We start from the raw sequence: 225,994 nt of genomic DNA on the forward strand, positions 1-225,994 counted from the left end.
GACCCGCTGACGACCGTTGACCTCACTGCACGCTATGCCTTCCCGAACGAAGGCGGGATCTTGGGCGGACTCGAACTCGCGGTGTCGGCGCTCAATGTGTTCAACACGCGCCCGCGCGTAATGCGCACAACGAGCGCTACTGCCGTTCCATACGACTTGGCCAACCATTCCGCGCTAGGTCGCGTCGTAAACTTCACGTTAGGGAAGTCGTGGTGATCCGCGGCCGGATGCGCGTCGCGCCGGTGTTCGCGGCTCTAGTCGGCATTGCGCCTAGCGTGGCGCACGCAGAAGTCTGTGATTGGCTCGCCCCGCCCGAAATCGTTCAGGGTGAACGGCGGCCGGTCACTGCCGATGACCTGATCCGCATAAGGGACATTGGACCACCGACCGTTTCCCCTGACGGGAAGCGTGCCGCCTTTGAATTGCGGACGGCCGATGCGCAAACCAACACCTACTGCATTGGCCTATACGTTCTCGACCTAGCCGATGGCGGACGTGCGATCCAGTTAGACGTCGGGGGTGACGTCCGGATATCGGGCTACGCCGACTTCGGCCTTTCCGCCTATCCTGACGGTGGCCTACAGCCGAGCATTCCCCGGTGGTCGCCCGATGGAACATCGCTCGCATTTCACAAGCGTAGCCACGGCGTCGATCAACTTTGGATCGTACAAGCCACCGGCGCCGCGCCGGCACGACAAATGACGATGTCAGAAACTGACATCGAGAGGTTCTCCTGGTCCGATGACGGAAAGACAATCGTCTATTCCACTCGGCCCGAGATTCTACGGGAGCGCGAGAGAATAGGCGCGGAGGCACGAACTGGATTCCTCTACGATGAGCGGTTCGTGAAGGCCATAACACCGCCTTGGCCGCTCCAGGCGCCTGCCGAGGTATTCGCGCTAGATCTCGCTGAGCCAATCATTCGGGAAGCGCTCCCCGACGAAGCCGCGTTGCTCACCCGCGCGGTTAGCGGGGTTGACGGCAACGTCGCCTCGGGCGGAAGGCGCGCCTGGCTTGAGCCGACGATGTTCATGCGGGATGGCGCTTTGTGGGCGATCGACGCCAACGACCGTGAGACGCGCTGTCTGGCCGACGAATGCAGGACTGGCGTCCAGGCGGTGTGGCCAAGTCTGGACGGCCGCGAAGTTCGCTTTCTGCGAAACGAGGGCTGGGCAGGGGGAGGGAAGGCGCTTTACCGCTGGCGTCCCGGGTCCGCCGAGGTCTCAAAGGTCTTTGAGACCTCCGATCGGATTTCTCACTGCCAACCGGCGGGAGACGAACTACTGTGCCTTCGCGAAGCTTCCACAATCCCGTCTCACATCGTCCGGATTGATCCTGCGACTGGCACAATCTCGACGCTGTTCGACGCCAATCCGGAATTCGCCGCTTTAACCTTGCAACCCGCGCGACGCCTGGAGTGGACCAATGATCTCGGCCTTGAAGCATTCGGGGACCTGGTGTTGCCGCCGGGGCATCGATCCGGACAGAGGCACCCCCTTATCGTCACGACTTATCGCACCCGCGGTTTTTTAAGGGGCGGAACCGGTGATGAGTATCCAATCCAGCTCTTCGCTCAGGCTGGCTTCGCCGTACTCAGCTTCGACCGTCCTGCTGAACCCAACGGATTTGATTTCGAGACCTTGGACGCCTGGTTTCACGCGAACAATGTAGATTGGAGCGATCGCCGTAGCGTCAATTCCGCTTTGGAAGCCGGCATTGCGAAGGTGGTCGCATTGGGCGTCGCAGATCCAGATCGGGTCGCGGTAACGGGACTTTCTAATGGAGCTTCAACGGTGGAATGGGCGCTGTCGAATAGCGACAAGTACGCCGCCGCCAGCATCAGTTCCTTCAATAGCCCGGTTTGCTACATGGCGCTGGGCGGCCCCGCACGCGCCGACGTGTTTCGGGAGAAATGGGGGCTGAAAGGCTTGACTGACGCCGACGCGCACGCCTATTGGAAACCTGCAGCGATCGCCCTCAACGCCGATCGCGTTCGAACACCGATTCTCGTGCAAGTGTCCGAATATGATCTTCCTTGCGGAATCGACACGTTCGCCGCGCTGCGGGAGCAAAGGAGGCCGGTCGAGATGCACGTCTTCCCCGGAGAGTTCCATTTGAAGTGGCAACCGGCGCATAGGCTTGCTCTGTATCAACGCAATGTGCAGTGGTTCAAATACTGGCTGCTCGATGCGCGCTACGAAGACCCGATTGACCCCGAACAGTATGAGCGATGGTCGAAGCTGAAGGAGGAGGCCGGCTTGTAGAGTTCAAGTGGCCTAGATATCTGCAGCCGCTGTTCCATTTCTGCCTCTTTCATCAACGAGGAGGTTGCTCACGAGCGGAGCTCAAGATCGTGGTAGGCCGGCTTCGGCATGCTGGGAATCGTGACTGCTGCGAGTTTTCACTCTTTGAACTTAAGTAGCGGTGGATGTCTTACCAGAAAGCGGGGTACAGGGCGCCACGCAATAGAAAGCTATTATGGATCTGCGTCATCTCCGGTACTTTGTAGCAGTTGCTGAGGAACTGCATTACGCCCGTGCTGCCGAGCGGTTACACATCGATCAGTCGCCGCTCTCGCGGGCGATCAAGGACTTGGAGTACGACCTCGGTACGCAACTGCTGGCGCGTACTACGCGCAACACCCGCCTGACTTGGGCGGGCGAGGTTTTCCTGGCCGAGGCCAAGCGTGTGCTGACTGCCTTCGAGCAGGCGAAGCGTAGCGGCAAGGCAGCCGGCTCCGGTTTCCGCGGATTGCTACGGGTGGCGGTGTCCGACGGCACGGCCACACCGCAGTTTGCAACCCTGCTCAGGCGTTGCCGTGAAGAGGAGCCGGACGTACGCATCCAGTTGTTTGATGTGCCGCTGGCGCAGCAAGTCTTGGGCTTGCGCACCGACCTGTACGACGTGGGTTTCGCCCATGCCTCAACCGAAGCCGCGGGGCTGGCGGCGGTGCCAGCGTGGACAGATCCAATGGTGCTGGCGATCCCGGCTCGGCATCCGCTGTTGGCGCACAAGCGTGTGCCGTTGGCCGAATTGTTGCGCTATCCGCTGGTGCTGTTCCATCCCGAACAGGCCGAGGGTGCGTACCGCCAGGTGGAACCACTGCTACGTACGGTCGAGGTTGAGCCCGAAGTGGTCGAGCAGGTGGCGAACTTCGACATGATGTTGGCGCTGGTAGTGGCCGGCTACGGCGTCGGCGTCGCCAATGCGTCCCAACTGAGCCAGTACCGGCACCCGGAGGTAGTCGCCCGTTCACTGGCGGGCATCTCTGCAGTGTTGACCACGTACCTGCTGCGGCCCGATGCGCCGCCGTCCGAGCAGTTGGGCCGCTTCATTGACCGTGCGGTGATTGCGGATGGTGACGAGACAGAGAAGGGTGTTCTCGTCGATGACAAGCGATAAGACTCACCGTAAGAAAAAAGCCGCCCAGCGGTTGGCTGGACGGCTTCCGGATTGGTGCCCGAGGTCGGACTCGAACCGACACGCTTTTAAGGGCGGTGGATTTTCATCCCACTTCGGCTTTCGCCGCCGACGTTCCGTTGGAACGTCGTTCGTGGTCTGGAGCACGCCTTCACCATAGTCTTGCGACCGTAGGTGCCCGCCGTCTGCTCTCTACACCTTCCCGGCTCTTTCGATCCGGGCTTGGCTCGGCACTAGCTCGGACTCGCGTCCAGGGCCTCCGCCGAGTTTGACGGGCTTCACCTCTGGGGTTTCCCCCGGAGGGCTCAAATTGTCTGAGTCCACTGCGTCTACCAATTCCGCCACTCGGGCGTAACGCGATGTTACTTCAGTACCCCGGACTACGACCGGATAGGCCCAGATTCGCTGCAATCTGGTTCCTATTTGGCTCCTAGCGCGGAGTTTTGATCGTTTGCTGCTGACTGTCCCCTGCAAAAACTCTTTATGTGACGCGAACTTAGCGCATGAACGGCGATTGAACGTGGTAAGGAGCGGGGGTTTTTGAGTCCGCTGCGTCTACCATTCCGCCACTTCGGCAGCGGGCGGGCAGTATAACGGGCGAGGGCGAGGGCGAGGGGCCGCTATCGGGGGTCCGGTTCCGTGAGCAGCGGGTGTTCCCGGCGGATCAGCCAGCCTTCGCCCTCGACGACGTGCGGATTCTCGGGCAGGTAGACGTGGCAGTGCCGCAGGCGGCGCTGGTAGACGTGCACGGAGACGGCCACCTCGGCACCGGGGTTGTGCACGGCGTGGTACTCCTGCGGCGACAACAGGCGGCTGGCGCGTCCGGTGTCGAGCACGGCGGTGGCGTGCCGGGCGAAGCGCCAGCGGCGGCCATCGCGGGCCACCGGCGCGTAGTCGTCGATCCGCAGCCGTCCCTGCCAGACGCATTCCACGCACCAGGCGCCGTCGTGGTCGTGGATCGGCGTGCCCTGGCCCGGCGCCCAGGCCATGGCCACCACGCTGTATCCATGGCTCGGGCTGGCGTGGAGTTCGCGCCGGGCGTAGCGGTCGCCGAGCGGCCTGGCGACCGCGGGCGGCAGCCTGAAGCCTGGATCGGCCGCCAGCGCGGCCAGGGCCGCGGCCACCGCGCCGGTGACCGCGCCGAGGCCGTCGTCGCGGTGGACCGCCGCGTCCAGTGCCGCTATCAGTTTCGGTTTGCCGAGGAAATCCAAGGGGGCGCCGCCTTTCCTGAATAGGCGAAGCGTACCTCTGGGTATGTTACGCGGATGTTCCGGGGAGGCCGGCTTGGCGGGCTCAGAGGCGGCCGAGGAAATTGCGCACGGCCGGGCCGAAGCGGGCGATGTCCACCAGGAAGGCGTCGTGGCCCTGCGGCGATTCCATGCCGATGAATTCGGCCTGGGCGCCGCCCTCGGCCAGGCCTTCGGCGATCTCCTGCTGCTGCTGCACCGGGAACAGGATGTCGGTGCGGGCACCGATGGCCAGGGCGCGTTCCACGCGGATCTTCGCCAGCCCGGCATGGACGTCGCCGCCGCCGTGCTCGGCCACGTCGAACCAGTCCATCGAGCGGCTCATGTACAGGTAGCAGTTGGGGTCGTAGCGGCGCACGAAGCGGCGGGCGTGGCCTTCCAGGTAGCTCTCGACCTGGAACTCCAGGCCGAAGGGGTCTTCCTCGCCGCCGTTGAAGGGGCTGGATTCGTCCAGGCGCACGCGGCCGAAGCGGCCGTCCCATTCCAGCGCCGAGCGATAGGTGATCACGCCCAGCTTGCGCGCGATGCGCATGCCCGACTCGGGCCAGGTGGCGTCGTCGTACTCGCCGTTGTTCCAGTTCGGGTCCAGGCGGATGGCCTCGCGCTGCAGCGAGCGCACCGCGATGGAGAAGGGCAGGGCGCGGGCGCTGCCGGAGATGTTGATGTGGGTGCGGGCCAGGCCGGGGTGGCGCAGCAGCAGGGCCAGGGCGGTCATGCCGCCCATCGAGTTGCCGATGACGCAGGCCAGCCGCTCGATGCCCAGGCCGTGGACCACCTCGGCCGCGGCGTCGGCCACGTCCTCGATGGACAGTTCCGGGAAGTCCAGGCGGTAGACGCGGCCGCTGGCCGGGTCGATCGAGGCCGGGCCGGTGGAGCCCTTGCAACTGCCCAGCGAGTTGACGCAGACCACGAACCAGCGGTCGCTGTCGACCGGCTTGCCGGGGCCGAGCATGGCTTCCCACCAGCCGGGCGCGGGATCGTCCGTGCTGGAGGCGGCGTGGGCGTCCGGCGACAGGCCGGTGACGATGAGCACCGCATTGTCGCGCCGCGGATTGAGCGTGCCCCAGGTCTCGTAGGCGATGCGCGCGCCGCGCAGCGCGCCGCCGCGCTTCATCGGGAACGGCGAGGCCAGCGTGTGGAAGCGGCTGCCGGGCGGGATGAACTCGCTGGGGGCGACGGGAAAGGGGGCGGCCGGGGACATAGGGGCCGAAGTTTAACGGCATAGGCCCCGCTGTTCGCAGGGGTATCGCGGGAAACTGATTCCCGCGGCGGACGATTATCGCGTCTGGCCGCCGATGACCAGTTCGACCGGTCGCGCCGCGGGCAGGGACACGCGCACCGCGGGCGACTCCAGGTCGTCCTCGCCGCGGTCGGCGCTGCCGCCCGCCGAGATGCGTGCGAACACTTCCACTTCCTGCAGCATCGACAGGGTCTGGGTCGGCATCGGGCTGTCGCCGTCGTCCAGCACCAGTTCCAGCGGCAGCGATGCCAGGGCGTGGCGTTCCACCGCCACCGGCATCGGCGGGCCGCCGGGCACGCGCGCGATGACGAACACGACGGCATCGCCGCGCAGGCGCGCGCGCGCGGCGAACTCGGGGTCCAGCGCGACCTTCACCGTCAGCGCATGCGCCGATGCGGCCGTGCCGGCGGCGCCCGGCGCCTGGCCGGCCGGCAGCGGCGGCAGCCCAGCCTCGGCGCGTGCCTCGTCGATCTGGGTGCGCAGGCTGCGCGCGGTGGCCTCGTCCACCGAGCCGAGCAGCGCGGCCCAGGTGGCCGCGGCTTCGGCGGGCAGGCGTGATTGCCGCTGCCACACGCCCAGGAACCAGGTCGCGCGCGGATGGCCCGGGTGCAATTCCAGTGCGTGGCGCAGCCATGCCACGGATTGTTCGTCGAAGCGGCGCTGCGGGTCGGCCAGGGCGCGCGCCTCGGCCGCATCCACCAGCAGGGAGGGTTCGTCGGGCGCAAGCTGCGCCGCGCGCGCGTACGCGTCGCGCGCGGCGGCATGGTCGCCGCGCGCGGACTGCGAGCGGGCGAGCAAGGCCCAGCCCTCGGGCTGGTTGGGGTTGCGCTGCAGTTCCTCGGCCAGCCGGGCGATGGCCTGCTCCAGGCTCTGCGGCGCCTCCAGCGCGGTTTCCTGCAATGCGGCCGGCGTCCCGGCCAGCCGGTACAGCGCCAGCACCGCCAGTCCCAGGGCCAGGGTGCTGGCCAGCAGCGGCCAGCGCGGGCGCCGCCACAGCGGCCACAGCACCCAGGCCAGCACGCCCAGGGTGAGCAGGGTGGCGATGGCGGCGAACAGGGCGGTGGCGGCGTTCACCATTCCTGCTCCTCGTCGCCGTTCGCGCCGGGGCCGGCATCATCGCGCGCCTGCCCGGCCGCGCGGCGGCGGACGATGCGCCATACCACCGCGGCGCCGGCCAGCAGCACCCCGGCCGGGCCGAACCACAGCAGCCAGGTGTGCCGCTCCAGCGCGGGGCGGTACAGCACGAACTCGCCGTAGCGTTCGACCAGGAACTGCTTGACCTGGGCGTCGCTGCGGCCCTGGCGCATCAGCTCCAGTACCTCGCGGCGCATGTCCTGGGCGATCTGCGCGTGGGAGTCGGCCAGCGACTGGTTCTGGCACATCACGCAGCGCAGCTCGGCGGTCAGCGCATGGAAGCGCGTTTCCTCGGCGGTGTCGTGGAACTGCAGCGGCGACGGGTCGCCCGCCGGCTGCGCCGCGGCGAAGGGGAGAGCGAGCAGCAGGGCCAGCCCCAGCCACGCCCAGGCCCGTGCCTTTGCGGGCGCAGGCAGGCCGGCGCCTGCAGAGGGACGTCGATACGGCAGAATCACCGCGCCCGCTCCGCCTGTTCCAGCGCCGGCAGCAGGCGCTCGCGCACCACGGCCCGGGTCAGCGGGCCGGTGTGCTTCCAGCGCACGATGCCGCTGCCGTCGACCAGGAAGGTCTCCGGGGCGCCGGCCACGCCCCAGTCCAGGGCGTAGCGGCCTTCCTTGTCGGCCAGCACCACGAAGAACGGGTTGCCGTAGCGCTCCAGCCAGCGCAGCGCGTCCTCCGGCTCGTCCTTCCAGTTGTAGCCGACCACGCGCACGCGCTTGGTCTGGGCGAATTCGGTCAGTACCGGATGTTCTTCGCGGCACTCCACGCACCAGCTTCCCCACACGTTGAGCACGTAGGGCGCGCCGCGCAACTGCGCCGCACTCACCGCGACCGAGGGGTCGTGCAGCAGCGGCAGCACGAAATCCGGGGCGGGCTTGCCGATCAGCACCGAGGGCAGCACGTCGCGGTCCGAATCGCCCGAGCGCAGCACGCCATGCAGCATCAGCGCCAGCAGGCCGACGAAGAAGAGCGCGCCCATCGCCACGGCGATCGCGGGCAGGCCCTGCGGCTTGCGGGGGGCGTCGTTGCGCGTGTCGTTCATGCGGGTCTCTCCGGGGGCAGGCGGCGGAAGCGGCGGTCGGCGGCGGCGACCAGCCCGCCCAGCGCCATCAGCAGCGCGCCGGCCCAGATCCAGCGCACGAACGGCTTGATGTGCACGCGCACCGCCCAGGCGCCGTCGCCCAGCGATTCGCCCAGCGCCACGTAGACGTCGCCGGCCGGGCCCGCCCGGATGCCGGCCTCGGTCATCACCTGGCCGCCGCTGGCGTAGGCGCGCTTCTCCGGGTGCAGCAGGACCAGCTCGCGGCCGCCGCGCAGCACCTGCACGTGGCCGCGGTCGGACAGGTAGTTCGGCCCGGGGCGTTCGTCCACGCCCTGGAACAGGAACTCGTACCGGCCCACCTGCAGCGACTGGCCCGGCTTGAGCGCGACCTCGCGCTGCACGTTCTGCGCCTCCACCAGCAGCGCGCCGACCAGGAACACGGCGATGCCCAGGTGGGCCAGGGCCATGCCCCACATCTCCGCGGTCAGGCGGCCGCTGCTGCGCAGCCGGCCCCAGACGAAGCGCAGCGTGCCCAGGCCCACCCATGCCGCGCCAGCCACGCCCAGCGCGGTCTTCCATGCGCCCTGTGGGGCCAGGAACCACGCCAGCACGCCCAGCGCCAGGGCCACGCCCAGCCACGGCAGCAGCACCGCCATCGCCTTGGAGGCTTGGTCGCGCTGCCAGCGCACCAGCGGGCCGAACGGCACCAGCGCCACCAGCGGCACCATCAGTACGAAGAACAACAGGCCGAAGTAGGGCGGGCCGACCGAGATCTTGCCCATGTCCAGCGCATCGGCCAGCAGCGGGTACAGGGTGCCCAGCAGGACCATCGCGCAGGCGCTGGCCAGCAGCAGGTTGTTGAGCAGCAGCAAGGTCTCGCGCGAGGCCGGCTGGAAGCCCGCGCCGGCCTGCAGGCGGCCGGCGCGCAGCGCGTACAGCAGCAGCGATGCGCCCACCACCACGCCCAGGAACACCAGGATGAACAGCCCGCGCGAGGGGTCGGCGGCGAAGGCGTGCACGCTGGTGAGCACGCCGGAGCGGACCAGGAAGGTACCCAGCAGCGACAGCGAGAACGCGGCGATGGCCAGCAGCAGGGTCCAGCCGGCGAAGCTGCCGCGCTTCTCGGTCACCGCCTGGGAGTGGATCAGCGCCGCGCCGGCCAGCCAGGGCATGAAGCTGGCGTTCTCCACCGGGTCCCAGAACCACCAGCCGCCCCAGCCCAGCTCGTAGTAGGCCCACCAGCTTCCCAGGGCGATGCCCAGGGTGAGGAAGGCCCAGGCCACGTTGGTCCACGGCCGGGTCCAGCGCAGCCAGCGCGCGTCCACGTGCCCGTCCAGCAGCGCGGCGATGGCGAAGGCGAACGGCACCGCGAAGCCGACGTAGCCGAAGTACAGCATCGGCGGGTGGAAGATCAGGCCCGGGTCCTGCAGCAGCGGGTTGAGGTCGCGGCCTTCGAGCGGCGCCGGCAACAGCCGCGCGAACGGGTTGGAGGTGAAGATCAGGAACGCGATGAAGCCCGCCGCGACCACGCCCATCACCCCCAGCACGCGCGCGACCACCGGCGCCGGCAGCGCCCGGGACAGGCCGGCCACCGCCGCGGTCCACAGCGCCAGCACCAGCGCCCACAGCAGCAGCGAACCCTCGTGCGCGCCCCACACCGCCGAATAGCGGTACATCGCCGGCAGCAGGGTGTTGGAGTTCTCGGCCACGTACTTGACCGAGAAGTCCTGGACCACGAAGGCCCAGGTCAGGATCGCGAAGGCGCCGGCCAGCAGCAGCAGTTGCGCGTACGCGGCCGGCCGCGCCACCGCCATCCACGCGGCATTGCCGCGCTGCGCCCCGGCCAGCGGCAGCACGCTCTGCAGCAGCGATACCAGCAGCGCCAGGGCCAGCAGGACCTGGCCGAGTTCAGGCAGCACGGGCGCCTCCGGGGCGGCCGCGGTCGGGCGTTGCCATCAGGGTTGCGCCTCCGGGGCCGGCACCCGCACGTCGTGCTTCTGGTGCGCGATGCCCATCTTGTCGGCCACTTCCTTGGGCATGTAGGTCTCGTCGTGCTTGGCCAGCACGTTCTCGGCCACGAAGGTGCCGCCTTGCATGCGCCCGGTGGCGACCACCGCCTGGCCCTCGCGGAACAGGTCCGGGAGGATGCCGGTGTAGACCACCGGCAACTGCGCATCGCCGTCGGTGACCTGGAAGTGCGCGTCCAGCGAGCCGCTGGCGCGCTGGAACGAACCCTTCTCGACCATGCCGCCGAGGCGGAAGCGGGCCTGCCCCGAAGCGACCTCGGCCCCCGCGTCTCCGCGCAGCACCTCGGCCGGGGTGTAGAGGTAGGCCACGTTGTGCTGCAGGGCCATGGCCACCAGCGCGGTGGCCGCGCCGGAGGCCAGCACCAGCAGGGCGACGAACAGCAGGCGGCGGCGGCGCACCGGGTTCATCGGCTCAGCTCCGCCGCCCGGCCCGCATCGCCGGCCGGCTTGCGTTCGCGGCTGGCGCGCAGGCGCACCGCGCGCAGCTCGCGCCGCACCTGCAGGCGCGGCGCCAGGAAATCCCACAGGAAGACCAGGACGAACACCGCGTAGGCGCCGATCACGTAGGGCAGGTAGCTCACGCGCCGTCCTCCGCCAGCCGGCGCACCCAGTCCTTGCCGGACTCGCGGGCCAGGTTGTCGGCGCGCGCGCGCGCCAGCAGCGAGCCGGCGAACCAGAGCTTGGTGCCGACCACCATCCACCACAGCGGCGCCATCATGCTCGGGTCCAGGCTGGACTGGCCGAACACGCGGATGGTCTGGCCCTGGTGCAGCGAATCCCACCACTCCACCGAGTAGCGGATGATCGGCAGCAGGGCCACGCCCACGATGGCCAGCAGGCCGGCGGCGCGGGCCGAGGCGCGGCGGTCGTCGCCGGCGTGGTACAGGCCGATCACGCCCAGGTACAGGAACAGCAGGATCAGCTCGGTGGTCAGGCGCGGGTCCCAGTCCCACCAGGTGCCCCACATCGGCTTGCCCCAGATCGAGCCGGTGGCCAGGGTGATCGCGGTGAAGGCCGCGCCGACGGGCGCGCAGGCCATGGCCAGGATCTCGCACAGCTTGATCCGCCAGACCAGGGCGATGGCCGCGTACAGCGCCATCAGCGCGTAGACGAACATGCTCATCCACGCCGCCGGCACGTGCAGGTAGAGGATGCGGGCGCTGTCGCCCTGCTGGTAGTCGGCCGGCACCACGAACAGCGCCTGCCACAGGCCGACGCCCATCACCGCCACGGCGGCCAGCCAGCACCAGGGCGCCCAGCGGGCGGCGAAGCGGTCGAAGTACGGCGGCGAGCCGAGCAGATGGAACCAGCGGATCACCGGGTGCATGGGGGAGGTCACATTGCTCACTGGGTGGCGCCGGCGGTGGCGGACCGGCGCCGGACAGGCTCGACAGGCCATTTTTTCAGACTCCGCCCCCTGCGCCAAGCGCGGACCGGAGCGGACCGTTCAGCAGCGCGCGGTTGCGACGTGCCGGTTTCCGGCGCAGCGGCCAGGCCGGGTACGCGGGAACCGGGTGCATTCTCCCCTATTCGCGGCACGTGCGCCTTGATCGGGCGCAATCGCCCCCTGCGTTGCCGCAAGGGCGCTCTCGGGCGCGATAGGGCCTGCCACCCTGCGAGTGCGTTCACAGGGCGAAGCGGGGCGCTCCTACGACTGGGCGATGCGGATCGCGGCGGCGGCGGCCAGCGGCGCCAGCACCGCCGAGGCCACCAGCATGGCGGCCATCAGCAGCAGCGCGCCGGCCGGGTCCAGCCCCTGCGCGCTGGCGGCCACGCTGCCGGCGCCGAACACCAGCACCGGCACGTACAGCGGCAGGGCCAGCAGGGCCACGAGGATGCCGGAGCGCTTCAGCCCCACCGTGAGCGCGGCGATCACCGCGCCCAGCAGGTTCAGCACAGGCGTGCCCAGCAGCAGGGTCAGCATCAGCATCGGCAACTGCGCATGCGGCAGGTACAGGAATTCGCCCAGCAGCGGCACCGCGGCCAGCAGCGGCACCGTGGTGGTCAGCCAGTGGGCGAGGGTGCGCACCGCCACCAGCCAGGCCAGCGGCACCGGCGCCAGCAGCCACTGCTCCAGCGAGCCGTCCTCGGCGTCGCCGCGGAACAGGCTGTCTAGCGACAGCAGGCCGGCCAGCAGCACCGCCACCCAGATCGCGTAGGGCGCCACGAAATCGCCCAGCACCTGCCGGCCGCCGCCCAGGGCCAGGGCGAACATCACCACCACCAGCAAGGCGAACAGTGCCGGCTGCAGCGCATCGCCGCGGCGGTGCCAGACCAGGCGCAGGTCGCGCGCGAGCAGGGCGCGGGCGGCCTGGAACAGGGAGGGCGTGGCGCTCACCGTGCGCCCTCCATGCCGCGGATGGCGTGCGGCCGCGCCCGGCACGGACGTGCGCGTCCGTGCCGACGGGTGGCCACGGCGCCTCCCGGCGCCGATGGGCGATGGGCGAAGTGCGTGGTCCGCACGCTTCGGCAATCCATGGCATTCATGCGGCCGCGGTGCCCAGTTCCAGCATCCGCGTGCGCACCGGCGGCGCGGCATAGGCGCCATGGGTGGTGACCAGCGCCGCGCCGCCATCGCGCAATTGCGCGGAGATCATCCGGTTGACCAGGTTGATGCCTTCCAGGTCGAGGTTGGCGTAGGGTTCGTCCAGCAGCCAGAGCGGCGCGGGGGAAAGCCACATCCGGGCCAGGGCGACCCGCTTCCTCTGCCCGGCCGAAAGTTGCCGCGCCGCCGCGTCCTCGTAGCCGGCCATGCCGACGACGGCCAGCGCCTCGCCCGGTTGCTGGCGCGGGCGGCGACCGTGCAGGCCGCAGAGGAATTCCAGGTTCTCCAGCACCGTCAGTTCGCCCTTCAGCGCCGGCAGGTGGCCCAGGTAGGCGATGGCGTGGGCGCGCAGGGATGGGGCCGCCACCCGTCCCCGTATCTCGACATGCCCGGCATCGGCGCGCAGCAGCCCGGCCAGCACCCGCAGCAGGGTGGTCTTGCCGGAACCGTTTCCGCCTTGCACCAGCAGCGCCTCGCCCGCGTCCACGGCGAACGCCAGCGGGCCGAACACCGGCGCTTCGTTGCGGGCGAACGCCAGGCCACGGGCGGCCAGCAGCGGCGGGCGGGCGGTGTGGGTCATCGGCGCGCATTGTAGCCGGCGGCTGCCTTTCGCCAGGTCGCCCCTGGAGCCGGCTCCTACGGCCAGTCCACGTGGGGCGTGCGGTCGCCGGGCGGGCGCGGGCGGTACATGCGCAGCCGCACCGGTTGGCCCATGCGCCAGTGCAGGAGCCCGGCCTGGCCGTAGCGCCGGGCGATGGCGTCCGCCTCGCGTGCCGGCACATCCGCCACCAGCAGCCCGGGCTCGTGCCACCCGTCGTCGGCATCCCCCGCCTCGGCGGGAAGAACGGCCAGGCCGCGCGCATGGAGTTCGGCTTCCAGCGCGGCGCCCGCGGCGTGGTTGGAGGCCTCGTCCCGCGGTACCGATTGCGGGTTCCACGCGGTCACCAGGGTCCACGATGCGGCCGGCAATGCATGCGCCAGCACCGGCGGCGCGGGCTGGCCGATGCGCAGCGCCATTTCGCCCCCGTCCAGGCGCACGCGGTAGAGCGCCGCCAGGTACGCACCCAGCAGTTCCGGGGTTGCCGTCACCATGGCGGGAATGCGGTGTTGCGCCATGGCCCATCATCGCCGGCCATCGTCTTTGCGTACACTCCGCGGTTCCGTACACCCATGCCGGAACCGCGATGCCGCCGCAGATCCCGCCGACCAAGCTGCCCCGGGTGGGCACCACCATCTTCACCGTGATGTCGCAACTGGCCGCCGAGCACGGCGCGGTGAACCTGGGCCAGGGCTTTCCCGATTTTCCGGTGCCGCAGCGGCTGGTGGACGAACTGGACAAGGCCATGCGCGCCGGCCACAACCAGTACGCGGCGATGACCGGGGTGCCGGCGCTGCGCCGGGCCATCGCCGGCAAGGCGCTGCGCTGCTACGGCGCGCGGGTCGACGCCGACGCCGAGGTCACCGTGACCAGCGGCGCCACCGAGGCGATCTTCAACGCCATCCATGCGGTGGTGCGCCCGGGCGAGGAGGTGATCGTGCTCGACCCGGCCTACGACTGCTACGAGCCGGCCATCGACCTGGCCGGCGCGCGCGCGGTGCACGTGCCGCTGGACCCGGCCACCTTCGCGGTGGACTGGGAGCGGGTACGCGCGGCCATCACCCCGAGGACCCGGATGCTGATGGTCAACAGCCCGCACAACCCGTCCGGGGCGATGTTCTCGGCCGACGACATGCGCGCGCTGGCCGACCTGCTGCGCGGCACGCAGATCCTGCTGCTCTCCGACGAGGTGTACGAGCACATCGTGTTCGACGGCCGCCGCCACGAGTCGGCGCTGCGCTGGCCGGAACTGCGCGAGCGCGCCTTCGTGGTCTCCAGCTTCGGCAAGACCTACCACTGCACCGGCTGGAAGATCGGCTACGCGATCGCCCCGCCGGCGCTGAGCGCGGAATTCCGCAAGGTCCACCAGTACAACGTGTTCTGCAGCTTCGCCCCGGCCCAGCATGCGTTCGCGGCGATGATCGAGGACGAACCGGAGCACGACGAGCGGCTCGGCGCCTTCTACCAGGCCAAGCGCGACCGCTTCGGCGAGCGGTTGCGGGGTACCCGGCTGCGGCCGTTGCCGGTGCCGGGCGGCTATTTCCAGTTGGTGGACTATTCGGCGGTCAGCGACCTGCCGGACCACGAATTCGCCAAGTGGCTGACGGTCGAGAAGGGCGTGGCGGCGATCCCGCTGTCGCCCTTCTACGAGAACCCGCCGCCGGGACAGCGCCTGGCGCGGCTGTGCTTCGCCAAGAACGAGGCCACCCTGGACGCGGCGATCGAGCGGCTGCGGCGGCTGTGACGGAGACGACCATGCAGGACCTGCGCATCTCACTCGTCCAGGGCGACACCCGCTGGCACGACCCTGCCGCCAACCGCGAGCACTACGGCGCGCTGCTCGCGCCGCTGGCGGGGAGCACCGACCTGGTGGTGCTGCCGGAGACCTTCACCAGCGGCTTCTCCAACGATGCCATCGACAAGGCCGAGGGCATGGACGGGCCGACGGTGGAATGGGTCCGCGCGCAGGCCCGTGCGCTGGGCGCGGCGGTCGCAGGCAGCGTCCAGTTGCGCGTGCCCGACGACACGGGTGCCGCCAGGGTGTTCAACCGCCTGCTGTGGGCCACGCCCGAGGGCGGGCTGCAGTGGTACGACAAGCGCCACCTGTTCCGCTATGCCGGCGAGCACAAGCGCTACGCCGCCGGCCGCGAGCGGTTGACCGTGGAGTGGAAGGGCTGGCGGATCAATCCGCAGGTCTGCTACGACCTGCGCTTCCCGGTGTTCTGCCGCAACCGCCATGGCGTGGAGCGCCCCGGGCGGCCGGACTTCGACCTGCAGCTCTTCGTCGCCAACTGGCCGGCGGCGCGCGCCCATGCCTGGAGGACGCTGCTGCGCGCCCGCGCCATCGAGAACCTGTGCTACGTGGCCGCGGTCAACCGCGTCGGCGTGGACGGCAACGACCTGGCCTACGACGGCGACAGCGCGGTGATCGATTTCCTCGGGCAGGCGCAGGTGGAAGCGCACGGCAGCGAGCAGGTGGTGACCACCGCCATATCCGCCGCGGCGCTGGCCGCGCACCGCGAGCGCTTCCCGGCGATGCTGGACGCCGACGCCTTCGAATTGCGCTGACGCGGCCGGGCGAATGCCGGCCGGCAGGCTGCGACCAGCCAGTCGCCGGGGCGGGCTCCCACCGGCATGCTCCACCGGCGCGCTGCCGTCCGCGATCCCGCATCGGCGGCTGCGTCCATGCACGCCGGCAAGCCGCGGAGGGGATCGCGGTTCGACCGGGGCCGATGCCCGCCACGGATCCCAGCGCGGGGATCTCGCCGGCATGCCCCCGCTTGCGCGATGCTTGGACACCGCGTCCGCAGAGCCCCCGCCATGGCCCACGATCCGCTCCAGCTCGCCTGCCCGCAGTGCCACGCGCTCAACCGCGTGCCGGCCGCGCGGCGGGGCGATGCCCCGGTCTGTGGCCGCTGCCGCGCGCGCCTGTTTCCCGGCGAACCCTTCGCGCTGGGCACCGCCGGCTTCGATGCCCATGCGCAACGCACCGATCTGCCGCTGCTGGTGGATTTCTGGGCGCCCTGGTGCGGGCCGTGCCGGGCGATGGCGCCGGCCTACGCGCAGGCGGCCGCGCTGCTGGAGCCGCGCCTGCGCCTGGCCAAGGTGGATACCGAGGCCGAGCCGGCGCTGGGCGCGCGCTTCGGTATCCGCAGCATTCCCACCCTGGCGCTGTTCCTGCACGGCCGCGAGCTGGCGCGCCAGCCCGGAGCGATGCCGCTGCAGGGGATCGTGCAGTGGGTGGGACGCCACCTGCCGCCGGCTGGCTGAACCGCAGGATGCGGCCGCCGGCCGGGCGGGCGGCCGACGACGGGGCGACGACACGGGGCTGCTATATGCTCGGCGCCGTCACAGCATCGCCACGGAGGTTGCCATGTCCATGCTTTCCCGCCTGCTGCCCAGCGCCGCGCTGTGCGGCCTGCTCGCCCTGGCGCCGGTACCCGATGCGCAAGCGGCCGGCGACGTCGACTGCAAGCTGCATTTCAACCTGTCCGGCTGGTCGGCCTTCTACAAGACCGCCAAGGGCACCGGCACCATCCGTTGCGACAACGGCGCCAGCCTGCCGGTGCGCATCAGCGCCAAGGGCGGCGGCGTCACCTTCGGCAAGTCGAAGATCGAGGACGGCGTGGGCGAGTTCTCCGGCGTGGCCAACATCCGCGAGACGCTGGGCACCTATGCCGCGGCCGAGGCGCATGCCGGCGCGGTCAAGTCCAGCAAGGCGCAGGTGATGACCAAGGGCGAGGTCTCGCTGGCCCTGGCCGGCACCGGCAAGGGCTGGGACCTGGGCGTGGCCTTCGGCAACTTCGTGATCGAGGCGCGCTGAGCGGGTGCATGCCTGCGCCCGGGTGAGGGGATGCGGAAGTCCCGGCTTCAGGCCGGGCCCAGGACCGGCGGAAGGTCCACGTCCGCATCGACCAGGTGCAGCGTGGCGGGCCGGTCCAGCAGCCATTCGGTGAAGGCCACCGAGCAGCGGATGTCCTCGTCCAGCGGCAGGTCGCGGCCCAGGTCCAGGCGCAGCATGACGAACCCGTAGGCCGGCCCGCGCCGGACCCGGACGAAGTCGATGCCGTCGACCCGCGCCCGGTAGGAGAAGCGGCCGGCGTAGCCTTCGCGCTTGTGCGGATCGGTGCAGTACAGCACCACCTGCGGCCCGGAATCGCCCCAGGCCAGGTGGTCGGCCGGGTCCACGTGCAGTTCCAGTTGCAGCGAGCGCGGGGCGCCGCCGCGGAACCACAGGCCGCGCTCGACATGGGTGTCGTCGATCGAACCGATCCGGCGCACGATCAGCGGTGGCCGGGTCCACGCGGGGCGGTCGACCGGCGCCTCGTTGCGCCGGCGCAGGTCGGCGGTGCGGGCCGCGTAGGCCTCGGCCATGCAGGCCGGATCGCCGCAGCGGTCGAGCACCTCGTGCCGCCACTGCCGTTGCTGCGCGTCCAGGTCGCGCGCGCCGGCCTGTTTCCTCCTCAGCGCCGCATACATCATCGCCATCCGGGCGTCGGCCTCGGTACAGGTCTCGCGCTCCAGCGCCATCCCGGCCTGCGCGCAAGCGTGCGGGGGCAGGGCATCGGGCGCGGGCTGGGCGAGGGTGCGCAGCGGCAGCAGGACGAGGGCGAGCAGGACGAGCGAGCGAGGTCTCATGGGCCGCAATCCGTGGGGCAGGTGAGTCTGGCCGGTGGCGATGCCGGTTGCCAAGGGGGCATGCGCGGAGGCGGCGGTTCGCGCGTCCGGGTCAGCGCACGCCGCGGCGATGGAAGTAGACCTGCTCGGCGGCCCAGCGCAGCGGCGCCGAATGCAGCAAGAGGTCGAACGGCCAGTCCATCTGCAGGCGGTCGAAGGCCCAGCGCAGCATCCGCTTGCTGCGGAAGCGCGGCGCCGCGTCGCGGGCCACGTCCTCCGGCGAAGGCCCCGTGCCGCGCGAGTGCGCCGCGGCGGCCGCGCCGATGGCCCAGCCATGGGCCCAGGCCGAATGGATGCCGCCGGCGGTGACCGGGGAGACGATGCCGGCGGCGTCGCCGGTCAGCATGGCTCCGGGCCGCGACAGCGGCCGCACCGGGCCGCCGCAGGGGATCAGCCCGGCGCGGACGGCGTCCGGGCGCCGGTCGTGCGGCAGGCCGACGCGCACGCCGATGCGCTCCAGGAATCCCCCGATGTCCGGCAGGCGCGAACGCGCCGGATCGTGGCGCAGCGCCAGCCCGGCCTGCACGCCGGTGGGATTCTGCGCCACCCAGCCGATGTAGCCGGGCGCATAGCGGCGGCTGAGGAAGCAGTGCAGGGCGTCGGACTCGGGCAGTCGCAGTCCGGCGTACTCGTGTTCGACGCCGTAGAGGAAATCGCCCACCCGGCCCAGGTCGGCGCGCTCGGCCACGCGCGAGCGCGCGCCGTCGGCGCCCACCAGCCAGCGTACACGGCCCACGCCCGGCACCTGCCAGCCCTCGCCGTCGCGCTGCGCCGTGGTGAAGGAGGCTCCGAGCCGCAGTTCGGCGCCATGCCGCGGCACCTGCGTGGCCAGCCAGCGCATCAGCGCGGGGGTGTCGGTGGTCAGGAAGTAGTAGCCGGGCGCGGACAGCGCGATGTCGCGCAGCGAGGGCGAGTAGAGGCGGACGCGCTCGACCCTGCGCATGCACTCGGCGGGCGCCTGGCCGAGCAGGGTCTGCTCGGCCGCCTCGCGGACCACGATGCCGGTGGTGTGCAGGCGCTCGCCCGGGTCGCGCTTGCGTTCCAGCACGCATACGCGCAGCCCGGCCGAGGCCGCGGCGATCGCGCAGGCGGCGCCGCCGAAGCTGGCGCCGACCACCAGCAGGTCGAAGTCGTGGTCCGGCACGTGCGTTGCGACGGGTCTTGCCGGGCGGCGTCAGCCCTGGCCGCGCGGGCCGCGGTTGCCGCCGCGCGGCGCGCCGCCGGGACGCCCGCCCGGCGTGCCGGGGCGGGGGTTGCCCGCGGGGCGGGCGCCGCCGCCGGGACGGGGATTCCCGCCGGGGCGGGAGTTTCCACCCGCCCGGGCGCCGCCGCCGGGATTGGCGTTGCCGCGCGGTCCGCGGTTGCGGTCCGCCGCGCCGTACGCGGACGGCGTGGCATGGTCGGACGGGAAGTGCGGGGCGGCGCCCGGGTGGCCGTAGGGACGCGCCGGCTTGCGGGCGCCCTGGCCTTGGCCCTGCCCCCCTCCCGCGCCGCCGCCGCCCGCCGCCTTGCCGTAGCGCGGCTTGCCGCCGGGACCGGCGTTGCGGTGGCCGCTGGGGCCGGTGCTCACGCCCTCGGGCACGTACCAGCTACGGAACGCGGCGGGGTTGCCGTCGGGCAGCGGCTTGGGGCCTTTCTGCTTGCGCTGCTTGAATGGCTTCTGCGACTGCTTGGCCGCGGCCTCGCCGGTCACGGTCAGACCGCCGGGCTTCTTGCCGCCGCGGCCGCGGCGATCCTCGCGCACGTGGTCGAAGCGGCGCAGCTCGCGGCCCTCGTCGGCGGTGTTGTGGCCATTGACGTAGGCCTGGCTGCGGCCGCCGCCGTCGCCGTCGCGGGCGACCTGCACGGTGGCCTTGGCGGCGCGGCGCTGGCCGATCACCGGCTGCAGGGTCAGGGTGGCGTCGGCGCCGTCCTCCAGCGCCAGCTCCTTGCGCAGGGCGTCCACCTGCGTGGCGGGCAGTTCCTGCGACTGGCCGCGCAGCAGCTCGCGCGGCAGCGCCACGCTGCCGTAGCGCACGCGCTTGAGCCGGCTGACCTGGCAGCCCTGCGATTCCCACAGGCGGCGCACTTCGCGGTTGCGGCCTTCCTTGACCACGACCTTGAACCAGTCGTGCGAGTCGGTGCCGCCGATGCGTTCGACCTGGTCGAACTTCGCCGGCCCGTCCTCCAGGGCCACGCCGCGGGCGAGGCGGTCGACGAGGTTGTCCGGCACCTTGTCCTGGCCTTCAGGGGCGCGCACGCGCACCACGTACTCGCGCTCGACCTCGAAGGAGGGATGCATCATCGCGTTGGCGATCTCGCCGTCGGTGGTCAGCAGCAGCAGGCCGGTGGTGTTGATGTCCAGGCGGCCGATGGCGATCCAGCGCGCGCCCTTCAGCCGCGGCAGCGCCTCGAAGATCGTCGGGCGGCCTTCGGGGTCCTCGCGCGTGGTCACCTCGCCCTCGGGCTTGTTGTAGACCAGCACGCGCGGCGGCTCGGTCAGGGCGGAGGCGACGAAGGCCTTGCCGTCCAGCTCGACGCGGTCGCCGCTGCGGATGCTCTGGCCGACCTGGGCGACCTCGCCGTTGACCTTGACCAGGCCGTCGGCGATGCGCTGCTCCAGCGCGCGGCGTGAGCCGAGCCCGGCCTGGGCCAGCACCTTGTGCAGCCGTTCTTCCGGCTTGGCGGGGCCGGCGGCGGCGTCCGCGCGCTTGAGCGAGAGCTTGCCGAGGGATTTGCGGGGGGAATCAGTCATGGGTCCTGCTCCGGCCGCCGGTGTCGTTCGCGGCCTGGGGGGTGTGGGTGCCGGAGGCGTCGTCGGCCTCGGGCGGGAGGGGTGTGGCGGCCTGGTCGCTGCCGCTGGAGGCTTGGTCGTCGCTGTCGCTGTCGGCGCGCAGTGCGTCGGCGGGTTCGGCTGCGGCGGCCGTTGCGGGCGTGCCGTCGCCTCCGTCGGCTCCGCCCTCGGGTTGGGCGTGGCCCACGTCGTCGCCGGCGGCATCGCCGGCTTCCGGTGCGTCCGTGGCCGTGGCGTCCTGCGTGGCCCCGTCGACGGGGCCGTGGCCGGAGTCGTCGGGGGCCGCGCCGTCATCGCCGGCCGGCGTGCTGTCCTGCGCCGCGACTCCGGCCTGCATCGGTGCGGTGTCCGGGTCCAGCGGCAACTGCGGGTCCAACTCGCCGAAATCCTTCAGTTCGGACAATGGCGGCAGTTCGTCCAGCCGCTTGAGGCCGAAGTAGTCCAGGAAGACCTTGGTGGTGCCGTACAGCGCCGGCTTGCCGGGCACGTCGCGGTGGCCGACCACGCGGATCCACTCGCGCTCCTCCAGCGCCTGGACGATGTTGCTGCTCACCGCCACGCCGCGCACCTGCTCGATCTCGCCGCGGGTGATGGGCTGGCGGTAGGCGATCAGCGCCAGGGTCTCCAGGGTGGCGCGGGTGTACTTGGTCCTGCGCTCGGTCCACAGCCGCGCCACCCAGGAGTGGACGTCGGCCTTGACCTGGTAGCGGAAGCCGGAGGCGACCTCGACCAGTTCCACGCCGCGCTCGGCGCAGTCCTGGCCCAGCCGTTCCAGCGCCGTCTCGACGCCGCCCGGCGGGGCGGGCTGCTCCTCGGAGAACAATGCGTGCAGTTGCGCCAGGGTCAGCGGTTGGTTGGCCGCCAGCAGGGCGGCTTCGACGATGCGGTTGATCAGCGCCTGGTCCATGGATCTCGCAGGGTCAGGTGGGTGGGGCGGCGGCGGGGCGTCAGCCCGCGACCGGTTCGTTGGCGGCGTCGCCGTCGTCGAACTCGCTGTGGAAGCTCAGCGGTTCGTTGGTGTTGCCGACGGCCAGCGACTTGACGTAGATCGGTGCCAGCGGCGCGTCCTGGACGATGTCCAGCAACTGCTCCTTGGCCAGCTCCAGCAGCGACAGGAAGGTCACCAGCACGCCCATCCGGCCTTCCTCGGGCGCGAACAGCGACTCGAAGCGGTGGAAGCGGCCGTCGTCCAGCCGCTGCAGCACCTCGCCCATGCGCTGGCGCACGCTCAGCGCCTCGCGCTTGATCGCATGCCCGCTGAACAGCTCGGCGCGCTTGAGCACGTCGCGCAGGGCCAGCAGCATCTCGCGCAGGTCCACCGGCGGCGGCAGGCGCACCGCCTGGCGGTCCGGCACGTGGGCCTGCACCGGGGCGGTGTCGCGATCCTGGCGCGGCAGGGCGTCGATGTCCTCGGCGGCCTGCTTGAAGCGTTCGTATTCCTGCAGGCGGCGAACCAGCTCGGCGCGCGGGTCGGCCTCCTCGCCCTCTTCGCTGGGCGGGCGCGGCAGCAGCATCCGCGACTTGATCTCGGCCAGGATCGCGGCCATCACCAGGTACTCGGCCGCCAGCTCGAAGCGCAGGTCCTGCATCACGTTGATGTAGTCGACGTACTGGCGGGTGATCTCGGCCACCGGGATGTCGAGGATGTCCAGGTTCTGGCGACGGATCAGGTACAGCAGCAGGTCCAGCGGGCCCTCGAACGCGTCGAGGATCACCTCCAGCGCGTCCGGCGGGATGTACAGGTCCTGCGGGATCTGCAGCAACGGCTGCCCGTGCACCACCGCCAGCGGCATTTCCTGCTGCTGCGGGGGCGGAGGCGGTTGCGTTTGCGGGGTCGCGTCTTGCGCGGGTTCGGAACTCATCTGCTCGAAAGCCATGCCCGGAACGGGGGCGCACCCGGAACGCGCCTGCGAGGACGCGGGTGCCGCCTGCGGTGGCGGACGTCGCCGGAAGACCGGGACGGGCGCCGCTTACATGCATATCAATACAAGCCCGGCGCCGCGAGGGGGAGGCGGCGGCCGACAGCCGGGAGGTCGTCTGCGTGCGGCCGCTCGCGGGTCAGCGGGTCGGTCGTCGGGTGGCCGGAGCCTCGCGCCGCGGGCGGCGTCCGGATTCCGTCGGGGCTTGGGAGGCGCCTTCTGGCCGGTACCGACGGGCCGCTGTTTCACGGCCGCATGGTTCGCAAAGAGTAAGCGCTGGCTGGCGGGCTGTCCAGCAGGCGTGCAGCGCGGCCCGGCTGGCGGGGCCGGTCTGCCCGGGCCGTCCGCGCCGGCGGTCCCTGCGCGCGGGCCTGCAAAGCGCGGGTCTACAATCGAACGCTCGCCCGCGGGGGCGGATCGCAGATGGAAGGAGCGCGCGACGGCATGTGGTACGTGATCGAGGGGTACGACGGGCAGGACGGATTGGCCGGGCGCGGACAGGCGCGGTCGGCGCACCTGGAGCGGCTGGTGGCGCTGCGCGACGCGGGGCGGCTGCTGGTGGCCGGTCCCTGTCCGGCGATCGATGCGGAGGACCCGGGCCCGGCCGGTTTCAGCGGCAGCGTGGTGATCGCGCGCTTCGATTCGCTCGAACAGGCGCGCGCCTGGGCCGACGCCGATCCCTACGTGGCCGCGGGCGTCTACGAGCGGGTCCAGGTGCGGCCGTTCCGCCACGTGCTGCCCTGAGCCGGCGCGGCCGGCCCGCACCGGCCTGAATCCGTGCCGGCCGGCGATGTCCGGATCGTCGAGGGTCGTCGGGTGATTCGCGTGGATGCCGCCGGGGGTGCGAGGCCGCCACAGGGGTGAACCCGCGCGGCCATCCACGGCCCTGGATCGCGAGGCCGAGCCGCGACGAAATGCACGGCTCCGACGAGAGGTTCGCGCCGCCGGCATGAACGGCCGCGCCGTCGTGCGCCGCCGGCGTGCCGGTGCGCGGCGGCATCGCCCGGCCGGCCTCGGCCGCCTTCGCTTCGTTCACCCCTCCTTGACGACGATGCGGGCGAGTATCGCTGCACTCGGCGGACGCGTGCGCAAGCGCCTGCCGCCGCCGTCCCGCCGCGGAGGGGCAAGTCATCGATCGGCGGGTGCCGCTGCCCGAACCGGCGGTGCGCGCCGCCATCGCCGGCCATGACCGGCCGCCATGCCCTGCGCCTGCCGCCGGTGCCGGAAAACGAGAAGGTCGACGCGGGACAGGGGGCCGCCGTCGACCATCGCAACCACTCCAGGGAGAAACAGCGATGAACCCCCAACGCCGCCGCAACCCGGTCCGGACACTGCTCAACACGGCACTGGCCGGCTGCCTGCTGCTGGGCGCGGCCCCGGCCATCGCCCAGAGCACCGGCGCCACCATCCGCGGTCAGGTGCTGGCCGACTCCGCGCCCGCCGGCGATGCCACCGTCACCGTCACCAACACCGCCACCGGCCTGAGCCGGACGGTGCGTTCCTCCGCCAATGGCGGCTACTCGGTGGCGGGCCTGCCCCCGGGCACCTACCGGATCCAGGTCCAGGCCAACGGCCGCGGCGGCAGCCGGGAACTGACCGTGCAGGTCGGCCAGACCGCGACGGTCGACCTGGGCGTGGGCGGCGTGGCCGAAACCGCCACGGCGGGAGCGGCGACCACCCTGGACACGGTGCAGGTGGTCGGCACCGCGGTGGAGACGCGCACCTCGGAGATCGCCACCTACATCAGCAACAAGCAGATCGAGGCGCTGCCGCAGGGCACGCGCAACTTCCTGGCCTTCGCCGACACGGTGCCCGGCATGCAGTTCCAGCAGGACGCGGCCGGCAACACGCGCCTGCGCTCCGGCGGGCAGTCTTCCAGCGGGATCAACGTCTACATCGACGGCGTCGGCCAGAAGGGCTACACGCTTCCGGGCGGCGTCGGCGGCCAGGACTCCACCCGCGGCAATCCGTTCCCGCAGTCGGCCATCGGCGAGTACAAGGTCATCACCTCCAACTACAAGGCCGAGTTCGACCAGATCAGCAGCGCCGCCGTGGTCGCCGCCACGCGCTCGGGCGGCAACGAGTTCGGCGGCAGCTTCTTCTGGGACCGCACCTCCACCGATTGGCGCACCGCCACGCCCGCCGAGAAGAAGGCCGGCGGGGAGAAGGTGCCCTCCAAGGAGGAGCAGTACGGCGTCGCGTTCGGCGGGCCGATCGTGCGCGACCGGCTCAATTTCTTCGTCGCCTACGAGGCCAAGGAATACAGCACGCCCAAGACGGTCTGGCTCGGTGCGCAGGGGCGCTACGACGAGGCCGACGTCCCCCGGGACCTGCGCGACCAGACAGGTCCGGCCGCATCGCCGTTCAAGCAGGACATGTACTTCGGCAAGCTGACCTGGACCCCGGACGACCGCAACCTGGTGGAGCTTTCGGCCCAGGTGCGCGAGGAGGACGAGCGCATCGGCGTCGGCGACCAGAACACCGCGCAGCGGGCGACGGTCAACCGCAACGAGGTCGCCCGCTACGACCTGCGCTGGCAGTACAGCGGGGACCGCTGGCTCAACGACGTCCACCTGACCTTCGAGGACCTGTCGTGGGCGCCGCAGCCGACCGTCGACGGCAACGGCTACATCCTCAACATCTCCCAGCCGACCGCCGACGACCGCCTCAACATCGGCACCATCCTCAATTCCGGCGCCAGCCCCAACAACCAGGACAAGGGCCAGGAGGGCTGGTCGCTCCAGAACGACCTGACCTTCAGCGGCTGGGAGGGCCACACGGTGAAGATGGGCGTCAAGTTCAAGGACGTCGAGGTCCGGGCGGTGGAACGCAACTATTCCAATCCGCAGTTCTACTACGACCTGGCGGTGAGCACGGCCCAGCCGTACCAGGTCGAGTTCGCCACCGGCGACGCCGGGACGCCGGGCGGCTTCACCACCTCGGCCAACAAGCAGTTTGGCATCTACCTCCAGGACGACTGGGAGGTGAACGAGCGGCTGACCCTGAACTACGGCGTGCGCTGGGACTATGAGACCACGCCCAACTACGAGGATTTCGTCACCCCCGCCGCACTGGCCGAGGACATCCGCGGCTACCCGAACTTCCAGAACGCCGACTGGAACCCGGAGGACTACATCGCCAACGGCCGCAACCGCGACGCCTTCAAGGGCGCCTGGCAGCCGCGCCTGGGCTTCTCCTACGACCTGGGCGCCGATCAGCGGCACGTGATCTTCGGCGGCGCGGGCCGGGCCTACGACCGCAACCTGTTCGACTACCTGCAACTGGAGACCAACCGCACCTCCTTCGGCCGCTACAACTTCTACTTCACCGATGCCGACGGCGTGTGCCGGCGGCCGGGCGGCGACTGCGTGGCCTGGGATCCGGCCTACCTGCAGCCGGGCGCCCTGGACCGGTTGGCCGCCGCGGTGGACCTGCCGCGCGAGTGGTGGCTGAACAGCAACGACCTGAAGGTGCCGTACTCGGACCAGTACAGCCTGGGCATGCGCAACGCCTTCGGCCTGGGCGGGCAGACCTGGTACAGCGAGGTGACCCTGTCCTACATCCGCAGCCGCGACGGCATCACCGCGCGGGTGGGCAACCGCCGGCCGGACGGCAGCTTCCTGCCGCCGGGACATACCTGGGGCACGCCATGGGGCTTCGACCCGCCCTTCGGCCGCGTCGTCCTGCTCGACAACCTCTACGAGACCAAGACCCGGTCGGTGCTGGTCAAGCTCGACAAGCCCTACACCTCGGCATCGAGGTGGGGCGCGACGGTCGCCTACACCTACACCCGCGGCCGCCAGAACACCAACGCCGACGGCTGGATCGACATGTTCGAGTACCCCGACCCGAGCCACTACGGCTGGCTGCCGTCGCGCGGGGTGCCCGAGCACCGCCTGGTCACCACCGGCATCTGGGACGCGGGCTGGGGCATCACCCTGTCGGGCAAGCTGACCCTGGAATCGACCGAGTACCGCAACGCCACCAACTGCCTGCCTGGATGGGACGACTGCCTGATCGACCCGTACAAGCCCGACGGCAGCATCGGCTACAAGCGCCTGGACCTGGCCGCGAGCAAGGAGTGGGACACCGGGTCCAGGTTCAAGCTGCGGGTCCGCGCCGACCTGCTCAACGCGTTCGACTGGACCAACTGGGATGGCTACGACGACTGGTACGGCGGACCGGGCGAGCCGAACGCCGGCTTCGGCCGCCACCAGGACTCGATCGTGGGCGGGACCCGGACCTTCAAGCTTTCCTTCGGCATCGACTGGTGACCGGCCGCCCCGTGCGGCCGGGGACCGCCCCGGATGCCCCGGGCACGCACTCACGGGTATGCTCCCGCACATGCGATCCGCTTTGCTGCGCAACCTGCAGAGATTCATGGCCGTGCTGGCGGCGCTCCTCGTCGCCGGCTGCGGGCGCGAGCCGCCGCCGGCCCCGGCCGCACCGCCGCCGCCGCGGCCCGACGTGATCCTGATCGAGCCGGTGCTGCCCGAGCGCCCGCCGCGTCCCGAACTGCCGCCGCTGTTCCGCGACATCGAGAAGCGCACCTTCCAGTTCTTCTGGGACACCACCAACGAGCAGAACGGGCTGACCCCCGACCGCTACCCGTCGCGGCCGTTCGCCTCCATCGCCTCCATCGGCTACGCGCTGACCGCCTATCCAATCGGGATCGAGAACGGCTGGGTCAGCCGCACCCAGGCGGTGGACCGCACCCTGACCACGCTGCGCTTCCTGCGCGACATCCCGCAGGGGCCGCAGCGTACCGGCAAGGGCGCCTACAAGGGTTTCTACTACCACTTCCTGGACATGCAGAACGGCCACCGCTACGACAGTTGGGTGGAGCTGTCCAGCGTGGATACCGCGCTGCTGCTGATGGGCGTGCTGTTCGCCCAGGCCTATTACGACGGCGAGGACGCCCGCGAGGCGGAGATCCGCCGTCTGGCCGACCAGATCTACCGCAGGGTCGACTGGACCTGGCTGCAGGTGCGCGAGCCGCTGGTATCGATGGGCTGGTTCCCCGAGAGCGGCTTCATCGTCCACGACTGGATGGGCTACAACGAGGCCATGCTGCTGTACGTGCTGGCGCTGGGTTCGCCGACCCATCCGGTGGGCCCGGACGCATGGACGGTGTGGGCGCGCACCTACAACAACGACTGGGGCGTGTACTACGGCCAGGAGTACCTGAGCTTCGGCCCGATGTTCGGACACCAGTACAGCCACGTCTGGATCGACTTCCGCGACATCCAGGACCAGTACATGCGCGAGCGCGGGATCGACTACTTCCTCAACAGCCGGCGCGCCGCGCTGGCCCAGCGCGAATACGCCATCGCCAACCCGATGAAGTGGAAGGACTACGGCGAGAACGTGTGGGGCCTGACCGCCGGCGACGGCCCGCAGAACACCCGCCAGATCTACCGTGGCGAGGAGCGCGAGTTCCGCCACTATTCCTCGCGCGGCGCGGGCCTGCGCGAGAACTTCGACGACGGCACGGTGGTGCCGACCGCGGCCATCGCCTCGATCGTGTTCGCCCCGGAGGTGGTGATCCCGGCCACCGAGGAGATGCACCGCCGCTACGGCGACTACCTGTATTCCAGCTACGGCTTCCTGGACTCGTTCAACCCCAGCTTCGACTACGACATCCCGCTCAAGACCGGGCGCCTGGTGCCGGGCCGGGGCTGGGTGGCCAGCGACTACATCGGCATCGACCAGGGGCCGATCCTGGCGATGATCGCCAACTATCGCAACGAGTTCGTGTGGACGGTGATGAAGAACAGCCCGTACATCCGCACGGGGCTGGAGCGCGCCGGCTTCCGGGGCGGCTGGCTCACGCCCGAGGACGAGCAGGCCGAGCCGATGCAGGTGGACGCCAACGCCGCGGCCGCCCGCGCGCTGGGCATGGCCGAGTCGCGCGCGGCGGCGGCCGAGGCGCAGCGGCAGGCGGCGCAGCGGCAGGACGGCGCTCCGGCCGCCAATCGCGCACAGCCGCCGCAGTGAGCGGGGCCGCCGCCCTCCGGCGCACGGCGGCGGCCGCCATCGCGCTGTGCGGCGCGGTGCTGGCCGGCGGCTGCGCGGGCGATGCGGAGGCGCCGCTGCGCTTCTGGGCGATGGGCCGCGAGGCCGAGGTGGTGGCCGAGCTGATCCCCCAGTTCGAGCGCGAGACCGGCATCGCCGTGGAGATCCAGCAGATCCCCTGGACGGCCGCGCACGAGAAGCTGCTGACGGCCTTCGCCGCCGAAGCGCTGCCGGACGTGTGCCAGCTCGGCAACACCTGGATCCCCGAGTTCGCGGCGCTGGGCACGCTGGAACCGCTGCAGCCCTATGTCGATGCCTCGGCCGTGGTCGACGAGGACGACTATTTCCCGGGCATCTGGGACACCAGCGTGGTCGACGGCCACCTGGTCGGCGTGCCCTGGTACGTGGACACCCGCCTGCTGTTCTACCGCAAGGACCTGCTGCGCCAGGCCGGCGTCGAGCGGCCGCCGGCCACCTGGGCCGAATGGGAGCGGGCCATGGCCGCGATCAAGCGCCAGGCCGGCCCGGGCCGCTACGCCATCCTGATGCCGCTCAACGAGTTCGAGCAGCAACTGTCGTTCGCCCTGCAGCAGGACGACCCGCTGTTGCGCGAGCACGACAACCGCGGCAACTTCCAGAGTCCCGGCTTCCGCCGCGCGCTGGCGTTCTACGCCAACATGTTCGAGCAGGGCTGGGCGCCGAAGATGTCCGAGACCCAGATCTCCAACGTGTGGGACGAGTTCTTCAATGGCCTCTACGTCTTCTACCTGTCCGGGCCGTGGAACATCCGCGAGTTCCGCAAGCGCCAGCCGGCGGCGCTGGAAGGGCAGTGGGGCACGATGCCGCTGCCGGGGCCGGACGGGCCGGGGGCGGGCATCGCCGGCGGCACCAGCCTAGTGCTGTTCCGCGATTCCCGGCGCAAGGAGCGGGCCTGGAAGCTGGTCGAATTCCTCTCGCGGCCCGACATCCAGCAGCGCTTCCACGCCATGATTGGCGACCTGCCGCCACGCCGCAGCGCCTGGGAACACCCGTCGCTGGCCGACGACGAACTGTCGCGCGCGTTCCGCGACCAGCTCGAGCGGGTCCGACCCACGCCCAAGGTGCTGGAATGGGAGCGGATCGTGCAGGAGATGCGCATCGCCACCGAGCGCGTGGTCCGCGGCGGCCAGCCGCAGGACCGGGCGCTGCGCGAGCTCGACGCGCGGGTGGACGCCATCCTGGAGAAGCGGCGCTGGATGTACGAGCGCGACCGGGCCGCGCAGGCCGACGCGGCGGGGGCACGGCCATGAAGCGCTCGCTCGCCGGATGGATGTTCGCCGGGCCGGCGCTGCTGGTGATCGGCGTGTTCTTCGGCCTGCCGGTGCTGTCGGCGCTGGCGCTGAGCCTGACCGACTTCGACCTGTACGCGCTGGCCGACAGCGGCAACCTGCGCTTCGTCGCCCTGGACAACTACGCCGAGCTGCTGCGCACGCCGATGTTCTGGAAGTCGCTGTGGAACACCGGCTACTTCGTCGTCGTCGGGGTGCCGGTGTCGATCGCCGTCTCGCTGGGCGCGGCGCTGCTGCTGCACGCCCCGGCGGCGCGGCTCAAGGCGCTGTTCCGCACCGCATTGTTCGCCCCGGTGGTGACCACGCTGGTGGCGGTGGCGGTGATCTGGCGCTACCTGTTCCATACCGGCTACGGCCTGGTCAACTGGGCGCTGGGGCACGTGGGCGTCGCGCCGGTGGACTGGCTGGGCGACCCGCGCTGGGCGATGCCGACGATCATGCTGTTCGCGGTGTGGAAGAACTTCGGCTACAACATGGTGATCTTCCTGGCCGGCCTGCAGGCCATCCCGCAGGACCTGTACGAGGCCGCGCGCATCGACGGTGCCTCGCGCTGGCAGCAGTTGCTGCACATCACCCTGCCGCAGCTCGGGCCGGTGCTGCTGGTGGTCGGGGTGATCACCGTCTCCGGCTATTTCCAACTGTTCGCCGAGCCCTACGTGATGACCCGCGGCGATCCGCTGCAGAGCACGGTCAGCGTGCTCTATTTCATGTTCGAGGAAGGCTTCAAGTGGTGGAACCTGGGCCGGGCCTCGGCGGTGGCGTTCCTGCTGTTCCTGATCATCCTGGCGGTGACCGCGGCGATGCTGCGCGCCGGGCGCAGGAAGGGGCTGGTATGAGCCGGCCGCGCACGCAGGCACGGCCATGAGCCGCGAGGTCGGCCAGTCGCGCTGGCATGCGCTGCTGGTCAACGGCGCGCTGCTGGCGCTGGCGGCGGCCAGCCTGGCGCCGCTGCTGTGGATGCTGTCGGTCTCGTTCATGCCGGCCGGGCAGGCCAGCCGCTTCCCGCCGCCGCTGCTGCCCACCGGCGCGACCCTGGACAACTACCACGCCCTGTTCGGCCGCACCGGCATGGGCCGCAACTTCGCCAACAGCCTGCTGGTCTCCGGGACGATCACCCTGGGTTCGCTGCTGGTCAACACCCTGGCCGGATACGCCTTCGCCAAGCTGCGCTTTTACGGGCGCGAGCGCCTCTTCCAGTGGCTGCTGGCGGCGCTGGTGGTGCCGGCCCAGGTGGCGATGCTGCCGCTGTTCCTGATGATGAAGTACCTGGGCCTGGTCAACAGCTACGGCGGGGTGATCGTGCCGGCGCTGGCGAGCGTGTTCGGCATCTTCCTGGTGCGCCAGTACGCGCGCTCGATCCCGGACGAACTGCTGGAGGCGGCGCGCATCGACGGGGCGGGGGAGTGGCGGATCTTCTTCTCCATCGTCCTGCCGATGCTCAAGCCGGTGCTGGTGACCCTGGCGATCTTCACCTTCATGGCCGCGTGGAACGATTTCATGTGGCCGCTGATCGTGCTGACCGACCAGGAGCACTACACCCTGCCGGTGGCGTTGGCGACGCTTTCGCGCGAGCACATCATGGACGTGGAGATGATGATGGCCGGGGCGGTGGTCACGGTGGTGCCGGTGCTGGCGCTGTTCCTGCTGCTGCAGCGGTACTACATCCAGGGGCTGCTGCTGGGCAGCGTGAAGGGCTGAGGCGGGGCGTGATGGCGATTTTTTTCTCGTGGCTGGGGTGTGAGGTGCAAGCAGAAGCGCTGGCTTGCGCGCCTGGCCGCGGGGTCGCCGCGATGCCCCGGGCCGGGACACGCCGTGAATCCGTCCATGGAGGCTCGGGCGCGCCATCCATGGCGCGCACGGTCCCGGCCCGGGGCATCGCGACGACCTTCCGGGCGCCATCGCGATCGGGAGGGAAGGGCAACAGCAACGGCGCTGGGTGCTCCGTGTCTGCCGTCGCCGTGCATGCATCACATACGGGAAACAGCGATCCCGTTTCCGGCGCCGATGCGTTTCCCCTCGGATCGCGGCATCCGCATGCAGGCGAGGGTGGCCGGCCTGGGGCGAAACCGTACGCGCCATGGATGGCGCGTCCGAGCCTCCATGGACGGATTCACGGCATGTTTCGCCCCAGGCCGGCCACCCTCGCCCTCCGCCACGCCAGGGCCTTCGCCGTTGTCGTTGCTTTCACCTTCGCACCGATACTCGCATCGGCCTTCCCGGTGGAGGCCGCTCCCCAGGTACTGGACGACTTTCAGGACCCGTCTCCCTGGCGCGTAGTCGTCTCCGACCAGGTTGACGGCACGATCCGCCGGGTCGAAGGCGCGCAGGGCGGGGCGCTGTGCCTGGACTACGACTTCAACGGCGTGTCCGGCTACGCCGGCATCCAGCGCGAGCTGCCGCTGGACTACCCGGAGAACTACCGCTTCGCCTTCCGCCTGCGCGGCGACTCGCCGGCCAACGACCTGCAGTTCAAGCTGGTGGATGCCAGCGGCGACAACGTGTGGTGGGTCAACCGGCCGCGCTACGACTTCCCGCGCCAGTGGCGCGAGGTGCGCTACCGCAGGCGCCACATCGACAAGGCCTGGGGGCCCGACCCGGACCGGACCCTGCGCCATAGCGCCAGGGTCGAGTTCACCGTCTACAACAACGCCGGCGGCCGCGGCAGCGTCTGCTTCGACGAACTGACCTTCGAGCCGCTGCCGCCGGAGCCGGCCGCGCCGCCGGCGGTGGCGTCGGCGCTGGTGGAGGGGCGTGCGGCGACGGCCGCGCGCGCGATCGACGGCGACCGCGCCACCGCCTGGGAAGGGAAGGGCGTGCAGCGGCTGGTGCTGGACCTGGGCCAGGTGCGCGAGTTCGGCGGACTGGTCCTGCACTGGGCCGACGCGCGGCGGCGTCCGGCGCGCTACGCGGTGGAACTGGAGGACGCCGACGGCGCCTGGCACCCGGTGCGCCGCGTGGACCGCGGCGGCGGCGACACCGACTGGATCGCCCTGCCCGAGGCCGAGTCGCGCCGCATCGCGCTGGTGCTGGAGGGCGGGCGCTACGCGCTGGCCGAGGCGCAGGTGCAGCCGCTGGCGTTCTCCGCGCATCCGAACGATTTCATGGAAGCCGTGGCCGCCGACCTGCCACATGGCTGGCTGCCGCGCGGCTTCAGCGGCGAGCAGCCCTACTGGACCATCGTCGGCATCGATGGCGGCCCGGAGCAGGGCTTGATCGGCGAGGACGGCGCGGTGGAAGTGTCGCGCGGCGGCTTCAGCATCGAGCCGTTCGTGCTCCGGCAGGGCAGGGTCCATGGCTGGGCGGACGTCCGTGCGGAGCAGGGACTGCGCACGCACGGGCTGCCGATGCCGCACGTCGCCTGGCAGCCGCGCGCCGGTACGGATGGAGCGTGCCTGTCGCTGGATGTCCTCGCCTTCGCCCAGGGTTCGCCGGAAGCCTCGCAACTGGTGGTGCGCTACCGGCTGTCCAACCCGGGCGATGAGCCGCGCGACTGCACCCTGGCGCTGGCGGTCCGGCCGCTGCAGGTCAATCCGCCCAGCCAGTTCCTCAACACCGTCGGCGGCGTCAGCCGGATCGAGAGGCTCGCGTTCGAGGGGGGCGTCGTGAGCGTGAACGGTACGCCGCGGGCGTTCGCCACGCAGGCGCCGGACGTGGCCTTCGCCACCCCGTTCGATGCGGGCCTGGAGGTGATGCGCCTGGCCTCCGGCGACATCCCGGCGGCCACGGCGGTGGACGACCCGAGCGGGCTGGCCTCGGGCATGCTGTTGTACCGCTGGAAGTTGGCGCCGGGCGAAACGCGCGAGGTGGCCCTGGTCGCGCCGCTGAGCGGACCGGCGCGGATGCCGGAAGGTCTCGACGCCACGCGGGCGACCGCCGGCGCCGAGGCGATGTGGCGCCAGCGGCTGGGCCAGGTGCGACTGCGCCTGCCGCCGCAGGCGCGCGAGTTTTCCGACACGGTGCGCACCGCGCTGGGCCACGTGCTGGTCTCGCGCGTGGGGCCGCGGCTGCAGCCGGGCACGCGCTCGTATTCGCGCAGTTGGATCCGCGACGGGGCCATGATCTCCGAGGCCCTGCTACGCCTGGGCCGGCCCGAGGTGGTGCGCGAATACCTGGAGTGGTACGCGCCCTACCAGTTCGAGGACGGCAAGGTCCCCTGCTGCGTGGATGCGCGCGGCAGCGACCCGGTGCCGGAAAACGACAGCCATGGCGAGCTGATCTTCGCCATCGCCGAATACTGGCGCTACACCGGCGACCGCGCCTTCCTGGAGGGGATGTGGCCGCACGTGCGCGGCGCGTTCGAGTACATGGAGCGGCTGCGCGCCAGCGAGCGCACGCCGACGAACCGCCGGCTCGACCCGGCCTTCTACGGAATGATGCCGGCCTCGATCAGCCACGAGGGCTATTCGGCCAAGCCCATGCATTCGTACTGGGACAACTTCTGGGCGCTACGCGGCTACAAGGACGCGGTGGAGGTGGCTCGGGCCCTGGGCAAGGACGCGGATGCCAAGCGGATGGCGGCCGCGCACGACCAGTTCCGCCGCGACCTGGCCGGTTCGCTGCGCGCGGCCGCGCGGCGCCACGGCATCGACTACCTGCCCGGCGCGGCCGAACTGGGCGACTTCGACCCGACCTCGACCACCATCGCCCTGGCGCCGGGCGGCGAGCGGGACTGGCTGCCGCGCGACCTGCTGGAGAACACCTTCGAGCGCTACTGGCGCGGGTTCGTACAGCGCCGCGACGGTCGGCGCGAGTGGAAGGACTACACGCCCTACGAATGGCGCAACGTCGCCGCGTTCGTACGCCTGGGGTGGCGCGAGCGCGCCTGGGAGGCCGCGGAATACTTCTTCAAGGATCGCGCGCCGGCGGGCTGGAACCAGTGGGCCGAGGTGGTCTCGCGCACGCCGCGCACGCCCTTCTTCGTCGGTGACCTGCCGCATGCCTGGGTGGCCTCGGATTTCCTGCGCTCGGCGCTGGACATGTTCGCCTACACCCGCGAGCGCGACGACAGCCAGGTGCTGGCCGCGGGCGTGCCGCTGGACTGGCTGGAAGGCGAGGGCATCGCGGTCGACGGCCTGCACACCCCGCACGGGCGGCTCGGGTACGCGTTGCGCCTTGCCGATGGCGAACTGCGCCTGGACGTGGCCGACGGCGCCGGCCTGCCACCGGGTGGCCTGGTCCTGCCTTGGCCGTACCCGGGAAGCCCTGGCGCGACCACCATCGATGGCCGGCTGGCGCAATGGAGCAATGGCGAGTTGCGCATCGCACGCCCGGGCGCCCGGGTCCGCATCGCGGTGCGCTGAGGCGCCGGTCCTCCCGCCCCGCTGTTGCAGGAGCCAGGCATGGCCGGTGACCGCCGGCACGCCGTACGGCCCATTCCCGGACCGCCCCCGGTCGCCGGCTGAAGCCGATTCCCAGGCAGCGACACGCACTCCGAGCGTAGAGAGCCGGTTCCAGCCGGCGCTCCGGATCGCGAGAGGAACGATGTGCCGGCATGGCGCGGCGCCGGCCATGCCCGGCCCCTACACGTGCGGCGAGGCCGGGAGGCGAGCCAAACGAGGACGTCGGGATGAGCCGAGTGGACGGGGCTGCGCGGCGGGCGCAGAGGCCCTGTCCGGCGAAGACCCGCCCGCACCGGCGGCCCTTGCGGCGATGCCCGCCTGCGCGCGGTTCTCGGTACGCCGGAATCGCGGCAGGAAAGCGTGCGGAAGATCGCCGCTCAGCGCGCCCGCACGCCGGCGACGATCGCCGCGGCCTTGGCCGCGCTGGCCTCGACCTTGTCCCACTCCCCGGCCTTGAGCCAGGTCTTCGGCACCATCCACGAGCCGCCGATGCAGACCACGTTCGGCTGCGAGAGGAACTCGGCGGCGGTGTCCTCGGTGATGCCGCCGGTGGGGCAGATCTTCAGGTCGGGCATCGGGCCCGCCAGCCCCTTGAGCATGGTCAGCCCGCCCACGGCGGACGCCGGGAACAGCTTGCACACGCGGAAGCCGCGCGCCATCAGCGACAGGAACTCGGTCGGGGTGGCGCCGCCGGGCACCACGGGAATCGGCGCCTGCGCCAGTGCGTCGGCCAGTTCCGGAGGGGTGCCGGGCGTGACCAGAAAATCGGCGCCCAACTCGATGCACCTGCGCATCTGCTCGACGGTGGTCACCGTGCCCATGCCCACCGCGATGTCGGGCAGCTCCTGCTTCAGCGCCACCAGGGCATCCAGCGCGGCCGGCGTGCGCAGGGTCAGCTCGATCGCGGTCAGCCCGCCCTTGAGCAGCGCGGCGGACAGCTTGCGCGCCTCGTCCACGCTGTCGGCGGTGACCACCGGCAGGATGCCGGAGGTGCGCAGCAACTGTTCGGCCTGGGCCTGGGTGTCGGCGATGCTCATGGGGTACGGCGGCTCCGGAAGACGGGATACGCGGCAATTCTAACGCCTGCGCCTGCCGGCGAACGCTTCGGTTGTCGCTGTGGCCGGATCGCCTGCTGTCCGGCCAGAGAAACCACTCGGCTCATCCCCACGGGCGGGAGGCGAAAGTAGGCCGTGGCCGATCTGGGAGATGCTGGAGCCCGCATCCGCCTTCCCTGGATCGTCAGCCATCTCCGGCCCCTGGAAGCACCGCCCCCATGCCGCCGCGCCCTCGGCGCGGCGACGACCGCAGAGGGTCAGGCGTCCTTGGCCTCGTGCGGGGCCAGCGCCGCCTCGGCTTCGCCGCCCAGCTCGTACTCGGCGTCGTAGTCCCAGTTGCCGCCATCGTGCGCCGGCGGGCCGCAGGAGATCGACAGCGCGCCCTGGTCGGCCGGGCCGACCAGCGCCCGGCTGTGCGCGAACAGGTTGCGGCCCATGTCGTGCGCGTTCGGCGCGGTGCTGGCCGCGCATTCGCGGGCGTTCCACTCGGCCGCGTCGACCAGCACCTCCAGGGTGCCGGCCTCGGCGTCCACGCGCACCAGGTCGCCGTCGCGGACGCGGCCGATGGCACCGCCGCGCGCGGCTTCCGGGGTGACGTGGATCGCCGCGGGGATCTTGCCCGAGGCGCCGGACAGGCGCCCATCGGTGACCAGCGCCACGTGGCGGCCCTGGTTCTGCAGCATGCCCAGCAGCGGCGCCAGCGAGTGCAGCTCGGGCATGCCGTTGGCGCGCGGGCCCTGGTAGGTCACTATCGCCACGAAATCCCGGGGCAGCACGCCCGCGGCATGCAGCTTGTTGAGCTTTTGCGGGGCATCCACCACCACCGCCTGGGCCTCGACGAAACGATGTTCCGGCTTGACCGCCGACAGCTTGATCAGGCCGCGGCCGATGTTCCCGCGCAGCAGGCGCAGGCCGCCCTGGGCCTCGAACGGCGCGGCCACCGTGCGCACCACCGACTCGTCCGCCGAGGACGCGGCCGCCGGCACCGAGGACAGCGCGCCGTCGACCAGGCGCGGTTCGCGGGCGTACTCGCGCATGCCGCCGGCGACCACGGTGGGAAGGTCGTGCATCAGCCCGGCGTCGAGCAGCTCGCGGAACACGAACGGCACGCCGCCCGCGGCCTGGAACCGGTTCACGTCGGCCTCGCCGTTGGGGTATACGCGCGCCAGCAGCGGCACCACCTGCGAGATCTGGTCCATATCGTCCCAGGTCAGCGCGATGCCGGCCGCGCGCGCGACCGCGATCCAGTGGATGGTGTGGTTGGTCGAGCCGCCGGTGGCCATCAGCGCGACCACCGCATTGACGATGGCGCGTTCGTCGATCAGCTTGCCGAGCGGGCGGTAGTCCTCGCCCAGCGCGGTCATCTCCAGCACCCGGCGCACCGCCGCCTCGTCCAGCGCGGTGCGCAGCGGCGTGCCCGGGTTGATGAACGAGCTGCCCGGCAACTGCACGCCCATCGCCTCCAGCAGCACCTGGTTGGAGTTGGCGGTACCGTAGAAGGTGCAGGTGCCCGGGGAATGGTAGGACTGCGCCTCCACCTCCAGCAGCTCCTCGCGGGTGGCCTCGCCGGCGGCGTAGCGCTCGCGCACCTCGGCCTTCTTCTTGTTGGGGATGCCGGCGGGCATCGGCCCGGCCGGGACGAACAGCGCCGGCAGGTGGCCGAAGGCCAGGCCGCCAATCAGCAGGCCCGGCACGATCTTGTCGCAGATGCCCAGGTACAGCGCCGCGTCGAAGGCGTCGTGGCTCAGGCCCACGGCCGATGCCTGGGCGATCACGTCGCGCGAGAACATCGACAGTTCCATGCCGCCACGGCCCTGGGTGACGCCGTCGCACATCGCCGGCACGCCGCCGGCGACCTGCGCGGTGGCGCCGAGCTGGCGGGCCAGCGCGCGGATGCGCTCGGGATAGTGCTCGTACGGCTGGTGCGCCGAGAGCATGTCGTTGTAGGCGGTGATGACGCCCAGGTTGGGCGTGGCCGCACCGCGCAGGCGCGTCTTGTCGGTATCACCGCAGGCGGCGAACACGTGGGCCAGGTTGGCGCAGCTCATCGGCGTGCGGTTGGGCCCACTGCGCACGGACGCCTCGATCCCGGCCAGATAGGCGGCACGGGAGGCGGCGCTGCGCTTGCGGATGCGCTCGGTGACGGATTCGATCTTCGGATGCAGGCTCATTGGCGTGGGGCTATGAGAATGGGAAGGAGTGGCCTGCCGTCCGCGAGGCGAGGGCAGGGACCGGGCCTCCGCGCACGGGCGCGCGAAAGCGCCCGTGTCGGCCGTGGCGGGCATGGGATGCCGCGCTTGGCCGGCGTTGCCGGAGGGTTGCGCGACGGCGGCGCGTGGATTCGGCCGGAAGGCGCAACGCCCATTGGGCGCCCGTACGCGCCTGGCGTCAAATCAAGCACACCAATGCACGCGCATCGGTTCGCCGCCAAGCCCGAACATCACGCGGATGGGAAGCTCGCGCACGTCGTCGCCGGCCAGGGCGCGCTGCAGCACTTCGCGCTTGGCCTGGCCGCGCAACAGCAGCAGGCGGCGGCGGGTGCGGGCCAGGCCGGCCGGGGTGAGGGTGATGCGGCGCGTCCAGTCGCCGGCGACCGGGCAGCCGGTGGCGTCCATGGCCGCGTAGGGCTGCTCGCTATCCAGCGCGCGGTCCAGGTCGACCGAGCCGGGGAACAGCGAGGCGGTGTGCCCGTCGTTGCCCATGCCCAGCACCACCAGGCAGGCATCCTGGGCGTGCTCGGCCTCCAGGTTGGCGGCATGCACCGACTCGGCCATGGCCAGCCCCTCGCGCACCAGCGGCTCGAAACGGCCCACCTCGGCGCGGTCGAGCAGGTTCTCCCGCACCAGGTATGCGTTGCTGGCGCTGTCCTGCGGCGAGAGCCAGCGCTCGTCGGCCAGGCCCACGGTGATCTTCGGCCAGTCCAGCGGTGCGACCGCCAGTTGCGCGTAGATCGGCGCCGGGGTGGTGCCGCCGGACAGCAGCATGCGTGCGCTGCCGCGGGCGGCCAGTTCCTCGGCCAGGACCGCTTCCATCTCCGTGGCGACGGCGTGCACCCAGGATTCCGGATCGGGGTGCTCGATCCATTCGATGCGTGGATCGGTGATCATGCGGCGTTCTCCCTTCGCATCAGATCGACGGCATAGGCGGCCGCGCCGAGAAGGCCGGCCTGGGGGTGCATGACCGCCAGCGAGGGCACGCGGGCCATCGTCGGCGAGAAGCGGCCCTTGTACTCGAAGCGCTGGCGGAAGCCGGAATGGCGCAGCGAGTCCAGCATCTTCGGCACCAGGCCGCCGGTGAGGAACACGCCGTCCCAGGCGCCCACGGTCAGCACCAGGTCGCCGGCGATGGCGCCGAACACGGCGCAGAAGACGTCCACCGCGCGCATGCACAGGACATCGCCCTGGGCGGCGCGCGCGGTGACTTCCTTGGGTTCGAGGGCGCCCGGATCGGTGCCGGCGATCACGCACAGCGCGCGATGGATGTTGACCAGGCCCGGGCCGCAGATCAGGCGCTCGTTGGAGACGCGGCCGTACTGCGCCGAGAGGATCTCCAGGATCCGGATCTCCTCGGGCGTGCCGGGCGGGAAGCTGACGTGGCCGCCCTCGGTCTCCAGCGGATAGCAGCGGCCGTCGCGTACCACCAGGCCGCCCACGCCCAGGCCGGTGCCGGGGCCGAGCACGGCGTAGGTGCGCGACTCGTGCGGCGCGGCCGGCGCCCACGACACGCCGCCGATGGCGACCACGTCGTCGGTGCGGTACAGGCCGATGGCCATCGCCTGCGCGGCGAAATCGTTGATCAGGTGGACCTGGTCGAAGCCGAGCATGTCGCGGGTACGCGAGCGCGAGATCACCCAGGGATGGTTGGTGATCCGCGCCTCGTCGCCGTCCACGCGGCCGGCCACGGCGAACACGCCGCGCTGGGCCTGGGTGTCGGCCTGTTCCAGGTAGTGCCGCGCGGCCTCGGCCAGGGAGGGGAACTCGGCCACCGCGAACTCGCGCACGCTCTCACCGATCAGCGGCTCCGGCGCCGCGGCGTCGGCCAGGGCGAAGCGCGCGTTGGTGCCGCCGATGTCGGCGATGAGGAAGGGGGCGGCCATGCTCATTCGCCGTTACGCGACGGCCGGGCCACCGCATCGAACTGTTCCGGCAGGAACACCGCCGCGTTGTCGGGCCCCCAACTGCCGGCCGGATAGGGCTGCAGCGGCGCGTTGCCGTCGCGCCAGGCGTCGGCAACGCTGTCGATCCAGGCCCAGGCGGCCTCGACCTCGTCGTTGCGCACGAACAGCGCGTGGTTGCCGTGCATCGCGTCCAGGAACAGGCGCTCGTAGGCGATGCGGCGGTTCTGGCCGGTCTGCGAGGACAGTTCCAGGGCCAGCGGGTGCAGTTCCAGGGTGCCCCATTCCGGGCCGGCCAGGCTGCTCATCAGGCCCAGCTCGATGTCCTCCTGCGGCTGCAGGCGGAAGGTCAGGCGGTTGGGCGCGGCGTGGGCGCCGTCCGGGCGCTCGAACAGCCAGTGGGTGACCGGCTTGAGGGTGACCGTCACCACGGTCGAGCGCTCGGCCATGCGCTTGCCGGTGCACAGGTGGAAGGGCACGTCGGCCCAGCGCCAGTTGTCGATGTGCGCGGTGACGCCCACGTAGGTTTCGACATCGCTGTCATCCGGCGGCGCGTAGGCCTGCACCGGCTCGCCGTCGATGGTGCCGGCGGCGTAGCGGCCGCGCACGCTGTGGCGCTGCGCCTCGGCGGCGCTGAACGGCCGCAGTGCGCGCAGCACCTTGACCTTCTCGTCGCGGATGCGGTCGGCGGCCAGCGAGGCCGGCGGCTCCATCGCCACCAGGCACAGCAACTGCAGGATGTGGCTCTGGACCATGTCGCGCAGCGCGCCGGAGCGGGCGTAGTAGGAATTGCGCCCGTCCACGCCTTCGCTCTCGGACACCAGGATGTGCACCGAGTCGATGAAGTTGCGGTTCCACACCGCCTCCAGCAAGGTGTTGCCGAAGCGCAGGGCCAGCAGGTTCTGCACCGCGGCCTTGCCCAGGTAGTGGTCGATGCGGAAGATCCGGTCCTCGTCGATCAGGCGGCCGATGGTCTGGTTGATCTCGCGCGCCGATTCCAGGTCGTGGCCGATCGGCTTCTCCAGCATCAGCCGGTTGGGCGCCTCGAACGCGCCGCCCAGGGCCAGGCCCTCGCAGGTGCTGATGTACAGGCCCGGCGGGATCGACAGGTAGCTCACGCAGCGGCGGTCGACCAGGTCGCGCACGGCGTCGGCCACCGAGGCCGGGGTGCGCATGTCGACGGAACGGTAGTCCACCCGGGCCAGGAACGACTCCACCTGCTCGGGCGTGGGCGTGTAGTGGGACAGCTTGGCGAAGCGCTCGCGCAGGATGCCGCGGAATTTCTCGGTATCGTGCGGCGAAAGCGCCATGGCGCGGACGCGGAAGTTCTCCGGCAGCAGGCCGTCGCCCTGCAGGCGCAGCAGCGAGGGGAACAGGTAGCGCTGCGCGAGGTCGCCGGTGGCGCCGAACAGCAGCAGGGTGTCATGCATCCGGGGGGCTTCCGTAGGGTGTGACATCGGGTTTCCGCTTGGGGTCTCGTGGACGCCGGCCAGGCACGCGCAGGGCACGGCCGGCAGGTCGGTTGGTGGGTGATGGGCATTCCGGCGCGGGTGCGCAGAAACTACCGAATATGGCCGTCCGGCGCGGTCCTTGTCCAGTGGTCAGGTCTTGTCCTGGCGTTGTCCGGCGTGGTCCCGCGGCGGAAACGACGGCATCGGGCGGGTTTGCGGCCATGGCTGCGTCGATGCGGACGGGCGTGGTTGCGCGTGGAACCATGCCCGCGGCCGGATTCCGCGCCGCCGCCGCCACGGCGCTTCGCCCGGCGACCGGTTGCGTGACATCATTCCGGCGCCGCCGGAAGCGCCGGCCGCACGGGAGGACGCATGGCGGGCCTGCAGTTGGAGGAAGTGCGCAAGGTCTACGGCAATGGCCAGGTCGCCGTGCACGACGCCAGCTTCCGGATCGAGGACGGGGAACTGATGGTGCTGGTCGGCCCGTCCGGCTGCGGCAAGTCCACGCTGCTGCGGATGATCGCCGGGCTGGAGGAGATCACCTCCGGCACGCTGCGCATCGGCGGGCGGGTGGTGAACGACGTCGCGCCCAAGGACCGCGACATCGCCATGGTGTTCCAGAGCTACGCCCTGTACCCGCACATGACCGTGGCCGAGAACCTGGGCTTCGGCCTCAAGCTGCGCGGCCAGCCGCGGGCCGAGGTGGAGCGCAGGGTGGCGGCGGCGGCGGCGATGCTGGGCCTGGAGGGCATGCTCGGCAAGCGCCCGCGCGAGATGTCCGGCGGCCAGCGCCAGCGCGTGGCCCTGGGCCGTGCGCTGGTGCGCGAGCCGGAGGTGTTCCTGCTGGACGAGCCGCTGTCCAACCTGGACGCCAAGCTGCGCCACTCCACCCGCACCGAGATCGCGCGCCTGCACCGGCGGCTGGGCACGACGATGGTCTACGTCACCCACGACCAGGTCGAGGCGATGACCCTGGGCCAGCGGATCGTGGTGCTGGATGCCGGCCGCATCCAGCAGATCGATACGCCGATGGTGCTGTACGAGCGCCCGGCCAACCTGTTCGTGGCCGGCTTCCTCGGCAGCCCGGCGATGAACCTGCTCGAAGGCGAACTGCAGGCCGCCGATGGCCTGCGCCTGGCGGTGGACGGCGCCCCGGCCGCCGGCGTGCCGCTGCCCGGCGCCACCGTGCCGGACGCCTGGCTGGGCCGGCGGGTGGTGCTGGGCGTGCGCCCGGAACACCTGTCGCCCGCCCCGGGCGATGGCCTGCCCGCGCGGGTGGAGGTGGTCGAGGCGGTCGGCAGCGAGGCCTACCTGCACCTGGATTTCGCCGGCCGGCCGCTGGTATCGCGGCTGCCGCCGCAATCGCTGCCGGTGCCCGGCGCCGAGCTGCGCATGCGTGCCGACCCGGCGCACCTGCATTTCTTCGATCCGCAAAGCGGGGCACGGCTGGCCATCTGACTCGCGCGACCGATTCGCCGGCCTCGCCGTTGACCGCGCACCCTGCCCGATAGGAGCCGGCTTCAGCCGGGGACAGGCGCCGCAAGCCGGCAACGATCGGCGGCCCGCCTCCCGGTCGCCGGCCGTACCCGGCTCCCGCGCGAGCGCCCGCCGCATCGCCCCATCGCGAAAAGCCGGCCCGGCCGGGCGCCTCAGCGGGCCAGGCCGTCGACGAAGGGCTGCACCACGGCGTTGCCGCCGGCCACCGTCAACGGCGCCTCATCGCGCTCCAGCGGCAGCACCGCCAGCGCCAGCCGCGGCGCATGGCCGGCCGCGCCGACCACGCTGCCGATGGCGCGCTGCGACTGGTTCACCTCGGCGCCGGGCTCGGTGGCGTCGGGGACCTGCAGCAGCAGCAGTTCGCGCTTGGCCTTGCCCAGGAAGTGGGTGCGGGCCACGATCTCCTGCCCCGGATAGCAGCCCTTCTTGACGCTGTAGGCGGACAGCCGATCCAGGGCGAGCTGTTGCGGTGTCCATTGCTCGCGCTGGGAGGCGGGCAGGCGCGGCAGGCCCAGGCGCAGGTCGGACGCCCGCCAGGCTTCGTGCGCCTGCGCATCGGCCGGCGCGGACGCGCGGGACAGGCGCAGCGTGCGCGGCAGCCCCGGCGCGCCGTAGTCCAGTTCCAGCGAGGTTTGTTCGTCGCCCGCCACGGTCGCGCCGCGTGCCTGCGCCGGCGCGGCGAACGCGCCGCCGGCCCGCAGCTCCGGCCGCGCGGCGATGGCGACCTTGCGCCGGAACACGAAACGGCGCAGTGCATCGCCCAGTTCCCCGGCATCGGCATCGGGCAGCAGCAGGCGCAGCGCCTGGTCGGCGGTGCGCAGCAGGGCGAACACGGCGATCACGCGGCCCTTCGCGGTCAGCCATGCGTTCCATTGCCATTGCCCGATGGCCAGCGCTGTCACGTCGTTGGCGAACTGCGCCTGGGCGAAGGCGATGGCGTCCGGGCCGTCCAGCGCGAGCACGGCATGGCCCTCCAGCGCGAAGAAATCCGCTGTATTTCCGCTAGATACGAATGGCTGGTTGTCAGGCACGTTGACCGCGGCTTAAAATTTTGTGCGTTGCAAGGAGTTCCCAATGATAGGTCAAAGCCCTGTGGTTCCCGAATCCGCCGAAAGGCCGGAGGATGGAACGCAGCCGTCCACGGATGCCGCCGCACGGGCGACGCCGCGTGAGATCGGGGGCCGCGAGGGCCCGGAGCCGACCCGCTACGGAGACTGGGAAAAGAACGGCCGCTGCGTCGATTTCTGACGCCGCGCCCATAAGCCACGCGCGCCCTCCGGGCCGCACAGCCGAGACAACGAGCCAGCCGATGAGCACTCGCGAACGTCCCCTGTCACCGCATCTGCAGGTGTACCGCTGGCAAATCCAGATGGTGACCTCGATCCTGCACCGCGCCACCGGCATCGTCCTGGCGGCCGGCGCGCTGGCCATCGCCGCCGGGCTGCTGTGCCTGATGCTGGGCCCGGAGCACTGGGCCTGCTTCACCGCCGCGGCCGGCGCCTGGTACGGCAAGGCGTTCCTATTCGGCTGGACCTGGGCGTTCGCCTTCCACCTGTGCAATGGCATCCGCCACGTCGTCCAGGACTTCGGCCATGGTTTCAGCATCCCGGCCTTCATCCGCAGCAGTTGGCTGTCGGTGGCCGGCAGCCTGGCCATCACCGCGCTGATCTGGGCCTGCGCATTCAACGGAGGTGCCGCATGAGCCGTTTCCGCACGCCCCTGAAGAACGCGCGCGGCCTGGGCACGGCCAAGACCGGCACCGAGCACTTCGTCCACCAGCGGCTGACCGCCACCGCCCTGGTCTTCCTCGGCATCTGGTTCGTGTGGTTCGTGCTGAGCCTGGTCGGCAGCGACTACCTGACCGCCGCCGATGCGGTGTCCAGGCCGTGGAACGCGATCCTGCTGGTGGGTTTCCTGGCGGCCTCGTTCTGGCACGCCCAGCTCGGCCTGCAGGTCGTGCTGGAGGACTACATCCACAACTCGCTGGCGGCCCTGGCGCTGCAGGTCAGCGTGAAGTTCATCGCGGTGCTGGGCGCCATCGTCAGCATCTTCGCCGTGGCCCGCATCGCGCTGGCCGGCTGAGCGCGCCCCGCAGAAGGATTCCAGACCGAATGTCCGCCTACAAGATCACCGAACACAAGTACGACATGGTCGTCGTCGGCGCCGGCGGCGCCGGCCTGCGCGCCACCTTCGGCCTGGCCCAGAAGGGCCTGCAGACGGTGTGCCTGACCAAGGTCTTCCCGACCCGCTCGCACACCGTGGCCGCCCAGGGCGGCATCGCCGCCGCGCTGGCCAACATGGGCGAGGACGACTGGCGCTACCACTTCTACGACACCGTCAAGGGCGGCGACTGGCTGGGCGACCAGGACGCCATCGAGTACATGTGCCGCGAGGCCATCCCCTCGGTCATCGAGCTGGAGCACTACGGCGTGCCGTTCTCGCGTACCGAGGACGGCAAGATCTACCAGCGCCCGTTCGGCGGCATGACCACCCGCTACGGCGAGGGCCCCTCGGCGCAGCGCACCTGCGCGGCGGCCGACCGCACCGGCCACGCGATGCTGCACACCCTGTACCAGCAGTCGCTGGCGCACGACGCGCGCTTCATGATCGAGTACTTCGCCCTGGACCTGGTGTTCGACGAGGAGGGCGTGTGCCGCGGCGTGCTGGCGCTGGACATGGCCGAGGGCTCGCTGCACCTGTTCCGCGCTCACGGCGTGGTCCTGGCGACCGGCGGCTACGGGCGCGCCTATTTCAGCGCGACGTCGGCCCATACCTGCACCGGCGACGGCGGCGGCCTGGTGGCCCGCGCCGGCCTGCCGCTGCAGGACATGGAGTTCGTCCAGTTCCACCCCACCGGCATCTACGGCGCCGGCTGCCTGATCACCGAGGGCGTGCGCGGCGAAGGCGGCATCCTGCGCAATTCCAGCGGCGAGCGCTTCATGGAGCGCTATGCCCCGCACTACAAGGACCTGGCCTCGCGCGACGTGGTGTCGCGCTCGATGACCATCGAGATCCGCGAGGGCCGCGGCGTGGGCGAGCACAAGGACCACATCCTGCTCGACCTGACCCACCTGGGTCCGGAGGTGATCCACGAGAAGCTGCCCGGCATCGCCGAGAGCGCGCACATCTTCGCCGGCGTGGACGTGACCAAGCAGCCGATTCCGGTGATCCCGACCGTGCACTACAACATGGGCGGCGTCCCCACCAACTACCACGGCGAGGTGGTGCGCAAGGTCGGCGGCGATCCCGACGCGGTGGTGCCGGGCCTGTACGCCATCGGTGAGGCGGCCTGCGTATCGGTGCACGGCGGCAACCGCCTGGGCTCCAACTCGCTGCTGGACCTGGTGGTGTTCGGGCGCGCGGTGGCCAACCGCTGCGCCGAGACGATCCAGAGGAACGCCCCGCACAAGCCGCTGGCGTCCGATGCCTGCGACAAGGCGCTGTCGCTGCTGGACAGGCTGCGCCATGCCGACGGAGACACCCCGACGGCGGTGATCCGCGACCGCATGCAGCGCACCATGCAGGCCGACGCGGCGGTGTTCCGCACCAGCCAGACGCTGAAGGAAGGCTGCGAGAAGATGGCCGAGATCTTCGCCAGCTTCGAGGACGTCAAGGTCGCCGACCGCTCGCTGGTGTGGAACTCCGACCTCATCGAGACCTACGAGCTGAACAACCTGCTGATCAACGCCGTGGCCACCATCAACTCGGCCGAGCAGCGCCACGAGAGCCGCGGCGCCCACGCGCACGAGGACTACCCCGAGCGCGACGACGTCAACTGGCAGAAGCACACGCTGGTGACGGTGGACGGGAAGGGCAACTGCAGCTTCGACTACCGCCCGGTGCACATGTACACGCTCACCGACGACGTGGCCGTGGTGCCGCCCAAGCCGCGCGTGTACTGAGCGGGCCGGCCAGCATGCAGCACCCGAACCTCCTCCCCCGCGACGCGCGCCCGGCGCTCGCCCCGCTCGCCCAGCGGGCCGCCTGAGCCAACGAGAACAGCCATGGCAGAGTTCAGTCTCCCGAAGAATTCCCGGATCACCCAGGGCAAGCACTTTCCCGCCAAGGGCGCGAAGAACCCGCGCACGTTCAAGGTGTACCGCTGGAACCCGGAGGACGGCGCCAACCCGCGCACCGATACCTACGAGGTGGACCTGGCCGCGTGCGGGCCGATGGTCCTGGACGCGCTGATCAAGATCAAGAACGAGATCGACCCGACCCTGACCTTCCGCCGCTCCTGCCGCGAGGGCATCTGCGGCTCGTGCGCGATGAACATCGACGGCACCAACACCCTGGCCTGCACCCGCGCCATCGCCGACTGCAGGAAGAGCGAGGTGCCGATCTACCCGCTGCCGCACATGGAGGTGGTCAAGGACCTGGTGCCGGACCTGACCCATTTCTACGCGCAGTACGCCTCGATCAAGCCGTGGATCCGCACCCAGACCCCGGCGCCGCCCGACCGCGAGCGCCTGCAGTCGCCGGAGGACCGCAAGAAGCTCGACGGCCTGTACGAGTGCATCCTGTGCGCCTGCTGCTCGACCTCGTGCCCGAGCTACTGGTGGAACGGCGAGCGCTATCTGGGCCCGGCGGTCCTGCTGCAGGCCTACCGCTGGATCGTCGATTCGCGCGACGAGGACACCGGCGCGCGCCTGGACGACCTGGAGGATCCGTTCAAGCTGTATCGCTGCCACACCATCATGAATTGCGCCCGGACCTGCCCGAAGGGCCTGAACCCGGCACTGGCCATCGCCGAGATCAAGAAGCTGATGATGGCGCGGCGCGCCTGACCGGCAACGGCAAGCGCGATGCGGCAGTGCGAAGGCCCGGGCGACCGGGCCTTCGCTTTTGCGGGGCGGCCGGCCCCGCGTGCCCGGCGGAGGCGGCCGCCTACAATGGCGGGCAACTTCGTCCCGCCGCATCCGGATTGGCCGACACCGTCGACACGGAACTCCCCATCGCCCCCGTGCAGGACCATGGACTGCGCCGCCAGCGCCAGCGCTGGCTGCTTTCGCTGGCGGCGTCGGCGAGCGGCCGCCGGCGGCTGGCGTCGGCGTGCGTGGTCGCGGCCGGCTGGCTGCTGCTGCCGCAGGCCTGGGCCATGGCCTCGCTGCTGCAGGGCGTGCTGGTCGACGGCCATTCCCCCGCGCGCTGGAGCGCCTGCTTCGCCGTGCTGGCGGCGACGCTGCTGCTGCGTGCACTGCTGGGCCGGCTTGCGCAGGACGCCGCCGGCGACGTGGCCGAGGCGGCGAAGCGGGAGCTGCGCGCACGCCTGTACGCCATCCTGCAGGCGCACGGCCCGCGCTGGCTGCGCACGCGCCGCAGCGGCGCGCTGGGCGAACTGCCGCTGGCGCACGTCGAAGCGCTGGAGGGCTACTGCGCCGGTTACCTGCCCGCGCGCACCGAGGTGGCCTGGGTGCCGCCGGCCCTCCTGCTGGCGATCTTCGCCGTGGACTGGCTGCCGGCGCTGGTGCTGTTGCTGGCCGCGCCGCTGGTGCCGCTGTTCATGATGCTGGTCGGCCTGGGCGCGGAGGCGGCCAGCCGTGGGCAACTGGCGGAACTGGCGCGGATGGGCGGGCACTTCGCCGACCGGCTCAAGGGCCTGGGCCTGATCCGCCTGTACGGGCGCGGCGAGGCGGAGCTGGCGGGGATCGTGGAAGCCGCCGAAGGCGTGCGCGAGCGGACCCTGCGGGTGCTGCGCATCGCCTTCCTGTCGTCGACCGTGCTGGAATTCTTCGCTTCGCTCAGCGTGGCCGCGGTGGCGCTGTACTTTGGCCTGGGCTACCTGGGCCTGCTCGGCGACGGCCCCCGGCCGGACCTGCGCACCGGTCTGTTCTGCCTGTTGCTGGCGCCGGAATTCTTCGCACCGATGCGGCGCCTGGCCACGCACTACCACGACCGTGCCGGCGCGTTGGCCGCGGCCGCGGAGATCGAGGCAATGCTGGGGGCCTTGCCCGATGCCACCGGCGCGGGCGTTCTGCCGGCGGCCGGGCCGGGCGGATCGATGGAGCCGGAGGCCGCGGACGGCGGCGTGGCTGACCATGCCCGGGCAGGAGACGGCCGCGGCGGCATGCACGACGATGGCGAAGCGACGGGCGCTTCGGGCACCGGCGCGCCCGGAGCGCACAGCGCTTTGCCGGCATCGGCGGCCGGGCCTGGCCGGATGACGGCCGCCGCGCCGCTCCTGCGCGTCGAGCGGCTGGCGCTGCGCGCGGCCACGGATGCGCCGTTGCTGTTCGCCGACCTTTCGTTCGCCCTGGGCACGGGCGAACGCCTGGCCGTCACCGGTCCCAGCGGCTGCGGCAAGAGTACGTTGCTGGAGGCCATCGCCGGCTGGCTGCCGCCGGCGCAGGGACGCATCGCGATGGCGCCCGGCCTCGAACCGGCCCATGCCGGGCAGCGTCCGTACCTGTTCCAAGGCAGCCTGGCCGACAACCTGCGCCTGGCCTGGCCGCAGGCCGATGCGGCGGCGCTGCAGGCGGCGGCCCGCACGGCGCAGGTCATGCGCTTCGCCGCCGGCCTGCCGCAGGGCCTGGATACGGTGGTCGGCGAGCGCGGCTTCGGCCTGTCGGGCGGCGAGGCCCGGCGCGTGGGCCTTGCGCGCGCGCTGCTGCGCGACCCGCGCTTGCTGCTGCTCGACGAGCCCACCGCCTTCCTCGACCCCGGGACCGAGGCCGCGTTGCTGGAGGCCCTGTCCGCCTACGCGGCCGGTCGCGCGGTGCTGGTCGCCACCCACAGCCCGGTGGTGATGCGCTGGGCCGGCCGGGTGCTGGAACTGCCCGGCGGCGTGCTGCGCGACGCGGAGGGAATGCCGCCATGAAACCTGTACGCAGCGAAGGGCTGGCTGCGGTGTTCGCCGTCCATCGCGGGCGCATGCTCGCCGCCGCGGCGGCGCTGCTGGCCACGATGCTGGCCGGCACCGCGCTGCTCGGCCTGGCCGGCGGCTTCATCACCGCCGCCGCGCTGGCCGCGGGCACGGCGGCCGGCTTCAATTTCTTCTCGCCCTCGGCCGGCGTCCGTGCGCTGGCACTGGCGCGCATCCTGTCGCGTTATGCCGAGAAGCTGGCCGGCCACGACGCCACCTTGCGCATCGCCCGTGACCTTCGCGCCTGGTTCTTCCGCCGCGCGTTGCCGCTGGCGCCGGCACGGCTGGGCGCATTGCGCACCGGCGAGCTGATGGGGCGGCTGATGGACGACATCGGCCAGGTCGACGGCCTGTTCGTGCGCGCACTGGGGCCGCTGGCGGCCATGCTCGGCATCGGCCTGCTGGGGATCGCGTGGGCGGCCTGGGTCGACCCGTGGGCCGCGCCGATCCTCGCCGTTGCCGCGCTGGCGATGGGCGCCGGGGTGCCGGCCCTGGTCGCGCGCCGGGGGCAGGTGCTGGAACACCGGCATGCGGCGCTGCAGGCCGCGCTGCGCACGTGCGTGCACGAAGGCATCGAGGGCGCGGCCGACCTGGCGGCGATGGGGGCGACCCGCCGCTGGGCCGGCCGGGTGGACGATGCGGCCGGGGCGCTGGCCGACAGCGGATGCCGCCGCCGTCGCAGGCTGTCCGCCGGTGACCTGCTGCATGCGCTGTGCGGCATGTCCGCGCTGCTGGCGATGACCGTGCTGGCTACCTCCGCCGCGCACGCGGGACGGATTGCGCCGGCGCACGCCGCCGCCCTGGTCTTCGTCACCCTGGCGCTGCTGGACGTGTGGGCCGGCGCGGGCCTGGCGTGGCAGGCGCTGCAGGGCGGGCGGGCCTCGGCGCGACGCCTGCGCGCGGTGGTGGACGCCGCGGCCACGGTGGTCGACCCGCCGCTGCCGCAGGCGGTGCCGGCCACCGGCGCGCTATGCCTGCAAGGCGTCGTCTTCGCCCATCCCGGCGGGCGCCGGGTACTGGACGGCATCGACCTGCGGATCGAGCCGGGACAGCGGGTGGCGATCGGCGGCGACAGCGGCGGCGGCAAGAGCACCCTGACCGCGCTGGCCCTGCGCGTGCACGATCCCGCGGCCGGCGCGGTGCGCTGGGACGGCGTCGACCTGCGCCGCTTCGCCCAGGCCGAGTGGCATGCGCGGGTGGCCTGGTTGCCGCAGGAGGCCACGGTGTTCGCCGGCAGCGTGCGCCAGAACCTGCGCATGGGCGATCCGGAAGCCGGCGAGGCGGCGATGTGGCGAGTGCTGGCCGCGCTGGACCTGGAGGCGCGGGTGCGCGCCTCCGGCGGGCTGGACAGCGAGGTGGGCGAGGGCGGCGCCCTGCTTTCCGCCGGCCAGGCGCGCCGGCTGGCGCTGGCCCGCGCGCTGCTGCGCCCGGCGCCGCTGCTGGTGCTGGACGAACCCACCGAGGGCCTGGACGAGGACGCGGCCGCCGCGCTGCTGCTGGACCTGGAGCGGGCGCTGGGCGGGCGCAGCCTGCTGCTGGTCAGCCACGGCGCATTGCCCGCGTCGCTGCCCTGGCGCCGGCTGCGGTTGCAGGACGGGCGGCTCCATCCCGTCACGGCGCCCGGCATGCGGCCGCCGGGATAACCGGCGTTTCGGCAGCCGGCCACAGACCGGCACCGGCAGCGGCAAGATCGGTGCGCCGCCGCCGCCGCCGGTTGCGACTTCCATGCAGGGGCCGACTTCAGCCGGCGACATCGCCCGGGCGCCAGCCATGGGCGGCACCACTTCAAGCCGCCGATTGGACTTGGCTCCCGCGCATCGGCAAAACGCCCCGGCCGGCCCGCTGCGCCGGTGGCCACCCGGCGCCGCCGTCAGGCCGCGTTGAGCGCTTCCAGCCCGGCGAAGTCGAGGATGTCCACCCGGTAGGTTTCCGGCAGCGCGATCAGCCCGCGCGTGCGCAGCGCGGTCAGGCAGCGGCTGACCGTCTCCACGGTCAGGCCGAGGTGGTCGGCGATGTCGCCGCGCGGCATCGGCAGCGCAACCGAGGCCGCCGGATCGCCGCCGCGCGCCTGCTGCGCGGCCAGCTTCAGCAGGAAGTCGGCGATGCGCTCGGTCGGGTTCATCCGCGCCAGCGCCATCATCTGGTCGCGCGCCGAGTCCAGCTCGGTGCAGGCCCGCTCCAGCAACTTGCCCTGCAGGTGCGGGAACTGCGTGCCCAGGTGGCGCATGGCCTCCATGCTGAAGCGGCACAGCTCGGTCTCGCCCAATGCCTCGATGTCGTGCTGGTGCACGGCCGCGCCGCTGAGGCCCACGAAATCGCCGGGCAGGGCGAACCCGGCCACCTGGCGCCGGCCGTCGGCCGACAGCCGCACCAGCCGCAGCGCGCCGCGGGTGACGGTGTATACGTACCGGCGCGGCTCGCCCTGGTGGGCCAGCACCGCGCCCGGCGTCAGCACCTGCGCGCCGGCCACCGCGTCCAGCGCATGCACTTCCGCGGGCGAGAGCACCGAGCAGATTGCCAGATGGCGCACCTGGCAATGCATGCATGGCCCCAGCGGGCCGGCTTCGGCCGGCGCGGGAACCAGGCAGGGGCTGTCGAACGGGGGCCAGGGCATGCGTGGGGGCAGGGGCGGCGAGAGGGCCATGATACCGGCAAGCGCCCCGCCCACGCCGCCGCCCGGGTGCATCGGCGAGCGCGCCGGGCACGGTAGAATCGGCGCTCCAGATCGCGTGTCGTCCAGGAGTTTTCCGCTTGATCAAGCCCCGCACCCCGCCCGGCATCATGGAGCTGCTGCCGCGCGAGCAGATCGCCTTCCAGCGCATGCTCGACGTCATCCGCCGCAACTACGAGCGCTTCGGCTTCCTGCCGGTGGAAACACCGGTATTCGAGCTGTCGGAAGTGCTGCTGACCAAGTCCGGCGGCGAGACCGAGCGGCAGGTGTACTTCGTCCAGTCCACCGGCGCGCTGGCCAACGCCGCGGCGGATGCCGAGGCCGGCAAGGGCGACGGCGGGCCGCCCGAGCTGGCCCTGCGCTTCGACCTGACCGTGCCGCTGGCGCGCTACGTGGCCGAGCACGAGCACGAGCTGAGCTTCCCGTTCCGCCGCTACCAGATGCAGCGCGTGTACCGCGGCGAGCGCGCCCAGCGCGGCCGCTTCCGCGAGTTCTACCAGTGCGACATCGACGTGATCGGCAAGGACACGCTGAACATCCGCTACGACGCCGAGGTGCTGGCGGTGATCCACGCGGTGTTCTCCGAGTTGGGCATCGGCGCCTTCCGGGTGCACCTGAACAACCGCAAGCTGATGCGCGGCTTCTTCCAGGCCCAGGGCGTGACCGACCCGCAGCAGCAGGCGCTGGTCCTGCGCGAGGTGGACAAGCTCGACAAGCGCGGCGCCGACTACGTGCGCGACACGCTCGCCGGCCCGGATTTCGGCCTGCCGGCGGCGGCGGTGGAACGCATCCTGGCCTTCGTCGCGGTGCGCTCGCAGTCGCACGACGATGCGCTGGCGAGGATCGACGCCGCGCTCGCCCAGGCGGGGGCGGACGCGGGCGAGGCGCTGCGCGCGGGTGCGGCCGAACTGCGCGAGGTGCTGGGCCTGGTCAAGGCGCTGGGCGTGCCCGAGTCGGCCTACTGCCTGAACTTCTCCATCGCCCGCGGCCTGGACTACTACACCGGCACGGTCTACGAGACCCAGTTGGTCGAGCACCCGGAGATCGGCTCGATCTGCTCCGGTGGCCGCTACGAGGACCTGGCCAGCCACTACACCAAGTCCAGGCTGCCGGGCGTGGGCATCTCCATCGGCCTGACCCGGCTGTTCTGGCAGTTGCGCGAGGCGGGCCTGATCGCCGGCATCGCCGAGAGCAGCGTGCAGGCGATGGTGGCGCTGATGGACGAGGCGCGGCTGGACCAGGCGCTGGACATCGCCCGCCACCTGCGCGCCGGCGGCATCAACACCGAGGTGCAGATGGAGGCGCGCAAGGTCGGCAAGCAGTTCCAGTACGCCGCGCGCGCCGGCATCCGCTTCGTGGTGCTGGCCGGCGAGGACGAACTGGCGCGCGGCGTGGTCGCGGTCAAGGACCTGGCGCGGGAGCAGCAGTTCGAGGTCTCGCGCGAGGAACTGGCCGGCACCCTGCGGGTCGAGCTGGAGCAGGCGCGGGCGTTGGCCGGCCGCTGAGCGGGCGGGCCCGGGCGATGGCCATTTCCCCGTGCGGTATCCAGGTGCCGGCCGTCCGGTGCCAGGGCCGCTGCCGCATGCGTTCCGGCCGCGCCACCGCTTGACCGGAGCGCCCCGGCTCTGTTCCAATGTGATAGCACGTTATTACATTGGATGGGCGCGGGACCGGAATGAAGCGGCGCGGGGACGACAACGAGGACGAGGAACAGAAGCTGGACGTCCTCGCCCAGGCGCTGGCCTCGTTGCGCGAGGCCGGCGACGTGCGCGCGTTCCTGGAAGACCTGTGCACCCCCGCCGAGCTGGAAGCGATGAGCGACCGCTGGCGGGTGGTGCCGCTGCTGCGGCAGGGCGTGCCCTACCGCGAGATCCACGAGCTGACCCAGGTCAGCGTCACCACCATCGGCCGGGTCGCGCGCACGCTGGAGCGCGGCACCGGCGGTTACGCGCTGGCCCTGCGCCGCCGTTGCCGTTCCACCAGCGCGAGAAACGCATGATGAACCCCACCCTGGGCACCGCCACCCGCGACCGCCTGCGCATCGCCATCCAGAAGAGCGGCCGCCTGGCCGAGCCGGCACGCAAGCTGCTGGCGGCCTGCGGCCTGAGCTGGCGCGAGAGCCGCGACAAGCTGTTCTGCTACGGCGAAACGCTGCCGGTGGACCTGCTGCTGGTCCGCGACGACGACATCCCCGGGTTGATCGCCGATGGCGTCTGCGACCTGGGCGTGGTCGGCCGCAACGAGCTCGACGAGCAGGCCGGCGCGCGTGCCCGCAACGGCCTGCCGCAGGCCTACCGCGAGCTGCGTGGCCTGGGCTTCGGCCAGTGCCGGCTGATGCTGGCGGTGCCGGAGGACTGGGAGTGGAGCGGGCCGGAGCAGTTGAAGGGCAGGGGCCTGCGCATCGCCACCAGCTATCCGGCCATCCTCGCCCAGTGGCTGCAGCGCCAGGGCATCGACGCGCAGGTGGTGGAACTGTCCGGTTCGGTGGAGATCGCCCCGCGCCTGGGCACGGCCGAACTGATCTGCGACCTGGTTTCCAGCGGCGCCACGCTGCTGGCCAACCAGCTCAAGCCGGTGGAGAACCTGCTCGACAGCGAGGCGGTGCTGGCCGGTCCGGCGCACGGCTTCGACGACGCCCGCGCCGGCCTGGCGCAGATGCTGCTGCGCCGGGTGGACGGCGTGCTCCAGCTCAAGGACCGCAAGCTCCTGATGTTCAGCGCCCGGCGCGAGTCGCTGCCGGAACTGGAGCGCCTCCTGCAGGATGCCGGGCCGCTGGTGCAGTTGCCTGGCGCCAACGGCAGCCTGTCGCTGCAGACGATGTGCGAGGGCGCGGTGAGCTGGCAGCAGTTGGAGGACCTGGAGCGCGCCGGCGCGCGCGAGTTGATGGTGCTGACGGTGGAGAGGTCGCTGGCATGAACACCACTTCCATCGATGCCGCCACGGGTGCGCGCGCCTGGAACCGCCTGGAGTGGACGGGGCTGGACGCCGCCGCGCGCGACCGCGCGCTGGCGCGGCCGGTGCAGGCCGTGGCCCAGGCCACGCGCGAATCGGTGGCGGCCGTGATCGAGGCGGTACGCGCGCGCGGCGATGCGGCGCTGCGCGAACTGACCGCGCGCTTCGACCGCGTGGAACTGGAGCGCTTCGAGGTCGACGCGGCCGAGTTCGCCGCCGCCGAGGCCGCCGTGGCGCCCGACCTGCGCCAGGCCATGACGCAGGCCCTGCAGCGCATCGAGGCGTTCCACCGTGCGGGCATGAGCCAGGGCTACGTGGTCCAGACCGCGCCGGGCGTGCAGTGCGAGCGCATGATCCGGCCGGTGCCGCGGGTGGGCCTGTACGTGCCCGCCGGCAGTGCGCCGCTGCCGTCCACCGCGCTGATGCTGTGCGTGCCCGCGCGCCTGGCCGGCTGCCGCGAGGTGGTGGTGTGCACGCCGCCGCGCGCCGACGGGACGGCCGACCCGGCGGTGCTGGTCGCCGCCCGGCTGGCCGGCGTGGACCGGGTGTTCAAGCTGGGGGGCGCCCAGGCCGTGGCGGCCCTGGCCTTCGGCACCGCGAGCGTACCCAAGGTCGACAAGATCTTCGGGCCCGGCAACGGCTACGTGGACGAGGCCAAGCGCCAGGTCGTGCAGAGCGGGGCGGCGGCCATCGACATGCCGGCCGGCCCGTCGGAGGTGCTGGTGATCGCCGACGAGGGCGCCAACGCCGCCTTCGTCGCCGCCGACTTGCTCTCGCAGGCCGAGCACGGTCCCGATTCTCAGGTGCTGCTGCTGACTGACAGCGCGGCGCTGATCGACCGGGTGGAGGCCGAACTGGCGGTGCAACTGGAGGCGCTGCCGCGCGCGGCGATCGCGCGCAAGGCGCTGTCGGCATCGCGCCTGATCCGGGTGGACACGCTGGAGCAGGCGTTCGCCATCAGCAACACCTATGCGCCCGAGCACCTGATCCTGGCCCTGCGCCAGCCGCGCGACTGGCTGCGGCAGGTGGAGGTGGCCGGCTCGGTGTTCCTCGGCGACTGGACCCCGGAGGCGCTGGGCGACTACTGCAGCGGCACCAACCACGTGCTGCCGACCAACGGCGCGGCCCGCGCGTGGAGCGGGGTCAGCGTGGCCAGCTTCCAGAACTTCGTGAGCGTGCAGGCGGCAAGCCGCGAAGGCATCCTCGCCATCGGCGCCTGCGCGGTGACGATGGCGCGGGCCGAGCGGCTGGACGCCCACGCCCACGCGGTGGTCCTGCGCATGCAGGAGGCATCGGCATGAATGCCGCGGACACACGCCAGGCCGACGACCTGCTGCGACTGGTGCGCGAGGACCTGCGCGGTTTCGGCGGCTACGCCTCGGCGCGCACCTGCGACCTGCGCGGCGAGGTCTGGCTCAACGCCAACGAAAGCCCATGGGCGAACCCGGCCGACGCCGCCGGTGGCAGCCGGCGCTATCCCGAGCCGCAGCCGCCGGCGCTGCGCCAGGCACTGGCCCGGCTCTACGGCTGCGCGCCGGAACAGGTGCTGGTGGGCCGTGGCAGCGACGAGGCCATCGACCTGCTGGTGCGTGCGCTGTGCGTGCCCGCCCGCGACGCCATCGTCACCACGCCGCCGGTGTTCGGCATGTACGCGGTCAGCGCGCGTCTGCAGGATGCGCGCCTGATCGAGGTGCCGCTGGTCGACGGTCAGGCCGGTTTCGGCGTGGATCTGGAGGCGGTGGCCGTGGCGGCCGAGCGGGGCGGGGCGAAGCTGGTGTTCCTGTGCTCGCCTTCCAACCCCACCGGCGGCAGCGTGCCGCTGGAAGGCATCGCCGCCCTGGCCGCGCGCCTGGCCGGGCGCGCACTGGTGGTGGTGGACGAGGCCTACGGCGAATTTTCCGAATCGCCATCGGCCATCGCGCTGATGCCGGCGCACCGCAACGTGGCGGTGCTGCGCACGCTGTCCAAGGCGCACGCGCTGGCGGCGGCCCGGATCGGGACGCTGCTCGCCGACCCGGCGCTGGTGCGCGTGCTGCGCGCCTGCCAGGCGCCGTATCCCATCCCCACGCCCTGCGCCGACCTGGCCGTGGCCGGGCTGTCGCAGGAGGCGCTGGCGCGCACCGCCGCGCGGGTGGAGCAGATACGCGGCGAGCGCGAGCGCCTGGCCCGGGCGCTGGCCGCGCTGCGCGGCGTGGTCCGCGTGTACCCCTCCGACGGCAATTACCTGCTGGTCCGCTTCGCCGACGCCGGTGGCGCCTTCGCCCGGCTGCTGGCCGCCGGCGTGGTGGTCCGCGACCAGCGCGCCGCGCCGCAACTGGGCGATGCGCTGCGCATCAGCCTGGGCACCCCCGAAGAGAACGACCGCGTCCTGGACGCGCTGGACGCGAAGGAAACCGCCGCATGAGCACCCCCATCCTGTTCGTCGACCGCGACGGCACCCTGATCGAGGAACCGGAAGGCTTCCAGATCGACGCCTACGAGAAGCTGCGCTTCGTGCGGGGCGTGATTCCGGCGCTGCTGAAGCTGCGCGATGCCGGCTGGCAGTTCGTGATGGTCTCCAACCAGGACGGCCTGGGCAGCGAGGGCTATCCCCAGGCCAGCTTCGATGGCCCGCACAACCTGATGATGCAGGTGTTCCAGAGCCAAGGCATCGCCTTCCGCGACGTGCTGATCGACCCGAGCTGGCCGCACGAGAACAAGCCCACGCGCAAGCCGGGTATCGGCCTGGTGCTGCCCTACATCCAGGACCGCGGCATCGACTGGAAGCGCTCGGCCATGGTCGGCGACCGCCCCACCGACAACGAGTTCGCCGCCAACCTGGGCATCCGCGCATTCCAGTTGAAGACCGAACAGTTCGGCGGCGACTGGGACTGGGCCGGCATCGCCCACGAGCTGGCCGACGCGCCGCGCCGGGCGGTGGTCGAGCGCGATACCAAGGAAACCAGGATCCGGGTGGAGGTGGACCTGGACCGCGTGGCCGAGCCGCAGGTCCACACCGGCCTGCCGTTCTACGACCACATGCTCGAGCAGATTGGCAAGCACGGCGGCTTCGCGCTGAACATCCGCACCGACGGCGACCTGCACATCGACGAGCACCACACCATCGAGGACACCGCCCTGGCCCTGGGCCAGGCGTTGCGCCAGGCGCTGGGCGACAAGCGCGGCATCGGCCGCTACGGCTTCACCCTGCCCATGGACGAGACCTGCGCCAGCGCGGCGCTGGACTTCAGCGGCCGGCCGTACCTGGTGTTCGAGGGGAAGTTCAGCCGCGAGCGGGTGGGGGACATGCCCACCGAGCTGGTCGAGCACTTCTACCGCTCGCTGTGCGACGCCGCGGGGCTCAACCTGCACATGACCGTCACCGGCGACAACGACCACCACAAGATCGAGGCCAGCTTCAAGGCGCTGGCGCGGGTGCTGCGCCAGGCGATCCGCCGCGAGGGCGATGCGCTGCCTTCGACCAAGGGCGTGCTGTGAGCGATGTCGCCGTCGTCGACGCCGGCGGGTCCAATCTCGGCTCGGTCTGCTACGCGCTGGAGCGCCTGGGCGTGCGGCCGCGCGTGGTCGCCGACGCGGCCGGGCTGCGCGGCGCGCGGCGGGTGATCCTGCCGGGCGTGGGCGCCGCGCCGGAAGCGATGCGCCGCCTGCACGAACAGGACCTGGTGGCGCCCTTGCGCGCGCTGCAGGTGCCGCTGCTGGGCATCTGCCTGGGCATGCAGTTGCTGTACGAGCGCTCGCAGGAGGGCGAGGTCGAATGCCTGGGCCTGGTGCCCGGCGTGGTCCGCAAGCTGCCGCAGGCGCCGGGCATCCGGGTGCCGCACATGGGCTGGAACGCGCTGCGTGCGATGCGTCCCTCGCCGCTGCTGGATGGCGTGGCCGATGGCGACAGCGCCTACTTCGTGCACAGCTACGCCGCGCCGGTGACCGCCGATACCGTGGCCGCCAGCGACCACGGCGGCCTGTTCACCGCCGTGGTCCGGCATGGCCGCTGGTGCGGCGCCCAGTTCCACCCCGAGCGCTCGGCCGCCACCGGCGCGCGCATCCTCCGCAACTTCCTGGAGATGGACCACTGATGGGCTTCATCGTTTACCCCGCGCTGGACATCCGCGGCGGCCGCGTCGTGCGCCTGGCGCAGGGCGATTACGCGCGCGAGACGCAATACGGCGACGATCCGCTGCCGCGCGCCTCGGCCTTCGCCGCCACCGGCGCGCACTGGATGCACCTGGTCGACCTGGACGCGGCCAAGGCCGGCGGCTACACCCTGCTCTCCTTGCTGGGCGACATCGCCCGGACCACCGGCCTGCAGGTGCAGACCGGCGGCGGCGTGCGCTCTCGCGAGGACGTGGCGCGGATGCTCGATGCCGGGGCCGCGCGCGTGGTGGTCGGTTCGCTGGCGGTGCGCGAGCCGGAAACCGTGATCGAGTGGCTGTCCGAGTTCGGCGGCGGGCGCATCACCGTGGCCCTGGACACGCGCCAGGACGCCGAAGGGGCATGGCAGTTGCCGGTCCACGGCTGGACCGAGGACGCGGGCGTCACTCTGGACGCGCTGCTGCCGCGCTACGTGGCCGCCGGGCTGCGCCACCTGCTGTGCACCGACATCGCCCGCGACGGCATGCTGTCCGGGCCGAATTTGGAGCTGTACGCGCACCTGCGCGCGCTGGCGCCGGCCGTGGACGTGCAGGCGTCCGGCGGCGTGCGCGACGCGGCCGACGTGCGCGCCGCCCGCCAGGCCGGTTGCGCCGGTGCGGTGCTCGGCCGCGCCCTGCTGGAAGGCCGGCTCAGCCTGCACGACGCGCTGGCCGAGGCGCAGCCGTGCTGAGCCGCCGCCTCATTCCCTGCCTGGACGTGCGCGGCGGCCGCGTGGTCAAGGGCGTGCGCTTCCGCGACCACGTCGACATGGGCGACATCGTCGAGCTGGCGCTGCGCTATCGCGACCAGGGCGCCGACGAGCTGGTGTTCTACGACATCGGCGCCAGCCCCGAAGGGCGCTCGGTGGACTACGCCTGGGTCGAGCGGGTGGCGCGGCTGATCGACATCCCGTTCTGCGTGGCCGGCGGCATCCGCGACGTGGAGACCGCGCGCCGGATGCTGCACGCCGGCGCCGACAAGATCTCGGTCAACTCGCCGGCGCTGGAGCGCCCGGCGCTGGTGTCCGAGCTGGCCGACGCCTTCGGCGTGCAATGCGTGGTGGTGGGCATCGATTCGATCCGCGAGGCCGACGGCCAGTGGCGGGTGCGCACCAACACCGGCGACCCGGACAAGACCCGCGCGCTGGCGGTGCGCACCCTGGACTGGATCGCCGAGGCGCAACGCCTGGGCGCCGGCGAGATCGTGCTCAACTGCATGGACAGCGACGGCGTGCGCCGCGGCTACGACATCGCCCAACTGCGCCAGGCGCGGGCGCTGTGCAAGGTGCCGCTGGTGGCTTCCGGCGGCGCCGGCGAGATGCAGCACTTCGCCGCGGTGTTCGAGCAGGCCGACGTGGACGGGGCGCTGGCCGCCAGCGTGTTCCACAGCGGCACCATTCCCATTCCGGAACTCAAGCGCTTCCTGCGGGAGCGCCAGATCGAGGTGCGCGATGTCTAGCCCTTCCCCCATCGCAGGCCCCCTGTCCACCGAGTCTCTGGATTGGGACAAGGGCGAGGGCCTGCTGCCGGCCATCGTCCAGGACGCCGACAGCCTGCGCGTGCTGATGGTCGGCTACATGGACCGCGATGCGTTGCGCGCGACCCAGAACACCGGGCTGGTCACCTTCTACAGCCGCAGCAAGCAGCGGCTCTGGACCAAGGGCGAGACCTCCGGGCACGTGCTGGAACTGGCCGGCGTGCAGGCCGACTGCGATTCGGACGCGCTGCTGGTGCTGGCGCGGCCGCGCGGCCCCACCTGCCACCTGCAGCGCGCCAGTTGCTTCCCCGCCGCGCCGGCGATCGCGGGCGAAGCCGCACCGCCCGCGGGCGACATCGGTTTCCTGAGCGAACTGGACGCGTTGATCGCCCGGCGCGCCCGCGAGCGCCCGGAAGGCAGCTACACCACCGGCCTGTTCGAGGCCGGCGTGCGCCGCATCGCGCAGAAGGTGGGCGAGGAGGGCGTGGAGACCGCACTGGCCGGCGTGGCCCAGAACGACGCCCAGTTGCTGGGGGAATCGGCCGACCTGATCTACCACCTGGTCGTGCTGCTGCATTCGCGCGGCCTGTCGCTGGCCGACGCGGTGCAGGTGCTGGCCCAGCGCCACCGGCGCTGAACGCCGGGCCATGCCGGCCCCGGCCGGCATGGCCGAAGCCGCCGCGCGCGGCGGGCGCGTATCAGGCGTTCTTGTTGTGCCGGCGCATGACGCGCTGCTTCTCGCGCTGCCAGTCGCGTTCCTTCTCGGTGTCGCGCTTGTCGTGTTCCTTCTTGCCCTTGGCCAGGGCGATCTCCAGCTTGACCTTGTTCCCGCTCCAGTACATCGCGGTCGGCACCAGGGTGTGGCCTTCGCGCTCGACCTTGCCGATCAGCTTGTCGATCTCGTGCCGGTGCAGCAGCAGCTTGCGGGTGCGGCGGTCGTTGGCGACCACGTGGGTGGAGGCCTGGATCAGCGGGGTGATCTGCGCGCCGATGAGGTAGATCTCCCCGTCCTGGACGTAGGCGTAGCCGTCGGTCAGGTTGGCGCGGCCGGCGCGGATGGCCTTGACCTCCCAGCCCTGCAGCGCGATCCCGGCCTCGACGCGCTCGATGAGGTGGTACTCGTAGCGCGCGCGCTTGTTCAGGGCGATGGTGCGGTTGGCCGGCTCGGCCTTCGATTTCGCCTTTGCCTTATCATGGGCCGGTTTCTTGCTCATCCGGCCATTGTCGCCCAATTCGGGCGCCCGCAGACGTCCAACGCATGCCCAGCATTCAGCGCAGCGCCCTGGTCGCGCACCCGGCCTCCCGCATGTTCGACCTGGTCAACGACGTGGCCGCCTATCCGCGCCGCTTCGCCTGGTGCGAGCAGGCCCAGGTGCTGGAGCAGGACGAAGGCCGGATGCTGGCCCGGCTGGACCTGGGGCTGGGCTCGCTGAGCACCTGGTTCACTACCGAGAACCGACTGGAGCGGCCCTGGCGGATCGACATGCGGCTGCGCGACGGCCCGTTCAAGAAGCTGCACGGCCTCTGGAACTTCCAGTCGCTGGACGAGACCGCATGCAAGGTGACGCTGACGCTTGATTTCGAGCCAGCCTCGCGGCTGCTGGCCCCGGTCCTCGCGCTGGGTTTCCAGGGGCTGGCCGATCGCATGGTCGACGATTTCGTGCGCGTGGCCGACCGGGGCGGATGAGCATGCTGCGGGTGCAGGTGGTGCTCGCCTGGCCGCACCGCCAGCAGGTGCGGGAGCTGTCGCTGGAGGACGGGGCCACGGTGGGCGACGCGGTGCGCCTGGCCGGGCTGCCGGCGCGGGACGTCGCGGGCTATGCCGTGTACGGCGTGGCCGCGCAAGCCGGACAACGGCTGCGGGATGGCGACCGGGTGGAACTGCTCAGGCCGCTGCAGGCCGACCCGAAAGAGGCGCGGCGCCGGCGCGCCGCCGGCGGTGCGGGAGCGCGCGGGCGCTGAGGATCAGCGGCGGCGCTTGTCCTTTTCCTTGGCCAGGTTGGGGCCGAACTGGCGCAGCGAGTTGCGGGCCAGGTCCGCGTCCTGCTCGGGGAAGTAGTCGCCTTCCCAGCGCGCCAGCGCGTCGTTCTCGAAATGCAGGGTGAGGGTCTTGATCTCGACGGTGCCGCGGCGGTTGGTGCGCTGGCTGGAGGCGTAGTCCCAGCGCTGGGCGTGGAACGGGTCGGCCAGCGAGGGCGTGCCGAGCAGGCTGACGACCTGCTGCTTGCTCAGGCCCGGGCGCAACTGGTCCACGGCTTCCTTTTCCATCAGGTTGCCCTGGTAGATCGGCTGCTTGTAGAGGATGCCGCAGCCGGCGACGGCGAGCGAGAGAGGGGCGATCAGCAGCAGGCGGCGGAAACGGAGCATGCGGGCACACGGGGCGGGAAGTGGCCCGATGATACACTCCCGGCGCATCGCACGGCCGCCTCCCGCGCGCCCGGCGGTAAACCGGCAGTGAATGGAGGAGTGTCCATGGAATCGAACGAGCTGCGCCGCGTCGGCCTGAAGGTTACGCACCCACGAATGCGCATCCTCCAGTTGCTCGAGCAGAAGCAGCCCGAGCACCACCTCACCGCCGAGGACATCTACCGCCAGTTGCTGGACCGCGGCGACGAGATCGGCCTGGCCACGGTCTACCGGGTGCTGACCCAGTTCGAGGCGGCGGGCCTGGTGCTCAAGCACAACTTCGAGGGCGGCCAGGCGATGTACGAACTGGACCGCGGCGGCCACCACGACCACATGGTCGACGTGGATACAGGCCAGATCATCGAGTTCGAGAGCAGCGAGATCGAGGAACTGCAGCGCGAGATCGCCGCCAAGCACGGCTACGAGCTGGAGGAGCATTCGCTGGTGCTGTACGTGCGCAAGAAGCGCCGCTAGAAGCCGCTTCCGGGACATCCTTCGCGGGGCGCTCGCGCCCACCGGCCGCCGCCCCGCAACCGGGCCTCTACTCAGCGCGCAGCGCCGCCCGCGCGCCGCCGCGGCGGGCGCTGCGCCGGCTTGGCCTGCGCATCGGCCGCCACCGCCCCGTCGAGCAGGCGCCGGGCCGCGGCGTGGGCCTCCGGGCCGATTGCCACGCCGCCGAGCATGCGTGCCAGCTCCGCCTCGCGCCCGGCCGCGTCCAGCCGCTCGACCGCGCTGCGGGTGATGCCCTCGACCGGCGCCTTGCTGACCCGGTAATGGACGTGGCCCTGCGCGGCGACTTGCGGCAGATGGGTCACGCACAGCACCTGGCGGGCGCGGCCCAGCTCGCGCAGCTTGCGCCCGACGATCTCGGCCACCGCGCCGCCGATGCCCGAGTCGACCTCGTCGAAGACCATCGTTGGCACCGCGTCCGACCCCAGCGCGGCGACCTCGATGGCCAGCGAGATGCGCGACAGCTCGCCGCCGGAGGCCACCTTGCGCAGCGGTCTCGGCGGCTGGCCGGCGTTGGCCGCGACCAGGAATTCGACCCGTTCGGCGCCGTTCGGGTCGGGGCGGCCGTTGCCGGGCATCGGCTCCAATTCGACCTGGAAGCGGCCGCCGCCCATGCCCAGCTCGTCGATCAGCAAGGTGGTGGCCTGAGCCAGCTCCCGGGCGGTCGCCGTGCGGGTGGCGGTCAGCGCGGCGGCGGCCTGCCGCCAGGCGCCGGCGGCGGCGTCGATCTCGGCGTCCAGCCCGTCCAGGCGCTGGCCGGCGTCGTGCAGTGCAGTCAGCTCGGCGGCGATGCTGTCGCGGTGCGCGGCCAGTTCGGCCGGGGCCAGGCGATGCTTGCGGGCCAGGTCGTGGAGCCGGCCCAGGCGCCGCTCCAGTTCCTCGAAGCGGGCCGGGTCCAGTTCGAGGTCGTCGCGGATGCGGCCGACCAGGGCCAGCGCCTCCTCCATCTGCACGCCGGCGCCTTCCAGCAGCACGTCCGCCTCGGCCAGCCGCGGCTCGTGTTCGGCGGCGCGCGCCAGGTGGCCGCGGACCTGCTGCAACTGCCGGGTCAGCGAGGGCGAATCGTCGCCGCCCAGGCGGACCAGGGCATCGTCGCAGGCGGCGATCAGGCCGGCGGCGTTGGCGTGGCGGCGGTGGGCGGCATCCAGGGCGGCCAATGCCGCCGGGTCCAGGTCCTCGCGCTCCAGCTCGGCCAGTTGATGCTCCAGCCAGCCGATGCGGTCGCCGACGTCGCCCTGGGCCAGCAGGCGCTCGCGTTCGGCCAGGAGCGCCTGCCAGGCGGCGGCGGCGCTGCGCACGGCACTGCGCTCGGCATCGTTGCCGGCATGGGCGTCGAGCAGGGCCAACTGGCTGGCGCGGGAAAGCAGGGACTGGTGCTGGTGCTGGCCGTGGATCTCCACCAGCAGGCCGGCCAGCTCGGTCAACTGGGCCAGGGTGGCCGGGCGGCCGTTGATCCATGCGCGCGAGCCGCCGTCGGCACGGATCACCCGCCGCAACTGGCACTGGCCGTCCTCGTCCAGCTCGTTCTCGCCCAGCCAGTGGCGGGCGGCGGCGTTGCCGGCGAGGTCGAAGTCGGCCGACAGCTCGGCGCGCTCGCTGCCGTGCCGGACCACGCCGCTGTCGGCGCGCAGGCCGGACAGGAAGCCCAGCGCATCGACCAGCAGCGACTTGCCCGCGCCGGTCTCGCCGGAGATCACGGTCATGCCCGGGCCGAACTCCAGTTCGGTGGCGCGGACGACGGCGAAGTCCTTGAGGGCGAGGTGGGTGAGCATGGGGCGTATTGTAGGGGCGGCGCGTGGCGTCCGATGCTGGTGCCGCATCGTCGCAGGCCGCGCGACCGGCCGCTGCAGGGGCGGGCGATACCGTGCCGGCGTTCCTCCGGCCGGGGCGATGCCGGACGGCGCGGCGGGCCGCCCTCCCAGGCACGCGGCCGGCGTACCGGCCCGGGCCCCCGGCTTGCGGCCATCGCCGCATGCGGCTATCTATACTCCGGCATGAACGCCGCCTCGCCGCCCCTGGACCCTCGTGCGCGGCAATTGCTGCGCACCCTGATCGGGCGCTACATCCGCGACGGCGAGCCGGTCGGGTCGCAGACCCTGGCCCGGCATGCGGGGCTGGACGTCAGCCCGGCCACCATCCGCAACATCCTGGCCGACCTGGAGGACAGCGGGCTGCTGAGTTCGCCGCACGCCTCGGCAGGCCGGGTGCCGACGGTGCAGGGCTACCGGATGTTCGTCGACAGCCTGTTGCAGGTGCGTTCGCTGGGCGAGCGCGAGGTCGCGCGCCTGCGCGCCGAGCTGACCGCCGGCGCCGGCACCCAGGCGCTGCTGGGCAACGCCTCCGAGTTGCTGTCGGCGATGACCCGCTTCGTCGGCGTGGTCAGCGCCCCGCGGCGCGGGCAGTTCGCGTTCCGCCAGATCGACTTCGTGCCCCTGGACGGGCGCCGGGTGCTGGCGATCGTGGTGTTCGCCGACGGCGAGGTGCAGAACCGGGTGGTCGAGCCGCAGCGGGCGTTCGAGCCGGCCGAGCTGGAGCGGGTGGCCAACTACCTCAACGCCCATTGCGCCGGCCGGCCGCTGGCGCAGATCCGCGCGACCCTGCTGCACGAGCTGCGCCAGGCCCGCGACGAGATGGAGCAGTTGCTGGCGCAATCGGTGGAGCTGGCCGAGCAGGCACTGGAGCCGCCGGGCGACGACATGGTCCTGGCCGGGCAGACCCGGCTGATGGGCCTGCAGGACCTGTCGGACGTGGACCGGCTGCGCGAGCTGTTCGAGGCCTTCGCCCGCAAGCGCGAGATCCTGCAACTGCTCGAGCGCACCCAGCGCGCGCCGGGCGTGCGCATCTTCATCGGCGAGGAGACCGGGCTGGCGCCGCTGGACGGGGTCTCGCTGGTCACCGCGCCCTACGGCGCCGGCGGCCAGGTGCTGGGCGTGCTGGGCGTGATCGGCCCCACCCGAATGGCCTACGACCGGGTGATCCCGGTGGTCCAGGCGGCCGCCGACGTCCTCGGCGCGGTGCTGCAGCCGCCGGGCGGCGACCGGCCGGCGACTTGAATCGCCCCGCCCCGGTCCCCATAGCGGGCGGGATGGGCGGCCGGGAGCGCCGCCACGGAGCCGATTCGCAATGACCCAGAACGAAACCCCCTCACCCGGCCACGAAGGTGAGGCCACGCTCGAGTCCCAGCTTCGCGACGAGATCGAGGCCCTGCGCGCGGAAATCGAGCAGTTGCGCATGGACTCCCTGCGCGAGCGCGCCGACCTGGAGAACCAGCGCAAGCGCGTGGCCCGCGACATCGACATCGCCCGCAAGTTCGCCAACGAGCGCCTGCTGGGCGAGCTGCTGCCGGTGTTCGACAGCCTGGACGCCGGCCTGGTCGCCGCCGACGGGCACGAAGGGCCGCTTCGGGACGGGCTGGAACTGACCTATCGCCAGTTGCTGAAGGTGGCCGGCGAGCATGGCCTGGCCATCGTCGATCCGGTGGGCGAGCCGTTCGATCCCGAGCACCACCAGGCCATCAGCCAGGCCGACCCCGGCCAGGCCGAGCCGGGCAGCGTGCTGCAGGTGTTCCAGAAGGGCTACCGCCTCAACGAGCGCCTGCTGCGGCCGGCGCTGGTGGTGGTGGCCCGCCACGACTGAACCGGCCCGCCGCCGCGCCACTTGAACGGCGCCGGCGCGGCCTCCATCTAGCGCTCAAGGCCGGTGCGTGAAGCGGCCAATCCATTCCCGAGGGAGCATCCACACATGAGCAAGATCATCGGCATCGACCTGGGCACGACCAACTCGTGCGTCGCGATCATGGACGGCGGCAAGGCCCGCGTGATCGAGAACGCCGAAGGCGACCGCACCACGCCCTCGATCGTGGCCTACACCAAGGACGGCGAGGTCCTGGTCGGCGCGCCGGCCAAGCGCCAGGCGGTCACCAACCCCAAGAACACCTTCTATGCGGTCAAGCGCCTGATCGGCCGCAAGTTCACCGACGCCGAGGTCCAGAAGGACCTGGACCTGGTGCCGTACGCGATCCTCCAGCACGACAACGGCGACGCCTGGGTGGCCGCCGCCGACGGCCGCAAGATGGCCCCGCAGGAGATCTCGGCCAAGACCCTGGAGAAGATGAAGAAGACCGCCGAGGCCTACCTGGGCGAGACCGTCACCGAGGCGGTCATCACCGTGCCGGCGTACTTCAACGACAGCCAGCGCCAGGCGACCAAGGACGCCGGCCGCATCGCCGGCCTGGACGTCAAGCGCATCATCAACGAGCCCACCGCCGCGGCCCTGGCCTACGGCCTGGACAAGAACGGCGGCGACCGCAAGATCGTGGTCTACGACCTGGGCGGCGGCACCTTCGACGTGTCGATCATCGAGATCGCCGAGGTCGACGGCGAGAAGCAGTTCGAGGTGCTGGCCACCAACGGCGACACCTTCCTGGGCGGCGAGGACTTCGACGCGCGCGTGATCGACTACCTGGTCGAGGAGTTCCAGAAGGATCAGGGCATCGACCTGCGCAAGGACCCGCTGGCCCTGCAGCGCCTGAAGGACGCGGCCGAGCGCGCCAAGATCGAGCTGTCGTCCGCGCAGCAGACCGAGGTCAACCTGCCGTACGTCACCGCCGACGCGTCCGGTCCCAAGCACCTGACCATCAAGCTGACCCGGGCCAAGCTGGAGGCGCTGGTCGAGGACCTGGTGAAGAAGTCGATCGAGCCGTGCCGCACCGCGCTGAAGGACGCCGGCCTGCGCGCCTCCGACATCGGCGAGGTGATCCTGGTCGGCGGCCAGACCCGCATGCCCAAGGTGCAGGCGGCGGTGGCCGAGTTCTTCGGCAAGGAGCCGCGCAAGGACGTCAACCCGGACGAGGCCGTGGCCGTGGGCGCGGCGATCCAGGGCGGCGTGCTGGCCGGCGACGTCAAGGACGTGCTGCTGCTGGACGTGACCCCGCTGAGCCTGGGCATCGAGACCCTGGGCGGCGTCATGACCAAGATCATCGAGAAGAACACCACCATCCCGACCAAGGCCTCGCAGGTGTTCTCCACCGCTGAGGACAACCAGTCGGCGGTGACCGTGCACGTGCTGCAGGGCGAGCGCGAGCAGGCCCGCTTCAACAAGTCGCTGGCCAAGTTCGACCTCACCGGCATCGATTCCGCGCCGCGCGGCATGCCGCAGGTGGAGGTGTCCTTCGACATCGACGCCAACGGCATCCTGCACGTGTCGGCCAAGGACAAGAAGACCGGCAAGGAGCAGAAGGTCGAGATCAAGGCCGGCTCGGGCCTGTCCGAGGACGAGATCGCGCGGATGGTGGCCGACGCCGAGGCCAACCGCGAGGAAGACAAGAAGTTCCACGAACTGGTGCAGGCGCGCAACCAGGCCGACGGCCTGGTCCACGCCACCCGCAGCGCCATCGCCGAGCACGGCGAGAAGGTGCCGGGCGACGTCATCGGCCGGGTCGAGTCGGCCGTCGCCGACCTGGAGACCGCGCTCAAGGGCGACGACAAGGCGCAGATCGAGGCCCGGGCCAAGGCGCTGGAGGAGGCCGGGCAGTCGCTGTACGCGGCCGCCGCCGCCGCCCAGCAGCCCGGCGGCGCCGAGGCCGACGCGTCCGGCGGCGGTGCCGCCGGTGCGCAGGACGACGTGGTCGATGCCGAGTTCACCGAGGTCAAGGACGACAAGAAGTAAGCCGCTATCCCGTACGGGCGTCGGTGGGCGCCCGCGGCCGGCCAGCCTGCGTCGTCGATCCGGCCGCGCGGGCTGTTCCATGACACGGCCCAAGCGGGACGGCCCAGGGGGTGGTCCATGAAGCGGTCAAGGCAAGAAGCCCGGAATTACCGATGAGCAAACGCGATTACTACGAGGTGCTGGGCGTTGCCCGCGGCGCCAGCGACGAAGAGCTGAAGAAGGCCTACCGCCGCTGCGCGATGAAGCACCACCCCGACCGCAATCCGGGCGACGCGGCGGCCGAGGCGTCCTTCAAGGAGTGCAAGGAAGCCTACGAGGTGCTGACGGACGCGGCCAAGCGCCGCGCCTACGACACCCACGGCCATGCCGCCTTCGAGCAGGGCATGGGCGGCGGCGGCCCCGGGCCGGACATGAACGACATCTTCGGCGACATCTTCGGCACCATCTTCGGCGGCGCCGGCGGCGGGCGCGCCGCGCGCCGCGGCGCCGACATCGGCTACGTGATGGAGCTGGACCTGGAAGAGGCCGTCGCCGGCGTCGAGAAGCGCATCGAGATTCCCACCCTGGCCGAGTGCCGGGGCTGCAACGGCAGCGGCTCGGAGGACGGCAAGGTCGAGACCTGCGGTACCTGCCACGGCCGCGGCCAGGTGCGCTTCCAGCGCGGTATCTTCACCATGCAGCAAGCCTGCCCGGAGTGCGGCGGCCGCGGCCAGGCGATCCGAAACCCATGCAAGGCCTGCCACGGCGCCGGCCGGATCGAGGACGAGAAGACCCTGTCGGTGAAGATCCCGGCCGGCGTGGACAGCGGCGACCGCATCCGCCTGGGCGGCGAGGGCGAGGCCGGCCCCCCGGGCACGCCGCCGGGCGACCTGTACGTGGAGGTGCGCGTGCGCGAGCACGCGATCTTCCGCCGCGACGGCGACGACCTGCACTGCGACGTGCCGATCCGCATCTCGCAGGCGGCGCTGGGCGATGCGGTGAACGTGCCCACCCTGGACGGCGAGGCGGAGATCCGCGTGCCCGCCGAGACCCAGGGCGGCAAGGTGTTCCGCCTGCGCGGCAAGGGCGTGCGCTCGGTGCGCAGCCGCAACCCCGGCGACCTGTATTGCCGCGTGGTGGTCGAGACCCCGGTCAACCTCACCGCCGAGCAGCGCGAGTTGCTGGAGAAGTTCGAGGCCACCTTCATCGGCGAGGAGGGCCGCCGGCATTCGCCGCGCTCGGCCACGTTCCTGGATGGGGTGAAGTCGTTCTGGGACCGCATGACCTCGTCCTGATCGCGCGGATGCCGGCTCCGGTCTCGCGGGCATGGCGGCTTTCGCGGGCGGCGCGCCTGCGCACGAGGCGGCTGCTGCGCCGCAGCACCCCTGTACGCGCGCGTCTGCCTAGAATCGGACTACCGCGCATGGGCGGTATCCGTGGAGCAGGGGATGGATCGGTGCGGCAGGCGTGGTCCCGCGTGGGCGGGGAGGATGCTGTGGGTGCTGGCCGCCGTCGTGGCGGCGAACGTCGGCGCCGATCCAGGCGCGGCCGGGGTGGAGTGGAACTTCGGGCCCACCCCAGTGTGGCAGGACGAGTTCGACTATGACGGCGCGCCCGATCCGGCCAGGTGGGGCTACGACACCGGCGGCAGCGGCTGGGGCAACGACGAGCTGCAGCACTACACCGACCAACTGGCCAATGCCTTCGTCGGCGACGGCCTGCTGACCATCGTCGCGCGCAAGCAGAGGGCGGGGAAGAACCGCTTCACCTCGGCGCGGCTGGTCTCGCGCGGCAAGGGCGATTTCCTCTATGGCCGCGTCGAGATACGCGCGCGCCTGCCGGTCGGCCGTGGCGCCTGGGCGGCGCTGTGGATGCTGCCCACGGACAACCGCTACGGCCACTGGCCGCGCTCGGGCGAGATCGACATCATGGAACACGTCGGCCACGAACCCGGACAGGTCCACGTCACCGTCCATACCCAGGCCTACAACCACAAGATCGGCACCCAGCGCGGCCAGGCGACGACGGTGGCCGACGCCAGCGGCGCCTTCCACCGCTACCGCGTGGACTGGACGCCCGATGCGATCCGCGGCTACATCGACGATGCGCCCGCCTTCGAGTTCGCCAACGAGGGCACCGGTGCGGACGCATGGCCGTTCGACCAGCGCTTCCATCTGCTGATGAACCTGGCCGTGGGCGGTAGCTGGGGTGGCGCCCAGGGCGTGGACGAGGCCGCCTTCCCGGCGTGGATGGAGGTGGACTACGTGCGCGTGTACCCGCTGCTCGAACCGTAGCCGCGCATCCTCGCGGATGGCGCGGGCAGCGGCCGCTATGCCCTCAGCGCAGGCGGACCACGGTGCGGCCCAGCGAGCCGCCGGCGAGCATCGTGTCGAACACGCCCGGCAGTTCCTCCAGGGTCGCCTCGCGGGTGCAGATCGCTTCCAGTTGCGCCGGCTTCCAGTCGTCGGCCAGCAGCGCCCAGATGTCGTCGCGGATGTCGCGCGCGGTGCCGGCCGAGCCGATGCCCAGCAGCGATACCCCGCGCAGGATGAACGGCATCACCGTCAGCGCATCCAGCGACGCGGTGGCGGCCAGGCCGGCCGAGGCGACGTTGCCGTAGGGGGCGGTCCGGGCCAGCAGGCCGACCAGCATCGGCCCGCCGACGTTGTCCAGGCCGCCGCCGAAGCGCACCGATTCCAGCGGTCGGCGGGCGTCCAGCGCGTCGCGGCCGAGTACCTCGGCCGCGCCCAGCGACCTCAGGTAGCCTGCCTGGTCGGCCTTGCCGCTGATCGCATGCACTTCGTAGCCGGCCCGGCTGAAGATCGCCACCGCCAGCGAGCCCACGCCGCCGGTGGCGCCGGTGACCGCCAGCGGCCCCATCGCCGGCGCCTGCCGGTTCTCGCGCATCCGGTACAGGGCCAGCGCGGCGGTGAAGCCGGCGGTGCCCAGGACCATGGCCTGGCGCAGGTTCAGGCCCCGGGGCAGGGTCACCACCCATTCGGCGGGCAGGCGTGCGTACGCCGCGTAGCCGCCGTCGCGGGTCTCGCTCAGGCCGCACCCGGTGACCAGCACCGCATCGCCTTCGCGGAACCGGGGAGCGCTGGAGGCGACCACGTGGCCGGCGACGTCGATGCCACCGACCAGCGGGAAGCGGCGCAGGATCTTGCCCCTGCCGGTACCGGCCAGCGCATCCTTGTAGTTGACCGACGACCATGCGGCCTCGACCACCACCTCGCCCGGCGAGAGGTCGTCCAGCGACAGCGGCTCGATGCCGCTGCGGTAGCCGGCGTCGTCGTTGCGGATGCGGAAGGCGGGGAAGGCGGCGGGGATGTTCATGCGGCGTCCTCGGACTCGGGAAGCCGGATTCTGGCACGCGCCGCGGCAACGGTTGCGGAAGCCCGATCCCGCAGGAGCCGGCCTTAGCCGGCGACAGGGCTTCCGGAGCCGGCGGGGCGCCCGAGGGGCTGCCGGGGCGGTGCGTCGCCGTCCGAAGCCGGCTCCTGCGTCCGGGCGGTGAACCCTGCAGGCCATCGACCTGCCGCGCCGCCGCCGCGCGGTGGCCTCAGCGCATGACGTCGCGTCGTTTCTCGTCGATCCACTTTGAGGCCTGCGCCGGCTCGTACGCGCGCATCCATTCCAGCATCCGCTCCATGTCGCTGCCGTGCCACAGGTCCGTGCGCTGGTCCGGGTGCAGGAAGCGCTCGGCGACCATGCGGTCGATCATGCCGATCAGCGGCGCGTAGAAGCCTTCGACGTCGAGGAAGGCGCAGGGCTTGTTGCCGATGCCGAGCTGGCGCCAGGTCAGCATCTCGAAGATCTCCTCCATCGTACCGAAGCCGCCGGGCAGGGCGACGAAGGCGTCGGACCGTTCGAACATGCGCATCTTGCGCTCGTGCATCGAGCCGACGATCTCCAGTTCGGTCAGGCCGCGGTGGGCCACCTCCCAGTCGGCCAGTTGCTTGGGGATCACCCCCGTGACCTGGCCGCCGGCGGCCAGCACCGCGTTGGCCACCGTGCCCATCAGGCCGACGTTGCCGCCCCCGTAGACCAGGCGCAGGCCTTCCTTGGCGATGCGGTCGCCCAGGGCGATCGCGCGTTCCGTATAGGCCGGCTTGCTGCCGGCATTGGAGCCGCAATAGACGCAGATGGATTTCATCGCCCGGTTCCGGAAAAGGGTCGGTCCTTGGGTTTGCGTTGTCGCACCAGCATGGCCGCGCCCAGCGCGATGAAGGCCACGCCGACGCCGCTGAAGGCGATCTGCCGGCTGGCTAGCGCCCCGAGCAAGAAGAACACGCCGGCGGCGATGTAGAGCCCAGCAGTGACACGAGGCGGGAGTCCCTTGGAAGACATGGCGGGTTCCTGTCGGAGTAACGGCAGCACGGTATCCGAAGAAGGCGAAGCCGGGCATTGCCCGGCTTCGCGTGCCGTAGCCCCCCAAGTTGGGGGCAGTCCGCGCCGGAGGCGCGGAACGGCGGGGATGGCAGCACTCATGCAAGAGTCCGCTTTGCGGACTCTTGCATCCATAAAGCCCACTTTCAGTTGGCTTTATGGATGGCGCGCTTGTCCACCGCCATGGCGGCGTCGTGGATCGCTTCGGACAGGGTCGGGTGGGCGTGGCAGATGCGTGCCAGGTCGTCGGCCGAGCCGCTGAATTCCATGGTCAGCACGCCCTCGTGGACCAGTTCGGAAACGCCCACGCCGACCAGGTGCATGCCCAGCACGCGGTCGGTCTCGGCATGCGCGATCACCTTGACGAAGCCGGCCGGCTCGCCCATGGCCACGGCGCGGCCGACGGCGGCGAACGGGAAGCTGCCGGCCTTGTACGGCACGCCGTCGGCCTTGAGCTGCTGCTCGGTCTTGCCGACCCAGGCGATCTCCGGCTCGGTGTAGATGACCCACGGGATGGTGTCGAAGTTGACGTGGCCCGGCAGGCCGGCGATCAGCTCGGCCACGGCGATGCCTTCCTCGAAGCCCTTGTGCGCCAGCATCGGCCCGCGCACGCAATCGCCCACCGCCCACACGCCGTCCACGCCGGTGTGGCAGTGCTCGTCCACCATCACCCGGCCCCGGTCGTCGAGCCGGACGCCGGTGCCCTCGGCCAGCAGGCCCTGGGTCGCGGCACGGCGGCCGACGGCCACCAGCAGCTTGTCCACCGTCAGGGTCTTCTCGCCTTCGGCATCGGTGTAGGTGACGACCACTTCCTTCTTCTTGCCCTTGGCCTTGACCTCGGTGGCCGAAACCTTGGCGCCGAGCTTGATGTCCAGGCCCTGCTTCTTGAATTCCTTCAGCGCGGTCTTCGCCACTTCGGCGTCGGCCACGGCCAGGAAGTCCGGCAGCGCCTCGAGGATGGTGACCTCCGCGCCCAGGCGCTTCCACACGCTGCCCAGCTCCAGGCCGATCACGCCGGCGCCGATCACCGCCAGGCGCTGCGGCACCTCGGCGAAGTCCAGCGCGCCGACGTTGTCGACGATGGCCTGGCCGTCGTACTTGGCGAACGGCAGCTCGATCGAGTCCGAGCCGGCGGCGATGACGACGTTGGTGCCCTTGAGTTCGACCTCGGAACCGTCGTGCTGCCTGACCTTGACCACGTTGCCCGGTTGCAGCTCGCCGAAGCCGTAGTACGGGGCGATCTTGTTGGCCTTGAACAGGCTCGCGATGCCGCCGGTGAACTGCTTGACGATCTTGTCCTTGCGGCCGACCATCGCCGCCGCGTCGATCTTCGCGTCCTTGAAGCTGATGCCGTGATCGCCGAACAGGTGGCCCATGTTCCAGAACTGGCGCGAGGAATCCAGCAGCGCCTTGGACGGGATGCAGCCCACCCGCAGGCAGGTGCCGCCCAGGGCCGGCTTGCCGTCCTTGCCCAGTCCCGCGTCGATGCACGCGGTCTTCAGGCCCAGTTGCGCGGCGCGGATCGCGGCGTGGTAGCCGGCGGGGCCGGCACCGATGACGACGACGTCGAATTGTTCAGCCATTTCCAGTTCCTTTGCCTTGCGCCTCCCGGCGCGTGCGCGTCCGGCGAAGCGGCCCCGGAGGGCGGAAGAAGTGCGCAGGGCGGGCTGGAGTGAAGCGTGTGTTCCGCGGGCCCCGCGAAAGACGCCGCCCCCGTGGGAGGGCGGCGCGGGAGCGCTTACAGCCCGAACAGGATCCGGTTCGGGTTCTCGAGCTGGTTCTTGATGTCCACCAGGAACTGCACCGCGTCCTTGCCGTCGATGATGCGGTGGTCGTAGGACAGGGCGATGTACATCATCGGCGCGATCGCGACCTGGCCGTTCTCGGCGATCGGGCGCTCCTTGATGGTGTGCATGCCCAGGATCGCGCTCTGCGGCGGGTTCACGATCGGCGTGGACATCAGCGAGCCGAACGTGCCGCCGTTGGTGATGGTGAAGGTGCCGCCCTGCAGGTCTTCCAGCGCGAGCTTGCCGTCGCGCGCCTTCTTGGCGTATTCGGCGATGCCCTTCTCGATGTCGGCGAAGCCCATCCGCTCGACGTTGCGCAGCACCGGCGTCACCAGGCCCTTGTCGGTGGACACGGCGATGGAGATGTCGGCATAGCCGTGGTAGATGATGTCGTTGCCGTCGACCGAGGCGTTGACCGCCGGGAAGCGCTGCAGCGCGTTGGCCGCGGCCTTCACGAAGAAGCTCATGAAGCCCAGCTTGATGCCGTGGGTCTTCTGGAAGTCCTCGCCCAGCTCCTTGCGCGCGGCCGCCACCTTGGCCAGGTTGACCTCGTTGAACGAGGTCAGCATGGCGATGGAGTTCTTCGACTCCATCAGGCGCTCGGCGATGCGCTTGCGGATGCGGGTCATCGGCACGCGCTCTTCCGGGCGCGCGCCGCCGGCCTTGCCGGCGCCGCCGCTGCGGGCGTAGTTGAGGATGTCCTCCTTGGTCACCGCGCCGCGGCGGCCGGTGCCTTCCACCTGCGACGGGTCGACGCCTTCCTTGGCCGCGGCGAAGCGGGCGCCCGGCGGCAGCCCGGCGTCCGAAGGGCCGGACGAGGTGGCCGGCGCGGGCTTGGTCGAGGACGGCGCGGCGGCCTGGGCCTTGGCGGCGCCGGCCTTGGCCTGCACTTCCTCGGCACCGGCGGCGGGCTGGTCGTCCTTGGCGGGCGCGGCCTGGGCCGCGTCGCCGGCAACCGATGCGCCTTCCTCGATGATCGCCAGCACCTGCTGGCTGGTCACCGTGTCGCCTTCCTGGAACTTGATTTCCTTGAGCACGCCGTCGACCGGCGAGGGGACCTCGAGCACGACCTTGTCGGTCTCCAGGTCCACAAGGTTCTCGTCGCGCTTGACCGCCTCGCCGGCCTTCTTGTGCCAGCCGGCGATGGTGGCGTCGGAGACGGATTCGGGAAGGACCGGGACTTTGACTTCGGTGGCCATGGGATGGGGCGTCCTTGGTACGTATGTTGTAAGGGCGGTGGGGCGAGTCTTACTCGGCGACGATCTGGTTGCCGGGCGGGTTGACCAGCGCGTCGGCGACCAGTTGCAACTGCTCCTCGACGTGGTCGGCGAAATGGCCGACGGCCGGGGAGGGCGAGCGGCTGCGGCCGGCGTAGCTCAGGGCCTGGCCCTTGGCCAGGCAGGCCTGCAGGTGGTGCTTGATCTGGTACCACGCGCCCTGGTTCTGCGGCTCTTCCTGGCACCAGACCACCTCGGCGGCCTTGGCGTAGGTCTGCAGCACGGTGGCCAGCGCCTCGCGCGGGAACGGATAGAGCTGCTCGATGCGGACGAGGGCCACGTTGTCCTGGCCGCGCTTGCGCGCGTCCTCCAGCAGGTCGTAGTAGACCTTGCCCGAGCACAGCACCACGCGCTCGACCTTCTTCGGGTCGGCGGCGGTGTCCGGGATCAGGTGCTGGAACTCGCCGTCGGCCAGCTCGTCCAGAGTCGACACGGCCAGCTTGTGGCGCAGCAGCGACTTCGGGCTCATCACCACCAGCGGCTTGCGGGTGCCCATCTTCATCTGCCGGCGCAGCATGTGGAAGCACTGCGCCGGGGTGGTGGGCACGCAGACCAGCATGTTCTCCAGCGCGCACAACTGCAGGAAGCGCTCCAGGCGCGCGGAGCTGTGCTCGGGCCCCTGGCCCTCGTAGCCGTGCGGCAGCAGCAGGGTCAGCCCGGAGATGCGGCCCCACTTGGCCTCGCCGGAGGCGATGAACTGGTCGATCACCACCTGGGCGCCGTTGGCGAAGTCGCCGAACTGGCCTTCCCAGATGTCCAGGGTGTTGGGGTCGGTGGTGGAGAAGCCGTACTCGAACGCCATCACCGCCTCCTCGCTGAGCAGCGAGTCGATCACGGTGGCCTGCTCGGGGCTTTCGACCAGTTGGCGCAGCGGCAGGTAGTAGCTGTCGGTCTTCTGGTCGTGGAGGATGGCGTGGCGATGGAAGAAGGTGCCGCGGCCGGCGTCCTGGCCCACCAGGCGCAGGCCGTGGCCCTCGGACAGCAGGGTGGCGTACGCCAGGTTCTCGGCGAAGCCCCAGTCGCCGGGGATGTCGCCGGCGGTCATCTTCATCCGGTCTTCGTAGATCTTGGCCACGCGCGGATGCAGCGTCACGCCCTGCGGGACGGTGTTGATGATCTTGGCCAACTGGGCGAGCGTGGCCTTCTTGACCCGGGTGTCGACCGCGTCCGAAAGCGTGCCCGACAGGTACCTGGACCAGTCGATCGACAGCTCGTAGTCCTCCGGCTTGGAGCCGGCCAGCTCGGTGGTGACCTCGCCGGCGTCGAGCTTGTCGCGATAGGCGTCGACCAGGGCCTTGCCCTCGTCGGCGGCGATCACGCCGGCCTTTTCCAGGCGCGCGGCGTACATCTCGCGCGTGGTCGGATGCTTGCGGATGGTCTGGTACATGATCGGCTGGGTCGCCGCCGGCTCGTCGGCCTCGTTGTGGCCGTGGCGGCGGTAGCAGACCAGGTCGATGACCACGTCCTTCTTGAATTCCTGGCGGAACTCGTAGGCCAGCCTGGCCACGAACGCGACCGCTTCCGGGTCGTCGCCGTTCACGTGGAACACCGGTGCGCCGACCATCTTGGCCACGTCGGTGCAGTACAGGGTGGAGCGGGCGTCGTCGCGGGCGCTGATGGTGAAGCCGATCTGGTTGTTGACCACCACGTGCACGGTGCCGCCGACGGCGAAGCCGCGCGCCTGCGACATCTGGAACAGCTCCATCACCACGCCCTGGCCGGCGAAGGCGGCGTCGCCGTGGATCAGGATCGGCAGGACCTGCTTGCGCTCGACGTCGCCGCGGCGCTCCTGGCGCGAACGCACCGAGCCGGCGACCACCGGGTCGACGATCTCCAGGTGCGAGGGGTTGAAGGCCAGGGCCAGGTGCACCGGCGCGCCGGGGGTGGCGATGTCGGCGGAGAAGCCCATGTGGTACTTCACGTCGCCGGCATGGGCCAGGGCGTCGTGCTCGAACTTGCCCTCGAACTCGTCGAACAGCTTGCGCGGGTTCTTGCCCAGGGTGTTGACCAGCACGTTGAGGCGGCCGCGATGGGCCATGCCGATCACGATGTCCTTGACCCGGTCCATGCCGGACTGGCGGATCACCGTGTCCAGCAGCGGGATCAGCGAGTCGCCGCCTTCCAGCGAGAAGCGCTTCTGGCCGACGTACTTGGTGTGCAGGTAGCGCTCCAGGCCCTCGGCGGCGGTCAGCCGCTCGAGCACGCGCTTGCGGGTCTCGGCGCTCAGGCCGTAGTCGCCGCCGGCCGCTTCCAGGCGCTGGTACAGCCATTGGCGCTGCTCGACCTCGGAGATGTGCATGAACTCGGCGCCGATGGGGCCGGTGTAGGTCGCCTTGAGCCGGGCGAGCAGGTCGCGCAGCTTCATCCGCGGCTGGCCGGCCAGGCCGCCGGTGCTGAACTCGCTGTCCAGGTCGCGCTCGGACAGGTCGTGATAGGACAGGCCCAGGTCCGGCGGGTTCATCGGCGGGGTCAGGGCGAGCGGGTCGACCTGGGCGCCGAGGTGGCCGCGGGAGCGGTAGGCGGTGATCAGGCGGCCGACGTTGCGTTCGCGCTCGTCGCCGGCGCCGGTAGCGACGGCATGGCCGTTGTTGGCGGCTTCCCGCGCGGCCTGGGCCACGTGGGCGATGACCGCCGAATGCGGGACATCGCCCGCTTCGCGGCCCTGGAACCCGTCGAAGTAGGACTTCCACTTCGGATCGACGCTGTCGGGGGAGACCAGGTACTGCTCGTACAGGTCCTCGATGTAGGCGGCATTGCTGCCGAGTTGCGAAGACTGCGCAAACTGCTTGATTGAGTTGTCCACAATGAGGTCGGGTCTGGGTGGAGGGTGGGCCTGCATGGCCCGGCCCCGCGGAGCGGGCTCGACAGCTCCAAAAAGTATAACCCTCAATACCGGGTGGAAGGGCTTGGCCGAAGGGTGAAAAAGCCCAAACCGGGCCCTGCGTCATGGCTTGGTTCACACTCGCGCGCAGAAGCCTCCGGGCGCGCAAGCATTCGTCGAGGATTCGTCGGGAAAAGGTCGGCGATGACAGCTCCATGACATGTACGGCGTGTATGCGCATCCGCCATCGGCGCGGTCCACGCGATCGGCCTTGCATGCTGCGCCACAGGAGGCGTCGGTCCATGCGCGGCCCGGAAAGCATCCCGGCTCCTGCGCGCGCAGGTTCGTGCGAGGAGCGGGCGGCGGCGCTGCGCACGGAACGCCGCGGGCGGCTTCGCGCGGGCATGGCGAGGCCGGAAATGGGACGGACCGTGCCGCCTGCCGCATCGGCTTCGCTCAGGTGAGGGCGCGGTATTCGATGCAGGGGCGCGAGCGTTCCCAGGCGCGGCCGAATTCCCGCTGCAAGCGCCGCGCCTGCACCGGAACCCGGAGGCCGCCCTCGCCGCCGAAGCGGTCGCCCAGCGGGCGGAAGCACATGCCGCCGGTATCGTTGAAGGCATGTGCGGACGGATAGCCGGCATCGACCGGGTCCTGGACCTGGCGGAAGGCGAACACGCTGGGCAGGCGCTGGGCCAGGGCCAGCAGCGGCGCGTCGTCGCGCTGGGGCGTGGCGGCGTCCTGCAGCAGGAGGCGCACGCGCCGCTCGCCGGAGCGGATGGCGAAGCGGCGCAGCGCGTCGATCACGTCCGTGCGGTCGAGCAGGCCCGGGTCCAGGCGCCGGCTGTAGATCCCCAGTTCGCGCCGGGCGCTGGCGGCCAGCGCCAGCAGCAGCGCGGCCGCGCCGTCGGCATCGGCGAAGGGAGTGGGGCCGTCCAGGCGGCAGCGCATCTGGCGATGGCCGATGCCGGCCTCCTCGAAGCCCGGGCCGAAGGGCACGAATCCCGCACGGGCATAGAAGGGCAATGCATGGCACTGCGCGTGCAGCGACACCTCCGGCCAGCCGCGGCGGCGGGCCTCTTCCACCAATGCATCCAGCAGCGCGCGGCCGATGCCGCGGCCACGGGCGGAGGCGAGCACGGCCATGCGCCCGATCCGGCGCTCGGGCGTCAGCCGGGCGGTTCCCAGCACCCGGCCGTCCGGGGCCAGGGCGAGCACGTGGTGGCTCGACGGGTCCAGCGCATCGCGTTCCAGCTCCGGCGGGACCCGTTGCTCGCGCACGAAGACGTCCTCGCGCAGCGCGTGCAGCCGCGCATGGTCTCGGGCGTAGTCGGCCGCCGCGACGGCGATGCCGGTCACACCGGTGCGTCCGCGTCCGGGTCGTGGCCCTGCAGGGCGTAGTGCCCGGACTGGTGCAGGGCGAGCACGGCGTCGCGTCCCTTCGGCGACAGGGCCGACCAGGCCGCCGCATCAATGCGCGATGCGGCGGCGATGCGGCGCGCATCGGCCACCGCCAGGCCCAGCGTGCGGCCGCTGCAGAACAGGCTGGCGCCGCGGCGATTGCGCCGCCAGGCCATCCGCGACCACGGATGGCGCTGCAGCGCCGCGCCATGGGCCAGCAGTTCCTCCACGCCCTCGCGTGGCAGCTCCGCGCCGGAAGGCATGACCTCGCCGGCGGCGCGGTAGGTGGTGATGAAGCGGCCGAACCAGTCGCCCAGGCGGTCCGGGTCGTCCATGCGGATCGCGTTGAGCGCCTCGACCACGCGGCCCATGGCCGCCGCGTCGATTTCCCCCGGGTCGGCCGGCAGGGCCAGGTCCTCGTCGTGGTAGCGGACGGACTCGTCGGCGTCGATCAACACCTCGTCCAGCCAGTCGCCGATGAGTTCGGCCGAGGACGGCGCGCGCGTGCCCACCGAGAAGGTCAGGCACGGTTCCTCGGCCACGCCGTGGTGCGGGACCAGCGGCGGCAGGTAGAGCATGTCGCCCGGGCCCAGCACCCAGTCGTGGGTGGGCCGGAAGCGGCGCAGCAGCTTGATCGCCACGTCCTCGCGGAAGGACAGGTCCGGCGCCTTGCGGCCCATCGCCGCGCTGGCGTCGATCTGCCAGCGGCGGTGGCCCAGGGCCTGCAGCAGGAACACGTCGTAGTGGTCCACGTGCGCGCCGACCGAGCCGCCGGTGGCGGCGAAGCTGACCATCACGTCGTCGATGCGCCAGCGCGGAAGGAAGCGGAAGTGATCCAGCACCGCGGCCACGTCCGGGTCCCACTTGTCCACGTCCTGCACCAGCAGGGTCCAGTCGCGGTCGGGCAGGCCGGGGAAATCCTCTTCCTGGAAGGGGCCGGTGCGCACGTCCCAGCTTCCTTCGGCGCGATCGTGGGCGACCAGCCGCGCCAGGGCGCCTTCCTCGCAGGCCAGGCCGGCCAGGTCTTCGGGCATGACCGGGGTCTGGAAGCCGGGGAAGGCGTTGCGGATCAGCAACGGCCGTTTGTGCCAGTAGTGGCGCAGGAACCGCTGCGGCGGCATGCCCAGCGGCTGCCCGCCGGTGGCCTGGATCTCGAATGGCAGGGCAGCGGCTCTCGGCGTCTTCTTCATCGATGCGGGGGCGGGGCGGCAAGGCGGCCATTGTCGCGCATGCACGGGTCCCCGGTTGATCGGCAGAACGCCCGCCGGTGCCATCGGTCGCGGAGCGGGCACGGCGGCCGGGCGGGCGGCCCTCGGCCCGGCCCGCCGCGCTAGCGCGGCGGCGCGGCGGCTTCTTCCTCGGCCAAGCGCCGGTCCAGGCGGGCGCGGGCCTTGTCCGCGTACGCCCGGCAGGCGCCCGGTGCGGCCAGCGGCTGGTCCGCGTCCGTGCCGATACGCGACAGCAGGCCGCTGGCGGACGGGTGCGGGGTGATCAGGATGTCGCAAGGCAGGGCGGCGACCGTGTCCAGGCTGCGGCGAAACGCGGCCAGGTAGCCCGGGTGCGCTTCTTCGTCGCCGAAGCGCCAGTCGTCGTCGGAGATCGCGGTCAGGCTGTCGGCGTAGGCGATGTCCAGGCATTCCCGCCCCTCGCAGGAGCGCCAGGTCCAACTGGTGCTGCCGAGGGTATGCCCGGGCGTGGCGTGGGCGGTCAGGCGCAGCGGTCCCAGTTCCAGCACCTGGCCGTCGGCGATCGGACGGACCTCGCCGGGCAGCGGCGCGAACGCCTCCAGCACGCCGTACTGTGGATCGTCGCGGCCGCTGCGGCCGCGGCGCAGCACCTCGGCCGCCGGGGCGCGGGCCACCACGGTGGCGCCGCTGGCCTGCTGCAGCGCGGCGATGCCGCCGGCGTGGTCGAAATGCTCGTGGGAGCCGGCGATGTAGCGCACGTCGCGCAGGTCGAAGCCCAGGGCGCGGATGTTGGCCTCGATCAGCGCCGCGCCCTGGGCGGTGCCGCCGTCGAGCAGGACGTGGCCTTCGGGCGAGGCCAGCAGCAGCGCGGTGATGCCGCAGGTGCCCACGTACCAGGTGTCGCCGTGGATGTGGTGCGGAGCCGAGGGCGTGTCCCAGCCGGCGTCGGCCGGGCAGCGCGCCGGCAGCGGCGCGGCGGGGGCCGCATGCGCGCCGCCGGCCGTGGCGGCCAGGAGCAGCAGGCCGAGGGGCGGGGCACGGAAGGCGGGCATGCGGGAATCCTGGAAAGCGGGCGTGGGCCGGAACTCTAGCAGGCGCCCGTGGCGGCGTGCCTGCCATCGCGGTGCGCCGGAGAGGCACGGCTGGGGGGCGTCCCGGCACGATGCCTGCCGCCACTCATGTCCCCGGCCACGGCCGGCGGCCGGAGCCTCCTCCTTCTGCTTTCCGTCGGCAGGCATCCGGGACGCTTCGGGTGGGCCGGCCCGCAAAGAGCTGGGTCCCCGCGAGATCGGCCATCCGGCTGCGAGGCGTTTCGCAGGGACGACGGCCGAGGCGCCTCAGCGCCTCAGATGCCGCGGGCCAGCTTCTCGGCCAGGCCGGTGTAGCCGGCGGGGGTAAGCGCGGCCAGGCGCTCGCGCACGTCCGCCGGCAGGTCCAGCGAAGCGACGAAGCCGCGCATGGCCTGCGCGTCGATGCCCTGGCCGCGGGTCAGCGCCTTGAGCTGCTCATACGGGTTGGGCAGGCCGTGGCGGCGCATCACCGTCTGCACGGCCTCGGCCAGCACCTCCCAGGCCGCGTCCAGGTCGGCGTCCAGGCGCTCGGGGTTCACGGTCAGCTTGCCCAGGCCCTTGGCCAGCGAGTCCAGCGCCACCTGGGTGTGGCCGAAGGCCGTGCCCAGCGCGCGCAGCACCGTGGAGTCGGTGAGGTCGCGCTGCCAGCGGCTGATCGGCAGCTTGGCGGAGAAGTGCTCGAACAGGGCATTGGCGACGCCGAAGTTGCCTTCGGCGTTCTCGAAGTCGATCGGGTTGACCTTGTGCGGCATGGTCGAGGAACCGATCTCGCCTTCCTTGAGCTTCTGCTTGAAGTAGCCCAGCGAGATGTAGCCCCACACGTCCCGGGCCAGGTCGACCAGCACGGTGTTGGCGCGGCGCACCGCGTCGCCCAGCTCGGCGATGCTGTCGTGCGGCTCGATCTGGGTGGTGTAGGGGTTGAACGGCAGACCCAGCGATTCGACGAAGCGCTGCGCGAACGCCGGCCAGTCCACGTCCGGGTAGCTCACGGCGTGGGCGTTGTAGTTGCCCACCGCGCCGTTGATCTTGCCGGTCAGTTCGACCGCGGCGATCTGTCGGCGCTGGCGCTCCAGGCGGGCCACCACGTTGGCCACTTCCTTGCCCAGGGTGGTGGGCGAGGCGGTCTGGCCGTGGGTGCGCGAGAGCATCGGCTGGGCGGCCTGGTCGTGGGCCAGCCGGCGCAGGACGGAGGCGACGCCGTCGATCGCCGGCAGCAGCACGGTGTCGCGCGCCTGGCGCAGCATCAGCGCGTAGGACAGGTTGTTGATGTCCTCGCTGGTGCAGGCGAAGTGGACGAACTCCAGGGCGGGGCCGAGTTCTCCGGCATCGTCCTGCAGCCGCTCCTTGATGAAGTATTCCACCGCCTTGACGTCGTGGTTGGTGGTGCGCTCGATTTCCTTGACCCGGGCCGCGTCGGCGACCGAGAAGCCTTCGGCCAGCGCGCGCAGGCGCGCCTGGGCCTGGGCGGAGAAGGCTGGAAGCTCGGCGATGCCCGGTTCGGCCGCCAACGCCAGCAGCCATTCCACCTCTACCTTCGCCCGGGCGCGGATCAGGCCGTACTCGGAGAAGATCGGGCGCAGCGCATCGACCTTGGCGGCGTAGCGGCCGTCGAGCGGGGACAGGGCGAGCAGGGCGGAATCCGGCATGGGAAGGCTTGGCTGGTGGACGGAGCCGCCTAGTTTAGGACGTGTAGTCCCGCGTGTGGCTGGCAGGGGCCAACGCCGCGGTCCGGCGGATGGGTCCGTGCCATGCGTGGGGCGGCCGCGCAAGGGAGGCGTCGCCCGGCAATAAACCGCGAGGCGGGCTGCGTTCCGTGGAGGAGGGGCGAAGAATCGCGACAAGGCCCGGCCGGTGGGACGAAAGCCCGGGGCAGACGGCCTGGCGTATGCTGCCCAGCCTCAGCCAGCCGCCGGTTCCGCCGGCCGCCCGCCGTAGTCCATCCTCACTGGAGACGGTCAATGAGCAAGACCCCCCCCCGTTCCCGCGCCCAGGCGCCGGCGGCCCGCAGGCCCCGCAATCCCCGCGCGACCGCCGCGGCCGCCGCGGCCGACGCCTCCACCGTGCGCACCCGTACCGAACGCGACAGCATGGGCGAGCTGCAGGTCCCGGCCGATGCCCTGTGGGGCGCGCAGACCCAGCGCGCGGTGCAGAACTTCCCCGTCTCGGGGCGGCCGATGCCGCGCGGCTTCATCCGTGCGCTGGGCCTGGTCAAGGCCGCCGCGGCCGAGGTCAACGCCGGCCTGGGCCTGCTGCCCAAGGGCGTGGCCGCCGCGGTGCGCGCCGCGGCGCTGGACGTGGCCGCGGGCCGGTACGACGCCCACTTCCCGGTCGACATCTACCAGACCGGCTCGGGCACTTCGTCGAACATGAACGCCAACGAGGTGATCGCCGCGCTGGCGACGCGCCGGCGGGAGGGGGCCTCCGGCAGGGCGGACAAGGGCAAGGTGCACCCGAACGACCACGTCAACCTGGGCCAGAGTTCCAACGACGTGGTGCCCACCGCGATCCGGGTCTCGGCGCAACTGGCGGTGGTCGAGGACCTGCTGCCGGCGCTCAAGCACCTGCGCCGTACCATCCGCCGCCGCGGCCGCGAGCTGCGCCGGGTGGTCAAGACCGGCCGTACCCACCTGATGGACGCGATGCCGCTGACCTTCGAGCAGGAGTTCGGTGCCTGGGCCTCGCAGTTGGAATCGGCCGAGGCGCGCATCGAGGATGCGCTCAAGCGCCTGCGCCGCCTGCCACTGGGCGGTACGGCCATCGGCAGCGGGATCAATGCCGACCCACGCTTCGGCCCGAAGGCGGCCAAGGCGATCTCGGCGCTGGCCGGCACCCGGTTCGAGAGCGCCGACGACAAGTTCGAGGGCCTGGCCGCGCAGGACGACGCGGTCGAATTGTCCGGCCAGCTCAACGCGCTGGCGGTGGCCCTGATCAAGATCGCCAATGACCTGCGCTGGATGAACGCCGGGCCGTTGGCCGGGCTGGGCGAGATCGAGCTGCCGGCATTGCAGCCGGGCAGTTCGATCATGCCCGGCAAGGTCAACCCGGTGATCCCGGAGGCGACGGTCATGGCCGCCGCGCAGGTGATCGGCCATCACACCGCCATTACCGTGGCCGGGCAGACCGGCAACTTCCAGCTCAACGTGACCCTGCCGCTGATCGCGGCCAACCTGCTGGAGTCGATCCAACTGCTGTCGAACGTCTCGCGGCTGCTGGCCGATTCGAGCATCGCCGGGCTGAAGGTGCGCGGCGAGCGGGTGAAGGAGGCGCTGGAACGCAACCCGATCCTGGTCACCGCGCTGAACCCGGTGATCGGCTACGAGAAGGGCGCGGCCATCGCCAAGCGCGCCTACAAGGAAGGGCGGCCGGTGCTGGAGGTGGCGATGGAAGTCACCGGCCTGCCGGAGAAGACGCTCGGGCCGCTGCTGGACCCGGCGCTGCTGGCGCGGGGCGGCATCCACGGCAAGCCCGGCGGCGGAGGCGGCTGAGCGCCGTCGCCGCCGGCCCGGCCGCGGTCCCGCGCCTGCTTCAGGATGCCGCGGCCTCGGCGGCCTCGGCGGCCTCGCGGTCTTCGCGGCAGTCCTCGATGTCCGATGCGTCCATCGTCGCGTAGGGGACGAAGGCGGGCAGCACGGCGGCCAGGGCCTGTTGCGACTGCAGCAGGGCGGGCATGCGGTCGCAGATCTTCAGCGCTTCGGCCTCGATCCGCCTGCCCTCGGCCTCCATCTGCTTTTCGAACGCGTCCGAGTCGCCGCTGAGCACGCTCTTCAGCGCGCCCACCGCCGCCTTGGCGCCGAGGTCCGCGCCCTGCGCGCCCACCTCGATGCCGGCTTCGGCGATGGCGACGATGCGTGCGCGGTGGACCAGCAGCAGCCGGCGCTGCTCCTCGTTCACCGGTACCGCCTTGCCGTCGATCAGCAGGTCGCCCTGCGGGCTGATCTCGGCCCGCGGCAGGTCGCCGGCATCGCGGTTGCGGCCGCCGAGGTTGATGCCCTTGCCGGCGTCGCCGCCGATGGGGATGTTCTTCGTGGCCAGCTCCTGGCGGGCCTTTTCCAGCCCCTGGCGAACGGCCTGGCCGAGCAGGGTGTCGCTCTTGCCGGCGGTGGCCGGGTCGGCGGGAGCCGGTTCACGGCTGCAGGCGGCCAGCGGCAGCAGGCACGCCAACAGTACGGGCAGGACATGTGGGCGCGGGCGGAAAGCGTTCATGGGTAAGTCTCCGTTGGAGAGGAAGGCGCGCCGATTCGCGCTCTGGTCGGGCACGTGCATCCCGGTGGTCGGGTGGCGCGGCGGCATGCCGGCGGTGGTCGCCCGGCCGGCCGCCGCGGCCGGTCAGGCTTCGTCGCGCCAGCGGCGCAGGTACACCGCCATCGCGATGAAGGCCACACCCACCGCCGCGCCGATCCAGATGTCGGCGGCGGCGAAGGCGTGCCAGCTACGGGTCAGGTCGATCGCATTGGCCAGGTCGTCGGGCGTCGCGGCCCGGACCGCGGGGTCAGCGATGCCGCCGCTGATGGTCGGGTACCAGGTGCCGGGCAGCACGCTCAGCAGCATGCGGTAGAAGCCGGCGTACCAGACCGTGCCGTGCGCGATCTGCACGCCGGGCAGGATCGAGACCATGCTGATGACCACGCAGGCCAGCACCGGCACCAGTACCGCCCACAGGAACGGCTTGGAACGGGCGGCGGCCGAGCAGAACATCAGCCAGCCCACCGTCGGCAGGGCCCAGACCATGTACACCGGCAGCGAGGCCAGCACGCCGCCGATGATCCGCAGCGGATGGGACTGGGTGAACACCGCCGTGGCCGCGGGCAGGCCGTTGATGGTGATGGTGAGGGCGCAGGCCACCCACAGCGCCACGCCGATCAGCAGGCCCACCCCGATCGCGTACAGCGGCGCCAGCACCAGGGCCCAGGTCGCCTTGGACAGCACCATCTGCAGGTCCGACACCGGCAGCGACTTCCAGAACAGCACGCTGCGGTCGCGGCGGTCGTCGTACAGCGAGCCCAGCGCGTAGAAGAACACCACGAACGCCAGCACCACGCAGGCCAGCATCACGCCGGACAGCAGCATGCCGTCGCCCATCGCGCCCAGCGCCTGGTGCATCTGGCCGGCCTCGCCGCCGAACACGAAGCCGCTGTCGCCCATGCTGCGGCGGGCGGCGATGCTGCCGATGACCGCCAGGATCAGGTTCAGCACTACGATAATGGCGCCGGCGATGGCCGGGGCCCAGACGAATCCTCCGCGGTTCTCCCAGAACTCGCGCTTCAGCAGCCAGGCGAACTTGGCCATGGCCGGCGCGCGGGCCGGCGTGGCGGGCAGTGCGTTCATGCGTAGGTTCCCTTCATGATGGCCACGAACAGGTCGGCCAGGCCGGGCTTGCGGGTCTCGCCCAGGCCCGATAGCTGCGCCTGCCGCACCCCGTCGTACAGCAGCACGGTCTTGCCGAAGGGCAGGGCGCGCTCGTCGATGGGCCGCAGTGCGCGCGCCGGCTCCAGCGCGTCGGCGCCGACCAGCAGCTCGGTGTAGCGGTCGGCCACTTCGTCCATCTCGGCCGAGAGCACGATCCGGCCGTCGCGGATGAACAGCACGTCGGTGAGGATGTGCTCGATCTCCTCGACCTGGTGGGTGGTGACCAGGATGGTCTTGTGCTCGTCGAAGTAGTCCTCCAGCAGGCGCTGGTAGAACTGCTTGCGGTAGAGGATATCCAGGCCCAGGGTCGGCTCGTCCAGCACCAGCAGGCGCGCGTCGATGGCCATCACCAGGGCCAGGTGCAACTGCACGATCATGCCCTTGGACATCTCGCGCACGCGCAGCTTCGGGTCGAGCTGGGTGTTGGCCAGGAAGCGCTCGCACTTAGCGCGGTCGAAGCGCGGATGCACGCCGGCGACGAAGTCGATCGCCTCGCGCACCCGCAGCCAGCGCGGCAGCACCGCCACGTCGGCGATGAAGCAGACCTGGTTCATCAGCTCCTCGCGCCGGGTGCGCGGGTCGAGGCCCAGCACGCTCAGCCGGCCCTCGAACGGGATCAGGCCGAGGATGGCCTTCAGCGCGGTGGTCTTGCCGGCGCCGTTGGGGCCGATCAGGCCGACGATGCGCCCGGCGCCGATCCGGAAGTCGGCGCCGGCCACCGCCAGCTTGTGCTTGTAGGCCTTGCGCAGGCCATGGGCGGAGACCACCGCCGCGTCGGGGTGGTCGGTCTCGGGGGCGAGGGCGCTCATCGGCGGTTCTCCAGGGAATCGAGCAGGTCCTGCATGGACAGGCCCAGGCGTTGGATGCGTTCGGCCACGGCGGGCCATTCTTCGGTGAGGAAGCGCTCGCGCTCGCTGCTGCGCAGCTTCTTGGAGGCTTCCTCGGTGACGAACATGCCCAGCCCGCGCCGCTTCTCCACCAGGCCCTCGTCGGCCAGTTCCTGGTAGGCGCGGGAGACGGTGATCGGGTTGAGCCGGTATTCGGCCGCGACCTGGCGGACCGAGGGCAGGGCCTCGCCCGGCGTGAGCAGCCCGTCCAGCATCATGGCGATCACCCGCTCCTTGAGTTGCCGGTAGATCGGAGCGCCGTCGCTCCATTGGATGTCGCTCATGGGTCAGCCCCGGGGGCGCAAGGCGCGTGCGAAGGAGAAGTAGGGCATGGACGAGGACGCCCGGACCCGCCGCATCGGACGCTTAACGGCGTCCCCCGGTTCGCCCTGCGCATGCTCCACGGCCGACCCGGCCGGTCCATAATCGGCCGGCCGCGGATCCTGTTCGGGCAGCCAACGCATGGCGGACAGGGCCATCGTCACGCCCATCGCCGCCCATCCCAGCCGGCCCGCGTAAGAGATGCGCTTCATGGTCTTCACCCTGCTTGTCTGGTGTTGTATTCAACTATAACACCTAAACACGTGGAGTCAACACTCCCCCTTCCAATCGATGGCCCTCATCCGGCCGTCCTGCATCAGGAGGCACTTCGATGTCCCTCAAGTACCTGATTTCCATTGCGATTTCCCTGGGCCTAGCCGCCTCTGCCAGTGCCGCCGGTCCGTCCCTTCTGGACGTGGAATACCGTCCGCTGGCCGGAAAGACACCGGTCAACCTGGCCCAGCAGCACGCCGGGAAGGTGCTGCTGGTGGTCAATACCGCCAGCAAGTGCGGCTTCACCCCGCAGTACGAAGGCCTGGAGGCGCTGCAGCAGCACTACGCGGCGCGCGGCTTCGCGGTGCTCGGCTTCCCGTCCAACGACTTCCGCAACCAGGAGTCCGGCGACGAGGCGCAGATCCAGGAGTTCTGCACGCTCACCTACGGGGTCAAGTTCCCCATGTACGAGAAGGTGCACGTGCTCGGCGCGCAGGCCACGCCGCTGTACCAGCGCCTGGCCCGGGCCACCGGCACCGAGCCGGGCTGGAACTTCCACAAGTATCTGGTCTCGCGCGATGGTCGCGTGGTCGGCAACTGGGTCAGCACGGTGGAGCCGCAGGACCCCGCGCTGGTGGCGGCGATCGAGCGCGAACTCAAGGCGGCGGTGCCGGCGCACTGATCCGGCATGGCGCGTGCGTGCGACAATGCGCCCGCGCCGGCCCCGGCCGGCGGATCGATCCAACCCTTACGGAACTCTGACGAATGAACAACCGCATGCGCGGCGCGCTGGCGTCGCTGGTGATGGGAGCGAGCATGATGACGGGAGCGGCGATGGCACAGGACAAGGCCGCGCTGGCCACCGAGAAGGACAAGGTCAGCTACGCGATCGGCCTGGACGTGGCCCGCTCGTTCGAGTCGGTCGCCCAGGACATCGACCTGGCCGCGCTGCGCCGTGCGGTGGAGAACGCCTTCGCCGGCGCCGAGCCGCTGCAGCCGGAGGAGCAGGCCCAGGCGATCCACATGGCGCTGCAGACCGTGGTGGCGGCGCGCTCCGGGCAGCGCGTGCCGGGCATGGCGCCCGGCAGCGAGCCGCAGGCGCCGCCCAGGGAGCAGGTCGGCCTGCTGGTGGGCGACCGCATGGTCGGCCCCTCGCTGGAACCGCTGAAGGACGACCTGGACCTGGACGTGCTGTTCCAGGCGCTGCGCACCTCCTTCGCCAAGGGCACCCCGCTGCTGAACGAGCAGGAGGCCATGGCCACCCTGCAGGCCTACATGGGCCGCAAGCAGCAGGTCGCCGCGCAGCAGAACCGCGCCGACGGCGCCGCGTTCCTGGCCAAGAACCGCGAGCAGAAGGGCGTGATCGCCAGGCCGTCGGGCCTGCAGTACCTGGTCCTGCGCGAGGGCAGCGGCCCGCGTCCGATGCCGAGCGACCGGGTGCGCGTGAACTACGAGGGCAAGTTGCTGGACGGCACCGTGTTCGACAGTTCCTACGAGCGCGGCCAGCCGGCCGAGTTCGGCCTGGACCAGGTGATTGCCGGCTGGACCGAGGGCGTGGCGCTGATGCCGGTGGGCGCCAAGTACCGCTTCTGGATCCCGTCGGACCTGGCCTACGGCGCCAACGGCGCGCCGGGCGGCAAGATCGGCCCGGACGCGACCCTGACCTTCGACGTGGAACTGCTGGGCATCGCCCCGTAAGTCCGGCGTCACGACGGAAGCCACGATGCGCGTCGCGATCTTCGGAACCGGTTACGTGGGCCTGGTCACCGGGACCTGCCTGGCCGAGGTCGGCCACGAGGTGGTCTGCGTCGACGTCGACGCGGCCAAGATCGAGGGCCTGAAGAACGGGGTCGTCCCGATCTACGAGCCCGGGCTGGAGCCGATGGTCCGGGCCAACCACGCCGCCGGCCGGCTGCACTTCACCACCGATGCGGCCGTCGCCGTGGCCCATGGCGACCTGGTGTTCATCGCCGTGGGCACGCCGGCCGAAGAGGACGGCAGCGCCGACCTGCAGCACGTGCTGGCCGTGGCCCGGACCATCGGCCGGCACATCGACGGCCCGGTGGTGGTGGTGGGCAAGTCCACCGTGCCGGTGGGCACCGCCGACCGGGTGCGCGCGGCCATCGCCGCCGAACTGGAGGCGCGCGGGGCCGACGTCCCGTTCGACGTGGTCTCCAATCCCGAGTTCCTCAAGGAAGGCGACGCGGTGGCCGACTGCATGCGCCCGGACCGCATCGTCATCGGCGCCGACAGCCATGCCGCGGTGGCACGCATGCGCCGCCTGTACGCGCCGTTCAACCGCAACCACGACCGCTTCGTGGTGATGGACGTGCGCTCGGCCGAACTGACCAAGTACGCGGCCAACGCCATGCTGGCGACCAAGATCAGCTTCATGAACGAGATCGCCAACATCGCCGAGCGCGTGGGCGCGGACGTGGAGGCGGTGCGCAAGGGCATCGGCTCGGACCCGCGCATCGGCTGGCACTTCATCTATCCCGGCGCTGGCTACGGCGGGTCGTGCTTCCCCAAGGACGTGCAGGCGCTGGCCCGCACCGCCCACGCGCATGGCTACGATGCGCGCCTGCTGCAGGCGGTGGAGGACGTGAACGAGCGCCAGAAGGGCCACCTGTTCGAGCTGGTCCAGCGCCATTACGACCGTGGCGAGGACGAGGGCGTGCGCGGCAAGGCGTTCGCGGTGTGGGGGCTGGCGTTCAAGCCCAACACCGACGACATGCGCGAGGCCTCCAGCCGGCGCCTGCTGGAACAGTTGTGGGAGGCCGGCGCCACGGTGCGGGCCTACGACCCCGAGGCGATGGACGAGGCCCGCCGTCTCTACGGGCAGCGCGATGACCTGGTGCTGTGCGAATCGGCGCCCGCCGCCCTGGAAGGCGCCGACGCATTGGTGGTGGTCACCGAATGGAAGGAGTTCCGCATCCCCGACTTCGGCCGCCTGCAGGCGGCGCTGGCCGACGCGGTGGTGTTCGACGGCCGCAACCTGTACGAGCCGGAGGAGGCCGAGGCCGCGGGCTTGGCCTACTACGGCATCGGGCGCGGCCGTTCGGTGCGGGTGCCGTGAGTCCGGTGCAGGCGACGATGCCGGGCATGGACGGCGGCGATGGACTGGAGCGCCGGCTGGTCGAGCTGGAGACCCGGCTCGCGTTCCAGGAGCATGCCCTGTCCGAACTGAGCGAGGCCCTGGCCGAGGCGCGCCTGGAGCGCGCGCGCAGCGACGAGCTGCTGCAACTGGTGCTGGCCGACCTGCGCGGCCTGCGCGGGGCCCTGTACGCCGACCCGGCCAGCGAGCCGCCGCCGCCGCATTATTGAGCCCGCGGGCGCCCGCCGCGCTCGCCGCCTCCCACCCCCACGCCGCCCTGCAGCGGCCGCCGCCATTCCGACGACGATGACCGACAGCTTTCGCGAACAGTTGCTCAACCTCGGCTTCAAGGCCGCGCCCAGGCCCGAGCGCAAGCCCGGCGGCAAGGGCGGCCACGGCGGACCGCGCAAGGAAGGAGCGCCCGGTGGCGGGCCGGCGAAGGATGGTTCGCCACGCGGCGCGCACCGCGGCGGACCCGCGCACGATGGCGCGCGCGGCGGCCGGCATCCGGGCGAAGGCAAGTCCGGCGCGTCCGGCAAGCAAGGCCGGGCCGCGCCACGGGCCGCGCATGCGCAAGACGGCGCCCGCCGCAAGGCGGAGATGGACCTGGGCAAGGCCTGGGCGCTGCGCGCGCAACAGGAGAAGCACGAGCGCATCGAGGCCGAGCGCATCAAGCAGGAGGAAGCGCGCCAGCGTCGCGAAGCGCGGGCGAAGCTGGAGGAACTGCTGCAGGGCAGGGCGTTCAACGACGCGGCCGCCGAGATCGCCCGCCATTTCGAGTACGGCGGCAAGATCAAGCGCATCTATGTCACCGAGGCCCAGCTCAAGGCGCTCAACGCCGGTGCGCTGGGCGTGGTCCAGCTCAACGGCCGCTACCTGCTGGTCGATGCGGCGGTGCTGGCGCAGGCCGCGGCGGTGTTCCCGCCGGCGGTGGCGCTGAAGGTCGATCCGGACGCGCCCGCGCAGGACGATCCCTACGCCGACCCGCGCTACCAGGTGCCCGACGACCTGGTCTGGTGAGGGCGCGGCGCGGCGGGCGTCCTTTCCCCCGGCTGCGCGCCCGTCCTCTTCACGCGACAAGGCTTGCCCGGCGACCGCATCGCCGGCTAGCCTGCGTCCACTTATGGACACCCCCCTTCGACTCCTGATTCACGGCGCATCCGGGCGCATGGGCCAGGCGCTGCTGCGCCTGGCGGCCGAAGCGCCCGATGCCTGGCAGGTGGTGGCCGCCGTCACCCGGCGCGCGCCCGCGCAGCGCGTGGCCGACGGCGTGCCGTTCTTCGCCGCCGCCGAACTGGCCGCGGTGCCCGAATTCGACGCGGCCATCGACTTCAGCCTGCCGGAAGGCTTCGACCCGGTGCTGGCGCTGTGCGTGGAGCGCGGCCGCGCGCTGGTGTCGGGCACGACCGGACTGGCGCCGGCGCAACGCGACGCGCTGGAGGCCGCCGCGCAGTCCATCGCGCTGCTGTGGGCCTCCAACTTCAGCGTCGGGGTGGCGGTGCTGAACGAACTGGTCGAACGCGCCGCGCGGGCGCTGCCGGGCTGGGACTGCGACATCGTCGAGTCGCACCACGCGCACAAGAAGGACGCGCCCTCGGGTACCGCCCTGACCCTGGGCGAAGCGGCCGCCGCCGGCGGGGCGCAGCCGCGCTACGCCAGCCTGCGCGCCGGCGACATCGTCGGCGAGCACCTGGTCCAGTTCGCCGGGCAGGGCGAGCGCGTGGAGCTGGTGCACCGCGCCACCAACCGCGACATCTTCGCGCGCGGGGCGCTGCAGGCCGCAACGCGCCTGAACGGGCGCGGGCCGGGCCTGTACAGCATGCGCGGGCTGCTGTTCGGCACGGCCTGAGCCGCCGCCGGCGGGCCGGCCCGCCGCCCGGCCAGCGTTCCCTTTTGGGGGCTTCGCCGGTACAATTCCCGCTCGCCTGTTACCCCATGCCCCGGACCGGAGAGACACCGAGTCCGCGGCTTTCTGCAGCCCGGCTTCCGCCGTGGCCGGCGACAGGGCTCCTCACTATCCTCAAGGCGAACCACGTGACTCAATCCGCAATCCTCGTCCTCGAAGACGGCACCGTGTTCGAGGGCGACTCCGTAGGCGCCAGCGGCCTGTCGGTCGGCGAAGTGGTGTTCAACACCTCCATGACCGGATACCAGGAGATCCTCACCGATCCCTCCTATGCCCGCCAGTTGGTCACGCTGACCTACCCCCACATCGGCAACACCGGCTGCACCGCCCAGGACGACGAGGCCGCGCAGGTGTGGTCGGCCGGCCTGATCGTGCGCGACGTTCCGCGCCGTCCCAGCAGTTGGCGCAGCCAGGCGCCGTTGCAGGAATGGCTGGCCGCGCGCGGCGTGGTCGCCATCGCCGGCATCGACACCCGCAAGCTGACCCGCCTGCTGCGCGAGCGCGGCGCCCAGAACGGCGCGCTGATGGCCGGCGCGGGCCTGGACGTGGAGCAGGCGCTGGAGGCGGCGCGCAAGTTCCCCGGCCTCAAGGGCATGGACCTGGCCAAGGTGGTGAGCACCACCGAGCCCTATCCGTGGAGCGAGGGCCAGTTGGACCTGGACCGCAACGCGTTCGCCCGCAGCGAGCCGAGGTTCAAGGTCGTGGCCTACGATTTCGGGGTGAAGCTCAACATCCTGCGCATGCTCGCCGGCCGCGGCTGCGAGGTGACGGTGGTGCCGGCGCAGACCCCGGCCGCCGAGGTGCTGGCGCTGAAGCCCGACGGCGTGTTCCTGTCCAACGGACCGGGCGACCCGGCGCCCTGCGACTACGCGGTGGCCGCCATCGGCGAGTTCGTGGCCAGGAAGATCCCGCTGTTCGGGATCTGCCTGGGCCATCAGTTGCTGGCCCTGGCCAGCGGCGCGAAGACCATGAAGATGGCCCACGGCCACCATGGCGCCAACCATCCGGTCATCGACCTGGACAGCGGCAAGGTGATGATCACCTCGCAGAACCACGGCTTCGCGGTGGACGAGTCCAGCCTGCCGGCCGCGGTCCGCGTCACCCACCGGTCCCTGTTCGACGGGACCAACCAGGGCATCGAGCTGGCCGATGCGCCTGCGTTCTCGTTCCAGGGCCACCCGGAAGCGTCGTCCGGCCCGCACGACGTCGCGCCGCTGTTCGACAGGTTCGTCGCGCTCATGGAGAAGAACTGACATGCCCAAGCGCAACGACATCAAGACCATCCTCATCATCGGCGCCGGCCCGATCGTCATCGGCCAGGCGTGCGAGTTCGACTATTCCGGCGCGCAGGCCTGCAAGGCCCTGCGCGAGGAGGGCTACCGGGTGGTGCTGGTCAACAGCAACCCGGCCACGATCATGACCGACCCGGACACCGCCGACGCGGTGTACATCGAGCCGATCAACTGGCAGACGGTCGAGAAGATCATCGCCAAGGAAAAGCCCGACGCGCTGCTGCCGACCATGGGCGGCCAGACCGCGCTGAACTGCGCGCTGGACCTGGCCGACAACGGCGTGCTGGACAAGTACGGCGTGGAGCTGATCGGCGCCAAGCGCGAGGCCATCCGCATGGCCGAGGACCGCGAGCTGTTCCGCGTGGCGATGGGCGAGATCGGCCTGGAGTGCCCGAAGGCCGAGGTCGCCAGGACCTTCGAGCAGGCGGTGGAGATCCAGGCCAAGGTGGGCTACCCGACCATCATCCGCCCGTCCTTCACCCTGGGCGGCAGCGGCGGCGGCATCGCCTACAACCGCGAGGAGTTCGAGGACATCGTCAAGCGCGGCCTGGAACTGTCGCCGGTGGGCGAGGTGCTGGTCGAGGAGTCGGTGCTGGGCTGGAAGGAGTTCGAGATGGAGGTGGTCCGCGATACCGCGGACAACTGCATCATCGTCTGCTCCATCGAGAACCTGGACCCGATGGGCGTGCATACCGGCGACTCGATCACCGTGGCGCCCGCGCAGACCCTGACCGACAAGGAGTACCAGCGCCTGCGCGACGCCTCCATCGCGGTGCTGCGCAAGATCGGCGTGGATACCGGCGGTTCCAACGTGCAGTTCGGCATCAACGTCCAGACCGGGCGGGTGGTGGTCATCGAGATGAACCCGCGCGTGTCGCGGTCCTCGGCGCTGGCCTCCAAGGCCACCGGCTTCCCGATCGCCAAGGTCGCGGCCAAGCTGGCGGTGGGCTACACCCTGGACGAGCTGAAGAACGAGATCACCGGCGGCCTCACCCCGGCCTCGTTCGAGCCGGCGATCGACTACGTGGTCACCAAGATCCCGCGCTTCGCCTTCGAGAAGTTCCCGCAGGCCGACGCGCGCCTGACCACGCAGATGAAGTCGGTGGGCGAGGTGATGGCGATGGGCCGCACCTTCCGCGAGTCGGTGCAGAAGGCCCTGCGCGGCCTGGAGACCGGCAAGACCGGCTTCGACCCGACCGGCCTGGACCTGTCCAGCGAGGACGACCTGGCCGTGCTGCGCCGCGAGCTGAAGGCGCCGGGCGCCGAGCGCCTGTTCTACGTGGCCGACGCCTTCCGCGCCGGCATGAGCGTGGAGGACATCCACGCGCTGTCGTTCATCGACCCGTGGTTCCTGGACCAGATCGAGGAGATCGTCGAGGAAGAGAAGAAGCTGGCGGCCGAGGGCCTGGACTCGCTGGACGCCGCGCGCCTGCGCAAGCTCAAGCGCGACGGTTTCTCCGATGCGCGCCTGGCCGAGCTGGCCGGCACCAACGAGGCCGCCGTCCGCGCCCTGCGCCGCGCGCACAAGGTCAAGCCGGTCTACAAGCGCGTGGACTCCTGCGCGGCCGAGTTCGCCACCTCCACCGCCTACCTGTATTCCACCTACGAGGACGAGTGCGAGGCCGACCCGAGCGACCGCGACAAGATCATGATCCTCGGCGGCGGCCCCAACCGCATCGGCCAGGGCATCGAGTTCGACTACTGCTGCGTCCATGCCGCGCTCGCGCTGCGCGAGGACGGCTACGAGACCATCATGGTCAACTGCAACCCGGAGACCGTGTCCACCGACTACGACACCTCCGACCGCCTGTACTTCGAGCCGCTGACGCTGGAAGACGTGCTGGAGATCGTCGAGCTGGAGCAGCCCAAGGGCGTGATCGTGCAGTACGGCGGCCAGACCCCGCTGAAGCTGGCCCGCGCGCTGGAGGCCAACGGCGTGCCGGTGATCGGCACCAGCCCGGACTCCATCGACCTGGCCGAGGACCGCGAGCGCTTCCAGCAACTGGTCGAGACGCTGGGCCTGAAGCAGCCGCCCAACCGCACCGCGCGCACCGCCGACGAGGCGCTGGCCCTGGCCCGCGAGATCGGCTACCCGCTGGTGGTGCGTCCCAGCTACGTGCTCGGCGGCCGCGCCATGGAGATCGTGTACGGCGAGTCCGACCTGGCCCGCTACGTGCGCGACGCGGTGAAGGTGTCCAACGACTCGCCGGTGCTGCTGGACCGCTTCCTCGACAACGCGGTGGAAGTGGACGTGGACCTGATCGCCGACGCCGAGGGCAACACCCTGGTCGGCGGGGTGATGGAGCACATCGAAGAGGCCGGCGTGCACTCGGGCGACTCGTCCTGCTCGCTGCCGCCGTACTCGCTGTCGGCCGCCACCCAGGACGAGCTGCGCCGGCAGGTGGTCGAGCTGGCCAAGGCCCTGAACGTGGTCGGCCTGATGAATACCCAGTTCGCGATCCAGACCCACGAGGACGGCAGCGATACCGTCTTCCTGCTGGAGGTGAACCCGCGCGCCTCGCGCACCGTGCCGTTCGTGTCCAAGGCCACCGGCGTGCCGCTGGCCAAGATCGCCGCGCGCTGCATGGCCGGCCGCAGCCTGGCCGAGCAGGGCGCCACCCGCGAGGTGGTGCCGGACTACTACTCGGTGAAGGAGGCGATCTTCCCGTTCGCCAAGTTCCAGGGCGTGGACCCGATCCTCGGCCCGGAGATGCGCTCCACCGGCGAGGTGATGGGCGTGGGCCGCAGCTTCTACGCGGCCATGGCGCGCGCGCAGGAAGCCGGCGGGATCAAGGCGCCGCTGCCGGGCAAGGCGTTCGTGTCCGTGCGCGACCCGGACAAGCAGCGCGTGCTGCCGGTGGCCAGGGCCCTGCTCGAGCGCGGCTTCAGCCTGGTCGCCACCCGCGGCACCGCGGCCTGGCTGCAGGAGCACGGCATCGAGTGCGCGCTGGTGAACAAGGTGGCCGAGGGCCGCCCGCACATCGTCGACTCCATCAAGAACGGCGAGATCGCCTACATCGTCAACACCACCGAAGGCCGCGCGGCGATCGCCGACTCGTTCTCGATCCGGCGCGAGGCGCTGCAGCAGCGCGTGACCTATTCGACCACCATTGCGGGTGCGCGCGCGCTGGTGCATTCGCTCGAGTTCCGCGGCACCGGCCCGGTCTGGTCGCTGCAGGAACTGCATGAGGAGCTGCAATCGTGAGAGCCCCGATGACGATCAAGGGCGCCCAGCGCCTGCGCGAGGAGCTGGAACACCTCAAGTCGGTCAAGCGGCCCGAGGTGATCGCCGCCATCGCCGAGGCGCGCGGGCACGGCGACCTCAAGGAGAACGCCGAGTACCACGCCGCCCGCGAGCAGCAGGGCTTCATCGAGGGCCGCATCAAGCAGTTGGAGAGCGAGCTCTCGCACGCCGACCTGATCGACGTGGCCAAGCTCAACGCCGGCAGCAAGGTGGTGTTCGGCGCCACCGTGACCCTGGCCGACGTGGAGACCGACGAGGAAACCCGCTACCAGATCGTGGGCGACCTGGAGGCCGATATCAAGCAGGGCCTGATCGCCATCTCCTCGCCGGTGGCGCGCGCGCTGATCGGCAAGGAGGAGGGCGATGCGGTGGTGATCGACGCTCCCGGCGGCAAGCGCGAGTACGAGATCGCCGGCGTCGAGTACCTGGGCTGACGGTCGCGCCGGCGGGTTCCGCGCCATGACCTCCATCGCCTTGCTGCTGCCCGAGCGCGCGCGCCTGGGCGGGACGCTGCCGGCGGTGGCCGGTGCCGCGCTCGGCCGCGCCGATCGGGAACAGGCCGACGCCGGCGGGCGGGCGCAGTTGCGCCGGCATTTCCGGCTGCTGCCGGACCATTGGCCGGCGGCGGCGCTGACCCGGCAGGCCGATGCCCCGGGCGATGCCACAGGCGCGGTATGGCTGCGGGCCGACCCGGCGCACGTGGCGCCCGACCTCAACGGCGCACGCCTGCTCGGCTGGGGCGAGGGCCTGGGCCTGGGCGCCGAGGATGCGCAGGCCCTGTTGCCCGCGCTGCGGCCGCTGTTCGGCGATGCCGGCTTCCTGCTCGATGCGCCGCATCCGGCGCGCTGGTACCTGCGCCTGCCCGAAGGCACGCGCCTGCCCGATTTCGCGGCTCCGGAAGAGGCGGTCGGCGAAGACCTGTTCCTGGCCCTGCCGCAGGGCGACGACGCGCTGGCGCGGCGCTGGCGTGCGCTGATCACCGAAGTGCAGGTGGTCCTGCACCAGCATCCCTGGAACGGCGAGCGCGCCGCGCAGGGCAAAGTGGCGATCAACTCGCTGTGGTTCTGGGGCGGCGGTGTCGCGCCGGACGCGGTGCAATCGCGCTACATGAACGTGCGCAGCCCCGATGCCCTGCTGCAGGCGCTGGCGCGCGCCGCCGGTGCGGCGATGACCGCGCCGCAGACGACGGCCATGGCCACCGGCGACAGCCTGGTCGACCTGCGCCACCTGCGCTCGCTGGAGGTCTTCGTCCGCCATGTGTTGCCGCCGCTGCTGGAGTCGATGGCGCAGGGCGAGTACGACACCCTGACGCTCGATTTCGAGGACGGCGCGCGCTTCCACCTGCGGCGCGGGCAGCGGTGGCGATTGTGGCGGCGGCCGCTGGCGGCGCTGGCGGGATGAGCCGGCCGCGCCGGATGGGCCGGGCATGACCCCGGCCGCCTTGCGGATCCGCCGGCGGCCCGATGCCGCCGTGGACGGGCACTGGCCCGACGCGGTGCCGCCGCTGCTGCGCCGGGTCTACGCCGCGCGCGGCGCCGCCGGCATCGAGGCCGCGCGGCCCCGGCTGGCGTCGCTGATGCCGCCCGACGGCCTGGGCGGCTTGGACGCGGCCACCGGGCTGCTCGAAAGGGCCATCCGCGAACAGCGCCACATCGTGGTCGTCGGCGATTTCGACTGCGATGGCGCCACCGCCTGCGCGGTCGGCGTGCGCGGCCTGCGGATGCTGGGCGCGGCGCGGGTTTCGCACGCGGTACCCAACCGCATGGTCCATGGCTATGGCCTGTCGCCGGCGCTGGTCGACGAGCTGGCGGCGCTGCGGCCCGATGTGCTGGTCACCGTGGACCACGGCATCGCCTGCCATGCCGGGGTGGCCGCCGCGCGCGCGCGCGGCTGGCAAGTGCTGGTCACCGACCACCACCTGCCGGGCGAGCGCCTGCCGCCGGCCGATGCCATCGTCAACCCGAACCTGCCCGGCGACGGCTTCCCCAGCAAGATGCTGGCCGGCGTCGGCGTGATCTTCTATGTGTTGCTGGCGCTGCGGCGAAGGATGCATTCGGACGATCGCCCCGATCGCGAGGATCGGGAAACGGCCATCCATGGCAGTGCTTCCCGGGAAAAGCGGTCCGAAAGGCGGCCCGACCTGACGTCCCTGCTGGACCTGGTCGCGGTGGGCACCATCGCCGACCTGGTGCCGCTGGACGCCAACAACCGCGCCCTGGCCGCCGCCGGCCTGCGTCGCCTGCGCGCCGGGTACGGCTGCGCCGGCCTGCGCGCCCTGATCGAGGTCTGCGGGCGCGACCCGGCGCGGCTGACCGCGGCCGACATCGGCTACGCCATCGGGCCGCGGCTCAACGCGGCCGGGCGGCTGGAGGACATGGCGCTGGGCATCGAGTGCCTGTTGACCGACGACATCGCGCGCGCGCGGGAACTGGCCGCCACGCTCGACGGCATCAATGCCCAGCGCCGCGCCGTCCAGCGCAGCATGACCGACGACGCCGAGGCGGCCCTGTCGCGCGCGCGCCTGCCGGAGGATGCGACGGCCCTGGCGCCGTGCCTGTTCGACCCGCAATGGCATCCGGGCGTGGTCGGCCTGGTCGCCTCGAAGATCAAGGAGCGCCTGCACCGGCCGGTGGTCGCGTTCGCGCCGGCCGAGCCGGGGGCCTCGCTGCTGCGCGGCTCGGCGCGCTCGATCCCCGGGTTCCACGTCCGCGATGCGCTGGCCGCGGTGGCGGCCAGGCATCCGGGACTGGTGGAGCGCTTCGGCGGGCACGCGATGGCGGCCGGGCTGAGCCTGGAACTGTCCAACCTGCCGGTATTCGAGCAGGCGTGGCAGGCGCATGCGGCGCGCATGCTGGACGACGGCCTGCTGCAATCCGAACTGCTCAGCGACGGCGAACTGCGCCCGCAGGAATTCGACCGCTTCCACGCCGAGGCGCTGCGCGACGGCGGACCGTGGGGGCAGGGATTTCCCGAGCCGTTGTTCGACGGCCGCTTCGACGTGCTGGACTGGCGCACGGTCGGCGAGCGCCACCTGCGCCTGACCTTGCGCCGTCCCGAAGGGCGCGAGCCGCTGGCGGCGATCCATTTCGGCGGGTGGAGTGGCGATGCGCCCTCGCCGAGCGTGCACCTGGCCTATCGGCTGGCGCCCGACGACTACCGCGGCGGGCAGGCGATCCAGCTCGTCATCGAGCATCTCGCACCGGCCTGATGGCCTCCTCGCCGGCGGGCGCCTCGTCGTTCGCCCGTGCGCGAGAGCCATCGGCTGTCCTCTTCGCCGTCTTCGCAGGGGACGGCAGGCGCTTGAGCCCGAACAGCGGGCGCAGCCAGCCGAACCGGCGGATGACGGTGTAGGCGGCCAGGCACAGGGCGAACGTCGCCAGCACCAGCAGCGGGCCTTCGAGCGCAGGCGGGAGGTCCAGCGGCTTGAGATGGTGCGCCAACACCACGATCACGGTCTGGTGCAGGATGTAGACCGGGAACACCGCCGCGCTCAGGTAGCGCAGGGCCGGGCTGTCGCCGGGTGCGAGGCGGCGGGCGAAGCCCAGCACGGCCACGATCGCACACCACTGGTCCAGGCCCCAGGCCGCGCGCATCGCCAGGCGCACCCAGGGAAGCGGGGCCAGGTCCGCGTAGGCGGCGAAATAGCCCACCAGCGCGGCCCAGGCCGCCAGCCACAGCGCCAGCGCCGTCCAGCGGACCCGGACGAGGGCGTCCCAGGCCGCCGGCGCGCGCGCGATCAGGAAGCCGAGCAGGAACACGCCGAAGTACTGGACGTGGTTGTACCAGTCGCCGACCAGGGCGTGGGTGGACCCGAAGCGCTCGACCAGCAGCATCCGCGCCAGGCCCAGCGCCAGCGCCGGCCACAGCAGCACACCCCAGCCGCGCAAGGCCGGGACCAGCAGCGATCGCGTGCGTTCCAGCAACGGCCGGGCCCACTGCCACAGCAGCCACAGGGCCACGGTGTAGACCCACAGGTAGGCCACGAACCACAGATGGTTCCAGGTGGGCAGGATGAGGCAGCCGTCCGCATCGCAGAAGCCGTCGTAGGCGGACAGGTAGCGGGCGTAGAAGACGGCGTAGCCCGCCTGCCAGCCGCCGGGCAACTGCTCGACCACCTCGTAATAGGACTGCGGGGGAACGACCACCAGCATGCCGAAGGCCAGCGGCACCAGCAGCCGCCACGAGCGGGCGCCGAGGAACCGGACGCGCCCGCTGCCGGCATGCGCGGCCTGCTCGGCCCGGTCCAGGAGGTAGGCGGTCGCCACCCCCGATACCAGGAACAGCAGCGACAGCCGCCAGGGCGAGCTGAGCAGCATCAGCGGTTCCAGCGCGGGACCGGCATGCGGGCTTTTGACGTGCCAGTCCCAGCTCACGTAGTACATGCCCACGTGGTAGAGGACCAGCAGCCCGAAGGCGCAGACCCGGATCCAGTCGAGGTCGTGGCGGCGTTGCATCGCGTCGGCTCCTGCGGAAGGGAATGCGGGGCAGGCTCGCGCAGACGGCAGGCCCCGGCCATCGCCAGGGGACGTGCCGCGGTGCCGGCGGGACGAGTCGCGGGACCCGGTGACGAATCGCCGCCGGCGGGCGCGGGGAGATGCGGCGGGTCGGCCCACCCGCGGCGCCTGCGCCGCCGGTACGGCGCGGGACGATGCATCGCGCCCGCTAGAATGCACCGATGACGCGGCCCGCCACGATGTCCTACGAACGCTACCTGCCCTGGAAGCGCTGGGTCGAAGCCGGGCTGTGGACAGTGCTGATCGCCGCCAACTGCGTGGGCAACAGCATGACCACCCTGATCGACCTGCGGCGGCAGGCCTCGGGCGTGCTGTCGTGGGAGCCGGCGGTGTGGGAGGCCAGCAGCGGCCTGGTGTGGCTGCTGGTGCTGATCCCGGGCATCGCCTGGTACACGCGCCGCTTCCCGCTGCACTGGGACAACTGGCGCCGGCGGCTGGCCGGGCATGCCGCGGCCAGCGCGGTGGTCTGCGCGGTGCACGTGGCCGGCATGGCGGTGCTGCGGATCCTGGCCTATCGCAGCCAGGGCATGGACTACGACTTCGGGCCATGGCCGCGCGAGCTGTGGTACGAATACCTGAAGGACGTGCGCAGCTTCGCCCTGATCGTGATCCTGATGGAGGGCTACCGCTCCCTGCTGCGCCGCTGGCAGGGCGAGGCGAGCCTGCTGGCCGAGCCGGACGAAGGGCCGCCGGTGGAGCCGGTCGAGCGCCCCGAGCGTTTCCTGGTACGCAAGCTCGGCCGCGAGTTCCTGATCGCCGCCAGCGACATCGAGTGGCTGCAGGCGGCCGGCAACTACGTCAACCTGCGCGTGCGCGGGCACGACTACCCGTTGCGCAGCACCATCGCCGGCATCCACGGGCGCCTGGACCCGCGCCGCTTCGTCCGGATCCACCGCAGCTTCATCGTGGCCCTGGACCAGGTCGCCTCGATCGAGCCGCTGGAGACCGGCGATGCCCGCGTGCACCTGAAGGACGGCGGCGCGCTGCCGTGCAGCCGGCGCTATCGCCAGGCGCTGCGCGGGCGCATCGACGGCGGCGAGGGCGATTGATCCGCCCTCGCCGCGGCCGGGTGGGGAGCGCCGGACTCAGGGCAGCACCGGCCGCAGGCCCACGCCCAGCCGGTTCCAGGCGTTGATGAGGGCCACGGCCATGGTCAGTTCGGCGATGCCGCGCGCATCGAAGTGCGCGGCCAGCGCCTCGTAGGCGGCATCGGCCGGCGCACCGGCGGGCAGGGCGGTCAACCGCTCGGCCCAGTCCAGCGCCGCGCCCTCGCGCGCGTCGAAGAAGCGGCTGTCGCGCCAGCCGGCGACGGTGTCGAGCTTGCGCGCCTGGACGCCGGCCTTGCGCAGCGCGCCGGCGTGCATGTCCATGCAGTAGGCGCAGCCGTTGATCTGGGACACCCGCAGGAACACGAGTTCGAGCAGCTCCTGTCCCAGGTGGCCGCCGTGCAGGGCGGTGCTGGCGGCGTACAGGCCCTGGAAGGCCTCGGGGACGTGCTTGGGATACTCGACGCGGTGGAACTTCATGGCAGGGCTTCTCATGGCGGCCGACGTGGCGCCTTCGCTACCAGGACGCGGCGGCGGCCGGCGGCGTGACACCCAGCTTGTCCGGATTGGCCACGTTGAGCAGCTCGGCGATCCGCTCGCCATCGCTGACCGCGACCATCGCCGCGACAAGCACGTCGTCGCGGTAGCGCAGGATCGCCGGCTCGCCGTTGACCCTGCCCATGCGCCAGGCGACGGCCGGGTCGCGGCGGCGGTAGGCCGCCCAGAACAGGCGGGCGATGCGCTCGGCGCCCAGCAGCGGGCGGATCGCCGCCAGCGCCTTGCCGCCGCCGTCGGAGACCAGCCGCGCGTCCTCGCGCAGCAGGGCGGCGACCGCCTCGCGGTCGCCCTGGCGCGCGGCCTGCATGAAGCGCTCCAGCAGGCGGCGATGCCGCTGCGGCGACACCTCGAAGCGCGGCCTGCCCGCCTGTATGCGCTCGCGCGCACGGTGGACCATCTGCCGGCAACTGGCCTCGCTGCGGCCCAGCAGGGCGGCGATCTGCGCATGGTCGTAGTCGAACGCCTCCCTGAGCAGGTACGCGGCGCGCTCTTCCGGGCCGAGCCGTTCCAGGACGGCGAGGAAGGCCAGCGAGACCTGCTGCGCGGTCTCGGCCCGGCGCGCGGGACCGGGCGCGTCGTCGGCCCGGCCTTCGAGGCCCGCGCCGGCGGCGGCGTCCGATGCCTCGATCCGCAGCGGCTCCGGCAGCCACGGGCCGGCATAGCGCTCGCGCCGCGCCCGCGCCGCGCGCAGGCGGTCGATGCCCAGCCGGGTCGCGGCGGCGACCAGCCAGGCTTCCGGGTCGCGGACCGTGGCCGGCCCGGCCCGGTGCCAGCGCAGCCAGGTGTCCTGGACCACGTCCTCGGCCTCGGCGCGGCTGCCGAGCATGCGGTAGGCCAGCGCGAACAGGCGCGGGCGATGGGATTCGAAGGGATCGTCGGTATCCATGGAAGCCAGGACGGAACGGCGTGTGCCGGCGTGACCGGCGGCCGGGGAGCCGCTTTGGCCTAAAATAAACCGGTTTTCGCCCGCCATGAGCCAGCCGTGAACGTTGCCCGCATTCCCAGCCCGTCGTCCGCCCCCGTGTCCATCCGCCAGGAGGACCTGATCCAGTCCGTCGCCGACGCCCTGCAGTACATCAGCTACTACCACCCGGTCGACTACATCCGCAGCCTGGCCGCCGCGTACGAGCGCGAGCAGTCGCCGGCGGCCAAGGACGCCATGGCGCAGATCCTGATCAATTCGCGCATGTGCGCGGAGGGCCACCGCCCGATCTGCCAGGACACCGGCATCGTCACCGTGTTTCTGCGGATCGGCATGCAGGTGCGCTGGGACGACGCCACCATGGGCGTGGAGGACATGGCCAACGAGGGCGTGCGCCGCGCCTACGGCCACCCGGACAACACGCTGCGCGCCAGCGTGCTGGCCGACCCGGCGGGCACGCGCCGCAACACCCGGGACAACACCCCGGCGGTGGTCAACGTGAAGGTGGTGCCGGGCAACACCGTGGAGGTGATCGTCGCGGCCAAGGGCGGCGGCTCGGAGGCCAAGTCCAAGTTCGCCATGCTCAACCCGTCCGATTCCATCGTCGACTGGGTGCTGAAGACCGTGCCGGCGATGGGTGCGGGCTGGTGCCCGCCGGGCATGCTCGGCATCGGCATCGGCGGTACCGCCGAGAAGGCGATGCTGCTGGCCAAGGAATCGCTGATGGAGCATATCGACATCCAGGAGCTGATCGCCCGCGGTCCGTCCAGCCGGGTCGAGGAGCTGCGCATCGAGCTGTACGAGAAGGTCAATGCGCTGGGCATCGGCGCCCAGGGCCTGGGCGGGCTGACCACCGTGCTGGACGTCAAGATCAAGGACTACCCGACCCACGCGGCCAACCTGCCGGTGGCGATGATCCCCAACTGCGCGGCCACCCGCCATGCGCACTTCACCCTGGACGGCCGCGGCCCGGTGGCGCTGGAGCCGCCCTCGCTGGAGGACTGGCCGAAGCTGACCTACGCCCCGAAGAACGCGCGCCGGGTGGACCTGGACGCCATCACCCGGGGCGAGGTGGCCACGTTCCGGCCGGGCGAGGTGCTGTTGCTCAATGGCCGGCTGCTGACCGGCCGCGATGCCGCGCACAAGCGCATGGTCGACATGCTCGACCGCGGCGAGAAGCTGCCGGTGGACTTCACCGGCCGCTTCATCTACTACGTCGGCCCGGTCGACCCGATGGCCGGGGAAGTGGTCGGCCCGGCCGGCCCGACCACGGCCACGCGCATGGACAAGTTCACCCGGCAGATGCTGGAGCAGACCGGCCTGCTGGGCATGGTCGGCAAGGCCGAGCGCGGCGACGCGGCCATCGAGGCGATCCGCGACAGCAAGGCGGTGTACCTGATGGCGGTCGGCGGCTCGGCGTACCTGGTCTCCAAGGCGATCAAGGCCAGCCGGGTGGTGGCCTTCGAGGACCTGGGCATGGAGGCGATCTACGAGTTCGAGGTCAAGGACATGCCGGTGACGGTGGCGGTGGATTCGACCGGCGAGTCGGTGCACAAGACCGGGCCGAAGGAATGGCAGGCGCGCATCGGCCGGATTCCGGTGGTGGTGGCCTGAGGCTGCGCCCGGGGACCGAGGCGGAAGGGCCGGCGCGACGCCGGCCCTTTTTCGTTTTGGGATTCTTCCCCGACGCCGGGGCGGTATCCCTGACCCGTGGCAATCACGCCTCCCCCTGGCTCACCCCTTGCAGGAGCACCCTTGGGCGCGAGCGCCATGCCTGCGCGCCGGCATGTACATCCACGCCGACCATCGAACGGCAACAGCAACGTCGTTGGGTTCGACGGCCCCGTCCGACTACAGCGGCCGCTTGCCGGTATCGCCCTGGATTTCGCGGACCAGCTTCGGCACCAGGTAGCCCGACAGGCGGGCGGCCAGCGCGGTGTGCAGGGCGCGGGCGCGCTGGTCGTCCACCTCGAAGTGGGCCGTGCCCTGCACCCGGTCGAGCTGGTGCAGGTAGTAGGGCAGCACGCCGGCGGCGAAACCGCGTTCGGACAGCGCCGCCAGCGCGTGGACGCTGTCGTTCACCCCGCGCAGCAGCACGGCCTGGTTGAGCAACTGCGCGCCGGCGCCGCGCAGGCGCGCCATCGCCGCGTCCACCTCGGGGTCGAACTCGTTGGCATGGTTGGCATGGACCACCAGGGCCACCGGCCACGGCAAGGCGGACAGCCATTGCAGCAGGGCCGGGTCCACCCGTTCGGGCAGCACCACCGGCAACCGGCTGTGGATGCGCAGGCGCTTGACGTGGGGGATGGCCGCCAACTGCGCGGTCAGTTCGGCCAGCTTGGAGGTGGCCAGCGACAGCGGATCGCCGCCGGAGAGGATGACCTCGTCGATCGTCGGGTCGTGGGCGACGGCGGCCACCGCCTCGCGCCAGCCCTCGCGGGCGGCGGTTTCCTCGGCATAGGGGAAGTGGCGGCGGAAGCAGTAGCGGCAGTGCACCGCGCAGCTCCCGGTGGTCACCAGCAGGGCGCGCCCGCGGTATTTCTGGATCACGCCCTCGGCCTTCCTGGCCGCGCCGTCGCCCACCGCGTCCAGGCCGAAGCCCGGCACGATGCGCTCCTCGGCATCCACCGGCAGTACCTGCCGCAGCAGCGGGTCGTGCAGGTCGCCGTGGCGCATGCGGGCGACGAACCCGCGCGGCACCCGCAGCGGGAACTGCGCGGCGGCCGCGTCCGAGATGCCGGCCGCCACCGCGTCCAGGCCCAGCATGGCCAGCAGCTCGCGCGGGTCGCGCACGGCCTCGCGCCACGCACGCTGCCAGCGCGGCGCGGCCGGGGCCGGGGCCGGGGCCGGCGCGGCCGCCGGGGCGGGGCGGGGCGCCGGCATGGCGTCCGGCTGCATGGGCAGGGGGGCTGCAGGTATCATGTGGGGCCTGGAAGACATGCCCGCCGGGCTTCGGCGGGCTTTCCCATTCTAAACCGCCCGGCCGTCGTCTTCCGTGGCGGCACCGCCATACCCCAAGGAGTTCCCATGGCCTCTTACGGCATGAACGACGTCAAGAACGGGATGAAGATCCTGGTCAACAACGAGCCTGCGATCATCACCGACACCGAGTACGTCAAGCCGGGCAAGGGCCAGGCCTTCACCCGGGTGAAGTACCGCCAGATCCGCACCGGCCGGGTGCAGGAAGTGACCATGAAGTCCACCGACTCGGTCGAGGCCGCCGACGTGGTCGACACCGACATGCAGTACCTGTACTCGGACGGCGAGTACTGGCATTTCATGCAGCAGGAGACCTTCGAGCAGGTCCAGGCCGACAAGGCCGGCATGGGTGGGGCCGAGAAGTGGCTCAAGGGCGAGGAGGAGTGCGTGGTGACGCTGTTCAACGGCAGCCCGATCCAGGTCACGCCGCCCAACTTCGTCGAGCTGAAGATCGTGGAGACCGACCCGGGCGTGCGCGGCGACACCTCCGGCGGCGGCGGCAAGCCGGCCACCCTGGAGACCGGCGCGGTGGTGCGCGTGCCGCTGTTCGTCGGCCAGGACGAGATCATCAAGGTCGACACGCGTTCCGGCGAATACGTCTCGCGCGTGAAGTGACGCATCGGCGCCCACGCATGACCGATACCGCGCCCCAGCCCTGCGACCTGTTGATCGAAGCCGGCTGGGTGGTCCCGGTCGAACCGCACGGCGTGGTCCTGGAGGATCACGCCGTCGTCGTTTCCGCCGGCCGGATCGTGGCGGTGCTGCCCACGGCGCAGGCACGCGCGCGCTTCGCCGCCGCCGAGACGGTCGCCCGCCCCGATGGCGCGCTGATCCCCGGCCTGGTCAACGCCCACACCCACAACCCGATGACCCTGCTGCGCGGGATCGCCGACGACCTGCCGCTGATGACCTGGCTGCAGCAGCACATCTGGCCGGTGGAGGCGGCGGTGATCGGGCCGGAATTCGTCGCCGACGGCGTCGCCCTGGCCGTCGCCGAGATGCTGCGCGGCGGCACCACCTGCGCCAACGAGAACTACTTCTTCCCGGATGTTCAGGCCGCGGTCTACAAGCGCCATGGCTTCCGTGCGCTGGTCGGCCTGCCGGTGATCGATTTCCCCACTGCCTGGGCCGGCAGCGACGACGAGTACTTCGACCGCGCCGGCGAGGTCCACGACCAGTGGCGCGACGACCCGCTGGTCGGCACTGCCTTCGCCCCGCACGCGCCCTACACGGTCGGCGATGCCAGCTTCGAGCGCATCCGCATGCTCTCCGACCAGCTCGACGTGCCGGTGCACCTGCACACCCACGAGACCGCGCAGGAGATCGCCGACTCGCTCAAGCAGCACGGCCAGCGCCCGCTGGCGCGGCTGGACCGGCTGGGCCTGGTCAACGACCGCCTGATCGCGGTGCACATGACCCAGCTCACCGAGGCGGAGATCCACCTGTGCGCCGAGCGCGGCGTGTCGGTGGCGCACTGCGCCGAGTCCAACCTCAAGCTGGCCTCGGGTTTCTGCCCGGCCTGCGCATTGCAGCGGGCCGGGGTGAACCTGGCCATCGGCACCGACGGCTGCGCCAGCAACAACGACCTGGACATGTTCGGCGAGCTGCGCACCGCCGCGCTGCTGGCCAAGGCGGTGGCCGGCGACGCCACCGCGCTGGACGCGGCCACCACCCTGCGCGCCGCCACCCTGGGCGGCGCGCGCGCGCTGGGCTTCGGCGAGCGCATCGGCTCGATCGAGCCGGGCAAGGAGGCCGACTTGGCCTGCGTGGACCTGTCGGCGCTGGAGACCCAGCCGCTGCATCACGTCCTGTCGCAACTGGTCTACGCCAGTGGCCGCCAGCAGGTGACCGACGTGTGGATCGCCGGCCGCCGCAAGCTCGATTCGCGCGTGCTGGTGGACATCGACACCGGCGCCCTGGTCGCCAACGCGCGCCAGTGGCGCGACCGCATCGCCGCGCTGGGCCGTTGAGGCATCGGAAGCCGTCGCGTACCGCCCGCCGTTCCTGGTTTTGCGCGTGGCCTACAATGGCCGCCTCCGGAGGAATCACGATGACGACCCACGCCGAGGCATCCGCCGGTTCCAACTACCACCAGGCCGAACTGGACAAGTTCGCCGCCCTGGCCAACCGCTGGTGGGATCCGGACGGCCCGCAGCGCGCGCTGCACGTGCTCAATCCCGTGCGCCTGGACTATCTGCGCCAGCGCCTGGGGCCGGCGAACCTGGACGGGTGCCGGGTGCTGGACGTGGGGTGTGGCGGCGGCCTGTTCAGCGAGGCGCTGGCCAGGGCCGGCGCCCAGGTGACGGCGATCGACCTGGCCGGGGAACTGGTCAAGGTCGCGCGCCTGCATACGCTCGAATCGGGCGTGCAGGTCGACTACCAGATCAAGGCGGTCGAGGCGCTGGCCGCCGAGCGGCCCGGCAGCTTCGATGCGGTGGCCTGCATGGAGATGCTCGAGCACGTGCCGGACCCGGCCGCCATCGTGTCCGCCTGCGCCGCGCTGCTGCGCCCGGGCGGGCGGCTGTTCCTGTCCACGCTCAACCGTACCCCGGCCGCGTTCGCGCTGGCCATCGTGGGCGCCGAATACGTGGCCGGCCTGCTGCCCAAGGGCACCCACCGCTACGCCGACTTCATCCGCCCTTCCGAGCTGGCCGCATGGGTGCGCGACGCCGGCCTGCGACTGGAGGACGTCAGCGGCCTGTTCTACGACCCGCTGCGCCAGCGTGCGCGCCTGTCGCGGCGCACCGAGGTCAACTACCTGGCCTGCGCGGCCAAGCCGGAGGCCTGAGCATGGACCGCCGCGCCAGCGCGCCGCGCTTCCCGCGCGTGGCCCTGTTCGACCTGGACGGCACCTTGCTGGACAGCGCCCCGGACATGGTGGTCACCGCCAACCGCATGCTCGCCGCGCGCGACCGCCCGCCGGTGGGCCTGGCCCTGCTGCGCCAGCACGTGTCCAAGGGCGCGCGGGCGATGGTGGCGGCGGCGTTCCCGGAACTGGACGAGGCGGGGCGCGACGCGCTGGTGCCGGAGTTCCTGGCGACGTACCGGCAGGAGCTGGGACGCCACAGCGCGTTGTTCGACGATGTCGCCGCGATGCTGCAGGCGCTGGAGGACGACGGCGCGCGCTGGGGCATCATCACCAACAAGGCCGAGTACCTGGCCCGCGACGTGGTCGCCGGGCTGGAGTGGCAGCGCCGCTGCGCGGTGCTGGTCGGCGGCGACACCTATGCCGAGAAGAAGCCGCACCCGCTGCCGCTGCTGGAGGCGGCCAGGAGCCTGGGCGTCGACCCGGGCGAGTGCGTCTACGTGGGCGACGACGAGCGCGACGTGGTGGCCGCCCGCGCCGCCGGCATGCCTTCGATCGCGGTGACCTGGGGCTACCGCCTGGACGGCGACGATCCGCAGGCCTGGCGGGCCGACGCCATGGCCTACCGGCCGGGCGAGCTGCTCGATCCGGCGGCCTGGCCGCGCCGCCCCGGGGGCTGACCCGCACCGGTCTGGCAGTCCAGGGCGGCGGCCTGCGTATGCGGGGGTGGCGGCAAGCCGTCGCCATCGCGCCAGGAGTGTCCCGATGCGCCTCTGCCTGCCGGCCGCCTGCCTGCTGGTCGCCTCGTTCGTCCTGCCCGGCATGCCGGCGCAGGCCGCCGACCCGCCGCCCACCGCCTATCGCCTGGAACCGAAGAAGGTCCCCGACCTGCCCGAGGGGCGGGCGGTGATGGTCCGCGGCAAGACCGCCGGCGGCCCGCACCGGTTCTACCTGGAGCACATGCACATGATGGTGCCGGTGGTGGTCACCCTGCGCCCGCTGCAGCCGGATGCGCGGCTGGACCTGGCCATCGGCAAGTACCCGTGGCAGCAGCCGGTGCGCCAGGGGCAGGCGCGGAACGGCGAGCAGGTCAGCTTCCGCTTCCGCACCGAGGGCGAGTTCCAGGTGGCGGTGAGCAGCCCCGATCCGGGCACCGCGTACAAGCTCCTGGTCTGGGTGGGCGACGAGGTCAAGCCGGTGCTCACGCCGGTGGTGGTGCCGCGATCCCAGTACCGGGCGCCGGCCGGTTCCGGCATGCGGGGGTGGCATGTGGCCGCCGCGGCCGCGGTACTGGCGCTGCTGGCGCTGGGATATCGAGTCCTGAGGAGGAAACGGCCATGAACGATGTACGGAGATGGTGCACGGCCGCGGTGCTGGCCGCCTGCGCCGTGCACGCGAGCGCCCTGGCGCAAAGCCAATTCATCGGCGACCTGGAGGATTTCACCGGCATCGACGTGCAGGGCGTGATGGACGTCGTGGCCGGCAACACCGGCGAACTGGGCAAGGCGGCGGGCTGGGGCGTGGCGACGCTGCGCTCGTCCGACGAGCTGGCCGGCCTCTACGAAGCGCTGGACGGCGACGACGGGCAGTACGATCCGCTCGGCCTGGACGACGGCTTCCAGGCGCCTTCGGCCTGCGGCGACGACGAGGATTGCCAGCAGTGCTACCACCAGGCGATGGAGAAGATCGACTTCAACCGTTATTACCTGCATCGCGCCTGGTCGATCACCACCCAGTACGCCCACTTCGCCGAGGGCGCGATGGCTTTCGGCGATTCCGCCTCCGGCGTCCATGGCGTGGCCGGGCTGAGCTGGCAACTGCAGGGCCGGCCGCCGATCACCCAGTCGCTCAAGGGCTTGCGCAGCACCTATCGCGGCAAGTACGAGGCCTATGTCGAAGGGCTGGACGCGGCACTGAAGAAGCTGGGCCAGTGCGAGGCCGACCATGCCGGCGACGACCGCTGGTTCGGCCGCTATGCCGCGGTATACCTGAGCCTGGTCAAGACCAAGTACCGGATCGAAGACTAGCTGGGCGAGGCGACGGCGCGCGCGCCGCCTACAATGGGCGCATGAGCGGATCGCAGGCCCTGGACAGCTTCCTGGACAAGTGGCGCGCACGGTGGCCGGAATGGGCCGTGGCCGAGGTGTTCGTGCCGCCGGGGCAGCGCGCGCGCGCGGTGGCGTGGTTCGCGCTGCTGCAGGAGCTGGACGACATCCTCAACGTGCAGGGCGATCCGCTGCCGGCCGACGCCAAGCTCGGCTGGTGGGCCACCGAGCTGTGCGACTGGCAGGCGCATCGTTCGCGCCATCCGCTGGGGCGGCTGCTGGAACCGGCCGATGCGCCCTGGCAGCGGCTGGCCGACGCGTTGCCGGCGCTGGTGGACGCGCGCGCGCGCGCCAGCGACGGCGATGCGGCCCTGGCCGCCCTGGCAGGCTTTGCCGGCGCGGCGGCGGCGGTGGAGGCCGCGCTGCTGGAGGCGCCACCGGCCGTGGCGCCGGCACTGGCCGCGCAGGTACTCGCCTCGCGCCTGGCCGAGGCCGGGCTGGACGCGGTGCCGCAATCGCTGCAGCCCGCCACCGACGGTGCGGATGCGCGCGAGCAGGCCCGCCGCGCCTGGGCCGGATGGCTGCTCGACGCCTGGCCGGCGCGGGCCGGGGGGGCGTTGCCGCGGCGGGTATGGTCGGCGCTGGCCCGCGAGCGCCTGCGGTCGTTCGCGGCCGCCCGCCCGCCGGGGCGGGGAGGGCGGCCAATGCGCACCCTCTGGCAGGCCTGGCGCGCGGCACGCCGCCGTTCCTGAGGTGTTGGCCGCGGCCTGGCGCCGCCGTGGCCACTCTTCGCCGGTTCATGGCGGCCTGCACCCTGGATGCGACGGTCCGTTGCAGCTTCCCGTGCCGGCCGGGCGACCGGCAGGCGGTACAATCCGGCCCACATCGGTCCGAATTGACGGTCCGCCGTCCGCCCGCCCCGGGCGCCGCGTGGCAGGCCCGCCCCCCTCTATCCGTACTGCACAGCCCATGTCCGTTCCCGCCCCTGCCGCGCCTGCCTACGCTCCGTTGCCCGATGTCGCCCACCAGCCCGCCGCCCTGGCGCGCCCGCTGGACTGGGTCGGCATGGAGGGCATCGCCTTGCCCGTGCGCGTTTCCGACGGCGCCGGCGGCCACGTGCAGGTGCCCGCGCAGGCGGACCTGGCGGTGGACCTGGGCCAGGCCGGCGCGCGCGGCATTCACATGTCGCGCCTGTACCTGCGGCTGCAGCAGGAACTGGCCCGCAACGAGGCGAGCGTGGACGGCCTGCGCCGGATCCTGCAGGGCAGCGTCGACTCCCAGGACGGCCTGTCCACCCGCGCGCGCCTGCGTCTGCGCTACGAGGCGCTGCTGCTGCGCCGCGCCTTGCGCAGCGACAACGCCGGCTGGAAGCGCTATCCGGTGGAGATCGAGGCGCTGCTGGATGCGGGCCGGCTGACGGTCACGCTTGGATTCGACCTCGAGTATTCCAGCACCTGCCCGTGCTCGGCCGCGCTGTCGCGCCAAGTCAACGCCGCGCGCTTCGCCGAGGATTTCGCCGATGCCCGGCCGATCTCCACCGCGGTGGTCCGCGACTGGCTGGCCTCGGAGCGGGGCATGGCCGCCACCCCGCATGCGCAACGCAGCCGCGCCCGCGTGAGGGTGGAGCTTCGCCCGCAGCACAGCGGCGAACTGCCGCTGGTGGCGCTGGTCGATGCGCTGGAGGCGGCGCTGGGCACGCCGGTGCAGACCGCGGTCAAGCGCGAGGACGAACAGGCCTTCGCCGAGCTCAACGCGGACAACCTGATGTTCTGCGAGGACGCGGCGCGGCGCGTGGCCTCGGTGCTGTCGGCCGACTCGCGCATCGAGCGCTACGAGGCCACCGTCTCCCACTTCGAGAGCCTGCACCCGCACGATGCGGTGGCCAGCGTCAGCGGCCGCGGCGCGGCCGGGTAAGAGCGTCCGGCACGCCGCCGCCGCCGGCGCGCAAGCGGCGCCTCCGGGGACGGCCATTGCGATTGTCGTCGCGGGAGCCGGGTACGGCCGGCGCCGCCCTGCCGGCGCGCCGACCATTCCTGGCCCACATCACTGCCGCAGGCCGAAGCCGGCCCTACTTGCGGGAGAACAGCATCCCCACACCCACCAGGACCAGGGCGGCCGGCCACCAGGTGGCGATCAGCCTGCCCAGGCTCATGTTGGTCCAGCCCAGGTTGTTGGACAGAAACAGCAGGCCGAGCACGATCAGGACCAGGGCGGCGACATGGTTGGATTTCATGGAGGCGTCGGCAATGGAGGAAGGCCTATGCTAGCCGCTGCCGCCACCGTTCGGTAAGCGTGCGCAAGGCATCGGGCGCATGCCGCCGGGCCGCGCCGCTGCCCCAGACCGGCCCGGGCCAGGCCGCGTCCCCGGCATGGCGGCCGACCACGTGCACGTGGAACTGGCGCACGATGTTCCCCAGGGCGCCGACGTTGAGCTTCTCCACTCCCGCCTCGGCGCGCAGCAGGCGCGAGAGCCGGTTGATCTCGGCCAGCAGCAGGCGTTGCTGGCCGCCGTCCAGGTCGATCCACTCGGCCGCGCCCGCGACGCGCGGCACCAGCAGCAGCCAGGGGAAGCGGGCGTCGTCCATCAGCCGCACCTGCGAGAGCGGGCCGTCGGCGACGAACACGCTGTCGGCGGCCAGGCGCGGGTCGGGCTCGAAGACGCCGCTCATCGCAGGTGCTCGGCGAAGAAGGCCAGGCTGCGCTCGCGCGCCAGTGCGGCGCTGGGGGCGTGGTAGGCCTTCGGGTCGACGTCGCGGTTGAAGGCGTGGTCGGCCGGGTAGGTGAATACCGGCATCGCGGGCAGGGCGCGCCGGTGCGCGGCCACCGCTTCCGGGGCGATGGATGCGTCGCGCTCGCCGAAATGGAACATCACCGGCGCCCTCGGCGCGGCCACCAGGGCCGGGTCGTCGAGAAAGCCCGCGTTGCGCGCGCCGTAGTAGCTGACCGACGGCAGGCCCAGCCGCAGCGCCGAGAGCATCGCCACCGTGCCGCCCCAGCAGTAGCCGACCGTGCCGATGCCGGCCGCGCCCGCTTCCCGGCAGCCGCCATGCGCGGCATCGACGATCCCGGCCAGCCGTTCGGCGGCGGCGCGCACGATCGCCAGCGCCGCGTCCAGCCCCAACCGGCCGGCCAGCTCGCGGCCGCGGGCGAAGCCGGCCGCGTCGTAGCCCAGTTCCACGCCAGGCTCGACCGGGTCGAAGAACGCCGGCGCCAGCACGGCGTAGCCCTCGGCCGCATAGCCCTCGGCCACCGCGCGGATGTGCGGGTTGGCGCCGAAGATCTCCTGGATCACCACCAGCCCCGCCCTGGGCGGAGTGCCCGCCAGCGCCTGCCAGGCCGCGACCGTGCCGTGCGGGGTATCGAGCTGGATCCACTGGCCCATGGCGGTGCCTCCATATGCAGGTGCGGGATGTCTCGATTATGGATGACCCGGGAGTGGAGGCCGCGGCAAGCGCGACAGCCGCTTGCAGGCGGGTGCCCCGTGGGAACCGCCGGCCGGCATGGCCGGCGGCACCATGCCCGGCTCCCGCGCGGGGCGAGCGGGGCAGCGCCGGCGGCGGCGCGGGTGGCTATAATCGCGCGCCCCGGCCGAGCCGGGTCCGCCACCGCCCCCGGCAGCCCGTCTTTCCCCGAGTGTCCCATGTCCCTGCAGAATCCCAAGGTCGGCTTCGTCAGCCTCGGCTGCCCGAAGGCGCTGGTCGATTCCGAACGCATCCTCACCCAACTGCGGGTGGAGGGCTACGACATCGTCCCCAGCTACGACGCCGCCGACGTGGTGGTGGTCAACACCTGCGGCTTCATCGACTCGGCCGTGGCCGAATCGCTGGACGCCATCGGCGAGGCGATGAACGAGAACGGCAAGGTCATCGTCACCGGCTGCCTGGGCAAGCGCTCGGAGCTGATCCGCGCGCAGTACCCCGACGTGCTGGCCGTCTCCGGCCCGCAGGACTACGGCAGCGTCATGGACGCGGTGCACGCGGCGCTGCCGCCCAGGCACGACCCGTTCATCGACCTGGTGCCCGACTACGGGGTCAAGCTGACCCCGCAGCACTACGCCTACCTGAAGATTTCCGAGGGCTGCAACCACCGCTGCAGCTTCTGCATCATCCCCTCGATGCGCGGCGACCTGGTCTCGCGCCCGGTGGACGAGGTGCTGCGCGAGGCCGAGCGGCTGGTGAAGGGCGGCGTGCGCGAGCTGCTGGTGGTCTCGCAGGACACCTCGGCCTACGGCGTGGACGTGAAGTACGCCGCGCGGTCGTGGCGCGGCCGCGAATACCAGACCCGGATGAAGGCACTGTGCGAAGGCCTGTCAGAACTGGACGCCTGGACCCGCCTGCACTACGTCTACCCGTACCCGCACGTGGACGACATCATCCCGTTGATGGCGCAGGGCAAGGTGCTGCCGTACCTGGACATCCCGTTCCAGCACGCCAGCCCGCGCATCCTCAGGCTGATGAAGCGCCCCGGCGCGGTCGACAAGACCCTGGAGCGGGTGCAGCGCTGGCGCGCGATGTGCCCGCACCTGACCTTGCGCTCGACGTTCATCGTCGGTTTCCCCGGCGAGACCGAGGCCGAGTTCGAGGAACTGCTCGATTTCCTCGACCAGGCCCAGCTCGACCGGGTCGGCGCGTTCGCCTATTCGCCGGTGGACGGCGCGGCGGCCAACGCCCTGCCCGGTGCGGTGCCCGAAGCGGTCAAGCAGGAGCGTCTGGCCCGCTTCATGCAGCGCCAGGGCGAGATCTCGATGGCGCGGCTGGAAGCCAAGGTCGGCACCGTGCAGCGCTGCCTGGTCGACCTGGTCGACGGCGAGCTGGCCATCGCCCGCTCGATGGCCGACGCGCCCGAGATCGACGGCACCGTGCAGATCCAGGACGGCCGCGACGCCGGCCTGCGGCCGGGCGAGTTCGTCGACGTGCGGATCATGGGCAGCGACGAGCACGACCTCTACGGCGAGGTCGAGTACGCCGAAACCGCCAACGCCGCGCCGCTGGGGCTGCGCCTGCTCTGAGCCCCGTTGGCGGCGCCGAAGCGCGCGCGCACGCCGGCGCCTCCCGGCCGATGGCGCGCGGAAGGCGGCGCGCCTTGCCCGCCGCGATCCTTCAGGGGGTTTCGCCGTGCGCCGGCCCGGCGAAGGCCAGGGTCAGGCCGCCGGGGCCGATGTTCATCATCCCGGTGATGCTCATCTGCAGCACGTGCAGGGACACGCCCGCGCCCTCGCAGGCCGAGCGCAGGCCGGCGAACTGCGGGATCGCGCGCACGTCCTGCAGCGGGCCGGCATAGGACACGATCAGGTGCGGCGTATGCAGGCCATGGGCGATGCGGCCGGCCGCGAACGCGAACAGCCGGCCCCAGGCCTCCGCGCGGCCGCGGCACTTGCTCACCGGGTGGGTGTCGCCGTGGTAGCCGCGGATGATCGGCTTGATGTCCAGCGCGCCGCCGAGCATGGCGCTGATCAGGTTGATGCTGCGGTCGCCGCGCCCGCGCGAGCGGGTGCGGGCATACCGCAGGTCGTCGGGGACGTAGTAGGTATAGGTGGAATCGATGATGCGGAACAGCGAATCGCGGATGTCCTTGGGCTGCATGTGCTGGAGCAGCATGTCGCGCAGCGCCATCGCCGGGATGCCGGAGCCGGCGAACATGTTCTTGGTGTCGATGACCCGGAACTGGAACGGGCGGCGGATGTCGGCCGCCTGGCGCATGTCGCGGATGCTGTTGAGCGCCATGGCGCTGCCCTGGCTCGACGCGTCGTGGATCGGGCTGCGGCTGGCGGTGATGGTCAGGCAGTAGACCGAGTCGTAGTCCAGGGCGAAGCGCTCCATGAAGAAGGCGCGCATCTGCTCGGCATCCAGTGGCGCCGACTGGCCCTGGGCGCCTTCGCCGTTGGCGTTCTCGCGCATGTAGCGGCTGGTCGCCTCCGGGTTGTGCTGGTCCACGTAGGTGGCCTGCCCGATCCGGATCGGGATGGGGATGACCGCCACGTCCGGGTCTGCCAGGAAGTCGGGGGATACGTCGCACGAGGCATCGATCACGATGCCGGTACGGATGAGGCGGCGGACGCCGGCGGTGCCGTCCTGGACGGGCGCGACGACGTTGAGTTCGGGTACTGGCATGGTTTCCTCCCTTGGATACATGACAGATTGCGCTGCGATAAAGAACACGCGGACGGCGACGCGTCAAATACGCAGGGGTACGGACCGGGAGGCCCATGCGGTGCGTTTCAAGGGTCGGGATAGGCGATGTCGACCACCGCGAAGCGCACCGGCCCGCCCGGCAGTTGCGCCTCGATCTCGTCGTCGACGCGCTTCTTCAACAGCGCCCGCGCCAGCGGCGAATCGATGCTGATCCAGCCGGCGGCCGCGTCGGTCTCGTCCGGCCCCACGATGCGGTAGCGGGCCAGCCGGCCGTCGTCGACCCGCTCCAGCTCCACCCATGCGCCGAAGAACACCGCCGCCGGATCGGACGGCGCCCGCTCGACCACGCGCAGCGCTGGCACCCGCTTGCTCAGGTAGCGCACGCGCCGGTCGATCTCGCCCAACTGCTTCTTGCGGTAGGTGTACTCGGCATTCTCCGAGCGGTCGCCTTCGGCCGCGGCGGCGGCCAGCGCCTTCACCACCTCGGGCCGCCTCAGCCGCCACAGCTCGTCCAGCTCCGCCTTCAGCCGCGCGTGGCCGTCGCGGGTGATCAGGGCGGTGCTGCGTTCGGGAGGCGGGCGCCAGCGGGACATCGTCGGTAAGCGGCGGTGTGCGGTCAGCGCCGGCCGAAGATGCCGCCGAGGATGCCGCGCACGATCTGGTTGCCGATCTGGCCGCCGTATTTCTTGCCCGTCTTGCCGCCGATGCTGCCGCCCACCGAGCTGCCGATGCTGCGCCCGATCGAGCCGCCGACGTTGCGCGTGGTCTGCTTGGCCACCGACTCGACCACGCCCTGGCGGCGCTTGGTGCCGAACAGGAACTCGCTGACCTTCTGGCCGATGCCGCCCCCGCCCTCTGCCGCCGCCGCGTCCTGGGCGGCGGCCTGGACCCGGGCGGCGAGGATTTCCGCGGCCGACTCGCGGTTCACCGCGGCGTCGTAGCGCGTTCCCACCGGGCTGGTGGCGCGCACCTGGGCACGCTCCGCGTCGGTGATGGCGCCCATGCGGCAGCGCGGCGGCGCGATCTTGGTCTGCTGCACCGGCGAGGGCACGCCGTTGTCCTGCAGGGTGGAGACCAGGGCCTCGCCGGTGCCCAGCCGCGAGATCGACGCGGCCACGTCCAGCTTCGGGTTCGGGACGAAGGTCTGGGCCGCAGTCTTCACCGCCTTCTGGTCGCGCGGGGTATGGGCGCGCAGCGCGTGCTGCACGCGGTTGCCGAGCTGGCCCAGGATGTTGTCGGGCACGTCGTCGGGGAACTGCGAGCAGAAGTAGACGCCCACGCCCTTGGAGCGGATCAGCCGCACCACCTGCTCGATGCGCTGGCGCAGCGCGGCCGGCGCATCGCCGAACAACAGGTGCGCCTCGTCGAAGACGAAGGCCAGCTTGGGTTTCTCCAGGTCGCCCACCTCGGGCAGGGTCTCGAACAGTTCCGACAGCAGCCACAGCAGGAAGGTCGCGTACAGGCGCGGCTTGAGCACCAGTTGGTCGGCGGCGAGGATGCCGATCACCCCGCGGCCGTCGTGGTTGACCCGCATGAGGTCGTGCAGCTCCAGCGCCGGCTCGCCGAAGAAGCCCTCGCCGCCGTCCTGCGACAGGCGCAGCAGGGCGCGCTGGATCGCGGCCACCGATGGCGTGCCGACCAGGCCGTATTCGGTGGAGACCGCCTTGCGCTCCTCGGCCACCAGGTTCAGCAGCGCGCGCAGGTCGTCCAGGTCCAGCAGCAACAGGCCGTGGTCGTCGGCCAGCTTGAACACGATGTCCAGCACACCGGACTGGGTGTCGTTCAGTTCCAGGATGCGGCCGAGCAGGGTCGGCCCCATCTCGCTGACCGTGGTGCGCACCGGGTGGCCCAGTTTTCCGTACAGGTCCCAGAACACCACCGGGCTGGCGCCGGGCGCATAGTCGGCCACGCCGATCTCCGCGGCGCGCTGCAGCAGCTTCTGGCCGCCGTCGCCGGGTACCGCCAGTCCGGCCACGTCGCCCTTCACGTCGGCCATGAACACCGGCACGCCGATCCGCGAGAATCCTTCGGCCAGGGTCATCAGGGTCACGGTCTTGCCGGTGCCGGTGGCCCCGGCGACCAGGCCGTGGCGGTTGCCGTACCGGGGCAGCAGGGTGACCGGGATGTCGTCGGTGAGGCCCTTGCCCAGCAGGATCGGATCCATGTGATACCTCGTGGTGGAGTGGTCGTGGTGGCCGCGGCCATCGTGAGGGTCGATTCTAGCGACCGGTCCGGCGGCGCGGGCCAGATGGCCCGGGTGCACCTTGCCGCCCGCCGTCGGGGGCGGCTAACCTGCCGGTCGCTCCCGCCCGATGTCGACGATGCCCTTGCACTTGCAGAAATCCCGGCTGTTCGCGGCCATCGTGCTGTTGTGCTGCATCGCGCCGCCGGCCCTGGCACAACGCGTCTCGGCCCGGGACAAGGCCGCCGCCGAGGTCCTGGTCCAGCAGATGGCCGCCGCCGAAAGCCGCTACCGGCAGGCCGTGGTGCTGGTCGCCAACGGCGATCCCAAGGGCACCGCGGAAAGCAACGCGGCGCTGGAGGACATGGAGGACGCGGTGGATGCCTGCGCCAGGCAGCGGGGTTGCCCGCTGTCGGACCTGCTGGCCACGTTCAAGCGGCTGCTCAAGGCCGGCGTCGACGCCCGCACCGCGGACCTGGAGGAAGACCCGGGCGACGAGGGCCTGCTGGAGGCCGATCCGGCGCTGGCCGCCGACGTGCCCGAGGCCATGCGCGCAGCGCGCCTGCTGGGCGACGACAGCCGCCATGGGTTCGACCGCATGGTCCGCTTCAATCCGGCCATCCAGGCCGGCATCCGCCGCTGGCTCACCGACATGCGCCCGCAGTTGATGACCAGCTACGAGAACTACCAGGCCATGCGCCACCTGATGTGGCCGGAGTTCGAGCGCCGCGGCCTGCCCGAGGCGCTGCTGTTCGGCATCCTGGCCAAGGAGTCCAACGGCCGCGTGCACTCGGTCTCGCGCGCCGGCGCGGGCGGGCCGATGCAGTTCATGCCCGCCACCGGGCGCCGCTTCGGGCTGGGGCCGGACGGCACCGGCTTCGACACCCGCTACGACCCGCGCAGCGCGGCCGAGGCCAGCGCCACCTATCTCAACGAGCGCCTGCGCGAACTCAACGACGACATGGAGCTGTCGCTGGCCGGCTACAACGGTGGCGAGGGCAGGGCGCTGCGCGTGCATCGCAGCAGCGGGGGCACGGGCTTCTGGAACGCGTCGGTCTACGACCAGTTCCCCGCCGAGACCCGCGACTACGTGCCGATGGTGATCGCCGCGGCGTGGATCTTCCTGCACCCGCGGCAGTACGGGGTGAGCTTCCCCAAGGTCGATGCGCAACCGGCGCCGCTGAAGCTGTCGCGCCCGGCGAGCATCTACGAACTGACCGTGTGCCTGGGCAACACCGGCAACCGCGACGGCTACATGCGCACCCTGCGCAACCTCAACCCGCGCTACGAGGCCGAGACCTGGATTCCCGCCGGGACCGTCCTGGCCGCCACCACCCGCATCGCCGGCCTGTACCACCGCCATTGCGAAAGCGGCGCGCGCGCGGAACTGGCCCATGCCCTGGTCACCGCCGACGTGAACGCGGCCATCGTCCGCGACGGGCCGGCCGGAAGCGTGGCGGTGGGCGAGGTGACGCCGCTTCCCGGCGTGGCCACCACCATCGCCACCGAGCAGCCCCGGCCGGCCGCGCCGAAGGCGCAGCAGGCGCGCGGTTACCGGGTCGCCGCGGGCGACACCCTGGGCCGCATCGCCCAGCGCCACGGCTGCGAGCTGAAGACGCTGGCCCGCGCCAACGGCCTCAAGGCGCCGGGCTATGCCGTGCGCCAGGGACAGCAGCTCCGGCTGGAGGGCTGCCGGCGGTAGAAGTCGGGGGCAACGGCAACGGCAACGGCAACGGCAACGGCAACGGCAACGGCAACGGCAACGGCAACGGCAACGGCAACGGCAACGGCAACGGCAACGGCGTGGGGGGCGTCGACTCCGGAGGGAGTCGCGCCAGTATTGGGGTATCGCTCTCCCCTCGGGCGGGCATCCCGCCCTTGCTCGGGGTCGCGGGCCATCCATGGCCCGCTTGCCGCGACATCCCGGCCCTGGCGCGTCTTCGCCTGCCTGGGCTGGCCCGCTTCCATCGGCCAGACGTGCGCCGCGCCCGGCTGGGGTCCTGGCCTTGTAGGAGCCGGGCCCGGGCCGCCTTATCCATGGCGGCTTGCGGAACCGGGTGGGGACGGAGGTCGAAACGCCTGGGTCGTTCCGCGCTCAATCCGCGCGGTATGCCAGCGCCTGTCCCAGCCGTACCGGCGATTCGGCGGCCAGGTCCGGCGCCAGCGTCGCCGCGCCCGGCGGCAGCAGCACGATCACGGTGGAGCCGTAGTTGAAGCGCGCCATCTCCGCGAAGCGCTCCAGCACGATGCCCTGGCCGCGGTAGTCCTTGCGGGTGATGTCGTCGCCGTAGGCGGGGATCTCCACGCCGCTCCACACCGTCTCCACGCCGGAGACCAGCATCGCGCCGACCATCACGCAGGCCATCGGTCCGAAGTCGGTGTCGAAGTGGCACGCCAGCCGCTCGTTGCGGGCGAACAGGCGCGGCACCCTGGCCACCGCGGAAGGGCCGACGCTGAACAGCCGTCCCGGCACGTGCACGGTCTCGCGCAGAATGCCGGTCCAGGGCATGTGCACGCGGTGGTAGTCGCGCGGGGACAGGTACACGGTGGCGAAGCTGCCACCGGCGAACGCGCGCGCGGCCTGCGCGTCGCCCAGCAGTTCGGCGGCGGTGAACGAGCGGCCCTTGGCCTGGAAGATGCGGCCGTCGGCGTCGATCGGGCCGAGCTGGCTGATGCGGCCGTCGGCGGGCATCAGCAGGGCGCGCGGGTCGGCATCGGCCGTGCGCGCGCCGGGCTTCAGCGCGCGGGTGAAGAAGGCGTTGAAGCTGGGGTAGGCGGTGGGGTCCGGCTCGGCCGCCTCGTCCAGGTCCACGCCGAAGCGGCGCACCACCGTGTCGATGAAGTACTGCTTCAGCCGCGGGTCCTGCGAGTACGCCGCGCTGCGCGCCAACGCGGACAGCAGCCGGTGCGGCAGCGCCCAGGTCAGGGTGGTCGTCAGGCTCACGGCGCGTGGTCCGCGCCGCTCAGGCGGGCCAGGTCGTCGGCGATGGCCTGCGGCTGGAACGGCGGGCGGATCAGCCCGGCAAGGCGGCCCTGCGGGTCGAGCAGGGCGATGTTGGCCGAGTGGTCGACGCTGTAGTCGTTCGGGTTCTGCTCGATGTTCTTGCCCGGCACCTTCATGAACACGAAGCCCAGCGAAGTGGCGAACTTCTCCAGCGCCGGCACGTCGGCGGTGGCCGCCAGGGTGTCCGGATGGAAGGCGTGGGCGTATTCGCCGGCCTTGGCGGGAGTGTCGCGCTCGGGGTCGACCGAGACGAACAGCACCCGCGGCCGGGTCGCCTCCGGCAACGCCTCCCATTGCTTCTGCGCCTGGGAAAGCTGGGCCAGGGTGGTGGGGCACACGTCCGGGCAGAAGGTGAAGCCGAGGAACGCCAGGGTCCAGTGCCCGGCCAGTTCGCCGGGAACCAAGGGCGTGCCGTCGGACTGGCGCAGGTTGAAGGCCGGCAGTTCGCGCGGCTGCGGCAGCAGGGTGGCGGTGCGCAGCGCCGTCGCGGCCGGGGCGCCGTCGCGTCCGAGGAAGTGGTGCGCGGCCACCAGGCCCAGGCCGGCGGCGAGCGCGGCGACGAGGATGTAGCCGAAGGTGCGGTTGAACATGCGGCAGGCGTCCGGGTCGTGCGTGGGCCGGCCATGATACCGGGCGCGGGCGGGAAGGGGCCGGCGATCGCCTATAATCGCCGGCTCTTTCCGAACCGACGCGCCGCCCGGCGCCGCCGCATCATGACCACCGCCGATCCGGCCCCCGAGCTGCACACGATCATCGACCTGATCCGCTACGGCGGCAGCCGCTTCAACGCGGCCGGGCTGACCTTCGGCCACAGCTACGACAACGCCATGGACGAGGCCACCCAGTTGGTACTGCATGCGCTGCACCTGCCGCACGACCTCAGCCCGGTCTACGGCCCGTCGCGCCTGACCGGCGAGGAAAAGCGCGCGATCCTGGGCCTGTTCCAGCGCCGCATCGACGAACGCGTGCCGGCCGCCTACCTGGCCGGCGAGGCGTGGTTCGCCGGGCTCAGCTTCAAGTCCGACCCCCGCGCGCTGGTGCCGCGCTCGCCTATCGCCGAACTCATCGAGGCCGGTTTCGAGCCGTGGCTGGGCGGCCGGCCGGTGCGCCGCGCGCTGGACCTGTGCACCGGCTCGGGCTGCATCGCCATCGCCATGGGCCATTACAACCCGGAGTGGGAAGTGGACGGCGCGGACATCAGCGACGCGGCCCTGGCCCTGGCCGCGGAGAACAAGGCGCGCCTGCACGCCGGCAACGTCGCCCTGCTCAGGTCCGACCTGTTCGCCGGCCTGGCCGGCCGCCACTACGACCTGATCGTCAGCAACCCGCCCTACGTCACCGACGCGGAAACCGATGCGCTGCCGCCGGAGTATTCTCACGAGCCCGAACTGGGCCTGCGCGCCGGCGCGGACGGCCTGGACCTGGTGCTGAAGATTCTGCGCGACGCCCCGCTGCACCTGTCCCGGGACGGCCTGCTGATCTGCGAGGTGGGCGAGTCCGAGCGGCACCTGGCCGCGCTGCTGCCGGAACTGGAACTGGCCTGGATCGAGTTCAAGGTCGGGCAGATGGGCGTGTTCGCGGTGGAATGCCGCGAGCTGATCACGCACAACGCGCGCATCGCCGAGCTGGCCGCCGCACGAAAATGATGCCGCCGCGGCGCGCGTGCGCGCCGCGCGTCGCGCGACTTCCCCGGCAGGCACGGAACGTTACCGGCGCAACGGTCGCGCCGCCGCTGGTGCGGTGCAGCAGGCGGCGCCGAATAATGCGATCCTTCGCACCCCTCCCGACGTTTTTTCCTCATCCGCGGAGCGCCGCCTTGAGCAGCAACACCTTCGGCAAACTGTTGTCGGTCACCACCTTCGGCGAGTCGCACGGCCCGGCCATCGGCTGCGTCGTGGACGGCTGCCCGCCGGGGCTGGAGCTTGCGCCGGAGGAATTCGCCCACGACCTGCAGCGCCGCGCCACCGGCAAGAGCCGCCATACCTCCGCGCGCCGCGAGGCCGACGAGGTGGAGATCCTGTCGGGCGTGTACGAGGGCCGCACCACCGGCACGCCCATCGCCCTGCTGATCCGCAACACCGATGCGCGCAGCAAGGACTACGCCAACATCGCCGCACAGTTCCGTCCCGGCCACGCCGACTACGCCTACTGGCAGAAGTACGGCATCCGCGACCCGCGCGGCGGCGGCCGCAGCTCGGCGCGCGAGACCACCATGCGCGTGGCCGCGGCGGTGATCGCCAAGAAGTGGCTGCAGCAGCGCCATGGCGTGGCCGTGCGCGGCTTCCTCGCCCAGCTCGGCGAGGTGGCCCCGGCCGGCTTCGACTGGAGCGCGGTGGAGCACAACCCGTTCTTCTGGCCGCATGCGCCGCAGGTGCCGGAGCTGGAAACCTACATGGACGCGCTGCGCAAGTCCGGCGATTCGGTCGGCGCGCGCGTGACCGTGGTCGCCGACGGCGTGCCGCCGGGCTGGGGCGAGCCGATCTACGGCAAGCTCGACGGCGAACTGGCCGGCGCCCTGATGAGCATCAACGCGGTCAAGGGCGTGGAGATCGGCGACGGTTTCGGCGCGGTCGTGCAGAAGGGCACCGCGCACCGCGACCTCATCGCCCCGGCCGGCTTCGCCAGCAACCACGCCGGCGGCATCCTCGGCGGCATCTCCACCGGCCAGCAGGTGGTCGCCTCGATCGCTCTCAAGCCCACCTCCAGCCTGCGCCTGCCCGGGCCGACCGTGGACGTGCATGGACAGCCGGCGGAGGTGATCACCACCGGCCGCCACGACCCGTGCGTGGGCATCCGCGCCACGCCGATAGCGGAGGCGATGGTCGCGCTGGTGCTGATGGACCAGGCGCTGCGCCACCGCGCGCAGTGCGGCGACGTGGGCGAGATCGCCCCGCGCATTCCCGCCGGTGGCGGCGCGATCGGCGGGGCGGGGCGGGGAGGCCAGGACTAGGGCCATGGCGCAATCGCGTCCGCGCGTGTGGGTGTCGCAGCCGCTGTTCGACGACATCGTCGGGCAGGTGGCGGCGCATTGCGACGTGCGCGCAACCCCCGAGGTCACCGAGTACGGCCAGGATGCCATCGCCGCCGCCCTGCGCGACTGCGATGGCGCGCTGGTCACCCTGAACGAGCGCATCGGCACGGACGCGATCGCCGCCGCGCCGCGGCTGCGCGTGATCGCCAACGTCGGGGTGGGCTACGACAACCTCGACGTCGCCGCGCTGGACGCGGCCGGGATCGTCGCCACCAACACCCCCGACGTGCTCACCGAGACCACCGCCGACCTGGGCTTCGCCCTGCTGATGGCGGCCGCGCGCCGGATCGTCGAGTCCGAGCGCTGGCTGCGCGAGGGGCAATGGAAGCAATGGTCGTTCTCGTCCATGCTTGGTGCCGACGTGCACGGCAGCACGTTGGGCATCCTGGGCATGGGCCGCATCGGCCGGGCCATCGCCCGCCGCGGCCACCATGGCTTCGGCATGAAGGTGCTGTACCACAACCGCTCGCGCCTGCCGGCCGGCGTCGAGCGGGAGACCGGCGCGCAGTACGTGGACTTCGACGCGCTGCTGGCGCAGGCCGACCACCTGGTGCTGGTGCTGCCGTACTCGCCGGCCAGCCACCACCTCATCGGCGCCGCCGCGCTGGCGAGGATGAAGCCCACCGCCACCGTGGTGAACATCGCCCGCGGCGGCCTGGTCGACGAGATCGCGCTGGCCGATGCCCTGGCCCAAGGCCGGCTGGGCGCGGCCGGGCTGGACGTGTACGAGGGCGAGCCGGCCGTGCGCCCGGAGCTGCTGGCGCTGCGCAACGTGGTGCTGACCCCGCACATCGGCAGCGCCTCGCGCCACACGCGCCGGGCGATGGTGCAACTGGCGGTGGACAACCTGCTGGCCGCGCTCGGCATCGGGCCGCGCGCCGGGCATCCGCCCACCCCGGTCACCGCGAAGAAAACCACTGCCGCCGTTGCCGGCCAGGGCGCGGCCGAAAAACGGTAGGGAGCCTCCACCGGCGCTCCACGAGCCGTACCAGGAGGAGGTTCCCCGAACCCGGCCCGCCCCGCGCGCCCGGCGCGCGACCCCAGGACGATTTTCCTAAACGTACAGAGAAGAACATCCCATGAGCAGTGCAGAACGTCGTTTCACCGTCGCCGTCGTCGGCGCCACCGGCGCGGTCGGCGAGACCATGCTGGCCATCCTGGCCGAGCGCCGCTTCCCCGTCGGCGAGCTGATCGCCCTGGCCTCCGAGCGCTCGGCCGGCGGCGAGGTCGAGTTCGCCGGCCGCAGCATCAAGGTCCGGGACCTGGCCACGTTCGATCCCAAGGGCGTGGACATCGCGCTGTTCTCCGCGGGCGGCGGCGTCTCCAAGGAACACGCGCCCAGGTTCGCCGCCGCCGGCGCGGTGGTGATCGACAACTCCTCGGCCTTCCGCTACGACGACGACGTGCCGCTGGTGGTGTCCGAGGTCAACCCCGAAGCGGCGAAGAACCGCCCGCGCGGCATCATCGCCAACCCCAACTGCTCGACCATGCAGATGCTGGTGGCGCTGGCGCCGCTGCACCGCGAGTACGGCATCGAGCGGATCAACGTGGCCACCTACCAGTCCGTGTCCGGCGCCGGCCGCTCGGCGATGGAGGAACTGGGCCGGCAGACCGCCGACATCCTCAACTTCCAGGACGCCGACCCGCAGCGCTTCCCGCTGCAGATTGCCTTCAACCTGATCCCGCACATCGACGACTTCCTGGACAACGGCTTCACCAAGGAGGAGATGAAGCTGGTCTGGGAGACCCGCAAGATCCTCGGCGACGACAGCATCCAGGTGAACCCGACCGCGGTGCGGGTGCCGGTGTTCTACGGCCACTCCGAGGCGGTGGCGATCGAGACCAGGAAGAAGGTGACCGCCGAGGCCGCGCGCGCGCTGCTGGAGCGCTCGCCGGGCATCGAAGTGGTGGACGAGCGCAAGGCCGGCGGCTACCCGACCCCGGTGACCCATGCCTCGGGCAACGACGCGGTGTACGTGGGCCGCATCCGCGAGGACATCTCGCACCCGCGCGGCCTCAACCTGTGGGTGGTCTCGGACAACATCCGCAAGGGCGCCGCGCTCAACGCGGTGCAGGTGGCCGAGCTGGTCGCGCAGGAAGGCTGAGCGGTCCGCCGGGGCGGCGGCGCAGGGCTTCCACGCCATGCACCGTCCCGCCTCGCACGTCATCGCCGGAACCATCGTCGCCATGCCGCCGTAGGAGCCGATTCCGGTCGGCGGCGTGCTCCCGAAGGCAGGGAACGCCGGCGTGCCCACGCGGCGCTCGCCGGCTGGCCCCCCGGTTCCCGCCGCCGTTGAAACCATCGTCGCCGTGCCGTTGCGGGAGCCGGCCTCGGTCGGCGACATACCTCCGGAGCCAGGGCCGGCCTGCCCGCCATCGAGGCGGTCGTCCGCCACCCCGGCTCCTACAAGGACGGAGCGTCCGCTATAGTGCGCCGCATGAAACCGAGGGGACGGGGCGCCACGCGCCCGTGGCACTGGCTGTTGGCGATCGCGCTGTTGCTGCTGAGCGGCGGCGCGGCGGCGCTCGGCCTGGGCCAGATCCGCGTGCTCTCCGCGCCGGGTCAGCCGCTGCTGGCCGAGATCCCGATCATCTCCAACGAGCCGGGCGAGCTGGAGAACGCCCACGCGCGCCTGGCCTCGCCCGAGACCTTCGCCCGCGTCGGCCTGCAGCCGCCGGTCGGCCTGGTCCGCGACCTGCAGTTCGAGATCGCCGCCGATGCGCAGGGCCGGGCGGTGGTCCGCGTCACCAGCCGCACACCGGTGGACGTGCCGGCGATCGCGTTCCTGGTCGAGGTCGACTGGGGCCAGGGACGGCTGGTGCGCGAATACTCGGCGCTGGTCGCCGCGCCGCAGACCGTCGCGGCGATGGAGGCCCCCGCGATCGAGGCGCCGCAGGCGCTGCCGTCGGACGCCATCGTGCGCGAGGCGGAACCCACGCCGCCCGTGCCGGTGCCCGCCGAACAGCCCGCGCCGGAACACCCGCTGGCCGAGGCCGCGCCGCCGGAACCGGTGGTGGTTGCGCCGCCGCCGGCTGCCGCCGGCATGGATGCGCTCCGTGCCGCGCCAGGCGAGGTGCTGGCCCGGGTCGAGCGCGGACAGACCCTGTCGCACCTGGCCGTGGCGATGGATCGCGGCGGGCACACCCTCAACCAGACGATGCTGGCCCTGCTCCACGCCAATCCGCAGGCCTTCATCGACGGCAACATCCATCGCGTGCGCAGCGGCGCGGTACTGCGCATGCCCGACGCCGAGGATTTCGCGCGGCTCGACGCGGCCGGCGCCACCGCGCTGGTGCGCGAGCAGACCGAGCAGTGGCGCCAGGCCATGCACCCGGTCCCGCAACCGGCCGACCCCACCGCGGCGCCCAGTGCCGCGACCGCCGTCGCTCCGGCCCCGGCCACGACACCGGCCGGCGGGGATGCGCGGCTGGAAATTGCGCCGGCCGTCGCCGCGGCCGGCGCGCAGGCAACCGAATCCGGTCTTGGCGCCGGTGGCGAGGGCGACATGCTGGCAAACCAACAACTGCGCCAGGCCCAGGAAGACCTGGCCGCGCGCGACTCGGAACTGCAGGAGCTGCGCAGCCGGGTCGACGAACTGGAAAAGCTGCAGCAGCAGCAGATGAAGCTGATCGAGTTCAAGGACAGCGAGCTGGCCACCGCGCAGCAGCGCCTGGCGCAGGTACAGCAGCCGGCGGCCGCCACCGATGCCTCCGGCGGCACGCCGGCCTGGTGGTGGTGGGGCGGGCTGGTCCTGCTGGCCGTCGCGGCGGCGGTGTGGTGGCTGGCCCGCCGGCCCAAGCCGCTGCCGATCCCCGCCGCTGGCGCGCCGCGCTCGACCGGATGGGACGCCACCGCCCTGGCCGCGGCGATGCCGGCATCCGCCGCCCATGCCGACCCGGCGCGGTCCGCCGATGCCGACGCGCCATCGCCGCACGGGCACTGGCAGCACGCGCAGGCCGCCGTCCCCGCGGCCGCCCAGCCGGCGTTCGCCATGGAAGAAAGCCGCATTCCCGGCTGGCACAACGATGCCGCCCTGGAACTGGGGCCGCTCAATCCCGCCCCGGCCGGCCGCGAGCGCCTGGAGCTGGCCATCGCCTACCTCGACCTGGGCGACGTGGAGACCGCGCGTACCTTGCTGCGCGAGGTCGCCACCGGCCAGGACCCGGACGCGCGCGACGAAGCGGCCCAGTTGCTTCGCGAGATCGGCTGACGGCCAGCACGGAAGGCCACGGCATGCGTTACGCGCTGGGCGTGGAATACGACGGCGGCGGCTTCCAGGGATGGCAGGGCCTGGGGCCATCGGGCCCGCCGACCGTGCAGGCCGCGCTGGAACGGGCGCTGTCCTCGGTGGCCGACCAGGCCATCACCGTCAGTTGCGCCGGGCGCACCGACGCCGGCGTCCATGCGCAATGCCAGGTCGTGCATTTCGACAGCACCGCCGTGCGCGACCCGCGCGCCTGGACCCTGGGCACCACCGGGCGCCTGCCGCCGAGCGTGTGCGTGCGCTGGTGCGTGCCGGTGGCGGGCGACTTCCACGCCCGCTTCAGCGCGCGTGCGCGCCGCTACCGCTACCGGTTGCTCAACCGCCAGGTGCGGCCGGCGCTGTACCGCCACCTCATGGCCTGGGAGCGGCGTCCCCTGGATGCCGACGCCATGCACCGCGCCGCGCAGGCGCTGCTGGGCGAGAACGACTTCAACGCCTTCCGCACCGTGCACTGCCAGGCCCCGCATGCGCGCCGCAACCTGCATGACATCAGCGTGCGCCGGGATGGCGAAGCGGTGGAGATCGAAATCCAGGCCAACGCCTTCCTCCACCACATGGTGCGCAACATCGTCGGCTCGCTGCTGGAAGTGGGAGCCGGCGCGCAGCCGGAAGCCTGGATCGCGCAACTGCTGGCCGGCCGCGACCGCACCCTGGCCGGGCCGACCGCGCCGCCGCAGGGGCTGGTGTTCCTGCGCCCGCTGTATCCGCCAGAATGGGGCCTGCCCACGGAGGTGACCCTGTGACCCGCACCCTGTACCGCACCCGCATCAAGTTCTGCGGCATGACCCGGCCCGGCGACGTGCGCCTGGCCGGCGAACTGGGCGTGGACGCGGTGGGCTTCGTCTTCGCCGAAGGCAGTCCGCGCCAGGTCACCGCCATGCAGGCCCGGCAACTGCGCCTGGCCTTGGCGCCGATGGTGGGCGCCGTGGCGCTGTTCCGCGACAACAGCGCCGCGGAAGTGCGCGAGGTGGTGCGCCAGGTGCGGCCGAGCCTGCTGCAGTTCCACGGAAACGAGGACGACGCCTTCTGCCGTGCCTTCCGCCTGCCCTGGATGAAGGCCGTGCCGATGGGCGGCGGCGAGGCGTGGGATGCGCGCGCGCTGCAGCAGCACTGGCCGAACGCGGCCGCCTTCCTGTTCGACAGCCATGGCACCGGCGGTGCCGGCGGCACCGGCCATGCCTTCGACTGGAGCCGCATCCCCACCGGCCTGCACCGGCCCTTCGTGCTGGCCGGCGGCATCACCGCCGACAACGTGCACGACGCGATCCAGGCCACGCTGCCGTGGGCGGTGGACGTGGCCAGCGGCATCGAGGTCTCGCCCGGCATCAAGGACGGGGAGAAGATGCGGCGGTTCGTGGCCGAGGTGCGTCGGGCGGACTGCGCGGAGATGGACTGAAGGGCGGGAGCGTTTTGACCGTTTCCGTGTTGCGTGTGACCGGCCGAGATGACTCGCCGGGTCGTAAGTGACGGCTTCCCCTTCGGGTGCCGTCAGGCCCTGTGCTGTTCCCAGACGCGGTTTGCGCTTCCACCATGTTCAGCAGCATGCGCTGCATCTGCCGGCCAGCGGCGCGGAATGCGGCCAACAGGCGCATTTCGTCGGGGTCATATACAAATTCAACCTCTGCTGCCGGGATGTCGTTTGGGTCAGTGTCATAGGCGATCTGACCACGGCCCGGGCCAGCCATTCAAAGCAAACGCCCGTCGCATGCGCGATCGCTTCCAGTCGCGAGGTGGCGGACGACGCGCCATGCGGACATTCCCAGTTGGCGACCGCACCCCGGCTGACGCCGATCCTCAATGATGGAGGGTGTTATGCGTGATCTATGTGTTGAAGAGGTGGATTTTATAAGCGGGAGCGGGATCGCCCATGATGCATTCCACTGGCTCGGCTCATCGGCAAGAGGGTACTTTAATGCAGGATTGGAGCATGTTTATAACGATCCTTGGCGATGAGGTGCTTTGATCTATTAAGGTGTGCGCCAGTGTTGGCGTCCACCTATTGTAAAAAAGGATAGATAATGAGAGTTTTATATATATTATCTTGCATTATTGGGGCTTATTTCTTGGTTGATTCAATATATGAGGTTATTTGGAATAATATAATTAACTACTTATATGTTTTGGTTGGTTTTGCTGCGATCATTTCTGGAATCGTCGGGTTGATGAGTATCAGGAATAGCAAATAGGGTTGCTATTATTTGTGGCGAATCTATGGCGCCCGTCAGGGGCCCGTCATCATTCGGGAGGGCAACGCTCTTCCGTGTGACGGGAGACGGCATGTGCGTGCTCGATGAAGGCGAGGGGCGATGCGTGCTGCCCCCTTGCGCCAGGGAGATTTCGCATCGACTACATGGACGTATGGATGCGCCCGTTTGAGTCGTGGCCGATCACGGTCGGATGATGTTCATGGACTTCCCGATGTTGAAGGCCATGCTTCGTTGTCGTAAGCGACGCACTTATCCCTCGGGTCGGCGTTGGAGACCAGTGATGCTGGTCGTAGGCCCTGGGCGCTCCTTCCGAATCGTTGCCGGCATCTTCCTCCGCGAGCGAGGACTTCCCGCGCGAAGATCGTGCGATGTGGCGCCATCGTGCGGACCTGCACAGGTACCGGGCGTCAGTCCTGCAGTTCGCTTCTCAGCCAGCCGGCCAGCGCGGCGACGCGGGCGTCGGCATTCCCGCGCACCGTGCATAGCGTCCATTCGGCGCCGGTTTTCACGAAACCCCAGGGTGCGACCAGGCGGCCGCTGTCCAGGTCGGCCTGCACCAGTTCCTGCGGGGCGATGGCCACGCCCAGGCCGGCGGCGGCCGCTTCCAGCAGGTAGGTGAGGTGGTCGAAGGCGGTGCCCGGGCGCAGGCCGCCGGCATCGAGCCCGCGGGCGGCGAACCAGCGCGGCCAGGCCTGCGGGCGCGAGACGGTGTGCAGCAGGGGTTCGTCGAGCAGGGCGGCGGCGGGCGCACCGCGCAGCGCCGGGAAGCGGGCATGGCGCGGGCTGAGCACCGGGCCGATGCGTTCCGGCGCCAGCGCATGCACCTGCCAGTCGGCTGGCCAGGGTGCCTCGCCCAGCAGCAGGGCCGCGTCCATGCCGGTGAGGGCCGCGTCGAAGCCCCCTTCGTGCGCGGACAGGTGCAGCTTCACCTGGGGCAGGTCGGCCGCCAGCCGTTCCAGCCGCGGGATCACCCAGCGCGCCAGCAGGCTGCCCGGGCAGCCCAGTACGAGCGCGGCCGGCCGTGCATGGCGGCGCAGGCCGGCCCAAGCGGACTGCAGGCCGGCGAAGGCGTCGCCAGCCGCGTCGCGCAGGCGCAGGCCGGCGGCGGTCAGGGCCAGGCCGCGGCCTTCGCGCTCGAACAATGGCGCGCCCAACGCGTCCTCCAGCACGCGAACCTGCCGGCTGACGGCGCCGTGGGTGACGTGCAGTTCCTCCGCGGCGCGGCTCACGCTGCCCAGGCGGGCGGCGGCCTCGAAGGCGCGCAGGGCGTTCAGTGGCGGGAGTTGGCGGGGCATGGGCGTGCCTTCAGGCGGGCAGGGCGTGCGGGGGTGCGGGACCGATGGCGGGGCCAGGCGGGCATCGCGGCCGGCTCCGGTCGCACTCGGTGTCTGGGCAGTCAGGGATTTGGTGCATGCGGGAAGAGTCCTTCGTGCCGGAGGACGCTGTTAGGAGGGCAGGCAAGCCCGATACGGATGGCAGACAACATGTGAGTATTTATCACAATTAATTGAGCGAATCTCGCTTTTTATGTGGAAACTCGTGCGCTAGGCTGACATCCTGCCAATGCGACTTCCGGACCCGTATCCATGAACGCCCCTGCGGATTTCCACGCCTTCCCCGACGCCTCCGGCCATTTCGGCCGCCATGGCGGCCGCTTCGTCGCCGAGACCCTGATCGGCCCGCTGCAGGAGCTGGCGGCGGCCTACGACACTGCGCGGGTCGACCCGGAGTTCATCGCCGCCTTCGACAAGGACCTCAAGCACTACGTCGGCCGGCCCAGCCCGATCTACCACGCCCAGCGCCTGAGCCGCGAGGTCGGCGGTGCGCAGATCCTGCTCAAGCGCGAGGACCTCAACCACACCGGCGCGCACAAGATCAACAACACCATCGGCCAGGCGCTGCTGGCCAGCCGCATGGGCAAGAAGCGGATCATCGCCGAGACCGGCGCCGGCCAGCACGGCGTGGCCAGCGCCACCGTGGCCACGCGCCTGGGCCTGGAGTGCGTGGTCTACATGGGCGCCACCGACATCGAGCGGCAGAAGATCAACGTCTACCGGATGAAGCTGCTGGGCGCCACGGTCGTCCCGGTGAATTCCGGTTCGGCCACGCTCAAGGATGCGCTCAACGAGGCCATGCGCGACTGGGTGACCAACGTGGCCGATACCTTCTACATCATCGGCACCGTGGCCGGCCCCGATCCGTACCCGCGCATGGTGCGCGATTTCAACGCGGTGGTCGGGCGCGAGGCGCGCGCGCAGATGCTGGCCGACTACGGCCGCCTGCCCGACGCGATCACCGCCTGCGTGGGCGGCGGCAGCAACGCCATCGGCCTGTTCCATGCCTTCCTCAACGACGCGTCGGTGCGCATCGTCGGCGCCGAGGCGGCCGGCGACGGTATCGCGACCGGCCGCCACGCGTCCTCGCTCTCGGCCGGCCGGGTGGGCGTGCTGCACGGCAACCGCACCTACGTGATCTGCGACGACGACGGCCAGATCGCCGAGACCCATTCCATCTCCGCCGGCCTGGACTACCCGGGCGTCGGCCCGGAGCACGCCTTCCTCAAGGACACCGGCCGCGCCGAATACATCGGCGTCACCGACGAGGAGGCGCTGGCCGCGTTCCATCGGCTCACCCGCACCGAGGGCATCCTGCCGGCGCTGGAATCCAGCCACGCGGTGGCGCAGGCGATCAAGCTGGCGCGCGAACTGCCCAAGGAAGCCCTGGTGCTGTGCAACCTGTCCGGCCGCGGCGACAAGGACGTGCACACCATCGCCGCGCGCGAGGGCATCGTGCTGTGAATCCGCCTCCGGCCGCGGCCGCCGTTGCGGCGGGGCGGCGGCATCGCATCGCCCCGGCCGTCGCCAATGGCGCGGCGACCCTGCTCCTGAGGGCAGCGGCCGAATACCGGCACGCGGCCCCGTCCCCTTCAACGCAGAGCGTCCACGACCTATGAGCCGCTTCGAACGCAAGTTCTCCACCCTCGCCGCCGCCGGCCGCAAGGCGCTGATTCCCTTCATGACCGCCGGCGATCCCTCGCTGGAAGCGACCGTGCCGGCGATGCACGCCCTGGTCGCGGCCGGTGCCGACGTCATCGAGCTGGGCGTGCCGTTCTCCGACCCGATGGCCGACGGCCCGGTGATCCAGCGCAGTTCCGAGCGCGCGCTGGCGCGCGGCGCCGATACCGCCTACGTGCTGGATTGCGTGCGCCGCTTCCGCCAGCGCGACGCCGACACGCCGGTCGCGCTGATGGGCTACCTCAACCCGGTCGAGATCCGTGGCGCGGCGCGCTTCGCCGCCGAGGCGGTGGCCGCCGGCATCGATGGCGTGCTGCTGGTCGACCTGCCGCCGGAGGAGGCGGCGGATTTCCGCAAGCCGTTCGACGAGGCTGGACTGGCCCTGGTGATGCTGGCCTCCCCGACCACCACGGCCGAGCGCGCGGCGATGCTCTGCGCCAATGCGCAGGGCTATCTGTACTACGTCAGCTATGCCGGCGTGACCGGCGCGGACCGGCTGGACGCGGGCCAGGCAGGCAAGCGGCTGCAGCAGTTGCGCGCCACGTCGAAGGTGCCGGTGGTGGCCGGTTTCGGCATCAAGGACGCGGCCAGCGCGGCGGCGATGGCGGCCGATGCCGACGGGGTGGTGGTGGGCAGCGCGCTGGTGTCGGCGATGGCCGATGCACCGGACGCGGACGAAGCGGCCAGGCGGGCCGGTGCGTTCCTGGCGCCGCTGCGGCAGGCGATCGACGCGGGTTGAGAGCCGGCCATCGTGCCGCGTGGTTGCCATGGCCCGCCGCGTGCCGCCGCTTCCCTTGCAGGAACCGGCTTCAGGCGGCGACATGGCGCCGAGCCTGGAGCGGTCGGCTTGCGGGCATGGCGGTCGCCGGACGAATCCGGCTCCTGCGACGGTTCCGTCGTACCGCTCTTTCCTTCGTAGGCGCCGACGTCAGTCGGCGACACGGAAGCGCCCAGGCGCGCCGGCGAACAGATCCTCCGCCCTCGTTTCCCGCGGCAGCGCGCCCTCCAGTTCCAGCAGGAAGCGCTTGGTCGGCAGGCCGCCGCTGAAGCCGGTGAGCGCGCCGTTGGCGCCGATCACGCGGTGGCAGGGCAGCACGATGGGCAGCGGGTTGCGGCCGTTGGCGGCGCCCACCGCGCGCGTGGCCGTGGGCCGGTCCAGGGTGGCGGCCAGTTGCGCATAGCTCACCGTGCGGCCGTAGGGAATGTCCGCCAGCGCGAACCATACCTGGCGCTGGAACGGTGTGCCCTGCGGCGCCAACGGCAGGTCGAACGCGCGGCGGTGGCCGGCGAAGTACTCGTCCAGTTGCGCCTGAGCCCGGCGCAGCAGCGGATGGTCGCCCTCCTGCCAGCCGTCGCGGGGCAGGAAGTAGCTGTCCTGCGGGAACTCGATCGCATGCAGGCCGGCGTCGGCGGTGGCCAGGGTGAGCATGCCCACCGGGCTGTCGATGTAGCGGTAGTGGATCTTCATCGGGGATTCCTCGCGGAGGCGGCGGACGCCATGGCGTCGCGCCAGAGGTGGATGACGGCGTAGGCCCGCCACGGCCGCCAGGCTTCGGCACGGCTGCGCAGCGGTTGCGGGCTGAGCCGGCTGCCGTCGCCGGGCAGGGCCTTCTGCAGGACCAGGTCCTCGGCCGGGAACGCATCGGGATGGCCGAGCGCGCGCAGGGCCAGGTAGTGCGCGGTCCACGGGCCGATGCCGGGCAGCGCGGTCCAGGCCGCGGCGAATTCGTCCAGGGTGCGATCGGGGCGGAAATCGACCCGGCCGTCGAGCAGGGCCGCGGCGACCCGGCGCACCGTGGCCGCGCGCGCGGCGGTCAGGCCGAGCCCTTCGAGCCCCTCCTCGGCCAGCGCGGCCGGCGCGGGGAACAGGTGCGACAGTCCCTGCGGCCCGGCGAGGGCCACGGCATGCCCGTGCCGCTGCGCCAGCCGCGCGGCCAGGGTGCGTGCGGCGGCGACGCTGACCTGCTGGCCGATCACCGCGCGCACCGCGATCTCGAACCCGTCCCAGCCGCTGGGCAGGCGCAGTCCGGGGCGCTTGCGCAGCAGCGGGCGCAGGCGCGGGTCGGCGCAAAGCGCGGTGGATATCGCATCCGGGTCGGCGTCCAGGTCGAACATGCGCCGTACCCGGTGCACGGTATCGGCCAGGCGCACGGGCGGTACGCCATGCAGTTCCAGCTTCAGCGCATGGGTCGGTCCATCGCGGCCGCCGGGCCAGGCGCTCACTCGCAGCCAGCCGGGAGCGTCGGCGGTGCCGACCACGCGCGCGTAGCTGCCGGCATCCACGGCTTCCACGCCGGGCAGGGCGCGCCCGCGCAGGAAATCGAGCATGGCCGCCAGGTCGTAGGGCGGGCGGTAGCCCAGCTTCAGCGTCAGCGGCCGTTCGCGGTCGGCCGCGGGGGGCGCGTCCTCGCGCGCGTCCCGGCGCAGGTCGCGCGGGGCCATGCGGTAGGCATCGAGGAAGGCGGCGTTGAAACGGCGCAGGCTGGCGAAGCCGGCGGCCAGGGCCACCTCGGTGACCGGCAGCGCGGTCTCGGTCAGCAACTGCTTGGCGAACAGCAGGCGGCGGGTACCGTGCACGCCGATGGGCGCGGCGCCCAGGCGCTCGACGAACAGGCGGCGCAACTGGCGTTCGCCCAGGTGCATCCGCGCGGCCAGGTCGGCCACCGGGTGCGCGGCGAGGAAACCCTGGTCGATCAGCTTCAAGGCGCGGGCCACTGCCTCGTCGCCGCGCCGCCACGTGCCCTGGCCCGGCGCCAGCTCCGGCCGGCAGCGCAGGCAGGGACGGAAGCCGGCCGCCTCGGCCGCGGCGGCGCTGGGGTAGTAGTCCACGTTCTCGCGCTTGGGCGCCGGCGCCGGGCACACCGGACGGCAGTAGATGCCGGTGCTGCGCACGGCGGTGAAGAACAGGCCGTCGAAGCGCGGGTCGCGGCTCAGCCGCGCGCGTTCGCACGCGCGGTGGTCGGGCAGGGCGTTGGCGGAGGCGAGCGACATGGCCACTGCAGGCTAGCACCGCCGCGGGCGCATGACTGGCCATTTTCGGACATGAATGCCGGGGCCTGGCCCGGCCCCCGCCGTCCGCCCCGGGCCGGCCGCCGCTATGGTTCGCGCAAGGCGGGAAGCAGCGTGCGCGCGTCGCCGTCGTGCGGCTGCGCGGCGATGCCCAGCAGGTGCGCCAGCAAGGGATAGACGTCGGTGTTGTCGAACGGGGGCAACACCTTGCCCGCCACGAACGAAGGGCCGCTGGCGAGGAACACGGCGCGCATGGACGGCGCATCCGGGTCGTAGCCGTGCGCGCCGCGGTCGTGGCTGCCTTCGGCGTTGCGCCGCGCCACCGTCTGCCGCGGCAGCGCGTTCCAGCCTTCGTCCATCTGGCAGACGAGCGGCGGGATGCGCGGGTGGCTGCCGTAGTGCAGGCGCGCGGGGATGTCCGCCTTGCGCCAGCATTGGTAGTGCGGGTGGCGCCCGAGCAGCCGCGCCTGCACCTGCGCCTCGTGGCCGGGACGGGGCGCCAGCCCCACCACCTGGCCGACGCTGACCACCTCGGCCTCTTCCATCGCGGCCATGTCCTCGACCGCGAGATAGTGGCCTTCCGGGACCGCGGCCATGCCGTGGTCGGAAACCACCACCACGTCCATCGCGATCCCGGCCGTGTCCACCGCGGCCAGCAGCCGGCCCAGCGCCGCGTCCACGCGCCGGATCGCCTCGCGGGTGGGCGCGGCGTCGGGGCCGAAGTCGTGCCCGGCCTTGTCGACCTGCTCCAGGTACACCGCCACGAAACGCGCCCGCGTGGGCGGCGGGCCAGCCAGCCAGCCGGCGATCCGGTCCATGCGCTCGTCCAGCGGCACCGCGGCGTCGAAGGGATGGAAGTGCCGCGGCACGATCGCGTCGATCGGCGCCGAGGCGCCGGGCCAGGCCCACACGCCGGTGACCAGTCCGGCCCGTTCGGCGCCGGTCCACAGCGGTTGCGCCTGCCACCAGCCGGGCACGCGCGCGGCCGCCGCGTCGGCGACGACGAAGCGGCCCAGCGCCGGGTCGCGCATGGTGTTGTGGACCACGCCATGGCGATCCGGCCGCAGGCCGGTGGCCAGGGTGAAATGGTTGGGAAAGGTGAGCGCCGGGTAGGACGGCCGCATCCATTGCGCGCGCGCGCCACGCGCGGCCAGGCGGTCCAGGGTGGGCGTGTCGCCGCGGCCGAGGGCGTCGGCGCGCAGGCCGTCGATGGAGACCAGCAGCAGGGCCGGTGCGTCGTTCGCGCCGGTGCGTGGCGCGGGGGAAGCGGCGCAGCCGGCAAGCGACAGCAGCAGGGCCAGGCAGGCGGTGCGGAACAGGGGGCGTGGCGGCATTGCGCGATGAACGGGCACGGGGGCGACAGCTTGGCAGACTCCCGTTCAAGCCGCATGACAGCGCCTCGCTCGCGCGACCGGCATGACGGATGGCTGAAGCGGTGCCGCCGCATGCACGCCCGCGACCTTGCCGGCGCGCTATAACGCAGGCCAGACCCGTGGAGGATGGCATGGCCGGCAAGGCATCCAGGCACCTTTCGATGCTGCTGCTCGCCGTGGCGCTGGCCGGCCCGGCGGCGCAGGCGCAATCGGTGCAGTCCAATCGTTACGGCACGCCGCCCACGGCCGGCGGCGACTCGTCGCGCAATGCCTACGAGCGCCAGCGGCAGGCCCACCAGGAGGCCGATCGCCGCCAGGACGAAGCCGTGCGCCGCGCCGAGCGGGACCGCATCGCGGTCGCCATCGACGCCAACCGCCGGCGGATGGAGACCGACCGCGTCCGCACCGACCGCCGCCGCGCCGGCGCAAGCCCGGCCCAGGCGGATCGCCTGCGCCAGGACTTCGAACTGCGGCGGCAGGCCTACGAGCGCCAGCGCGAGGAACTGGAGCGGCAGCGCGCGGCGGCCGAATCGCGGCCATTGCCGCCGTCGCCGCCCGCGCCACCGCCGCCGGCCGTTCCACCGCCACCTCGTCACTGACGAGGCGCCCGGGCGTTCGCCGCAGTGGACGCGGCCGGTCCGGCGGACGGGCCGCGGCGCTACCCGCTCGGCGCCTGCCGCAACTGGCTGGCGAGGAAGCGGCGCAGGTCGGGCAGGTCCGGCTCCAGCAGCACGGGCAGTTCCGGCAGTTCCGGCGGTGGCAGCAGGTGCAGCCAGGCGTGGGCCTGTGCCTCCAGCGCCGGTGCGACCATGGCGGCGTCCTCCGGCCGCAGCGCCGGTGCGCTGGCGTCGCTTTCCGGAGCATCCACCAGGTTGCGCTCCACGTCCCAGCACGCGGCCAGCACCCGGTAGGCCAGGCGCTGGCAGATGGACACGCCCGGCCACCATTTCGCCGCGGCGCGCCGCGCCTGCGCGGGGCCGGCCACGGCCTCGTCCATGGATTCGGCCAGCAGGAAGCTGCGGTGCTGCAGGTCGCGGCGCACGGCACGCGCCTCGGGGGTGGCCACCTCGCCCGAAGCCAGCACCCGGCAGGTGCGGCCCACCGCCTGCAGGCACTGGCCGATGCCGCCGGCCAGCGTGTGCGCGTCGGTGCGCGTGGGCAACAGCCGGTATACCAGCAGGGCGCAGGCGCAGCCGATCAGCGTATCCAGGCCGCGCGCCAGCAACAGGCCGGCGATGTCGTCGACCGGCCGGCCGCCGCTGGCGATGGTCAACGCCGCGCCGGTGATGAACACCACGGCGATGGCGTAGTTGCGTACCACCGCGATCTCGATCACGAACTGCAGAGCCATCACCATCATCGCCAGCCACGGGCCGGCCGGGTGCAGCCACAGGATCGCGCCGGCCAGCAGCAGGCCGATCCACGTGCCCAGGGTGCGCTCCAGGCTGCGCTGCAGCGTACGCGGCCAGTCGAAGCCCTGGTGCAGCATCAGCAGCGCGGCGGCCATCGCCCAGTAGGCGCGGTGCACCTCCAGCGCACCGGCCACCACGCCGGCCAGCAGCATCGCCAGGCCCACCCGCAGGACCGTGCGCAGGGCGTTGGAGCCGGGCAGCAGGCCCTCGCGAAGCAGCGTCCAGGAATGCGGGTAGCCCTGCGGGATGGCGGTGGCCGGCAGCGTGGCCGGGCGCCGGATGGCCGGCCGCATCGCCTCGGCGGACAGCGCCCGCACGCGCTGCTGCATGCCGGTGCGCTCCTCCTCGGACAAGTGCGCGTCGATGCTGGCGGCGAACAGCAGGTGCAGTTCGCGGTTGAGCGCGCGCAGCCGCTCCAGCTCGCCGTGCCGGCGCGCCGGGATTGGCTGGAAGCCAACCAGCATCTGCCAGCTCTCGCGCAGCGCCTGGGCCGCGTGCCGGTGGGGATCGGGATGTGCGTCGTCCGCGTCGATGCTGGCGGCCACGGCGCGGGCGGCGGCGGTCACGGCCCGGCGCTCCGGCCCGCGCGGCTGGAACAGCGCGCCTGCCGTGTGCAGCACCCAGCCCACGGCGCCGCCGCCCAGAACCAGCAGCCCTGCATGCCACGGGTCCAGGTGCTGCGCGGGCATCGCCGTGCCGGCGGCGCAGGCGAGCACGAACATGTAGGCGCCGGGCGGGCCGAGCCTCACCGCGTTGCACAGCCACGTCGCCACCATGCCGACCAGCACCAGGGTCGGCAGCACCAGCCACGGCCAGTGATCGAGCCAGAGCCCGAACATCACCGCCACGGCGAAGGCGACCGCGATGACCGCCAGGGCGATCGCGCGCGCCGCGTACGGCCGGCTGCCGCAATACAGCGCGGTGAAGCCGCCGATGGTGGCCATCAGTCCGGCGGCCACGTCGCCGGCCAGCCAGCCGGCCAGGACCGGGATGCCCATCGTCAGCGCGGCCCGCAGGGCGAAGGCGGTGCGCTCCGGCGGCGCGCCGCGGACACGGCGCAGCTCGTGCAGCAGCCCGCGCGCCGTGGGCCGGGGCGGTGGCGCGGGAGCGGGGGGGACGGGAACACGCATCGGCCCATGGTACCCAGCCGCCTTGCTGCTAGGCTCCTGGGAGCGCCCACAGGCGCGCCGCCACGGAGAACGCACGATGAGCATCGAAATCCAGTACCTGGCCTGGGCCGTCGTGCTCGGGTTCGCGCAATTGCTGCTGGCCAGCCTGCTGGCCACCCGGCAGCGCGGCGTGGCCTGGAACACCGGCCCGCGCGATGCCGCTGCCGGGCCGCTGCCGGCGACCGCCGGCCGTGCCCAGCGCGCCCTGGGCAACTTCCTGGAAACCTTCCCGTTCTTCGCCGCGGCGGTGCTGGCGGTGGTCTGGAGCGGCCGCGCCGATGCGCATACCGCGCTGGGCGTGCAGCTCTATCTGTGGTCGCGGCTGGTTTACGTGCCGCTGTACCTGTTCGCGGTGCGCTACCTGCGTTCGCTGGCCTGGGCACTGGCGATGGCCGGCCTGGCCCTGGTGCTGTGGCCCTTGCTGGGCTGAGCGCACCGTTCATCGACGGTTGCCCGTGCCGGGGGCGCACCCCCTAGACTGGGCGGCATCCCCCGCATCGCGTTGATTGTCCGTGCAGCGTTCCTTGGCCTCGCCTCGCTTCCGCCGAACCGCTTTCGCCGCCTTCCTGCTGGCCTGTGCATCGCCGCTTGCCGGTTGCCTCGGCCAATCACCCGCGCCGGCCCCGGCGGTGGAGACCCAGACGGTGACCTCGCCCGAGGAAGGCGGTGCGGTCAGCCGTGCGCCGATGCCCGAGGGTGCCGTGCCGGCGGCGCCCGCCCCGCAGGCCGCGCCGCCGGTGCCGGTGCCCAAGGCCAAGGCGCCGGACTGGTCGCCGATGGAGTTGACCTCCGGCCAGGCCTGGATCGGTTGCGCGCTCGACTACGACCAGGGCGACGGCGAGCCGGTGTCCGTGCCCAGCCGCGACAACCTGCGCCACCTGCTCGAACCCTGCGTGGAAGGCGACGTGCTGCGCCTGCGCTGGCGCGGCAAGGTCGCCAGCGACTTCACCGCCCTGGTGGAGCGGGTGACCCGCGTGGCCGACGCGCTGGACATCGGCAACCGAGTGCTGGACCTGGATTCCACCGGCGGCCAGGTCGAGGACGCGATCCGCGCGGGCGATTGGATCGGCCGCCACCACTGGACGCTGTGGGTGCGCGAGGATTCGGTGTGCCACAGCGCCTGCGTGTTCGTGCTGGCCGGCGGCGACAGCCGCATGCTGGCCGGGCGGGTGGGCATCCACCGCATCATCCGGCTCAGCTCCACCGCCACCAACCGCGAGGAACTCAACACCGAGCTGCAGGCGGTGTACGCCACCGTGCGCGCCTACCTGGAACGCAACGGCGCCTCGCCGCTGCTGGCCGACGCGATGAAGACCGTGCCCAACCGCAGCCTGCGCCTGCTCACCGTGGAGGAATTGCGCGTCTACGGGCTGGACGGCAACAACGCCGCCCAGGACGACCTGGACCGGGTGCGCCTGCTGGACAAGTGCGGCGACGACTTCATGCACCGGCGCGATGCCTGGGTGCGCGCGTTCGGCGAGCGCTGCCGGAGCGAGCGCGAGGTCCATGCCCTCAACGCCTGCGGCCTGGAACTGCGCCGCGGCTACGGTTTCCCCGACGAGGCGTGCCCGGCGGAGAGCCCGCTGGCCGAGTTCAACGCCCTGGTCACGGTGGCCGAACCGACGCCGGAGGCCGAGGCGGGCGCCGGGGCGGAGGCCGCGCCGGCCGCGAAGACCGCCGGCGGCGGCGGGAAGGCGCCGGCCGGGCAGGGCGGCTGAAGCCCGCTTCGTCGCCATGCGCGGGGCTTGCGGCCTGTTCCACTGAACGGAACCCGCCGCCCGTTCGATCCGGGGCGACAAGCCCGGTGGGGAAGGCGCACAATAGCGCCTTCTGACCAGCCCCCCGCCGCGCCTTTCCGGCGCGCGCCGCCGGAGTTCCGGATGTCCACCCCCGAAAGCGAAACCCGCGCCGCGCCGCGCTTTGGCGACCTCGGCCTGCCCGAGCCGTTGCTTGCCGCACTGGCCGACGTCGGCTACGAATCCCCGTCGCCGATCCAGGCCGCCACCATCCCGGCGCTGCTGGCCGGCCGCGACGTGCTGGGCACCGCCCAGACCGGCACCGGCAAGACCGCCGCCTTCGCCCTGCCCGTGCTGGCCAAGCTGGACCTGTCGCGCAACAAGCCGCAGGCGCTGGTGCTGGCGCCCACCCGCGAGCTGGCCATCCAGGTGGCCGAGGCCTTCCAGCGCTATGCCGTGCGGATTCCCGGTTTCCAGGTGCTGCCGATCTACGGCGGGCAGGGCTATGGCCCGCAACTGGCCGCGCTGCGGCGCGGCGTGCAGGTGGTGGTCGGCACCCCGGGCCGGGTGATCGACCACCTGGAGCGCGGCTCGCTGGACCTGTCGCAGTTGCAATGCCTGGTCCTGGACGAGGGCGACGAGATGCTGCGCATGGGCTTCATCGACGACGTCGAGACCGTGCTGCAGAAGACCCCGCCCTCGCGCCAGGTGGCGTTGTTCTCGGCGACCATGCCGGCGCCGATCCGGCGCATCGCCCAGACCTACCTGAAGGATCCGGTCGAAGTCACCATCGCCGCCAAGACCACCACCTCGGCCAACATCCGCCAGCGCTACTGGTTCGTCAGCGGCCTGCACAAGCTCGACGCGCTGACCCGGATCCTGGAGGCCGAGCCGTTCGACGCGATGATCGTGTTCGCCCGCACCAAGGCCGCCACCGAGGAACTGGCCGGCAAGCTGCAGGCGCGCGGCGTGACCGCGGCGGCGATCAACGGCGACATGCAGCAGCAGCAGCGCGAGCGCACCATCGCCCACCTCAAGGACGGGCGCCTGGACGTGCTGGTGGCCACCGACGTGGCCGCGCGCGGGCTGGACGTGGACCGGATCAGCCATGTGCTGAACTACGACATCCCGTACGACACCGAGAGCTACGTGCACCGGATCGGCCGCACCGGCCGCGCCGGCCGCAGCGGCGAGGCGATCCTGTTCGTCACCCCGCGCGAGAAGGGCATGCTGCGCGCGATCGAGCGCGCCACCCGGCAGCCGATCGAGGAGATGCGCCTGCCGACCGTGCAGGCGGTGAACGACCGCCGGGTGACGCGCTTCTTCGAGCGCATCTCCGGCGCGCTGGAGACCGATGGGCTGGAACCGTACCGCGACCTGGTCGATCGTTATGCCGGCGAGCACGACGTCGGCGCCACCGAGATCGCCGCCGCGCTGGCGCGGCTGCTGCAGGGCGATACGCCGCTGATGCTGGACGCCTCCGTCGAGCCGGAACAGCGCCCGCACGCCGCGCGCGCGCCCCGCGAGATGCGCGAGCCCCACGGGCATGGCAACGGCGCGCCCGCCGCGCGAGGTCCGCGCGCGCCGCGCGGCCACGACGACGACGGCTTCGCCCCGCGTCCGCCGCGCGCGCCCAAGCCGCCGCGTGCCGCGCCCGAGTCGGGCATGGAGACGTACCGGGTCGAGGTCGGCCATGCGCACGGGGTGAAGCCGGGCAACATCGTCGGCGCCATCGCCAACGAGGCCGGGCTGGAAAGCCGCTACATCGGCCGCATCGACATCCACGACGATCATTCCATCCTCGACCTGCCGGAAGGCATGCCGCCGGAGGTCATGGCCCACCTTCGCAAGGCCTGGGTGGTCGGCCAGCAACTGCGGATCAGCCGCTGGGACGGCAGCCACGAACCGTCGGCTCCCGCGCCCGGGCCGCGCGCGCGCGCCCGTCCGCCGGGCGCCCGACCGGGGCACGCGGCCAAGCCGCCGGCCAAGCCGCACCGCAAGGGCCCTGCCAAGCCCAGGGGCTGATCCAGCCCGCTCCGTGCCCGTGCCCCCGCGTTCGCGGGGCGTGATCGTGCGCCGCAACCGCACCGGTATGATGGGCCGGGACACTACTCGCAAGGGGAGCATGGACATCGGCGTCGAACCGGACCAGACACATGGCCCGTGGCGGCGATGGGCACTGGCCGCGCCATTCGTGCTGGCGTTGCTGTGGGTCCTGCCGGGACTGGCCTCCGACCGCCCGGAACTGGGCCGGGACTACCTGGTGACCGGCGTGCCGGCGCTGGACCCGGCGCCGGTGAGGAGGTGCGATCCGGCGGTGCTGGCCGGCCTGGGCGAGCGGGTGGAAGTCCCGCCGCCGCCGGGCGGCTGGTCCGGCGCGCCGCAGGCGGTGGACGTGTTCAATGTGTTCGCCGGCGAGGTCATGGTCAGCCATGGTGAGCGCGAGGTTTGCGGCCACATGCACGATGCGCGCACCCGCGATTCGCGCTTCCGGGCCGGCGTGGGCATGGTGGTGGTGCCCGTGGCCGGCGACCTGGAGCCGATCCGGGTGGCGTGGGCCACGCCGCTGAAATCCCGCTGGATCCCGACGGTGCGGATCGGCGCGCCCAGCCCGGTGCAGCAGATCGACACCGCGCGGCTGCTGGTGCGCACGGCCTGCGTGGCCGTGGCGATCGTGCTGGCGTTCACCGCGTTGATGGGGTTCCTGAGCGCGCGCGACGGCCTGTTTCTGGGCTATGCCCTGCTGTGCCTGCTGGCGGTGGTGTGGCAGGCCATCGTGAGCGGGCTCAGCGGCTACCCCGAACCCTGGCTGCCGGTGGGCGGCGAAGCGTCGCGCTGGCTGGTGGCGCTGTCGTGCATGGGCCTGAGCGCGCTGCTTTACGTGATGTGGCTGCTGGTCGGCGCGGCCGGGCGCGGGCGCGCCTGCCGCCAGTGCCTGCTGCGGACGGTCGGCGGGTGCTGGCTGCTGGGCATCGTGCTGGCGGCGGGGCTGCCGATGCCCGCGCTGGGGGCGTTCGCCGAGGCGGTGGATGCGATCTTCGCGGCCGGATGCGTGGCCGTCTTCGCCCTCGGCCTGTACGCGGCGTGGCGGCGGCGCGGCGACGCGCTGGCCGGCATCGCCGCGATCCTGCCGTTCCTGGTGATGGTGTTGCTGGACCTGGCCGACAGTCGCTTGCTGATCGAGTACCGGGTCGAGGCGATCCAACTGTCGATCACCTGGTTCCTGACCGTCAGCGCCTACGCATTGAACCTGCGCCTGGGCCGCCTGCGCCGGCAGCGCGACGAGATGCAACTGCTGGCCGACACCGACGCGCTGACCGGGCTGGCCAACCGGCGCGCGGGACTGGTGCGGCTCGAGCGCCATTTCCGGAGCGCGGCCGTGCGCGGCGGGATGCTTTCGGTCGCATTCCTGGACATCGACCTGTTCAAGCGCATCAACGACGTGCATGGCCACCACGCCGGCGACCGGGTGCTGGTGGCGGTGGCGCAGACGCTGGCCGCCGCGATCCGCGACGCGGCCGACGTGGTGCGCATGGGCGGAGAGGAATTCCTGGTGATGTTGCCGGGCGTGAGCGGCGACTCGGCGTGGCAACGGATGGAAACCGTGCGCACCCAGGTGGCCCGGGTCGCGGCCGGGCTGGGCATCCCCGGGCTGACGGTGACCGCCAGCATCGGGATCGCCTCGCAGCATCCGCAGGACCACGACGCCAGCATGCTGTTGCGCCGCGCCGACGAGGCGATGTACCGCGCCAAGCGCAACGGCCGCAATCGCGTCGTCGCCGCGGAAACCCCCGTGGCCGGAAGCGGCGGCTGAGCGCGGCGGGCCGGGTCCGCCTGCGCTGGAGGGCCGGCGGCCGTGGAGTGCCACGCCGTTCGCACGGCGAATCCCTCCGCAGGGCGCGCGCCCATCATCCCGGCGGGACGATCGCCGCCTTGCGGTCGTCCGTGCGGCACCGGCCTGGTCGATAATGGCGGCATGAGCATCCGCCTCAACAAGCACATCGCCCAGACCGGCTTCTGCTCCCGCCGCGAGGCCGACCGCCTGATCGCCGGGCGCCGGGTGAGCGTCAACGGCCAGGCCGCCGGCACGGGCGCGGTGGTCGGCGAGGGCGACACGGTCCTGGTCGATGGGCGGCCGCTGAAGCCGCGTGCCGCCCGGGCCGGGCGCCGGCACGTGTACATTGCCTTGAACAAGCCGGTCGGCGTGACCTGCACCACCGAGCGGGAGGTGAAGGGGAACATCGTGGATTTCGTCGGCCACGAGCAGCGGATCTTCCCCATAGGGCGCCTGGACAAGGATTCCGAGGGCCTGATCCTGCTGACCAGCAACGGCGATATCGTCAACCGCATCCTGCGCGCGGAGAACGGCCACCAGAAGGAATACCTGGTGGCGGTGAACAAGCCGGTCACCGACGAGTTCCTGCGCGCGATGGCGCGGGGCGTGCGCATCCATGGACAGACCACCCTGCCGTGCCGCACCGCGCGGATCGCCCGGTTCGGCTTCCGCATCGTCCTGGAGCAGGGCCTGAACCGGCAGATCCGGCTGATGGCCGCGGCCTTCGACTACCGGGTCACGCAACTGCGCCGGGTACGCATCGACAACGTCAAGCTGGGGGTGCTCAAGCCCGGGCAGTGGCGCAACCTGAGCGAGGCCGAGTTGCAGGGGCTGCTGCCGGATTTCTCCGACTGGTAGGCGTCGGGCAAGAGGCCGCCCGCCACGCGCAAAGGCTGGAGGCGCGCGCCGACGGCAGCGGGGCCTCGCACGGGTGCCGGCCGCGTGTTCAGTCGACCAGCCGCTTGGCCTCGGCGGTGCCCAGCACTTCCGGATGCCGCGGGCCGGCGGTGTCCAGGGGCCGGCGCCGTGCCACCAGCGGGTCGAGGAACACGGCGGCCAGCACGATGGCCACGCCCAGGTAGAACCACGGGCTCAGCTCGTGCTGCTCGCCCAGCAGCAGCGCGGCCAGCGCGATCGCGTAGACCGGCTCCAGGTTGGTGGCCAGTTGCACGGCATAGGCGCTGAGCTGGCGCAGGGCCACCAGCGCCAGGGCGAACGGCAGCAGCGTGCACGCCAGCGCCAGCAGCACCAGCAAGGCGCCATCGCGCGGGCCGGGCAGTACCAGCAGGTCGCCGGCCAGGGCCGGCAGCAGCATCGGCATCAGCGGTGCCAGCGCGGTCAGGACCAGCGCGCCGGCGCCCAGCTCCAGGGCGGTGACGGTCAAGGGATCGGCATGCTCGACCAGGCGCTTGTTGAACGAGCCGAAGATCGCCACCAGCAGCGCCGACAGCGCGCCCACCGCCACGCCCAGCCGCATTCCGTCCGGCACGCCGCCCACCACCAGGGCCACGCCCGGCAGCACCGCCACGCCCAGCGCCAGCTCGCGCGGGCGGAACGGGCGCCGTGCGGCCCAGGGCTCGATCGCCGCGGTGAACACCGGCGCCAACGCGATGCAGGTGGCGGCCACCGAGGCGTTGGCCAGCTTGATCGCGCCGTAGAAGGTGAGCCAGTGCAGGGCCACCAGCGCGCCGATGCCGGCATAGGCCAGCACCAGCCGGGGGGAAAGCGTGCGCAGGCCACGCCATACCCGCGGGACCAGCGCCAGCGCGGCGACCACCAGCAGCATCCGCCACCACACCAGGGGCAGCGCGGGCATGGCGATGAGCTTTCCGAGGATGGCGGTGAAGCCCCACAGCAGCACGCAGACGTGGATCTGCAGGTGCGCGCGGGAGCGGTCGGTCATCGGCATGGGGGGCATTATTGCCCGGCCCCCCCGCGCCTGGCAGCCGGGTTGCAGCGGCGCGCGCCCGCGCGGGGCTGGGTGCCGGCGCTTGCCGCGGGAAAGTCCGCCGCGCCGGCGCCGTCAGCGCCGCGGTGCCATCCAGCCGCGCAGGCCCAGCACGGCCACGGCCAGCACCGTGCCCAGGGTGGCCATCAGCATGTCCTGCTGCGCGTCCCATACGTCGCCCTGGGTGCCGAGGTAGGCCTGTCCCAGGTCGCCGCCGAACACGCTGGCGGCCAGCCACTCGAACAGCTCGAACAGCAGCGAGTGCGACATGACGAAGCTGACCGGCAGCACGTAGCGCCAGGCGCCGCGCGGCGGTGCCACGCGGTCCAGCAGCTCGATGCAGGCCGGGGTGACCAGCACGCCATAGAGGAAGTGCACCAGCCGGTCGAAGGCGTTGCGCTGCAGCCCCAGCGCGGCATCCAGCGAAAACCCGAACGTGCGCTGGAAGAAGGCGTCGTACGGCACTTCGGCATACGTGTAGTGGGCGCCGATCTCGTGCAGCACGCCGAAGGCGAACAGGCAGGCGTAGCTGAGCAGGGTCAGCGGCATCCGCCGCCAGCCCCAGGCCAGGGCCGGCACCGCCAGCAGCACCAGCACGTTTTCCAGCGCCCAGTCGTGGCGGTACTTCGGCGCGATGGCCAGCGCGATCCAGACGGCCGCGAAAAGCCCCAGCAGGACCCGCGCATGACGGGAGGTGGCGGGTTTGCGCAGCGCGGCCTCGGGCATGGCCGCATCCTCGCATGGAATGCGGGCGGGAGCGGTCTGGGGCCAGGCGGCACCCCCGCCGGGCACCCGCGTTGCCGTCCGTCCAGCACCTAGGCCGGCACCCGCAGGCGTGCGATCAGCGCCTGCGCCGCGGCCGGGTTGCGCTGCTTGGCGCCGGCGATGAAGAACACGAATGCCTCGCGCGGCACGGTGCCCGGCTGCGGTGCGTCCAGGTGCGGCAGGTCGTCCGGATCGCCGCCGCCGGCCCAGTCGCGGGCGCGGCACGCCCAGGCGTCCAGGTCCGCCGCCGGGTAGCCCTGGGCCAGGCCGGCTTGCGATTGCATCAGCCGCGCGTAGGCGAAATCGGCGGTGAGGTCGGCGAACGAGGGGTGCTCGGCCGAGCCGGCGAACACCAGGGCCACGTTGCGCGCGCGCAGCAATGCCAGGAGTTGCGGCGAGAACAGGGCGTGGTCGCGCAGTTCCAGCGCATGCCGCAGCGGGCGGCCGCCGGCCCGCCCCGGCAGCAGCGCCAGGAATGCGTCCAGCTCCTCCAGCGCGGGCGCCTGGCCGCGGTCGAACTGCCAGAGCAGCGCGCCGAGCCGGTCCCCCAGCTCGGCGATGCCGCCGACGAAGTCCTCGACCTGGGTGCCGGTGCCGGCCAGCCGGCGGCTGGCCATGATCCGCTGCGGCGCCTTGGCGGCGAACACGAAGCCCGGCGGCGTCGCGTCGCGCCACTTCGCGTAGGTGGCCGGCTTCTGCGTGCCGTAGTAGGTGCCGTTGATCTCGATCGCGGTCAACTGGCCGCTGGCGTATTCCAGCTCGCGCCGCTGTACCAGCTTCTCGGGATAGAACACGCCGCCGCGCCAGGGCGCATAGGTCCAGCCGCCGATGCCGACGCGGATACGGGCGCCGGCCGCGTTCGCGGAAGATGCGGCCGGCGGCATGGAGAACAGGTCCTGCATGTGCGTTCCATCCACCAGCGTGCGCCGATCATAGCCGTCCGGCGAACGTGGCCGCGTTATCGCCGGAGGATTCCGAATCGCGCCGCAACGGGCGTCGGCCGAGGTGGCGGGGAATGCGCCGCCAGGATGGACCGTCGCCGCCTACTGCTGGCGCTCCAGCACCAGCAACGGGTCGATGCGCACGTCGAACCAGTTCATCCCCCAATGCAGGTGCGGCCCCGTCGCCCTGCCGGTGGCGCCCACCGCGCCGATCACCTGTCCCTGTGCTACCCGGTTGCCGGCCTTCACGTCGATCCTGGACAGGTGCAGGAAGTTGGAGCTGACGCCGAAGCCGTGGTCCAGCAGCAGCGTTCCACCGGTCAGGTACAGGTCCGGCGCGGCAAAGGTGACGATGCCGGCCGCAGGCGCCTTCACCGGGGTGCCGGTGGGCGCGGCGATGTCCATGCCCGAATGCGGCGCGCCGGGCTTGCCGTTGTAGACCCGCTGGTGGCCGAAGCGGCCGGTGATGCGGCCGTCCACCGGCCAGGCGAAGCGCTGGGCGAAGTCGGCCCGGTCGTCGTCGCGCGCGCGCGCGGCGGCGACCTGCGCCTGCTCGCGGCGGATGCGCTCGGCGACGGCCGGCGGCGGGTCCACCGTCCTCGGCGGCACGCCCTCCACCCGCTGCACCGGCCAGTCGCGCGGGGTCAGCGCGATGTCGGCGAAGGTGCGGCTGCCGTCGGGCCGGGTCACCGCGACGCGGACCGGTCCCGTCGCGTCGCGGCCCACGCCGAACACTACGGTGCCGTAGCCGGTGGTGCGCAGCGTGCGCCCCGCGTATTCCACGCGGCTGCCCGGCGGGACCTTGCCCAGGACCATCGAGCCCTGCGGCACGCTGGCCGGGAACACGACGCGCAGGTCGGATGCGTCGTGCCCGCCCCGGGCCTGCGCGGGCAGGGGAGATGCAAGCGCGGCGAAGGCGGAAAGAACGGCGAGCGCGCAAAGGCCGGGGCGACGGCCGGGGCGGTTCAACGCGCGAATTCCAGCCGCTGCCCGTCCGCGCTGCCGACCAGTTCGCGGCCGTTCCACACCAGGCGGCCGTTGACCCAGGTCGCGCCGATCCGCGAGCGGAAGGTGGTCCCCTCGAACGGCGACCAGCCGCATTTGGACAGCACGTCCTCGCGGCGCACCGTCAACGGCGCGTCGTCCACCAGGGCCAGGTCGGCCCAGTAGCCCTCGCGCAGGAAGCCGCGCTGGGCCACGTCGAACAACTGCGCCGGCGCGTGCGCGGTCTTCTGCACCACCCGGGCGATGTCCATGCGGCCCTCGTGCACCAGCTCGATCGCCGCCAGCAGCGCGTACTGCACCAGCGGCAGGCCGGAGGGCGCCTGCAGGTAGGGCCTCTGCTTTTCCTCCAGGGTGTGCGGGGCGTGGTCGGTGGCCAGCACGTCGATCACGTCGTCCAGCAGCGCCTGGACCAGCGCCTGGCGGTCCGAGGCGTCCTTGATCGCGGGGTTGCACTTGATGAAGTTGCCCAGCCGCGCGTAGTCGCCGCGGTCGAAGCGCAGGAAGTGGATGCAGGTCTCGGCGGTGATGCGCTTGCGCACCTTGCCGGCCGCGTCCACCAGGGGGCCGCGCTCGAACAGGGCCAGCTCATCGGCGGTGGAGATGTGCAGCACGTGCAGGCGGGTGCCGTGCCTGCGCGCCAGCGACAGCGCCAGCTCGGTGGACTTGATGCAGGCCTGGCGCGAGCGGATGTCCGGGTGCATCGCCGGGGTCAGGCCGTCCTCGCCGTACCTGGCCTTGAACGCGGCCATCGTCGCGTCGATGGTCGGCGTGTCCTCGCAGTGGGTGATGATCGGGGTCGGCGCCTCGCGGAAGATCCCGTCCAGGGTGTCCGGGTCGTCGACCAGCATGTTGCCGGTGGACGCGCCCATGAACACCTTGATGCCCGGCGCGGTCTTCGGGTCCAGGGTGCGCACCGCCTCCAGGTTGTCGTTGCTGGCGCCCAGGTAGAAGCCGTGGTTGGCCCAGGCGCGGCCGCGCGCCGCCGCGTACTTGGCCTCCAGCGCCGCGGCGCCGAGCGTGGGCGGGTTGGTGTTGGGCATGTCCATGAAGCTGGTCAGGCCGCCGGCCACGGCCGCGGCCGACTCGCTGGCGACGTCGCCCTTGTGGGTCAGGCCCGGCTCGCGGAAGTGGACCTGGTCGTCGATCATGCCCGGCAGCAGCCAGCGGCCGGCGGCGTCGACCACCTCCTCGCCGGGGCGGGCCTGCAGCCCGTCGCCGATCTGCGCGATGCGGCCGTCGGCGATGCGCAGGTCGCCTTCGTATTGGCGGCCTTCGTTGACCAGGCGGGCGTTGACGATGAGGGTACCGGACATATCAGTGGGAGCCTTTGCATGAACGGGAAGGGGACGGCACGCGGTCGCGGCCGGACGGCACCGGGTCGTGTCCGCCCGGATGCAGCGGATGGCAACGCGCGAGGCGGCGCACGGCCAGCCAGCCACCGCGTGCGGCGCCGTGCATGGCGATGGCCTGCATCGCGTATTCCGAACAACTGGGGACGAACCGGCAGCGCGGGCCGAGCAGGGGGCTGATGAAGCGCTTGTAGGCGCGCAGCGCCAGAATGAGCGAGCGGGCGATCACCAAGCCATGATACTCGCGGCCACGCGAGGTTGCCCCCTGGGGTGGGGTGGGCTATAAAGGCGCGCTTTCCCGACAACGGGGACACTCCCGGCAACGGGGACACTTCGGAGGAACCTTCGTACGTGGCTGCCAAGAAACCCGTGAAGAAGGCCGCCAAGCCGGCCAAGAAGCTCGCCCCTGCCAACAAGAAGTCCGCGGCCGTGGCGAAGAAGACCACCGCCAGGCCCGTAGCCAAGCCCGTGGCGAAAAAGGCCGCCAAGCCGGCGACGAAGAAGACGGCCAAGGCGCCCGCCAAGTCCGCCGTGAAGAAAGCGGTCAAGGCACCTGCCAAGGCCGTGAAGAAGGCCGTCAAGGCACCGGCCAAGCCCGTGCCGAAGAAGGCGGCCAAGGCCCCGGCCAAGACGGTGGCGGCGAAGAAGGCCGCGCCGGCCAAGCCCGTGCCAAAGAAGGCCGCCCCGGTCAAGAAGACCGCCGCTCCGGTGTCCAGGGCGGCGTCCAAGCCCGCTGCCGGCAAGCCCGCCGCCAAGGCTCCTGTTTCCTCCGCCAGGCCGACCAGCCGGTCCGCGGCCCCTAAATCCCCCGCCGCCAAGCCGGCCGTCGCCAAGACGACCCCGGCCAAGGCAGTCGCGACTTCTCAAGCAAAGCCAGTGCCCGCAACGAAATCCCCCAACAAGCGCCATCCCGTCCAGCCGGCACCGACCGTCCCGCGCACGCCCGGCAAGGTCGCCGTCGCCGTGGTTCCGAAGAAGCTCGAATCCTCGGTGCCGCAGCCGGTCCGCCGCGCCACCGCCGACTACGAGGTCGACGAGGTCACCGGCCGTCCCCTGCTGCCGCCCGGCTACAAGCCGTCGGCCCGCGAGGAATACATGAACCCGCTGCAGCAGGAGTACTTCCGCCAGCGGCTGATGCAATGGCGCACCGACCTGGTCGAGGAATCCAAGCAGACCATCGAGAACCTCAAGGACGAAGTGCGCGACATCGGCGACGAGGCCGAGCGCGCCACCCGCGAGACGGAGAACTCGCTGGAACTGCGCACCCGCGACCGCTACCGCAAGCTGATCGGCAAGATCGACAGCACGCTCAAGCGGCTGGAGGACGGCGACTACGGCTACTGCGTGGACACCGGCGAGGAGATCGGCCTGGACCGCCTGGACGCGCGCCTGACCGCCGAGCGCACCATCGACGCGCAGGAACGCTGGGAACACCTGCAGAAGCAGCAGGGCGAGTAAAAGCCGCTTCCACCACGGCATGCAGCACGAAGAACCCCGCCATGGCGGGGTTCTTCGCTTTGCGGGCGCGCAGATGCGCAAGGGCGGATCGCCCACTGCCGCGGCAGCCGGCTACTGCAGTTCCTTCAGGTCCAGCCTGCGCAGCCGCGGCGCCTTCCACGCGGTGGTGGCGGCCACGCCGAGGGTGACGCAGCCGCCCAGCACCACGGCCGGCACCAGGCCCAGCAGGCGCGCCATCGAGCCGGCGTAGAACGCGCCCAGCTCGTTGGACGAGCCGATGAAGATGCCGTTGATCGAGGCCACCCGCCCGCGCATGCCGTCGGGGGTGACCAGTTGCATGATGGTGGAGCGCAGCACCACCGAGACGCCGTCGCACACGCCCGACAGCATCAGGAACAGGGCCGACAGCCAGAAGTGCCGCGACAGGCCGAAGCCGATGATGCACAGGCCGAACCCGGCCACCGCGTACAGCAGCAGGCGCCCGGCATGGCGCCCCGGCGGCCGCCGCGCCAGCACCAGGCCCACCATCACCGCGCCCAGCGCCGGCGCGCCGCGCAGGATGCCCAGGCCTTCCGGGCCGTAGTGCAGGATTTCCTGGATGAAGGCCGGTGCCAGCGAGATCGCGCCGCCGAACAGCACCGCGAACAGGTCCAGCGCCTGCGCGCCGAGCATGATCTGGTTGCCGAACACGAAGCGCAGGCCGTCGCCGATGCTGGAGAACACCGGCGCGCGCGGCCCCTCCGGCCGGGGCTCGGCCACGCGCAGCGACAGCAACACCAGCCCGGCCGCCACCGCCAGCAGCGCGGCGAGCGCATAGGCGGCGGTCTTGCCCGCCCAGCCGACCAGCACGCCGCCCAGCGCCGGGCCGACCACCATCGCGCTCTGGACGAAGATGCTGCCCACGCCGGCCCCGCGCGCGAACTGCTCGCGGCGCAACACCTGCGCGAACAGCGCGGTGTACACCGGGGTGAGGAAGGTGCGCACCAGCCCGGTGAGCACGATCGCCGCGTAGATCGGCCAGACCTTTCCCGGCGCGACGCGGGCGGAGGCGATCAGCGCCAGCAGCAGCGCGGTGACGCACAGCCCGGCGCAGGCCATCGCCCCCAGCCTGCGCTTGGGCAGGTGGTCGACCAGGTAGCCGGCGAACGGCGCCATGCAGATGTAGGGCAGCACCTCGGCCAGGCCGATCAGGCCCAGGGCGAACGGGTCCCGGGTCAGTTCGTAGACGTGCCAGCCCACCGTGACCGCGACGATCTGGTAGGACAGGATCGCGCACAGCCGGTAGGCCAGCACGATGCGGAAGCCGCCCTCGCGCAGCGGCGGCGGGGTCGCCAGGGACGGCGTGGCCGCCATGTCAGGCCTGGCGGCGCGCGGTATCGCGGATGAAGGCCAGCAGCGATGCCAGGCCGTTGCTGCGGGTGGGCGACAGGTGCCTGGCCAGGCCGATGTGGGCGATGTAGTCCGGCTCGGTGGCCAGGATCTCGGCGGCCGGCCGGCCCGAGTAGACGCGCAGGGCCAGGTAGATCAGTCCGGAGACGATGGCCGAGTCGCTCACGGCGTGGAAGTCCAGCCGCTCGCGGTTGCCCCGCGGCACGATCCACACCAGCGACTGGCAGCCGTGCAGGCGGTGCTCCTCGATCTTCCATTCCTGCGGGAACGGCGGCAGCTTGCGGCCCAGGTCGATCAGGTACTGGTAGCGCTCGGACCAGTCGGCGAAGAAGGCGAACTCCTCCTTGATCGCGTCCTGGGCCTGCACCGCGGTGGGTTCGAGGGGGAAGATCGTTTCGGTCACGTCGTTCGATTCGTGGATGGTGTGGGTGGCCGCGGGCAGCCGGTTCCCGTGGCGGGGCCGGCAAGCCGGCTCCTGCGGGGGGTCAGCCGCGCTTCCAGCGCACGCCCTGCGGCGTGTCCTCCAGCAGGATGCCTTCGGCCGCCAACTGGTCGCGGATCGCGTCGGCGCGGGCGAAGTCGCGCGCCTTCTTGGCCGTCGCGCGCTCGGCGATTCGCTCGGCCACGTATTCCTCGATGGGCTTCGACTCGCTGCCCGCAAGGGTGGCGCCGCCTTGCGCACCATCCGCGAAATGGAGCTGCAAGCCTGTGCGCTGGAGCCATTCCTTCGGCGCCTGCTGCAGCAGGCCCAGGGCCAGGCCGGCGCCGAGCAGTTCGCCCTTGAGCCGCGCGCGGTCGCCGGCGCCGGTTGCCTTGCGCGCCTCGCCCGCGATCCGGGCGACTTCGGCCAGCGCCAGCGGGGTGTTGAGGTCGTCGTCGAGCGCGGCTTCCAGGGCGTCGGGAATGACGGCCGCGGCGTCCACCCCGGCCAGGTCGCGCAGGGTCCCGTACAGGCGGTCCAGCGTGCGCACCGATTGCTCGATCAGCGCGTCCGACCAGTCCAGCGGCTGCCGGTAGTGGGCGCTGAGCAGGGCGTAGCGCAGCGCCTCGGGCGGGTGCTCGCGCACCAGGTCGTGGACCTTCTCGATGTTGCCCAGCGACTTGCTCATCTTGGCGCCGCCGAAGTTGAGCATGCCGTTGTGCAGCCAGACCCGCGCGAAGGGCGCGCCGCCATGGGCGCACTGGCTCTGCGCGATCTCGTTCTCGTGGTGCGGGAACTGCAGGTCGATGCCGCCGGCATGGATGTCGATGGTGTCGCCCAGGTGGGCGGCGGCCATGGCCGAGCATTCGATGTGCCAGCCTGGGCGGCCGCGGCCCCAGGGCGAGTCCCAGCCGGGCAGGTCGCCGGTGGAGGGCTTCCACAGCACGAAGTCGCCCGGGTCGCGCTTGTACGGCGCCACGTCCACCCGTGCGCCGGCCAGCATCTCCTCCGGGTCGCGGCGCGAGAGCCTGCCGTAGCCCGGGAAGCTGGCCACCGAGAACAGCACGTGGCCCTCGGCCGCATAGGCGTGGCCGGCCTCGACCAGGCGCTGGATCATCGCCACGATCTGCGGGATGTGCGCGGTGGCCTCCGGCTCGATGTCCGGCGGGTCCACGCCCAGGGCCGCCATGTCCTGGCGGTAGGCGGCGGCGAAGCGGTCGGTGATCGCCGAGATCGGCACGCCCTGTCCGGCCGCCGCGGCGTTGATCTTGTCGTCCACGTCGGTGATGTTGCGCGCGTACCGCAGCGCCCCATGGCGCCGGCGCAGCAAGGCGGCCAGCACCCCGAACACCACCGGGCCGCGGGCGTTGCCGATGTGCACGTAGTTGTAGACGGTCGGCCCGCACAGATACATGGTCGGGCAGGCCGGATCGAGCGGCTCGAAGGCTTCGACCTGGCGCGTGAGGCTGTTGTACAGGCGCAGGGACATCGGCACGGAGGACGGGGGCAAGACCGTGGATTCTAGCGCGCCGCGCGTCCCGGACGTCCGCGGTCCGCGCGTCGCCGCGCCGTATCGAGCGGCAGGCGGCGCGCGCGCGGGCGCGCGGAGGGGGGGCGGTTCAGCGGGCTGCAAGGCGCAGCGCCTACACTTGCCGCCAGTGCTGTCTTTCCGGGATCCGATGCTCCGTCCGCCGAAATTCCCCCTGCTGCTCCTGGCCTGCTGCGCGACGTGGCCGGCCGTGGCGCAGCAGCCGGCCGCTCCGGAGGACGAACGGATCCGGGTGGTGCCCATGGAGAACGTCAAGATCGACTACGCCCAGGTCCTGGGCGTGGAGCCGGTCTACCAGACCCTGCGCGCCACCCGCGTGGAGGAGCGCTGCGACTCCACGCCGGTGATCCAGGTGCAGCCGCCGGCCGGCGAGGAGGAGGCGTCGCCGGGCGTACTCTCGCGCATGGTCGACTCGGTCAAGGGCCTGTTCGCGCGCGAGGAGCCCCGGCGCGGCGCCGACGACGGGACGGCGGCGGTTCCGCCGCGCGGCGAGGGCTGCCGCCTGGTCCAGGTCGACCGCCAGTTCCAGCGCCCGATCGCCTACGACGTGGACTACGTCTACAAGGGCACCAAGTATCGCTCGCGCCTGGCGGAGGACCCGGGCAACCGCCTGCGCATCCGCGTGTCGGTGACGCCCTGGGTGGGCGACGCGCCGCTATCCGCGCCCTGAGTCGGCGCCGTCCGCGGGCCTTGCGTGGTGCCCGGACGCGTGCGACCATGCCCCCGATGAATACCGACCTGCAGCCGCACGCCGCCAGCGCCGCCCGGATGGCCTCCGGGATGACCTCGCGCGCGCGCCGACCGGGACCCTACCTTTCCGCTGGGTGACCGGGGCGTCGTGCTGTCCGTTCGGAAAACCCAGCCCGAGGCTGGGTTTTTTCGTTTCCGGCCCGGCAACGGTTTCAACCGTAAGGGAAACCCCCGGAACAACGTGCCATGCAATCCCGCTCCGCGGGCAACCACCACCGCAAGGAACGATCGATGTCGCTCAAGCACTTCCTCAACACCCAGGACTGGAGCCGTCCGGACCTGGACGCACTGCTGGCCCAGGCCGCGCGGTTCAAGCGCGACAAGCTGGGCGGCGAGCTGAAAGGCAGGTCGATCGCGCTGGTGTTCTTCAACCCGTCCATGCGCACCCGCACCAGCTTCGAGCTGGGCGCGTTCCAGCTCGGCGGCCACGCCATCGTGCTGCAGCCGGGCAAGGACGCGTGGCCGATCGAGTTCGACCTGGGCACGGTGATGGACGGCGACACCGAGGAGCACATCGCCGAGGTGGCGCGGGTGCTGGCCCGCTACGTCGACCTGATCGGCGTGCGCGCCTTCCCCAAGTTCAAGGACTGGGGCTACGACCGCCAGGACCACGTGCTCAAGGCGTTTGCGAAGTATTCGACCGTGCCGGTGATCAACATGGAGACGATCACCCATCCCTGCCAGGAACTGGCCCACGCGCTGGCCCTGCAGGAGCACTTCGGCACCGCCGACCTGCGCGGCAAGAAGTACGTGCTGACCTGGACCTACCACCCCAGGCCGCTGAACACCGCGGTGGCCAACTCCGCGCTGACCATCGCCACCCGCCTGGGGCTCGACGTGACCCTGCTGTGCCCCACGCCCGAGTACGTGCTCGACGAGCGCTACATCGGCTGGGCGAAGGACAACGTGGCCGAGAGCGGCGGTTCGTTCCAGGTCAGCCACGACATCGCGTCCGCCTACGCCGGCGCCGACGTGGTCTACGCCAAGAGCTGGGGCGCGCTGCCGTACTTCGGCGACTGGGAGCCGGAGAAGCCGATCCGCGACCGCTACAAGCACTTCATCGTCGACGAAGCCAAGATGGCGCTGACCAACAATGGCGTGTTCTCGCACTGCCTGCCGCTGCGCCGCAACGTCAAGGCCACCGACGCGGTGATGGACTCGCCCAACTGCATCGCCATCGACGAGGCCGAGAACCGCCTGCACGTGCAGAAGGCGGTGATGGCCGCGCTGGTGCGCTGAGCCGCCTTCCCGACCCGACTCCCGCATTCCCCACGGAAATCCCGACATGAGCAGCCCCAATACCTCCCGCGACATCGTCCTGGCCTTCTCCGGCGGCCTGGACACCAGCTTCTGCGTGCCCTACCTGAAGGAGCAGGGCTGGAACGTGCATACGGTATTCGCCGACACCGGCGGCGTGGACGCCGAGGAGCGCGCCTACATCGAGCAGCGCGCCGCCGAGCTGGGCGTGGTCAGCCACGTCACCATCGATGGCGGCGCGGCGCTGTGGAGCGGCTTCGTCAAGCCGTTCGTGCAGGCCGGCGAAGGCTACCAGGGCCAGTACCCGCTGCTGGTGTCCGACCGCTACCTGATCGTGGACGCGGCGCTGGCGCGCGCGGCCGGGCTGGGCACCAATGCCATCGCCCATGGCTGCACCGGCATGGGCAACGACCAGGTCCGCTTCGACCTGGCGGTGAAGTCGCAGGGCGACTACCGCATCGTCGCGCCGATCCGCGAGATCCAGAAGCAGCACACCCAGACCCGCGCCTACGAGCAGAAGTACCTGGAGGAGCGCGGGTTCGAGGTGCGCGCCAAGCAGAAGAGCTACACCATCAACGAGAACCTGCTGGGCCTGACCATGTCCGGCGGCGAGATCGACGCGTGGGAAGCCCCGGGCGAAGGCGCGCGCGGCTGGTGCGCGCCGCGCGCGGCCTGGCCGGCCGAGCCGTTGACGGTGACCCTGAGGTTCGTCGCCGGCGAGGCGGTGGAACTGGACGGCAAGCCGCTGGAGGGCGCCAAGATCCTGGCCAGGCTCAACACCATGTTCGCCCAGTACGGCGTCGGCCGCGGCATGTACACCGGCGACACCGTGATCGGCCTGAAGGGCCGCATCGTGTACGAGGCCCCGGGGCTGACCGCGCTGCTGGCCGCGCACCGCGCGCTGGAGGAAGCGGTGCTGAGCAAGCAGCAGAACCGCTTCAAGCCGGACGTGGCACGCAAGTGGGTGGAGCTGGTGTACGAGGGCTTCTACCACGACCCGCTGAAGGCCGACCTGGAGGCGTTCCTGGCGTCCTCGCAGGCGCAGGTCAACGGCGAGGTGGTGCTGGAGACCCGCGGCGGCCGCGTCGACGCGGTGGCGATCCGTTCGCCGCACATCCTCAACGCCAAGGGCGCCACCTACGCGCAGTCGGCCGACTGGGGCGTGGAGGAGGCCGAGGGCTTCATCAAGCTGTTCGGCATGAGCAGCACCCTGTGGGCCGAGGTCAACCGCTGAGGCGATGGGCATGAGCGCAGAAGCCACCGCGGCCGTGGACGTGCGCGGCGCCGGCCCGGGCGACCTGCCGGCGCTGGCCGCGCTGTTCGACGGCTACCGCGTGTTCTACGGGCAGCCGTCGGACCCGGCGCGTGCCGGCGCGTTCCTGGACGAACGGCTGCGGCGCGGCGATTCGCACCTGCTGCTGGCGGTGGACGGGCAGGGCGCGGCGCTGGGCTTCGTCCAGTTGTACCCATCGTTCACCTCGGTGGGCACGGCGCGGATCGAGATCCTCAACGACCTGTTCGTCGCCGCGCCGGCGCGCGGCCGCGGGGTGGCCCGGGCGCTGCTGCGCAAGGCCGCCGCCGATGCGCGCGGCCGTGGCGCGGTGAAGCTGGTGCTGTCCACCGCGGTCGACAACCGGCCCGCGCAGGCGCTGTACGCGGCCGAGGGCTGGGAGCGCGATAGCGGCTTCGTCGAATTCGCCAAGGTCCTGCCCTAGCCATGGAAGCATTGCGCATCAGCACCGATCGCGGCGAGCTGGACGTGGGCCTGATCCACCGCTTCCTCTCGCAGGAGGCCTACTGGAGCCGCGGCATCCCGCGCGCGACGGTGGAGCGGGCGATCGCCGGTTCGCTGTGCTTCGGCGGCTATCTCGAAGGCGTCGGGCAGGTGGCGTTCGCCCGGGTCACCACCGATGGCGCGACCTTCGGCTACCTGGCCGACGTGTTCGTGCTGCCATCGCAGCGGGGGCGCGGCTTCGGCAAGCGCCTGATGGATGCGGTCATGGCCCATCCGCAGTTGCAGGGCCTGCGCCGCTTCATGCTGGCCACGAGCGACGCTCATGGGCTGTACGCGCAGTACGGCTTCGCGGCGCTTTCCCGGCCGCAGGCGCTGATGGAAATGCTGCGTCCCGACATCTACCAGGCCGCCCCGGCGGCCCACTGATCCCGACCGATGACCGACCTGCTCGAACCCACCCTCGCGCACCTGGACAAGCTGGTGTCCTTCGACACCCGCAACCCGCCGCGTGCCATCGCCGCCGAGGGCGGCCTTTTCGGCTACCTGCGCGCGCACCTGCCGGGCTTCCGGGTCGAGGTGACCGACCACGGCGCCGGCGCGGTCAGCCTGTATGCGGTGCGCGGCACCCCGAAGCATCTGTTCAACGTGCACCTGGACACGGTGCCGGACTCGCCGGCCTGGAGCGCCGACCCGCACGCGATGCGGCGCCTGGACGACCGCGTGGTCGGGCTGGGCGTGTGCGACATCAAGGGCGCGGCCGCCGCGCTGCTGGCCGCGGCCGCTGCCGGCGACGGCGATGCCGCGTTCCTGTTCACCTCCGACGAGGAGGCCAACGACCCGCGCTGCATCGCCGCCTTCCTGGCCCGCGGCATCCCCTACGAGGCGGTGCTGGTGGCCGAGCCGACCCTGGGCGAGGCGGTGCTGGCCCACCGCGGCATCTCCTCGGTGCTGATGAGGTTCGCCGGCCGCGCCGGGCATGCCTCGGCGGCGCTGGATCCTTCGGCCAGCGCGCTGCACCAGGCGATCCAGTGGGGTGGCCGGGCATTGGAGCACGTGCGCTCGCTGGCGCATGCGCGCTTCGGCGGGCTGACCGGGCTGCGTTTCAACGTCGGCCGCATCGAGGGCGGGATCAAGGCCAACGTGATCGCGCCGGCGGCCGAGCTGCGCTTCAACTTCCGCCCGCTGCCGTCGATGGACATCGACCGGTTGCTGGCGGACTTCGCCGGCTTCGCCGCGCCGGCCGCGGCGCACTTCGAGGAGACCTTCCGCGGGCCGAGCCTGCCGTCGGGCGACGTCGCGCGCGCCGAGGAGCGCCGCCTGGCCGCGCGCGACGTGGCCGATGCGCTGGAGCTGCCGATCGGCAACGCGGTCGACTTCTGGACCGAGGCCTCGCTGTTCTCCGCCGGCGGCTATACCGCGCTGGTCTACGGCCCGGGCGACATCGCCCAGGCGCACACCGCCGACGAGTTCGTGACCCTCGAACAACTGGAACGGTACGCCGCATCGGTGGACCGCATCATCAACGGACCGCGATGAACCTGCCGATCCCCGCCCCGCCTCCCGCCAAGCCACCTCCTCCCTACCGCCGCGCCGATCCCATGCACGCCCACCAGCAGACCCGCCAGACCATCGTCCGCCTGCTCTCGAGCATGGCCAGCGCCAAGGAGATCAGCCAGTATCTCAAGCGCTTCTCGCAGTTGGACGCCAAGCGCTTCGCCGTGGTCAAGGTCGGCGGCGCGGTGCTGCGCGACGACCTGGAGGCGCTGACGTCCTCGCTTTCGTTTTTGCAGGAGGTCGGCCTGACGCCCATCGTGGTGCACGGCGCCGGCCCGCAACTGGACGAGGAGCTGTCGGCGGCCGGCATCCGGAAGCAGACCGTCGACGGCCTGCGGGTGACCACGCCGCAGGCGCTGGCGATCGTGCGCCGCGTGTTCCAGGCCTCCAACCTGCGGCTGGTGGAGGCGCTGCAGCGCGCCGGCGCGCGCGCCACGTCCATCACCGGCGGCGTGTTCGAGGCCGACTACATGGACCGCGACACCTACGGCCTGGTCGGCGAGGTCAAGGCGGTCAACCTGGCGCCGATCGAGGCCAGCCTGCAGGCCGGCTCGATCCCGGTGATCGCCAGCCTGGGCGAGACCGCCGGCGGGCAGATCCTCAACGTCAACGCCGACTTCTCGGCCAACGAGCTGGTCCAGGTGCTGCAGCCCTACAAGATCATCTTCCTCACCGGCACCGGCGGCCTGCTGGACGAGCAGGGCAAGGTGATCGACTCGATCAACCTGTCCACCGAGTACGGGCACCTGATGGCGCAGCCGTGGATCAACGGCGGCATGCGGGTGAAGATCGAGCAGATCAAGGCATTGCTGGACCGGCTGCCGCTGACCTCGTCGGTGTCGATCACCCGGCCGGCGGACCTGGCCAAGGAGCTGTTCACCCACCGGGGTTCGGGCACCCTGGTCCGGCGCGGCGAGAAGGTCCTGCGCGCCACGTCCTGGGACGAACTCGACCTGGCCCGGCTCACCTCGCTGATCGAATCCAGCTTCGGCCGCGCGCTGGTCCCGGACTACTACCAGCGCACCACGCTGCTGCGCGCCTACGTGAGCGAGAACTACCGCGCCGCGGTGATCCTGGTCGACACGCCCGAGGGCGTGTACCTGGACAAGTTCGCGGTGCTGGACGAGGCCCAGGGCGAGGGCCTGGGCCGCGCGGTATGGAACGTGATGCGCGAGGAGACCCCGGAGCTGTTCTGGCGCTCGCGCCACAACAACCAGGTCAACATCTTCTACTACTCCGAGTCCGACGGCTGCATCAAGCAGGAGAAGTGGAAGGTGTTCTGGTACGGGATCGAGGGCTTCGACCGCATCGGGCGCTGCGTGGCCCACTGCGCCACCCGCCAGCCGACGCTGCTGGGATGACCATGGCCGCGTCGAATCCGCAGTCCGCATGGCGCGACGTGCCGGTCCTGGCGGGCCGGCACGCGGTGCTGGAGCCGCTGCGGGCCGGGCATGCCGAGGGCCTGCGCGCCGCGCTGGAAGGCGGCGGCCTGGAACGGCTGGCCTACGCCAACGTGCCGGCGCCGGAGCGGGCCGCCGGCTACGTCGAGGCGGCGCTGCAGGCGCGGGCCTGCGGCGAGGCGCTGCCGTTCGCGGTGCTGGATGCCGCGGGGACGGTGGTGGGCAGTACCCGCTTCTACCGGCTCGAGCCGGAGGTGCCCCGGCTGGGCATCGGCTATACCTGGTACGCGCCGCGCGTGCAGCGCACCGGCGTCAACACCGAGTGCAAGCTGATGCTGCTGCAGCATGCGTTCGAGGCGATGGGCTGCGCCAGCGTGTTCTTCGAGACCAGCCTGCTCAACCAGGCCTCGCGGCGGGCCATCGTCCGGCTCGGCGCCCGCCAGGAAGGCGTGCTGCGCCACCACAAGCGCCACGCCGACGGCACGCTGCGCGACACCGTCGCGTTCTCCATCATCGACGCGGAGTGGCCGCAGGTGCGCGATCGCCTGCGGTCCCGACTGGAAGCCAATACATGAGCAAGCAGAAGTTCACCCTCGGCATCGTCGGTGCGCGCGGGCACACCGGCACCGAACTGATCCGGCTGGTCGCCGCGCATCCGGGTCTGGAGCTGGCCTTCGTCTCCTCGCGCGAGCTTGACGGCCAGCGCGTGGCCGACCACGGCGACGCCTATGCCGGCGAGCTGCGCTACGAGAGCCTGGACGCCGCCGCCGTGGCGGGCAAGGGCGCCGACGTGGTGATCCTGGCCCTGCCCAACGGCAAATCCGCGCCGTTCGTCCAGGCGCTGGACGAGGCCCGGCCCGACACGCTCATCGTGGACCTGTCGGCCGACTACCGCTTCGACCCGGGCTGGTACTACGGCCTGCCGGAGATCACCCGCGGCGACTACGCCGGCCAGCGGCGCATCGCCAACCCCGGTTGCTACGCCACCGCCATGCAACTGGCGATCTGGCCGATGCTGGAAGTGCTGGCCGGGCCGCCGCAGTGCTTCGGCGTGTCCGGCTATTCCGGCGCCGGCACCACGCCTTCGGACAAGAACAACACCGAGCTGCTGCGCGACAACCTGATGCCGTACTCGCTGGTCGACCACCTGCACGAGCGCGAGGTCTCCGCGCGCCTGGGGGTGCCGGTGGAGTTCATGCCGCACGTGGCGCCGCACTTCCGCGGCATCACCGTCACCGTCAACCTGTGGCTGACCGAGGCGGTCGCCCCGGACTGGGTGCGCGCGCGCTACGTGCAGCGCTACGCCGGCGAGCCGCTGGTGCGGGTGGTGGAGCAGGCGCCGTGGGTCAGCCGCATCGCCGGCCGCCACCATGTCGAGGTCGGCGGCTTCGCCCTGGCCCCGGGCGGCAAGCGCCTGGTGGTGGTGGCCACCGAGGACAACCTGCTCAAGGGCGCGGCCACCCAGGCCATGCAGAACGTCAACATCGCGCTGGGCTTTGCCGAGCTGACCTCGATCCCGGCGGACAAGGAGAACTCCGATGGCTGACCTGCTCTGGCAGAAGCCCGGCGTGGCGGTGGACGCACAGATCCAGCGCTTCCTGGCCGGCGACGACGTGATCCTGGACCGCGAGTTCTTCCTCTACGACATCGCCGCCAGCAAGGCGCACGCGGAAGGGTTGCAGCGCATCGGCATCCTGAGCGAAGGCGAGCTGGCCGGCCTGCTGCGCGAGCTGGACATCCTGGCCGACGATTTCCGTTCCGGCGCCTTCGTCCTGGACGAGGGCTACGAGGACGGCCACTCGGCCATCGAGGCGCGGCTGACCCAGCGCCTGGGCGATGCCGGCCGCAAGATCCATACCGGCCGCAGCCGCAACGACCAGATCCTGGTCGCCACGCGGTTGTGGCTGAAGGAGAAGCTCGCGCGCGTGGCCGCGCTGTCGCGCCAGGTCGCCAGGGTGGCGCTGGACCGCGCCCGGGCCGAGGCCTCGCTGCCGCTGCCCGGCTATACCCACATCCAGCGCGCCGTGGTGTCCTCGGCCGGCATGTGGTGGGCCGGCTGGGCCGAGGCCTTCATCGACGATGCGGTGCGCGCGGCCGACACCCTGAAGCTGGTCGACGCCAACCCGCTGGGCACCGCCGCCGGCTACGGCGTCAACCTCAGGCTGGACCGCGAGCACACCACCGCCGCGCTGGACTTCGCCCGGATGCAGGTCAGCCCGATCTACGCGCAACTGTCGCGCGGCAAGTTCGAGATGGCCGCCCTGGAGGCGCTGGGCAGCGCCACCCTGGACCTGCGCCGCATCGCCTGGGACCTGTCGCTGTTCACCAGCGCCGAGTTCGGCTTCGTCGCCCTGCCGGCGCAGTACACCACCGGCAGCTCGATCATGCCCAACAAGCGCAACCCGGACGTGATCGAGCTGATGCGCGCCACCCACGCCAGCGTGGCCGCCGCGCGCACCGAGATCGAGCAACTGCTGTCGCTGCCGTCCGGCTACCACCGCGACCTGCAGGCGTCCAAGGGCGCCATCTTCCACGGCTTCGGCCGCGGCCTGGCGGCGCTGGAACTGCTGCCGGCACTGCTGGCCAACCTGGAATGGCGCGAGGAAAAGCTGCGCGCGGCGATCGACTCGGGCATGTACGCCACCGACGCGGCGGTGGAGGCCGCGGTGGCCGGCGTGCCGTTCCGCGAGGCCTACAAGGCCGCTGCGGCCAGCGCCGATTCGGCCGGGCAGGGCAGGACGCCGGAAGGCAGCCTGGCCGCGCGCACCTCGCCCGGCGCGGCGGCGGACCTGCGCCTGGAGGCACTGCAGGCGCGCTGGGACGCGCTGGCCTGAGGCCCGCAACGAATCGACAGGACGTCGTTTCCGCCGAGGCGGGAACGGCGAGGCAAACATCATCAGGCAAGGCCCATGACCCACTACCTCGTCCTCGCCATGCGCAGGCCCGACTTCGACGAAGCCGCCATCGCCCCGCACCTGGCCTGGCTCGACGACCTGCGCGCCCGCGGCCTGTTGCTCCTGACCGGCGGCTTCAGCGACCGCAGCGGCGGCGCCTACGTGCTGCGGAACCTCGCCAGCCTGGCCGAAGCGCGGGCGCTGGCGGCCACCGACCCGCTGGCGCTCACCGCCAGCTCGAACCTCACGGTCCACGAATGGAACGTCCACGAAGGGAGCGGGCGATGAGCACCCGACAGGCATGAACGCGGCAGGGGAGCGGGAAACGGTGGCACTGCCGGCCTGGCGGCGGGCGGTGCTCAAGGTCGGCAGCAGCCTGCTGGCGGCCGATGGCGGCGGCCTGTCGCCGCGCTTTGCCCTGGGCCTGGCCCAGTTCGTGTCCTCGAACCTGGCGGCCGGGCGCGAGGTGGTGATCGTCTCCTCCGGCGCGGTCGCCGCCGGCCGTGCGATCGTGCCCAAGGCCGCGGAAGCCGGCGCGGCGATGGCCGCGCGCCAGGCCCTGGCCGCGCTCGGCCAGGCGCAACTGATCGGGCTGTGGCAGCGCTTCTTCGAGCGCCCGGTGGCGCAGGTGCTGCTGACCCACGACGACCTGCGCAACCGCCGCCGCTACCTCAATGCGCGGGCCACGCTCAACGAACTGCTGGCGCTGGGCGCGCTGCCGGTGGTCAACGAGAACGACACCGTCTCGGTGGATGAACTCAAGCTGGGCGACAACGACAACCTGGCCGCCATCGTCGCTGCGCTGATCGATGCCGACGTGCTGTTCATCGCCACCGACATCGACGGCCTGTACGACGCCGACCCGCGCGCCCACCCCGGGGCGAGACTGATGCCGGAGGTGGCGGAGCTGACGCCGGCGGTGCTCGCCATGGCCGGCGGCAGCGGCAGCGCCGCGGGCACCGGCGGCATGCGCACCAAGCTGGAGGCGGCAGCCAAGGCCGGTGCGGCCGGCATCGACACCGTGCTGTTCAACGGCCGTCGCGCCGAAGTGCTGCGGCAACTGCTGCAGGGCCGCCTGGAGGGCACCCGCATCCGCGCCGCGCACAGCCGCATCGCCGCGCGCAAGTACTGGCTGCGGCATGCGCCGCTGGAGCCGGGCGCGATCGTGGTCGACGCCGGCGCGGCCGGCGCGCTGACCGGCAAGGGCGCCTCGCTGCTGCCGGGCGGGGTGCTCGGCGCGGAGGGCGACTTCCGCCGCGGCGACATGGTCGAGGTGGTGCAGCGCGACGGCGACGGCGAGCGCCGCATCGCCCGCGGCATCAGCCAGTACTCGGCGGTGGACGTGCGCCGCATCGCCCGGCGGCACTCGCGGGACATCGAGTCCATCCTGGGCTACAACTATGGCGGCAACGTGATCCACCGCGACGACCTGGTGCTGCTGTAGGAGCCGCCGCCACGCGCCTCGCCGGTGGCGCCGCCGTGGCGAGGAAACCGCGGTTCCACGGATGGGCGGCCGCAGCCGGGTCGACATCGGCGGAAGCATCCACGCCCACACTTCCATCCACTTCCCGGCCGAGCCGGACCACGAGGAAACGGAACATGTCCGCAAGCAGCGACATCCAGGCCCAGGCCCTGCAGGCGCGCGAGGCCGCCCGGGCCATCGCGCAACTGCCCACCTCCGCCAAGGACGCGCTGCTGCGCGCGATGGCGCAGGCGCTGGAGGACGATGCCGCCGCCATCCTGGCCGCCAATGCGCGCGACATCGAGGCCGCGGCCGCCAAGGGTGTGGGCAGCGCCATGCAGGACCGCCTGCGCCTGGACGACAAGCGCCTGCGCGGCGTGGCCGATGCGCTGCGCGAGGTGGCGGACCTGCCCGACCCAGTGGGTCAGGTCACCCGCGCCTACGACCGTCCCAACGGCATCCACGTCGAGCGCGTGCGCGTGCCGCTGGGCGTGATCGCGATGATCTATGAGGCCCGCCCCAACGTCACCGCCGACGCCGCGGCGCTGTGCCTCAAGGCCGGCAACGCGGTGATCCTGCGCGGCGGCTCGGAGGCGATCCACTCCAATACCGCCATCGCCGCCTCGCTCAAGCGGGCGCTGCGCGAGGCCGGCTTGCCGGAGGCGGTGGTCACCCTGGTCGAGGACCTGCGCCGGGAGACCATCCTGGAACTGATCCAGCTCAACGACATCATCGACCTGGTGATCCCGCGCGGCGGCGAGGGCCTGATCCGCTTCGTCGCCGAACACGCCCGGGTGCCGGTGATCAAGCACTACAAGGGCGTGTGCCACCAGTACGTGGATTCCCCGGCCAGCCTGGACCTGGCGCTGGACCTGCTGGTCGACGGCAAGGTCTCGCGCCCGGCAGCCTGCAACTCGCTGGAGACCTTGCTGGTGCACGCCGACGTGGCCGCCGGATTCCTGCCGCGCGCCGCCCAGGCTCTGCGCGCGCGCGGGGTGGAGCTGCGCGGCGACGCGCGCAGCCGGGCGCTGGTGCCGGACATGGCGGAAGCCAGCGAGGACGACTACGCGGCCGAGTACCTCGACCTGATCCTGGCCGTACGCGTGGTCGACGGCCTGGAGCAGGCCATCGCCCACGTCCAGCGCTACGCCTCCGACCACACCGAGGTGATCGTCACCGAGGACGCCGCGCACGCCGCGCGCTTCGTCCAGGCGCTGCGCTCGGCGGTGGTGATGGTCAACGCCTCCTCGCGCTTCTCCGACGGCGGCGAGCTGGGCCTGGGCGCGGAGATCGGCATCTCCACCACGCGCCTGCATTCCTACGGGCCGATGGGCCTGGAGGCGCTGACGGTGGAGCGCTTCGTGGTCCATGGCGAGGGCCAGGTGCGGCATCCGGACCTGCTGTAGGCGCGGCCGTAGTCGCCTGCGCTTGTGGCCGGCGGCGAGCGGCCTAGGCTCGATTGCCCCGGCAGGATGCGGCAAGGAGATCGTCCAGCGGCGCGCCGTCGCGCCCAGGGGCGTTCCTGCAACGCGGAGCGGGCTACCAGCGGTCCTCCAGGAAACCCGGCCGGCAGGCGAACCACGCCCCGGCCAGCATCACCCCCACGCACAGCGCCAGGAAGGCGAACGGCAGCGTCCAGCCGTGGCTGCGCGCCTGCAGCCAGCCGAACAGCAGCGGCCCCGCGCAGCTCAGGCTGTAGCCCATGCCCTGCATGAAGCCGGACAGCGCCGCCGAGCCGCTGGGGCCGCGCGTGCGCAGGTTGATCAGGGTCAGCGAGATCGGGAAGGTGCTCGGGCCCAGCCCCAGCAGCGAGACCCACAGCAGCGGGGCGGCCATTGGCGCCCACAGCAGCCCGGCGAACGCGGACAGGTGGCACGCGGCGCAGGCGATCACGATCGGGTAGGGGTTGCGCATCCGCACCGCCACCGACGGCATCGCCAGCGCGCTGACCAGGCCCAGGGCCGCGAACAGCGCGACCATGGCGCCGCCGAAGGCGCGGCTGGCGCCGGCCTCCACCAGCAGCTTGGGCAGCCAGGTGAACATGGCGTAGGTGACCAGCGAGGTCATCCCGAACATCAGCGCCGCGCCCCAGCCCAGGGCGGTGGCCCAGACCCGGCCGCGCGCCGGCGGCGCGGCCAGCTCCGGCGCCTCGTCGCCACAGGCGACCGCGCGCTCGTGCAGCCGCGCCAGGGCGCTGTCGGCGCGGCGCTCGATCCGCAGCACGCCCAGCCACGGCAGCATCGCCGCCACCGCCAGCAACGTCCACACGCCCATGGAGATGCGCCAGCCGGCCGCCTCGGCCAGCGGCACCGCCAGCAGCGCCGGCAGCATGGTGCCCAACTGCAGCATGGTGATGTACAGGGTGCTGACCGGGCCGACCCGGTCGGGGAAGTAGCGCTTGACCAGCGGCGGCAGGATCACGTTGCCGATGCCCATCCCGGCCAGCGCCAGCGCCGAGCCGGCCAGCAGGCCGCCGGTGCCGCCGGCCAGCGAGCGCCACAGCAGCCCGGCCGCGGCCAGGGCCATCGACAGCAGCGCGGTGCGCTCCAGGCCCAGGCGATGGGCCAGCCGCGGCGTGCCGATGCCGGCGGCGGCGAAGGCGGCGGTGGGGATCATGCCCAGCACGCCGGCCACGGTGGTGCCGAAGCCGAACTGCTGCCCGAGCACGTCCAGCAGCGGCGTCAGCGAGGTCACCGCGGTGCGCAGGTTGAATGCGGACAGCAGGATGCCGCACAGCACCAGCAGCCGGCCGGGGATCCGTGCGGAGGGGGAAGCGGGGGAGGTCTGCGCGTTCATCGGCCTTGCCGGGAGCGGCCCGCGAGCAGGGGGCGGCGGCGCCGTTTCCAAAAAATGCAAAGACCGGCACGAGGCCGGTCTGCGTACCGCATCGATAACCGTTGGTCGGGGAGACAGGATTCGAACCTGCGACCTCTACGTCCCGAACGTAGCGCTCTACCAGACTGAGCTACACCCCGACAAGGCCGCCCATGATACTGGATGGACTTGGACGTGGGCAACAACGACGGCCGGTTTTTTTCGCAGACGCTCAGTCGGCGCCGTCCGGGCCGGCCCCGCCGCGGGCCTGCGCGTCTTCGCGCATCTCGAACCACATGCCGTTGAGGATGGCGAAGCTGGCCGCCAGGCCCACGCCCAGGATCCAGGAGAAATACCACATGGCGGGACCTCCTTGCGGTCAGTAGGCGTTGGGGTTTTCTTCCAGCGAGTCGGCGCTGACCTTGCCGCGCAGCACCCGGTACACCCAGGCCGTGTAGAGCATCACGATCGGCAGCAGCAGCGCGGTGACCAGCAGCATCACCCACAGGGTCAGGCGGCTGCTGGAGGCGTCCCACAGGGTCAGGCCGGCGTCGGGCAGGCTGGAGGAGGGCAGCAGGAACGGGAACACGGCGAAGCCGAAGGTCAGCACCGTGGCCGGCACTGCCATGCTGGTGCACACCAGCGCGGGCCCGCCGCGGCCCAGGTACAGGAAGTACGCGCCCAGCACCATCCCGGCCACCGCGCCGACCGGCGCCAGCCACAGCGCGGGCACCGCCCGGTAGTTCTCCAGCCACAGCCCGGGGGCGGCCGTCACCGACTTCAGCAGCGGGTTGGACAGCCCGCCGCCGTCGATGGCCGAATCGATCCGGTAGCCCGGCAGCGCCGTCGAGATCCATGCCCCGGCGGCCACGAACAGCACCGCGCAGACCAGCGCCGCCGCGCCGCCATAGCGCGCCGCGCGCACCGCCACCGGCCCGTCGGTCTTGACCAGCAGCGCGGCGGCGCCATGGGCCACCAGCAGCGACAGGCTGACCAGGCCGCAGACCAGCGCGTAGGGATTGAGCAGGGCGAAGAAGCCGCCGGTATACACCGGCCGCAGCGTGGCCGGCTCGAAATGGAACGGCACGCCGAGCTGCACGTTGCCCACCGCCACCCCGAACACCAGCGCCGGCACCGCGCCGCCCACGAACAACGCCCAGTCCCAGGTGGCGCGCCAGCGCGGGTCGGCGACCTTGCCGCGGAACTTGAAGCCCACCGGACGCAGGATCAGCGCGAACAGGATCAGGAACATGGCCAGGTAGAAGCCGGAGAAGCTGACCGCGTACAGCGCCGGGAACGCGGCGAACGCGGTGCCGCCGCCGACCACCAGCCAGACCTGGTTGCCCTCCCACACCGGCCCGACGGTGTTGACCACCAGCCGGCGCTCGGGATCGGTCCGCGCCACGAAGGGCAGCAGCGCGCCGACGCCCAGGTCGAAGCCGTCCATCACGGCGAAGCCGACCAGCAGCAGGCCCAGCAACAGCCACCAGATCACCCGCAAGGTGGCGTAGTCCAGGGGAATGAATTCGGCCATTTCTCGGTTCTCCCGGTTCAGCCTGCGTCGCCGCCGGATTCGACCGGCATCACCGGCGCGGTCGGCCGTTCGTGCGCGGGCTGGCCGCCGCCGCCGTCGCCCGAGCCGCCGAAGCGCAGCATCGGGATGTCCTTGGGGCCCTTGCGCACCGTGGCCAGCATCAGCCGCACGTCGATCACCGCCAGCACCGTGTACAGCGCCACGAAGCCGGTCAGGGTGATGAGGATGTCGCGCAGGGCCAGGTGCGAGGCGGCGTAGAAGGTGGGCAGCACGCCTTCCACCGCCCAGGGCTGGCGGCCGTACTCGGCCACGAACCAGCCGCACTCGATCGCGATCCACGGCAGCGGCAGGCTCCACAGCGCCAGCTTCAGGAACCAGCGCCTGCCCTCGAAGCCGCGGGTGCTGGCCAGCCAGAAGGCGAAGGCGAAGAAGGCGATGAAGTAGAAGCCCAGCCCCGCCATCACCCGGAAGGTCCAGAACAGCGGCGCCACCCGCGGCACCGTATCCAGCGCCGCCTGCGCGATTTCCTCCTCGGTGGCGTTGCCGATGTCCTCCCGGTAGCGCTTGAGCAGCAGCCCGTGGCCCAGGTCCGCCCAGTGCCGCTCGAACACCGCGCGCGCCTGCGCGTCCCCCGGGTCGGCCTTGACCCGCTGCAGCGCCGCGTAGGCCAGTTGGCCGCCGCGGATGCGGTGCTCGGCGCGCTCGACCAGCTCCAGGATGCCGGGGATCTCCCCGTTCAGCGAGCGGGTGGCGATCAGGCCCATCAGCCAGGGGATCTTCACCTCGAAGCGGTTGTGCTGGCTGCGCTGGTCGGGCAGGCCGAAGGCGGTGAAGTCGGCCGGCGCCGGTTCGGTGTGCCACATCGCCTCGATCGCGGCCAGCTTCATCTTCTGGTGCTCGGTGGCCGCGTAGCCGCTCTCGTCGCCCAGCACCACCACGCTCAGCGAGGCGGCCAGGCCGAAGCTGGCGGCCACCGCCATCGAGCGCCGGGCCAGTTCCGCGTGGCGCCCGCGCAGCAGGTACCAGGCGCTGATCGACATCACGAACATCGCCCCGGTCACGTAGCCGGCGCTGACCGTGTGCACGAACTTGGCCTGGGCCACCGGGTTGAACAGCACCGCCACGAAGTCGGTGATCTCCATGCGCATGGTGTCGGGGTTGAAGACCGCGCCCACCGGGTTCTGCATCCAGCCGTTGGCGACCAGGATCCACAGTGCGGAGAAGTTGGCGCCCAGCGCCACCAGCCAGGTCACCACCAGGTGCTGGACGCGGCTGAGCCGATTCCAGCCGAAGAAGAACAGGCCGATGAAGGTCGCTTCCAGGAAGAAGGCCATCAGGCCCTCGATCGCCAGCGGCGCGCCGAAGATGTCGCCCACGTAGTGGCTGTAGTAGGCCCAGTTCATGCCGAACTGGAACTCCATCACGATGCCGGTGGCCACGCCCATGGCGAAATTGATGCCGAACAGCGTGCCCCAGAACAGGGTCATCTTGCGCCAGACCTCGCGCCCGGTCATGACGTACACGCTCTCCATGATCGCGATCAGGAACGACAGCCCCAGCGTCAACGGCACGAACAGGAAGTGGTACATCGCCGTGAGCGCGAACTGCAGGCGCGACAGCTCCACGACGGTCGGATCGAACATGGCGGCCACACCCCACGCGACGGCGGACGGGTACAGCCTACTCCTGGTGCATGTGTGTTTCGGGTGGACGGATTGTCCCACCCCCTCGCCCGGCGCGGCCGGGGCCGGCTATTCGCCGGGCTTGGCCGCCGCCCCGGCGCCCTCGGAGGAGGCGCGGCGGACCAGGGTGGCCTCGCGATGGGCGATGTAGGCGTTGGCGACCAGGATCACCAGCGCGCCCAGCACCGTCCAGCGGTCCAGCGATTCGCCGAACAGCAGCCAGCCGAACAGCACCACGATGGGCAACTGCATGAAGCTGATCGGGGTCAGCGCCGAAACCTCGCCCAGCTTCAGCGCGCGCGTCCACAGCATGTGCCCGCCGGTGCCGAGTACGCCGGCGGCCACCACCCACACCCAGACGATGCCGACCGGCCACTCCCACACGCCCAGCGCCGGCACCAGCGACATCGGCACCCACAGCAGGGTGGTGTAGATGACGATGCGGTCGGCCGGCTCGGTGGCGGAAAGCTGCTTGATCTGGATGGCCACGATGCTCGACAGCAGCGCCGCCATCAGCGCCACCAGCGTACCCATGCTGAAGCCGGCCGAGCCCGGACGCACGATCAGCAGCACGCCGACGAAGCCCAGCACCACCGCCGCCCAGCGCCGCGCGCGGACCTGCTCGCCCAGCATCGCGGCCGCGGCGATGGTGACGAACAGCGGCGTGGCATAGGACAGCGACACCGCCTGCGCCAGCGGCAGGTGGCCGATGGCCCAGAAGCCGGCCAGCATCGAGCACACCCCGACCAGGCAGCGGAACAGGTAGCGTGGGAACTGGGTGGTGCGCAGGAACGCGGGGCCGTGGCGCAGCAGCAGCGGCAGCGCCGCGAGCAGGCCGAAGAAGTTGCGGAAGAAGGCGATCTCGAAGGTATGCAGGCTGGCCGAGGCCAGGCGGATGGCCACCACCATCAGCCCGAACAGCGCGGTGCTGCCCAGCATCAGCAACGCCGCGCGCAAGGGCGTGGGCAGGCGCTCGTTCATCGCGTACGCGCGGGCATGGCGGTCACCAGCACGCGCCGACGATGCGCGGCTCCGGCTCCAGGGCCACGCCGAAGCGCGCCTGCACCGCGCCGGCGATCCTGCGCGCCAGCTCCAGCAGTTGCGCGCCGCTGGCCCGGCCGTGGTTGACCAGCACCAGCGCGTGCGCCTCGGAGACGCCGGCATCGCCCTCGCGCTCGCCCTTCAGGCCGCAGGCATCGATCAGCCAGGCGGCCGAGAGCTTGTGCGTGTCCGCGCCCTGGCCGGGGAAGGCGGGCATGCGTGGATGCGCGGCCAGCAGCGCCTGCGCCTGGGCCGCCGGCACCACCGGGTTCTTGAAGAAGCTGCCGGCGTTGCCGGCGGCACCGGGGTCCGGCAGCTTGCGCCGGCGCAGGCGGATCACCGCCTCGGCCACGTCGCGCGCGGTCGGCGCGTGCGTGCCCGGGTCCAGGCCCATCGCCGCCAGTTCCTCGCCGATGCCGGCGTAGCCCAGGCGCGGGCCGGCCGGGTGCGCCCGGCCCTGGCGGGACAGTTCCAGTTCCACCGCCGCCACGATCCAGCGCTCGGGATTGCGCTTGAACAGGCTGTCGCGGTAGCCGAAGGCGCAGGCCTGGCGGCCCAGCCGCACCCACCGGGCCTCCTGCCGGTCCCAGGCCTCGACCGCCAGGATGCTCTCGCCCACTTCCACGCCGTAGGCGCCGATGTTCTGGATCGGGGCCGCGCCCACGCTGCCCGGGATCAGGGCCAGGTTCTCCAGCCCGCACAGGCCCTGGTCCAGGCTCCACATCACCAGGCCGTGCCAGTCGGCGCCGGCCTGGGCGCGGACCCGCACGACCGGGCCGCGGTCCTCGACGATGCCGACGCCGCCGGCGCGCAGCTCCACCACCGCCCCGGGCGCGTCGCCGGCGAACAGCAGGTTGCTGCCGCCGCCGAGCATCAGCAGCGGCAACCCGCGGATCTGCTCCAGCTCCAGCGCTTCCGGCAGCGAGGCCAGTTCGTTGACCCGCAGCAGCCAGGGCGCCCGCGCGGCCACGCGGAAGGTGTTGCGCGCGGAAAGATCGGCGTCGGCCTGCAGGTGGAAAAGGGCGGTCACGTGGGGTCGGCCGTGCCTCGGCTGGGGGATTCCTTGCGCCGGCGCATCGCGTCGATGCATTCGCCGACCAGTTCCGGGCCGCGGTACACCAGGCCGGTGTAGCACTGCACCAGGCCGGCGCCGGCGGCCATCTTGGCCACCGCGTCGGCCCCGGAGAGGATGCCGCCCACGCCGACCAGCGGGATCGACTCGGGCAGGCGAGTGCGCAGCCGGCGCAGCACCAGGGTGGCCTGGCCCATCAGCGGGGCGCCGGACAGGCCGCCGGCCTCGCCGGCATGGCGATGGCCCTGCACCGCGATCCGGGCCACGGTGGTATTGGTGGCGACCACGCCGTCCACCTCCAGGTCCGACAGCACCCGCGCGGCGGCGTCGATGTCGCTGTCGCTCAGGTCCGGGGCCACCTTCACCAGCATCGGCACCCGCTTGCCGTGCTGCGCGGCCAGGCGCTCCTGGGCCTCGCGCAGGGTGCCGACCAGGCGGCGCAGGGATTGTTCCTCCTGCAGCTCGCGCAGGCCGGCGGTGTTGGGCGAGGAGATGTTGACGGTGACGTAGTCGGCCAGCGGGTAGACGCGCTCGAGGCAATGCAGGTAGTCGCTGGCCGCGTCCTCGTTGGGCGTGTCCTTGTTCTTGCCGATGTTGATGCCCAGCAGGCCGCCCTTGCGCCGCGCGCGCGCGACGTTGCGCACCAGCGCGTCCACGCCCTCGTTGTTGAAGCCCAGGCGGTTGATCAGCGCCTGCTCCCGCGCCAGGCGGAACATGCGCGGCCGCGGGTTGCCCGGCTGCGGGCGCGGGGTGACGGTGCCCACCTCGACGAAGCCGAAGCCCAGTGCCAGCAGCGCGTCGATGTGGGCGCCGTTCTTGTCCAGGCCGGCGGCCAGGCCGACGGGGTTGGGGAAGACCAGGCCCAGCAGCTTGGTCGGCAGCGGCGGCCGCTTGCGTGCCAGCAGGCCGACGGTGCCGCTGGCCAGGGCCAGGTCTAGGGCCTTCAGGCCGATCCGGTGGGCGCGTTCGGCATCCAGGCCGAAGAGGAAGGGACGGGCGAGGGAATACATCGGGCGGCGCGGCTCAGTTCAGCGTGGCCAGCCAGGCCATCCCGCCCAGGAACAGGAACACCACCAGCACTCCCGCCACCCACAGCGCCGTCGCCAGCCAGCCCAGTATCAGGCCGCCGATCGCCAGGCCGTCCCCGTCCAGCCGCCCGCCGCTGTTGCGGATCTCCTTGCGCGCCATGTGGCCGGTGACGATGGCCACCAGCGTGCCCAGGAACGGGAGCAGGGTCCAGCCGAGGATGCCCGAGACGAGGCTGGTGATGGCGAGACTGCTGGTCTGGCGGGTCGAATTCATCGCAGGGATTCCTGGCAGGGGACGGGGCGCACGGATGCCGGGCCGCGGGCGGACCGGGTCGCAGGCGGCTGCGGGGGAACAGCGCTGCGTGCGGGGCGTGATTATTCCAGAACGCGACCGCGGCCGCGTGCCCCGGTGCACGGAAATCGCGGCCGCGGCGCTCCGGCCATACCGGTGCGGCGCGAGGGCGGGAAGGCCGCGTGCGTTTTGGCGGCCCCGGTGGGTGCCTCAGGGTCGTCGTGCCCGGGCCGTCGTGCTAGGGCCGGACCCGCCCGCGAGGGCCGCGGTGCCGATTGGCCCGGGTCGGACGGTGGCGCGGCCCGGCGCGATCGCGCGGCCGGGCCGGGCGCCGGCCGGCCGTTGCGGCGCCTACAGGTCGAAGCGGATGCCCTGGGCCAGCGGCAGCGAATCGGACCAGTTGATCGTGTTGGTCTGCCGGCGCATGTACACCTTCCACGCGTCCGAGCCGGACTCGCGGCCGCCGCCGGTGTCCTTCTCGCCGCCGAAGGCGCCGCCGATCTCCGCGCCGGAGGTGCCGATGTTGACGTTGGCGATGCCGCAGTCGCTGCCCGCCGCCGAGAGGAAGCGCTCGGCCGCCTTCAGGCTCTGGGTGAAGATCGAGGACGACAGGCCCTGCGGCACGCCGTTCTGCATCTCGATGGCCTCGTCCAGCGTGGCGTACTTCATCACGTACAGGATCGGGGCGAAGGTCTCGTGCTGCACCACCGCGTCGCTGTTCTTCAGCCCGGCGACGATGGTCGGCAGGACGAAGTGGCCCGGGCGGTCCAGCGCGGTGCCGCCGGCGACGACGGTGCCGCCGGCGGCCTTGGCCCGTTCCACCGCCGCCAGGAACTGCTCCACCGCGCCGGCGCTGTTGAGCGGGCCCATCAGGTTGGCGGTGTCCAGCGGATCGCCGATCTTGCCCTCGACCTGCTTGTAGGCCCTGACCAGCGTGTCCAGCACCGAATCGTAGATCGACTCGTGCACGATCAGGCGGCGGGTGGAGGTGCAGCGCTGGCCGGCGGTGCCCACGGCGCCGAAGACGATGCCCGGGATCGCCAGCTTCAGGTCCGCGGACTCGTCAAGGACGATCGCGTTGTTGCCGCCCAGCTCCAGCAGGCAGCGGCCCAGGCGGCGGGCGACCTTCTGCGCCACGCCGCGGCCGACCTGGGTGGAGCCGGTGAAGCTGATCAGCGGCACGCGCGCGTCTTCCACCAGCTTCTCGGCCAGCGCGGTGCCGGCGTCGTTGACCAGGAAGAAGATGTCGGGGAAGCCGCCCTCCTTCAGCGCCGCGTTGCAGACGCCCATCGAGGCGATGGCGGTGAGCGGGGTCTTGTTCGACGGCTTCCAGATGCACACGTCGCCGCAGATCGCCGCCAGGAACGCGTTCCAGCTCCATACGGCGACCGGGAAGTTGAACGCGCTGACGATGCCGACCAGGCCCAGCGGGTGGTATTGCTCGTACATGCGGTGGCCGGGGCGCTCCGAATGCATGGTGTAGCCGTAGAGCATGCGGCTCTGGCCCACGGCGAAGTCGGCGATGTCGATCATCTCCTGCACCTCGCCATCGCCCTCGGCCTTGCTCTTGCCCATCTCCAGGGCGACCAGCGAGCCGAGCGCGTCCTTGTGCCGGCGCAGGGCCTCGCCGCACAGGCGGATGGCCTCGCCGCGGCGGGGCGCGGGAACCGTGCGCCACTCCTTGAAGGCGGCCTGGGCGCGGGCGATCACCGCCTCGTAGTCGGCCTCGGTGGTGGCCTGGACCTGGGCGATGACCTCGCCGGTGGTCGGGTTGGCCGGGCGCAGGACGCCGGCGCCGGTGGCGTCGGACCAGCGGCCGTCGCCGAGGTAGGTGCCGGGATTGGTGGCGCGCAGGCCCAGGGCCTGGAGCAGGGAAGCGGACATGGGATCTCCTGGAGTCGGTGCGGGCGCAAGGCCCCGAGACGTGCCGCGCACCGGGAGCGGGGCGGCGTCTTCATGCGTGGCGCGATTCTAGCCCAGGGCCCGTGCATGGCCCGCGCGCAACCGCATTGGCCGCGCCCGGGCGCCATGCGACAATCCACGGCCGTGGCCCCGTAGCTCAGTTGGATAGAGCGTCCCCCTCCTAAGGTGGAGGGTTAGAGAGGCTCAGAAGATCTGCAATATCTCCTTGATTTTACATGGGATATAGGCGTTGACGGTTCGACCAAGAAGAGCTATGTAAAAGTCGCCGTCTTGCAGGCTTGTGTCCCAAATCTGTCCCAGCAAAAGAGCGTTCCCTTCGGCTGCCCCTATTCTTCAGATATCACGGGCACCTGCGAGCAGGACACCCCAGTTGCATGAGGGCGCCTCGCTTCTTGTGGGCGAGATTGAATCGTGTCAACGCAATCATGCCGTGGGCGCTTGGTAGGCTTCTGCCAAGTAGCGCAAGGCGCTCTTATCCGCCTTAGTAGTGGCCAGGAATGCACGAATTGCTATCAGGCTCTTCGGCCCCAAACCCTTGATGTCCAGTAACTCCGTGTCGCTGGCCTTGTCCATCTTGGCCAAGGTATTGAAGCCAGCATCGAGCAACGCATCGCGCACTGGCTTGGAGGCAGGCAAGAGGTGGATGGTGCGCGGCAATGCGTCCTCCACTAGGTCCTTGGCGGTATGAAATGTGCGGTAGGGCGTGCCACCTGGTCCGGTGCCCTTGGCGAGTGCCCGCAACGCAGCCTCTTTCTCTTGAATCGACTCATTGCCCTCGGTGATCAAGCGATAGGCTATGAGGAAGGCTAGGTAGTCACCGCCATCAAAAGGGATGTGGCCGATTTCTGAGGCCATGCCAACGCTATCGAGGAAGTGTTCGCCTAGATCGGGTAACCAGATGCCCTCCCACATCTCCTCAGTTATGGTTGGTGGGCCGCCCGGTGTGCGCGAGACCGTGCGTCCGTGTTGTTTTAGGACTGCTAGCGATGTTCGACGTTGCATCGTGGCACTGAACCGCCAGCCGGTGATAATGTCCTCATTGCCCGATACGGAATCGTGCACGGGCATATCGTGCCGTTGCGAATAGGGCGATGGAGTGGGCTGAGAAGAACCACCGAACAGACGGCGCAGAAAGCCAATCACGAGCCGTCTCCAAAGAGCTTGTTGGCAATGGTCACCATCTGCTGGGTTTTCTCTTCACTGAGGTCAGGGTGGGTCCAGAAATGAGTTTGGCGGCATTCGCGGATGCCTTCATCCTCAACGAAGATGGCGGCGCAGGTGGAGACGGCGACTGTCGAAATGCGGCCCGTGGATAAATACCGCAATAGCGTGTTGTGGAAGTGAGTGACGAAATTTATGTTGCACTCATTGAGCCCATAGGCCGCGTGTTGAATGGTTGACGCGGTCACGATCTGATCGGGTGGAATAACCAGGTCTTCAATAGCTACGGCCAGAATGCCCGGTAAACCCGTGGCTTCAATCTGTGCAACACCTTGTGAGAATGGCTTGGTGGCGTTCTTTATGGAGTAAAGCCGTTTGCAGGCAACGGCGATGTCACCCGCAGGTGTGCTGACCACGATGTCGGGTTCGGCCAGCATAGAGGGAAGGCCTCGTTCATTGAGCTGCTGCCACAACTCCAGCTCCCACAACTTGTTCTTGGCCAGTGAGGAGATGCGGGAGAATGGGTCGAGGCTGCCTCGGCCAAGGTCCGCCAAATGCCTGGCGCGGTTGGGGTCATTGGCCAAGGGGAGAGCAGCCCAAGCAATCTTGTCCAAGTGTTGTCCCCGAATTAGCGGCACCGGGTCGCTATCGCTCACGATGGTGCCGCCTTCCCAGTCATTGGCCAACTTAATGGCATGGGAAATAAGTTGGGCCAGTGAGCTTTGTGGATGCAGTGGAACCCCAGCCTCCGCATACAGGGCCTGTAAATCCTGGGCGGATTTGCGCGCATCCAAAAAGGTAGAACTCAGGCGATGAATAATGCTTCGGTCGAGGACGCTCATGGCCCAAGTATGGAGTAGGGGGCGAGGAGGGCTGTTGCCGTCGGTGCCCTGGAAGTCCGGACGGCTCTCCAGGTTGTTGGTCGCATGCGGACACCTATCGACAGTTCAAGGAGACAGACGAAGCTGGGGCGCTAAATGGATTCGGCGCCACGGTGCCTACGGAGTTCCTTGGGCTAACCTCGTAGAGTGATGGCATGGTCAATCGAAAGTCGGGACATTGCGCAGCTGCACATGCAGCCCCAATCCAGTTTTCGCATCGAGCACCAATTCTTGCTCGAATTCAGTTAGTCCTTTGACCCGTTGAATATCGATGCGCCGCAATTGTTCCAATGCCTCATCCACTGTGTCGTGGGCAGCAAAATGTGGCCGCAGTTTTTCGGCTATCTGAAGTGGCACCCCATATTCATCGAGCGCGACTAGGCCGCTGGTTGAGAACATGTTTTCAACGGAGGCAGCATAAGCTGAGTAATCCCCTGCAGTGCCGAGCCAGTCTCTATAGATGGCTTCCTGGATGCGATGCAATGCCATCAAGTATCGAGGAAAATGAAATCCTGCCCATGTTCGAACAAAATCGAGCACATCTTCAACAGCGCGATCCGCATCTGGAGATTCTTGCTCGGCTAGCTCTCGAACAATCAGCCCTTTTACGCTTCTGGCTTTCGCGAGACGGTTAAGTTTTAGAGCTAGTTGACTTCCGGAAACTACGCCGCCACCTATGCGCTTCTTGCCTATAAAGAATTTCCAGATGAGTTCGCAGGTGTATTTCAATTGATCATAATCAGGAAAGCCTGTCCAACGGAGATTCGCAAAGCCCGCCGAGCCTTGGGCTTGTAGGTGCTTTGCAAGATCGTTTTGGGCTGCCGGGTCAATGCCGGCGTTGCTTCGAAGAACTTCGAAACTCAGTAAGGAGTGCGCTTCTAACGCATCAATTCGAGCTCGTGATCTGGGGGACAAGAACTCATCGTCAAGTTGGATCAAGAGCGATTCTGGAGTCGAATCATCTTGATTTACGAGCGGGATGTCGACAAATGGAAGGTCTTCTTGGGGTGGGGTATTGAAAAGAAATACGCGCCCAACAAAATGCCGCAGCATGCGTCCTGAGCGTCCCCTAATATTATTGAAGGTGAAGAAGTCGAACTTTTTCTGAGCTACACGATTGTCAAAAACGATTACGTTCTTGGCCTTAGTGTTTACTCCTTCAATTAAGGTGGATGTGCATACCAAGAAGGGAAGCTGCCCTTTGTTGAATTGACGAACTGCATATTGAGCTAGTGCACGAGGAACCTTGCCGTGATGGACGCCGATGCCGGTGAGAAAGCCCCGCGCAACCGCCCAGTCCGGGTGGTAGTTGGCAGCTAACCAGTCATATGCGCCCTTTAGTCTTCCGCCATCTGAGCCCACTCCTGCTGCGGCTAGGGCTGTTGCGACTCGTCGTGCACTTGCCGGGGAAGCGCAATAGATGAGTGTGGAGTCATTGAGTGCTCGGCATAGTTCGATCAGGGTTCCTTTGCTGTCTCCTTCACCCGTATGGACATGCACTTGCTCGGTCACAACGGTGGCATAGTCTGTGTCAACAAACGACGATCCTGTGAGATTAGCCAGTCCGTCAGGGATCTGTTTGATGCTGGGTCCAAGCATGTAGAACTGGGCTCCAGTCTTCAGTAAGCGGTGGAGCGCCTGATTAAGGAGAAGGGCTCGATCTATGTCTTGCCGTGGGTCAAGTTTATAGAATTCGTCAATAACGAATAGGTCAATTTTTGGCAAGTTATCTACGTCTAATACTCGTTCCTGAGTCATGACGAAGATGTTGTTTGTTTCCAGCTTCTGAGTTGGATGTGTCAATAATTTGAAATCTCGGCCGAAGCGTTCTGCCAGCCTGCGGCGTGTCTCATCAATTAAGGCAATCGTGGGCACGACAACAGCAATATTTCTGTATTTCTTTGATGCGATCAGGGCATCAATAAGAAGGCTCTTTCCAAAGCTTGTTGGGGCACTGAGAACAATGCTTTCTCCATTAAGAAGGCGTTGATATACTTCAGCTTGTTTTCGATGGAGGACAACATCAGTCATCCCATTGGGACGATGGGCTTCGAGTGCCAATTCATCCCGAACGCTTAGATCGTCATTTGCGATGTAGGGGTATAGTCCTCTGGCCCGAGCTAAGCTCTCAACGATTACGCCACATTCACCGAATGACGCCTTGTTCTCCAATGCATACAGAATGGCAGCTTGGATGGCGATGTCATCAAACTTGCCAATGGCTGCGCGACTAACCATTGAGGCGAGTTCTTGTGCAGCCCGAAAAGGATTAGCCTCAATCGACTTTGGGTCTGATAGCGCAATAGAAGATTCGGTGCTCATAAAGCTTTCATCGCCTCCAGCTTCGCGTGAAGCTCCTCGACTAGGATCTTCTTTGTCTTCAACGGAACTAGGAATAGGTGAATTCTGTGCGGAATTGCGCTTGTGCGCGTATCAAATCTTTCCTTGATATTTCGCATTTCCGCCACTAATGCCTCTTTATATTCTTCCGAAAAAGATTCATGCTCGGCAGTTGACTTTCCGTCATATGTTAGAAGCACTGGGATGCAAAATGCATTGAACACTTGATCCAAAGAAGTTCTTTCATCCAAAAGTGCCATCAGCTGCTGTGCGTGAGGCCAGTGCTCGTCAACTTTATTCAGAATTGCTACGAATTCACTTCGAAGATAATCGGCCGCCAGGTGCTGTTCCAGCTCACCAGTCACGTCTCGAATTGCGGCGGATATGTCTTCATAGAACTTAACTTCACCAAGCCAGAGCTCTAAGCCGCTCGCTGAGGGGACAACATGCACCGCATCAAATCCTTTGACGGTGTCATTCGCTGCATCCTTGTAGTAAATCTTGGAAACTGCAGGCAGCGTGTTCATGGTCATCTTCAGGATGACATGGAGTAGTAGCTCTCCAAACTCGCCACGGTTTTTGAACTTGCCAGTGCTATAGACGGCTTTGGCCGCCTTTCTGATCATTCTTACGGCAGACTCGTGCCCAATCTCGCTATATTCACTATAGGTAAGGCAGAAATCTGGAAGTGATTCCATGAGGTAATCGGCAAGTGCTGAATGTCTCCACTTTTTCGCTTCATAGCCCGCGCATAGGCCAGTGATTGATCTATCACTGGCAAGTTCATGCAAAACGAGTTGTAACATCCCCTGTTCTCATGGCTTGAGACGCTGGTGCCCCAAAGATTACGGTAGCAGAATTCCAGTCAGCTCCGTCATTGTCGGCATACTGTTTGTGTGTGTCGGTTGAGTGGGGGCTGGCACGACTTGAAGGTTTGTGCCGTAGTGCCTCGATCGAGGGCATGGCGAAACCCATCTATTTCTTTGCGTTATGCCACTTTGGTGGCCAAGAATCTGCATTGCTGAATACTGATGGTTGTTCGCATCTCAATCAGCGTGGACAACTGATGCGTCCAATCGCAATTCAGTGATCAAGAGGGACCGATCTGGCTAACCCCAGGGTGCGCCGCCAGTCCAATTCCACCTGAGGGTGGCTGGGGTAGCAGCAGCACCGATCGCAATGTTCTTTGGGGTGGTGGGTGCCATGCGGTATCCTTTTCTGACTGGCCCCGTAGCTCAGCTGGATAGAGCGGTCGCCTCCTAAGCGGCAGGTCGCGCGTTCGAATCGCGCCGGGGTCACCATTCCCTTTCGATGGTCTACCGGAGGGTGCCGTCGTGCTCAATAGGACGGGCGGGCCCCGCCGGGTGGAGCCTAGGGGTTGGGCCGCCGCTTGGGCTGAACCGCACTGGGCAGGACATAGTCATTTGTCCCAGACGTGTCCCAGAATTGTTCGTGTATGTAGCGCTGGCCCATAAAACAAGGGGTTTCCCGCAGCGCACGGTGCCCCTCCTAAGGGGAAGGTCGCACGTTCGAATCGTGTCGGGGCTGCCACTTCCCCATGTCCGGGCCGTCACCGGCGCGGGACGACTCCGTAGGAGCGCCCCCGGCGCGATGGGCTTTTCCGGACATGGCCGCGCGTACGCGAAGGGGGCGCGCCCAAGGGCGCTCCTACAAGTGAAGATGGCGGCATGCGGGGCGCCGATCGGCGACAATACGCGCCCCGCACGTCCCCGCTTCCATGTCCCGACTCCAGTTCCAGCTCCAGGCCAGCGACGGCGCGGCCCGCCGCGGCCGCCTGTCCTTCCCGCGCGGCACGGTGGAGACGCCGGCGTTCATGCCGGTGGGTACCTACGGCTCGGTCAAGGGCGTGCTGCCGGACCAGGTCCGCGCGCTGGGGGCGCAGATCATCCTCGGCAACACTTTCCACCTGTACCTGCGCCCGGGCCTGGAGGTGATCGGCGATCACGGCGGCCTGCACGGCTTCACCCGCTGGGACGGGCCGATCCTCACCGACTCGGGCGGCTTCCAGGTGTTCTCGCTGGCGCACCGGCGCAAGATCACCGAGCAGGGCGTGACCTTCGCCTCGCCGACCGATGGGGCCAAGGTGTTCCTCGGCCCGGAAGAGAGCATGCGCATCCAGCGGGTGCTCGACGCGGACGTGGTGATGATCTTCGACGAATGCACGCCGTACCCGGCGGCCGAGGACGTGGCCCGGCGCTCGATGGAGCTGAGCCTGCGCTGGGCGCGGCGCTCGCGCGACGCGCACGACGAACTGGGCAACGACGCGGCGTTGTTCGGCATCGTCCAGGGCGGGGTCCACCCGGAGCTGCGCAGCCGCTCGCTGGACGGGCTGCAGGCGATCGGCTTCGACGGCTACGCCATCGGCGGGCTGGCGGTGGGGGAGCCCGAGCACGAGCGCAACGCCATGCTCGAGCACCTGCATCCGCGCCTGCCCGCCGACCGCCCGCGCTACCTGATGGGCGTGGGCCGGCCGGAGGACCTGGTCGAGGGCGTGGCCCGCGGGGTGGACATGTTCGACTGCGTGATGCCCACCCGCAACGCGCGCAACGGCCACTACTTCACTTCCTTCGGCACGGTGCGCATCCGCAACGCCAGGTACGAGCGCGATCTGGACCCGATCGAGCCGGGCTGCGGCTGCGTGGCCTGCGCCGGCGGCTACACCCGCAGCTATCTTCGCCATCTGGACCGCTGTAACGAGATGCTCGCGCCGATGCTCGGCACCCTGCACAACCTCTGGTACTACCAGAAACTGATGGCGGACATGCGCGCGGCCATCGCCGAGGGGCGCTTCCAGGCGTTCCGCGATGCGTTCCATGCCGCACGGCGAGGGTAGGGGTCCGGCGGGATCGGGACCGAAAGGCGTTAGGGGCCGGGCACAGCCGGCGACCGTCATCCCCGCTTGCCGGCCATTGCATGGTCCGGGCCATGCCGCCGACCGGAGTCGGCTCCTGCAGAAGGGATGAGGGTGAGCGGTGGCATGCCGAGGGCAAGGCGCCGGCGTCCGCCCGGGAACCCTGAGCGGCCAGAACGGTCGCACCCAAGGCTTGCAAAGGGCCGGGCGCGCCCCTATGGCATAATCCCCCGCTATTTTCCGCACGACACTGGAAGACCCCATGAGCCTTCTCGCCTCCCTGGCCCCGACCCCCGTCCTCGCCGCTGCGCCGCAGGGCGGCGGCCTGGGCATGCTGCTGTTCCCGGTCATCCTGATCGCGATCATGTACTTCCTGATGATCCGCCCGCAGATGAAGCGGCAGAAGGAGCACCAGGCCATGCTCGGCAAGCTCTCGCGCGGCGACGAGGTGCTGACCAACGGCGGCGTGGCCGGCGTGGTCATCGACATCGGCGACAACTTCGTGACCGTGGAAGTGGCCGACAACGTCCGCATCCGCGTGCAGCGGGCCGCCATCGCCAACGTGCTGCCCAAAGGCACCTTGAAGTCCGCCTGATCCTCCCGTCCCACCGCTGAGCGTGGTCCCGCGAGGCGGGACCGCGCGGGGTCCCGCAATGCTCGAATTTCCCCGCTGGAAATATTTCGTCATCCTGCTGGTGCTGGTGGTCAGCGCGCTGTACTCGCTGCCCAACGTCTACCAGAACGACTATGCCGTGCAGATCACCGCCAACCGCGGCGCCAGCCTGGACGAGGCCCTGCGCGACCGCGTGGAAGGCGACCTGAAGGAAGCGGGCCTGGTGCCCAAGTCGGTGGCCATCGAGGGCGACAGCCTGATGGTGCGCCTGACCGACCCCGAGGCGCAGACCCTGGCCGCCGACACCCTGCGCACCGGCCTGGGCGAGAACCACACCGTCGCCCTGAACCTGGCCTCCAACGTGCCGGACTGGCTGGACATGCTGGGCGCCAAGCCCATGGTCCTGGGCTTGGACCTGCAGGGCGGCGTGCACTTCGTGCTGCAGGTCGACCAGAAGGCCGCGCTGGAGAAGCGCGTGGACGCCTACGTCGAAGACGTGCGCGTGACCCTGCGCGACAACCGCATCCGCTACACCGCGGTGGACCGCCGCGCCGACCACGGCATCGGCGTGTCGCTGGCCTCCGACGCCGACCCGGCGCGGGCCCGCGAACTGCTGACCAAGGCCATGCCGGCCCTGGGCGTGAACATCCAGGGCAACCGCCTCACCGTGGTGATCCCGGAGGCGGAGCTGACCCAGATCGCCGGCTCGGCGATCGAGCAGAACATCACCACCCTGCGCAACCGCGTCAACCAGTTGGGCGTGGCCGAGCCGATCATCCAGCGCCAGGGCAACGACCGCATCGTGGTGCAGTTGCCGGGCGTGCAGGACACGGCCGAGGCCAAGCGCATGATCGGCGCCACCGCCACCCTGGAATACCGCGCGGTGATCGACGGCAACGCTTACGACGCCCTGTCCACCGGCCGGGTGCCGCCGGAAGCGAAGATCTACTACCGCCGCGACGGCAGCCCGGTGCTGCTGAGCAAGCGCGTGATCGTCACCGGCGACCAGATGGTGGCCGCCACCAGCGCCATCGACCAGAACGGGCAGCCGGCGGTCAGCGTGACCCTGAACAACGTCGGCGGCGACCGCATGTTCGACTTCACCAGCCAGAGCGTGGGCAAGCCGATGGCGGTGGTGTACACCGAGCGCATCCCCCAGGTGACCACGGTCAACGGCGAGGAGGTGCGCAGCTTCCGGGTCAAGGAAGAGGTCATCTCGGTGGCCAACATCAACGGCGTGTTCGGCAAGAACTTCCAGACCACCGGCCTGGAGAAGGGCGAGGCCGACGACCTGGCCAAGCTGCTGCGCGCCGGCTCGCTGGCCGCGCCGATGGACTTCGTCGAGGAGCGCATCGTCGGCCCCAGCCTGGGCAAGGAGAACGTGGAGCGCGGCGTGACCGCGGTGCTGTACGCGTTCCTGTTCACCCTGGTGTTCTTCGGCGTGTACTACCGCATGTTTGGCGTGCTCACCGGCCTGGCGCTGCTGTTCAACCTGCTGATCGTGGTGGCGGTGATGTCGCTGTTCGGCGCGACCATGACCCTGCCGGGCTTCGCCGGCCTGGCCCTGTCCATTGGCCTGTCGGTGGACGCCAACGTGCTGATCAACGAGCGCATCCGCGAGGAACTGCGCGCCGGCGTGCCGCCCAAGGCGGCCATCGCCGGCGGCTACGAGAAGGCGTCCGGCACCATCCTGGACGCCAACCTCACCGCCATCCTCGCCGGCGTGGCGTTGTACGCCTTCGGCACCGGCCCGCTCAAGGGCTTCGCGGTGACCATGGTTGTCGGCATCATCGCCTCGATGTTCACCGCGATCACCGTGTCGCGTGCGCTGGCGGTGCTGATCTACGCGCGCCGCAAGAAGCTCAAGTCCCTGGCCATCTGAGGGAAGGAACCAGAACATGAAGATCTTTCCCCTGACCCTGATCCCCCACGACCCGCGCATCGGCTTCATGAGGATGCGCTGGGTGGCGATGGCCGCCGCGGCGCTGCTGTGCGTCGCCTCGGTCGCCGGCATCGCCATCCATGGCTTCAACTACGCACTGGACTTCACCGGCGGCACCGTGGTGGAGGTCCGCTTCGAGCATTCGGCCAGCGTCGACGACGTGCGCGAGCGCGTCGCCCACGCCGGCTACGAAGGCGCGCAGGTGCAGAACTTCGGCAGCGGCAGCGACCTGCTGGTGCGCCTGCAGCCGCGCGATGGCCAGACCACCACCGATGCCAACAACCGCACCGCCCAGGAAGTGATGGCCGCGGTGGACACGCCGGAGAACAGGGCCACCTTGCTGCGCACCGAGTTCGTCGGTCCGCAGGTGGGCAAGGAACTGGCGATGAACGGCCTGTACGCGGCGATCTTCGTGGTGGTCGGCTTCCTGATCTACATCGGCTTCCGCTTCGAGTTCAAGTTCGCCGTGTCGGCCACGCTGACCACGATGTTCGACGTGCTGGTGGTGGCCGGCTACTTCGCCTGGAGCGGACGCGAGTTCGACCTGACCGTGCTGGCCGGCCTGCTGTCGGTGATGGGCTTCTCGATCAACGACACCATCGTGGTGTTCGACCGCGTGCGCGAGAACTTCCGCAGCCTGCGGGCGGACCCGGACGAGGTGTTCGACCGCTCCATCAACCAGACCCTGTCGCGCACCATCATCACCTCGGTGGTGTTCTTCCTGTCGGTGCTGGCGCTGTACCTGTACGGCGGCGGCTCGCTGGAAGGGCTGGCGCTGAGCCAGATGATCGGCGCGGTGATCGGCACCCTGTCCTCGATCTTCATCGCCTGCCCGCTGCTGACCCTGGGCTTCCTGAAGGTCACCAAGCAGGACCTGCTGCCCAAGGCCAAGGACGAGGCCGCGCTGGCCCGCCGGCCGTAAGGCCCGCGTCGCGGCGCAAACGCAGAAGCCGCCCTCGGGGCGGCTTCTTCTTTGGGCCCCTCGCTGCCGCGATGGCGGACGGTGGATGCCTTCCGAGGTACACGCAGCCGAAGTACGCGCAGCCCGCCGCCGCCGCCGTTGCCGTTCGATGGGGGTCGGCGCGGGGTATGGGCCGCGCGGAGGGCGCCTTGCGGCGCTCTCCTGGGAGGGCTCAGTTGAACGCGGCGGCGTAGCCGGTGTTGACCACCAGTTTTTGCAGCTCGTCGGCGACCTTGACGTTGGCGGCGATGATCTGCCGCGCCTCGGGGCCGCGCTCGTCCAGGCGCGGGGTGCCCGCGCCGCGGAAATCGCAGACCCGGCCGCCGGCCTCGCGCACCAGCAGCACGCCGGCGGCGATGTCCCACGCCTTCAGCCCGGCCTCGAAGTAGGCGTCCAGGCGGCCGCAGGCCACGTAGGCCAGGTCCAGCGCGGCCGAGCCGGTGCGGCGCACGTCCTCGGCCTGCACCAGCAGCGAATCCATGCACTTGAGCTGGGCGCTCGCGCGGGCGCGCTCGCGCGGCGGGAAGCCGGTGCCGACCACGGTGCCGGCCAGGTCCTTGCGGTCCGCGACGCGGATGCGCTTGTCGTTGAGCACCGCGCCGCTGCCGCGGCTGGCGGTGAACAGTTCGTTGCGCAGCGGGTCGAAGATCACCGCGTCGATCGGCTCGCCGTTGTCGACCAGGGCGATGGAGACGCAGTAGTGCGGGAACCCGCGCAGGTAGTTGCTGGTGCCGTCCAGCGGGTCGATCACCCACTGGAAACGGCTCTGGCGGCCCGGCTGGTGGCCGCCTTCCTCGCCGAGCACGCCGTACTCGGGATAGGCGCGGCGCAGTTCCTTCACGATCGCCTTCTCCGCATCCGCGTCGACCTCGCTGGCGTAGTCCATGCGCTGCTTCTGGACCACGTTGAGCGCATCGAGGCGGTTGATGCTGCGTAGCAGGACATTGCCGCCTAGGCGGGCGGCCTTGACCATGACGTTGACGGCGGGCTTGAGCATGGCGAAGGTTCCCGGAAAGGGCAGGGGGAGGCGCGGACGAAGGAAAAGAGCGGACCGGCGCGCAAGGCCGGCCGCGCAGTTTACCATTTGCGCCATGTCCGCTTCCGCATCGCACGGCCCGGCAGGCCGCATCCGCATCGTCCTGGTCGGCACCCAGCATCCCGGCAACATCGGCGCGGCCGCGCGCGCGATGAAGACCATGGGCTTGTCGAGGCTGGTCCTGGTGGCGCCGGAGAAGCCGCTGGACGAAGCCGCCTACCGGCGTTCGGCCGGCGCCGAGGACGTGCTGGGCCAGGCGCCGGTCCTCGCCACCCTGGCCGAGGCGGTGGCCGACTGCCGCCTGGTGCTGGGCTGCACCGCGCGCAGCCGCCGGGTGCGGCTGGAGGAACTGGAGCCGTCCGCGGCCGCGGGCCGCTTGCTGGACCTGGCCGCCGAGGGGCCGGTGGCGCTGGTGTTTGGGCGCGAGCGCACCGGGCTGACCAACGAGGAACTGCAGTTGTGCCATGCCTCGGTCCACATCGCCTCGGACCCGGAGTTCAGCTCGCTCAACCTGGCCGCGGCGGTGCAGGTGCTGGCCTACGAGGTCCGGCGCGCGCTGCTGGGGGCGGCGCCGGCGCAGGCGCCATCGCCGCGAAGCGACGAGCAGCCGGCGACCCACGAGCAGGTGGAGGGCTTCTTCGCCCAGCTCGCCGACACCCTTGACGCGATCGACTTCCACAAGGGGCGCGCGCCGGACTCGGCCATGCGCAAGCTGCGCCGGTTGTTCCTGCGCACCGACCTGACCGTGCACGAGGTGCGCCTGCTGCGCGGCGTGCTGGCCGATGCGCAGCGCATGGCGCGGCTGGCCCGGGAGGCCGGGAACGCACATCCGCCGCTGTCCCCCTGAACGGCTTTCCGCTAGGCTTCGCGGATATGGAACGGGTTGGATTTTCGTCCGGCGTGCGCAGGGGTATCCAGGCCGTATGCTGGGTGCTGCTGGCCGCCCTCTTGCCGATGGCGCCGCATGCGCGGGCGTCCGAGGACTCGCACGTGCTGGTGCTGGGACGGATCAGCGACGATCCCCGCGCCCACTACGACCAGCTCAAGGCCCTGCTCGATTACGTGGTGCCGCGCATGCGCGAGGTGGGCATCACCGAAGGGCGGGTGCTGATGGCGCGCGACGCCCAGCAGATGGCCAGCTACCTGCGCCGCGGCCGGGTCGACTGGGTGACCGAGACCGCCAGCACCGCGGTGCAGTTGCAGCAGCGCGCCGACGCCCGGCTGCTGCTGCTGACCGAGCGCAACGGCGTCAGCCGGTACCGCACGGTGTTCTTCGCCCGCCGCGAAAGCCCGGTGCAAGACCTGGCCGGCCTGCGCGGCCACACCCTGGCGCTGCAGAGCATCGCCTCCACCAGCGCCTACCAGGTGCCCATGATCACCCTGCTCGAGGCGGGGCTCACGCCCGAGATCCTGCTCGGCCCCGGCGACCAGCCCGCGGCCGACCGGGTGGGCTACGTGTTCGCCCGCTCGGAACTGAACATCTCGGCATGGGTGCACAAGCGCATGGTCGACGCCGGCGCGATCAGCGACCTGGACTGGAACGACCCGGAGCGGGTGCCGCCCGCGTTCAAGCCCTTCCTGAAGGTCATCCACCAGACGCCCACCTACCCGCGGGCGCTGGAACTGGTGCGCGCCGACATGCCCGTGGAGGTGGAGGCGCGCCTGCGCGAGGTGCTCCTGCAGGCGTCCCGGGACCCGGCCGCCGCGCCGGCGCTGCGCCTGTTCTTCAACACCTCGCGCTTCCTGCCGCTGGACGATGAGGTCCGGCGTTCGCTGGCGGGCCTGCGCGAAGGCGCCGCACGCGTGCACGCGGAGGTCGAATGAAGTTCCGGCTCGGCCTGCAGGCCCGCTTCCTGCTGGCCATGGCGCTGGTGCTGGCGGTGGTCATGGCGCTGCTGCTGTTGCTGCTGCACCGGCAGAACCTGGTGCAGCGCGAGTCGCAGGCGATCAGCAGCCGGGTCATGCACCAGATGGTGGACGACTATCTGCATTCGCACGGCCGCTCGGTCGCCGAGCACCTGGCCGAAAGCCTGGCCAACCCGCTGTACTACCTCGACCTGGACGCCATCGGCAGGATCCTGCGCGACAACCGGCGCGACGGCTTGATCCAGTACTTGCTGGTCTTCGACAGGCACGGCCGCCTGGTCCACGACGGCACGCCCGAAATAGAGGGCTACGGCGGGGCGATGGACGACCCGCTGGCGGCCGGCGCCTTGGCCGCCGAGCGGACGGTGAGCCAGGATTCGCCGCAGGTGCTGGAGATGTCCGCGCCGATCCGGGTGGGCAGCGAACGCATCGGTGGCGTGCGTGTGGGATTGTCGATGCAGGTCGCGCACGGCTACGAGCAGCGCAGCGCCGAGCGCCTGCGTGCGCGGGTCGAGGAACTGGCCCGCCGCCACCAGGGCTGGGTGGCGCTGATGCTGCTGCTGCTGCTGGGGGTGGCGATGCTGGCCGCGCTGTACGTGCAGCGCATTCTGGTGCATCCCATCCGCCAGTTGGCGGCGGCCGCGCGCCGGATCGAGGCCGGCGACTACAGCGTGCGCAGCCAGGGCAGCGCACGCAACGACGAACTGGGCGACCTGGTCCGCGCCTTCGACCGGATGAGCGAGAGCGTGGCCCGCCACGACCGCGACGTGCGGCGCATGGCCTATACCGACGCGCTCACCGGGCTGACCAACCGCCTGGCCTTCCGCGAGAACCTGGACCACCGGCTGATGCGGCTGCGCGGCTCCGGCCGCCAGTTGGCGCTGCTGTTCGCCGACATCGACGACTTCAAGCGGGTCAACGACACCCTCGGCCACGAGGCCGGGGACGAGGCCCTGCTGCAGTTCGCCAACCGCATCGCCGAGGCGGTGGGCAGGTACGGCGGCGACGATGCGCTGCTGGCGCGGTTCGGCGGCGACGAGTTCGTGATCCTGATCCAGGAGGGCGAGGTGCGTTCCGCCGCCACCCGCCTGGCCGAGGTGCTGGTGGCCGAGCTGCGGCGCCCGCTGGACATCCACGACCGGCAGGTGTTCCTGGGTACCTCCATCGGCATCACCCTGTTCCCCGAGGACGCCTCCAGCGCCACCGCGCTGATGAAGAACGGCGACATCGCCATGTACCAGGCCAAGGTCGCCGGCAAGAACGGCTTCCGCTTCTACAGCCGGGCCATGGACCACGCGGTGGAGCGCCGCGTGCACATGGAGCAGGAACTGCGCGGGGCCTGGGAGCGCGGCGAGCTGAGCGTGGTCTACCAGCCGGTGTGCCGGACCAGTGACGGCCGCGTGGTCGGCGCCGAGGCGCTGCTGCGCTGGCAGCACCCGATGCTGGGCATGATCGCGCCGTCGGTGTTCATCGACGTGGCCGAGCAGAGCGGCCTGATCGAGCAGATCGGCCCGCGCGTGCTGCACGTGGCCTGCACCGAGGCGGTGCGCTGGATGGACCTGGACAGCGGCGAGCGGCTGTTCGTCTCGGTCAACGTATCGCCGCGCCAGTTGCGCCGCGGCGACCTGCCGGACGTGGTGGCCGACTGCCTGCGCGAGACCGGCCTGCCGGCCTCCTGCCTGCACCTGGAGCTGACCGAGACCTCGGTGATCAGCGACGAGCTGCAGGCCGCGGCCTTGCTGGCGCGGCTGCACAGCACCGGGGTGAAGGTCTGGCTGGACGATTTCGGCACCGGCTTCTCCGGCCTGAGCCACCTGCGCCGGGTGCCGGTGGACGGGGTCAAGATCGACCGCAGCTTCGTGGCCGACCTGCAGCGCGACCCTGACGACCTGGCCCTGACCACCGCGATCATCGCCATGGCGCACTCGCTGGGGATCACGGTGGTGGCCGAGGGCGTGGAGAAGGAGGCGCAGTACAACCTGCTGGCCGAGCGCGGCTGCGACCTGGTCCAGGGCTACTGGCTCAGCCACCCGGTCAGCGCCAGCGAGTTCGCCCATTTGCTGACGCAGCGCATGCGCTGACGTAACGGCGCCGGGATTCGCGGCTTTCGGGCGGGGCCGCCGCCCTGTCGTTGCAGGGGTGCCGCTCAGCCCGGCCGCAAGCGCTGCCACGCGTGCGCGGCCAGCTCGGCGAGCTGCTCGGACAGCAGGCCCATCGCCAGCAGGCCGGCGGCGGTGGCGATCCATAGCGCCAGCAGCAGCGCGCCGTCGCGCTCGATCAACGCCAGCGCATAGAGCAGCAGCACGCCAGCGAACAGGTAGTTGGTCATCGGCAGGGGCAGGGCGAGCAGGATGCCAAGCAGCACCAGCAGCAGCCCGGTGAACGCGTTGGCGAGGCGGCTGCCGGTCAACCGCGGCAGGCGGGGCCGCACCAGGTGTTCCAGCCGCGCCAGCCACGGTGCGATGCGGTTGCAGAAGCGGGCCATGGTGCGCCGCCGCGGTCCGCGCCGGCCGATGAAGCCCGGCAGCCAGGGACGCGCCAGGCCGACCAGCAACTGCAGGCCGATCAGGATCACCAGCGGCCCGCCCACCGCGCCGCCGACGCCGGGGATGGGAACGAAGCCCGGCAGGATCGACACGAACAGGAACATCCCGAACGCGCTGTGGCGCAGGCCGGCCAGCAGGCTGTCCAGGTCCAGCAGCTCGTCCGGGTCGCCCTGGGCGAAGGTGCCCAGCAGGCGCGCGATGCCGTTGCCCGCCGGTGCGCCGGCAGGCCGGGAAGCGGGTTCAGACGGCGAGTTCATCTTCCCGGGCCGACAGACGGGTGAGCAGCAGCTTGTCGATGCGCGCGCCATCCAGGTCCACCACCTCGATGCGCCAGCCGGCCCAGTCGAAATGCTCGCCCACGTGCGGGATGCGGCCGAAGTGCGCGATGCACATGCCGGCCAGGGTGTGGTAGTCGCCGTCCTCGGCGTCGGGCAGGGCGGCGCCGTCCATCAGTTCGCGCAGGTCCTCGGTCGGCAGGGTGCCGCCGACCAGCAGCGAGCCGTCGTCGCGGGTGCTCACCAGGGCGTCGTCGTCGGCGTTCTCCACCGCCTGCAGGCGCCCGACGATGGCGCCCATCAGGTCGCTGACCGTGACCACGCCCTGGATCTCGCCGTACTCGTCCACCACCAGGGCCATGGACTGCTGTTCCTCGCGGAAGATCTCCAGCAGCTTCATCGCGTGGGTGGACTCGGATACGAACAGGGCGGGGCGCAACTGCCGGAACAGGCGCTCGGACAGCGAGGCGCCGGGTACGTGCAGCAGCGACTTGACCTCGAGGATGCCGGCCACGTCCTGGTCGCTGTCGCGGTAGACCGGATAACGCGAGAACTGCTGCTCGTGCATCGTCTCCAGGTTCTCCTCCAGCGGGGCGAGGATGTCGAGCCAGGCGATGCGGTTGCGCGGGGTCATCAGGCTGGCGGCGGTACGGTCGCCCAGGCGCATGACCCGGTTGACCATGTCGCGCTCGTGGGCGTCGATCACGCCCTGCTCGTGGCTCTCGGCCACCAGCATGCGGATCTCCTCCTCGCTGATCGTGCTGGCCTCCTGCTTGCCCAGGCCCAGCAGGCGCAGCATCAGGCGGGTGCTGGCGGCCAGCAGCGCCACCGCCGGCGCGGCCGCGCGCGCCAGCCAGCCCATCGGCAGGGCGACGATGCCGGCGATGCGCTCCGGCGCGGTGATCGCCACGCGCTTGGGTACCAGTTCGCCGAAGATCAGGGTCAGGAAGGTGATCAGCGCCACCGCGACGAACTTGCCCATCCCCGCCGCGTACGCGGACAGCGCAGGGATCGTCCCGGCGATCCAGTCGCCGATGGCCAGGCCGATGGCCTCGCCGCCGAACAGGCCGGTGAGGATGCCGATCAGGGTGATGCCGATCTGCACCGTGGACAGGAAGTTCTCGGGCCTTTCCGCCAGCGCCAGCGCCTTGGCCGCGCGCTTGCTGGCCTGGGCCATCTGCTTGAGCCGGCTCTTGCGCGAGGTCATCACCGACATCTCCGACATCGCGAAGAAGCCGTTGAGCAGGATCAGGGCCAGGACGATGAACAGCTCAACCACGGCGCAGGCCCCCGCGGCGTGAGGCGCAAGGACGGCGGCCGGCGGCGGCGATGCGGCGGCGGCGGGGGCGCGGGGAAGTCGGGTCGTGGTCCATAGGGTGCGTCCGGAGGACGCGGCGGCATCTTAGCAAACCGGCGGCGGCGGTCCCGGAACGGCCCCTGCGCGGCGGTGCAGTACCCCGGCGGGTGGCTGGCTGTCATAATTCCGGGAATAACCGCCCATCCCGCGGCCCAGGACAGCGTTCATGTTCTCACTGCAGACCATCTTCGGTTCCGGCAAACAGTTCTTCGTGCTGCTCGACGAGGCGGCCGAAGCGGCCCAGGACAGCGCCAAGGCCCTGCACCAGATGATGAAGGCCGCGGACCGGCAGCCGTCCCTGGACGCCTTCAAGCTGGCCCGCCAGCGCGAGCGCACGGCCTCGGAGAAGATCGGCAAGGCGCTGGTGGAGAGCTTCATCACCCCGCTGGAGCGCGAGGACATCGAGGCGCTGGGCTCGGCGCTGTACAAGATCCCCAAGCAGGTGGAGAAGTTCGCCGACCGCTACTCGCTGGCTACCCAGCACCTGGCCCACATCGACTTCGCCCCGCGCGCGGCGATGCTGGAGCAGGCCGCCGACGTGGTGGTGGAGATGGTCCACGAGCTGCGGCACCTGAACCTGGACCGGATGACCGCGCTCAACGAGAAGCTGCGCTCGATCGAGAACGAGGCCGACCGGCTGATGCTGGAGCTGTACCGCGACATCTACTCCGGGCGCCTGGACCACATGCAGATGTTCCTGCTCAAGGAGTTCTTCGAGATCCTGGAAAAGGCCATCGACCGCTGCCGCGAGGCCGGCGTGGTCGCCTACCAGATCGTGCTTTCGAATTCGTGATGGGGTGCGCCATGGCCTGTTCCGGTGCCGGCGTCGGGGAGTGGGGCGGCGCCCGCGCCACCGCCCCGGCGATTGGCCTCCATATCCCCCGGCCCGCCGCGGTGCGGCGGGGCCGCTACCTCGGCCCTAGGAAGCTCGCCTTCGGCGCGCCGGGTTCGAAGCGGTGGCCGATGGCGCGCGCGGAGGGAGCATCGCCATGCTGACCCTCGTGCTGGTGGTGATCCTGGCCGCGCTGGTGTTCGAGTTCATCAACGGCTTCCACGACACCGCCAACTCCATCGCCACGGTGGTGGCGACCAAGGTGCTCTCGCCCGGCGCGGCGGTGTCGCTGGCGGCGGTGATGAACCTGATCGGCGCGCTGATGGGCACCGCGGTGGCGGCGACCATCGCCACCGGCATCATCAACACCGGCGTGGTGGAGGCGTCCTCGCAGGTGATCCTGTGCGCGCTGATGGGCGGCATCGTCTGGAACCTGATCACCTGGTGGTTCGGCTTGCCGTCCTCGTCCTCGCATGCGCTGATCGGCGGGTTGTGCGGCGCGGCGCTGGCCGCAGCCAACAACGACTGGGACGCGCTGGTGTGGTCGCAGGACCTGGGCAACTGGGCCGCCAACAAGGGCCTGCTGTGGAAGGTGTTCCTGCCGATGGTGACCTCGCCGCTGGCCGGCTTCGTGATGGGCATGGCGGTGATGGTGCTGCTGTGGGCGATCATCGCCGGCATGGCCCGCGCCGGCGGCCTGCTGCGCCGGCTGGCGCGGCCGCGCTGGGTCAACGCCTTCTTCGGCAAGGCGCAGATCCTGTCGGCGGCGTACATGGGCTTCGCCCACGGCCACAACGACGCGCAGAAGACCATGGGCATCATCGCCCTGACCCTGCTCGGCGCGGAAACCGCCGGCACCCTGGACGAATTGCCGGGCTGGCTGGCGTTCCTGCACCCGGGCCAGAGCGACGGCTCCCAGATCGCGACCTGGATCGTGGTCACCTGCGCGCTGGTGATGGCCGCCGGCACGGCGTCCGGCGGCTGGCGGATCATCAAGACCCTGGGCCACAAGATGGTCAAGCTGCACCCGATCCACGGCTTCGCCGCGGAGACCAGCTCGGCCACGGTGCTGACCCTGGCGGCGCACTTCGGCATGCCGGTGTCGACCACGCACAGCATCTCCACCGCGATCATGGGCGTGGGCTTCGCCAAGAACCCGCGGGCGCTGAAGATCGGGGTGATCGAGCGGATCGTGTGGGCGTGGATCCTGACCATTCCCGCCGCCGGTGGGCTGGCCTACCTGTCGCTGCGCGGGATGAAGGCGGCCGGCTGGCTCTGAGCCGGCCGCCGGCGGCGCGCCTTCGCCGCCGTCAAAGCAGGTCGCCGCCGGCCGACAGCGCGCGCTCCATGCGGTCGCCCAGGCCGCCGATCTCCAGCACCAGGCGCTCGACCTCGGCCGGGGCCAGGCCGTCGTAGGGGCGGTTCTCGCACAACTGCAGGTAGGGCACGCCGTCCAGGTCGCCCACGGCCAGGTAGCCGACGCCGCTGTGCCAGTTGAATACCAGCGCGCGCCGGGCGTCGATGCCGGTGGTCGGTGCGACCGCGGTGCTCACCCGCAGCAACGGGCGGCCGTCGTCGCCGTCCAGTTGGGACAGGAAGATCGACTGGTGCCGGCTGCCGCCGTCCAGCGACAGTTCCACGCAGGCCACGTAGGGCTCCTGCATGATCAGGCGGAAGCCGGAGGTATGCAGGTGGCTGCGGATCTGCTCGAAGTTGCGCATGGCGGTCCTCGCCGGTTCGCCGGCTATGCTAGCGGCTGATGTCCGCTCCGTCTGCCGACGCCACCGTACGCATCCTCGCCGCGGTCCGCGCGATCCCGCGCGGGCAGGTGGCCGGTTATGGCGAGGTGGCGCGCCGCGCCGGGCTGCCGGGCCGGGCGCGGCTGGCCGCGCGGGTGCTGGCCGGCAACACCGACCCGGACCTGCCCTGGCATCGCGTACTGCGCGCCGACGGCCGGATCGCCTTTCCGGAGGGCTCGGCCGGCTGGCGCGAGCAATGCCGGCGGCTGCGTGCCGAGGGGGTGGCGGTGGAGTGCGGCCGGGTACGGCGTGCAGCGGCGGCGGGCGACCTCGACGCGGCCGTGTGGGGGCCGGGGCCGCCGTAGCGGCCACTGCCGCGAGGGGGGCGGGCCGCCGCCGTGGCGGGCGTTATGATGGCCCTCCCTTCCTTCCGGAGCCGCGGATGTTCTCGCGACTGCCCACCATCACCCGTGCCCTGCTGATCGGCAATGGCGCACTGTTCCTGCTGCAACTGCTGCTGGGCCAGTCCACCTTCGCCGCGTTCATGCTGTGGCCGCCCAGCGACATGGGCTTCGATCCGTTCTCGCCGGGGCAGAACTTCCAGCCGTGGCAACTGCTGACCTACGGGTTTCTGCACGGCAGCTTCGGCCACCTGCTGTTCAACATGTTGGCGCTGTACATGTTCGGCGCACCGCTGGAGCTGACCTGGGGCACGCGCCGGTTCCTGGCCTACTACCTGATATGCGTGGCCGGGGCGGGCCTGTGCCAGTTGGCCGTGGGCTGGTGGACGGTGTCGCAGGGCGCCGCCGCGTACCCGACGCTGGGCGCTTCGGGCGGGGTATTCGGCCTGTTGCTGGCCTACGGCATGCTGTTCCCCAACCAGCGGGTGATGCTGCTGTTCCCGCCGATCCCGATGAAGGCGCGCACCTTCGTCATCGTGTTCGGCGCGCTCGAGCTGCTGCTGGGTTTCACTGGCTGGCAGCCGGGCGTGGCCCACTTCGCCCACCTGGGCGGCATGCTGTTCGGCTGGCTGGTGATCCGCTACTGGCGCGGGCAGCCCCCGTTCCGGCGCCGGCCGCCGGGCGGGCCATCGCACTTGGGGCGGGTGAAGTAGCCGGCCGGTGGGTGAAGTAGCCGGCCCCGCCGCGGATGCGCGGTGCCTGGCGCCTCAGCGCCAGACCCGGATCTGCTCGGCCTCGGCGCGCTGCATCGGCTGGCCGGCCTTGCAGCCGTAGGCGGCGGCGAACGCCGGCAGGTTGCCCAGCGGGACGTTGCTGCGCAGCGGGCCGGGGGCATGGATGTCGGCGGTCAGGCGTTCGCTGGCGGCATTGGGCGAGAGCTGCTGCGCCCACATCCGCGACCAGGCCTGGAAGAAGGCCTGGCGTTCGGCCGGCTTGGCATCCGCATGCGCCTTGGCGTACGCCTCCCACGCCAGTTCCAGCCCGGCCAGGTCGCCCAGGCCCTCGTCCCGGACCAGGGTGCCGTTGACCTTGGCGCCCTTCACGCCGGGATAGTCGTAGGCGGCGTACTGGTTGGCCACGCGCTCGCCCAGGTGCAGCCAGGCGCTCTTGTCGGCCGGGGTCCACCAACTGCGCAGTTCGCCGCGGGCATCGACCAGCGCGCCCTTGGCATCGACCGCGCGGGTGAGCTGGTTGCCGACCAGGGCGCCGTAGGCGCCGTAGACCATGGCCGGGTCCGCGGCGTCGAACACCGGCGGCTGCAGCACCGCGGCGGTGACGATCAGCCGGTTCTGGGCGATGTCGTAGGCCAGTGCGGGCTGCTGCGGCAGCACGTCCCAGCGGCGGTCGGCGTTGCCCTTGCCGATCCGCCTCATCTCCTCACGGTGGCGCCAGGCCGAGGCGATCAGCATGTTGCCGCCGAAGCTGCCGCGGCCCATCGGCTGCACCGTGTAGTCCAGGTCGCGGCGCGGGGTGCCCACCTCGATCTTCAGGTCCTTGAGCTTGGCGGCGGCCTCGGCCTTGGCCTCGTCGCTGAGCCAGGCCGCGCGCGCCACGGCGGCGACCTGGGCTTCGCGGACCTCGTCGATCACCACGCCGGCCCGGCGGCGCGCGGCCGGCGTGAGGTGGCGTTCGGCGTACTCGCGGCCCAGCATCGGGCCGGCGGCGGTGTTGATCGCCTCCAGCACCTGCTGCCAGCGCGGCGCGGGCGCGGCCTGGCCGGCCAGCACCTGGCCGCGGAAGCCGAAGCTGGCCTCACGGAAGCTCCTGGACAGGTACGGCGCCATCGCATCGCCCACGCGCCAGCGCAGGTAGGCTCTCCACTGCTCGGGCTTGACCCGGGCCACCATCGCGTCCAGCTCGGCGAACAGGGCCGGGTCGGGCAGCGAGACCAGATCGTCCTTGACTCCCTGGGCTTCGAGGAACTGGGCCAACTGCAGGTTGCGGTAGCGCTTGGCGACGTCGGCCGCCGGCACCGGCACGTAGGTGCGGAACGGATTGTTGAGGTCGGCCATCGACTGCGACTTGCGGGCGATGGCGGTCTCGATGTCGATCACCGCGCGGGTGTCGGCCTCCAGCCTGGCCTGCGGCGTGCCGGTGAGGGCGAGCACCTGCTTGACGTAGTCGCCGTAGCGGCCGAGCAGGGCCTGGGTGTCGGCGTCGCCGCGGGTATAGAAGGCCGGGTCGGGCAGGCCCATGCCGCCCTGCATGAAGTAGCCGATGTGGCGGTCCAGCGCCTTCAGGTCCACGTCGGGGGCGAAGTTGAACGCCACCGGGATGCCGACCTGGTGCAGCGCGGCGATCGCGGCCGGCACGTCCTTGGCGCGCTTGATCGCATCGATGCGCGACAGCAGCGGGGCGATCGGCTTGGAGCCGTCGGCCTCCACCGCGGCCTCGTCCAGGCCGCTGGCCCAGAAGTCGCCCAGGCGCTTTTGCACTTCGTTCTGCGGCGACTGCATGGCCGCATCGAGCAGGTCGCGCTGCTGCTGCAGGCTGCGCGCGGCCAACTGGCCCAGGGCGCTGGCCGCGCCCGGATCGGCGGGAACGGGGTTGGCCTTGAGCCACTCGGCGTTGGCCTGGGCATAGAAATCGGTGCACTGCGCGGGTACTGCGGGAGCGCGGGCGGCGGCGCGCTTGCGCTGGGCGTGGGCGTCGGTGCTGGCCAGGGCGAGCAGGCCCAGGCTCAGGGCGAGGACGAGCGGGCGAATAGGTGGCGTCATCGGGGGAATGGGCGCAGGGAAAGGGCGCGGGGAGTGTAGCAAGGCGGTTGCGGCTTGCCGTGGAGGGGGCGGTGCCCTGTTGCTCTGCGGAAGAGCGAGGCTCCTGCAAGGGGGCTCCGTGAAGCGCCCCGGCGAGCGTCCGGACGCAGCGCTTTCCCGGCGGGCGGGAGAAGTGCAAAAAAACGAGGCCCGGTACGGCCGGGCCTCGTGGGGTGCCGCGGTGGCGCGCGGTTACCAGATCACCACCTGGGCATCGCCCTGGCGGACCATGGGCTTGCCCGGTTCGCACTTGAACGCGGCGGCGAAGGCCGGCAGGTTCGAGGGCGCGCCGATGGCACGGAACTGGGCCGGGGCGTGCTCGTCGGTGGCGATGCGGTTCTTCAGTTCCTCCGGGGTGAAGTTGCGGCGCCACACGGTGGCCCAGTTGAGGAAGAAGCGCTGGTCGCGGGTGAGGCCGTCGGTCATCGGGTCGGGGGTATCGCCGGCGGCGGCCTTCATCGCGTCGTAGGCGGTGGCCAGCCCGCCGAGGTCGGCGATGTTCTCGCCCAGGGTGTGGCGGCCGTTGATCTTCTGCCCGTCGGCGGTGGCGTAGCCGTCGAATTGCGCCACCAGCTTGCCGGTGCGGCCGGAGAAGCCCTTGGCGTCGTCCTCGCTCCACCAGTTCTCGAACTTGCCGGTGGGGCCGAAGCGGCTGCCCTGGTCGTCGTAGCCGTGGGTCATCTCGTGGCCGATCACCGCGCCGATGCCGCCGTAATTCACCTCGTCGGGCGCGGCCGGGTCGAAGAACGGCGGCTGCAGGATCGCGGCCGGGAACACGATCTCGTTCTGCAGCGGGTTGTAGTAGGCGTTGACCGTCTGCGGGCTCATGCCCCATTCGGTCTTGTCCACCGGCTTGCCGATCTTGGACAGGCTCCAGCGGTAGTTGAACTCCTGCGCGGCCAGCACGTTGCCGATGTAGCTGTCGCGGCCGGTGGCCAGGCCGGCCCATTCGCGCCACTTGTCCGGGTAGCCGATCTTGGGCGTGAACGCGGCCTGCTTGGCCAGCGCCTTGAGCTTGGTGTCGGCGCCCATCCACTCCAGGTTCTCGATGCGCGCCTTCAGCGCGGTGCCCAGGTTGGCGACCAGCGCTTCCATCCGGGCCTTGGATTCGGGCGGGAAGGCGACCTGCACGTACAACTGGCCCAGGGCCTCGCCAGCCTGGGCGTTGATCGTGGCCAGCACGCGCTTCCAGCGCGGCTTCTGCTCCTTCTGGCCGCGCAGGGTCTTGGCGTAGAAGTCGAAGTTCTCGTCGGCGAAGGCGTCGCTCAGGTAGGGGGCGGCGGCGTCGACGGTATGGAAGCGCAGGTAGGCGCGCCATACCGAGGGGTCGGTGTCGCCCAGCGCCTTGCCCACTTCCTGGTGGAAGCCGGGAATGGCCAGCGAGAACTTCTCCGGCGCGGCCACGCCCTGCGATTCGAAGAACCGGGTCCACGGGAAGTTCGGGGCCAGCGCGTCGGCCTCGGCCAGGGTGACCGGGTGGTAGTACAGGGAGACGTCGCGCGACAGGTCCTCGCGCGACTTGGACACCTTGGCCAGGCGGGTCTCGAACGCCATCACCTCCTGCGCCTGGCCGCCCGCGTCGGCCGCGGCCACCCCGGACAGTTCCAGCACCTTGGCGATGTGGGCGACATAGGCGTCGCGGATGTCCTTCTTGTCGGCGTCGAAGTAGTACTTGCTGTCCGGCAGGCCCAGGCCGCCCTGCATGGCGTAGGCGATGTTCATGTCCGGGTCCTGGAAATCGGCGTCGCCGCCGAAGTCGAACAGCAGGTTCCGGCCCTTGGCGGCGCTGGCGCGCAGGTAGTCGGCGATGGCCGGGCCGTCGGCCAGGGCGTCGATCGCGGCCAGCTCGGCGGACAGCGGCTCGATGCCCTGGGCGTTGATCCTGGCCTCGTCCATGCCGGTGGCCCACAGGTCGCCGACGATCTTCTTCACGCCGGTGGCCTCGGCGTCGGCGGCGGCCTGTTCGACGAGCTGGTGCTGCACGCCGTTGGAGCGCTCGTCCAGCATCTCGAACGCGCCCCAACTGGTGCGGTCGCCCGGGATCGGGTTGGCGGCCAGCCAGGTGCCGTTGGCGTAGCCGGCGAAATCGGTGCAGGCGTCAACGTCCCGGTCCAGGTCGGCCAGGGCGAAGCGGTTGACCGGGGGCAGGGCGCTCTCGTCCAGGGTGAATTCCGGCGCGGCGTCGGTCTGCGCGGCGTCTTCCTTCTTGGAGCAGGCGGCCAGGGCCACGGCGATGGCCAGCGGCAGTAGCAGGATCTGGGAGTTGCGGATGTTCACGATAGGGGTCTCCGGCCCGGGGGGCGGGCATGGTCGAGGGCCCGCGGCGGGGCAGTGGCGCCGACTGTACGCCGCCGTCCTGAAGCGGAGGACTGCCGTAGGTCATGATCCGGGCACAATGGCCGGGCGAGGGACCGGCGGGAGGGCGGGGCATGCAGGTCGAATTCCACGGCGCGGCCGGCGAGGTGACCGGTTCCATGCACCTGGTCGAGGCCGCCGGGCGGCGGGTGCTGCTGGACTGCGGGATGCTGCAGGGCCGCCGCGAACTGGAAGCGGGCAATGCCGATCCGTTCCCCTTCGACCCGGCCGGCCTGGACGCACTGGTCCTCAGCCATGCGCACATCGACCACATCGGCCGGGTGCCGCTGCTGGTCGCGCGCGGGTTCGGCGGGCCGGTCTGGCTGCAGCGCGCCACCGCCGACCTGCTGCCGGTGATGCTGGAGGACGCCGCCTCGCTGGCCGAGTCGGAAGCCGAGCGCGCCAACCGCCACCGCGATCCCGGGCAGCCGCCCCAGGTGCCGCTGTTCACCCGCCAGGACGTGGCCGCCGTGCTGGAGCTGCTGCGTCCGCTGGACTACGACGCGCGCACCGCGATCCTGCCGGGCGTGGAGATCGCCCTGCGCGATGCCGGCCACATCCTCGGCTCGAGCATCGTCGAGCTGTGGGCCGACGGGAGGAAGCTGGTGTTCTCCGGCGACCTTGGCCCGAAGGGCACGCCGATCCTGCGCGACCCGGCGGCCGTCGAGGAGGCCGACCTGGTGTTGATGGAATCCACCTACGGCGACCGCAACCACCGCGAGCGCACGGCCACGGTGCGCGAGCTGGGCGAGGTGTTCGAGCATGCCTGGCGCGAGCGCGGCACCGTGCTGATCCCGGCCTTCGCCGTGGGCCGCACCCAGGAGCTGCTGTACTGGTTCGCGCGCTACTGGGACGAGTGGAAGCTGGAGCGCTGGCGGATCTTCCTCGACAGCCCCATGGCCGGCAAGGTGGTCGGCGTGTACGACCGCCACCACGCGCTGTTCGACGAACAGGCGCGCGAGGTCTGGCGGCGCAAGCCCTCGCCGTTCCGCCTGCCCAACCTGCACGTCACCGCGACCACGCAGGAGTCGATGGGGATCAACGCCATCGACGGCGGCGCGATCGTGATCGCCGGCTCGGGCATGGCCAACGGCGGCCGCATCCAGCACCACCTGCGCCACCGCCTGGGCCGGCGCGACACCCACGTGGTGTTCGTCGGCTACCAGGCCGAGGGCACGCTGGGCCGGCGCCTGGTCGAGCGCGCGCCCTGGGTGCGCATCCATGGCCGCGACCACCGGGTGAATGCGCAGATCCATACCGTCGGCGGGCTGTCCGCCCATACCGACCAGCAAGGGCTGATCGAGTGGTACGGCCATTTCCGCAACGCGCCGCCGCTGGTGCTGGTGCATGGCGAGGACCGCGCGCGCGAAGCGCTGGCCGGCGAGATCGGCCAGCGCTTCGGCACGCAGGCGATCCTGGCCCGGCCCGGGATGCGCCGCACGGTCTGAACCCGCCGCCGGCAACGCGCGCCGCAGGAGCGCTCCCCGGGAGTGGTTGCTTGCCCGCGATTCCCATCCCGCCTTCCGGCCGCGCGCCCGAAGGGCGTTCCTGCGAGGGGCGGAAGCTATCGCGCCAAGGGCCCCGCTGCGGAGCGAGCCGCGCTGGCCGAAGTGGTATACCTGCCGCATGCGCATCGGCGATGCCAATCGCGACGTCCTCCTGGTCGGCGGCGGCCACAACGGCCTGGTCTGCGCGGCCTACCTGGCCCGGGCCGGGTTGAAGGTCACCGTGCTCGAGCGCCGCGGCACGGTCGGCGGGGCGGCGGTGACCGAGGAGTTCCATCCCGGCTTCCGCAACTCGGTGGCTTCCTACACCGTCTCGTTGCTGCAGCCCAAGGTGATCGCCGATCTGGACCTGCACGGCCACGGCCTGTGCATCGTCCGCCGCCGCCGTGACAACTTCCTGCCGCTGCCGGACGGCGGCTACCTGCTCACCGGCGCGGGCCGCACCGGTGAGCAGGTAGCCAAGTTCTCCACGCGCGACGCCGAGGCCCTGCCGGCCTACGAGGCGCGCCTGGAGGCCATCGCCGACGTGCTGCGTGCATTGGCCCTGCAGCCGCCGCCCAACGTCACCGACGGCGGCTGGTGGAAGGCGTTGCCGGAACTGCTGCGCACCGCGCGCCTGGGCCGGCGCCTGCACGCGCTGGACGAGCCCCTGCGCCAGGAACTGCTGGACCTGTTTGCGCTGTCGGCGGCCGAGTACCTGGACCGCTGGTTCGAGAGCGCGCCGATCAAGGCGCTGTTCGGCTTCGACGGCATCGTCGGCAACTACGCCAGCCCGTACGCGCCGGGGACCGCCTACGTGTTGCTGCACCACGTATTCGGCGAGGTGGACGGGGCCAAGGGCGCCTGGGGCCATGCCCTCGGTGGGATGGGCGCGATCACCCAGGCGATGGCACGCGCGGCGCAGGCGGCCGGTGCGGAAATTCGCACCGGCGCCGGCGTGCGCGAGGTGCTGGTGGAGCGCGGCCGCGCGGTCGGCGTGGTCACCGAGGCCGGCCGAACCCTGCGCGCCCGCGCGGTGGTCGCCAACGTCAACCCGAAGCTGCTCTACCAGCGGCTGCTGCCGGCCGAGGCAGTGCCGCCGGCCACCCGCGAGCGGATGCTCCACTGGCGCTGCGGCTCGGGTACTTTCCGCATGAACGTGGCCCTGTCGCGGTTGCCGGACTTCACCGTGCTGCCCGGGCAGGGCGACCACCTCACCGCCGGGATCATCCTCGCCCCCAGCCTGGACTACATGGACCGCGCCTGGCGCGACGCGCGCGAACACGGCTGGTCGCGCGAGCCCATCGTGGAGATGCTCATCCCTTCCACCCTGGACGACTCGCTGGCGCCGCCGGGCATGCACGTGGCCAGCCTGTTCTGCCAGCACGTGGCACCGGCGCTGCCCGGTGGACGCAGTTGGGACGACCACCGCGAGGAGGTGGCCGACCTGATGGTCGCCACGGTGGACCGCCACGCGCCCGGCTTCGCCGCCTCGGTGCTGGGCCGGCAGGCGCTGTCGCCGCTGGACCTGGAGCGCGAGTTCGGCCTGCTCGGCGGCGACATCTTCCATGGCGCCTTGAGCCTGAACCAGTTGTTCTCGGCGCGGCCGATGCTCGGCCAGGCGGACTATCGCGGTGCCATCCCCGGCCTCTACCTGTGCGGCTCGGGCACCCATCCGGGGGGCGGCGTCACCGGTGCGCCGGGGCACAACGCGGCGCAGGCGGTGATCGCGGACCTGCGCTAGTTGGCGGTACCGCCGGTACCGTGTTCATCGCTTCCTGTGGGAGCCGATTTCAGTCGGCGACATGGGCCGGCGCCAGGCATGGCCGGGCATCGCGGCATGGCGGTCGCCGGCGATGCACGGCTCCTGCAGCGGCGGGCCGGGTTCGACGCGTAGCCGCCATCCCATCAGGGTTGCGCCGCTTCCGCCGCTTCCGCCGCTTCCGGATCGCCGGCCTTGGCCCCGGGCGCCCCGGGCGCAGGGGCCTGTTCCGCGCGATCCCGCTGCGCGTCGAGCCACGCGTCGATCTTGGCCTCCAGCACGTCCAGTGGCACCGAGCCGTCCTTGAGCACCTCGGCGTGGAAGGCGCGCAGGTCGAAGCGCTCGCCCAGGGCGGCCTGCGCGCGCTGGCGCAGTTCGGCGATCTTCATCATGCCGATCCAGTAGGCCAGCGCCTGGCCGGGCATGGCCAGGTAGCGCTCGGTCTCGGCGGCCGCTTCGTCGCGGCCGATGGCCGAGTTCGAGGTCATGTAGTCGATGACCTGCTCGCGGGTCCAGCCCTGGCTGTGCAGGCCGGTATCCACGACCAGGCGGATGGCGCGCAGCAGTTCGTTCTGCAGCCGGCCGAAACGCGAGTAGGCGTCCTCGTGGAGGCCCAGGTCCTCGCCCAGCGACTCGGCGTACAGGCCCCAGCCCTCGGTGAACGCGGCCTCGCCGCCATAGCGGCGGAACGCGGGCAGGTCGTGCAATTCCTGCTGCAGGGCCAACTGCACGTGATGGCCGGGAATGGCCTCGTGCAGGAACAGCACTTCCGCCTCCCAGGTCCGGCGACGGGGCAGGTCGTGGGTGTTGACGTAGAAGATGCCGGGCCCGCTTTCGCCCGGCGGCGTGTACGCGCCCGCGGGCGCGGACGGGGCGCGGTACGGCTCGGTGGGGCGGATCTCCAGGCCGGTGCGCGGCAGCAGCGAGAACAGGCGCGGCATCCGCTCCTCCACCTGCGCCTGCAATGCCTGGTAGCGGGCCAGCTGCGCCGCCTCGTCGGCGAACCGGAAGCGCGCGTCCTGCTGCATGAAGCGGAAGAACTTGGGCATCGAGCCGCGGAACCTGGCCTGCTTCATCAGCGCCTGGATCTGGCCGTGGATGTGCTTGACCTGCTCCTGCCCCATCCGGTGGATGCGTTCGGCGGGCAGGTCGATGGTGGTGCTCTGGCGCACGTTGTAGGCGTACCACTGCGCGCCGCCGGGCAGGGCGTCCAGACCGGCGCTGGCACGGGTGGCCGGCAGGTACTCGGTGGCGATGAAGCCGCGCAGCCGGCGATAGGCCGGCATCAGCCGGGTTTCGATCAGCCGCCGGTACTCGGCGTCCAGGCGCGTGCGCTCGGCCTCGGGGAAGTCGGCGGGCATGTTGCGCACCGGCGCCCAGAACAGCGTTTCCTCGGCGCTGGGCCGGATCAGCGCGTCCAGTTGCGGCAGCACCTTCTCCATCAGCGGGCGCGGCTGGACGACGCCGGCGGCCATGCCCTCGCGCATGTTGGCGATGGCCTGGTCGAACAGCGCCGGCACGTCCCGTGCGCGCCGCGCCCAGGCGTCATAGTCGGCCACGGTGCGGAACGGCTGCGCGCTGGCGCCCGAGCCGAGCATGGCCACCAGCGTGGCCGGGTTGTTGAACGGGCTGACCGGCAGCATCCAGCCGGGGAAGCGCTCGCCCTCCAGCGCATCGCGCGCGTTGCGCACGAAGATCCGGTAGCTGAGCAGGTCCTGCCCCTCCAGGCCTTCCTCGCCGACCGCTTCGACCTTGCCCAGCCATTCGGCGGTGAGCTCGTGGCTGCGCTGGCGGAAGGCGGCCGACAGGTAGTTGGGCAGGTGGTCGTTGTAGCGGGCTTCGCCCTGGAAGGTGGCCTGCAGCGGGTTGAGCTTGAGCGCCGCCTCCCAGTAGTCGGCGTACAGCCGCTGCAGCTTCCCGGCCTTGTCCTGTACCGTCGCCTGCCTGGCGGCTGCAGGCCGTTTCGCCTTGGCGGGCGCGGCCTCGGCGGCGGGCGCGGATGCCGCCAGCAGCAGGGCCAGGGGCATGGCCAGCCAGCGCGACCGGGGAGCGGGCATGGGCGATTCCTGAAGACGCGAAGCACCGCAGAGTGCCGCATCCGGCCGGCGCAGGCCAGCACCGCCGGCCATCGCCGACTATCGCCGGCTCAGGCGGCAGCGTGCTCGCGCAGTTCGCGCGCGCGCGCCGCGCCCAGGTAGGCGGCGATGCCGCGCCGCATCAGGTACAGCAACGGGATCAGCGCGATCGCGCACAGCATCTTGTAGGCGTAGTTGAGCGTGCTCACCGCCAGGAACAGCGATGCCGGCCACTTCTGCGGGCCGAGCACGAAGGCGATCCAGATCACCACGAAGCTGTCCACCAACTGCGAGACGGCAGTCGAGCCGGTGGCGCGCAGCCATACCAGCCGCTCGCCGGTGGCGCGGCGGATGCGATGGAACACGGACACGTCGATCAGTTGCCCGACCAGGAACGACCAGCGAGCCGGCGATGGTCCACAGGCCCTGGCCGAACACCGCCGCGAACGCGGCCTGGTAGTCCGGCACCCCCTGCGCCTGCGCCGCCGTGCGCCACCAGGCGGCCGGCGCCAGCGCGATCGCGGCGAAGGCGAACACGAACCCGTACAGGATCAAGCCCACCGCCAGCCAGGAGATGAACTTCACCCCGCGCCGGCCGAAGAACTCGTTGATGGTGTCGGTCATGATGAACACGACCGGCCACAGCAGGGTGCCGGCGGTGAAGCTGAGCGAGCCGGTCTGGCCGAACAGGTTCCATTCCAGCGGGCGCAGCCCCAGGGTGTCCTCCAGGGCGAAGATCTTGACCCCGATGAACTCGGCCAGCGCCGCGTTGACGCAGAAGAACGCCGCCAGTGCGATGAACAGCCGGACCGCGCGGTCGTCGAGCGTGCGCGCGGCCGGCGCGGTCACTTGCGCTCGCCCGCGCGGGTGAAGGGCATGCTCTCCGGCGCTACCGCGCCGCCGGAGATGATGAAGCTCATCGCCTGGTCAACGGTCCAGTCGGTCGGGGTCAGCAGCTCCACCGGCACCACCTCCAGGTAGCCGGAGGTGGGGTTGGGCGTGGTCGGCACGTACACCGCCGCCAGCTCGCGCCCGCTGCCTTCCTCCTTCAGCACCCGGGTGACCAGGCCGATGGACTTCATGTCCCGGTGCGGGAAGTCGATCAGGACCACGCGCTGGGTGCTGCCCGGCTTGGTCTGCAGGATGTCCAGCAGCTTGCGCGCGCTGGTATAGATCACGTTGGCCAGGGGCACGCGGGAGATGAGCGCCTCGAACCAGCCCAGCAGGCGCTGGCCGATCACCCGCCGCGCCAGCACGCCCACGCCCAGGATCACCAGCAAGGTGGCCAGCATGGCGATGGTGGTCTGCACCCCCAGCGCGTTGAACCAGCCCAGGGAGCCGGGGAACGAATCGGCGATGCGCTGCGACAGCGGCACCACCCAGGGGCTGCTGATGCCCGACAGCAGCACGAACACGAACTTGACCACCACCCAGGTCAGCCAGATCGGCAGCAGGGTCAACAGGCCGGTGAGGAACAGGCGTTGCAGCGAGGCGCGCTGCGGCGCATTGGCATCGGGGGACATGGCGCGATTGTAGCGTCCGGCGCGGGCGCGCTGTCCGGCAAGGAAGGCCCGCCGTCCGGGAGGGCGCGCCGGCGGCCCCGGCCGTGGGAAGCGTGCGGCCCGGGCGCCATCCGGCCCGGGCCGCACGCCGTGCGCGGGCATGCCCGGCGCGTGTGGGTTTCCCCCGCGGCCGCTCTCAGCCGCCTGCCGCGTCGTCCGTGGCCGGCCGCCGGTCCGGCTTGCGCCGTACGTACACCTGCTTGCGCACGCGGGCGACGACCTCGCCCGAGGCATCGGCCACCTCGTTGTCGAACCAGTGCAGGTACTTGTCGCCGCCGGCGGTGGCCGCGTGGATCCCGTCCAGCACGGCATCGTCCACCAAGAACGAAGTGGATACGGTGCCGCGCCCGGGCTTGACGAACTCGATGGCCGCGGAGCGGTCCCAGACGAAGTAGTCGCGCCCCAGCCGGTGCATCAGCAGCAGCATCCAGAACGGGTCGGTCATGGCGAACAGGCTGCCGCCGAAGTGGGTGCCCACGTAGTTGCGGTTCCAGGGGCGCATCCGCAGTTCCACCCGGGCGCTGCGCCAGTCGGGCGCGATCCGCGCCACGTGGATGCCGGCGAACAGGAACGGCGGCCACAGGTTCATGCCCACGCGCAGGGTGGAGGCTTTCATGGAGGCACGAGCAGGGAGCCGAGGAAGCCCCAGTTTACCGTACGCATTGGTACGGAGTGGGCCCGCCCGGGGCGCCGCGCCGGGATGCGTGAGCTAGACTGTCGCTCTTTAATCCGGCCGGACTCCGGCCCCTGAACGGAACCGACATTCCCGAATGAGCTGGCTCAGCAAACTGATGCCCTCCGGCATCCGCACCGATTCCGGCGCGAGCCGCAAGCGCAACGTGCCCGAGGGCCTGTGGGAGAAGTGCGACCGCTGCGGCGCGGTGCTGTACCGCCCGGAGCTGGAGGAAAACCTCGAGGTCTGCCCCAAGTGCGCCCACCACATGCCGATCCGTGCCCGTGCCCGGCTGGCGTCGCTGTTCGATCCCGGCAGCACCACCGAGATCGCCGCCACCCTGGCGCCGACCGACGTGCTCAAGTTCAGGGATTCCAAGCGCTACGCCGACCGGATCAAGGCCACCCAGAAGGCCACCGGCGAGTTCGACGCGCTGGTGGCGATGGAGGGCCTGCTCAAGGGCCGGCCGCTGGTGGCCAGCGCCTTCGACTTCGCCTACATGGGCGGCTCGATGGGTTCGGTGGTGGGCGAGAAGTTCTCCCGGGCCGGCGAGCGTGCGCTGGAACTGGGCGCGCCCTTCGTCAACTTCTCCGCCAGCGGCGGGGCGCGCATGCAGGAGAGCCTGTTCTCGCTGATGCAGATGGCCAAGACCTCGGCGGTGCTGGCCCGGTTGCGCGAGGCCGGCATTCCCTACGTCTCGGTGCTCACCCATCCCACCACCGGCGGGGTGTCGGCCAGCCTGGCCATGCTCGGCGACCTGAACATCGCCGAGCCGCACGCCCAGATCGGCTTCGCCGGCCCGCGAGTGATCGAGCAGACCGTGCGCGAGAAGCTGCCGGAAGGCTTCCAGCGCTCGGAATTCCTGCTCGACCACGGCGCCATCGACCAGATCTGCGACCGCCGCGAGCTGCGCGACCGCCTGGCCGCGCTGCTGGCGATGATGATGCGCCAGCCCAGGCCAGAGGATGCCGACACGCTGGACGCGGCATGAGCGGGGCGCGGCGCTATTTCGGGACCGACGGCATCCGCGGCCGGGTCGGGCGGGGCGCGATCTCGGCCGACTTCGTCCTGCGCCTGGGCAACGCCCTGGGCCGGGTGCTGTCCGCGGGCCGCGACGGCCGGCGCACGGTGGTGATCGGCAAGGACACTCGCATCTCCGGCTACATGTTCGAGGCGGCGCTGGAGGCCGGGCTGGTCGCCGCCGGCGTGGACGTGCAACTGCTCGGGCCGATGCCGACCCCGGCGGTGGCCTTCCTCACCCGCACCCTGGGCGCGGACGCTGGCATCGTCATCAGCGCTTCGCACAATCCGCACTACGACAACGGCATCAAGTTCTTCTCCGCCCAGGGCGAGAAGCTGGACGACGCCACCGAACTGGCGATCGAGGCCGCGCTGGACGGCGCGTTCGCCACCGTGGAGTCGGAACGGCTGGGCAAGGCGGTGCGTGCGCGCGACGCGGTTGGCCGCTACATGGAATTCTGCAAGGCCGGCGTGCCGCGCGGCTTCGACCTGCGCGGGCTGAAGATCGTGCTGGACTGCGCCCACGGCGCCACTTACCACATCGCCCCGCCGCTGTTCCGCGAGCTGGGTGCGCAGGTGGTGGCCATCGGCGCGGACCCGGACGGGCTGAACATCAATGCCGGCGTCGGCTCGATGCACATCGACACCCTCGCCGGGAAGGTGCGCGAAGCCGGCGCCGACCTGGGCATCGCCTTCGACGGCGACGGCGACCGGGTGCTGATGGTGGATGATCGCGGCGATCCGGTGGACGGCGACGGCCTGCTGTACGTGCTGGCCCGCGACTGGCAGGCCAGCGGCCGCCTGCACGGGCCGGTGGTCGGCACCCTGATGACCAACTACGGGCTGGAGCAGGCGCTGGCCCGGGCCGGCATCCCGTTCCAGCGGGCCCGGGTGGGCGACCGCTACGTCCACCAGGCGCTGGTGGAGGGCGGCGGCGTGCTGGGCGGCGAGGCCTCCGGCCACCTGCTGTGCCTGGACCGCGCCACCACCGGCGACGCCATCGTCAGCGCCCTGCAGGTGCTGGATGCGCTGCGCCGTTCCGGCCACAGCCTGCGCCAGGCCCTGGAAGGGCTGTCCACCGTGCCGCAGAAGACGGTCAACGTGCGCCTGGCCGACCAGGCCGCGCGCCCGGCCGAGGCGCCCTCGGTGAAGGCGGCCTTGGCGCAGGCCCAGGCCGCGGTGCAGGGCAGGGGCCGGGCGTTCCTGCGCCCCTCCGGCACCGAGCCGGTGGTGCGGGTGACGGTGGAGGCCGACGACCCGGCGCTGGTCCAGGCTACCCTGGACCGCCTGGCCGACGCGGTGCGCCAGGCCGCGGCCTGAGGGGCCGCCGGCGCCCAGGCCCGCCCCAGGCCGCAACCGACGCCGAACCGGAGCCGACCATGCATTCGCCCATCCCCACCCTCGACATCGCCCGCTTCGTCTCCCCGTCCAGCCCGCGCGACCGCGCGGCCTTTGTCGCCGAGCTGGGCGCGGCCTACCGCGAGTGGGGCTTCGCCGGCATCCGCAACCACGGCATCGCCCAGGCCACCATCGACGCGGCCTACGCCGTGTTCAAGGAATTCTTCGCCCTGCCGGAGGCGGTCAAGTGCAAGTACCACGTGCCCGGCGGCGGCGGCGCGCGCGGCTATACCCCGTTCGGGGTGGAGACCGCCAAGGGCGCCCAGCATTTCGACCTGAAGGAGTTCTGGCACATCGGCCGCGAGATCCCGGACGACTCCGGGTACCGTCCGGTGATGCCGCCCAACCTGTGGCCGGCCGAGGTGCCGGGTTTCCGCGAGCACGGCTACGGCCTGTACCAGGCGCTGGACGCGCTCGGCGCGCGGGTGCTGTCGGCGCTGGCCCTGCACATCGGCCTGCCCGGGGACTGGTTCGCCGACAAGACCGACTCGGGCAACTCGATCCTGCGCCCCATCCACTACCCGCCGATCACCGCCGAGGACGTCCCCAACGTGCGCGCCGGCGCGCACGAGGACATCAACCTCATCACCCTGCTGGTCGGGGCCAGCGCCTCGGGGCTGGAAGTGCTGTCGCGCCAGGGCCAGTGGGTGCCGTTGACCGCCGACGCGGACACCATCGTGGTCAACATCGGCGACATGCTGCAGCGCCTGACCAACCACGTGTACCCGTCGACCACCCACCGCGTGGTCAACCCGCGCGGCGAGGAGGCGCGCAAGCCGCGCTACTCGGTGCCGTTCTTCCTGCATCCCAACCCGGATTTCCTGATCGACGTGCTGCCCTCGACCGTCACCCCCGCAAACCCCAGCCGCTACCTGGAACCGATCACCGCCCAGGGCTACCTCGAGCAGCGGCTGCGCGAGATCAAGCTGAAGTAGAGCCAACCCACGGCGCGGATGTCCTGCGTTGTCCACTCGCGGCATCGCGCACGCCCCACTATCCTGTCGCGCAATTGGCCTTCGGGGAGTCGTGCATGCGTCGCAGGGTCGTCGCGGGCAACTGGAAACTTCATGGCACGCGTGCGTTCGCCACGGCGCTGGTCGCCGAGATCGAGGCCGGGGCGGTGCCGGGGGTGGAACTGGTGATCCTGCCGCCGTTGCCCTACCTGGGCGACCTGATCGAGGACTTCGAGGACACGGCGCTGGCCTTCGGCGCGCAGGACGTGAGCAGCAACGAGGAGGGCGCCTATACCGGCGAGGTGTCGGCGGCCATGCTGGTGGACGTCGGCGCCACCTACGGGCTGGTGGGCCATTCCGAGCGGCGCCGCTACCACGGCGAGAGCAGCGAGCTGGTCGCGCGCAAGTTCCGCGCGGCCCTCAATGCCGGCCTGCGGCCGATCCTGTGCCTGGGCGAGCAGCTTGAGCACCGCCAGGGCGGCCGCACCGAAGAGGCGATCCTGGAGCAGTTGCAGCCGGTGCTGGAGCTGGTCGGTGCGGAGGGCTTCGCCGACGCGATGGTCTCCTACGAGCCGGTCTGGGCGATCGGCACCGGCCACACCGCCAGCCCGGACCAGGCCCAGGAGGCGCATGCCTTCATCCGTCGCCAGATCGCCAGGCTGGATGCTAGAATCGGCGATTCCCTGCCGATCCTGTACGGCGGCAGCGTGAAGCCCGACAACGTCGGCCCGCTGTGTGCGCAGCCGGACGTGGACGGCGGGCTGATCGGCGGTGCCTCGCTGGTGGCCGCGGACTTCCTGGCCATTGTCCGGGCGGTCGCACCGCCCCGGTAGTCGAGATCCAAGACGATGCTGATGCTGATCCTCAACGTGGTGTACCTGCTGGTGGCGATCGCGATGATCGTGCTGATCCTGCTCCAGCGCGGCGCGGGCGCGGCGGCCGGGTCCGGGTTCGGGGCGGGCGCCTCGGGCACGGTGTTCGGCTCGCGTGGCGCCTCCAGCTTCCTGACCAAGACCACCAAGTGGCTGGCGGTGACGTTCTTCGGCATCAGCCTGTTCATGGCCTGGTACGCCATCCGCAACTCGCACCCGGTGGTCCAGCAGGACCTGGGCGTGATGTCGCAGGCGGTCGCGCCCGCGCCGCAGCCCGGCACCGCGCCGGGCGAGCTGCCCCTGCCGCCGCCGGCCTCCGAAGTGCCGGCCGCCACCCCCGGCCAGGACGCGGCCCCCGTCCCGCAGCCCACGGAGGCTGCGCCGCCGGCGCAGTAGGTCGTACAATGCCGGCGCGCCGCGTGCCGGCGGCAGTCTTGCCTTGCCCAGGTGGCGGAATTGGTAGACGCACTACCTTGAGGTGGTAGCGACGAGAGTCGTAGGGGTTCGAGTCCCCTCTTGGGCACCAACGGCTGGACGATGCGGGGCGGATGCGAAACCAGGCGCATCCGTCCGCGATCGGCGGCAATGTGAACGCAGCCCGCGCGACGCGGGCTTTTTTCATGGAATCGTCGCACCCTGGAACGGTTGCCAGCGTTTACTAGTGTGCCGCTCAGCCGCTACAATTCCGCTGCTACGCAACATCGCGTGAAAGCGTGGCACCCACCGCCGCGCCCGCGGCGCGCAGGAGCCTTCGCCGGCCCCGCGCGGAGGGCGCGACGGGCACTCCGCGGCCCCCGTGGAAACGACCCAAGCCCGGCCATGCCGGGCAGAGGCAAGAGAGAACTGCACGTGCTGGCCCAATACCTGCCGACCCTGTTGTTCCTGATCGTGGCCACCGGCATCGGCGTGGCGCTGATCATCGTTGGCCGCGTGCTCGGGCCGCGCCGTCCCGATCCGCAGAAGCTCTCGCCCTACGAGTGCGGCTTCGAGGCCTTCGAGGACGCGCGCATGAAGTTCGACGTGCGCTACTACCTGATCGCCATCCAGTTCATCGTCTTCGACCTGGAAATCATTTTCATCGTGCCGTGGACCCTCGTGTTCCAGGAGCTGGGGCCGCGCGCGCTGGTCACCATGGGCCTGTTCGTCGGAATGCTGTTCCTCGGCTTCGTCTACGTGTGGAAGAAGGGAGCGCTGGAATGGGAGTGACCGGGAACATCATCGGAACCCTGGACCGGCTGATGACCAGCCCGATCCCGGAAGGGCGGGTGGACGACATCCTGCGCCCGGAAGGCGACAACCCGCTGCTGGAGAAGGGCTACGTCACCACCAGCGTCGACGCCCTGGTCAACTGGGCGCGCACCGGCTCGATGTGGCCGATGACCTTCGGCCTGGCCTGCTGCGCGGTGGAGATGATGCACGCCGGCGCCGCGCGCCTGGACCTGGACCGCTACGGCGTGGTGTTCCGCCCCTCGCCGCGCCAGTCCGACGTGATGATCGTGGCCGGCACCCTGGTCAACAAGATGGCCCCGGCGCTGCGCAAGGTCTACGACCAGATGCCCGACCCGAAGTGGGTCATCTCCATGGGGAGCTGCGCCAACGGCGGCGGCTACTACCATTACTCGTACTCGGTTGTGCGCGGCTGCGACCGCATCGTGCCGGTGGACGTCTACGTGCCCGGCTGCCCGCCGACGGCCGAGGCGCTGGTCTACGGCATCCTGCAGTTGCAGAAGAAGATCTGGCGCACCCAGACCGTGGCGAAGAACAAGAACACCATCGCCCGCTGACCCTTTCGATCCACTGCGCCGCTGCGGCGCGCTACCGACGGAAACGCCAAGCCCCATGGCCGAGCCATCTGCCACCTTCGCCCAACGCCTGCGCGAGCGCTTCCCCGGCGCCCAGGTCGCCGTGGCCGAATCCCGCGGCGAGATCACCCTCGAGGCCGCCGGCCAGGACTGGCTGGCCACCTGCCTGGCCCTGCGCGACGAGTTCGGCTTCGAGCAGCTCACCGACCTGTGCGGCATCGACTACATGGGCTTCGGCAGCGACGAGTGGGACACCGACGACGTCTCCTCCGGCGGCTTCAGCCGCGGCGTGGAGGGCAAGGGCGCCGGCCGCTTCGCCTGGGGCGAGCGCACGAGCGAACAGACCGCCGGCAGCATCGACGACATCCTGGTGCCGGAGCGGCGCTTCGCCGCGGTGGTCCACCTGTTGTCCTACGCGCACAACCGGCGCCTGCGCCTGCGCTGCTTCGCGCCGGACGACGCGCTGCCGGTAGTGCCGTCGGTCACCGGGATCTGGCCGGGCGCCAACTGGTTCGAGCGCGAGGCCTTCGACCTGTACGGCATCATCTTCGAGGGCCACCCGGACCTGCGCCGCATCCTCACCGACTACGGCTTCGTCGGTCACCCGTTCCGCAAGGACTTCCCGCTGATCGGGAATGTGGAAGTGCGCTACGACGAGGAGCGCAAGCGCGTGATCTACGAGCCGGTGACCTCGGTCGAGCCGCGCGTGGGCGTGCCGCGCGTGATCCGCGACGACGCGCGCTACGAAACCGCCGCCGGCGAAGCCGCACAACGGGAGGCCGCCAAGTGAGCGCGATCCAGGCAGAAGCGATGTCCCCCGACACCACGATCCGCCAGGCCGGGCAAAGCCTGGCCAGCAATCCGGCCGAGGTCCGGCAGGAGATCCGCAACTACACCATGAACTTCGGCCCGCAGCACCCGGCCGCGCATGGCGTGCTGCGCCTGATCCTGGAGATGGACGGCGAGACCATCGTCCGCGCCGATCCGCACGTGGGCCTGCTCCACCGCGGCACCGAGAAGCTGGCCGAGTCCAAGCCGTTCAACCAGTCCATCGGCTACATGGACCGCCTGGACTACTGCTCGATGATGTGCAACGAGCACGCCTACGTGCGCGCGATCGAGTCCCTGATGGGGATCGAGGCGCCCGAGCGCGCCCAGTACATCCGCACCATGTTCGACGAGATCACCCGGATCCTGAACCACCTGATGTGGATCGGCGCCGGTGGGCTCGACCTGGGCGCGATGGCCGTGTTCCTGTACGCCTTCCGCGAGCGCGAGGAGCTGATGGACGCCTACGAGGCGGTCAGCGGTGCGCGCATGCACGCGACCTACTATCGTCCGGGCGGCGTCTACCGCGACCTCCCCGGCCGCATGCCCAAGTACCGGGAATCGCCCTGGCACAAGGGCGCCAAGCTCAAGCGCTTCAACGAGGCCCGCGAAGGCTCGCTGCTCGACTTCCTGGACAACTTCACCCGCGAGTTCCCCAAGCGCGTGGACGAGTACGAGACGCTGCTGACCGAGAACCGCATCTGGAA

The 225,994-nt window shown here is 71.1% G+C and carries 203 protein-coding genes, 3 tRNA genes and 3 pseudogenes (2 of these 209 only partly in view); 117 read left to right on the forward strand and 92 right to left on the reverse strand.

Going from position 1 to position 225,994, the window contains the following annotated elements; translation table 11 throughout:
• The 3 genes from HNR76_RS05605 to HNR76_RS05615 all read left to right on the forward strand — a co-directional run.
• Positions 1-216, forward strand: the final stretch of a protein-coding gene (locus HNR76_RS05605; RefSeq protein WP_162309895.1) for a TonB-dependent receptor. The gene continues 2,442 nt to the left of window position 1, outside the view; the window shows 216 of its 2,658 coding nt (coding positions 2,443-2,658); its start codon lies beyond the left edge, outside the window; it ends in the stop codon at positions 214-216.
• Positions 210-2,264, forward strand: a complete 2,055-nt coding sequence (locus tag HNR76_RS05610) for an Atxe2 family lasso peptide isopeptidase (RefSeq protein WP_162309896.1) — start codon at positions 210-212, stop codon at positions 2,262-2,264. Before HNR76_RS05605 ends, HNR76_RS05610 begins: the two co-directional genes overlap by 7 nt.
• Before the next feature lie 214 nt (positions 2,265-2,478).
• On the forward strand, positions 2,479-3,402 hold the full coding sequence (locus HNR76_RS05615) for a LysR family transcriptional regulator (protein WP_162309897.1): 924 nt from the start codon (positions 2,479-2,481) through the stop codon (positions 3,400-3,402).
• Between the two features lie 638 nt (positions 3,403-4,040).
• Here HNR76_RS05615 and HNR76_RS05620 read toward each other — a convergent pair.
• From HNR76_RS05620 to HNR76_RS05675, 12 genes are all read right to left on the reverse strand, one after another.
• Entirely contained in the window at positions 4,041-4,631 is a 591-nt protein-coding gene (locus tag HNR76_RS05620) for a cysteine dioxygenase family protein (protein WP_162309898.1), read from the reverse strand.
• A gap of 82 nt (positions 4,632-4,713) precedes the next feature.
• On the reverse strand, positions 4,714-5,868 hold the full coding sequence (gene metX / locus HNR76_RS05625) for a homoserine O-acetyltransferase MetX (RefSeq protein WP_162309899.1): 1,155 nt from the start codon (positions 5,866-5,868) through the stop codon (positions 4,714-4,716).
• Between the two features lie 75 nt (positions 5,869-5,943).
• The gene (locus tag HNR76_RS05630) at positions 5,944-6,984 is read right to left on the reverse strand and encodes a tetratricopeptide repeat protein (protein WP_162309900.1); all 1,041 of its coding nucleotides are present in this window, start codon (positions 6,982-6,984) and stop codon (positions 5,944-5,946) included.
• Complete coding sequence (locus HNR76_RS05635; RefSeq protein ID WP_425501764.1) at positions 6,978-7,457, reverse strand: cytochrome c-type biogenesis protein; 480 nt, start codon at positions 7,455-7,457, stop codon at positions 6,978-6,980. The genes HNR76_RS05630 and HNR76_RS05635 overlap by 7 nt, the downstream gene beginning before the upstream one ends.
• Positions 7,458-7,492: 35 nt before the next feature.
• Positions 7,493-8,083, reverse strand: coding sequence for a DsbE family thiol:disulfide interchange protein (locus HNR76_RS05640; RefSeq protein ID WP_162309901.1), 591 nt, complete (start codon positions 8,081-8,083; stop codon positions 7,493-7,495).
• On the reverse strand, positions 8,080-10,002 hold the full coding sequence (locus HNR76_RS05645; protein WP_162309902.1) for a heme lyase CcmF/NrfE family subunit: 1,923 nt from the start codon (positions 10,000-10,002) through the stop codon (positions 8,080-8,082). The genes HNR76_RS05640 and HNR76_RS05645 overlap by 4 nt, the downstream gene beginning before the upstream one ends.
• A gap of 36 nt (positions 10,003-10,038) precedes the next feature.
• Positions 10,039-10,518: a cytochrome c maturation protein CcmE gene (gene ccmE, locus HNR76_RS05650; protein ID WP_162309903.1), complete on the reverse strand. Its 480-nt coding sequence runs from the start codon at positions 10,516-10,518 to the stop codon at positions 10,039-10,041.
• Positions 10,515-10,691: a heme exporter protein CcmD gene (gene ccmD, locus HNR76_RS05655; protein ID WP_162309904.1), complete on the reverse strand. Its 177-nt coding sequence runs from the start codon at positions 10,689-10,691 to the stop codon at positions 10,515-10,517. The genes ccmE and ccmD overlap by 4 nt, the downstream gene beginning before the upstream one ends.
• Positions 10,688-11,437, reverse strand: a complete 750-nt coding sequence (locus tag HNR76_RS05660; protein WP_162310120.1) for a heme ABC transporter permease — start codon at positions 11,435-11,437, stop codon at positions 10,688-10,690. Before HNR76_RS05660 ends, ccmD begins: the two co-directional genes overlap by 4 nt.
• 321 nt (positions 11,438-11,758) lie before the next feature.
• The gene (ccmB, locus tag HNR76_RS05665) at positions 11,759-12,448 is read right to left on the reverse strand and encodes a heme exporter protein CcmB (RefSeq protein ID WP_162309905.1); all 690 of its coding nucleotides are present in this window, start codon (positions 12,446-12,448) and stop codon (positions 11,759-11,761) included.
• A gap of 145 nt (positions 12,449-12,593) precedes the next feature.
• Entirely contained in the window at positions 12,594-13,235 is a 642-nt protein-coding gene (gene ccmA, locus HNR76_RS05670; protein ID WP_162309906.1) for a heme ABC exporter ATP-binding protein CcmA, read from the reverse strand.
• Positions 13,236-13,291: 56 nt separating this feature from the next.
• Positions 13,292-13,747, reverse strand: coding sequence for a DUF3293 domain-containing protein (locus HNR76_RS05675; protein ID WP_162309907.1), 456 nt, complete (start codon positions 13,745-13,747; stop codon positions 13,292-13,294).
• A gap of 92 nt (positions 13,748-13,839) precedes the next feature.
• Here HNR76_RS05675 and HNR76_RS05680 point away from each other — a divergent pair, with 92 nt between their 5' ends.
• From HNR76_RS05680 to HNR76_RS05695, 4 genes are all read left to right on the forward strand, one after another.
• Positions 13,840-14,997, forward strand: coding sequence for a pyridoxal phosphate-dependent aminotransferase (locus HNR76_RS05680; protein WP_162309908.1), 1,158 nt, complete (start codon positions 13,840-13,842; stop codon positions 14,995-14,997).
• A gap of 11 nt (positions 14,998-15,008) precedes the next feature.
• Positions 15,009-15,821 (forward strand): amidohydrolase, encoded by an 813-nt coding sequence (locus HNR76_RS05685; RefSeq protein ID WP_162309909.1) that lies wholly within the window; start codon positions 15,009-15,011, stop codon positions 15,819-15,821.
• Between the two features lie 252 nt (positions 15,822-16,073).
• Positions 16,074-16,523 carry a thioredoxin TrxC gene (gene trxC / locus HNR76_RS05690; protein ID WP_162309910.1) on the forward strand — a complete coding sequence of 150 codons (450 nt, stop codon included), beginning with the start codon at positions 16,074-16,076 and terminating at the stop codon, positions 16,521-16,523.
• A 109-nt stretch (positions 16,524-16,632) separates the two neighbouring features.
• Positions 16,633-17,076, forward strand: coding sequence for a hypothetical protein (locus tag HNR76_RS05695; RefSeq protein ID WP_425501765.1), 444 nt, complete (start codon positions 16,633-16,635; stop codon positions 17,074-17,076).
• A gap of 47 nt (positions 17,077-17,123) precedes the next feature.
• On the opposite strand, the gene HNR76_RS05700 is transcribed toward HNR76_RS05695, so the two are convergent.
• The 5 genes and pseudogenes from HNR76_RS05700 to HNR76_RS05720 form a co-directional block, all read right to left on the reverse strand.
• A complete protein-coding gene (locus tag HNR76_RS05700; RefSeq protein ID WP_162309911.1) occupies positions 17,124-17,891 on the reverse strand; it encodes a lysozyme inhibitor LprI family protein in 768 nt (255 codons plus the stop codon).
• 91 nt (positions 17,892-17,982) lie between these two features.
• Positions 17,983-19,074, reverse strand: a complete 1,092-nt coding sequence (locus HNR76_RS05705) for an NAD(P)/FAD-dependent oxidoreductase (RefSeq protein WP_162309912.1) — start codon at positions 19,072-19,074, stop codon at positions 17,983-17,985.
• Positions 19,075-19,104: 30 nt separating this feature from the next.
• Positions 19,105-20,664, reverse strand: coding sequence for a pseudouridine synthase (locus HNR76_RS05710; RefSeq protein ID WP_162309913.1), 1,560 nt, complete (start codon positions 20,662-20,664; stop codon positions 19,105-19,107).
• A 22-nt stretch (positions 20,665-20,686) separates the two neighbouring features.
• Positions 20,687-21,610: pseudogene (gene scpB / locus HNR76_RS05715) on the reverse strand (SMC-Scp complex subunit ScpB); the annotation flags it as partial.
• A 40-nt stretch (positions 21,611-21,650) separates the two neighbouring features.
• Positions 21,651-22,565, reverse strand: a complete 915-nt coding sequence (locus HNR76_RS05720; protein WP_162309915.1) for a segregation and condensation protein A — start codon at positions 22,563-22,565, stop codon at positions 21,651-21,653.
• A 501-nt stretch (positions 22,566-23,066) separates the two neighbouring features.
• On the opposite strand from HNR76_RS05720, the gene HNR76_RS05725 reads away from it, so the two are divergent.
• The 7 genes from HNR76_RS05725 (at position 23,067) to HNR76_RS05755 (ending at position 35,265) form a co-directional block, all read left to right on the forward strand.
• Positions 23,067-23,366, forward strand: a complete 300-nt coding sequence (locus HNR76_RS05725) for a YciI family protein (protein ID WP_162310122.1) — start codon at positions 23,067-23,069, stop codon at positions 23,364-23,366.
• Positions 23,367-23,917: 551 nt separating this feature from the next.
• A complete protein-coding gene (locus tag HNR76_RS05730) occupies positions 23,918-26,896 on the forward strand; it encodes a TonB-dependent receptor (RefSeq protein ID WP_162309916.1) in 2,979 nt (992 codons plus the stop codon).
• 70 nt (positions 26,897-26,966) lie between these two features.
• On the forward strand, positions 26,967-28,619 hold the full coding sequence (locus tag HNR76_RS05735; RefSeq protein ID WP_246429015.1) for a glucoamylase family protein: 1,653 nt from the start codon (positions 26,967-26,969) through the stop codon (positions 28,617-28,619).
• Positions 28,616-29,926, forward strand: coding sequence for a sugar ABC transporter substrate-binding protein (locus HNR76_RS05740; RefSeq protein ID WP_484573178.1), 1,311 nt, complete (start codon positions 28,616-28,618; stop codon positions 29,924-29,926). The genes HNR76_RS05735 and HNR76_RS05740 overlap by 4 nt, the downstream gene beginning before the upstream one ends.
• Positions 29,923-30,801: a carbohydrate ABC transporter permease gene (locus HNR76_RS05745; protein WP_162309917.1), complete on the forward strand. Its 879-nt coding sequence runs from the start codon at positions 29,923-29,925 to the stop codon at positions 30,799-30,801. The genes HNR76_RS05740 and HNR76_RS05745 overlap by 4 nt, the downstream gene beginning before the upstream one ends.
• Positions 30,802-30,826: 25 nt before the next feature.
• Positions 30,827-31,663: a carbohydrate ABC transporter permease gene (locus tag HNR76_RS05750; RefSeq protein ID WP_162309918.1), complete on the forward strand. Its 837-nt coding sequence runs from the start codon at positions 30,827-30,829 to the stop codon at positions 31,661-31,663.
• A gap of 419 nt (positions 31,664-32,082) precedes the next feature.
• A complete protein-coding gene (locus tag HNR76_RS05755) occupies positions 32,083-35,265 on the forward strand; it encodes a discoidin domain-containing protein (RefSeq protein WP_162309919.1) in 3,183 nt (1,060 codons plus the stop codon).
• A gap of 416 nt (positions 35,266-35,681) precedes the next feature.
• On the opposite strand, the gene eda is transcribed toward HNR76_RS05755, so the two are convergent.
• The 5 genes from eda to zwf form a co-directional block, all read right to left on the reverse strand.
• Positions 35,682-36,341 carry a bifunctional 4-hydroxy-2-oxoglutarate aldolase/2-dehydro-3-deoxy-phosphogluconate aldolase gene (gene eda / locus HNR76_RS05760; RefSeq protein ID WP_162309920.1) on the reverse strand — a complete coding sequence of 220 codons (660 nt, stop codon included), beginning with the start codon at positions 36,339-36,341 and terminating at the stop codon, positions 35,682-35,684.
• A 275-nt stretch (positions 36,342-36,616) separates the two neighbouring features.
• On the reverse strand, positions 36,617-38,530 hold the full coding sequence (edd, locus tag HNR76_RS05765; protein ID WP_162309921.1) for a phosphogluconate dehydratase: 1,914 nt from the start codon (positions 38,528-38,530) through the stop codon (positions 36,617-36,619).
• 222 nt (positions 38,531-38,752) lie between these two features.
• Complete coding sequence (gene pgl, locus HNR76_RS05770) at positions 38,753-39,466, reverse strand: 6-phosphogluconolactonase (RefSeq protein ID WP_162309922.1); 714 nt, start codon at positions 39,464-39,466, stop codon at positions 38,753-38,755.
• Complete coding sequence (gene glk, locus HNR76_RS05775) at positions 39,463-40,455, reverse strand: glucokinase (RefSeq protein ID WP_162309923.1); 993 nt, start codon at positions 40,453-40,455, stop codon at positions 39,463-39,465. The genes pgl and glk overlap by 4 nt, the downstream gene beginning before the upstream one ends.
• Positions 40,456-40,457: 2 nt before the next feature.
• Entirely contained in the window at positions 40,458-41,930 is a 1,473-nt protein-coding gene (gene zwf / locus HNR76_RS05780) for a glucose-6-phosphate dehydrogenase (RefSeq protein WP_425501756.1), read from the reverse strand.
• A gap of 366 nt (positions 41,931-42,296) precedes the next feature.
• Here zwf and HNR76_RS05785 point away from each other — a divergent pair, with 366 nt between their 5' ends.
• Complete coding sequence (locus HNR76_RS05785; RefSeq protein ID WP_162309925.1) at positions 42,297-43,382, forward strand: ABC transporter ATP-binding protein; 1,086 nt, start codon at positions 42,297-42,299, stop codon at positions 43,380-43,382.
• A 191-nt stretch (positions 43,383-43,573) separates the two neighbouring features.
• Here HNR76_RS05785 and ygfZ read toward each other — a convergent pair whose 3' ends face one another.
• Positions 43,574-44,452 (reverse strand): CAF17-like 4Fe-4S cluster assembly/insertion protein YgfZ, encoded by an 879-nt coding sequence (gene ygfZ / locus HNR76_RS05790; protein ID WP_425501757.1) that lies wholly within the window; start codon positions 44,450-44,452, stop codon positions 43,574-43,576.
• A 43-nt stretch (positions 44,453-44,495) separates the two neighbouring features.
• Between ygfZ and HNR76_RS05795 the strand changes: the two genes are divergently transcribed.
• The 7 genes from HNR76_RS05795 (at position 44,496) to cydC (ending at position 51,926) form a co-directional block, all read left to right on the forward strand.
• Positions 44,496-44,669 carry a DUF1674 domain-containing protein gene (locus HNR76_RS05795; protein WP_162309926.1) on the forward strand — a complete coding sequence of 58 codons (174 nt, stop codon included), beginning with the start codon at positions 44,496-44,498 and terminating at the stop codon, positions 44,667-44,669.
• A gap of 61 nt (positions 44,670-44,730) precedes the next feature.
• The gene (gene sdhC / locus HNR76_RS05800; protein ID WP_162309927.1) at positions 44,731-45,123 is read left to right on the forward strand and encodes a succinate dehydrogenase, cytochrome b556 subunit; all 393 of its coding nucleotides are present in this window, start codon (positions 44,731-44,733) and stop codon (positions 45,121-45,123) included.
• Positions 45,120-45,503 (forward strand): succinate dehydrogenase, hydrophobic membrane anchor protein, encoded by a 384-nt coding sequence (sdhD, locus tag HNR76_RS05805; protein ID WP_162309928.1) that lies wholly within the window; start codon positions 45,120-45,122, stop codon positions 45,501-45,503. The genes sdhC and sdhD overlap by 4 nt, the downstream gene beginning before the upstream one ends.
• A 29-nt stretch (positions 45,504-45,532) precedes the next feature.
• A complete protein-coding gene (gene sdhA, locus HNR76_RS05810) occupies positions 45,533-47,323 on the forward strand; it encodes a succinate dehydrogenase flavoprotein subunit (RefSeq protein WP_162309929.1) in 1,791 nt (596 codons plus the stop codon).
• A gap of 102 nt (positions 47,324-47,425) precedes the next feature.
• A complete protein-coding gene (locus tag HNR76_RS05815; RefSeq protein ID WP_162309930.1) occupies positions 47,426-48,208 on the forward strand; it encodes a succinate dehydrogenase iron-sulfur subunit in 783 nt (260 codons plus the stop codon).
• A gap of 137 nt (positions 48,209-48,345) precedes the next feature.
• Complete coding sequence (locus tag HNR76_RS05820) at positions 48,346-50,238, forward strand: ABC transporter ATP-binding protein/permease (RefSeq protein WP_162309931.1); 1,893 nt, start codon at positions 48,346-48,348, stop codon at positions 50,236-50,238.
• The gene (gene cydC, locus HNR76_RS05825; RefSeq protein WP_162309932.1) at positions 50,235-51,926 is read left to right on the forward strand and encodes a thiol reductant ABC exporter subunit CydC; all 1,692 of its coding nucleotides are present in this window, start codon (positions 50,235-50,237) and stop codon (positions 51,924-51,926) included. Before HNR76_RS05820 ends, cydC begins: the two co-directional genes overlap by 4 nt.
• A 227-nt stretch (positions 51,927-52,153) precedes the next feature.
• Here cydC and HNR76_RS05830 read toward each other — a convergent pair whose 3' ends face one another.
• On the reverse strand, positions 52,154-52,813 hold the full coding sequence (locus tag HNR76_RS05830; protein ID WP_249065588.1) for a Crp/Fnr family transcriptional regulator: 660 nt from the start codon (positions 52,811-52,813) through the stop codon (positions 52,154-52,156).
• A 221-nt stretch (positions 52,814-53,034) separates the two neighbouring features.
• Between HNR76_RS05830 and hisS the strand changes: the two genes are divergently transcribed.
• The 10 genes from hisS (at position 53,035) to hisIE (ending at position 62,147) form a co-directional block, all read left to right on the forward strand.
• Positions 53,035-54,459 carry a histidine--tRNA ligase gene (hisS, locus tag HNR76_RS05835; RefSeq protein ID WP_162309934.1) on the forward strand — a complete coding sequence of 475 codons (1,425 nt, stop codon included), beginning with the start codon at positions 53,035-53,037 and terminating at the stop codon, positions 54,457-54,459.
• Positions 54,460-54,629: 170 nt separating this feature from the next.
• Entirely contained in the window at positions 54,630-54,953 is a 324-nt protein-coding gene (locus HNR76_RS05840; protein ID WP_162309935.1) for a YerC/YecD family TrpR-related protein, read from the forward strand.
• Complete coding sequence (gene hisG, locus HNR76_RS05845) at positions 54,953-55,870, forward strand: ATP phosphoribosyltransferase (RefSeq protein WP_162309936.1); 918 nt, start codon at positions 54,953-54,955, stop codon at positions 55,868-55,870. Before HNR76_RS05840 ends, hisG begins: the two co-directional genes overlap by 1 nt.
• Positions 55,867-57,207, forward strand: a complete 1,341-nt coding sequence (hisD, locus tag HNR76_RS05850) for a histidinol dehydrogenase (protein WP_162309937.1) — start codon at positions 55,867-55,869, stop codon at positions 57,205-57,207. Before hisG ends, hisD begins: the two co-directional genes overlap by 4 nt.
• A complete protein-coding gene (hisC, locus tag HNR76_RS05855) occupies positions 57,204-58,310 on the forward strand; it encodes a histidinol-phosphate transaminase (protein ID WP_162309938.1) in 1,107 nt (368 codons plus the stop codon). The genes hisD and hisC overlap by 4 nt, the downstream gene beginning before the upstream one ends.
• The gene (gene hisB, locus HNR76_RS05860) at positions 58,307-59,383 is read left to right on the forward strand and encodes a bifunctional histidinol-phosphatase/imidazoleglycerol-phosphate dehydratase HisB (RefSeq protein ID WP_162309939.1); all 1,077 of its coding nucleotides are present in this window, start codon (positions 58,307-58,309) and stop codon (positions 59,381-59,383) included. Before hisC ends, hisB begins: the two co-directional genes overlap by 4 nt.
• Complete coding sequence (gene hisH / locus HNR76_RS05865; protein ID WP_162309940.1) at positions 59,380-59,979, forward strand: imidazole glycerol phosphate synthase subunit HisH; 600 nt, start codon at positions 59,380-59,382, stop codon at positions 59,977-59,979. The genes hisB and hisH overlap by 4 nt, the downstream gene beginning before the upstream one ends.
• Entirely contained in the window at positions 59,979-60,725 is a 747-nt protein-coding gene (gene hisA, locus HNR76_RS05870) for a 1-(5-phosphoribosyl)-5-[(5-phosphoribosylamino)methylideneamino]imidazole-4-carboxamide isomerase (RefSeq protein WP_162309941.1), read from the forward strand. The genes hisH and hisA overlap by 1 nt, the downstream gene beginning before the upstream one ends.
• On the forward strand, positions 60,719-61,492 hold the full coding sequence (hisF, locus tag HNR76_RS05875) for an imidazole glycerol phosphate synthase subunit HisF (RefSeq protein ID WP_162309942.1): 774 nt from the start codon (positions 60,719-60,721) through the stop codon (positions 61,490-61,492). The genes hisA and hisF overlap by 7 nt, the downstream gene beginning before the upstream one ends.
• Positions 61,485-62,147, forward strand: a complete 663-nt coding sequence (gene hisIE / locus HNR76_RS05880) for a bifunctional phosphoribosyl-AMP cyclohydrolase/phosphoribosyl-ATP diphosphatase HisIE (protein WP_162309943.1) — start codon at positions 61,485-61,487, stop codon at positions 62,145-62,147. Before hisF ends, hisIE begins: the two co-directional genes overlap by 8 nt.
• A gap of 61 nt (positions 62,148-62,208) precedes the next feature.
• On the opposite strand, the gene smpB is transcribed toward hisIE, so the two are convergent.
• Positions 62,209-62,724 (reverse strand): SsrA-binding protein SmpB, encoded by a 516-nt coding sequence (gene smpB / locus HNR76_RS05885; protein ID WP_162309944.1) that lies wholly within the window; start codon positions 62,722-62,724, stop codon positions 62,209-62,211.
• A 44-nt stretch (positions 62,725-62,768) separates the two neighbouring features.
• Between smpB and HNR76_RS05890 the strand changes: the two genes are divergently transcribed.
• Positions 62,769-63,197, forward strand: coding sequence for a type II toxin-antitoxin system RatA family toxin (locus HNR76_RS05890; RefSeq protein WP_162309945.1), 429 nt, complete (start codon positions 62,769-62,771; stop codon positions 63,195-63,197).
• A 2-nt stretch (positions 63,198-63,199) separates the two neighbouring features.
• Positions 63,200-63,472 (forward strand): RnfH family protein, encoded by a 273-nt coding sequence (locus tag HNR76_RS05895; protein WP_162310126.1) that lies wholly within the window; start codon positions 63,200-63,202, stop codon positions 63,470-63,472.
• A 3-nt stretch (positions 63,473-63,475) separates the two neighbouring features.
• Here HNR76_RS05895 and HNR76_RS05900 read toward each other — a convergent pair whose 3' ends face one another.
• A complete protein-coding gene (locus HNR76_RS05900) occupies positions 63,476-63,877 on the reverse strand; it encodes an outer membrane protein assembly factor BamE (protein WP_162309946.1) in 402 nt (133 codons plus the stop codon).
• Between the two features lie 105 nt (positions 63,878-63,982).
• Between HNR76_RS05900 and fur the strand changes: the two genes are divergently transcribed.
• Positions 63,983-64,390 carry a ferric iron uptake transcriptional regulator gene (fur, locus tag HNR76_RS05905; RefSeq protein ID WP_162309947.1) on the forward strand — a complete coding sequence of 136 codons (408 nt, stop codon included), beginning with the start codon at positions 63,983-63,985 and terminating at the stop codon, positions 64,388-64,390.
• A 71-nt stretch (positions 64,391-64,461) separates the two neighbouring features.
• Here fur and recN read toward each other — a convergent pair whose 3' ends face one another.
• Positions 64,462-66,198: a DNA repair protein RecN gene (gene recN, locus HNR76_RS05910; RefSeq protein ID WP_162309948.1), complete on the reverse strand. Its 1,737-nt coding sequence runs from the start codon at positions 66,196-66,198 to the stop codon at positions 64,462-64,464.
• Between the two features lie 222 nt (positions 66,199-66,420).
• Between recN and hrcA the strand changes: the two genes are divergently transcribed.
• The 5 genes from hrcA to HNR76_RS05935 all read left to right on the forward strand — a co-directional run bounded on the left by hrcA (position 66,421) and on the right by HNR76_RS05935 (position 72,366).
• On the forward strand, positions 66,421-67,479 hold the full coding sequence (gene hrcA / locus HNR76_RS05915) for a heat-inducible transcriptional repressor HrcA (protein WP_162309949.1): 1,059 nt from the start codon (positions 66,421-66,423) through the stop codon (positions 67,477-67,479).
• 70 nt (positions 67,480-67,549) lie between these two features.
• A complete protein-coding gene (gene grpE, locus HNR76_RS05920; protein WP_162309950.1) occupies positions 67,550-68,062 on the forward strand; it encodes a nucleotide exchange factor GrpE in 513 nt (170 codons plus the stop codon).
• Positions 68,063-68,125: 63 nt separating this feature from the next.
• Positions 68,126-70,093: a molecular chaperone DnaK gene (gene dnaK, locus HNR76_RS05925; RefSeq protein WP_282959740.1), complete on the forward strand. Its 1,968-nt coding sequence runs from the start codon at positions 68,126-68,128 to the stop codon at positions 70,091-70,093.
• Positions 70,094-70,245: 152 nt separating this feature from the next.
• Complete coding sequence (gene dnaJ / locus HNR76_RS05930; protein WP_162309952.1) at positions 70,246-71,367, forward strand: molecular chaperone DnaJ; 1,122 nt, start codon at positions 70,246-70,248, stop codon at positions 71,365-71,367.
• Between the two features lie 204 nt (positions 71,368-71,571).
• A complete protein-coding gene (locus HNR76_RS05935) occupies positions 71,572-72,366 on the forward strand; it encodes a glycoside hydrolase family 16 protein (protein WP_425501758.1) in 795 nt (264 codons plus the stop codon).
• A 43-nt stretch (positions 72,367-72,409) separates the two neighbouring features.
• Here HNR76_RS05935 and HNR76_RS05940 read toward each other — a convergent pair whose 3' ends face one another.
• The 10 genes from HNR76_RS05940 to purB form a co-directional block, all read right to left on the reverse strand.
• Positions 72,410-73,408, reverse strand: a complete 999-nt coding sequence (locus HNR76_RS05940; protein ID WP_162309954.1) for a YhdH/YhfP family quinone oxidoreductase — start codon at positions 73,406-73,408, stop codon at positions 72,410-72,412.
• Between the two features lie 226 nt (positions 73,409-73,634).
• Complete coding sequence (locus tag HNR76_RS05945; RefSeq protein WP_162309955.1) at positions 73,635-74,228, reverse strand: LOG family protein; 594 nt, start codon at positions 74,226-74,228, stop codon at positions 73,635-73,637.
• Positions 74,225-74,422: an MFS transporter gene (locus tag HNR76_RS05950; RefSeq protein ID WP_183982144.1), complete on the reverse strand. Its 198-nt coding sequence runs from the start codon at positions 74,420-74,422 to the stop codon at positions 74,225-74,227. Before HNR76_RS05950 ends, HNR76_RS05945 begins: the two co-directional genes overlap by 4 nt.
• Before the next feature lie 185 nt (positions 74,423-74,607).
• Positions 74,608-76,044, reverse strand: coding sequence for a dihydrolipoyl dehydrogenase (gene lpdA, locus HNR76_RS05955; protein WP_162309956.1), 1,437 nt, complete (start codon positions 76,042-76,044; stop codon positions 74,608-74,610).
• Positions 76,045-76,199: 155 nt separating this feature from the next.
• Positions 76,200-77,447 carry a dihydrolipoyllysine-residue succinyltransferase gene (gene sucB / locus HNR76_RS05960; protein WP_162309957.1) on the reverse strand — a complete coding sequence of 416 codons (1,248 nt, stop codon included), beginning with the start codon at positions 77,445-77,447 and terminating at the stop codon, positions 76,200-76,202.
• Positions 77,448-77,496: 49 nt separating this feature from the next.
• On the reverse strand, positions 77,497-80,328 hold the full coding sequence (locus tag HNR76_RS05965; RefSeq protein ID WP_162309958.1) for a 2-oxoglutarate dehydrogenase E1 component: 2,832 nt from the start codon (positions 80,326-80,328) through the stop codon (positions 77,497-77,499).
• A gap of 474 nt (positions 80,329-80,802) precedes the next feature.
• Positions 80,803-81,702: a GNAT family N-acetyltransferase gene (locus HNR76_RS05970; RefSeq protein WP_162309959.1), complete on the reverse strand. Its 900-nt coding sequence runs from the start codon at positions 81,700-81,702 to the stop codon at positions 80,803-80,805.
• Positions 81,699-82,934 (reverse strand): cupin domain-containing protein, encoded by a 1,236-nt coding sequence (locus HNR76_RS05975; RefSeq protein ID WP_162309960.1) that lies wholly within the window; start codon positions 82,932-82,934, stop codon positions 81,699-81,701. Before HNR76_RS05975 ends, HNR76_RS05970 begins: the two co-directional genes overlap by 4 nt.
• Before the next feature lie 140 nt (positions 82,935-83,074).
• Complete coding sequence (gene bla, locus HNR76_RS05980) at positions 83,075-83,983, reverse strand: subclass B3 metallo-beta-lactamase (protein WP_162309961.1); 909 nt, start codon at positions 83,981-83,983, stop codon at positions 83,075-83,077.
• Between the two features lie 293 nt (positions 83,984-84,276).
• Positions 84,277-85,647, reverse strand: coding sequence for an adenylosuccinate lyase (purB, locus tag HNR76_RS05985; RefSeq protein WP_162309962.1), 1,371 nt, complete (start codon positions 85,645-85,647; stop codon positions 84,277-84,279).
• 441 nt (positions 85,648-86,088) lie between these two features.
• Here purB and HNR76_RS05990 point away from each other — a divergent pair, with 441 nt between their 5' ends.
• Positions 86,089-87,486 (forward strand): class II fumarate hydratase, encoded by a 1,398-nt coding sequence (locus HNR76_RS05990; protein WP_162310127.1) that lies wholly within the window; start codon positions 86,089-86,091, stop codon positions 87,484-87,486.
• A 40-nt stretch (positions 87,487-87,526) separates the two neighbouring features.
• On the opposite strand, the gene HNR76_RS05995 is transcribed toward HNR76_RS05990, so the two are convergent.
• The 5 genes from HNR76_RS05995 to HNR76_RS06015 all read right to left on the reverse strand — a co-directional run bounded on the left by HNR76_RS05995 (position 87,527) and on the right by HNR76_RS06015 (position 90,827).
• Positions 87,527-88,204: a YggN family protein gene (locus HNR76_RS05995; RefSeq protein WP_162309963.1), complete on the reverse strand. Its 678-nt coding sequence runs from the start codon at positions 88,202-88,204 to the stop codon at positions 87,527-87,529.
• 123 nt (positions 88,205-88,327) lie between these two features.
• Positions 88,328-89,326, reverse strand: coding sequence for an ABC transporter permease (locus HNR76_RS06000; protein ID WP_162309964.1), 999 nt, complete (start codon positions 89,324-89,326; stop codon positions 88,328-88,330).
• Entirely contained in the window at positions 89,323-90,216 is an 894-nt protein-coding gene (locus tag HNR76_RS06005; protein ID WP_162309965.1) for an ABC transporter ATP-binding protein, read from the reverse strand. Before HNR76_RS06005 ends, HNR76_RS06000 begins: the two co-directional genes overlap by 4 nt.
• A complete protein-coding gene (locus HNR76_RS06010) occupies positions 90,213-90,578 on the reverse strand; it encodes a GntR family transcriptional regulator (protein WP_162309966.1) in 366 nt (121 codons plus the stop codon). Before HNR76_RS06010 ends, HNR76_RS06005 begins: the two co-directional genes overlap by 4 nt.
• Before the next feature lie 3 nt (positions 90,579-90,581).
• Positions 90,582-90,827, reverse strand: coding sequence for a hypothetical protein (locus HNR76_RS06015; RefSeq protein WP_162309967.1), 246 nt, complete (start codon positions 90,825-90,827; stop codon positions 90,582-90,584).
• A gap of 119 nt (positions 90,828-90,946) precedes the next feature.
• Here HNR76_RS06015 and HNR76_RS06020 point away from each other — a divergent pair, with 119 nt between their 5' ends.
• From HNR76_RS06020 to recJ, 11 genes are all read left to right on the forward strand, one after another.
• A complete protein-coding gene (locus tag HNR76_RS06020; RefSeq protein ID WP_162309968.1) occupies positions 90,947-91,510 on the forward strand; it encodes a glutathione peroxidase in 564 nt (187 codons plus the stop codon).
• Between the two features lie 83 nt (positions 91,511-91,593).
• Positions 91,594-92,526: an FKBP-type peptidyl-prolyl cis-trans isomerase gene (locus HNR76_RS06025; protein ID WP_162309969.1), complete on the forward strand. Its 933-nt coding sequence runs from the start codon at positions 91,594-91,596 to the stop codon at positions 92,524-92,526.
• A 25-nt stretch (positions 92,527-92,551) separates the two neighbouring features.
• Positions 92,552-93,904, forward strand: coding sequence for a UDP-glucose dehydrogenase family protein (locus HNR76_RS06030; protein WP_162309970.1), 1,353 nt, complete (start codon positions 92,552-92,554; stop codon positions 93,902-93,904).
• Between the two features lie 17 nt (positions 93,905-93,921).
• Positions 93,922-94,152 carry a SlyX family protein gene (locus tag HNR76_RS06035; RefSeq protein WP_183982172.1) on the forward strand — a complete coding sequence of 77 codons (231 nt, stop codon included), beginning with the start codon at positions 93,922-93,924 and terminating at the stop codon, positions 94,150-94,152.
• 76 nt (positions 94,153-94,228) lie between these two features.
• Positions 94,229-94,942: a DUF2058 family protein gene (locus HNR76_RS06040; RefSeq protein ID WP_162309971.1), complete on the forward strand. Its 714-nt coding sequence runs from the start codon at positions 94,229-94,231 to the stop codon at positions 94,940-94,942.
• A gap of 103 nt (positions 94,943-95,045) precedes the next feature.
• On the forward strand, positions 95,046-95,771 hold the full coding sequence (dapB, locus tag HNR76_RS06045) for a 4-hydroxy-tetrahydrodipicolinate reductase (RefSeq protein WP_162309972.1): 726 nt from the start codon (positions 95,046-95,048) through the stop codon (positions 95,769-95,771).
• Between the two features lie 185 nt (positions 95,772-95,956).
• On the forward strand, positions 95,957-97,081 hold the full coding sequence (gene carA, locus HNR76_RS06050) for a glutamine-hydrolyzing carbamoyl-phosphate synthase small subunit (protein WP_162309973.1): 1,125 nt from the start codon (positions 95,957-95,959) through the stop codon (positions 97,079-97,081).
• Position 97,082: 1 nt separating this feature from the next.
• Complete coding sequence (carB, locus tag HNR76_RS06055; RefSeq protein ID WP_162309974.1) at positions 97,083-100,325, forward strand: carbamoyl-phosphate synthase large subunit; 3,243 nt, start codon at positions 97,083-97,085, stop codon at positions 100,323-100,325.
• The gene (gene greA / locus HNR76_RS06060; RefSeq protein ID WP_162309975.1) at positions 100,322-100,798 is read left to right on the forward strand and encodes a transcription elongation factor GreA; all 477 of its coding nucleotides are present in this window, start codon (positions 100,322-100,324) and stop codon (positions 100,796-100,798) included. Before carB ends, greA begins: the two co-directional genes overlap by 4 nt.
• A gap of 25 nt (positions 100,799-100,823) precedes the next feature.
• Positions 100,824-101,765 (forward strand): phosphoglycerate mutase, encoded by a 942-nt coding sequence (locus HNR76_RS06065; RefSeq protein ID WP_162309976.1) that lies wholly within the window; start codon positions 100,824-100,826, stop codon positions 101,763-101,765.
• Positions 101,766-101,790: 25 nt separating this feature from the next.
• On the forward strand, positions 101,791-103,572 hold the full coding sequence (gene recJ / locus HNR76_RS06070; RefSeq protein ID WP_162309977.1) for a single-stranded-DNA-specific exonuclease RecJ: 1,782 nt from the start codon (positions 101,791-101,793) through the stop codon (positions 103,570-103,572).
• Here the strand turns inward: recJ and HNR76_RS06075 are convergent.
• Positions 103,547-104,818: an acyltransferase family protein gene (locus HNR76_RS06075; protein ID WP_162309978.1), complete on the reverse strand. Its 1,272-nt coding sequence runs from the start codon at positions 104,816-104,818 to the stop codon at positions 103,547-103,549. The two genes, recJ and HNR76_RS06075, sit on opposite strands and share 26 nt — an antisense overlap.
• A gap of 221 nt (positions 104,819-105,039) precedes the next feature.
• Here HNR76_RS06075 and HNR76_RS06080 point away from each other — a divergent pair, with 221 nt between their 5' ends.
• Positions 105,040-105,927, forward strand: a complete 888-nt coding sequence (locus HNR76_RS06080) for a LytTR family DNA-binding domain-containing protein (RefSeq protein ID WP_162309979.1) — start codon at positions 105,040-105,042, stop codon at positions 105,925-105,927.
• A gap of 36 nt (positions 105,928-105,963) precedes the next feature.
• Here the strand turns inward: HNR76_RS06080 and HNR76_RS06085 are convergent, their stop codons facing one another.
• Both HNR76_RS06085 and HNR76_RS06090 read right to left on the reverse strand, forming a co-directional pair.
• Entirely contained in the window at positions 105,964-106,404 is a 441-nt protein-coding gene (locus HNR76_RS06085; RefSeq protein WP_162309980.1) for a carboxymuconolactone decarboxylase family protein, read from the reverse strand.
• Positions 106,405-106,441: 37 nt separating this feature from the next.
• Positions 106,442-107,368 (reverse strand): RNA polymerase sigma-70 factor, encoded by a 927-nt coding sequence (locus HNR76_RS06090; protein WP_162309981.1) that lies wholly within the window; start codon positions 107,366-107,368, stop codon positions 106,442-106,444.
• Positions 107,369-107,503: 135 nt separating this feature from the next.
• Between HNR76_RS06090 and HNR76_RS06095 the strand changes: the two genes are divergently transcribed.
• On the forward strand, positions 107,504-109,018 hold the full coding sequence (locus HNR76_RS06095) for a fumarate hydratase (RefSeq protein ID WP_162310129.1): 1,515 nt from the start codon (positions 107,504-107,506) through the stop codon (positions 109,016-109,018).
• Positions 109,019-109,255: 237 nt separating this feature from the next.
• Here HNR76_RS06095 and epmB read toward each other — a convergent pair whose 3' ends face one another.
• Positions 109,256-110,326 (reverse strand): EF-P beta-lysylation protein EpmB, encoded by a 1,071-nt coding sequence (epmB, locus tag HNR76_RS06100; protein ID WP_183982148.1) that lies wholly within the window; start codon positions 110,324-110,326, stop codon positions 109,256-109,258.
• 105 nt (positions 110,327-110,431) lie between these two features.
• Here epmB and efp point away from each other — a divergent pair, with 105 nt between their 5' ends.
• From efp to folE2, 8 genes are all read left to right on the forward strand, one after another.
• Positions 110,432-110,998, forward strand: coding sequence for an elongation factor P (gene efp, locus HNR76_RS06105; RefSeq protein ID WP_162309983.1), 567 nt, complete (start codon positions 110,432-110,434; stop codon positions 110,996-110,998).
• Between the two features lie 17 nt (positions 110,999-111,015).
• Positions 111,016-112,353, forward strand: a complete 1,338-nt coding sequence (locus tag HNR76_RS06110; protein ID WP_162309984.1) for a TRZ/ATZ family hydrolase — start codon at positions 111,016-111,018, stop codon at positions 112,351-112,353.
• A gap of 80 nt (positions 112,354-112,433) precedes the next feature.
• Positions 112,434-113,171, forward strand: a complete 738-nt coding sequence (gene ubiG, locus HNR76_RS06115; RefSeq protein WP_162309985.1) for a bifunctional 2-polyprenyl-6-hydroxyphenol methylase/3-demethylubiquinol 3-O-methyltransferase UbiG — start codon at positions 112,434-112,436, stop codon at positions 113,169-113,171.
• Positions 113,168-113,869: a phosphoglycolate phosphatase gene (gph, locus tag HNR76_RS06120; protein WP_425501766.1), complete on the forward strand. Its 702-nt coding sequence runs from the start codon at positions 113,168-113,170 to the stop codon at positions 113,867-113,869. Before ubiG ends, gph begins: the two co-directional genes overlap by 4 nt.
• Before the next feature lie 85 nt (positions 113,870-113,954).
• The gene (locus tag HNR76_RS06125; protein WP_162309987.1) at positions 113,955-114,530 is read left to right on the forward strand and encodes a hypothetical protein; all 576 of its coding nucleotides are present in this window, start codon (positions 113,955-113,957) and stop codon (positions 114,528-114,530) included.
• The gene (locus HNR76_RS06130; protein WP_162309988.1) at positions 114,527-115,216 is read left to right on the forward strand and encodes a hypothetical protein; all 690 of its coding nucleotides are present in this window, start codon (positions 114,527-114,529) and stop codon (positions 115,214-115,216) included. The genes HNR76_RS06125 and HNR76_RS06130 overlap by 4 nt, the downstream gene beginning before the upstream one ends.
• A gap of 41 nt (positions 115,217-115,257) precedes the next feature.
• The gene (locus HNR76_RS06135) at positions 115,258-115,986 is read left to right on the forward strand and encodes an isoprenoid biosynthesis enzyme family protein (RefSeq protein ID WP_162309989.1); all 729 of its coding nucleotides are present in this window, start codon (positions 115,258-115,260) and stop codon (positions 115,984-115,986) included.
• Between the two features lie 217 nt (positions 115,987-116,203).
• Positions 116,204-117,148, forward strand: a complete 945-nt coding sequence (gene folE2, locus HNR76_RS06140; RefSeq protein WP_162309990.1) for a GTP cyclohydrolase FolE2 — start codon at positions 116,204-116,206, stop codon at positions 117,146-117,148.
• A gap of 154 nt (positions 117,149-117,302) precedes the next feature.
• Here the strand turns inward: folE2 and HNR76_RS06145 are convergent, their stop codons facing one another.
• The 3 genes from HNR76_RS06145 to HNR76_RS06155 are packed head-to-tail and all read right to left on the reverse strand — an operon-like array spanning position 117,303 to position 118,616.
• A complete protein-coding gene (locus tag HNR76_RS06145; RefSeq protein WP_170298589.1) occupies positions 117,303-117,467 on the reverse strand; it encodes a LiaI-LiaF-like domain-containing protein in 165 nt (54 codons plus the stop codon).
• A 25-nt stretch (positions 117,468-117,492) separates the two neighbouring features.
• Positions 117,493-117,903: an HIT family protein gene (locus HNR76_RS06150; RefSeq protein ID WP_162309991.1), complete on the reverse strand. Its 411-nt coding sequence runs from the start codon at positions 117,901-117,903 to the stop codon at positions 117,493-117,495.
• A complete protein-coding gene (locus tag HNR76_RS06155) occupies positions 117,900-118,616 on the reverse strand; it encodes a dienelactone hydrolase family protein (protein ID WP_162309992.1) in 717 nt (238 codons plus the stop codon). The genes HNR76_RS06150 and HNR76_RS06155 overlap by 4 nt, the downstream gene beginning before the upstream one ends.
• A 258-nt stretch (positions 118,617-118,874) precedes the next feature.
• Here HNR76_RS06155 and rimO point away from each other — a divergent pair, with 258 nt between their 5' ends.
• Positions 118,875-120,242 (forward strand): 30S ribosomal protein S12 methylthiotransferase RimO, encoded by a 1,368-nt coding sequence (gene rimO / locus HNR76_RS06160; protein ID WP_162309993.1) that lies wholly within the window; start codon positions 118,875-118,877, stop codon positions 120,240-120,242.
• Between the two features lie 91 nt (positions 120,243-120,333).
• Here the strand turns inward: rimO and HNR76_RS06165 are convergent, their stop codons facing one another.
• The 3 genes from HNR76_RS06165 to HNR76_RS06175 form a co-directional block, all read right to left on the reverse strand.
• A complete protein-coding gene (locus tag HNR76_RS06165; protein ID WP_162309994.1) occupies positions 120,334-121,344 on the reverse strand; it encodes a DegV family protein in 1,011 nt (336 codons plus the stop codon).
• Positions 121,345-121,451: 107 nt separating this feature from the next.
• Positions 121,452-121,958 carry a transcription elongation factor GreB gene (gene greB, locus HNR76_RS06170; RefSeq protein ID WP_162309995.1) on the reverse strand — a complete coding sequence of 169 codons (507 nt, stop codon included), beginning with the start codon at positions 121,956-121,958 and terminating at the stop codon, positions 121,452-121,454.
• Between the two features lie 23 nt (positions 121,959-121,981).
• Entirely contained in the window at positions 121,982-123,529 is a 1,548-nt protein-coding gene (locus tag HNR76_RS06175; protein WP_162309996.1) for a helicase HerA-like domain-containing protein, read from the reverse strand.
• A 157-nt stretch (positions 123,530-123,686) separates the two neighbouring features.
• On the opposite strand from HNR76_RS06175, the gene HNR76_RS06180 reads away from it, so the two are divergent.
• The gene (locus tag HNR76_RS06180) at positions 123,687-125,249 is read left to right on the forward strand and encodes a transglycosylase SLT domain-containing protein (protein WP_162309997.1); all 1,563 of its coding nucleotides are present in this window, start codon (positions 123,687-123,689) and stop codon (positions 125,247-125,249) included.
• Between the two features lie 393 nt (positions 125,250-125,642).
• Here HNR76_RS06180 and asd read toward each other — a convergent pair whose 3' ends face one another.
• Both asd and HNR76_RS06190 read right to left on the reverse strand, forming a co-directional pair.
• The gene (gene asd, locus HNR76_RS06185; RefSeq protein ID WP_162309998.1) at positions 125,643-126,491 is read right to left on the reverse strand and encodes an archaetidylserine decarboxylase; all 849 of its coding nucleotides are present in this window, start codon (positions 126,489-126,491) and stop codon (positions 125,643-125,645) included.
• On the reverse strand, positions 126,488-127,141 hold the full coding sequence (locus HNR76_RS06190) for an SCO family protein (protein WP_162309999.1): 654 nt from the start codon (positions 127,139-127,141) through the stop codon (positions 126,488-126,490). The genes asd and HNR76_RS06190 overlap by 4 nt, the downstream gene beginning before the upstream one ends.
• Before the next feature lie 123 nt (positions 127,142-127,264).
• Here HNR76_RS06190 and prmB point away from each other — a divergent pair, with 123 nt between their 5' ends.
• The 7 genes from prmB (at position 127,265) to HNR76_RS06225 (ending at position 135,243) form a co-directional block, all read left to right on the forward strand.
• Positions 127,265-128,197, forward strand: a complete 933-nt coding sequence (gene prmB, locus HNR76_RS06195) for a 50S ribosomal protein L3 N(5)-glutamine methyltransferase (protein ID WP_162310000.1) — start codon at positions 127,265-127,267, stop codon at positions 128,195-128,197.
• A gap of 170 nt (positions 128,198-128,367) precedes the next feature.
• On the forward strand, positions 128,368-129,501 hold the full coding sequence (aroC, locus tag HNR76_RS06200) for a chorismate synthase (RefSeq protein WP_162310001.1): 1,134 nt from the start codon (positions 128,368-128,370) through the stop codon (positions 129,499-129,501).
• A 4-nt stretch (positions 129,502-129,505) separates the two neighbouring features.
• Positions 129,506-130,540 (forward strand): 2-hydroxyacid dehydrogenase, encoded by a 1,035-nt coding sequence (locus HNR76_RS06205; protein ID WP_162310002.1) that lies wholly within the window; start codon positions 129,506-129,508, stop codon positions 130,538-130,540.
• A gap of 121 nt (positions 130,541-130,661) precedes the next feature.
• On the forward strand, positions 130,662-131,687 hold the full coding sequence (locus HNR76_RS06210; protein ID WP_162310003.1) for an aspartate-semialdehyde dehydrogenase: 1,026 nt from the start codon (positions 130,662-130,664) through the stop codon (positions 131,685-131,687).
• A gap of 333 nt (positions 131,688-132,020) precedes the next feature.
• A complete protein-coding gene (locus HNR76_RS06215) occupies positions 132,021-133,793 on the forward strand; it encodes a FimV/HubP family polar landmark protein (RefSeq protein WP_162310004.1) in 1,773 nt (590 codons plus the stop codon).
• Between the two features lie 23 nt (positions 133,794-133,816).
• Positions 133,817-134,590: a tRNA pseudouridine(38-40) synthase TruA gene (gene truA / locus HNR76_RS06220; RefSeq protein ID WP_162310005.1), complete on the forward strand. Its 774-nt coding sequence runs from the start codon at positions 133,817-133,819 to the stop codon at positions 134,588-134,590.
• Positions 134,587-135,243 (forward strand): phosphoribosylanthranilate isomerase, encoded by a 657-nt coding sequence (locus HNR76_RS06225; RefSeq protein WP_162310006.1) that lies wholly within the window; start codon positions 134,587-134,589, stop codon positions 135,241-135,243. Before truA ends, HNR76_RS06225 begins: the two co-directional genes overlap by 4 nt.
• Before the next feature lie 1,218 nt (positions 135,244-136,461).
• On the opposite strand, the gene HNR76_RS06230 is transcribed toward HNR76_RS06225, so the two are convergent.
• Positions 136,462-137,349, reverse strand: coding sequence for a LysR family transcriptional regulator (locus HNR76_RS06230; RefSeq protein WP_162310007.1), 888 nt, complete (start codon positions 137,347-137,349; stop codon positions 136,462-136,464).
• A 291-nt stretch (positions 137,350-137,640) separates the two neighbouring features.
• On the opposite strand from HNR76_RS06230, the gene trpB reads away from it, so the two are divergent.
• Positions 137,641-138,852, forward strand: a complete 1,212-nt coding sequence (gene trpB / locus HNR76_RS06235; RefSeq protein WP_162310008.1) for a tryptophan synthase subunit beta — start codon at positions 137,641-137,643, stop codon at positions 138,850-138,852.
• Positions 138,853-139,003: 151 nt separating this feature from the next.
• Positions 139,004-139,807 (forward strand): tryptophan synthase subunit alpha, encoded by an 804-nt coding sequence (trpA, locus tag HNR76_RS06240; RefSeq protein ID WP_162310009.1) that lies wholly within the window; start codon positions 139,004-139,006, stop codon positions 139,805-139,807.
• A 189-nt stretch (positions 139,808-139,996) separates the two neighbouring features.
• Here trpA and HNR76_RS06245 read toward each other — a convergent pair whose 3' ends face one another.
• From HNR76_RS06245 to HNR76_RS06255, 3 genes are all read right to left on the reverse strand, one after another.
• The gene (locus HNR76_RS06245; protein WP_162310010.1) at positions 139,997-140,536 is read right to left on the reverse strand and encodes a methylated-DNA--[protein]-cysteine S-methyltransferase; all 540 of its coding nucleotides are present in this window, start codon (positions 140,534-140,536) and stop codon (positions 139,997-139,999) included.
• Entirely contained in the window at positions 140,533-142,059 is a 1,527-nt protein-coding gene (locus HNR76_RS06250; RefSeq protein WP_162310011.1) for an AlkA N-terminal domain-containing protein, read from the reverse strand. Before HNR76_RS06250 ends, HNR76_RS06245 begins: the two co-directional genes overlap by 4 nt.
• A 104-nt stretch (positions 142,060-142,163) precedes the next feature.
• On the reverse strand, positions 142,164-143,411 hold the full coding sequence (locus HNR76_RS06255; RefSeq protein ID WP_162310012.1) for an alkaline phosphatase family protein: 1,248 nt from the start codon (positions 143,409-143,411) through the stop codon (positions 142,164-142,166).
• A gap of 170 nt (positions 143,412-143,581) precedes the next feature.
• Here HNR76_RS06255 and HNR76_RS06260 point away from each other — a divergent pair, with 170 nt between their 5' ends.
• Positions 143,582-144,049 (forward strand): hypothetical protein, encoded by a 468-nt coding sequence (locus HNR76_RS06260; RefSeq protein WP_162310013.1) that lies wholly within the window; start codon positions 143,582-143,584, stop codon positions 144,047-144,049.
• A gap of 59 nt (positions 144,050-144,108) precedes the next feature.
• On the opposite strand, the gene HNR76_RS06265 is transcribed toward HNR76_RS06260, so the two are convergent.
• A complete protein-coding gene (locus tag HNR76_RS06265) occupies positions 144,109-145,992 on the reverse strand; it encodes an FUSC family protein (protein WP_162310014.1) in 1,884 nt (627 codons plus the stop codon).
• A gap of 76 nt (positions 145,993-146,068) precedes the next feature.
• Here HNR76_RS06265 and HNR76_RS06270 point away from each other — a divergent pair, with 76 nt between their 5' ends.
• The 5 genes from HNR76_RS06270 to HNR76_RS06290 all read left to right on the forward strand — a co-directional run bounded on the left by HNR76_RS06270 (position 146,069) and on the right by HNR76_RS06290 (position 152,460).
• Positions 146,069-146,461, forward strand: a complete 393-nt coding sequence (locus HNR76_RS06270; protein ID WP_162310015.1) for an MAPEG family protein — start codon at positions 146,069-146,071, stop codon at positions 146,459-146,461.
• A 214-nt stretch (positions 146,462-146,675) separates the two neighbouring features.
• Positions 146,676-147,749, forward strand: a complete 1,074-nt coding sequence (locus tag HNR76_RS06275) for a COG3904 family protein (protein WP_246429018.1) — start codon at positions 146,676-146,678, stop codon at positions 147,747-147,749.
• A 162-nt stretch (positions 147,750-147,911) separates the two neighbouring features.
• Positions 147,912-149,792 (forward strand): DEAD/DEAH box helicase, encoded by a 1,881-nt coding sequence (locus tag HNR76_RS06280; RefSeq protein WP_162310016.1) that lies wholly within the window; start codon positions 147,912-147,914, stop codon positions 149,790-149,792.
• Positions 149,793-149,892: 100 nt separating this feature from the next.
• Entirely contained in the window at positions 149,893-151,581 is a 1,689-nt protein-coding gene (locus HNR76_RS06285; RefSeq protein WP_162310017.1) for a sensor domain-containing diguanylate cyclase, read from the forward strand.
• Between the two features lie 162 nt (positions 151,582-151,743).
• On the forward strand, positions 151,744-152,460 hold the full coding sequence (locus tag HNR76_RS06290; protein WP_162310018.1) for a pseudouridine synthase: 717 nt from the start codon (positions 151,744-151,746) through the stop codon (positions 152,458-152,460).
• Between the two features lie 88 nt (positions 152,461-152,548).
• Here HNR76_RS06290 and HNR76_RS06295 read toward each other — a convergent pair whose 3' ends face one another.
• From HNR76_RS06295 to yidD, 6 genes are all read right to left on the reverse strand, one after another.
• A complete protein-coding gene (locus HNR76_RS06295) occupies positions 152,549-153,511 on the reverse strand; it encodes a DMT family transporter (RefSeq protein ID WP_162310019.1) in 963 nt (320 codons plus the stop codon).
• 114 nt (positions 153,512-153,625) lie between these two features.
• Positions 153,626-154,276, reverse strand: a complete 651-nt coding sequence (locus HNR76_RS06300) for a DUF2238 domain-containing protein (protein WP_183982150.1) — start codon at positions 154,274-154,276, stop codon at positions 153,626-153,628.
• An 89-nt stretch (positions 154,277-154,365) separates the two neighbouring features.
• Positions 154,366-155,217 (reverse strand): DUF72 domain-containing protein, encoded by an 852-nt coding sequence (locus HNR76_RS06305; RefSeq protein ID WP_162310021.1) that lies wholly within the window; start codon positions 155,215-155,217, stop codon positions 154,366-154,368.
• A gap of 141 nt (positions 155,218-155,358) precedes the next feature.
• Positions 155,359-156,150, reverse strand: a complete 792-nt coding sequence (locus tag HNR76_RS06310; protein ID WP_246429047.1) for a M23 family metallopeptidase — start codon at positions 156,148-156,150, stop codon at positions 155,359-155,361.
• A gap of 71 nt (positions 156,151-156,221) precedes the next feature.
• A complete protein-coding gene (locus HNR76_RS06315; RefSeq protein WP_162310022.1) occupies positions 156,222-157,574 on the reverse strand; it encodes a dihydroorotase in 1,353 nt (450 codons plus the stop codon).
• 1 nt (position 157,575) lies between these two features.
• Positions 157,576-157,839, reverse strand: a complete 264-nt coding sequence (gene yidD / locus HNR76_RS06320) for a membrane protein insertion efficiency factor YidD (RefSeq protein WP_162310131.1) — start codon at positions 157,837-157,839, stop codon at positions 157,576-157,578.
• Positions 157,840-157,961: 122 nt separating this feature from the next.
• On the opposite strand from yidD, the gene dksA reads away from it, so the two are divergent.
• Positions 157,962-159,068: an RNA polymerase-binding protein DksA gene (gene dksA / locus HNR76_RS06325; RefSeq protein ID WP_162310023.1), complete on the forward strand. Its 1,107-nt coding sequence runs from the start codon at positions 157,962-157,964 to the stop codon at positions 159,066-159,068.
• A gap of 111 nt (positions 159,069-159,179) precedes the next feature.
• On the opposite strand, the gene HNR76_RS06330 is transcribed toward dksA, so the two are convergent.
• The 3 genes from HNR76_RS06330 to cysS form a co-directional block, all read right to left on the reverse strand.
• Complete coding sequence (locus HNR76_RS06330; protein ID WP_425501767.1) at positions 159,180-160,403, reverse strand: MFS transporter; 1,224 nt, start codon at positions 160,401-160,403, stop codon at positions 159,180-159,182.
• A 19-nt stretch (positions 160,404-160,422) separates the two neighbouring features.
• A complete protein-coding gene (locus HNR76_RS06335; RefSeq protein ID WP_183982152.1) occupies positions 160,423-160,860 on the reverse strand; it encodes a SufE family protein in 438 nt (145 codons plus the stop codon).
• Positions 160,861-160,942: 82 nt separating this feature from the next.
• A complete protein-coding gene (gene cysS, locus HNR76_RS06340) occupies positions 160,943-162,670 on the reverse strand; it encodes a cysteine--tRNA ligase (RefSeq protein WP_425501760.1) in 1,728 nt (575 codons plus the stop codon).
• Here cysS and HNR76_RS06345 point away from each other — a divergent pair.
• From HNR76_RS06345 to HNR76_RS06405, 13 genes are all read left to right on the forward strand, one after another.
• Positions 162,558-163,097: a hypothetical protein gene (locus HNR76_RS06345; RefSeq protein WP_162310026.1), complete on the forward strand. Its 540-nt coding sequence runs from the start codon at positions 162,558-162,560 to the stop codon at positions 163,095-163,097. The genes cysS and HNR76_RS06345 overlap by 113 nt on opposite strands.
• Positions 163,098-163,408: 311 nt before the next feature.
• Positions 163,409-164,416, forward strand: coding sequence for an N-acetylornithine carbamoyltransferase (locus HNR76_RS06350; RefSeq protein WP_162310133.1), 1,008 nt, complete (start codon positions 163,409-163,411; stop codon positions 164,414-164,416).
• 46 nt (positions 164,417-164,462) lie between these two features.
• A complete protein-coding gene (locus HNR76_RS06355) occupies positions 164,463-165,668 on the forward strand; it encodes an argininosuccinate synthase (RefSeq protein ID WP_162310027.1) in 1,206 nt (401 codons plus the stop codon).
• 10 nt (positions 165,669-165,678) lie between these two features.
• Complete coding sequence (locus HNR76_RS06360) at positions 165,679-166,149, forward strand: GNAT family N-acetyltransferase (RefSeq protein WP_162310028.1); 471 nt, start codon at positions 165,679-165,681, stop codon at positions 166,147-166,149.
• Positions 166,150-166,151: 2 nt separating this feature from the next.
• Entirely contained in the window at positions 166,152-166,595 is a 444-nt protein-coding gene (locus HNR76_RS06365; RefSeq protein WP_162310029.1) for a GNAT family N-acetyltransferase, read from the forward strand.
• A gap of 9 nt (positions 166,596-166,604) precedes the next feature.
• On the forward strand, positions 166,605-167,705 hold the full coding sequence (locus tag HNR76_RS06370; RefSeq protein ID WP_162310030.1) for an acetylornithine deacetylase: 1,101 nt from the start codon (positions 166,605-166,607) through the stop codon (positions 167,703-167,705).
• Positions 167,706-167,767: 62 nt separating this feature from the next.
• Entirely contained in the window at positions 167,768-169,084 is a 1,317-nt protein-coding gene (locus tag HNR76_RS06375; protein WP_162310134.1) for an acetylglutamate kinase, read from the forward strand.
• Positions 169,085-169,086: 2 nt separating this feature from the next.
• Positions 169,087-169,698 carry a GNAT family N-acetyltransferase gene (locus HNR76_RS06380; RefSeq protein ID WP_162310031.1) on the forward strand — a complete coding sequence of 204 codons (612 nt, stop codon included), beginning with the start codon at positions 169,087-169,089 and terminating at the stop codon, positions 169,696-169,698.
• Entirely contained in the window at positions 169,695-170,669 is a 975-nt protein-coding gene (gene argC / locus HNR76_RS06385; RefSeq protein ID WP_162310032.1) for an N-acetyl-gamma-glutamyl-phosphate reductase, read from the forward strand. Before HNR76_RS06380 ends, argC begins: the two co-directional genes overlap by 4 nt.
• Entirely contained in the window at positions 170,662-171,957 is a 1,296-nt protein-coding gene (argH, locus tag HNR76_RS06390; RefSeq protein ID WP_162310033.1) for an argininosuccinate lyase, read from the forward strand. Before argC ends, argH begins: the two co-directional genes overlap by 8 nt.
• Before the next feature lie 75 nt (positions 171,958-172,032).
• Complete coding sequence (locus tag HNR76_RS06395) at positions 172,033-172,305, forward strand: YciI family protein (protein ID WP_162310034.1); 273 nt, start codon at positions 172,033-172,035, stop codon at positions 172,303-172,305.
• 13 nt (positions 172,306-172,318) lie between these two features.
• Positions 172,319-173,461 carry a glutamate 5-kinase gene (proB, locus tag HNR76_RS06400; protein WP_162310035.1) on the forward strand — a complete coding sequence of 381 codons (1,143 nt, stop codon included), beginning with the start codon at positions 172,319-172,321 and terminating at the stop codon, positions 173,459-173,461.
• A 155-nt stretch (positions 173,462-173,616) separates the two neighbouring features.
• Entirely contained in the window at positions 173,617-174,885 is a 1,269-nt protein-coding gene (locus HNR76_RS06405; RefSeq protein WP_162310036.1) for a glutamate-5-semialdehyde dehydrogenase, read from the forward strand.
• 133 nt (positions 174,886-175,018) lie between these two features.
• Here the strand turns inward: HNR76_RS06405 and HNR76_RS06410 are convergent, their stop codons facing one another.
• The 14 genes from HNR76_RS06410 to HNR76_RS06475 all read right to left on the reverse strand — a co-directional run bounded on the left by HNR76_RS06410 (position 175,019) and on the right by HNR76_RS06475 (position 190,053).
• Positions 175,019-176,275 (reverse strand): MFS transporter, encoded by a 1,257-nt coding sequence (locus tag HNR76_RS06410; RefSeq protein WP_162310037.1) that lies wholly within the window; start codon positions 176,273-176,275, stop codon positions 175,019-175,021.
• A 102-nt stretch (positions 176,276-176,377) separates the two neighbouring features.
• A tRNA-Pro gene (locus HNR76_RS06415) sits at positions 176,378-176,454 on the reverse strand.
• A 71-nt stretch (positions 176,455-176,525) separates the two neighbouring features.
• Positions 176,526-176,654 carry a cytochrome bd-I oxidase subunit CydX gene (gene cydX, locus HNR76_RS06420; protein ID WP_162310038.1) on the reverse strand — a complete coding sequence of 43 codons (129 nt, stop codon included), beginning with the start codon at positions 176,652-176,654 and terminating at the stop codon, positions 176,526-176,528.
• A gap of 18 nt (positions 176,655-176,672) precedes the next feature.
• On the reverse strand, positions 176,673-177,827 hold the full coding sequence (gene cydB, locus HNR76_RS06425) for a cytochrome d ubiquinol oxidase subunit II (protein WP_162310039.1): 1,155 nt from the start codon (positions 177,825-177,827) through the stop codon (positions 176,673-176,675).
• 17 nt (positions 177,828-177,844) lie between these two features.
• The gene (locus tag HNR76_RS06430) at positions 177,845-179,470 is read right to left on the reverse strand and encodes a cytochrome ubiquinol oxidase subunit I (RefSeq protein ID WP_162310040.1); all 1,626 of its coding nucleotides are present in this window, start codon (positions 179,468-179,470) and stop codon (positions 177,845-177,847) included.
• Between the two features lie 108 nt (positions 179,471-179,578).
• Positions 179,579-180,490 carry a DMT family transporter gene (locus tag HNR76_RS06435; RefSeq protein WP_162310041.1) on the reverse strand — a complete coding sequence of 304 codons (912 nt, stop codon included), beginning with the start codon at positions 180,488-180,490 and terminating at the stop codon, positions 179,579-179,581.
• Between the two features lie 22 nt (positions 180,491-180,512).
• Entirely contained in the window at positions 180,513-181,580 is a 1,068-nt protein-coding gene (gene murB / locus HNR76_RS06440; protein WP_162310042.1) for a UDP-N-acetylmuramate dehydrogenase, read from the reverse strand.
• Positions 181,577-182,632 carry a quinone-dependent dihydroorotate dehydrogenase gene (locus HNR76_RS06445; RefSeq protein ID WP_162310043.1) on the reverse strand — a complete coding sequence of 352 codons (1,056 nt, stop codon included), beginning with the start codon at positions 182,630-182,632 and terminating at the stop codon, positions 181,577-181,579. Before HNR76_RS06445 ends, murB begins: the two co-directional genes overlap by 4 nt.
• Positions 182,633-182,645: 13 nt before the next feature.
• Positions 182,646-182,924 (reverse strand): DUF4190 domain-containing protein, encoded by a 279-nt coding sequence (locus HNR76_RS06450; protein WP_162310044.1) that lies wholly within the window; start codon positions 182,922-182,924, stop codon positions 182,646-182,648.
• 369 nt (positions 182,925-183,293) lie between these two features.
• Positions 183,294-184,826, reverse strand: a complete 1,533-nt coding sequence (amaB, locus tag HNR76_RS06455) for an L-piperidine-6-carboxylate dehydrogenase (protein WP_162310045.1) — start codon at positions 184,824-184,826, stop codon at positions 183,294-183,296.
• 462 nt (positions 184,827-185,288) lie between these two features.
• Entirely contained in the window at positions 185,289-186,008 is a 720-nt protein-coding gene (locus HNR76_RS06460; protein ID WP_162310046.1) for a helix-hairpin-helix domain-containing protein, read from the reverse strand.
• Positions 186,005-186,868, reverse strand: a complete 864-nt coding sequence (locus HNR76_RS06465) for a hypothetical protein (RefSeq protein WP_162310047.1) — start codon at positions 186,866-186,868, stop codon at positions 186,005-186,007. Before HNR76_RS06465 ends, HNR76_RS06460 begins: the two co-directional genes overlap by 4 nt.
• Before the next feature lie 198 nt (positions 186,869-187,066).
• The gene (locus tag HNR76_RS06470) at positions 187,067-189,229 is read right to left on the reverse strand and encodes a DEAD/DEAH box helicase (protein WP_162310048.1); all 2,163 of its coding nucleotides are present in this window, start codon (positions 189,227-189,229) and stop codon (positions 187,067-187,069) included.
• Positions 189,226-190,053: a HamA C-terminal domain-containing protein gene (locus tag HNR76_RS06475; protein ID WP_162310049.1), complete on the reverse strand. Its 828-nt coding sequence runs from the start codon at positions 190,051-190,053 to the stop codon at positions 189,226-189,228. Before HNR76_RS06475 ends, HNR76_RS06470 begins: the two co-directional genes overlap by 4 nt.
• Positions 190,054-190,471: 418 nt before the next feature.
• Between HNR76_RS06475 and HNR76_RS06480 the strand changes: the two genes are divergently transcribed.
• The 5 genes from HNR76_RS06480 (at position 190,472) to secF (ending at position 195,596) form a co-directional block, all read left to right on the forward strand.
• A tRNA-Arg gene (locus tag HNR76_RS06480) sits at positions 190,472-190,548 on the forward strand.
• Positions 190,549-190,985: 437 nt separating this feature from the next.
• The gene (tgt, locus tag HNR76_RS06485; RefSeq protein ID WP_162310050.1) at positions 190,986-192,101 is read left to right on the forward strand and encodes a tRNA guanosine(34) transglycosylase Tgt; all 1,116 of its coding nucleotides are present in this window, start codon (positions 190,986-190,988) and stop codon (positions 192,099-192,101) included.
• Between the two features lie 280 nt (positions 192,102-192,381).
• Entirely contained in the window at positions 192,382-192,714 is a 333-nt protein-coding gene (gene yajC / locus HNR76_RS06490) for a preprotein translocase subunit YajC (RefSeq protein ID WP_162310051.1), read from the forward strand.
• 58 nt (positions 192,715-192,772) lie between these two features.
• Positions 192,773-194,614: a protein translocase subunit SecD gene (gene secD / locus HNR76_RS06495; protein WP_162310052.1), complete on the forward strand. Its 1,842-nt coding sequence runs from the start codon at positions 192,773-192,775 to the stop codon at positions 194,612-194,614.
• A gap of 16 nt (positions 194,615-194,630) precedes the next feature.
• Positions 194,631-195,596, forward strand: coding sequence for a protein translocase subunit SecF (gene secF / locus HNR76_RS06500; RefSeq protein WP_162310053.1), 966 nt, complete (start codon positions 194,631-194,633; stop codon positions 195,594-195,596).
• Between the two features lie 211 nt (positions 195,597-195,807).
• On the opposite strand, the gene HNR76_RS06505 is transcribed toward secF, so the two are convergent.
• Positions 195,808-196,632, reverse strand: a complete 825-nt coding sequence (locus HNR76_RS06505; protein ID WP_162310054.1) for an inositol monophosphatase family protein — start codon at positions 196,630-196,632, stop codon at positions 195,808-195,810.
• Between the two features lie 94 nt (positions 196,633-196,726).
• Between HNR76_RS06505 and HNR76_RS06510 the strand changes: the two genes are divergently transcribed.
• From HNR76_RS06510 to HNR76_RS06520, 3 genes are read left to right on the forward strand one after another with little or no spacing between them, the layout of a single operon-like run.
• Positions 196,727-197,518, forward strand: coding sequence for an RNA methyltransferase (locus HNR76_RS06510; RefSeq protein ID WP_162310055.1), 792 nt, complete (start codon positions 196,727-196,729; stop codon positions 197,516-197,518).
• 26 nt (positions 197,519-197,544) lie between these two features.
• The gene (locus HNR76_RS06515; RefSeq protein ID WP_162310056.1) at positions 197,545-198,495 is read left to right on the forward strand and encodes a phosphate/phosphite/phosphonate ABC transporter substrate-binding protein; all 951 of its coding nucleotides are present in this window, start codon (positions 197,545-197,547) and stop codon (positions 198,493-198,495) included.
• Positions 198,492-200,618 carry a putative bifunctional diguanylate cyclase/phosphodiesterase gene (locus tag HNR76_RS06520; RefSeq protein WP_162310057.1) on the forward strand — a complete coding sequence of 709 codons (2,127 nt, stop codon included), beginning with the start codon at positions 198,492-198,494 and terminating at the stop codon, positions 200,616-200,618. The genes HNR76_RS06515 and HNR76_RS06520 overlap by 4 nt, the downstream gene beginning before the upstream one ends.
• A 65-nt stretch (positions 200,619-200,683) precedes the next feature.
• Here HNR76_RS06520 and HNR76_RS06525 read toward each other — a convergent pair whose 3' ends face one another.
• Together HNR76_RS06525 and HNR76_RS06530 are read right to left on the reverse strand one after the other, a co-directional pair.
• Positions 200,684-201,340 carry an exopolysaccharide biosynthesis protein gene (locus HNR76_RS06525; protein WP_162310058.1) on the reverse strand — a complete coding sequence of 219 codons (657 nt, stop codon included), beginning with the start codon at positions 201,338-201,340 and terminating at the stop codon, positions 200,684-200,686.
• A complete protein-coding gene (locus HNR76_RS06530; protein WP_162310059.1) occupies positions 201,324-202,637 on the reverse strand; it encodes a hemolysin family protein in 1,314 nt (437 codons plus the stop codon). Before HNR76_RS06530 ends, HNR76_RS06525 begins: the two co-directional genes overlap by 17 nt.
• A 244-nt stretch (positions 202,638-202,881) precedes the next feature.
• On the opposite strand from HNR76_RS06530, the gene HNR76_RS06535 reads away from it, so the two are divergent.
• Complete coding sequence (locus HNR76_RS06535) at positions 202,882-203,508, forward strand: DUF47 domain-containing protein (RefSeq protein ID WP_162310060.1); 627 nt, start codon at positions 202,882-202,884, stop codon at positions 203,506-203,508.
• A gap of 196 nt (positions 203,509-203,704) precedes the next feature.
• Positions 203,705-204,826, forward strand: coding sequence for an inorganic phosphate transporter (locus HNR76_RS06540; protein ID WP_162310061.1), 1,122 nt, complete (start codon positions 203,705-203,707; stop codon positions 204,824-204,826).
• A 31-nt stretch (positions 204,827-204,857) separates the two neighbouring features.
• On the opposite strand, the gene HNR76_RS06545 is transcribed toward HNR76_RS06540, so the two are convergent.
• Entirely contained in the window at positions 204,858-205,268 is a 411-nt protein-coding gene (locus HNR76_RS06545; protein WP_162310062.1) for a hypothetical protein, read from the reverse strand.
• Positions 205,269-205,306: 38 nt separating this feature from the next.
• Between HNR76_RS06545 and HNR76_RS06550 the strand changes: the two genes are divergently transcribed.
• Positions 205,307-205,651 carry an MGMT family protein gene (locus HNR76_RS06550; protein ID WP_162310063.1) on the forward strand — a complete coding sequence of 115 codons (345 nt, stop codon included), beginning with the start codon at positions 205,307-205,309 and terminating at the stop codon, positions 205,649-205,651.
• Between the two features lie 77 nt (positions 205,652-205,728).
• Positions 205,729-206,400, forward strand: coding sequence for a rhomboid family intramembrane serine protease (locus HNR76_RS06555; RefSeq protein ID WP_162310064.1), 672 nt, complete (start codon positions 205,729-205,731; stop codon positions 206,398-206,400).
• A 54-nt stretch (positions 206,401-206,454) separates the two neighbouring features.
• Here the strand turns inward: HNR76_RS06555 and HNR76_RS06560 are convergent, their stop codons facing one another.
• On the reverse strand, positions 206,455-208,464 hold the full coding sequence (locus HNR76_RS06560; protein WP_162310065.1) for a M13 family metallopeptidase: 2,010 nt from the start codon (positions 208,462-208,464) through the stop codon (positions 206,455-206,457).
• A gap of 231 nt (positions 208,465-208,695) precedes the next feature.
• Entirely contained in the window at positions 208,696-210,756 is a 2,061-nt protein-coding gene (locus HNR76_RS06565) for a M13 family metallopeptidase (protein ID WP_162310135.1), read from the reverse strand.
• Between the two features lie 176 nt (positions 210,757-210,932).
• On the opposite strand from HNR76_RS06565, the gene HNR76_RS06570 reads away from it, so the two are divergent.
• Together HNR76_RS06570 and HNR76_RS06575 are read left to right on the forward strand one after the other, a co-directional pair.
• Positions 210,933-212,306, forward strand: coding sequence for an MBL fold metallo-hydrolase RNA specificity domain-containing protein (locus HNR76_RS06570; protein ID WP_162310066.1), 1,374 nt, complete (start codon positions 210,933-210,935; stop codon positions 212,304-212,306).
• Between the two features lie 178 nt (positions 212,307-212,484).
• On the forward strand, positions 212,485-214,086 hold the full coding sequence (locus HNR76_RS06575) for a phytoene desaturase family protein (protein ID WP_162310067.1): 1,602 nt from the start codon (positions 212,485-212,487) through the stop codon (positions 214,084-214,086).
• Positions 214,087-214,343: 257 nt separating this feature from the next.
• On the opposite strand, the pseudogene HNR76_RS06580 reads toward HNR76_RS06575, so the two are convergent.
• The 4 genes and pseudogenes from HNR76_RS06580 to HNR76_RS06595 form a co-directional block, all read right to left on the reverse strand.
• A pseudogene (locus HNR76_RS06580) lies at positions 214,344-216,161 on the reverse strand (DUF885 domain-containing protein); the annotation flags it as partial.
• Between the two features lie 89 nt (positions 216,162-216,250).
• A pseudogene (locus HNR76_RS06585) lies at positions 216,251-217,028 on the reverse strand (queuosine precursor transporter).
• Positions 217,025-217,702 carry a DUF502 domain-containing protein gene (locus tag HNR76_RS06590; protein ID WP_162310069.1) on the reverse strand — a complete coding sequence of 226 codons (678 nt, stop codon included), beginning with the start codon at positions 217,700-217,702 and terminating at the stop codon, positions 217,025-217,027. The pseudogene HNR76_RS06585 and the gene HNR76_RS06590 overlap by 4 nt, the downstream one beginning before the upstream one ends.
• A 175-nt stretch (positions 217,703-217,877) precedes the next feature.
• Positions 217,878-218,357, reverse strand: a complete 480-nt coding sequence (locus tag HNR76_RS06595) for a DUF4442 domain-containing protein (protein WP_162310070.1) — start codon at positions 218,355-218,357, stop codon at positions 217,878-217,880.
• A 154-nt stretch (positions 218,358-218,511) separates the two neighbouring features.
• Between HNR76_RS06595 and accD the strand changes: the two genes are divergently transcribed.
• From accD to HNR76_RS06645, 10 genes are all read left to right on the forward strand, one after another.
• A complete protein-coding gene (gene accD / locus HNR76_RS06600; protein WP_162310071.1) occupies positions 218,512-219,405 on the forward strand; it encodes an acetyl-CoA carboxylase, carboxyltransferase subunit beta in 894 nt (297 codons plus the stop codon).
• Positions 219,402-220,754 (forward strand): phosphoglucosamine mutase, encoded by a 1,353-nt coding sequence (gene glmM / locus HNR76_RS06605; protein WP_162310072.1) that lies wholly within the window; start codon positions 219,402-219,404, stop codon positions 220,752-220,754. Before accD ends, glmM begins: the two co-directional genes overlap by 4 nt.
• Before the next feature lie 59 nt (positions 220,755-220,813).
• On the forward strand, positions 220,814-221,767 hold the full coding sequence (locus HNR76_RS06610) for an isopenicillin N synthase family dioxygenase (protein ID WP_162310073.1): 954 nt from the start codon (positions 220,814-220,816) through the stop codon (positions 221,765-221,767).
• Positions 221,768-221,862: 95 nt separating this feature from the next.
• Positions 221,863-222,618 carry a triose-phosphate isomerase gene (gene tpiA, locus HNR76_RS06615; RefSeq protein ID WP_162310074.1) on the forward strand — a complete coding sequence of 252 codons (756 nt, stop codon included), beginning with the start codon at positions 221,863-221,865 and terminating at the stop codon, positions 222,616-222,618.
• Positions 222,619-222,633: 15 nt separating this feature from the next.
• On the forward strand, positions 222,634-223,053 hold the full coding sequence (secG, locus tag HNR76_RS06620) for a preprotein translocase subunit SecG (protein WP_162310075.1): 420 nt from the start codon (positions 222,634-222,636) through the stop codon (positions 223,051-223,053).
• Between the two features lie 45 nt (positions 223,054-223,098).
• A tRNA-Leu gene (locus HNR76_RS06625) sits at positions 223,099-223,183 on the forward strand.
• Between the two features lie 323 nt (positions 223,184-223,506).
• The gene (locus HNR76_RS06630; protein WP_162310136.1) at positions 223,507-223,863 is read left to right on the forward strand and encodes an NADH-quinone oxidoreductase subunit A; all 357 of its coding nucleotides are present in this window, start codon (positions 223,507-223,509) and stop codon (positions 223,861-223,863) included.
• A complete protein-coding gene (locus HNR76_RS06635; protein WP_162310076.1) occupies positions 223,854-224,441 on the forward strand; it encodes a NuoB/complex I 20 kDa subunit family protein in 588 nt (195 codons plus the stop codon). The genes HNR76_RS06630 and HNR76_RS06635 overlap by 10 nt, the downstream gene beginning before the upstream one ends.
• Positions 224,442-224,496: 55 nt before the next feature.
• Positions 224,497-225,249, forward strand: coding sequence for an NADH-quinone oxidoreductase subunit C (locus HNR76_RS06640; RefSeq protein WP_162310077.1), 753 nt, complete (start codon positions 224,497-224,499; stop codon positions 225,247-225,249).
• Between the two features lie 20 nt (positions 225,250-225,269).
• Positions 225,270-225,994, forward strand: the 5' portion of a protein-coding gene (locus tag HNR76_RS06645) for an NADH-quinone oxidoreductase subunit D (RefSeq protein WP_162310078.1). Its footprint extends 592 nt past the window's final position; 725 of the gene's 1,317 nt are visible here — the first part of the coding sequence; its start codon is at positions 225,270-225,272; the stop codon falls past the right edge of the window.

The sequence above is a fragment of the Pseudoxanthomonas broegbernensis genome (assembly GCF_014202435.1).
GTDB lineage: Bacteria > Pseudomonadota > Gammaproteobacteria > Xanthomonadales > Xanthomonadaceae > Pseudoxanthomonas > Pseudoxanthomonas broegbernensis.

What these genes read in the sequence shown, in the direction of transcription:
- HNR76_RS05615 (WP_162309897.1), top strand. Translation starts at nt 2,479, where the DNA reads ATGGATCTGCGTCATCTCCGGTACTTTGTAGCAGTTGCTGAGGAACTG.
- metX (WP_162309899.1), bottom strand. Translation starts at nt 5,868, where the DNA reads ATGTCCCCGGCCGCCCCCTTTCCCGTCGCCCCCAGCGAGTTCATCCCG.
- HNR76_RS05630 (WP_162309900.1), bottom strand. Translation starts at nt 6,984, where the DNA reads ATGGTGAACGCCGCCACCGCCCTGTTCGCCGCCATCGCCACCCTGCTC.
- HNR76_RS05640 (WP_162309901.1), bottom strand. Translation starts at nt 8,083, where the DNA reads ATGAACGACACGCGCAACGACGCCCCCCGCAAGCCGCAGGGCCTGCCC.
- ccmE (WP_162309903.1), bottom strand. Translation starts at nt 10,518, where the DNA reads ATGAACCCGGTGCGCCGCCGCCGCCTGCTGTTCGTCGCCCTGCTGGTG.
- HNR76_RS05660 (WP_162310120.1), bottom strand. Translation starts at nt 11,437, where the DNA reads ATGCACCCGGTGATCCGCTGGTTCCATCTGCTCGGCTCGCCGCCGTAC.
- ccmA (WP_162309906.1), bottom strand. Translation starts at nt 13,235, where the DNA reads ATGACCCACACCGCCCGCCCGCCGCTGCTGGCCGCCCGTGGCCTGGCG.
- HNR76_RS05675 (WP_162309907.1), bottom strand. Translation starts at nt 13,747, where the DNA reads ATGGTGACGGCAACCCCGGAACTGCTGGGTGCGTACCTGGCGGCGCTC.
- HNR76_RS05680 (WP_162309908.1), top strand. Translation starts at nt 13,840, where the DNA reads ATGCCGCCGCAGATCCCGCCGACCAAGCTGCCCCGGGTGGGCACCACC.
- HNR76_RS05685 (WP_162309909.1), top strand. Translation starts at nt 15,009, where the DNA reads ATGCAGGACCTGCGCATCTCACTCGTCCAGGGCGACACCCGCTGGCAC.
- trxC (WP_162309910.1), top strand. Translation starts at nt 16,074, where the DNA reads ATGGCCCACGATCCGCTCCAGCTCGCCTGCCCGCAGTGCCACGCGCTC.
- HNR76_RS05695 (WP_425501765.1), top strand. Translation starts at nt 16,633, where the DNA reads ATGCTTTCCCGCCTGCTGCCCAGCGCCGCGCTGTGCGGCCTGCTCGCC.
- HNR76_RS05700 (WP_162309911.1), bottom strand. Translation starts at nt 17,891, where the DNA reads ATGAGACCTCGCTCGCTCGTCCTGCTCGCCCTCGTCCTGCTGCCGCTG.
- HNR76_RS05710 (WP_162309913.1), bottom strand. Translation starts at nt 20,664, where the DNA reads ATGACTGATTCCCCCCGCAAATCCCTCGGCAAGCTCTCGCTCAAGCGC.
- HNR76_RS05720 (WP_162309915.1), bottom strand. Translation starts at nt 22,565, where the DNA reads ATGAGTTCCGAACCCGCGCAAGACGCGACCCCGCAAACGCAACCGCCT.
- HNR76_RS05725 (WP_162310122.1), top strand. Translation starts at nt 23,067, where the DNA reads ATGTGGTACGTGATCGAGGGGTACGACGGGCAGGACGGATTGGCCGGG.
- HNR76_RS05730 (WP_162309916.1), top strand. Translation starts at nt 23,918, where the DNA reads ATGAACCCCCAACGCCGCCGCAACCCGGTCCGGACACTGCTCAACACG.
- HNR76_RS05735 (WP_246429015.1), top strand. Translation starts at nt 26,967, where the DNA reads ATGCGATCCGCTTTGCTGCGCAACCTGCAGAGATTCATGGCCGTGCTG.
- HNR76_RS05745 (WP_162309917.1), top strand. Translation starts at nt 29,923, where the DNA reads ATGAAGCGCTCGCTCGCCGGATGGATGTTCGCCGGGCCGGCGCTGCTG.
- HNR76_RS05750 (WP_162309918.1), top strand. Translation starts at nt 30,827, where the DNA reads ATGAGCCGCGAGGTCGGCCAGTCGCGCTGGCATGCGCTGCTGGTCAAC.
- HNR76_RS05755 (WP_162309919.1), top strand. Translation starts at nt 32,083, where the DNA reads ATGTTTCGCCCCAGGCCGGCCACCCTCGCCCTCCGCCACGCCAGGGCC.
- eda (WP_162309920.1), bottom strand. Translation starts at nt 36,341, where the DNA reads ATGAGCATCGCCGACACCCAGGCCCAGGCCGAACAGTTGCTGCGCACC.
- edd (WP_162309921.1), bottom strand. Translation starts at nt 38,530, where the DNA reads ATGAGCCTGCATCCGAAGATCGAATCCGTCACCGAGCGCATCCGCAAG.
- pgl (WP_162309922.1), bottom strand. Translation starts at nt 39,466, where the DNA reads ATGATCACCGATCCACGCATCGAATGGATCGAGCACCCCGATCCGGAA.
- glk (WP_162309923.1), bottom strand. Translation starts at nt 40,455, where the DNA reads ATGGCCGCCCCCTTCCTCATCGCCGACATCGGCGGCACCAACGCGCGC.
- zwf (WP_425501756.1), bottom strand. Translation starts at nt 41,930, where the DNA reads ATGTCACACCCTACGGAAGCCCCCCGGATGCATGACACCCTGCTGCTG.
- HNR76_RS05785 (WP_162309925.1), top strand. Translation starts at nt 42,297, where the DNA reads ATGGCGGGCCTGCAGTTGGAGGAAGTGCGCAAGGTCTACGGCAATGGC.
- HNR76_RS05795 (WP_162309926.1), top strand. Translation starts at nt 44,496, where the DNA reads ATGATAGGTCAAAGCCCTGTGGTTCCCGAATCCGCCGAAAGGCCGGAG.
- sdhC (WP_162309927.1), top strand. Translation starts at nt 44,731, where the DNA reads ATGAGCACTCGCGAACGTCCCCTGTCACCGCATCTGCAGGTGTACCGC.
- sdhD (WP_162309928.1), top strand. Translation starts at nt 45,120, where the DNA reads ATGAGCCGTTTCCGCACGCCCCTGAAGAACGCGCGCGGCCTGGGCACG.
- sdhA (WP_162309929.1), top strand. Translation starts at nt 45,533, where the DNA reads ATGTCCGCCTACAAGATCACCGAACACAAGTACGACATGGTCGTCGTC.
- HNR76_RS05815 (WP_162309930.1), top strand. Translation starts at nt 47,426, where the DNA reads ATGGCAGAGTTCAGTCTCCCGAAGAATTCCCGGATCACCCAGGGCAAG.
- cydC (WP_162309932.1), top strand. Translation starts at nt 50,235, where the DNA reads ATGAAACCTGTACGCAGCGAAGGGCTGGCTGCGGTGTTCGCCGTCCAT.
- HNR76_RS05840 (WP_162309935.1), top strand. Translation starts at nt 54,630, where the DNA reads ATGAAGCGGCGCGGGGACGACAACGAGGACGAGGAACAGAAGCTGGAC.
- hisG (WP_162309936.1), top strand. Translation starts at nt 54,953, where the DNA reads ATGAACCCCACCCTGGGCACCGCCACCCGCGACCGCCTGCGCATCGCC.
- hisD (WP_162309937.1), top strand. Translation starts at nt 55,867, where the DNA reads ATGAACACCACTTCCATCGATGCCGCCACGGGTGCGCGCGCCTGGAAC.
- hisC (WP_162309938.1), top strand. Translation starts at nt 57,204, where the DNA reads ATGAATGCCGCGGACACACGCCAGGCCGACGACCTGCTGCGACTGGTG.
- hisB (WP_162309939.1), top strand. Translation starts at nt 58,307, where the DNA reads ATGAGCACCCCCATCCTGTTCGTCGACCGCGACGGCACCCTGATCGAG.
- hisA (WP_162309941.1), top strand. Translation starts at nt 59,979, where the DNA reads ATGGGCTTCATCGTTTACCCCGCGCTGGACATCCGCGGCGGCCGCGTC.
- hisIE (WP_162309943.1), top strand. Translation starts at nt 61,485, where the DNA reads ATGTCTAGCCCTTCCCCCATCGCAGGCCCCCTGTCCACCGAGTCTCTG.
- smpB (WP_162309944.1), bottom strand. Translation starts at nt 62,724, where the DNA reads ATGAGCAAGAAACCGGCCCATGATAAGGCAAAGGCGAAATCGAAGGCC.
- HNR76_RS05890 (WP_162309945.1), top strand. Translation starts at nt 62,769, where the DNA reads ATGCCCAGCATTCAGCGCAGCGCCCTGGTCGCGCACCCGGCCTCCCGC.
- HNR76_RS05895 (WP_162310126.1), top strand. Translation starts at nt 63,200, where the DNA reads ATGCTGCGGGTGCAGGTGGTGCTCGCCTGGCCGCACCGCCAGCAGGTG.
- HNR76_RS05900 (WP_162309946.1), bottom strand. Translation starts at nt 63,877, where the DNA reads ATGCTCCGTTTCCGCCGCCTGCTGCTGATCGCCCCTCTCTCGCTCGCC.
- fur (WP_162309947.1), top strand. Translation starts at nt 63,983, where the DNA reads ATGGAATCGAACGAGCTGCGCCGCGTCGGCCTGAAGGTTACGCACCCA.
- recN (WP_162309948.1), bottom strand. Translation starts at nt 66,198, where the DNA reads ATGCTCACCCACCTCGCCCTCAAGGACTTCGCCGTCGTCCGCGCCACC.
- hrcA (WP_162309949.1), top strand. Translation starts at nt 66,421, where the DNA reads ATGAACGCCGCCTCGCCGCCCCTGGACCCTCGTGCGCGGCAATTGCTG.
- grpE (WP_162309950.1), top strand. Translation starts at nt 67,550, where the DNA reads ATGACCCAGAACGAAACCCCCTCACCCGGCCACGAAGGTGAGGCCACG.
- dnaJ (WP_162309952.1), top strand. Translation starts at nt 70,246, where the DNA reads ATGAGCAAACGCGATTACTACGAGGTGCTGGGCGTTGCCCGCGGCGCC.
- HNR76_RS05940 (WP_162309954.1), bottom strand. Translation starts at nt 73,408, where the DNA reads ATGAACATCCCCGCCGCCTTCCCCGCCTTCCGCATCCGCAACGACGAC.
- HNR76_RS05945 (WP_162309955.1), bottom strand. Translation starts at nt 74,228, where the DNA reads ATGAAATCCATCTGCGTCTATTGCGGCTCCAATGCCGGCAGCAAGCCG.
- HNR76_RS05950 (WP_183982144.1), bottom strand. Translation starts at nt 74,422, where the DNA reads ATGTCTTCCAAGGGACTCCCGCCTCGTGTCACTGCTGGGCTCTACATC.
- lpdA (WP_162309956.1), bottom strand. Translation starts at nt 76,044, where the DNA reads ATGGCTGAACAATTCGACGTCGTCGTCATCGGTGCCGGCCCCGCCGGC.
- sucB (WP_162309957.1), bottom strand. Translation starts at nt 77,447, where the DNA reads ATGGCCACCGAAGTCAAAGTCCCGGTCCTTCCCGAATCCGTCTCCGAC.
- HNR76_RS05975 (WP_162309960.1), bottom strand. Translation starts at nt 82,934, where the DNA reads ATGAAGAAGACGCCGAGAGCCGCTGCCCTGCCATTCGAGATCCAGGCC.
- bla (WP_162309961.1), bottom strand. Translation starts at nt 83,983, where the DNA reads ATGCCCGCCTTCCGTGCCCCGCCCCTCGGCCTGCTGCTCCTGGCCGCC.
- purB (WP_162309962.1), bottom strand. Translation starts at nt 85,647, where the DNA reads ATGCCGGATTCCGCCCTGCTCGCCCTGTCCCCGCTCGACGGCCGCTAC.
- HNR76_RS05990 (WP_162310127.1), top strand. Translation starts at nt 86,089, where the DNA reads ATGGGCGAGCTGCAGGTCCCGGCCGATGCCCTGTGGGGCGCGCAGACC.
- HNR76_RS05995 (WP_162309963.1), bottom strand. Translation starts at nt 88,204, where the DNA reads ATGAACGCTTTCCGCCCGCGCCCACATGTCCTGCCCGTACTGTTGGCG.
- HNR76_RS06000 (WP_162309964.1), bottom strand. Translation starts at nt 89,326, where the DNA reads ATGAACGCACTGCCCGCCACGCCGGCCCGCGCGCCGGCCATGGCCAAG.
- HNR76_RS06005 (WP_162309965.1), bottom strand. Translation starts at nt 90,216, where the DNA reads ATGAGCGCCCTCGCCCCCGAGACCGACCACCCCGACGCGGCGGTGGTC.
- HNR76_RS06010 (WP_162309966.1), bottom strand. Translation starts at nt 90,578, where the DNA reads ATGAGCGACATCCAATGGAGCGACGGCGCTCCGATCTACCGGCAACTC.
- HNR76_RS06015 (WP_162309967.1), bottom strand. Translation starts at nt 90,827, where the DNA reads ATGAAGCGCATCTCTTACGCGGGCCGGCTGGGATGGGCGGCGATGGGC.
- HNR76_RS06020 (WP_162309968.1), top strand. Translation starts at nt 90,947, where the DNA reads ATGTCCCTCAAGTACCTGATTTCCATTGCGATTTCCCTGGGCCTAGCC.
- HNR76_RS06025 (WP_162309969.1), top strand. Translation starts at nt 91,594, where the DNA reads ATGAACAACCGCATGCGCGGCGCGCTGGCGTCGCTGGTGATGGGAGCG.
- HNR76_RS06030 (WP_162309970.1), top strand. Translation starts at nt 92,552, where the DNA reads ATGCGCGTCGCGATCTTCGGAACCGGTTACGTGGGCCTGGTCACCGGG.
- HNR76_RS06035 (WP_183982172.1), top strand. Translation starts at nt 93,922, where the DNA reads ATGCCGGGCATGGACGGCGGCGATGGACTGGAGCGCCGGCTGGTCGAG.
- HNR76_RS06040 (WP_162309971.1), top strand. Translation starts at nt 94,229, where the DNA reads ATGACCGACAGCTTTCGCGAACAGTTGCTCAACCTCGGCTTCAAGGCC.
- dapB (WP_162309972.1), top strand. Translation starts at nt 95,046, where the DNA reads ATGGACACCCCCCTTCGACTCCTGATTCACGGCGCATCCGGGCGCATG.
- carB (WP_162309974.1), top strand. Translation starts at nt 97,083, where the DNA reads ATGCCCAAGCGCAACGACATCAAGACCATCCTCATCATCGGCGCCGGC.
- HNR76_RS06065 (WP_162309976.1), top strand. Translation starts at nt 100,824, where the DNA reads ATGACCTCCATCGCCTTGCTGCTGCCCGAGCGCGCGCGCCTGGGCGGG.
- recJ (WP_162309977.1), top strand. Translation starts at nt 101,791, where the DNA reads ATGACCCCGGCCGCCTTGCGGATCCGCCGGCGGCCCGATGCCGCCGTG.
- HNR76_RS06075 (WP_162309978.1), bottom strand. Translation starts at nt 104,818, where the DNA reads ATGCAACGCCGCCACGACCTCGACTGGATCCGGGTCTGCGCCTTCGGG.
- HNR76_RS06080 (WP_162309979.1), top strand. Translation starts at nt 105,040, where the DNA reads ATGACGCGGCCCGCCACGATGTCCTACGAACGCTACCTGCCCTGGAAG.
- HNR76_RS06085 (WP_162309980.1), bottom strand. Translation starts at nt 106,404, where the DNA reads ATGAAGTTCCACCGCGTCGAGTATCCCAAGCACGTCCCCGAGGCCTTC.
- HNR76_RS06090 (WP_162309981.1), bottom strand. Translation starts at nt 107,368, where the DNA reads ATGGATACCGACGATCCCTTCGAATCCCATCGCCCGCGCCTGTTCGCG.
- epmB (WP_183982148.1), bottom strand. Translation starts at nt 110,326, where the DNA reads ATGATACCTGCAGCCCCCCTGCCCATGCAGCCGGACGCCATGCCGGCG.
- efp (WP_162309983.1), top strand. Translation starts at nt 110,432, where the DNA reads ATGGCCTCTTACGGCATGAACGACGTCAAGAACGGGATGAAGATCCTG.
- HNR76_RS06110 (WP_162309984.1), top strand. Translation starts at nt 111,016, where the DNA reads ATGACCGATACCGCGCCCCAGCCCTGCGACCTGTTGATCGAAGCCGGC.
- ubiG (WP_162309985.1), top strand. Translation starts at nt 112,434, where the DNA reads ATGACGACCCACGCCGAGGCATCCGCCGGTTCCAACTACCACCAGGCC.
- HNR76_RS06125 (WP_162309987.1), top strand. Translation starts at nt 113,955, where the DNA reads ATGCGCCTCTGCCTGCCGGCCGCCTGCCTGCTGGTCGCCTCGTTCGTC.
- HNR76_RS06130 (WP_162309988.1), top strand. Translation starts at nt 114,527, where the DNA reads ATGAACGATGTACGGAGATGGTGCACGGCCGCGGTGCTGGCCGCCTGC.
- HNR76_RS06135 (WP_162309989.1), top strand. Translation starts at nt 115,258, where the DNA reads ATGAGCGGATCGCAGGCCCTGGACAGCTTCCTGGACAAGTGGCGCGCA.
- folE2 (WP_162309990.1), top strand. Translation starts at nt 116,204, where the DNA reads ATGTCCGTTCCCGCCCCTGCCGCGCCTGCCTACGCTCCGTTGCCCGAT.
- HNR76_RS06145 (WP_170298589.1), bottom strand. Translation starts at nt 117,467, where the DNA reads ATGAAATCCAACCATGTCGCCGCCCTGGTCCTGATCGTGCTCGGCCTG.
- HNR76_RS06150 (WP_162309991.1), bottom strand. Translation starts at nt 117,903, where the DNA reads ATGAGCGGCGTCTTCGAGCCCGACCCGCGCCTGGCCGCCGACAGCGTG.
- HNR76_RS06155 (WP_162309992.1), bottom strand. Translation starts at nt 118,616, where the DNA reads ATGGGCCAGTGGATCCAGCTCGATACCCCGCACGGCACGGTCGCGGCC.
- rimO (WP_162309993.1), top strand. Translation starts at nt 118,875, where the DNA reads ATGTCCCTGCAGAATCCCAAGGTCGGCTTCGTCAGCCTCGGCTGCCCG.
- HNR76_RS06165 (WP_162309994.1), bottom strand. Translation starts at nt 121,344, where the DNA reads ATGCCAGTACCCGAACTCAACGTCGTCGCGCCCGTCCAGGACGGCACC.
- greB (WP_162309995.1), bottom strand. Translation starts at nt 121,958, where the DNA reads ATGTCCCGCTGGCGCCCGCCTCCCGAACGCAGCACCGCCCTGATCACC.
- HNR76_RS06175 (WP_162309996.1), bottom strand. Translation starts at nt 123,529, where the DNA reads ATGGATCCGATCCTGCTGGGCAAGGGCCTCACCGACGACATCCCGGTC.
- HNR76_RS06180 (WP_162309997.1), top strand. Translation starts at nt 123,687, where the DNA reads ATGCCCTTGCACTTGCAGAAATCCCGGCTGTTCGCGGCCATCGTGCTG.
- HNR76_RS06190 (WP_162309999.1), bottom strand. Translation starts at nt 127,141, where the DNA reads ATGTTCAACCGCACCTTCGGCTACATCCTCGTCGCCGCGCTCGCCGCC.
- prmB (WP_162310000.1), top strand. Translation starts at nt 127,265, where the DNA reads ATGACCACCGCCGATCCGGCCCCCGAGCTGCACACGATCATCGACCTG.
- HNR76_RS06205 (WP_162310002.1), top strand. Translation starts at nt 129,506, where the DNA reads ATGGCGCAATCGCGTCCGCGCGTGTGGGTGTCGCAGCCGCTGTTCGAC.
- HNR76_RS06210 (WP_162310003.1), top strand. Translation starts at nt 130,662, where the DNA reads ATGAGCAGTGCAGAACGTCGTTTCACCGTCGCCGTCGTCGGCGCCACC.
- HNR76_RS06215 (WP_162310004.1), top strand. Translation starts at nt 132,021, where the DNA reads ATGAAACCGAGGGGACGGGGCGCCACGCGCCCGTGGCACTGGCTGTTG.
- truA (WP_162310005.1), top strand. Translation starts at nt 133,817, where the DNA reads ATGCGTTACGCGCTGGGCGTGGAATACGACGGCGGCGGCTTCCAGGGA.
- HNR76_RS06230 (WP_162310007.1), bottom strand. Translation starts at nt 137,349, where the DNA reads ATGCCCCGCCAACTCCCGCCACTGAACGCCCTGCGCGCCTTCGAGGCC.
- trpB (WP_162310008.1), top strand. Translation starts at nt 137,641, where the DNA reads ATGAACGCCCCTGCGGATTTCCACGCCTTCCCCGACGCCTCCGGCCAT.
- trpA (WP_162310009.1), top strand. Translation starts at nt 139,004, where the DNA reads ATGAGCCGCTTCGAACGCAAGTTCTCCACCCTCGCCGCCGCCGGCCGC.
- HNR76_RS06245 (WP_162310010.1), bottom strand. Translation starts at nt 140,536, where the DNA reads ATGAAGATCCACTACCGCTACATCGACAGCCCGGTGGGCATGCTCACC.
- HNR76_RS06250 (WP_162310011.1), bottom strand. Translation starts at nt 142,059, where the DNA reads ATGTCGCTCGCCTCCGCCAACGCCCTGCCCGACCACCGCGCGTGCGAA.
- HNR76_RS06255 (WP_162310012.1), bottom strand. Translation starts at nt 143,411, where the DNA reads ATGCCGCCACGCCCCCTGTTCCGCACCGCCTGCCTGGCCCTGCTGCTG.
- HNR76_RS06260 (WP_162310013.1), top strand. Translation starts at nt 143,582, where the DNA reads ATGGCCGGCAAGGCATCCAGGCACCTTTCGATGCTGCTGCTCGCCGTG.
- HNR76_RS06265 (WP_162310014.1), bottom strand. Translation starts at nt 145,992, where the DNA reads ATGCGTGTTCCCGTCCCCCCCGCTCCCGCGCCACCGCCCCGGCCCACG.
- HNR76_RS06270 (WP_162310015.1), top strand. Translation starts at nt 146,069, where the DNA reads ATGAGCATCGAAATCCAGTACCTGGCCTGGGCCGTCGTGCTCGGGTTC.
- HNR76_RS06280 (WP_162310016.1), top strand. Translation starts at nt 147,912, where the DNA reads ATGTCCACCCCCGAAAGCGAAACCCGCGCCGCGCCGCGCTTTGGCGAC.
- HNR76_RS06285 (WP_162310017.1), top strand. Translation starts at nt 149,893, where the DNA reads ATGGACATCGGCGTCGAACCGGACCAGACACATGGCCCGTGGCGGCGA.
- HNR76_RS06290 (WP_162310018.1), top strand. Translation starts at nt 151,744, where the DNA reads ATGAGCATCCGCCTCAACAAGCACATCGCCCAGACCGGCTTCTGCTCC.
- HNR76_RS06295 (WP_162310019.1), bottom strand. Translation starts at nt 153,511, where the DNA reads ATGCCGATGACCGACCGCTCCCGCGCGCACCTGCAGATCCACGTCTGC.
- HNR76_RS06300 (WP_183982150.1), bottom strand. Translation starts at nt 154,276, where the DNA reads ATGCCCGAGGCCGCGCTGCGCAAACCCGCCACCTCCCGTCATGCGCGG.
- HNR76_RS06305 (WP_162310021.1), bottom strand. Translation starts at nt 155,217, where the DNA reads ATGCAGGACCTGTTCTCCATGCCGCCGGCCGCATCTTCCGCGAACGCG.
- HNR76_RS06315 (WP_162310022.1), bottom strand. Translation starts at nt 157,574, where the DNA reads ATGTCCGGTACCCTCATCGTCAACGCCCGCCTGGTCAACGAAGGCCGC.
- HNR76_RS06345 (WP_162310026.1), top strand. Translation starts at nt 162,558, where the DNA reads ATGCTCCGTCCGCCGAAATTCCCCCTGCTGCTCCTGGCCTGCTGCGCG.
- cysS (WP_425501760.1), bottom strand. Translation starts at nt 162,670, where the DNA reads ATGGGCACCACCCGGATCCGTTCGTCCTCCGGAGCGGCCGGCTGCTGC.
- HNR76_RS06350 (WP_162310133.1), top strand. Translation starts at nt 163,409, where the DNA reads ATGTCGCTCAAGCACTTCCTCAACACCCAGGACTGGAGCCGTCCGGAC.
- HNR76_RS06355 (WP_162310027.1), top strand. Translation starts at nt 164,463, where the DNA reads ATGAGCAGCCCCAATACCTCCCGCGACATCGTCCTGGCCTTCTCCGGC.
- HNR76_RS06360 (WP_162310028.1), top strand. Translation starts at nt 165,679, where the DNA reads ATGAGCGCAGAAGCCACCGCGGCCGTGGACGTGCGCGGCGCCGGCCCG.
- HNR76_RS06365 (WP_162310029.1), top strand. Translation starts at nt 166,152, where the DNA reads ATGGAAGCATTGCGCATCAGCACCGATCGCGGCGAGCTGGACGTGGGC.
- HNR76_RS06370 (WP_162310030.1), top strand. Translation starts at nt 166,605, where the DNA reads ATGACCGACCTGCTCGAACCCACCCTCGCGCACCTGGACAAGCTGGTG.
- HNR76_RS06375 (WP_162310134.1), top strand. Translation starts at nt 167,768, where the DNA reads ATGCACGCCCACCAGCAGACCCGCCAGACCATCGTCCGCCTGCTCTCG.
- HNR76_RS06380 (WP_162310031.1), top strand. Translation starts at nt 169,087, where the DNA reads ATGGCCGCGTCGAATCCGCAGTCCGCATGGCGCGACGTGCCGGTCCTG.
- argC (WP_162310032.1), top strand. Translation starts at nt 169,695, where the DNA reads ATGAGCAAGCAGAAGTTCACCCTCGGCATCGTCGGTGCGCGCGGGCAC.
- argH (WP_162310033.1), top strand. Translation starts at nt 170,662, where the DNA reads ATGGCTGACCTGCTCTGGCAGAAGCCCGGCGTGGCGGTGGACGCACAG.
- HNR76_RS06395 (WP_162310034.1), top strand. Translation starts at nt 172,033, where the DNA reads ATGACCCACTACCTCGTCCTCGCCATGCGCAGGCCCGACTTCGACGAA.
- proB (WP_162310035.1), top strand. Translation starts at nt 172,319, where the DNA reads ATGAACGCGGCAGGGGAGCGGGAAACGGTGGCACTGCCGGCCTGGCGG.
- HNR76_RS06405 (WP_162310036.1), top strand. Translation starts at nt 173,617, where the DNA reads ATGTCCGCAAGCAGCGACATCCAGGCCCAGGCCCTGCAGGCGCGCGAG.
- HNR76_RS06410 (WP_162310037.1), bottom strand. Translation starts at nt 176,275, where the DNA reads ATGAACGCGCAGACCTCCCCCGCTTCCCCCTCCGCACGGATCCCCGGC.
- cydX (WP_162310038.1), bottom strand. Translation starts at nt 176,654, where the DNA reads ATGTGGTATTTCTCCTGGATCCTGGGCGTGGGCCTGGCGGCCAGCTTC.
- cydB (WP_162310039.1), bottom strand. Translation starts at nt 177,827, where the DNA reads ATGGCCGAATTCATTCCCCTGGACTACGCCACCTTGCGGGTGATCTGG.
- HNR76_RS06430 (WP_162310040.1), bottom strand. Translation starts at nt 179,470, where the DNA reads ATGTTCGATCCGACCGTCGTGGAGCTGTCGCGCCTGCAGTTCGCGCTC.
- HNR76_RS06435 (WP_162310041.1), bottom strand. Translation starts at nt 180,490, where the DNA reads ATGAACGAGCGCCTGCCCACGCCCTTGCGCGCGGCGTTGCTGATGCTG.
- HNR76_RS06445 (WP_162310043.1), bottom strand. Translation starts at nt 182,632, where the DNA reads ATGTATTCCCTCGCCCGTCCCTTCCTCTTCGGCCTGGATGCCGAACGC.
- HNR76_RS06450 (WP_162310044.1), bottom strand. Translation starts at nt 182,924, where the DNA reads ATGAATTCGACCCGCCAGACCAGCAGTCTCGCCATCACCAGCCTCGTC.
- amaB (WP_162310045.1), bottom strand. Translation starts at nt 184,826, where the DNA reads ATGTCCGCTTCCCTGCTCCAGGCCCTGGGCCTGCGCGCCACCAATCCC.
- HNR76_RS06465 (WP_162310047.1), bottom strand. Translation starts at nt 186,868, where the DNA reads ATGAGCGTCCTCGACCGAAGCATTATTCATCGCCTGAGTTCTACCTTT.
- HNR76_RS06470 (WP_162310048.1), bottom strand. Translation starts at nt 189,229, where the DNA reads ATGAGCACCGAATCTTCTATTGCGCTATCAGACCCAAAGTCGATTGAG.
- HNR76_RS06475 (WP_162310049.1), bottom strand. Translation starts at nt 190,053, where the DNA reads ATGTTACAACTCGTTTTGCATGAACTTGCCAGTGATAGATCAATCACT.
- tgt (WP_162310050.1), top strand. Translation starts at nt 190,986, where the DNA reads ATGTCCCGACTCCAGTTCCAGCTCCAGGCCAGCGACGGCGCGGCCCGC.
- yajC (WP_162310051.1), top strand. Translation starts at nt 192,382, where the DNA reads ATGAGCCTTCTCGCCTCCCTGGCCCCGACCCCCGTCCTCGCCGCTGCG.
- secD (WP_162310052.1), top strand. Translation starts at nt 192,773, where the DNA reads ATGCTCGAATTTCCCCGCTGGAAATATTTCGTCATCCTGCTGGTGCTG.
- secF (WP_162310053.1), top strand. Translation starts at nt 194,631, where the DNA reads ATGAAGATCTTTCCCCTGACCCTGATCCCCCACGACCCGCGCATCGGC.
- HNR76_RS06505 (WP_162310054.1), bottom strand. Translation starts at nt 196,632, where the DNA reads ATGCTCAAGCCCGCCGTCAACGTCATGGTCAAGGCCGCCCGCCTAGGC.
- HNR76_RS06510 (WP_162310055.1), top strand. Translation starts at nt 196,727, where the DNA reads ATGTCCGCTTCCGCATCGCACGGCCCGGCAGGCCGCATCCGCATCGTC.
- HNR76_RS06515 (WP_162310056.1), top strand. Translation starts at nt 197,545, where the DNA reads ATGGAACGGGTTGGATTTTCGTCCGGCGTGCGCAGGGGTATCCAGGCC.
- HNR76_RS06520 (WP_162310057.1), top strand. Translation starts at nt 198,492, where the DNA reads ATGAAGTTCCGGCTCGGCCTGCAGGCCCGCTTCCTGCTGGCCATGGCG.
- HNR76_RS06525 (WP_162310058.1), bottom strand. Translation starts at nt 201,340, where the DNA reads ATGAACTCGCCGTCTGAACCCGCTTCCCGGCCTGCCGGCGCACCGGCG.
- HNR76_RS06535 (WP_162310060.1), top strand. Translation starts at nt 202,882, where the DNA reads ATGTTCTCACTGCAGACCATCTTCGGTTCCGGCAAACAGTTCTTCGTG.
- HNR76_RS06540 (WP_162310061.1), top strand. Translation starts at nt 203,705, where the DNA reads ATGCTGACCCTCGTGCTGGTGGTGATCCTGGCCGCGCTGGTGTTCGAG.
- HNR76_RS06545 (WP_162310062.1), bottom strand. Translation starts at nt 205,268, where the DNA reads ATGCGCAACTTCGAGCAGATCCGCAGCCACCTGCATACCTCCGGCTTC.
- HNR76_RS06550 (WP_162310063.1), top strand. Translation starts at nt 205,307, where the DNA reads ATGTCCGCTCCGTCTGCCGACGCCACCGTACGCATCCTCGCCGCGGTC.
- HNR76_RS06555 (WP_162310064.1), top strand. Translation starts at nt 205,729, where the DNA reads ATGTTCTCGCGACTGCCCACCATCACCCGTGCCCTGCTGATCGGCAAT.
- HNR76_RS06560 (WP_162310065.1), bottom strand. Translation starts at nt 208,464, where the DNA reads ATGACGCCACCTATTCGCCCGCTCGTCCTCGCCCTGAGCCTGGGCCTG.
- HNR76_RS06570 (WP_162310066.1), top strand. Translation starts at nt 210,933, where the DNA reads ATGCAGGTCGAATTCCACGGCGCGGCCGGCGAGGTGACCGGTTCCATG.
- HNR76_RS06575 (WP_162310067.1), top strand. Translation starts at nt 212,485, where the DNA reads ATGCGCATCGGCGATGCCAATCGCGACGTCCTCCTGGTCGGCGGCGGC.
- HNR76_RS06590 (WP_162310069.1), bottom strand. Translation starts at nt 217,702, where the DNA reads ATGTCCCCCGATGCCAATGCGCCGCAGCGCGCCTCGCTGCAACGCCTG.
- HNR76_RS06595 (WP_162310070.1), bottom strand. Translation starts at nt 218,357, where the DNA reads ATGAAAGCCTCCACCCTGCGCGTGGGCATGAACCTGTGGCCGCCGTTC.
- accD (WP_162310071.1), top strand. Translation starts at nt 218,512, where the DNA reads ATGAGCTGGCTCAGCAAACTGATGCCCTCCGGCATCCGCACCGATTCC.
- glmM (WP_162310072.1), top strand. Translation starts at nt 219,402, where the DNA reads ATGAGCGGGGCGCGGCGCTATTTCGGGACCGACGGCATCCGCGGCCGG.
- HNR76_RS06610 (WP_162310073.1), top strand. Translation starts at nt 220,814, where the DNA reads ATGCATTCGCCCATCCCCACCCTCGACATCGCCCGCTTCGTCTCCCCG.
- tpiA (WP_162310074.1), top strand. Translation starts at nt 221,863, where the DNA reads ATGCGTCGCAGGGTCGTCGCGGGCAACTGGAAACTTCATGGCACGCGT.
- secG (WP_162310075.1), top strand. Translation starts at nt 222,634, where the DNA reads ATGCTGATGCTGATCCTCAACGTGGTGTACCTGCTGGTGGCGATCGCG.
- HNR76_RS06635 (WP_162310076.1), top strand. Translation starts at nt 223,854, where the DNA reads ATGGGAGTGACCGGGAACATCATCGGAACCCTGGACCGGCTGATGACC.
- HNR76_RS06640 (WP_162310077.1), top strand. Translation starts at nt 224,497, where the DNA reads ATGGCCGAGCCATCTGCCACCTTCGCCCAACGCCTGCGCGAGCGCTTC.